At 67.1% G+C, this 192,214-nt stretch carries 166 protein-coding genes and 3 pseudogenes (1 of these 169 only partly in view); 110 read left to right on the forward strand and 59 right to left on the reverse strand.

The genetic code is table 11. The annotated features are described in order from the left end of the window. The 3 genes from dmpE to J8I82_RS16525 form a co-directional block, all read right to left on the reverse strand. Positions 1–531: the 5' portion of a 2-oxopent-4-enoate hydratase gene (gene dmpE, locus J8I82_RS16515; protein ID WP_209759304.1), read on the reverse strand. Its footprint begins 252 nt before the window's first position; the window shows 531 of its 783 coding nt (coding positions 1–531); its start codon is at positions 529–531; its stop codon lies off the left edge, out of view. Positions 532–592: 61 nt separating this feature from the next. Continuing rightward, entirely contained in the window at positions 593–2,161 is a 1,569-nt protein-coding gene (locus J8I82_RS16520; protein ID WP_209759306.1) for a DUF1302 domain-containing protein, read from the reverse strand. A 122-nt stretch (positions 2,162–2,283) separates the two neighbouring features. Next, entirely contained in the window at positions 2,284–3,075 is a 792-nt protein-coding gene (locus J8I82_RS16525) for an SDR family oxidoreductase (RefSeq protein WP_209759308.1), read from the reverse strand. A gap of 179 nt (positions 3,076–3,254) precedes the next feature. Here J8I82_RS16525 and J8I82_RS16530 point away from each other — a divergent pair, with 179 nt between their 5' ends. From J8I82_RS16530 to J8I82_RS16550, 5 genes are all read left to right on the forward strand, one after another. Further along, the gene (locus tag J8I82_RS16530; protein WP_209759310.1) at positions 3,255–4,127 is read left to right on the forward strand and encodes an alpha/beta fold hydrolase; all 873 of its coding nucleotides are present in this window, start codon (positions 3,255–3,257) and stop codon (positions 4,125–4,127) included. Positions 4,128–4,209: 82 nt separating this feature from the next. After that, positions 4,210–4,995 (forward strand): SDR family NAD(P)-dependent oxidoreductase, encoded by a 786-nt coding sequence (locus tag J8I82_RS16535; protein ID WP_209759312.1) that lies wholly within the window; start codon positions 4,210–4,212, stop codon positions 4,993–4,995. 17 nt (positions 4,996–5,012) lie between these two features. Continuing rightward, the gene (locus tag J8I82_RS16540; protein WP_209759641.1) at positions 5,013–5,390 is read left to right on the forward strand and encodes a nuclear transport factor 2 family protein; all 378 of its coding nucleotides are present in this window, start codon (positions 5,013–5,015) and stop codon (positions 5,388–5,390) included. A gap of 19 nt (positions 5,391–5,409) precedes the next feature. Further along, entirely contained in the window at positions 5,410–6,039 is a 630-nt protein-coding gene (locus J8I82_RS16545) for a TetR/AcrR family transcriptional regulator (RefSeq protein ID WP_209759314.1), read from the forward strand. Between the two features lie 81 nt (positions 6,040–6,120). After that, positions 6,121–6,342, forward strand: a complete 222-nt coding sequence (locus tag J8I82_RS16550; protein ID WP_209759316.1) for a hypothetical protein — start codon at positions 6,121–6,123, stop codon at positions 6,340–6,342. A 30-nt stretch (positions 6,343–6,372) separates the two neighbouring features. Here J8I82_RS16550 and J8I82_RS16555 read toward each other — a convergent pair whose 3' ends face one another. From J8I82_RS16555 to cysD, 6 genes are all read right to left on the reverse strand, one after another. Beyond that, positions 6,373–6,843 (reverse strand): SRPBCC domain-containing protein, encoded by a 471-nt coding sequence (locus J8I82_RS16555; protein ID WP_209759318.1) that lies wholly within the window; start codon positions 6,841–6,843, stop codon positions 6,373–6,375. A gap of 604 nt (positions 6,844–7,447) precedes the next feature. Beyond that, complete coding sequence (locus J8I82_RS16560) at positions 7,448–8,569, reverse strand: IS110 family RNA-guided transposase (RefSeq protein WP_209759320.1); 1,122 nt, start codon at positions 8,567–8,569, stop codon at positions 7,448–7,450. 282 nt (positions 8,570–8,851) lie between these two features. Next, positions 8,852–9,871 carry an IS110 family RNA-guided transposase gene (locus J8I82_RS16565; RefSeq protein WP_209759322.1) on the reverse strand — a complete coding sequence of 340 codons (1,020 nt, stop codon included), beginning with the start codon at positions 9,869–9,871 and terminating at the stop codon, positions 8,852–8,854. 996 nt (positions 9,872–10,867) lie between these two features. Next, positions 10,868–12,007 (reverse strand): helix-turn-helix transcriptional regulator, encoded by a 1,140-nt coding sequence (locus tag J8I82_RS16570; protein ID WP_209759352.1) that lies wholly within the window; start codon positions 12,005–12,007, stop codon positions 10,868–10,870. A 153-nt stretch (positions 12,008–12,160) separates the two neighbouring features. After that, on the reverse strand, positions 12,161–14,083 hold the full coding sequence (gene cysN / locus J8I82_RS16575) for a sulfate adenylyltransferase subunit CysN (RefSeq protein ID WP_209759354.1): 1,923 nt from the start codon (positions 14,081–14,083) through the stop codon (positions 12,161–12,163). After that, positions 14,083–15,024, reverse strand: a complete 942-nt coding sequence (gene cysD / locus J8I82_RS16580; protein ID WP_280907294.1) for a sulfate adenylyltransferase subunit CysD — start codon at positions 15,022–15,024, stop codon at positions 14,083–14,085. Before cysD ends, cysN begins: the two co-directional genes overlap by 1 nt. Positions 15,025–15,191: 167 nt before the next feature. Here cysD and J8I82_RS16585 point away from each other — a divergent pair, with 167 nt between their 5' ends. The 4 genes from J8I82_RS16585 (at position 15,192) to J8I82_RS16600 (ending at position 19,501) form a co-directional block, all read left to right on the forward strand. Continuing rightward, entirely contained in the window at positions 15,192–16,313 is a 1,122-nt protein-coding gene (locus J8I82_RS16585; RefSeq protein ID WP_209759358.1) for a DUF1214 domain-containing protein, read from the forward strand. Beyond that, complete coding sequence (locus J8I82_RS16590; RefSeq protein ID WP_209759360.1) at positions 16,310–17,500, forward strand: sulfotransferase family protein; 1,191 nt, start codon at positions 16,310–16,312, stop codon at positions 17,498–17,500. Before J8I82_RS16585 ends, J8I82_RS16590 begins: the two co-directional genes overlap by 4 nt. A gap of 196 nt (positions 17,501–17,696) precedes the next feature. Then, positions 17,697–18,488, forward strand: coding sequence for an SDR family oxidoreductase (locus J8I82_RS16595; RefSeq protein WP_209759361.1), 792 nt, complete (start codon positions 17,697–17,699; stop codon positions 18,486–18,488). 17 nt (positions 18,489–18,505) lie between these two features. Then, complete coding sequence (locus J8I82_RS16600; RefSeq protein WP_209759363.1) at positions 18,506–19,501, forward strand: acetyltransferase; 996 nt, start codon at positions 18,506–18,508, stop codon at positions 19,499–19,501. Here the strand turns inward: J8I82_RS16600 and J8I82_RS16605 are convergent. The 3 genes from J8I82_RS16605 to J8I82_RS16615 are packed head-to-tail and all read right to left on the reverse strand — an operon-like array spanning position 19,467 to position 22,380. Next, positions 19,467–20,588 carry a 3,4-dihydroxy-2-butanone-4-phosphate synthase gene (locus J8I82_RS16605; RefSeq protein ID WP_209759365.1) on the reverse strand — a complete coding sequence of 374 codons (1,122 nt, stop codon included), beginning with the start codon at positions 20,586–20,588 and terminating at the stop codon, positions 19,467–19,469. The genes J8I82_RS16600 and J8I82_RS16605 overlap by 35 nt on opposite strands. Then, entirely contained in the window at positions 20,585–21,538 is a 954-nt protein-coding gene (locus J8I82_RS16610; RefSeq protein WP_209759367.1) for an alpha/beta hydrolase, read from the reverse strand. The genes J8I82_RS16605 and J8I82_RS16610 overlap by 4 nt, the downstream gene beginning before the upstream one ends. 32 nt (positions 21,539–21,570) lie before the next feature. Then, a complete protein-coding gene (locus tag J8I82_RS16615) occupies positions 21,571–22,380 on the reverse strand; it encodes an SDR family NAD(P)-dependent oxidoreductase (protein ID WP_209759369.1) in 810 nt (269 codons plus the stop codon). Between the two features lie 458 nt (positions 22,381–22,838). On the opposite strand from J8I82_RS16615, the gene J8I82_RS16620 reads away from it, so the two are divergent. Beyond that, positions 22,839–24,026 carry a helix-turn-helix transcriptional regulator gene (locus J8I82_RS16620; RefSeq protein ID WP_209759371.1) on the forward strand — a complete coding sequence of 396 codons (1,188 nt, stop codon included), beginning with the start codon at positions 22,839–22,841 and terminating at the stop codon, positions 24,024–24,026. A gap of 9 nt (positions 24,027–24,035) precedes the next feature. Here the strand turns inward: J8I82_RS16620 and J8I82_RS16625 are convergent, their stop codons facing one another. Further along, positions 24,036–24,380 carry a VOC family protein gene (locus tag J8I82_RS16625; protein WP_209759373.1) on the reverse strand — a complete coding sequence of 115 codons (345 nt, stop codon included), beginning with the start codon at positions 24,378–24,380 and terminating at the stop codon, positions 24,036–24,038. Between the two features lie 216 nt (positions 24,381–24,596). Between J8I82_RS16625 and J8I82_RS16630 the strand changes: the two genes are divergently transcribed. The 9 genes from J8I82_RS16630 (at position 24,597) to J8I82_RS16670 (ending at position 35,460) form a co-directional block, all read left to right on the forward strand. Further along, positions 24,597–25,748, forward strand: coding sequence for an LLM class flavin-dependent oxidoreductase (locus tag J8I82_RS16630; protein WP_209759375.1), 1,152 nt, complete (start codon positions 24,597–24,599; stop codon positions 25,746–25,748). Positions 25,749–26,291: 543 nt separating this feature from the next. Further along, complete coding sequence (locus J8I82_RS16635; protein ID WP_209759377.1) at positions 26,292–27,485, forward strand: flavin-dependent monooxygenase; 1,194 nt, start codon at positions 26,292–26,294, stop codon at positions 27,483–27,485. Between the two features lie 27 nt (positions 27,486–27,512). Then, a complete protein-coding gene (locus J8I82_RS16640; RefSeq protein WP_209759379.1) occupies positions 27,513–29,267 on the forward strand; it encodes an FAD-dependent oxidoreductase in 1,755 nt (584 codons plus the stop codon). Beyond that, on the forward strand, positions 29,264–29,788 hold the full coding sequence (locus tag J8I82_RS16645) for a flavin reductase family protein (RefSeq protein WP_209759381.1): 525 nt from the start codon (positions 29,264–29,266) through the stop codon (positions 29,786–29,788). Before J8I82_RS16640 ends, J8I82_RS16645 begins: the two co-directional genes overlap by 4 nt. Positions 29,789–29,805: 17 nt before the next feature. Further along, entirely contained in the window at positions 29,806–31,518 is a 1,713-nt protein-coding gene (locus J8I82_RS16650; protein WP_209759383.1) for an FAD-binding protein, read from the forward strand. Then, positions 31,502–32,266, forward strand: coding sequence for an SDR family oxidoreductase (locus tag J8I82_RS16655; protein ID WP_209759385.1), 765 nt, complete (start codon positions 31,502–31,504; stop codon positions 32,264–32,266). The genes J8I82_RS16650 and J8I82_RS16655 overlap by 17 nt, the downstream gene beginning before the upstream one ends. A 27-nt stretch (positions 32,267–32,293) precedes the next feature. Then, positions 32,294–33,346 (forward strand): ferredoxin--NADP reductase, encoded by a 1,053-nt coding sequence (locus J8I82_RS16660; protein WP_209759388.1) that lies wholly within the window; start codon positions 32,294–32,296, stop codon positions 33,344–33,346. A gap of 1 nt (position 33,347) precedes the next feature. Then, on the forward strand, positions 33,348–34,997 hold the full coding sequence (locus J8I82_RS16665) for a FadD3 family acyl-CoA ligase (RefSeq protein ID WP_209759390.1): 1,650 nt from the start codon (positions 33,348–33,350) through the stop codon (positions 34,995–34,997). A 16-nt stretch (positions 34,998–35,013) separates the two neighbouring features. Beyond that, positions 35,014–35,460, forward strand: coding sequence for a nuclear transport factor 2 family protein (locus tag J8I82_RS16670; protein ID WP_209759392.1), 447 nt, complete (start codon positions 35,014–35,016; stop codon positions 35,458–35,460). A 276-nt stretch (positions 35,461–35,736) separates the two neighbouring features. Here the strand turns inward: J8I82_RS16670 and J8I82_RS16675 are convergent, their stop codons facing one another. Next, positions 35,737–36,444, reverse strand: coding sequence for a TetR/AcrR family transcriptional regulator (locus J8I82_RS16675; protein ID WP_209759394.1), 708 nt, complete (start codon positions 36,442–36,444; stop codon positions 35,737–35,739). 214 nt (positions 36,445–36,658) lie between these two features. On the opposite strand from J8I82_RS16675, the gene J8I82_RS16680 reads away from it, so the two are divergent. From J8I82_RS16680 to J8I82_RS16715, 9 genes are all read left to right on the forward strand, one after another. Continuing rightward, positions 36,659–37,939 (forward strand): alpha/beta fold hydrolase, encoded by a 1,281-nt coding sequence (locus J8I82_RS16680; protein WP_209759396.1) that lies wholly within the window; start codon positions 36,659–36,661, stop codon positions 37,937–37,939. A gap of 34 nt (positions 37,940–37,973) precedes the next feature. Further along, positions 37,974–38,627, forward strand: a complete 654-nt coding sequence (locus J8I82_RS16685) for a VOC family protein (protein ID WP_336620902.1) — start codon at positions 37,974–37,976, stop codon at positions 38,625–38,627. Beyond that, positions 38,624–38,896, forward strand: a complete 273-nt coding sequence (locus tag J8I82_RS39360) for a hypothetical protein (RefSeq protein ID WP_336620903.1) — start codon at positions 38,624–38,626, stop codon at positions 38,894–38,896. The genes J8I82_RS16685 and J8I82_RS39360 overlap by 4 nt, the downstream gene beginning before the upstream one ends. Positions 38,897–38,924: 28 nt before the next feature. Beyond that, positions 38,925–40,637, forward strand: coding sequence for an AMP-binding protein (locus tag J8I82_RS16690; RefSeq protein ID WP_209759398.1), 1,713 nt, complete (start codon positions 38,925–38,927; stop codon positions 40,635–40,637). 142 nt (positions 40,638–40,779) lie between these two features. Beyond that, positions 40,780–41,538, forward strand: a complete 759-nt coding sequence (locus J8I82_RS16695) for a maleate cis-trans isomerase family protein (protein ID WP_209759400.1) — start codon at positions 40,780–40,782, stop codon at positions 41,536–41,538. Between the two features lie 10 nt (positions 41,539–41,548). Further along, the gene (locus J8I82_RS16700) at positions 41,549–42,706 is read left to right on the forward strand and encodes an FAD-dependent monooxygenase (protein WP_209759402.1); all 1,158 of its coding nucleotides are present in this window, start codon (positions 41,549–41,551) and stop codon (positions 42,704–42,706) included. Positions 42,707–42,790: 84 nt separating this feature from the next. Then, the gene (locus J8I82_RS16705; protein WP_209759404.1) at positions 42,791–44,212 is read left to right on the forward strand and encodes an MFS transporter; all 1,422 of its coding nucleotides are present in this window, start codon (positions 42,791–42,793) and stop codon (positions 44,210–44,212) included. Between the two features lie 4 nt (positions 44,213–44,216). Next, positions 44,217–45,404, forward strand: a complete 1,188-nt coding sequence (locus tag J8I82_RS16710) for an MBL fold metallo-hydrolase (protein ID WP_245179830.1) — start codon at positions 44,217–44,219, stop codon at positions 45,402–45,404. A gap of 190 nt (positions 45,405–45,594) precedes the next feature. Further along, the gene (locus tag J8I82_RS16715; protein ID WP_209759406.1) at positions 45,595–46,653 is read left to right on the forward strand and encodes a porin; all 1,059 of its coding nucleotides are present in this window, start codon (positions 45,595–45,597) and stop codon (positions 46,651–46,653) included. 65 nt (positions 46,654–46,718) lie between these two features. Here the strand turns inward: J8I82_RS16715 and J8I82_RS16720 are convergent. Beyond that, positions 46,719–46,892 (reverse strand): annotated as a pseudogene (locus J8I82_RS16720) (type I glutamate--ammonia ligase); the annotation flags it as partial. A gap of 9 nt (positions 46,893–46,901) precedes the next feature. Between J8I82_RS16720 and J8I82_RS16725 the strand changes: the two are divergent. Further along, positions 46,902–47,300: a hypothetical protein gene (locus J8I82_RS16725; protein WP_209759408.1), complete on the forward strand. Its 399-nt coding sequence runs from the start codon at positions 46,902–46,904 to the stop codon at positions 47,298–47,300. On the opposite strand, the gene J8I82_RS16730 is transcribed toward J8I82_RS16725, so the two are convergent. Then, the gene (locus tag J8I82_RS16730) at positions 47,244–48,110 is read right to left on the reverse strand and encodes an SDR family NAD(P)-dependent oxidoreductase (RefSeq protein WP_209759410.1); all 867 of its coding nucleotides are present in this window, start codon (positions 48,108–48,110) and stop codon (positions 47,244–47,246) included. The genes J8I82_RS16725 and J8I82_RS16730 overlap by 57 nt on opposite strands. 250 nt (positions 48,111–48,360) lie before the next feature. On the opposite strand from J8I82_RS16730, the gene J8I82_RS16735 reads away from it, so the two are divergent. The 20 genes from J8I82_RS16735 (at position 48,361) to J8I82_RS16830 (ending at position 70,236) form a co-directional block, all read left to right on the forward strand. Next, positions 48,361–49,257: a VOC family protein gene (locus J8I82_RS16735; protein ID WP_209759412.1), complete on the forward strand. Its 897-nt coding sequence runs from the start codon at positions 48,361–48,363 to the stop codon at positions 49,255–49,257. 5 nt (positions 49,258–49,262) lie between these two features. Continuing rightward, positions 49,263–50,153 carry a CoA transferase subunit A gene (locus tag J8I82_RS16740; protein WP_209759414.1) on the forward strand — a complete coding sequence of 297 codons (891 nt, stop codon included), beginning with the start codon at positions 49,263–49,265 and terminating at the stop codon, positions 50,151–50,153. Between the two features lie 46 nt (positions 50,154–50,199). Beyond that, complete coding sequence (locus J8I82_RS16745; protein WP_209759416.1) at positions 50,200–51,000, forward strand: CoA-transferase subunit beta; 801 nt, start codon at positions 50,200–50,202, stop codon at positions 50,998–51,000. Positions 51,001–51,007: 7 nt separating this feature from the next. Then, positions 51,008–51,898, forward strand: coding sequence for an enoyl-CoA hydratase (locus J8I82_RS16750; RefSeq protein ID WP_209759418.1), 891 nt, complete (start codon positions 51,008–51,010; stop codon positions 51,896–51,898). Continuing rightward, positions 51,895–52,974 carry an NAD(P)H-dependent flavin oxidoreductase gene (locus J8I82_RS16755; RefSeq protein ID WP_209759419.1) on the forward strand — a complete coding sequence of 360 codons (1,080 nt, stop codon included), beginning with the start codon at positions 51,895–51,897 and terminating at the stop codon, positions 52,972–52,974. The genes J8I82_RS16750 and J8I82_RS16755 overlap by 4 nt, the downstream gene beginning before the upstream one ends. 208 nt (positions 52,975–53,182) lie before the next feature. Then, on the forward strand, positions 53,183–53,998 hold the full coding sequence (locus J8I82_RS16760) for an enoyl-CoA hydratase family protein (protein ID WP_209759421.1): 816 nt from the start codon (positions 53,183–53,185) through the stop codon (positions 53,996–53,998). Further along, positions 53,988–55,154: an acyl-CoA dehydrogenase family protein gene (locus J8I82_RS16765; protein ID WP_209759423.1), complete on the forward strand. Its 1,167-nt coding sequence runs from the start codon at positions 53,988–53,990 to the stop codon at positions 55,152–55,154. The genes J8I82_RS16760 and J8I82_RS16765 overlap by 11 nt, the downstream gene beginning before the upstream one ends. A 20-nt stretch (positions 55,155–55,174) precedes the next feature. Then, positions 55,175–56,254: an acyl-CoA dehydrogenase family protein gene (locus tag J8I82_RS16770; protein ID WP_209759425.1), complete on the forward strand. Its 1,080-nt coding sequence runs from the start codon at positions 55,175–55,177 to the stop codon at positions 56,252–56,254. A gap of 29 nt (positions 56,255–56,283) precedes the next feature. Beyond that, positions 56,284–57,435: an acetyl-CoA C-acetyltransferase gene (locus tag J8I82_RS16775; RefSeq protein WP_209759427.1), complete on the forward strand. Its 1,152-nt coding sequence runs from the start codon at positions 56,284–56,286 to the stop codon at positions 57,433–57,435. A 10-nt stretch (positions 57,436–57,445) separates the two neighbouring features. Beyond that, entirely contained in the window at positions 57,446–58,321 is an 876-nt protein-coding gene (locus J8I82_RS16780) for an SDR family oxidoreductase (RefSeq protein ID WP_209759429.1), read from the forward strand. Positions 58,322–58,332: 11 nt separating this feature from the next. Next, the gene (locus J8I82_RS16785; RefSeq protein ID WP_209759431.1) at positions 58,333–59,520 is read left to right on the forward strand and encodes an acyl-CoA dehydrogenase family protein; all 1,188 of its coding nucleotides are present in this window, start codon (positions 58,333–58,335) and stop codon (positions 59,518–59,520) included. After that, the gene (locus J8I82_RS16790; RefSeq protein ID WP_209759433.1) at positions 59,517–60,746 is read left to right on the forward strand and encodes an acyl-CoA dehydrogenase family protein; all 1,230 of its coding nucleotides are present in this window, start codon (positions 59,517–59,519) and stop codon (positions 60,744–60,746) included. The genes J8I82_RS16785 and J8I82_RS16790 overlap by 4 nt, the downstream gene beginning before the upstream one ends. Then, complete coding sequence (locus tag J8I82_RS16795) at positions 60,743–61,555, forward strand: SDR family oxidoreductase (RefSeq protein WP_209759435.1); 813 nt, start codon at positions 60,743–60,745, stop codon at positions 61,553–61,555. The genes J8I82_RS16790 and J8I82_RS16795 overlap by 4 nt, the downstream gene beginning before the upstream one ends. A gap of 187 nt (positions 61,556–61,742) precedes the next feature. After that, a complete protein-coding gene (locus tag J8I82_RS16800) occupies positions 61,743–62,198 on the forward strand; it encodes a MaoC family dehydratase (RefSeq protein WP_209759437.1) in 456 nt (151 codons plus the stop codon). A gap of 16 nt (positions 62,199–62,214) precedes the next feature. Beyond that, positions 62,215–63,420 (forward strand): acetyl-CoA C-acyltransferase, encoded by a 1,206-nt coding sequence (locus J8I82_RS16805; protein WP_209759440.1) that lies wholly within the window; start codon positions 62,215–62,217, stop codon positions 63,418–63,420. Between the two features lie 134 nt (positions 63,421–63,554). Continuing rightward, entirely contained in the window at positions 63,555–64,517 is a 963-nt protein-coding gene (locus J8I82_RS16810; RefSeq protein ID WP_209759442.1) for a WD40/YVTN/BNR-like repeat-containing protein, read from the forward strand. A 41-nt stretch (positions 64,518–64,558) separates the two neighbouring features. Next, positions 64,559–67,015 (forward strand): efflux RND transporter permease subunit, encoded by a 2,457-nt coding sequence (locus J8I82_RS16815; RefSeq protein ID WP_209759443.1) that lies wholly within the window; start codon positions 64,559–64,561, stop codon positions 67,013–67,015. Between the two features lie 28 nt (positions 67,016–67,043). Further along, positions 67,044–68,285, forward strand: coding sequence for an NADH:flavin oxidoreductase (locus J8I82_RS16820; RefSeq protein WP_209759445.1), 1,242 nt, complete (start codon positions 67,044–67,046; stop codon positions 68,283–68,285). 71 nt (positions 68,286–68,356) lie between these two features. Continuing rightward, entirely contained in the window at positions 68,357–69,442 is a 1,086-nt protein-coding gene (locus tag J8I82_RS16825; RefSeq protein WP_209759447.1) for a 3-ketosteroid-9-alpha-monooxygenase, oxygenase component, read from the forward strand. 2 nt (positions 69,443–69,444) lie between these two features. Continuing rightward, positions 69,445–70,236, forward strand: coding sequence for an SDR family oxidoreductase (locus J8I82_RS16830; protein WP_209759449.1), 792 nt, complete (start codon positions 69,445–69,447; stop codon positions 70,234–70,236). Between the two features lie 391 nt (positions 70,237–70,627). On the opposite strand, the gene J8I82_RS16835 is transcribed toward J8I82_RS16830, so the two are convergent. From J8I82_RS16835 to J8I82_RS16845, 3 genes are all read right to left on the reverse strand, one after another. Further along, the gene (locus J8I82_RS16835; protein ID WP_209759451.1) at positions 70,628–72,007 is read right to left on the reverse strand and encodes a DUF1329 domain-containing protein; all 1,380 of its coding nucleotides are present in this window, start codon (positions 72,005–72,007) and stop codon (positions 70,628–70,630) included. A 313-nt stretch (positions 72,008–72,320) separates the two neighbouring features. Continuing rightward, positions 72,321–73,448 carry an acyl-CoA dehydrogenase family protein gene (locus J8I82_RS16840; protein ID WP_209759453.1) on the reverse strand — a complete coding sequence of 376 codons (1,128 nt, stop codon included), beginning with the start codon at positions 73,446–73,448 and terminating at the stop codon, positions 72,321–72,323. A 14-nt stretch (positions 73,449–73,462) separates the two neighbouring features. Beyond that, positions 73,463–74,656: an acyl-CoA dehydrogenase family protein gene (locus J8I82_RS16845; RefSeq protein ID WP_209759455.1), complete on the reverse strand. Its 1,194-nt coding sequence runs from the start codon at positions 74,654–74,656 to the stop codon at positions 73,463–73,465. A 315-nt stretch (positions 74,657–74,971) separates the two neighbouring features. Between J8I82_RS16845 and J8I82_RS16850 the strand changes: the two genes are divergently transcribed. The 9 genes from J8I82_RS16850 to J8I82_RS16885 all read left to right on the forward strand — a co-directional run bounded on the left by J8I82_RS16850 (position 74,972) and on the right by J8I82_RS16885 (position 90,345). Continuing rightward, positions 74,972–76,492 carry a class I adenylate-forming enzyme family protein gene (locus J8I82_RS16850; RefSeq protein WP_209759457.1) on the forward strand — a complete coding sequence of 507 codons (1,521 nt, stop codon included), beginning with the start codon at positions 74,972–74,974 and terminating at the stop codon, positions 76,490–76,492. Positions 76,493–76,564: 72 nt separating this feature from the next. Further along, a complete protein-coding gene (locus J8I82_RS16855) occupies positions 76,565–77,536 on the forward strand; it encodes a Bug family tripartite tricarboxylate transporter substrate binding protein (RefSeq protein WP_209759459.1) in 972 nt (323 codons plus the stop codon). Between the two features lie 87 nt (positions 77,537–77,623). Then, entirely contained in the window at positions 77,624–77,947 is a 324-nt protein-coding gene (locus J8I82_RS16860; RefSeq protein WP_209759461.1) for a hypothetical protein, read from the forward strand. Between the two features lie 102 nt (positions 77,948–78,049). After that, the gene (locus J8I82_RS16865; RefSeq protein WP_209759463.1) at positions 78,050–78,220 is read left to right on the forward strand and encodes a hypothetical protein; all 171 of its coding nucleotides are present in this window, start codon (positions 78,050–78,052) and stop codon (positions 78,218–78,220) included. A gap of 313 nt (positions 78,221–78,533) precedes the next feature. Continuing rightward, positions 78,534–79,127: a hypothetical protein gene (locus J8I82_RS16870; RefSeq protein WP_209759465.1), complete on the forward strand. Its 594-nt coding sequence runs from the start codon at positions 78,534–78,536 to the stop codon at positions 79,125–79,127. Positions 79,128–79,230: 103 nt separating this feature from the next. Then, a complete protein-coding gene (locus J8I82_RS38355; protein ID WP_245179832.1) occupies positions 79,231–79,626 on the forward strand; it encodes a two-partner secretion domain-containing protein in 396 nt (131 codons plus the stop codon). A 44-nt stretch (positions 79,627–79,670) separates the two neighbouring features. Beyond that, the gene (locus J8I82_RS16875) at positions 79,671–87,878 is read left to right on the forward strand and encodes a hemagglutinin repeat-containing protein (protein WP_245179833.1); all 8,208 of its coding nucleotides are present in this window, start codon (positions 79,671–79,673) and stop codon (positions 87,876–87,878) included. Positions 87,879–88,179: 301 nt separating this feature from the next. After that, positions 88,180–89,955, forward strand: coding sequence for a ShlB/FhaC/HecB family hemolysin secretion/activation protein (locus J8I82_RS16880; RefSeq protein WP_209759467.1), 1,776 nt, complete (start codon positions 88,180–88,182; stop codon positions 89,953–89,955). A gap of 48 nt (positions 89,956–90,003) precedes the next feature. Beyond that, positions 90,004–90,345 carry a hypothetical protein gene (locus J8I82_RS16885; protein ID WP_209759469.1) on the forward strand — a complete coding sequence of 114 codons (342 nt, stop codon included), beginning with the start codon at positions 90,004–90,006 and terminating at the stop codon, positions 90,343–90,345. 153 nt (positions 90,346–90,498) lie between these two features. Here the strand turns inward: J8I82_RS16885 and J8I82_RS39620 are convergent. From J8I82_RS39620 to J8I82_RS16910, 6 genes and pseudogenes are all read right to left on the reverse strand, one after another. Next, a pseudogene (locus J8I82_RS39620) lies at positions 90,499–90,708 on the reverse strand (integrase arm-type DNA-binding domain-containing protein); the annotation flags it as partial. 121 nt (positions 90,709–90,829) lie between these two features. After that, on the reverse strand, positions 90,830–91,696 hold the full coding sequence (locus J8I82_RS16890) for an HTD2 family dehydratase (RefSeq protein ID WP_209759471.1): 867 nt from the start codon (positions 91,694–91,696) through the stop codon (positions 90,830–90,832). Positions 91,697–91,733: 37 nt separating this feature from the next. Next, positions 91,734–92,558 carry an HpcH/HpaI aldolase/citrate lyase family protein gene (locus J8I82_RS16895; RefSeq protein ID WP_209759473.1) on the reverse strand — a complete coding sequence of 275 codons (825 nt, stop codon included), beginning with the start codon at positions 92,556–92,558 and terminating at the stop codon, positions 91,734–91,736. 10 nt (positions 92,559–92,568) lie between these two features. After that, positions 92,569–93,951: an MmgE/PrpD family protein gene (locus J8I82_RS16900; protein ID WP_209759475.1), complete on the reverse strand. Its 1,383-nt coding sequence runs from the start codon at positions 93,949–93,951 to the stop codon at positions 92,569–92,571. 79 nt (positions 93,952–94,030) lie between these two features. Beyond that, entirely contained in the window at positions 94,031–95,230 is a 1,200-nt protein-coding gene (locus J8I82_RS16905; RefSeq protein WP_209759477.1) for a CaiB/BaiF CoA transferase family protein, read from the reverse strand. 10 nt (positions 95,231–95,240) lie between these two features. Further along, positions 95,241–96,410 carry an acyl-CoA dehydrogenase family protein gene (locus J8I82_RS16910; protein WP_209759479.1) on the reverse strand — a complete coding sequence of 390 codons (1,170 nt, stop codon included), beginning with the start codon at positions 96,408–96,410 and terminating at the stop codon, positions 95,241–95,243. 509 nt (positions 96,411–96,919) lie between these two features. Between J8I82_RS16910 and J8I82_RS16915 the strand changes: the two genes are divergently transcribed. Then, entirely contained in the window at positions 96,920–97,387 is a 468-nt protein-coding gene (locus tag J8I82_RS16915; RefSeq protein ID WP_209759480.1) for an MgtC/SapB family protein, read from the forward strand. A 151-nt stretch (positions 97,388–97,538) separates the two neighbouring features. Then, the gene (locus tag J8I82_RS16920) at positions 97,539–98,048 is read left to right on the forward strand and encodes a DUF2628 domain-containing protein (protein ID WP_209759483.1); all 510 of its coding nucleotides are present in this window, start codon (positions 97,539–97,541) and stop codon (positions 98,046–98,048) included. A 66-nt stretch (positions 98,049–98,114) separates the two neighbouring features. Here the strand turns inward: J8I82_RS16920 and J8I82_RS16925 are convergent, their stop codons facing one another. Further along, positions 98,115–99,017 carry a LysR family transcriptional regulator gene (locus J8I82_RS16925; protein ID WP_209759485.1) on the reverse strand — a complete coding sequence of 301 codons (903 nt, stop codon included), beginning with the start codon at positions 99,015–99,017 and terminating at the stop codon, positions 98,115–98,117. Positions 99,018–99,320: 303 nt separating this feature from the next. Here J8I82_RS16925 and J8I82_RS16930 point away from each other — a divergent pair, with 303 nt between their 5' ends. The 3 genes from J8I82_RS16930 (at position 99,321) to J8I82_RS16940 (ending at position 101,784) form a co-directional block, all read left to right on the forward strand. Next, positions 99,321–100,235 (forward strand): SDR family NAD(P)-dependent oxidoreductase, encoded by a 915-nt coding sequence (locus J8I82_RS16930; protein ID WP_133094880.1) that lies wholly within the window; start codon positions 99,321–99,323, stop codon positions 100,233–100,235. A gap of 1 nt (position 100,236) precedes the next feature. After that, on the forward strand, positions 100,237–101,487 hold the full coding sequence (locus J8I82_RS16935; RefSeq protein WP_209759486.1) for a CaiB/BaiF CoA transferase family protein: 1,251 nt from the start codon (positions 100,237–100,239) through the stop codon (positions 101,485–101,487). Positions 101,488–101,577: 90 nt separating this feature from the next. After that, a complete protein-coding gene (locus J8I82_RS16940) occupies positions 101,578–101,784 on the forward strand; it encodes a DUF6494 family protein (RefSeq protein WP_209759489.1) in 207 nt (68 codons plus the stop codon). A 6-nt stretch (positions 101,785–101,790) separates the two neighbouring features. Here J8I82_RS16940 and J8I82_RS16945 read toward each other — a convergent pair whose 3' ends face one another. Continuing rightward, positions 101,791–102,990: an AraC family transcriptional regulator gene (locus J8I82_RS16945; protein WP_209759490.1), complete on the reverse strand. Its 1,200-nt coding sequence runs from the start codon at positions 102,988–102,990 to the stop codon at positions 101,791–101,793. A 278-nt stretch (positions 102,991–103,268) separates the two neighbouring features. Between J8I82_RS16945 and J8I82_RS16950 the strand changes: the two genes are divergently transcribed. The 8 genes from J8I82_RS16950 (at position 103,269) to J8I82_RS16985 (ending at position 114,543) form a co-directional block, all read left to right on the forward strand. Then, a complete protein-coding gene (locus tag J8I82_RS16950) occupies positions 103,269–104,282 on the forward strand; it encodes a Bug family tripartite tricarboxylate transporter substrate binding protein (RefSeq protein WP_209759493.1) in 1,014 nt (337 codons plus the stop codon). 38 nt (positions 104,283–104,320) lie between these two features. Continuing rightward, positions 104,321–106,045 carry a long-chain fatty acid--CoA ligase gene (locus J8I82_RS16955; protein WP_209759495.1) on the forward strand — a complete coding sequence of 575 codons (1,725 nt, stop codon included), beginning with the start codon at positions 104,321–104,323 and terminating at the stop codon, positions 106,043–106,045. A gap of 34 nt (positions 106,046–106,079) precedes the next feature. After that, a complete protein-coding gene (locus J8I82_RS16960; protein ID WP_209759496.1) occupies positions 106,080–107,063 on the forward strand; it encodes a Bug family tripartite tricarboxylate transporter substrate binding protein in 984 nt (327 codons plus the stop codon). 40 nt (positions 107,064–107,103) lie between these two features. Next, positions 107,104–107,883, forward strand: a complete 780-nt coding sequence (locus tag J8I82_RS16965) for an enoyl-CoA hydratase/isomerase family protein (protein WP_209759498.1) — start codon at positions 107,104–107,106, stop codon at positions 107,881–107,883. A gap of 117 nt (positions 107,884–108,000) precedes the next feature. Further along, complete coding sequence (locus J8I82_RS16970; protein ID WP_209759500.1) at positions 108,001–109,188, forward strand: acyl-CoA dehydrogenase family protein; 1,188 nt, start codon at positions 108,001–108,003, stop codon at positions 109,186–109,188. Positions 109,189–109,645: 457 nt separating this feature from the next. Further along, positions 109,646–111,568: a PrkA family serine protein kinase gene (locus J8I82_RS16975; RefSeq protein ID WP_209759501.1), complete on the forward strand. Its 1,923-nt coding sequence runs from the start codon at positions 109,646–109,648 to the stop codon at positions 111,566–111,568. 37 nt (positions 111,569–111,605) lie between these two features. After that, entirely contained in the window at positions 111,606–112,868 is a 1,263-nt protein-coding gene (locus tag J8I82_RS16980) for a YeaH/YhbH family protein (protein ID WP_209759502.1), read from the forward strand. A 130-nt stretch (positions 112,869–112,998) separates the two neighbouring features. Further along, the gene (locus J8I82_RS16985) at positions 112,999–114,543 is read left to right on the forward strand and encodes a SpoVR family protein (RefSeq protein ID WP_209759503.1); all 1,545 of its coding nucleotides are present in this window, start codon (positions 112,999–113,001) and stop codon (positions 114,541–114,543) included. A gap of 61 nt (positions 114,544–114,604) precedes the next feature. On the opposite strand, the gene J8I82_RS16990 is transcribed toward J8I82_RS16985, so the two are convergent. The 4 genes from J8I82_RS16990 to J8I82_RS17005 form a co-directional block, all read right to left on the reverse strand. Beyond that, complete coding sequence (locus J8I82_RS16990; RefSeq protein WP_209759504.1) at positions 114,605–115,594, reverse strand: acyl-CoA dehydrogenase family protein; 990 nt, start codon at positions 115,592–115,594, stop codon at positions 114,605–114,607. A gap of 47 nt (positions 115,595–115,641) precedes the next feature. Beyond that, entirely contained in the window at positions 115,642–116,802 is a 1,161-nt protein-coding gene (locus J8I82_RS16995) for an acyl-CoA dehydrogenase family protein (RefSeq protein ID WP_209759505.1), read from the reverse strand. A gap of 194 nt (positions 116,803–116,996) precedes the next feature. Further along, on the reverse strand, positions 116,997–118,190 hold the full coding sequence (locus J8I82_RS17000; protein WP_209759506.1) for a helix-turn-helix transcriptional regulator: 1,194 nt from the start codon (positions 118,188–118,190) through the stop codon (positions 116,997–116,999). Positions 118,191–118,638: 448 nt separating this feature from the next. Further along, on the reverse strand, positions 118,639–120,978 hold the full coding sequence (locus tag J8I82_RS17005) for a mechanosensitive ion channel family protein (protein ID WP_209759507.1): 2,340 nt from the start codon (positions 120,976–120,978) through the stop codon (positions 118,639–118,641). A gap of 332 nt (positions 120,979–121,310) precedes the next feature. On the opposite strand from J8I82_RS17005, the gene J8I82_RS17010 reads away from it, so the two are divergent. Next, the gene (locus J8I82_RS17010; RefSeq protein ID WP_209759508.1) at positions 121,311–122,093 is read left to right on the forward strand and encodes an SDR family NAD(P)-dependent oxidoreductase; all 783 of its coding nucleotides are present in this window, start codon (positions 121,311–121,313) and stop codon (positions 122,091–122,093) included. 37 nt (positions 122,094–122,130) lie between these two features. After that, positions 122,131–123,714 (forward strand): fatty acid--CoA ligase, encoded by a 1,584-nt coding sequence (locus J8I82_RS17015; protein ID WP_209759509.1) that lies wholly within the window; start codon positions 122,131–122,133, stop codon positions 123,712–123,714. Positions 123,715–123,765: 51 nt separating this feature from the next. On the opposite strand, the gene J8I82_RS17020 is transcribed toward J8I82_RS17015, so the two are convergent. From J8I82_RS17020 to J8I82_RS17030, 3 genes are all read right to left on the reverse strand, one after another. Beyond that, entirely contained in the window at positions 123,766–124,257 is a 492-nt protein-coding gene (locus J8I82_RS17020) for a DUF421 domain-containing protein (RefSeq protein WP_209759510.1), read from the reverse strand. A gap of 154 nt (positions 124,258–124,411) precedes the next feature. Next, the gene (locus J8I82_RS17025; protein ID WP_209759511.1) at positions 124,412–125,398 is read right to left on the reverse strand and encodes a Bug family tripartite tricarboxylate transporter substrate binding protein; all 987 of its coding nucleotides are present in this window, start codon (positions 125,396–125,398) and stop codon (positions 124,412–124,414) included. Positions 125,399–125,518: 120 nt separating this feature from the next. Then, positions 125,519–126,613 carry a porin gene (locus J8I82_RS17030; protein WP_209759513.1) on the reverse strand — a complete coding sequence of 365 codons (1,095 nt, stop codon included), beginning with the start codon at positions 126,611–126,613 and terminating at the stop codon, positions 125,519–125,521. Between the two features lie 580 nt (positions 126,614–127,193). On the opposite strand from J8I82_RS17030, the gene J8I82_RS17035 reads away from it, so the two are divergent. From J8I82_RS17035 to J8I82_RS17095, 13 genes are all read left to right on the forward strand, one after another. Further along, a complete protein-coding gene (locus J8I82_RS17035; protein ID WP_209759515.1) occupies positions 127,194–128,087 on the forward strand; it encodes an alpha/beta fold hydrolase in 894 nt (297 codons plus the stop codon). A 238-nt stretch (positions 128,088–128,325) separates the two neighbouring features. Next, a complete protein-coding gene (locus J8I82_RS17040) occupies positions 128,326–128,631 on the forward strand; it encodes a recombinase-like helix-turn-helix domain-containing protein (protein ID WP_431831554.1) in 306 nt (101 codons plus the stop codon). A 56-nt stretch (positions 128,632–128,687) separates the two neighbouring features. Continuing rightward, a complete protein-coding gene (locus tag J8I82_RS17045) occupies positions 128,688–129,758 on the forward strand; it encodes an aromatic ring-hydroxylating dioxygenase subunit alpha (protein WP_209759518.1) in 1,071 nt (356 codons plus the stop codon). After that, positions 129,751–130,524, forward strand: a complete 774-nt coding sequence (locus J8I82_RS17050; RefSeq protein ID WP_209759520.1) for an SDR family oxidoreductase — start codon at positions 129,751–129,753, stop codon at positions 130,522–130,524. Before J8I82_RS17045 ends, J8I82_RS17050 begins: the two co-directional genes overlap by 8 nt. A gap of 46 nt (positions 130,525–130,570) precedes the next feature. After that, positions 130,571–131,107: a cupin domain-containing protein gene (locus tag J8I82_RS17055; protein WP_209759522.1), complete on the forward strand. Its 537-nt coding sequence runs from the start codon at positions 130,571–130,573 to the stop codon at positions 131,105–131,107. Positions 131,108–131,138: 31 nt separating this feature from the next. Next, complete coding sequence (locus J8I82_RS17060; protein WP_209759524.1) at positions 131,139–131,990, forward strand: IclR family transcriptional regulator; 852 nt, start codon at positions 131,139–131,141, stop codon at positions 131,988–131,990. 5 nt (positions 131,991–131,995) lie between these two features. Beyond that, entirely contained in the window at positions 131,996–132,799 is an 804-nt protein-coding gene (locus J8I82_RS17065) for an SDR family oxidoreductase (protein ID WP_209759525.1), read from the forward strand. Next, entirely contained in the window at positions 132,792–134,501 is a 1,710-nt protein-coding gene (locus J8I82_RS17070) for a thiamine pyrophosphate-binding protein (RefSeq protein WP_209759527.1), read from the forward strand. Before J8I82_RS17065 ends, J8I82_RS17070 begins: the two co-directional genes overlap by 8 nt. A 12-nt stretch (positions 134,502–134,513) precedes the next feature. Continuing rightward, positions 134,514–135,314 (forward strand): aspartate dehydrogenase, encoded by an 801-nt coding sequence (locus J8I82_RS17075; RefSeq protein WP_209759529.1) that lies wholly within the window; start codon positions 134,514–134,516, stop codon positions 135,312–135,314. Between the two features lie 47 nt (positions 135,315–135,361). After that, the gene (locus J8I82_RS17080) at positions 135,362–136,840 is read left to right on the forward strand and encodes an aldehyde dehydrogenase (protein WP_209759531.1); all 1,479 of its coding nucleotides are present in this window, start codon (positions 135,362–135,364) and stop codon (positions 136,838–136,840) included. Positions 136,841–136,863: 23 nt separating this feature from the next. Continuing rightward, positions 136,864–137,838 (forward strand): VOC family protein, encoded by a 975-nt coding sequence (locus J8I82_RS17085; protein ID WP_209759533.1) that lies wholly within the window; start codon positions 136,864–136,866, stop codon positions 137,836–137,838. Positions 137,839–137,867: 29 nt separating this feature from the next. Next, positions 137,868–138,824 (forward strand): PDR/VanB family oxidoreductase, encoded by a 957-nt coding sequence (locus J8I82_RS17090; protein ID WP_209759535.1) that lies wholly within the window; start codon positions 137,868–137,870, stop codon positions 138,822–138,824. A gap of 130 nt (positions 138,825–138,954) precedes the next feature. Then, the gene (locus tag J8I82_RS17095) at positions 138,955–140,376 is read left to right on the forward strand and encodes an MFS transporter (RefSeq protein ID WP_431831555.1); all 1,422 of its coding nucleotides are present in this window, start codon (positions 138,955–138,957) and stop codon (positions 140,374–140,376) included. 71 nt (positions 140,377–140,447) lie between these two features. Here J8I82_RS17095 and J8I82_RS17100 read toward each other — a convergent pair whose 3' ends face one another. Then, positions 140,448–141,401 (reverse strand): tripartite tricarboxylate transporter substrate binding protein, encoded by a 954-nt coding sequence (locus J8I82_RS17100; RefSeq protein WP_209759537.1) that lies wholly within the window; start codon positions 141,399–141,401, stop codon positions 140,448–140,450. Positions 141,402–141,474: 73 nt separating this feature from the next. After that, entirely contained in the window at positions 141,475–142,647 is a 1,173-nt protein-coding gene (locus J8I82_RS17105; protein ID WP_209759539.1) for a TauD/TfdA family dioxygenase, read from the reverse strand. Positions 142,648–142,778: 131 nt separating this feature from the next. On the opposite strand from J8I82_RS17105, the gene J8I82_RS17110 reads away from it, so the two are divergent. Next, positions 142,779–143,678 (forward strand): LysR family transcriptional regulator, encoded by a 900-nt coding sequence (locus J8I82_RS17110; RefSeq protein ID WP_209759541.1) that lies wholly within the window; start codon positions 142,779–142,781, stop codon positions 143,676–143,678. 23 nt (positions 143,679–143,701) lie between these two features. Here J8I82_RS17110 and J8I82_RS17115 read toward each other — a convergent pair whose 3' ends face one another. Beyond that, a complete protein-coding gene (locus J8I82_RS17115) occupies positions 143,702–144,217 on the reverse strand; it encodes a MarR family winged helix-turn-helix transcriptional regulator (RefSeq protein WP_209759543.1) in 516 nt (171 codons plus the stop codon). A gap of 370 nt (positions 144,218–144,587) precedes the next feature. On the opposite strand from J8I82_RS17115, the gene J8I82_RS17120 reads away from it, so the two are divergent. The 7 genes from J8I82_RS17120 (at position 144,588) to J8I82_RS17150 (ending at position 152,415) form a co-directional block, all read left to right on the forward strand. Then, the gene (locus J8I82_RS17120; protein WP_245179836.1) at positions 144,588–145,532 is read left to right on the forward strand and encodes a Bug family tripartite tricarboxylate transporter substrate binding protein; all 945 of its coding nucleotides are present in this window, start codon (positions 144,588–144,590) and stop codon (positions 145,530–145,532) included. A 58-nt stretch (positions 145,533–145,590) separates the two neighbouring features. After that, positions 145,591–147,888, forward strand: coding sequence for a xanthine dehydrogenase family protein molybdopterin-binding subunit (locus J8I82_RS17125; RefSeq protein WP_209759547.1), 2,298 nt, complete (start codon positions 145,591–145,593; stop codon positions 147,886–147,888). Beyond that, complete coding sequence (locus J8I82_RS17130; protein WP_209759549.1) at positions 147,881–148,747, forward strand: FAD binding domain-containing protein; 867 nt, start codon at positions 147,881–147,883, stop codon at positions 148,745–148,747. Before J8I82_RS17125 ends, J8I82_RS17130 begins: the two co-directional genes overlap by 8 nt. 9 nt (positions 148,748–148,756) lie before the next feature. Continuing rightward, entirely contained in the window at positions 148,757–149,233 is a 477-nt protein-coding gene (locus tag J8I82_RS17135) for a (2Fe-2S)-binding protein (protein ID WP_029047248.1), read from the forward strand. Next, positions 149,223–149,963, forward strand: coding sequence for an SRPBCC family protein (locus J8I82_RS17140; protein ID WP_209759551.1), 741 nt, complete (start codon positions 149,223–149,225; stop codon positions 149,961–149,963). The genes J8I82_RS17135 and J8I82_RS17140 overlap by 11 nt, the downstream gene beginning before the upstream one ends. 607 nt (positions 149,964–150,570) lie before the next feature. Next, positions 150,571–151,398 carry an IclR family transcriptional regulator gene (locus J8I82_RS17145; RefSeq protein ID WP_209759553.1) on the forward strand — a complete coding sequence of 276 codons (828 nt, stop codon included), beginning with the start codon at positions 150,571–150,573 and terminating at the stop codon, positions 151,396–151,398. Positions 151,399–151,407: 9 nt separating this feature from the next. Beyond that, positions 151,408–152,415: a tripartite tricarboxylate transporter substrate binding protein gene (locus J8I82_RS17150; protein ID WP_209759555.1), complete on the forward strand. Its 1,008-nt coding sequence runs from the start codon at positions 151,408–151,410 to the stop codon at positions 152,413–152,415. A 69-nt stretch (positions 152,416–152,484) separates the two neighbouring features. On the opposite strand, the gene J8I82_RS17155 is transcribed toward J8I82_RS17150, so the two are convergent. From J8I82_RS17155 to J8I82_RS17195, 9 genes and pseudogenes are all read right to left on the reverse strand, one after another. Beyond that, positions 152,485–153,327, reverse strand: coding sequence for an IclR family transcriptional regulator (locus tag J8I82_RS17155; RefSeq protein ID WP_209759557.1), 843 nt, complete (start codon positions 153,325–153,327; stop codon positions 152,485–152,487). Between the two features lie 170 nt (positions 153,328–153,497). Continuing rightward, positions 153,498–154,634, reverse strand: a complete 1,137-nt coding sequence (locus J8I82_RS17160; RefSeq protein ID WP_209759559.1) for an FAD-dependent monooxygenase — start codon at positions 154,632–154,634, stop codon at positions 153,498–153,500. Positions 154,635–154,793: 159 nt separating this feature from the next. Further along, positions 154,794–154,937 (reverse strand): annotated as a pseudogene (locus tag J8I82_RS17165) (ABC transporter ATP-binding protein); the annotation flags it as partial. 61 nt (positions 154,938–154,998) lie between these two features. Beyond that, positions 154,999–155,688, reverse strand: a complete 690-nt coding sequence (locus tag J8I82_RS17170) for a DUF2848 domain-containing protein (RefSeq protein ID WP_209759561.1) — start codon at positions 155,686–155,688, stop codon at positions 154,999–155,001. A 66-nt stretch (positions 155,689–155,754) separates the two neighbouring features. Next, positions 155,755–156,981: an ABC transporter substrate-binding protein gene (locus tag J8I82_RS17175; RefSeq protein ID WP_209759563.1), complete on the reverse strand. Its 1,227-nt coding sequence runs from the start codon at positions 156,979–156,981 to the stop codon at positions 155,755–155,757. 52 nt (positions 156,982–157,033) lie between these two features. Further along, a complete protein-coding gene (locus J8I82_RS17180) occupies positions 157,034–158,377 on the reverse strand; it encodes an amidase (RefSeq protein WP_209759566.1) in 1,344 nt (447 codons plus the stop codon). Positions 158,378–158,379: 2 nt separating this feature from the next. Continuing rightward, the gene (locus J8I82_RS17185) at positions 158,380–158,760 is read right to left on the reverse strand and encodes a cupin domain-containing protein (RefSeq protein ID WP_209759568.1); all 381 of its coding nucleotides are present in this window, start codon (positions 158,758–158,760) and stop codon (positions 158,380–158,382) included. A 64-nt stretch (positions 158,761–158,824) separates the two neighbouring features. After that, on the reverse strand, positions 158,825–160,309 hold the full coding sequence (locus tag J8I82_RS17190; protein WP_209759570.1) for a 4-hydroxyphenylacetate 3-hydroxylase family protein: 1,485 nt from the start codon (positions 160,307–160,309) through the stop codon (positions 158,825–158,827). A gap of 36 nt (positions 160,310–160,345) precedes the next feature. Continuing rightward, entirely contained in the window at positions 160,346–160,885 is a 540-nt protein-coding gene (locus J8I82_RS17195; protein ID WP_209759572.1) for a flavin reductase family protein, read from the reverse strand. A gap of 387 nt (positions 160,886–161,272) precedes the next feature. Between J8I82_RS17195 and J8I82_RS17200 the strand changes: the two genes are divergently transcribed. Next, positions 161,273–162,496: an IscS subfamily cysteine desulfurase gene (locus J8I82_RS17200; protein WP_209759574.1), complete on the forward strand. Its 1,224-nt coding sequence runs from the start codon at positions 161,273–161,275 to the stop codon at positions 162,494–162,496. 13 nt (positions 162,497–162,509) lie between these two features. Here J8I82_RS17200 and J8I82_RS17205 read toward each other — a convergent pair whose 3' ends face one another. Then, entirely contained in the window at positions 162,510–163,052 is a 543-nt protein-coding gene (locus tag J8I82_RS17205; protein WP_209759576.1) for a MarR family winged helix-turn-helix transcriptional regulator, read from the reverse strand. Positions 163,053–163,168: 116 nt separating this feature from the next. On the opposite strand from J8I82_RS17205, the gene J8I82_RS17210 reads away from it, so the two are divergent. Together J8I82_RS17210 and J8I82_RS17215 are read left to right on the forward strand one after the other, a co-directional pair. Next, complete coding sequence (locus tag J8I82_RS17210) at positions 163,169–163,732, forward strand: nuclear transport factor 2 family protein (RefSeq protein WP_209759578.1); 564 nt, start codon at positions 163,169–163,171, stop codon at positions 163,730–163,732. Positions 163,733–163,847: 115 nt separating this feature from the next. Continuing rightward, positions 163,848–164,447: a 2-hydroxychromene-2-carboxylate isomerase gene (locus J8I82_RS17215; RefSeq protein ID WP_209759580.1), complete on the forward strand. Its 600-nt coding sequence runs from the start codon at positions 163,848–163,850 to the stop codon at positions 164,445–164,447. 357 nt (positions 164,448–164,804) lie between these two features. On the opposite strand, the gene J8I82_RS17220 is transcribed toward J8I82_RS17215, so the two are convergent. Next, a complete protein-coding gene (locus J8I82_RS17220) occupies positions 164,805–166,040 on the reverse strand; it encodes a CaiB/BaiF CoA transferase family protein (protein WP_209759582.1) in 1,236 nt (411 codons plus the stop codon). Between the two features lie 100 nt (positions 166,041–166,140). Next, positions 166,141–167,091: a LysR substrate-binding domain-containing protein gene (locus J8I82_RS17225; protein ID WP_209759584.1), complete on the reverse strand. Its 951-nt coding sequence runs from the start codon at positions 167,089–167,091 to the stop codon at positions 166,141–166,143. Positions 167,092–167,225: 134 nt separating this feature from the next. On the opposite strand from J8I82_RS17225, the gene J8I82_RS17230 reads away from it, so the two are divergent. From J8I82_RS17230 to J8I82_RS17255, 6 genes are all read left to right on the forward strand, one after another. Beyond that, positions 167,226–167,927, forward strand: coding sequence for a glutathione S-transferase N-terminal domain-containing protein (locus J8I82_RS17230; protein ID WP_209759586.1), 702 nt, complete (start codon positions 167,226–167,228; stop codon positions 167,925–167,927). Positions 167,928–167,958: 31 nt separating this feature from the next. After that, complete coding sequence (locus J8I82_RS17235) at positions 167,959–169,224, forward strand: CaiB/BaiF CoA transferase family protein (RefSeq protein WP_209759588.1); 1,266 nt, start codon at positions 167,959–167,961, stop codon at positions 169,222–169,224. Between the two features lie 17 nt (positions 169,225–169,241). Beyond that, positions 169,242–170,582, forward strand: coding sequence for a glutathione-disulfide reductase (gorA, locus tag J8I82_RS17240; RefSeq protein ID WP_209759590.1), 1,341 nt, complete (start codon positions 169,242–169,244; stop codon positions 170,580–170,582). Between the two features lie 64 nt (positions 170,583–170,646). Next, positions 170,647–171,612 (forward strand): tripartite tricarboxylate transporter substrate-binding protein, encoded by a 966-nt coding sequence (locus J8I82_RS17245; protein WP_209759592.1) that lies wholly within the window; start codon positions 170,647–170,649, stop codon positions 171,610–171,612. Between the two features lie 35 nt (positions 171,613–171,647). Further along, positions 171,648–171,941, forward strand: a complete 294-nt coding sequence (locus tag J8I82_RS17250) for a hypothetical protein (RefSeq protein ID WP_209759593.1) — start codon at positions 171,648–171,650, stop codon at positions 171,939–171,941. A gap of 108 nt (positions 171,942–172,049) precedes the next feature. Then, on the forward strand, positions 172,050–172,343 hold the full coding sequence (locus J8I82_RS17255; protein ID WP_245179840.1) for an SRS domain-containing protein: 294 nt from the start codon (positions 172,050–172,052) through the stop codon (positions 172,341–172,343). A 12-nt stretch (positions 172,344–172,355) separates the two neighbouring features. Here the strand turns inward: J8I82_RS17255 and J8I82_RS17260 are convergent, their stop codons facing one another. Together J8I82_RS17260 and J8I82_RS17265 are read right to left on the reverse strand one after the other, a co-directional pair. Further along, the gene (locus tag J8I82_RS17260; protein ID WP_209759598.1) at positions 172,356–173,591 is read right to left on the reverse strand and encodes an acyl-CoA dehydrogenase family protein; all 1,236 of its coding nucleotides are present in this window, start codon (positions 173,589–173,591) and stop codon (positions 172,356–172,358) included. Positions 173,592–173,630: 39 nt separating this feature from the next. Then, entirely contained in the window at positions 173,631–174,776 is a 1,146-nt protein-coding gene (locus tag J8I82_RS17265) for an acyl-CoA dehydrogenase family protein (RefSeq protein WP_209759600.1), read from the reverse strand. A 269-nt stretch (positions 174,777–175,045) separates the two neighbouring features. Between J8I82_RS17265 and J8I82_RS17270 the strand changes: the two genes are divergently transcribed. Both J8I82_RS17270 and J8I82_RS17275 read left to right on the forward strand, forming a co-directional pair. Further along, entirely contained in the window at positions 175,046–176,593 is a 1,548-nt protein-coding gene (locus J8I82_RS17270; RefSeq protein WP_209759602.1) for an AMP-binding protein, read from the forward strand. Between the two features lie 253 nt (positions 176,594–176,846). Continuing rightward, on the forward strand, positions 176,847–179,627 hold the full coding sequence (locus J8I82_RS17275) for a winged helix-turn-helix domain-containing protein (protein WP_209759604.1): 2,781 nt from the start codon (positions 176,847–176,849) through the stop codon (positions 179,625–179,627). Between the two features lie 37 nt (positions 179,628–179,664). Here J8I82_RS17275 and J8I82_RS17280 read toward each other — a convergent pair whose 3' ends face one another. Together J8I82_RS17280 and J8I82_RS17285 are read right to left on the reverse strand one after the other, a co-directional pair. After that, positions 179,665–180,336, reverse strand: coding sequence for a nitroreductase (locus J8I82_RS17280; protein ID WP_209759605.1), 672 nt, complete (start codon positions 180,334–180,336; stop codon positions 179,665–179,667). Positions 180,337–180,387: 51 nt separating this feature from the next. Next, the gene (locus J8I82_RS17285; protein WP_209759608.1) at positions 180,388–181,263 is read right to left on the reverse strand and encodes a crotonase/enoyl-CoA hydratase family protein; all 876 of its coding nucleotides are present in this window, start codon (positions 181,261–181,263) and stop codon (positions 180,388–180,390) included. Positions 181,264–181,462: 199 nt separating this feature from the next. Here J8I82_RS17285 and J8I82_RS17290 point away from each other — a divergent pair, with 199 nt between their 5' ends. The 3 genes from J8I82_RS17290 (at position 181,463) to J8I82_RS17300 (ending at position 184,232) form a co-directional block, all read left to right on the forward strand. Next, positions 181,463–182,434 (forward strand): NAD(P)H-dependent flavin oxidoreductase, encoded by a 972-nt coding sequence (locus J8I82_RS17290; RefSeq protein WP_209759609.1) that lies wholly within the window; start codon positions 181,463–181,465, stop codon positions 182,432–182,434. A gap of 4 nt (positions 182,435–182,438) precedes the next feature. Then, positions 182,439–182,900: a PaaI family thioesterase gene (locus J8I82_RS17295; protein ID WP_209759611.1), complete on the forward strand. Its 462-nt coding sequence runs from the start codon at positions 182,439–182,441 to the stop codon at positions 182,898–182,900. A gap of 156 nt (positions 182,901–183,056) precedes the next feature. Continuing rightward, positions 183,057–184,232, forward strand: coding sequence for an acetyl-CoA C-acetyltransferase (locus tag J8I82_RS17300; RefSeq protein WP_209759613.1), 1,176 nt, complete (start codon positions 183,057–183,059; stop codon positions 184,230–184,232). A 154-nt stretch (positions 184,233–184,386) separates the two neighbouring features. Here the strand turns inward: J8I82_RS17300 and J8I82_RS17305 are convergent, their stop codons facing one another. From J8I82_RS17305 to J8I82_RS17320, 4 genes are all read right to left on the reverse strand, one after another. After that, a complete protein-coding gene (locus tag J8I82_RS17305; protein WP_209759615.1) occupies positions 184,387–185,061 on the reverse strand; it encodes a histidine phosphatase family protein in 675 nt (224 codons plus the stop codon). A gap of 123 nt (positions 185,062–185,184) precedes the next feature. Continuing rightward, positions 185,185–185,871: a TetR/AcrR family transcriptional regulator gene (locus J8I82_RS17310; protein ID WP_209759617.1), complete on the reverse strand. Its 687-nt coding sequence runs from the start codon at positions 185,869–185,871 to the stop codon at positions 185,185–185,187. 172 nt (positions 185,872–186,043) lie between these two features. Further along, entirely contained in the window at positions 186,044–186,778 is a 735-nt protein-coding gene (locus J8I82_RS17315; protein WP_209759619.1) for a VIT1/CCC1 transporter family protein, read from the reverse strand. A gap of 45 nt (positions 186,779–186,823) precedes the next feature. Further along, complete coding sequence (locus tag J8I82_RS17320; protein WP_209759621.1) at positions 186,824–187,726, reverse strand: LysR family transcriptional regulator; 903 nt, start codon at positions 187,724–187,726, stop codon at positions 186,824–186,826. Between the two features lie 98 nt (positions 187,727–187,824). Between J8I82_RS17320 and J8I82_RS17325 the strand changes: the two genes are divergently transcribed. Next, a complete protein-coding gene (locus J8I82_RS17325) occupies positions 187,825–188,484 on the forward strand; it encodes a glutathione S-transferase family protein (protein WP_209759623.1) in 660 nt (219 codons plus the stop codon). 58 nt (positions 188,485–188,542) lie between these two features. Further along, a complete protein-coding gene (locus J8I82_RS17330; protein WP_209759625.1) occupies positions 188,543–189,514 on the forward strand; it encodes a pyridoxamine 5'-phosphate oxidase family protein in 972 nt (323 codons plus the stop codon). Positions 189,515–189,609: 95 nt separating this feature from the next. Here J8I82_RS17330 and J8I82_RS17335 read toward each other — a convergent pair whose 3' ends face one another. Together J8I82_RS17335 and J8I82_RS17340 are read right to left on the reverse strand one after the other, a co-directional pair. Then, positions 189,610–190,050, reverse strand: a complete 441-nt coding sequence (locus tag J8I82_RS17335; RefSeq protein ID WP_209759627.1) for a hypothetical protein — start codon at positions 190,048–190,050, stop codon at positions 189,610–189,612. A gap of 122 nt (positions 190,051–190,172) precedes the next feature. Next, a complete protein-coding gene (locus tag J8I82_RS17340; RefSeq protein ID WP_209759629.1) occupies positions 190,173–191,768 on the reverse strand; it encodes a 3'-5' exonuclease family protein in 1,596 nt (531 codons plus the stop codon). Positions 191,769–192,214: the final 446 nt, after the last annotated feature.

The following is a 192,214-nucleotide window of genomic DNA, read 5'->3' on the forward strand; positions in this document are numbered from 1 at the left end:
GTCGAGGCCGTGCGGACTGACACGCTCGTCGCCGAGCACGTAGGCGCCGCAGGATGCGTTGTCGGCGATGGTGTCCTCGATGCGGATGCGCCAGTCACGGATGCGCGAGTCGACGATCTCGAAGCACGCCGCCACCGATTCGGTCGCGTCGAGCACGTCTTCGCGCGTCACGCCCGGGCCGCGCAGGTCGCGCCGCAGGAAGAAGGCAATCTCGCCCTCGGCGCGGGGCTGGATCAGCGTGTCGGTCGGAATGGGCTGGCCCGCGGCGTAGTGCATGCTCTGCAGCAGGATGCCGAAGTCCGGCTGGTGTACGTCCAGCATCTGCTGCACGGCTTTGCTGGTCACGCCGATCTTCTTGCCGGCGACGCGGTCGCCCGCGGCGAGGCGGTGGGCGATGAAGCCTTGCTGGATGCGATAGGCGTCGTTCACATCCAGCGCCATACCGCGGCCGCTCAGTGGCGGCACCGGAGAGCGCGAGACGAGCGCGTGGTGGAGTTCTTGACTGAGCGTGGCGATCTGGTCAGCGTGCATGGCAGGAAACGGGTTGTGCTGCCGCGGCCTGGTGCCGCGGCAGCCTGGGACAATGCGGGCGTCAGAACGAATACTTGGCGTTGAACGCCACGTAGTCGCGGTCAGCCAGCGGGCGGTTGGTGACGCTCGGTCCGCCGATGAACGCCGCGTAGGTCAGGTTGAGCTCCAGGTTGTTCAGGTATTTGAAGGTCACCCCCACGCTGGCGCGCCGGTCGCCATAGCCCATCAGCGTCCCAAAGGCGCCGGCCACGGCCGAGCGGCCGCTGAACTGGTGCGCATAGGTAAGCGGCACGGTCAGGTCCCAGCCGTCGAACACGTTGTTGTAGGTCAGCGACCAGCCCAGCTGGAACGCCGCCGAGTTGCGCGTGTTGGTCAGCTGGCTGAAGCCCATCACCGGATCGACGCTCAGCACATGCAGGTAGGCGACTTCACCGAGCAGCGCCTGCGAGTTGGCGAGGAAGGTCGGCCCGACCGAGTAGATCGCCGACAGTTGTCCCTGCAGCGCCTTGCCGCGCGAGGCGGTGGGCGAGCCGGCCACGTCCACCAGCATCGGAATGCCGTCCTTGTAGCTGACTTCGCCGGCGATGTTGGCGCCGAGCACCTGCGTGGAGAAGCTCGCGCCGGTCAGGTTGATGCCGCCGAAGAACTTCTCCTGGTATTGCAGCGTGGGGAACATCGAGGTCACGACGCTCGGATTCTTGTCGTGGTAGCGCAGCTGGTAGAGCCCGATCTCGGTGCCTTCGAACACGCGCCAGCGCGCGCCCACGCCCCACTGTCCCCAGTCGGACGGACGGATGTCCGGCCCGCGCGGAATGCGAAAGCCGGGCCCGATGATGAACTCCGCACCCGGGCCGACCAGGTCGCTGGTGCTGAAGTAGCTGCCCGGCGCCGACAGCTGGTTCGGCTTGAAGGTGAACTGGTAATAGCCCATCAGGCTGAACGACTGCGTGACCTGCAGCTGCAGCGATGCCTGCGGCACCGGCAGCAGGATGTCCTTGACCTCGGCGCCCGGCACGAAGGCCTTGGTGGCGTCCGCTGGCCCCTGCGCGCCGGCGATGTTGGCGAAGAACAGGCTCTCGCCCCATGCCACCACCTGGTTGCCCAGCTTGAAGCTGAGCTGGGTGCCGCCGACCGGCGTGGTGCCGTAGACATAGGCATCGAGCAGCTGCGCGCGATGCTCGTGGTAGTCCTGCGCCGATTCGGTGAACTGGTTGAACGGGCCGCTGTGGTTGACGGTGAACGGCGCGTTGTTCGAGTTGGTGCCGCGGTAGGCCCAGTCGTAGAACACGCTGCCGCGCACCAGCGCGCCGAAGGCGCCGTGGCGCAGGTGGGCTTCGCCCAGCAGGGACACGCGGTTGGCGATCATGTCGCCGGGCTTGAAGTTGCGGTCGCCGTCGTCGCCGTTGATATTGGCTGGGCTCAGCAGCGTGTCGCTGCGGTGGCCGGTGCGCACTGCGGCGCCGTAGGACGCGGTGACGCTGTAGTCGAGCGTGGTGTCGCGGCCGAATTCGATGGTGTCGCCGGCATGTGCGGCAGGCGCGAGCAGCGTGGCCAGTGCCGTCATCGCGGCCATGGCGATCGGCCGCAGCCGGCTGCGGCGCTTCACTGGGCCGCGTGGTGGTTGTTGCATGGTGGTCTCCCCTTGGTTTCGGTGGTGGTTCATGGCCTGGCACTTCGAATGGCGCGCATCTGGCCGCAAGCGTAGAGAGGGGGAGACCTGCACAAATCGGCAGAACGGACTAGGCTGTTTCCCTACGCGGCGCGGTTCAGCGACGCCGCATCGAGAAAGGCCGGGCGCTCTCCGCCGCCATCGATCACGAGATTGGCGCCGGACACGTACGACGCCTGCGGCGAAGCCAGGAACAGGCAGGCGCTGGCGATATCGTCGGGCTGCGCGAGCCGGTTCAGCGGCACCGTCGCCGCCATCGCGCGCAACGCCTCGGGATCGCCGTAGTGCTGGTCGCGCGAGGTGTCGGTCAGCACCATGCCCGGGCTGACCGCGGCAACGCGCACGCGCGGCGCCCATTCCACCGCGAGGGTGCGCACCGCGTTGAGGATGCCGGCCTTGGCGGCGCCATAGGCCGCGGTGCCGGGCGAGGGCCGCAGCGCGCTGACGCTGCCGACAAACAGCTGCGTGCCCCCGCCGGGCTGCCGCTGCATGCGGGCGTTGACGCGCTGCGCCAGCTGCAGCGGTGCCACCAGGTTCAGCCGGATCACCGATTCCAGCAGGCGTGGCGAGGCATCGGCGACCAGTGCGTACGGCGAGCCGCCGGCGTTGTGGATCACGACATCGAGCGTGGGGCTGGCCTGGGCGATCGCGGCAAGCATGGCATCGGCCTGTTCGAGGTCGCGGATGTCCGCGGCGATGAAGCGGGCACTGCGCCCGTTTGCGCACGGCAGCTCGCCGTCGTCTGCGGGCGCGGTGCGCCCGCAGACGAAGACCTGCGCGCCGGCGCGCAGGAAGGCTGCGCTGATGGCGCGGCCGATGCCGCGCATGCCGCCGGTCACCAGCACGGCCTGGCCGGTGTAGTCGAATCCTGTCATGGGGTCCCCCTGATGCATGGAGGGCCCATCGTAGGAGAAGTGGCCGGATCGCTCGTAGTCCGAATGAACGATGCCCGGCATGCCGGGGCTGCGCAATATCGCTGGCAAATACCGCTCGCAGATATCGCTCGCAGATATCGCTCGCAGAAATCGGTCGCAATCACACGGGAGATGCCCTCATGTCCGCTACGCCACAGCAAACGCCTTCATCCCTGCATCCGAACCTGCCGGTCGGGCGCTTCGTCACCACTTCCGGGGGCCTGCGGCTGCACTGCCTGGACGCGGGCAGTGGCGAACCCGTGGTCTTTATCCATGGCAGCGGCCCGGGCGCGAGCGGGCACAGCAACTTCCGCTTCAACGTGCCGGCCTTCGCCGCGGTGGGCTTCCGTACCGTGGTGGTGGACCTGCCCGGGTACGGCTTGTCGTCCAAGCCGGATGACGTCGAATACACGCTGGACTTTTTCGTCGCCGCGCTGCGCGAGCAGTTGCTGGCACTGGAGCTGCCGCGCTGCGTGCTGGTCGGCAATTCGCTCGGCGGCGCGATCGCGCTGCAGTACGCGCTGGACTATCCCGACCATGTGAGCCGGCTGGTGATGATGGCCCCGGGTGGCGTGGAAGAGCGCGAGACCTACTTCCAGATGGAAGGCATCCAGCGCATGGTGTCGCTGTTCACCGGCGGGCACATGAACCCGGAAACGATGCGCCAGTTGCTGCAGTTGCTGGTCCATGACGCCAGCCTGGTCACCGACGCGCTGGTGGACGAGCGCATGGCGGTGTGCCGCGAGCAGCCGCGCGAGGTGCTGGCCACCATGAAGGTGCCCAACCTGACCGCGCGGCTGGGCGAGATCCGCTGCCCGGTGCTTGGCTTCTGGGGCACGGAAGACCAGTTCAATCCCGCCTCGGGCGCGATGAAATTCCTCGGCGGCTGCGCCGATGCACGTTTTGTCATGATCAACCGCTGCGGGCACTGGGTGATGGTCGAGCACGCCGCGTATTTCAATCGCGAATGCCTCGCTTTCCTCGCCGATACCGCGCAGGCCGTCGCGGCATAATTGGCGCCTATACCCATACCCATACCCATACCCATACCCATACCCATACCCATACCCATACAACGACACCCGAAGAGACATCATGGAATACCCGTACAGCCTGTTCGACCTGCGCGGCAAGGTAGCCGCCATTACCGGCGCCGCGCGCGGCATCGGCGCTGAAACCGCCCGCGTGCTGGCGGCGGCAGGCGCGAAGGTGGCCGTGCTCGATGTGCTGGAAGCGGACGGCAAGGCCACCGCCGAGGCCATCTGCGGCGCAGGCGGCGAGGCCGCGTTCTGGCCGCTCGACGTCACCAGCGAAAGCGACGTGACGCGCGTGCTGGACGCGGTGGCGGCGCGCTTCGGCGGGCTGGACATCCTCGTCAACAACGCCGGCATCGAAGGCCCGAACGAACCGACCCACCAGGTGGCGCTGGAGCAATGGCAGAAGGTGATGGCGGTGAACGTGACCGGCACCTTCCTGTGCACCAAGCATGCCATCGCGCACATGGAGCGCGCCGGCGGTGGGGCCATCGTCAACGTGTCGTCGATGTACGGCATTGCCGCGGGCCCGGACGTGCCGCCTTATCACGCGTCGAAGGCCGCGGTGCGGATGATGGCCAAGACCGACGCCATGCTCTATGCCGCCAAGGGGATCCGCGCCAACTCTATCCATCCGGGCTACATCCGCACGCCGATGCTCGAACACGTGGCGCAGGTCTCGGGGCAGGGCGAGGCGCTGTTCGGCTACCTTGGCAGCCAGACGCCGATGGGCAAGGTCGGGCAGCCGCGCGACATCGCGGCGGGCATCCTCTACCTGGTGTCCGATGCCGGACGCTACGTGACCGGCGCCGAGCTTGTGATCGACGGCGGCTACACCGCGCGCTGACGGACAAGGAGAGCATGATGACCGAAGGCGCCGCGATGAAAGCCACCTTGCTTGCCTATGTCGAACGCTTCAATGCCGGCGATGCCGAGGGCGTCGCCGCGCTCTACGCGGACGATGCCACGGTGGAAGATCCGGTCGGCGCGCAGCCGCTAGCCGGCAAGCCGGCCATCCTTGCCTTCTACCAGCACGCCACCTCGCTCGGCGCGCGCCTGGACGTGGTGGCGCCGCCGCGCGGATCGCACGGCAACGCCGCGGCGCTGACCTTTACGGTGCATGCGCGCCTGGAAGGACGGCCGGCACGCATCGACGTGACCGACATCATGACGTTCGGCACGGACGGACGCATCCAGAGCATGCGCGCGCACTGGGGGCCGGACGACGTCCATTTCGTTTAAGACCGCATCCACCGCACCGATGGTCCGGCGTAGCCGCGACGATGCCGATGCCACGCGCGGGCGCATTCTTGCCAGTGCGCAGCAGCTGATGCGCCAGCGGGGCGTGCACTGCGTCACGCTGGACGACGTGGCCCGCGCCATCGGCATGACTCGCGGGGCGGTGTATGCGCATTTCCGCTCGCGCGCCGCATTGCTGGGCGCGCTGCTGTCTTGTGCCGAGGCGGATCTTGCGGAACGGCTCGCACCGCTGTCCCGGCACCACGCCGGCGCGGGCATGGATGTGCTGGAACCGACGCTCGCCGCCTTGCTCGATGGCGATGGCATGGCACGCCATGTCAGCCTGCTGGCCTTCCTGCTGCAGCACAAGTGCGGCGCTGACTGTGAGCTGTGTCCGCTGCGGGCGCGCGTGCTGCGGGGCGTCGCAATGATTCGCGACACGCTGGCGGCCACGATGCCGACTCCCGCGCTGGCTGGCCTGCTGGTTGCGCACCTGTGGGGCCTGCTCAGCGCCCACGCGCTGCAGCTGGCACCCTCGGGCTTGTCCGGATGCGCGGCAGCGCTCGCCAGGCTGTATGCGACGCCGGGTATGCAACGCGGTGCATGGCCGGATGCCGCTTGCGGCGCGGCATTTCCTCGGGATACCCCCTAGTCTGCTCGGACGAAGAGGCGGCGGCGGGCGCCGCCTACGATGCTGTCAAAGGACCCGGAAAAGGGTGCGGAGGAGACAGCGATGAAGCGGCTCGGATTTCGTTGGGCGGCCGGGCTGGCCGCGGTTGGGGCTGGCTTTGGCGTGGCGTGGGTGCTTGCCGGCGGCAATGGGGTTGCCGTGGCGTATGGCGGTCACGATGAAGCCCGTGCTGCCGGCACCGGTCCGGATGGGTGCGATGCAGCCTGCGTGCGTAGCCGGGGCGTTGCGGCCATGGTGGTACTCAGCCAGCGCCCGCCGCAATAACTGCGGCGGGATGGTCTTCCGCGCTGCCGGTCAGCGCTGGCGCTGCAGATGCAGTGCTTCAGCGCGCGCCTTGACATCTCTTGCCACCTGGTCGAAGCCCTGTTTTACCCAGGCGCCGTGTTCGCGCATGATGGTTTCGGCGTTCAGGCCCAGGAACAGGTCAGTGGTGAAGTAGCGGGTGCGGCCGGGGGCGATCGCTTCGATGTACTGGTCGCGGCGGGCGGCATCCTTGTTTGCGTCCGTGGGGCGTTGCTCCCACGACAGCAGGCGCTCCGGTTCCCACGCCACCAGGGTCTCGTTGACCGGGATGATCTGGTCCGTGCCTGGGATGCGGACTTGCATGTGGACCATGTCGCCCAGCTTCGCCGTTGTTTCCAGGCCGGGGCAGAAGGTGTTCCATTCCGCGTAGCGGGGGAAGTCGGTCAGGACTTCCCATACCAGGGAAGCGGGGGCTTCGATTTCCACGGTGATCGAGGTGACGAGGTTTTCGGGCTTGGCCATTTTGTTGTCTCCTTTCATTTTTGGATCGGGAGTACAACACTAGGGCTGGGATGTGGGGTGCGCATACCCTGAATGGACGAGTCCGGGTGGACGAAGATGGGCTGGCGTTCCTGTGGGATATTGGCGTCATGCTCCGCGAGTCTCCAAATGCTGTGAGCTTGGTGCCGGCCTGGGGGTGATGGTCGGCATTTTTTTTGGTTAGGACTGCGGCTGGGCATCTGGTGGATATTTGATATGCCCGGTTCCGCCCTGAAGGGCGGGTAACTCTTTGTCCGAGCGACAAAGAGTCACCAGAAAGCGCGTTGATATGACTCCCCGTGTCAACAGGGTGGGTTCAGGTTTTTGGGGTTCCATAGGCGCACACGAATTTCCTGAGGGGCGGCGTAGCAGTAAAAGTCGACGGTGGATCATGCTGATATTCGCGGGTTGACTACCGCATTACAGAGGTCCGTCACATGAGCCTGCCGCTGCCTTACGGCGCAAGTCGGATGGATGTCCGTTGCCAAACGCGCTCGCGGGTTGCTCGAATACCGGGCTACGCTCGCCCCTCAGGAAACTCTTTTCGATTCAAATGTCTGTCCGCTATGTCTTCGGTCGGGCGCTGCTAGGCGTGGCGCGGTAGGGCCAGGCTCATGCCCAATCGCCCGATGTCCCAGATGAAGCCGGCCAACTCTCGAGCGACGGCAATGGCCGCGACGTGTTCGGTCTTGCCTCGTGCCACAAGTCTGCGGTAGCGTCGACATAGCCGCTGTTGTGCGTCCCAGGCGCGATCTATGATCATCTTGGGAATGCCTTCCTGTCGGCGTTGAATGTCGGTGCTCACGCGGGCCGGGTGCCGGTAAGTCCAGGCTGATTCGACTAGCAGTTTTCTGGCGTAACTGTTGCCAGTCTTGGTGATGCTGCCCTGACGTCGCTTTGTACCAGAGGAGTGTTCCGATGGGGTAACACCGATCCATGCCATCAATTGCCGTGGATGGTTAAAGCGCGAGAGGTCGCCAAGCTCGGACACCAGCCCTATTGCCGACGTGAACTGGATGCCGCGCATGGCCTGCAAGGTGAGTACCACCGGATAGAAGCGCCAGTCGACAACCGCCTCACGTAAGGCTGTCTCCAGCCGCGCGCACTGCGCCAGCCGATCCTCGATGGTACGTCGGTGTTCGTTAAATGCCAGTTGCTGCCAGGGACTATCGAATGAAAACGTGCTGATCCAGCGACGGTGGGCTGGCCCCCAGTTCGCACGACCGACGTAACGAACGCCGTGCAAAAGCAGGAACGACTTCAGGCGCTGTCGTGCCTGCTTGAGATCTTGCCTGGCGGCGGCCCAGGCACGGGCGAGGTCGCGAAAGGCTTCGTCTTCGACAGTCGGTACGTGGACGGCGGAGAGATCGCCCGCTCGCAGCGAGCGCACCAATTTGATCGCGTCACGCCGGTCAGTCTTGACCTGCTCCCCAGGCTTGCGCGGGATCAGTGATGGCGCGCAAACCATGCAATCGAACCCCTTTGCTGCAAGCTGTCGGTGCAGGCCGTATCCGCACGGGCCTGCCTCATAGACAAGGCAGACATGCTTGGCTTTTGACTGCAGCCGTTTGCACAAGCGCTCTACTTCGCATTGTGTTGTGCCGATCTTGCCGAGGACCTCAACTTCGGCCAGGCCTATCGCATAGGCAACCGTGATTGAGTCCTTGTGGACGTCCAGACCGACGTACAGCGTGCTATCGTCTTTCATGCTGGCTATATGAACGCCGCCCGTTTGCAAAGGGTTTCGTGTGTTCTGACGGACAGGATGGGCTGCAGCTCTATATCCGGCCTTAATGCAGCCTGATAGCTGCGGGCCACTATGAAATTCGCTGACTCGCACCTCATTCCTCCGACGAGCTTGACGCTCTTGCCAGCATTCAGGTTTAGCGAGTCCCGGTCCTACCTGCTTTGTCATCACACCCGATTGCCTGCGCAACCTTTCAACGATTCATCCTGTGCCAGACTTCACTTTCCACATATCACCAATCGTTTATGCCGGCTTCGCACTTACGTAATCCTTTTGATACGGCCTGTCGTGCGCTAATATCGCCCAGATCGTGCGTGCTATCTTGTTGGCCAGTGCTACAGTTACCACATTGGGTGGTCGTCGCTTGCTGATCTGACCGATCCACTCGCCGGGCTCCTTCGCGTGATGTAGGACGCTCCGCGCGCCGTGAATCAGCAGTGTGCGCAGGTACGTGTCACCTCTTTTGCTGATACCCAGCAACGTGACCTTGCCACCGGAGCCCGTTTGCTTGGGCACGAGGCCAATCCAGGCCGCGAATTCACGTCCCGACCTGAATGACTTCGCATCACCCATCGTCGCGACCGCCGCTGTCGCTGTCAGCACGCCAACGCCCGGGATCTCGGCAATCGCCTTGACGCTCTTGTCCTCTCTCATCCACTGACGCAGTCGTCGCTCGATCTCCGCGATCTGCCCGTCCAGCTTCGCGAGGCCATTCCATTGTTCCCGTAGCGTGTCGATCAGCACCGCTGGCAGGCGCTCGGCGACTCGCGCCAGCAAAGCCGGTATCGCCTTGTCTAACGCAGCCCGGCTTTTGGCGATCACTTCGCCGTACTCGGTGAGAAGGCCGCGCAGACTGTTCATCTGCATCGTGCGGAACTTCACCAGTTGCTGACGCATCCGGTGCAGCGCGAGCACGGCCTGTTGTGCTTCAGTCTTTATCGCTACCGCCTTGCTAGGCTGCTGCACGCCCAGCCAGATCGCCCGGGCGTCGGCCGCATCGTTCTTGTTGCGGATATTGAACGCCTTGACGAATTCTGCGGGCATTAGCTTTACCTGGTGGCCCATCCTGGTCAGCTCTCGTGCCCAGTGCTGTGCACCGCCACACGCTTCCATGCCTATCAGGCAAGGAGCCCGGTTCACAAAGAACTTGAGCAGGCCACTGCGCTTGATTCCCTTGTTCACAATCTCGCCCGTTTCCCCATCCACGTAATGGATCTGAAATATGTTCTTGGCAATGTCGATTCCAACTGGAGTAAGCTTCATCTCGGACCCTCCGGTTTGCCTGTGAAGACCTTAATGATCTTCCTTTTTGGCACTCTGATGCCGTTGGCCCGCGAGGGTCCGTCCTTACCTTCCTCGCTTGCCCCGCTCAGGGGTGGGCGGCGTTCATTTCAATTCCTCCGTGTGGGAAGTAAGCCGTTGAGTGGTGGATTCGTCTCCCCTCAATGCGGCTCTGGCAGCAATGCTAACCCGCGTCTGGTTCCCCACGGCGGCCAGCCTCGCTGCTCGGGAGTCATACTGACTTACTGCCCTGCGGGCGGCCACTCTTATCGTAGTGTTCCGCGGCTTTCGTACGGGGCTTCGCTTCGTTGCAGGGCAGGACTGCCTGACGCCCTGGTGCGCCACGGTGGCGCTGCGTTGAAGCGATGTTTGAACGAGCCCAGAGCTGTGGGTGGCTCCTGCTGCCGGCGACAACGTAGGAACGCCTACGGCTGCGCTGCGCGCCGGCCCTAAAGGCAAGTTGCCGTCCACGTCCTCGCCCGGGCTGCGGGCCTGGCCTCTTTCACGACGCCGCCCTGCGAGCGCAGCGACGCACTCCGTGCCCGAGCCCTAAATCCCAGATACTGCCGGCGCGCAGCGCAGCCGAAGGCGATCCAGCGGGGACGCCAGCGGCAGGCGGCCTACGCCCTGCACGGGGATCGTCCAACAGTGGGTTGACGTAGCACTATCCCAAACTCACCTGGCGTAGCAGCTTCGAACCACTAGCCACATCGAACGGAAATCACCACCGCCCGAACCACCCACACCGCCAACTTGATAGCCAGCCGCTAAGGCGACGCGCTTTTTGGTTACTTTTTGGCGCTCGGCCAAAAAGTGACCCGCCCAGGAGGGCGGAACCAGGCGGTTCAAAGGCCGACAGCATGTCACCAACAGCGACAACAGCAGAGCACCAGAAAACAAAAAGCCCCACATACCCGCGCCGGGTGAGAGGGCCAGCGCTTCCACGAAGTCCCGCACCGACGAATGCAGAAAATGGATTCACCCCATCCCCATCACACTCGACAACAACATCTTCACCAGCACCGCCTGCCGCGTGGCCCCGGTCTTGGCAAAGATCCCTCGCAGGTGCGCACGTACAGTGTTCTTCTTCACGCCCAGCCGCACGGCCGCCTCATCCAGCGTCAGGCCATCGACCATCAGCAAGGCCAGCTCGATCTCCGTCGGCGTCAGGTGAAACAGCTTGCGCAGGCTGGCGTGCGTATTCCGCGGCGACCCAGCCGGATCGCGGATGAATACCGCGACCGCGGGGCGGCGGGCCTTGTCTTCGGTGCGATAGCTGAGGGGGATCGGCCGCACCAGCACGCTCAGCGGCGTGGCAGCCGCGGGGCGGCTTAGCAGCGTGACTTCGCTGCGCGATGTGGCCAGTGCATGGGCCTGCGCGGTGTCCTCGAGGATCTTGCGGAAGCGGCGGCTTTCCACCGGGCAGTGTGCGTGCAGCGTGCCGTCCGACAGGTAGAGGCCGTCGCGCGCCTGCAGCAGGCGCCTGGCGACATCGTTGCTGCGGATGGCCTTGCCGTGCTCGTCGAGAATGATGGCGCCGACCAGCAGCCGGTCCACGGCTTCCGCGTACAGGGCGCGTTCGGATTGCAGCAGGTCGAGCGCGGCATGCAGGTCGACCGCGCGTTTCAGGTGCGGCAGCAGGTCTTGCAACAGTGCCTTGTCGGATTCGCCGAAGTCCGGTTCCGCGGGGCTGCGGCTGATGAACAGCGCGCATTCCACCCCGTCGGGCGTGACAAGGTTGGCGGCGAGGATATAGCGCAGCTTGAGCGGCGCCAGGTACTGCACATAGAACGGATGTGCCAGCCATCCCGTTTCGCCGAACAGTTCGTCCGCGCTGAACAGGCGGTCCGGATGCAGGTCGAGAAAAGGACACAGCGCGTAGTACTGCTCGCTGTACGAGGGCTCGCCCGGGAGGTGCGGGCCGTAGGCGGAGGCGTTGACGATCAGGCCGGGGCGATCGGTGGCGGGGTGGCGCAGCACCAGCGTGACGAAGACGGCGTCGAGGCGCTGGCGCACGGTTTCGAGGAAGCCGGCCCAGGGCACGGCTTCGGTGGGGCCCTGGTAGAGCTGGGCGAGCAGGGCGCTGACTTCGGCGGCCTGCAAGGGGCCTGAGGGCATGGCGGCAGTCCGATGGTTTGCGCCCCTCTCCACTACGCGGGAGCGGGGCGCGTATGCGGCGGATGGCGGCAAGCGTCAATGCTCTCGCATATCGGCCGTTCGCTCCTGCTTGCATCGTACCCACCCCTACCACCGCCTCATCGTCCGTTCAGCCTAAGGCTTATCCCGCAGCCACGCCACGATCCGCTCCGCCGCCTGCTCCGCCGTGTCGGCGGTGGTGTCGATGCGAAGTTCGGGCCGCTCGGGCGCTTCATACGGCGAATCGATGCCGGTGAAGTTCTTCAGCTCGCCGCGCCGCGCCTTGCGGTACAGGCCCTTGGGATCGCGCTCCTCTGCCACGGCCAGCGGCGTATCGATGAAGACCTCGACAAATTCGCCGTCGCCCGCCAGCGTGCGCGCCATCTCGCGCTCGGAGCGGAAGGGCGAGATAAACGACACCAGCACGATCAGCCCCGCATCGAGCATCAGCCTTGCCACTTCCGCCACGCGCCGGATGTTCTCGACGCGGTCGGCCTCGGAGAAGCCCAGGTCCTTGTTCAGCCCATGGCGCACGTTGTCGCCGTCGAGCAGGTAGGTGTGGTGGCCCAGCGCATGCAGGCGCTTCTCCACCAGGTTGGCGATGGTGGACTTGCCTGCCCCGGACAGCCCGGTGAACCAGACGATGCGCGGCGACTGGTGCTTGAGCGCGGCGTGGGCGCGGCGGTCTACGTCGATGGCCTGCCAGTGGACGTTCTGCGACCGGCGCAGCGCGAAGTGCAGCATGCCGGCGCCGACCGTGTTGTTGGTCAGGCGGTCGATGACGATGAAGCCGCCCAGCTCGCGGCTGCGCGCATAGGGGTCGAACGCCACCGGCCGGTCCAGGTGCAGGTTGCACACGCCGATTTCGTTGAGTTCGAGCGTGCGAGCCGCGAGGTGTTCGAGCGTGTTGACGTTGACCTTGTACTTGGGCTGCGCGACAGTCACGCCCACGGTGCGCGTGCCGAGCTTGAGCAGGTAGGGGCGGCCGGGCAGCATCGCATCCTCGCTCATCCACACCAGCGTGGCTTCGAACTGGTCGGCCACCGCGGGCGGGTCTTCCGCGCACGCCAGCACGTCGCCGCGGCTCACGTCGATCTCGTCGGCCAGCGTCAGCGTCACCGCCTGGCCGCGCACCGCATGCTCGCATTCGCCATTGGCGCCGACGATGGCGCTCACGCGGCTCTCGCGGCCCGAAGGCAGCGCGCGCACCCGGTCGCCGCGGCGGATCTCGCCGGCGCTGACGGTGCCGGCGAAGCCGCGGAAATCCAGGTTGGGCCGGTTGACCCACTGCACCGGCAGTCGGAACGATTCGTCCTGCACGGGCGTGCTGTCGATCGGCACGGTCTCCAGGTGCTGCATCAGCGTCGGGCCCTGGTACCACGGCGTGTTGGCGCTGGGCGCGGTGATGTTGTCGCCGCGCAGCGCGGACATCGGGATGCAGGTGATATCGGTCAGCCCGATCTGGCTGGCGAACTCGCGATACTCGGTTTCGATGTGTGTATAAACCTCGCGCGAATAGTCCACCATGTCGAGCTTGTTGACCGCCAGTACCACGCGGCGGATGCCGAGCGTGGACACCAGGTAGCTGTGCCGGCGCGTCTGCGTCTGTACGCCGCGGCGCGCGTCCACCAGCAGGATGGCGAGGTCGGCGGTAGACGCGCCGGTGACCATGTTGCGGGTGTATTGCTCGTGCCCTGGCGTGTCGGCAACGATGAACTTGCGCTTGTCGGTGGCAAAGAAGCGGTAGGCCACGTCGATGGTAATGCCCTGTTCGCGCTCGGCGGCCAGGCCGTCCACCAGCAGCGCGAAGTCGAGGTCCTCGCCCTGCGTGCCCATCTTCTTCGAGTCGGCTTCGAGCTGCGCCAGCTGGTCCTCGAATAGCATCTTCGACTCATACAGCAGGCGGCCGATCAGCGTGCTCTTGCCGTCGTCGACGCTGCCGCAGGTGATGAAGCGCAGCAGGCTCTTGCTTTGCTGGGCGTGCAGGTAGTGGGCGATATCGCCCTGCGTGCCCTCGGGTTGCGCCATCGGCGGCGCGTTGTCGATCAGGGTTTCCATCAGAAGTATCCCTCCTGCTTCTTCTTCTCCATCGAACCGGCCGAATCGCTATCGATCAGCCGTCCCTGGCGCTCCGACGTGGTCGCCAGCAGCATTTCCTGGATGATCCCGCCGAGCGTGTCGGCCTCGCTCTCGATCGCGCCGGTGAGCGGGTAGCAGCCCAGCGTGCGGAAGCGGACCTTGCGCATCTGCGGCGTTTCGCCGGGGCGCAGCGGCAGGCGCTCGTCGTCAACCATGATCAGCGTGCCGTCGCGCTCGACCACGGGGCGCTCCCTGGCAAAGTAGAGCGGCACGATGGGGATGTCGTTGAGGTAGATGTATTGCCAGATGTCGAGCTCGGTCCAGTTCGACAGCGGGAACACGCGCAGGCTTTCGCCCTTGCGCTTGCGGGTGTTGTACTGGCGCCAGAGTTCGGGCCGCTGCATCTTCGGGTCCCAGCGGTGCTGGGCGGTGCGCACCGAGAACACGCGTTCCTTGGCGCGCGACTTTTCCTCGTCGCGGCGCGCGCCGCCAAAGGCGGCATCAAAGCCGTAGTGGTCAAGCGCCTGCTTCAGGCCCTGCGTTTTCCATACGTCGGTGTGGACGGCCGAGCCGTGCTCGTGCGGGCTGATATTGCGTTCCAGCCCTTCGGGGTTGATATGCACGCGCAGGTCCAGGCCGAGCCGGTCCGCGGTCTGGTCGCGGAACGCGATCATCTCGCGGAACTTCCACGTGGTATCGACATGCAGCAGCGGGAACGGCGGCCGCGCGGGATGGAAGGCTTTCATCGCAAGGTGCAGCATCACGGCGCTGTCCTTGCCGATGGAATAGAGCATGACGGGGTTTTCGCATTCCGCCACCACCTCCCGCATGATGTGGATGCTCTCCGCCTCCAGTTGCTCCAGGTGGGTCAACATCGCTTTCTCCTCTTGGTCCTCTTGGTTGCGCCGGCCCCCGGGCAGGGAACTGGCATGGCCACAAGGTAGCGAGCCGGGGCCCCGCGCCACTTCGTCCGGGCGGACTAAGAAATCGCGGTCCGCGGCATGCAATTCCTAGTCCGCCCGGACGAGGAAGCGCTTGCCCCGCACTGGGTATCGTTGCTTCGCCGACGAACCACGGGAGCAGGCAGATGGCGACCTCCGCCGAAGACCAATTGCTGAGCGGCCATACCTGGGCCGAGTTTTGCGAAGTGCTCAAGCGCAGCGGGCAGCAGATCCTGCGCCCGGAAGCGCCGACGGACGCGCTCACGCGCGCCGAGGGCTTCCGCTACCTGAGCCGCTTGCTGCGCATTGCGCTGGAAATGCACGTGGAATTCGCCGATCCGGCGTTTCCCGGCTTCTTCTCGCCGTCGCACGAGACCGCCAAGATCGGCGCGGACAATCCTGACAACCTGTACCGCTACGCGCGCCTGGACGGCAATGCGGCGTACCGCATCCGCGGCCGGCGCGGCACGGTGGCGTACCTCAGCTTCGGCACGCAGAAGGGTGGCTACGAAACGGACGGACGCATGGTCCAGACCGGCTTTATCGACAGCAGCAAGCTGGCGGTGGCGGCGGACGGCAGTTTCGAGATCGTCCTCAGCGCACGGCCGCAGCGGGGCAACTGGGTGCGGATGGAACCGGCCACCAATGCGCTGGTGGTGCGCCAGACCTTCCTCGACCGCAAGGCGGAGACCCCGGCAGAACTGCATATCGAGCGCATTGACGGCGATGGCAAGCCGCCCGCCCTGAGCGCCGAGCGACTGCACGGCGGCCTGCTGCGCGCCGCCGGCTTTGTCGAAAGCACCGCGCGCATCTTCGCTGACTGGGCCAGGGGTTACGGCGGCCATGTCAACGCGCTGCCGCCCGCGGACCAGGCCGTTTGCCAGGCGGCGGGCGGCGATCCCAACATCTTCTACTACCACTCCTGCTGGCAGCTCGCGGAGGACGAGGCGCTGGTGGTCGAGGTCGACCGGGTGCCGGACTGCGAGTTCTGGAACTTCCAGATCAACAACTACTGGATGGAGTCACTCGACTACCGCTACCACGACATCTGCATCAACAAGCACGGCGCCCGGCTCGATGCCCGTGGCGGCGTCACCGTCATCCTCAGTGCGCACGATCCGGGCCTGCCCAACTGGCTGGAAACCGCCGGCCATCGCAACGGCACCATGTGCTGGCGCTGGGTGGGCGCGGCCCAGCCGGCGCATCCGCGCACACGCGTGGTCAGGCTTGCATCGCTCAGTGAAGAGTTCAGGGAGAACAACGCATGAATGCCATCAACGAGGACCTGCTTGCGCGGGCGAGCGAGCAGGCCGGCGGCCTGGCCGACTTCGGTCCGGGCAACTACCGCGAGGCGCTGGAGGTGCTGTCCGATTCGCTCGCACGCGAGGCCGGCCTGTCGCCGCAAGGCGCGCAACGGCTGGAAGGCAAGCTCCTGGCGCAACTGGTGAACCGCCTGGTGATCCAGGACTACTGCCGGCGCCATCCGGAGATCCTGCAGGAGCGCGTGGAAGACCCGCTGGTCATCGTCGGCCTGCCCCGCACCGGCACCACGCTGCTGCAGCGCATGCTGGCCACCGACGCGCGCTTCTGCTCGGCGGCGTGGTGGGAAACCCGCTATCCCGCGCCGCTGCCCGGGGAGGACGCGCGCGACGCCAGCCGGCGCATTGCACTGGCGCGCGACGAAGTCGCGCAGATGATCCGCTTCATCCCGGACATCCTCGCCATCCATCCGCTCGACGCCATGGCCGCCGACGAGGAATTCATGCTGATGGAGCATTCATTCCTGTGCGCAATGGATTCCTATGCCAACGTGCCCGGCTACACCGGCTGGCTGGCGCGCCAGGACCACACGGAGGTCTACGCGTACCTGAAGACCATGCTGCAGTTCCTGCAGTGGCAGAAGCGCCAGCGCGCAGAGACCCCGGCGGCGCCGGCGCAGCGCTGGGTGCTGAAGACCCCGCAGCACCTGCATACGCTGGAGGTCCTGTTCCGGGTGTTCCCCGGCGCGCAGGTGGTGCTGACCCACCGCGACCCGGTCCAGACCATCCCGTCGATGGCCAGCATGGCGCATACGCTGTGGAAGATGTACGCCGATACGCCGGATCCGATCGCGGTGGGCCGCCAATGGAGCGAACAGATGCGGCGCGGCACCGATCACGCCATGGCCGTGCGCGACGCCATGCCCGCCGACCGCTTCCTCGACGTGCGCTTCGAGGACACGGTGCGCGATCCCTTCGGCGTGGCGCAGGCGGTCTATCGCTTCGCCGGCATGCCGCTGACCGAGGCCGTGCGCGCCGGCATGTGGGCATGGATGGAAAGCAATCCGCGCAACCAGCGCGCGGCGCATGCCTATACGCCGGAGCAGTTCGGGCTGAGCGAGGCCCAGCTGGAACGCGATTTCGCCGGCTATCGCGCGCTGCATATCCTGAACCGCAACCAGACGCCAACCAAATGAGCGGCAGCTTACGCCCCTCTCCCGCTTGCGGGAGAGGGGCTGGGGGTGAGGGCCAGCGCTTGCAGCGGCGAGATCCTTCACTTCGTGGCGGCGCCCGCCCTCACCCCCGACCCCTCTCTCACCGGCGTGGGAGAGGGGAGCAACCAGCCGGCCATTCTGTCAGGCCTTTTAAGACCCCGAAAGAGGAGACAACCACATGCTGCTGAAAGACAAGATCGTCATCGTATCCGGCATCGGCCCGGGGCTGGGCATCAAGCTGGCCGTCGAGGCCGCGCGCGAAGGTGCCCGCGCCGTGGCCATTGCCGCCCGTACCGCCGCGAAACTGGATGAAGCCCAGGCGCGCATCGACGAACTGGGCGCCGATTGCGAAGTCCTCAAGGTCGTGACCGACATCACCGACCGCGCCCAGTCCCGCCATCTGGCCAGCGAGACCGTGCGCCGCTTCGGCCGCATCGACGCGCTGGTCAACAGCGCCTTCCAGCACGGCAATTTCCCCGAGCCGGTGGAAGCCGCCGACCTGGACGTGTGGCGCCAGGTGTTCGACACCAATGTCTTCGGCACCATGACGCTGACGCAGGAGGTGGCCGCGCTGATGAAGCCGCAGGGCAGTGGCGCCATTGTGATGATCAACACCCAGGCCACGCGCAAGCCGATGCCCGGCGAATCGGGCTACGCGGCATCCAAGGGCGCGCTGGCGGTGGCGGTCAAGTACCTGGCGCGCGAGCTGGGGCCGCATGGCATCCGCGCCAACAGCATCTTCATGGGCTGGATGTGGGGCGCGCCGGTGCAGGGCTATGTGCGCCACGCCGCGGCCGAGCAGGGGGTCGGCGAGGACGCTATCATCGCACCGGTGGCCGCGCAGATCGCGCTGGGCCGGATGCCGACGGACGACGACTGCGCGCGCGCGGCGCTGTTCCTGGTATCGGACTACGCCCGTGCGATCACCGGGGCTTCGCTGGATGCCAACGGTGGCGACTTCATGCCCTGATCACCGAACCAACTGCCATGACCCGCTACTTTGCCTTCAACGGCGACGCCGACGGCCTGTGCGCCTTGCAGCAGCTGCGCCTTGCGCATCCGGGCGATGCGACGCTGGTGACCGGTGTCAAGCGCGATATCCGGCTGCTCGAGCGGATCGACGCCTGCGCCGGCGATACCGTGACGGTGCTGGACATCTCGCTGGACCAGAATCGCGACGGCCTGCTGCGACTGCTCGGCGCCGGTGCACAAGTGGACTATTTCGACCACCACCACGCCGGCGACCTGCCGTCGCATGCCGGGCTGCGCGCGCATATCGACGAGGCGGCGCAGGTCTGCACCAGCATCCTGGTCGACCGCCACCTCGGCGGCCGCCACCAGCGCTGGGCGGTCACCGCCGCCTTTGGCGACAACCTCGGCGACGTGGCGCGCACGATGGCCGCGCAGCTGGGCCTGGATGCATGCCTGACGGCGGTGCTGGAACGGCTCGGCACCTGCCTGAACTACAACGCTTACGGCGAGTGCGTGGCGGACCTGCATTGCGATCCCGCCGAACTGGCGCAGCACATGCTGCCGTTCGCCGATCCGCTGGATTTCGCGGCGCAGTGCGCCACTTACACGCTGCTATGCGATGGCTACGAGGACGACATGGCACAGGCCCGCCGCCTGTCGCCCGTGCACGAAGGCCCCGGCGCCGCGCTGCTGGTGCTGCCCGACGCACCGTGGGCACGGCGCGCGATCGGTGTGCTGGCCAACGAGCTGGTGCGCGGGCGTCCCGGCGATGCGATCGGCCTGCTGTCGCCCAGGTCTGGCGGCGGCTTTGCGGTCAGCGTGCGGGTGCCGCCGCACAGCATCACCGGCGCGGCCGACTTCTGCCGCGCCTTCGAGACCGGCGGCGGCCGGCGCCTTGCCGGCGGCATCAACCACCTGCCCGACGCCGAGGTGGAGCGCTTCACGCGCAGCTTTGCCGACTGCTTCGGCGCGCCCCTCACCCAGGCTGGCCCGGCGGGACAAACTCCGTAACCTCCAGGTCGAAGCCGGTGACCGCGCGGTAAGGCACCGGATGGCTGAGCAGGCGCAGCTTGTGCGCGCCCACATCGCGCAGGATCTGCGCCCCGACCCCCAGCGCGCGCTGCGCGAAGGCCGGCGCCGGTGCGGCGGCAGGCGGCGCGGCCAGCCGGGCCAGCCGCTGCTGCGGCGATTCGCGCTCGTCCAGCAGCACCAGCACGCCGCAGCCTTCGGCACCGATGCGGGCGAGCGAGCGCTCCAGGTTCCAGGCGGGTTGGGAGGTGGACTGGGCCGGCGTGCCGAAGGCCAGCACGTCGCGCTGCATCTCCACCGCCTGCACCCGCGTCAGCACCGGCTTGCACGGATCGGGCTCGCCCAGCACCAGTGCCAGGTGGAGCGCGTCGGCAGGGGCGTCATGGTAGGCGTGCACGGTGAAGCGCCCGAACGGCGTGTCAAGCCCGGTCGAGCGGGTACGGCGCAGCGCGCCTTCGGTCAGCAGCCGGTGGTGGATCAGCCCGCTGATCGAAACCGCCGGTATTCCGTGGCGTTGCGCAAAGGTGAGCAGGCCGGGGCCGCGCAGCAGGTCACCGTCGTCATCAAGGAGCATCGCGTAGGCGCCGGCGGCGACCCGTCCGGCCAGCCGCGGCAGGTCGGAGCAAGCCTCGGCAAAGCCGGCGCGGCGCAGCACGCCGTCGGCCTGCGCGACCACCGGAAAGATGTGCCCGGGCTGGACCAGGTCGGCAGGCTGCGCGCGCGCGGCTGCCGCCACGCGCAGCGTCAGCGCCCGGTCCGCGGCGGAAATGCCGGTGCTGACCCCGGTGGCGGCTTCGATCGACACCGTATAGCGCTCGCGCTGGCGCTGGCTGGCGGCCATCGGCGGCAACTGCAGCCGGTCACGGCGCGCCTCGGTGATGGCCAGGCAGACCAGGCCGCGCGCCTCGGCGGCCATGAAGTTGACATCGGCCTCGGTGGTGCGTTCGGCGGCCACCAGCACGCAGCCGGTGGCCTCGGCGGTATCGTCTTCGATCACCACCACGCGCTCGCCAGCGGCCAGTGCGGGGAGCACGTCGGCCATCGGCGGCAGGACTTGCGTCGCGTTCATGCGGCCTCCTGGCGGCTACCGCCGAACGCCTGGACCAGCGCCGCCGCGGCCGCATCCAGCGCATGGCTGGCCGCATCGATCATGCCCTGCATGCTGGCGAAGCCGTGGAGCTGCCCCGGCCAGCGGCGCACGGTGGCGCTGTTGCCCGCGCGCTGCAGCGCTTCGCCGTAGGCTTCGCCCTGGTCGCGCAGCGGGTCGAACTCGGCGGTGATGATGGTGGCGGATGGCAGGCCATGCAGATCGCGCTGGCGCAGCGGGCTGGCACGCACGTCGGCGGCATCGGCGGGATTGGCAAGGTACTGGGCGCGATACCAGTCCAGTTCCGCCGCGCTCAGGAAGTAGCCGGTTGCGCATTCGCGGTAGCTGGCGCTGCCGGTCGCGGCATCGGTGCAGTCCAGGTAGGGGTAGAGCAGCAGCTGGTGCCGCAGGGCGATGCCGCTGCCGCGCAACTGCTGGCAAGCCACGGCGGCGAGGTTGCCGCCGGCGCTGTCGCCTGCCACGGCGATCCGCGTCGGATCCGCACCCAGTTGCGCCGCATGCGCGGCGGCCCATCGCACCGCCGCGACGGCATCGACCGCGGCGGCCGGGAAGCGCGCTTCCGGCGCGAGCCGGTAGTCGACCGACAGCACCAGCGCGCCGCTGCGGTGCGCCAGGCTGCGGCAGATGTTGTCGTGCGAATCGAGGCCGCACAGCACAAAGCCGCCGCCGTGGAAATAGATCACGAGCGGCAACGCGGCGCTGTCGTCCGGCCGGTACAGGCGCGCGCGCAGCGGGCCGGCCGCACCGTCCATGGTCAGGTCGTGCTGCGCGGAAATGGCATCGCCGGGCGCGAATCCCGGCATGGCCGCCAGCGCGGCGCGGTAATCGGCGGCGCGCAGCGTGGAGAAGTCGGGGCTGGGCATGGCGGCCATGGCATCAAGCATGGCGCGGGCCTGGGGGTCGAGCGGCATGGTGTCTCCCGGTTGCCGTTGAGGATTGAAGTTCATAGCGCGAACGCCGGCTGGCTGCCGGCGGCAATGCCTTGCGCGCGCGCCAGCGCCGCATGCGCCGCCTGCTCGTGCGGCAGGATCCAGAAGCGGCCGGCCGACACGTCGTCGAGGATCACGCGCGCGACCTCGTCCGGCGTCATGCCGGCGGCAATGCCGCTGCGCAGCGCGCCGTTCATCTGGTTCACCTCCTGCGGCCCGGCGCCGTCCAGGTCCGCGGCGATGCCGGTGGCGACCGGCCCGGGGCAGGCCACCGACACCCGGATCGGCAGGCCGGCCGCCTGCAGTTCCAGCGCCAGGCCTTCGCTGAGCGCTACGACGCCCTGCTTGGACAGCGTGTAGGGCGCCAGCCAGGGCCCGACCGCGAGGCCCGCCATCGATGCCACGTTGACGATATGGCCCGAACCCTGCGCCGCCATGCGCGGCACGAAGCAGCGCAGCGCGTGCAGCACGCTCCACAGGTTGATGCGCAGCACACGCTCGAATACCTCCGGAGCCAGTTCCCAGCAGCGGCCGGTGGCCAGCACGCCGGCGTTGTTGACCAGCAGGTCGACACGGCCCAGGCGCAGGAAGGCTTCCGCGCACAGGTGTTCCATCTGCCGCAGGTCGGAGACGTCGGTCGGGACCGCAATCGCGATCGCGCCCTGGCCGGCAAGCGCCGCGCGCGTCGCTTCCAGCGCGTCGGCGTCGATATCCGCCAGTGCCAGCGCATAGCCCTGCGCCGCCAATGCTTGGGCCAGCGCGCGGCCGATGCCGCTGCCCGCGCCGGTGATCACTGCGGCCTGCCGCCGCGGGTTTGCCGCCATGGTCGTGGTTCTCCTTGGAAAAAATGGGGAATGACGGGCCGCGGGGATCGCCGCCCATGGCTGACTTGTAGCGGCGCCGCGGCGGCGCGGCATCGTCTGTTTGGGTAGGGCGGCGACACGTGGCGCATACGGCGTCACATGGGGTGATATGGCGTGATATGGCGTGATATGGCGTCTAGGGGTTTGCCCGCGGACCGACGGCCATGGGTTGGTCCTTAGTCTGTTTGGAGTATGTGTTTGCGCCGCCGGCGCGTGAGGATTGGCCTGTCCCTCGGGACTAGTCCGGCGTGCGTGCCATGCCGGTCTGGACTAGGGCAAACCATGAAGGCAGGGGGCAAGCCGCGACCCCTTCGCCGTCCCTATAATCGGGGCACAAATGACGGGCCACAGAGCCCGCAGGAAGGCCAGCCGCCCGGCACGTCCGGCGCGCTGCGCACGCCACAATGGAGACAGAGGAAATGCTGATGGAGGTGAGCCACAACCAGGCAGCCGCACACCTGTTCGCGCAGACGACGGTGTCGCTGTCTGACTTCAGCGCGCTGCTGGGCAATATCTACCAGGGACCGATGGAACAGGTGCCGTGGGGCAAGGCGCTGGAGCAGATCCGCAGGCAGCTCGATGCCAACTACGTCACGCTGATCCTGCGCTCGCCGGCCACGGACCGGCGCGGGCTCATGATCAATGCCTCGGAGCATGGCGGTTCGACCCTGCCGGGAGAAACCTCCTACAACAACTACTACTACGCGCTCGATCCCTTCATCGGCCTGCCGTCGGACCGCGTGGTGACCATCGACGAGCATCTCGGGCGTGGCGTCTGGTGCCAGAGCGAGATCTACCTGCAGTTCCTCAAGGACGTCGGCATCCGCTACATCCTGGGCGCCGACCTGCGCACCGACGACGGCGTGGAATGCCGCTTCCGTGTCTGCCGCAAGCATGAAAGCCGCGATTTCTCGGCCGCGGACAAGGCGCTGTGCACCGCGCTGCTGCCGCACCTGAAGCGCGCGGTGGACCTGCACTCGCGCCTTGACGTGGTGGAGTCGGAACGCACCGTCTATGCCAGCGCGATCGACCGCATGCTGGTCGGCATGGTGATCCTGGACGAGACCGGCGCCATCATCAAGACCAACGCCGCGGCCGACGAGATTTTGGGCGCCAAGGACGGCATCCGCATCGCCAAGGGCGGACTGGACGTCGAGTACGGCCAGGAGAACCGCAAGTTCCAGCGCCTGCTGCGCCAGGCGATGATGGGGCACCTGGGCACCGCCCCGGCGGTGATGGAGGCGATGTCGATCACACGTCCGTCCGGCAGCGCCAGGCTGGGCGTGCTGATCCGCACCATCCCGCTCAGCGAGTGGTCGGAGGACAACCGCAAGCGCCCGGCCTGCGTGGTCTTCATCCGCGATCCGGAGCGGCGCTCGCAGGCCTCGCATGATGTGGTGCGGCAGCTGTTCGACTTCACGCCGGCGGAAACGCAGCTGGCGCTGCAGCTCGCCAATGGCCTCACGCTCGACGAAGCCGCCGAGGAGCTCGGCATCAGCAAGAACACGGCGCGCGCACACCTGCGCGCCATCTTCTCCAAGACCGGCGTGACCCGTCAGGCCACGCTGGTGCGCATGCTGCTGAGCAGCGTGATTTCTCTGGGCTGAGGCAAGGCGTCAGGGCCTTGCGCTGAGCACCAGCGCAAAGCCCTGCGGGGTCTGCAGTACCGCGCGGGTCTCATGCGGCCCCTGCGCCGCGGGCAGCGTCACGCTGGCCCCCACCTCCACCAGCCGCGCAATCGCCGCGGCGATCTCTTCCCCCTCATCCACCATGAACGCGAGCGCGGGCTGGCCAACCAGCCGTTCCTCGCCGGCCACCAGCGCCAGCGTCAGCGCGCCCGCGTCCAGCGCGCAATAGCGTTCGCCGTCGCGAAACTTCACGGCGAGCCCGAGTCCTTCCGTGAAAAACGGCAGCGCGGTGTCGATGTCCGCGACGGGATAAAGCAGCAGTCTGGATTGCATAGATCCTGGTCCTTTCGAAGGTCAACAGCGGGCATCGTTGCCCGCGACCCATGATAGGGATGGGCCATGCACTGCTCATAATCCAATCAGACGATGTTGCAACGCCTTGCGCCGCCCACACTGCGTTTCACACAGGCCGCTTCCGGCCCGAGGCGCGGCAACCGGCGGCGTCCCGGCAGCGGTCCTGAACCATCAATGCCAGGGAAGGGGACTGCAATGCGTTTTTCGCTGATCTATGAAGCACAGACCGTCGATGCCTCGCGCGCCGGCGACCACAAGGTGTTCGATGAAATCATGGAACAGGTGGTGCTGGCCGAGGACATGGGCTTCGACGTGGTCTGGGCGGTCGAGCACACCGCGCTGACCAACTACGCGCACATGAGCGCGCCGGAGACGTTCCTCGCCTTTGTCGCGGGGCGCACGCAGCGCATCGGCATCGGCCACGGCGTGGTGTGCCTGCCGCCGGCGATGAACCATCCGGTCAAGGTGGCCGAGCGCATCGCCACGCTCGACATCCTGTCCGGCGGCCGCGTGCACTTCGGCGTGGGCAAGGGCGGCACGCAGCAGGAAGCGGGTACGTTTGGCTACGACCTGAACAGCCTGCACCCGATGATCGACGAGTCGATGTACCTGATCCCGAAGATCATGACGCAGGACGAGATCGAGCACGACGGCGAGTTCATCAAGATCCCGCGCCGCCCGATCCACCCCAAGCCGCGCCAGGACCCGCATCCGCTGATGTACCTGGCCTGCACCAATGCCGATACGCTGCAGCGCGCCGGCGCGCGCGGCATGGGTGCGCTGGTGCTCGGCTTCGGCGGCCCCGAGGATGTGGCCAGGAAGAACGAGATCTATCGCACCGCGTGGGAAAGCCGCAAGGCCGAGGACCAGGTGGGCTTCCGCCCGCACCAGCACCTGGCGGCGCTGTGCCCGACCATCGTGCTGGACGATGGCCTGGCCGCGCGCAAGATCGGCATCAAGGGCCAGCGGTATTTCATGGAGTCGCTGTCCTACTGGTATGCCGGCGGCGAGCGCCCCGATCCGGCTGCGTGGGACGACGAGCATGTCACCGCGACGGACGCGCAGGGCAAGGCCGTCATCAATACGAAGTTCGCTTCCGAGAAGGTCTCGGTGGACTTCAGCGATCCGTCGATGATGATGCTGAACCCGAACCACGCCTACGGCACGGTGGAGGATTGCATCGGCTACGTGCAGCGCCTGATCGATGCCGGCGCCGATGAAATCCTGTTCATCTGCCAGATGGGCACGGTGCCGCAATGGGCGCAGCTCGAGACCATCCGCAATATCGGCGAGCACGTGATCCCGCATTTCCGCAAGCAGGGCAGGAAGCTGCGCGCGCTGGCGTGATTGCGAGAGCGTTTGATGCCTGCCGGTTTGCTCCCCTCTCCCGCTTGCGGGAGAGGGGCTGGGGGTGAGGACAGGCGGTGGCATACCGCAGGCCTGACTTTGTCAGACACGCTGGCCCTCACCCCGGCCCTCTCCCGCAAGCGGGAGAGGGAGCACACAAGAAGAAGTTGCGAGACCTGCATCAGATCAAGCCGCGGCCGGTTTGCTCCCCTCTCCCGCTTGCGGGAGAGGGGCTGGGGGTGAGGGCGGGCGGTGGCATACCGCAGGCCTGACTTCGTCAGACACGCTGCCCCTCACCCCGGCCCTCTCCCGCAAGCGGGAGAGGGAGCACACAAGCGGCAATCGAAAGGCCTGCAGCAGGTCACGCAGCTGCCTTGCTCCCCTCTCCCGCCCGCGGGAGAGGGGCCGGGGGAGAGGGCCGGCGCATCCACGAAGTGCCGCACGCCAAAGCGCGAAACAGCTAGTCCCATCAGACGATGGCACCCCGCCCGCCCAATGCAAACATCAACGCCAGCCACAAGACAAAGCGACAAGGAGACCGCGGTGCCTCACGACAACAACCCCAAGGAACTGGCCGCACGCCTGGTTGCGCGCGCCGAGCAGATGATCCCTGTGCTGGCGGAACGCGCCGCGCAGGCAGAGTCCGAAGCGCGCATCCCCGCCGCAACCATTGCCGAGATGCAGGCCGCCGGCTTCTTCAAGGTGCTGCAGCCGCGCCGCTACGGCGGCTATGAACTCGACCCCCAGACCTTCTTCCGCATCCAGATGGCGCTGGCCAAAGGCTGCATGTCCACGGCATGGGTCTACGGCGTGGTCGGCGTGCACAACTGGCAGCTTGCCCTGTTCGACGAACGCGCACAAAAGGAAGTCTGGGGCAATGACCCCGGCACGCTGATCGCCTCGACCTACATGCCGGTCGGCAAGGTCACTCCGGTCGAAGGCGGCTACCGCTTCTCCGGCCACTGGAAGTTCTCCAGCGGCAGCGAACTGTGCGACTGGATCTTCCTGGGGGGGCTGGTGCCTCCGTCCGAACCTGGCGGCGCCTACGACTACCGCACCTTCCTGCTGCCGCGCTCCGACTACAAAATCGTGCGCAACTGGGACGTGCTGGGCCTGCGCGCCACCGGCAGCCACGATATCGTCGTCGATGACGTGTTCGTCCCCGACTACCGCACCCATCGCGCCGTCGATGGCGCCATGGGCACCAGCCCGGGCCTTGCCGTCAACGACGTGCCGCTGTACCGCCTGCCGTTCGCGCAGATCTTCGTGCGTGCCGTGTGCACCGCGTGCATCGGCGCGCTGGAAGGCACCCTCGACGACTTCGTCGCCTACGCCGACGGCCGCGTCAGCAGCAATGGCGGCAGCAAGACTGCCGAGGACGGTGGCGCGCAGATGGCCTGCGCCAATGCGCAGGTGGCGATCGACGAGATGCGCACTGTCCTGGAACGCAACTTCGACGAACTGCTGGCGGTTGCGCGCGAAGGCGGCCAGGTACAGACGCCGCGCCGCCTGCATTTCCGCTACCAGTCGTCGCAGGTGGCCGAGCGCTGCGCGCAGCTGGCCAACAGCCTGCTGCGCTATGCCGGTGGCAACGGCATCTACCGCACCAACCCGATGGTGCGCCGCTTCCTCGACCTGCACGCGGCACGGGCCCATTACGCCAACAACCTGGACCGCTTCGGCCAGAACCTGGGTGGCGTGATGATGGGGCGCGCCAACACCGACTTCTTCATCTGAAGCCGCGCACCGGCAAGGGAATCCATCATGACCCAGAGCACAGCGCGCATGCAGGCCAGGGAATTCGACGTGGTGGTGGTCGGCTCGGGCGCCGGGGGCATGCTGGCCGCCTGCCGCGCCGCCGACCGGGGCCTGTCGGTGGTGGTGCTGGAGAAGAGCAGCCAGTACGGCGGCACCTCGGCGGTATCCGGCGGCGGCATCTGGATTCCGCTCAACCACCATATCGCGCCGGCGGGCGGGCAGGACAACCATGCCAAAGCGCTGGAATACGTGCTCGCCTGCACCGGCGAACACAGCGACCCGCAGCGCATCCTTGCCTACCTGGAGCAGGCGCCGCGCATGCTGCAATACCTGGAGCAGCAGGCCGGCGTGCATTACTACACGCTGCCGCGCTACGCCGACTACTTCCAGAAGCTGCCCGGCGCGATGCCCGGCTACCGTGCGCTCGACCCGATGCCGTTCGACGGCGCGCGCCTGCGCGAGGAATTCGACCGGCTCCGTCCGCCGTCACCCGGCACGCTGGTGAGCGGCCGAGTCGCCGTGACCTCCGCCGAGGCACACACGCTGCTGTGCCGCTCGCCCGGCTGGTTCGGACTGGCGGTGCGCCAGTTCGCCCGCTACTGGCTCGACATCGGCTGGCGCCGCAAGACCCGGCGCGACCGCCGCCTCACGCTCGGCAACAGCCTGGCCGGTGGCCTGCGCCGGGCGATGATGGACCGCGCGATCCCGCTGTGGCTGGAGACCTCGCTGCAGGACCTGATTGTCGAAGACGGCGCAGTGCGCGGCGTGCATGCCGTGCAGGCGGGGCAGGCTGTGGAGATTCGCGCCCTGCAAGGCGTGATCCTGGCCGCGGGCGGCTTCGAGCGCAGCCAGGCCATGCGCGAGCAATACCTGCCGCAGCCGACGCAGGCCGGCTGGAGCGCGACGCCGCCCAACAACACTGGCGACGCGATCCGCGCCGGGCAGGCCGCCGGCGCCGGCGTCGCCCTGATGTCGCATGTATGGGGCGCGCCCACGGTGCAGGTGCAGGGCGAGGAAAAGCAGCGCGCGCTGTTCATCGAGCGCGCCATGCCAGGCTGCCTGGTGGTGAACGGGCAGGGCCGGCGCTTCGTCAACGAGGCCGCGCCGTATTCCGAGTTCGTGCCGGCGATGTACCGCGACCACGACAAGACCGGCTGCAGCGTGCCGGCGTGGATGGTGTTCGACGCTACCTTCCGTCACAAGTACCCGTGCGGGCCGATCCTGCCTGGCTCGGTGATGCCGGACCGCAGCATTCCGGCCGGCCTGTCCGGCATCCTGGTGCGCGCCGACACGCTCGCGCAGCTGGCGCAGCGGATCGGCGTGGACGCCGACGGGCTGGCCGACAGCGTCGCCCGCATGAACCACTACGCCGCCACGGGCGTGGACGAGGAATTCGGCAAGGGCGACAACCTGTTCGATACCTACTACAGCGACCCTGCGGTGCGCCCCAACCCGTGCCTGGCGCCGATCGGCAAGGCGCCGTACTACGCCGTGCGGCTCGATGCCGGCGATATCGGCACCAAGGGCGGGCTGGTGACCGACGCCAGCGCGCGCGTGCTGCGCGAGGACGGCAGCGCCATCGCCGGGCTGTTCGCCATTGGCAATACCAGTGCCTCGATGATGGGCACCAGCTATCCCGGCGCGGGCTCGACGCTCGGGCCCGCGATGACCTTCGGCTATATCGCTGCGGACGTGATCGCGCAGCACGCGCGGCAGCCTGCCGCAGCGCCCCACGCTCAAACCGTACAGGAGGCCCTATGAGCGCCAATCCCGAAACCAGCACTGCGCTGCGCGACGACATGCTGAAGGCGATGCGCCGCATGGCGCGCTCGGTGGCGGTCATCAGCTGCCGCGATGGCGAGCGCCGCTATTCGATGTCGGTGACGGCAGTCGACTCGCTGTCGGCGGATCCGCCATCGCTGCTGATCTGCATCAACCGCAACTCGTCGATCTACCCGCCGCTCGATGCCGGCACGGACTTCTGCATCAACCTGCTGGCCGCCGACCATCGCGACATCGCGGTGGATTGCAGCGGCCGCCTCAAGGGCGAGGAACGCTTCACCAGCGGCGAGTGGGAGGACGACCTGCTCGGCGTGCCGTGCCTGCGCAACGCCCAGGCCAACCTGGTCTGCCGGCAGGACGGCCGCTTTGATTACGGAACCCACGCTGTCTTCATCGGCCGGCTGCGCGAGGTGCGGCTGGCGGGCGAGGTGTCGCCGCTGGTCTATGTCGACGGCGCCTATACGACGTCCGCGCCGCTGCGCGCGCTGTGTTCGGCCTGAGCCCAGGAGGCGCCAGCATGCATCCCGATTCCGTCACGCCGGTCTACGCACCGCTGCGGCTCGATGACCCCGACGCGCATCCGTGGCAGGCCGCGTGCGATGCCGTGGTGGTCGGCCTCGGCGCCGCGGGTGCCTGCGCGGCGCTGGAAGCGGCGCAAGGCGGCGCGCGCGTGATCGTCGCCGAGCGCTTCGAAGGCGGCGGCGCCAGCGCGAAGAGCGGCGGGGTGGTGTATGCCGGCGGCGGCACGTCCTACCAGGCCGCCGCGGGCTATGCCGATACGCCGCAGGCGATGGCGGATTACCTGCGCCAGGAGACAGGCGGCGTCGTCAGCGAGGCCACGCTGCAGTCCTTCTGCGAGCGCAGCCGCGACATGCTCGCCTGGCTGGAAGGCGTGGGCGTGCGCTTTGCCGCCACCGTGCCGCCACGCAAGACGTCGTATCCGGCGCAGCCGTATTACCTCTACTACTCCGGCAACGAAGCCGTGCCCGCGTACGCGCAGCACGCCGCGCCAGCGCCGCGCGGGCATCGCGTGAAAGGTCCCGGCATGTCCGGCAGCACGCTGTACGGCGTGCTGCGCGGCGCCGTGGAGGCCCGCGCGGAAGTCACGGTCATGCGCCAGAGCGCGGCGCGCCGGCTGATTGTCGACAAGGACGGCGCTGTCATCGGCGTCGAACTGTGGCAGGTGCCCCCGGGACGCCAGCAGAAGCGCCACACCCGCCTGGCACGGCTGGCCGAGCGCCTGCACAACGCCATGCCTGGCGTTGCCGACCGGTTGCGCCAGCGCGTGCTGCAACTGGAACTGCGCCATGCGCGACCCGTGGCAGTGCGTACCCGCGCCGTCGTGCTGGCAACCGGTGGTTTTATCTTCAACCGCGCCATGGTGGCGCGCCACGCCGGCAAGTACCTGCAGAACTGGCGCCTTGGCACAGCCGGGTGCGATGGCAGCGGCATCCGGCTCGGCGAATCGGCGGGTGCGGCCGCGCGGCACCTGGAGCGCGTGTCGGCCTGGCGCTTTATCAATCCGCCATTCGACTGGGGGCGCGGCTGCGTGGTCGACGGACGGGGCGCGCGCATCGGCAACGAGGAAACCTATGGCGCGACGCTGGGCCACGCCATCTGCGAACGGCATGGCGGGCGCGCCTGGCTGATCCTGAACCGCGCGCTGGCGCGCGCCGCACTGCGTGAATGCCTGGGCGGCCGCCTGTGGGCTTTCCAGGCTTTGCCCGCGGCAATGCTGTTGCTCGCGGGCGCCACGCGCGCGTCCAGCATCGAGGCCCTGGCCGGCAAGCTGGGCATGCCGCGCGACGCACTGCGCGCCACCATCGACGCCTACAGCGCCGCTGCCCGCGGAGAGATTCCCGACCCGGCCGGCAAGTCCGCGCCGATGTGCGCCTCGCTGGAGACCGGGCCATGGCTCGCGCTCGATATCTCGGCGAACTCCCGCGTCTTTCCCTGTCCGGCGATCACGCTCGGCGGGCTGTCGGTGGAAGAGTCCAGCGGCCGCGTTCTGGCTGCCGCCGATGGCGCGCCCGAAGGTGTCCCCATCCCGGGCCTCTACGCCGTGGGCCGGACCGCGGTGGGCATCGCCTCCAACCATTACGTAAGCGGCCTGTCGCTTGCCGACTGCATCTGGTCGGGGCGCAATGCGGGCCGCCACCTGACACAACAGCCTGCCGGCGAGCGGCAGGCACACACCAACGAGGAGATTTCCCATGAGCCGACGTACTGAAGGCAAGATCGCGATCGTCACCGGGGCCGCCAGCGGCGTCGGCAAGGAAGACGCACTGCTGCTGGCCCGCGAAGGTGCACGCGTGGTGTTGACCGACCTGAACGAGGAAGCGGGCCACGCGCTGGCGCGAGAGATCGGCGAGACCGCGCTGTTCGTGCCGCACGACATTGCCAGCGAAGCCAGCTGGCAGCAGGTGATGGCACGCACCGAACAGCGCTTCGGCACGCCCAATGTGCTGGTCAACAACGCCGCCGTCCTGATGCTGGGATCGGTCGAGGATGCCACGCTGGAGCAATGGCAGCGCGTGATGCGCATCAACGCCGACGGCTACTTCCTCGGCTGCAAGTACGGCGTGGCCGCGATGAAGGCGGGCGGCGGCAGCATCGTCAATATGTCGTCGGTGGCGGCATTGGGCGGCATGGGCGCGTTCTGCGCCTACAGCGCCAGCAAGGGCGCGGCGACGGCGCTGACGCGCGCCGTCGCGGGCCATTGCAAGCAGAGCGGCTACCGCATCCGCTGCAACTCGATCCATCCCGACGGCATCCTCACGCCGATGACCGCGGCTTTCCTGCCGGGCGGCGCAGCGGCCCTGCCGGAGGAGGTAGGCGGTGCCGAGCCGATGCAGCGCATGTGCCATCCGCGCGACGTGGCCAACCTGGTGCTGTTCCTGGCGTCGGACGAATCGCGCTTCATCAACGGCACGGAACTGCGCATCGATAACGCGCAGACCATCATGGGCGTGGCCTGACGCCAGCCCAGGCGAGAGAAGGAAATCATGGCGCCAGTGCAATTCCATCGGCTGCAGATCGCCGAAGTCATCACGGAAACGGAGCAGGCGCATTCGCTGGTCTTCGCGCTGCCTGACGGCTTGCGCGATGCCTTTGCCTACCGTCCCGGCCAGTTCCTGACGCTGCGCGTGCCCATCGACGGCGTGCCGCTGCAGCGCTGCTATTCGCTGTCGAGCACGCCCGAGGTCGACAACGCCTTGCGCGTGACGATCAAGCGGGTGCAAAGCGGGCGCGTCTCCAACTGGATCTGCGACCACCTTGGCGCGGGCGATACGGTCGAGGTGATGCCGCCGGCCGGCGTGTTCACCCCGCCCACGCTGCACGGCGATTTCCTGCTGCTGGCCGGCGGCAGCGGCATCACACCGGTGCTGTCGATCGCCAAGGCAGCGTTGCGCCACGGGCGCGGCGCGGTGACGCTGGTCTATGCTAACCGCGACGAGCGCTCCGTCATCTTCCGCGAGGCGCTCGGCGAACTGGCGAACAGGCACCCGGGCCGGCTGCGCGTGATCCATTGGCTGGACAGCGTGCAGGGGCCGCCGGCGCAGCGCCAGATCGAGGAACTGGTGCGGCCGTGGAGCCTGGCCGAGTGCTTTGTCTGCGGGCCAGGCCCGTTCATGGACGCCGCGCAGGCGGCGCTGCAGCAGCTGGGCGTGCCGCGCGGCAAGCTGCATGTGGAGCGCTTCGTGTCGCTGCGGGATGTACCGGCGGCCCAGCCGCCTGCAGCGCCTGCAGCGCCGGTCCCGGTCGAACCCGCAGCCATGCGCGGCGCGGCGCTGACCGTGCAGCTCGACGGCGCAAGCCACCAGCTCAACGTCGCGCCCGACGAGACGGTGCTGGATGCGCTGCAGCGCGCCGGCGTGGCCGCCCCAAGCTCCTGCCGTGCGGGTCTGTGCGGCGCCTGCATGTGCCAGGTGACGCAGGGCGACGTGACGCTCGGCGAAAACCATGTGCTCGACCGCGCCGACCTGGATGCGGGCTGGACGCTGGCCTGCCAGGCCCGCCCCGCGAGCGACGAACTCCACCTGAAGTTCCCGGATTGACATGACCCCATCTGACACCATCGACGACATTGCGGTGCTGGCCGGCCAGGATGCCCAGGACGCCCAGGAGACCGCCAACCAAGAGGATATCGCCGCGACCATTCCCGAGCTGGTGCGGGGCGCGGCGCTGCGCCACGGCGAGCGCATCGCCATCCAGGAAGACGGGCTGCGCCTGAGCTATGCCGGGCTGGATGCCTGCCGGGTCCAGGCGGGCCGCGCGCTGATGGCGCTCGGCGTGCAGCCGGGCGACCGCGTTGCGGTATGGGCGCCGAACTTCTCCGAGTGGATCATCGCGGCGCTGGCCACGCACAGCGTGGGCGCCGCGCTGGTGCCGCTCAATACGCGCATGAAGGGCGCCGAAGCCGGCGCCGTGCTGGCCGACAGCGGCGCGCGGCTGCTGTTCTGCGTCGACGACTTCCTCGGCGAGAGCTATCCGCAGATGCTGGCGCCGCATCGACCCGCCACGCTGGAGCGGCTGGTGATCCTGCGGCCGGGGCAGGGCAGGGCGCTGGCCGACGGCGAGCTGGCGTGGGATGGCTTCCTTGAACTGGCGCGGCAGGCGGACATGGCGGCGTTCGGGCAGCGCGAGGCCGAGGTGCGCGGCGACACGCCGATGGACATCATGTTCACCTCGGGCACCACCGGGCGCCCCAAGGGCGTGATGACCGCGCACGCGCAGAACCTGCGTGCCATCGACGGCTGGGCCGCAATCACGGGCGTGCGCGCCGGTGACCGCTACCTGATCGTCAACCCCTTCTTCCATACCTTCGGCTACAAGGCGGGATGGCTTGCCGCGCTGTCGCGCGGAGCCACGGTGTTGCCGCACCTGGTGTTCGACGCCGAGGCCGTGATGACGCGCGTGGAGAACGAACGCATCACGGTGCTGCCGGGGCCGCCGACGCTCTACCAGACGCTGCTCAACGCGCCACGGCTGCGCGAGTTCGACCTGTCATCGCTGCGGGTTGCGGTGACCGGCGCCTCGGCCATCGCGCCTGCGCTGATCGAACGCATGCGCGATGAGCTGGGCTTCGACACCGTGATTACCGGCTATGGCCTGACCGAATCGTGCGGCTTTGCCACGCTGACCCGAGCCGGGGACGATGCCGACACGGTGGCGGGCACCTCCGGCCGCGCCATGCCGGGGGTCGAGCTGCGCTGCGTCGATGCGCAGGGGAGGCCGGTCGCGACCGGCGAGCCGGGCGAGGTGCTGGTGCGCGGCTACAACGTGATGCAAGGCTACTTTGGGTTGCCGGAGGCGACGGCGGAAGCCATCGACGCAGACGGCTGGCTGCATACCGGCGATGTCGGCACACTCGATGCGCGCGGCTACCTGCGCATTACGGACCGCATCAAGGACATGTTCATCGTCGGCGGATTCAATTGCTATCCGGCGGAGGTCGAGAAGCTGCTGACCGCCCACCCGGCCGTGGCCCAGGTGGCGGTGGTGGGCATGCCACACGAGCGGCTGGGCGAGGTCGGGCGCGCCTATGTGGTACTGCGCCATGGCGCGCGGCTGGATGCGGAAACCCTGATCGCCTGGGCGCGCCGGCAGATGGCCAACTACAAGGTGCCGCGCGACGTGCAGTTCGTGACGTCGCTGCCGGTGAGCGCGGCGGGCAAGGTGCTGAAGTACCAGCTGCGTGAAGCCTGACCAACGGGGATCGAACATGACCGACATTGCCGGCATTGCTGACCGCCTGGCGCGCCTGGAAGCAGCCGATGCGATCCGTGCGCTCAAGCTGCGCTACCTGCGGGCGTGCGATGACAAGGATCCCGAAGCCATGCGGGCCTGCTTCGTGCCGGACCACGCGCATATCCACTATGACCGCATCGGCAGCTTTCCTGGGCGTGATGCGCTGGTGCAGTGCTTTGCGGAGCTGGCTTGTCGGCCTACGCTGCGCGAGATGCATTTTGCGGGGCAGGCGGATATCCGGGTGCTGGATGGGGAGTCGGCGCAGGGCAGCTGGGATCTGGCGTACCTGGCGCTGGATGATGCCAATGGCTCGCGTACGTTCCTGACGGGGCGCTATGCGGATGAGTATGTGCGGGTCAATGGCGCGTGGCTGATCCGGTCGACGGTGTTCAGGACCGGGTTGTTGTCGGAGGGCACGTAGGACTGCGCACGCCGCCGGGTTGCTTGCCTCTTGCGATTGTCCGTAGAAGGCCCCTGACTTTGCAGCGCTTGCCGGGGCGATTGCGATCGTCCCCTACTGGCCGGGCCATTGGACAATCGGGCTTCCCTCGAAAATCGGCGAATAGTCTTCTGTTCTCCCACGGCCATGCCGTGGGAACAGCTCGACGAAGCCTTCACCTCAGCACCGCGCGCACGCAAATGAACGCGGGTGCCGGAAAGCGGCTGCAGATCTTCATCCGGCCCGTCGCCCCTCCTCCTATGGGACTGTCTTGTCCGCTGCCGGCGAGTGCAGGCTGCGCTCCAGCAGTGTCAGGTCGTCGCGCAAGAGTTGGAGTATGGCAGCCGGCCCAGCTCGTTCGAGCTTGCGGCTCGATGGGAGTTCCACGGAACCCAATGCCATGTCGGCAATCTGGCGGGCCACTTCGTCCATGGAAACCGGCCCGGTCGGATTGAACCACCACGCGGTCCAGTTGCACATGCCGATGATCGAGAATGCGGCGACCTTGGCATCCATGACGCGGAACTTCCCCTGGTCAATACCGGATTCGATGGCCTGCCGGAACTGAGCGAGCACGGCGCGCCGCGACTGCTCGGCCAGTTTGCGCTGCTCCGGCGGCAGGTTGTTCTCATTGCGCTCCACTACCCTGAACTGCAACGGGTGGGACAGGATCAGCATCGCGTGACGCATCACCAGGTGGCGCAGGATGCCGGAAGGCGTGCGCATCTCTTCGGGGATTGCCTCGGTAGCCAGTTCGGCGGCGGTGCGCGTCACCGCGGTGGTCAGTTCCTCAAGAATCGCTTCCTTGCTCTTGAAGTAGTAGTACAGGGCCGGGCGGCTCAATCCCACGGCGTCGGCGATGTCGTTCAGTCCGGTGCCGTCGAAACCGCGCTCGATGAACAGGCGGGTCGCCACTTCCAGGATCGAATCCCGCAGCGCATCGCTCTTCGTCTGTGTCTTTGCCATGGGCTGTCATTCGGATTTTCGACGCAGGCGTCGAGAGGCTCATCACCATAAACAAAAAGTCGACAGAACGCCAGCTTTGCCAGGCGCCCTGGTAACTCCGCTGTTGCTGATATGTGATCAATACGTAACGTCACGCAGCCTGCGACACATCCGCAAAAAAATTTACGCATACGTCAAAAAATAAACTATTCTGTAAAAAACGGAGTGAGTGACGATGACAATCAAGACGCCCCCCAGCGCTTCGCCCGCGCCTTCAGGTCCTGTTGCGGGCTTTCTCAACACGGACTGGAATCCGCGTGACGTGCCTCCCGGCACCGTGACGCGTAACGTAGTGCTGCGCACGGAGGATGGTGCGGTCACGAGTGGATCGCTTTATGCCGCCGGCCAGCCGGATACCGTGGTTTGCATCATGCATCCACGCGAGTTCATGGCTTGCCACTACCTGATTCCCGACATCATCGAAGCAGGTTATGCGGCGTGGTCGCAGTCCCCGCGTTCCGTCGGCAACGATCAGCGCCTGGAGCATGAATTTGCCCTGTACGACGTGGCGGCCGGTGTGCGCTATCTGCGCGAGGCGGGCTTTCGCCGCATCGTGCTGCTGGGCAATTCCGGAGGCAGCGGCTTGTATGCCCTGTACGTCCAGCAATCGAATGCCGCGTCCGAAGCGCGCATCGGCCGGACGCCCGGCGGCCGTGCCACCAATCTTGCGTCGGCGCTGCTGCCGGCGGTGGACGGCGTCGTGTTTGTCGCGCCGCATCCCGGCCAAGGCGTGCTGTTGCAGGGCTGCATCGATCCTGCGGTGGCCGACGAGCGCGACCCGCTGTCGGTCGACGCGACGCTCGATGCATTCTCCGCAGCCAATGGCTTCGCGCCGGCCCCCGAACCATCCAGTTATCGCGCTGACTTCGTCGTGCGCTATCGCGCCGCGCAGATGGCACGGGTGCAGCGCCTTGACGAACTGGCCAGGACGATGATTGCCGAGCGCATGGACGCCCGTGCCGAAGTGAAGCGCAATCCCGGTACTGTCAGCGATGCCATCCGCCGGCGCGCTGCCCATACCCAGCTCTTCACCGTCTGGCGCACCGATGCCGACTTGCGCTGCTTCGATCTGTCGCTCGATCCGTCCGACCGCAAGTACGGATCGCTCTGGGGGGCTGATCCATTCGCCTCCAACTACGGCTCGGTTGGCTTTGCGCGCACCTGTTCGCCCGAGAGTTGGCTGTCGACATGGTCAGGGCTGTCGTCGAATGCCGCGCTGTCCCGGACGGCCCCGGCCATCAGCCAGCCCACCTTGCTGATTGAGTACACGGGTGACCAGGCCTGCTTCCCAACGGTCATCGCCGACGTCTTCCACGGCATTGGCAGTGTCGAAAAGCAATACCACCGTGTTCGTGGTGACCACCATGGTCGCGCGCTGGCCAAGGGCGAAGAGCCCGGCCGCTACGAGGCCGGACGCCTGCTTCAGGCGTGGCTGCGTGAAACCTTCCCGCAATAACGCATCCGACAAGGACTTTTCCGGAGACGCAACGATGTATGCAAGTTCCACCCCGCCTGACGCCGCCCCCCTGCGCTTGCATGGTGTCGACCATACGGCCCGGCCGACCTGGCGGTTGAAGGACACCGTCACGTTCTATCGCGACATCCTTGGCCTGCCGCTCATCCACACCATCTCGGCGCGCGGCTGGGGCACCGCGACGCACCCCGATTTCCTGCACTTCTTCTTCGACAGCGGCAACGGCAGCACCATCGCTTTTTTCTACTACCTTGGCAGTGTCGAGCCGGAGGTTCTCGCCGGCCGCGACAGCCGCCCACCGCTCCCGGACGACCACGTCTTCGATGCCACCCACACGGCGTGGCTGGTCGATACGCAGGAAGAACTGCAGGCATGGAAGGCTCGCCTGGAAGCGCGCGGCGTGGTGGTGTCCACGGAAACCGCGCACGAGGTGATCGAATCGATCTACTTCCGGGACCCGAATGGCTACTTCATCGAGATCACGCGCAAGCTGCGGCCGCTCGAAGCGCTGGACGCACGGGACGCCGATGCGACGCTGTCCGCAGCGATCGAACTGGAGGACGAGGCGTGGGCCAGACAGGCACGCGTGACCTCGATCGACGATATCTGGCTGCGCAAGGCCGAGATCCTGGGCCGCCGCCTGAACCTGGACCGGGAGTGTCACGCATGAGCAAGTCCTCCCTGCGCATCTTCGTGCTGAACGTGCCCGAATTCGCCTCGCTGACGGAAGCCGCGCGCCGCATGCCGGACTGCCACGTCAGCGACCTCGGAGACTATACCGTGATTGCCACGCGCGGGCCTGTCGAGTTCGGGCGTCGCGCACTGGGACTGAAGCCAGCTGTCTGGTACGGCCTCTTCACTGGCGGCCTGGACGGCAGGATCGAGTCGTTCGGTCGCGACACGGTGCGCATCGTGCCGCGTGGTCAAGAGACAGCCTGATAGGCAGGATACAAAGCAGGAGACAACCATGAGCGGAATTCAGTTTCCGATCGAAGGCGTGGTGTATTGCCCGCCTGCGGACGCGGCCAGGTACATCGAGACCGGCGCGTGGGTGGGCGACACGCTCGGCGGCGCGCTGCGCAAGACCGCGCGGCGTCACCCGGACCGCTTCGCCTTGATCAGCGACGAGCGCTCGATCACTTTCGCCGAACTCGACGAACGCAGCGAACGCCTTGGCGCGGCACTGCACCGGCTTGGCCTGATGCCAGGGGACCGCGCGATCTTCCAGATGGGGACTACGATCGATACGGCCGTTGCGCTGATGGGCTGCTACAAGGCCGGCGTGATTCCCGTGTGCGCGGTGCCCCAGTACCGCGAGGTCGAGATTGACCAGTTGTCCGCGCAGTCAGAGCCGCGCGCCTACTTCGTGCAGGCCGATTTCAGCGCCTTCGACCTCGCTGGGTTTGCGCGCGGCATGGCGCAGCGCCACCCCTCGCTGCGGCACCTGATCGTGGCGCGCGGCGACCCCATGCGGGGACGCGGCTCGGCAGACGAGCACAGCCTGGATGCGCTGATCGAATGCATCCCCTACGAAACAGCGGTGGACGTGCTGGCCGGGGTGCGGATCGGAAGCCAGGACGTCCTCAGCTTCCAGTTGTCCGGCGGCACCACCGGTGTGCCGAAAATCATTCCACGCTTCCATGCCGAGTACATCGGCCATGCGCTGGCCTGTATGCGCCAGCTCGGCCAGACCGAGCACAGCCGCCTGATCTGGTCGTTGCCGCTGCTGCATAACGCCGGCCAGCTATACGTGCTGGCGCCTGTCGTGGCCGGTGGCATGACGTCGGTGCTGATGCCGCGTGTGGACATTGCTCGCATGCTGGAACTGATCGAGCTGCATCGCGTCACGCACGGCATGTCCATCGGGCCGGTCGCGCCGCAGATGATTGCCTACCAGGAGATGGCGCGGCACGATCTTTCATCGCTCGAGCTGTTCGGCACGATGACGCGTGCCGACGCACTCGAAGCGCATCTCGGAGTGCCTTGCTTCAACCTGTTCGGCACGACCGAAGGCCTGCTGCTGGGCGCCGGCGCACGCTTCCCGGCGGCGGTCCGCCACGGCACGCAAGGCTTCTCCGGCTGCCCGGATGACGAGATCCGCCTGCTTGTGCCGGGAACGGATGAGCCAGCGCCCCAGGGAACGCCCGGCGAACTGTGCTTCCGCGGGCCGTCAAGCCTGCGCGGCTACTACAAGGCGCCGGAGGCGACAGCGCAAACGCTGACGCGTGACGGCTTCGTGCGCTCTGGCGACCTCATGACCGAGCATGTCATCGACGGCTACCGCTGCTTTGCCTTCGAAGGTCGCCTGCGCGACAACGTGAACCGCGGCGGCGAAAAGATCGGGTCGGAAGAGGTGGAAGCGTATGTCAGCCGGCATCCGGCGGTGGCGGACGCCAAGCTCGTGGCGATGCCGGATCCGCTCTACGGCGAGAAGGGGTGCATCTACCTGATCCTGCGCGCCGGACACGCGTCGCCGGATGTGGCCGGGCTTGCGGCGTTCCTGGTCGAGCAGGGACTCGCCAAATTCAAATGTCCCGAGCGTATCGAGGTCGTCGAGGAGTTTCCGGTGACTCGCGTCGGGAAAGTCGACAAGGGCGCGCTGCGGGCAATGGTGGCACGCCGGCTCGGGGACGAGGCGAGTGCCCGGGGCACGGACGAGCGAGGGAGGGTCTCGGCATGATCTGCCTCACGCCGATCTGCGTGCGCCGCGGGACGCGCGAAGCGATCAACGTGCCCGCCGCGCTGTGCAACGCATTGGAACAGTATCGGCGCGCTTGCGAGGCGCACCGACTCGCCAACCCATCCTACCAAGGCCAACCAGCATGAACAGTTGTACCTACCGTATCGGGCAGATCGTGCCCAGTTCCAACACGACGATGGAAACCGAGATCCCGGCGATGCTGCGTGCGCGGGAGCGGATCCTGCCGGAGCGATTCACCTTCCACTCAAGCCGCATGCGCATGCATCGCGTGGTGCGAGAGGAACTGGAAGCCATGAACCATGAGGGCCTGCGTTGTGCCGCCGAACTGGCGGACGCGCGCGTCGACGTGATGAGCACGGCCTGCCTGGTCGCCATCATGGCGATGGGCCCGGGCTACCACCGGCAGGTGGAGCAAGACCTCTTGCGCGTGGCGCGCGAGAACCATTGCGACGCGCCGGTGATGACATCGGCGGGCGCGCTGGTCGCGGGCCTAAAGTCGATGGGCGCGCGCCGGATCGCGCTGATGGCACCGTACATGAAGCCGCTGACCGATGCGGTGGTCAAGTACATCGAGCATGAAGGGATTGAAGTGTTGGACGCGCTGTCGTTCGAAATCCCTGACAACCTGGAGGTCGGGCGTCGCGATCCCCTGCAGTTGCTGCAGGACGTCAAGCGCCTGAATACCGCCAACGCCGACGTCGTGGTGCTGTCGGCCTGCGTGCAGATGCCGTCGCTGCCGGCGATCCAGGCAGCGCAGGACGCCATCGGCCTGCCGGTTGCATCGACCGCCGTCTGCACGGTCCGCCAGATGCTGGAACACCTTGGCCTGGGACCCGTCGTCCCCAACGCCGGCGCGTTCCTTGCGTCGGCCAGCAAGTAAGAGGATCACCATGAATGTCGTCGTAATCGGAGGCGGGCCGGCCGGCCTGTACTTTTCGCTGCTGCTCAAGCAGCGGCATCCTGAGGATCATGTCGTCGTGCACGAGCGCAATGAGGCGGGTGCCACGTACGGCTGGGGCGTGGTGTTTTCGGACATCGCGCTGTCCTTCCTGGAGGAAGCGGACCAAGCCTTCTTCCGGAAGTTCACCGCGCACCACCAGCGTTGCGACTATATGGAGGTCACCCACAAGGGGGTGCGCGTGCCGCTGCATAACAACCACTTCTCGCGCACCTCGCGCATCGACCTCCTGCGCGTGCTGCAGGAGGCCTGCGCCGAGGCCGGCGTCGAAATTCGATACGGCAGCCGCGTGAGCGACCCCGCCGAATTGCCGGACGCCGACATCATCGTGGCGGCCGACGGCGTCAACAGCGAGGTACGGACGCGGCTGGCGGCGCATTTCGGGCCGAGCTTCGACGTGCGGCGCAACAAGTTCGCCTGGTACGGTACCCATCAACTGTTCCACCCGGTCTCGCTGATCTTCCGGGAGACGGAGTATGGGGTGTTCATCGCGCACGCGTACCAGTACAGCGATGCGCTGTCGACCTTCCTGGTGGAGGTGGATCCGGACACCTGGCATCGCGCGGGTCTCGACACCGCTACCGAAGAGGAGAGTCGCGCGTTCTGCGAGCAGGTGTTCGCGGCAGACCTGGGTGGCCACTCCCTGCTGGGGAATCGGTCGAACTGGTTCCAGGCGAGCGTGGTGCGCAACGAGCACTGGTCGCACGGCAAGGTGGTTCTGCTGGGTGATGCGCTGCGCAGCGTGCATTTCTCGCTGGGCTCCGGCACCCGTATGGCGATGCAGGATGCGATTGCGCTCTGCGATGCCGTCTGTGCTCATCGCGACGACGTACCGGCGGCATTCCAGGCGTTCGAGAGCAGCCGGCGCGATGCATCGGTCAAGTTCCAGGACGCTGCCCGCCGCAGCCTCGACTGGTATGAATCGGTAGACAGCAAGATCCATCTCGATCCGGTCGCGTTCGCCTACGACTACATGCTGCGCACTGGCAGGGTCACACATGAAGACCTGCGCCAGCGAGACCCGGAATTTATCGCCCGCGTGGAAGCGGGTGGCTATCACCAGCCCAACGCTGCTCCCGCCGCGGCATAGCCGTCGGCAAATAGCGCAACCCTCAGATCATTACCGCCCAAGCCGCAGCATAGCGGCTGTGCGGTGACCATTCCAGGAGACAACATGACTTCCCCATCAGCCCCCCGCGGTGCGGTGGCCGGCAACCCTGCGCGCGCCGCCGTCAACGTACGCGAGTTTATCGACGCGGCACGCCTGTCCGGCCTTCAATTACGCATCATCGCACTGTGCTTTGTGATCGTCGCACTGGACGGCTTCGATATTGCCATCATTGGCTTCCTTGCCCCGCATATCCGCAGCGAATGGTCGCTGTCGATGGTGGCGCTGGGGCCACTGTTCTCCGCCGGGCTGCTAGGGCTGATGACCGGCGCCTTTCTTTGCGGTCCTCTTGCCGATCGCATCGGCCGGCGTCGTGTGCTGGTCCTGTCGGTGGCGTGGTTCGGCGCCGCATGCGCGGCTTCTGCCGCGGCACCTGGCATCGGCTGGCTGATCGCGTTGCGGTTTCTGACCGGGCTTGGGTTGGGCGGCGCCATGCCCAATGCCATCACGCTAACCGCCGAGTTCAGCCCGTCGCGTCGCCGTGGCATGCTGCTGACGGTGATGTTCTGCGGATTCTCCCTCGGCTCCGCGCTTGGGGGCGTGGTGACGGCATACCTGATCGAACATGTCGGCTGGCGCGGCGTGCTGGCACTGGGCGGTGCACTACCGTTGGTGCTGGTGCCGGTACTGGCGGTGGCGCTGCCCGAATCGGTGCGCTATCTCGCCACGCGCGAAGGCATGCAGGCGCGGATCGCCGCCATCCTGTCGCGCATCGATGCCGGCAGGGTTCCCGCCGACGCAAGGTACGTCACCGACGAGCCGGACGGCCCCAGCTCCCCGGTCAGCCAGCTCTTTGCGTCGCGTTACCGGAAGGGGACCCTGTGGCTCTGGCTGGCGTTCTTCTGCAGCCTGCTGTTGCTATATCTCCTGATCAACTGGCTGCCGATCCTGGTCCAGCGCACTGGGCTTTCGCTGAAGGAGGCTTCGATGCTCGCCGGGCTGCTGCAAGGGGGCGGCGTGGCGGGTGCCGTCGTGCTGGGCGTACTGCTGGACAGGTTCAACGCCTACTCCGTGGTTGCCGGCGCCTACACGCTGGGAGCGATCGCCGTGGCCTGCCTGGCCTCCGTGAGCGCGCCGATGGCGATGGCGGCAGCCATCTTCGTCACCGGCTTTTGCGTCAGCGGATCACAGGTCTGCGCCAATGTGCTGGCCTCGGCGTTCTATCCGACTTCAAGCCGCGCCACGGGCGTGGCATGGGCACTAGGCATCGGACGGGTGGGCGCCATCGCTGGATCGCTCGGCGGCGCATGGCTGTTGTCGGCGGGTTGGAGCAATGCGGCGCTTTATCTCCTCCTGGCAATTCCGGCTGTGGTGGCGGCATTCGGTATCTACCGGACCGGACGCGTCCAGTTTGCGCAAAATGCCCCGCGCCCTGAAATCCGTACGGACCTCATCCAGGTCGAAGCCGCAACCCAACTCCGCAAATAAGGCGATGGACAAGAACATGAACATGACGTTTCCTGAGTTCTGCCCAGGCTGGCTGGTCCGGCTCGTACACTACTTGCTCCTGGCGTTCGCGCCTGCCATGGCGAGTGCCGCTGCTACCCTGGACGTGGCGGCAGCCTCGCCCGCGTCCGGCTTCCGCACCAACCTGGTCTTGCTCGGCACCGCTGGAGGCCGCACCTCCTACGGAGGAACAAGCCTGGCGGGCATTTCCTCGGCGCTTGTCGTGGACGGGGACGTGTATCTGGTTGACTTCGGCGAAGGCTGGCTGCGGCGCTACCTTCAGGCGGGGCTTGGGAAGATGCCTGCCAAGCCTGGGCTGGCCTCGCTGCGCGCGGCATTTATCACGCACCTGCACGCGGATCATGTCGTCGACTATCCGGCGCTGTTCCTTTTCGGCACCACGGATGGACTGGCGGCGCGCAAGACGCCGGTGCGGGTGTTCGGACCCGGGTCGCGGGGCTCGCTGGTGCCAGTGGCGGGCGCCGACCGGAGGAATGTCCCGGTGATCCACCCGGCGGAGCCCACGCCCGGAACGGTGGCCATGACCGAGTCCATCTACAAGGCTTTCGCCAACGATATCAACGACAACATTCGCGATAGCCAGAAGCCGGATCCCCATACCCTCGTCGCCGTGGAAGACATCAAGGTACCCAATGGCGTGGTAGTGGATGCCAACCGCGATGGCGCACCGGACATGCAGCCTTTTCCTGTCTACCAGGACGACAAGGTGAAAGTCACTGCGATTCTGGTCAGCCACGCGCCGGTGTATCCGTCGTTCGCGTTCCGCTTCGATACGGCAGACGGTTCGGTGGTGTTCTCGGGCGATACCAGTCCGAGCCGGAACCTCATACACCTGGCCAAGGGGGCAGATGTGCTGGTGCATGAGGTGATCGATACGCACTGGATCGACGAATTCTTGCCCAAGCCACGCAATACGGCGCAGGAAGCCAAGGCGCGCCACCTGCTCGAAGCCCACACCGCTGTTGAGGCGGTGGGTGCAGTCGCGCAGGCCAGCGGGGTCAAGACCCTCGTCTTGTCACACCTGGCGCCGGCCGATACCAGCGAAAGCCGGTGGCGCCGCGCGCAGGAAGGGTATTCGGGCCGGGTCGTGGTCGGCAAGGATCTCATGTGGCTGGGCATAGGCTCGCCCGTCTCTGCAGGCAAGGAGCGCTAGAGGATTGCCGCGCAAGCCGCCTCCCAGCGAATCAGATCGCCAATGGGCTCGGGCGTCGACGAATCAGCCTTGACGGGTACGGAGCAGGCCTGCTGTCGTCGGCGCGCGACGCTTCGCGAAAACAGCGCAGCGTAAGACTGCGCGACAGCGGCCCTTGTCAGCCGCAATCCAGGAAGAATGAGGAGAGAACATGAAACGGAGCCTAGCCATCGCCGGCGCGCTGCTGGCGACCGGCGCGCCAGCGCACGCCCAGCCGTCTGTCACGCTTTACGGCGTAGCCGATGCGGGAATCGAGTACCTGAACCACGTGCCGGATGCGGCGAAGCAGGGCGCAAGTCTGGTTCGCATGACATCGGGCAATATTGCCGGCAGCCGCTGGGGCCTGCGCGGCGTGGAAGATCTTGGAGGCGGGTTGAAGGGCGTATTTCTGCTCGAAGGTGGCATGGTGCTCGATTCTGGCGTGGCGGCCCGGGGTGGGCGGCTCTTTGGCAGGCGTGCCTATGTCGGGCTCGATACGCCGTATGGGCAGGTCACGATGGGGCGACACCACAACCTGACGTTCGACCTGATCATCCCTTTCGATCCGATGCTGTTTGCCCCGAAGTACTCGTCGTATTCGCACGATTCCTGGCTCGCAGGGCGAGTGGACAACGCAGTGAAGTACACGGGTAACTTTGGTGCGCTGACGGCTTCTGCCTTGTACAGCTTTGGTATTGACGCGACCGTTGCGAACGGATCAGAGGTGCCCGGTAACAGTCGCGTCGGCCGCGACGTGAGTGCCGGCTTCTCCTACGGGTCCGGCGCGCTCCGCTTCGGTGCGGTCTATGATCAGTTGAACGGCAATTCGGTGGCAACGGCCGGCAAGACCGAGCGTCGCTATGTCGCGGCGGTGGCCGGGAATATCGGAGCTGTGACAATCGACTTGGGCTACCGTCGGCTTGTCAGCCAAATCCTTGCCTCCATGACCCGCACCGATCTGTTCTGGCTTGGCGCGAACTGGAACGTGGGCGGAGGAGCGACGCTGACGGGGGCGGTGTACAAGACAAACGACCGCACTTCGGCGAAGGATCCCATGTCCATCGTGCTGTCTGCGGACTACCGCTTTTCGAAGCGAACCGATGTCTATCTGACGGCATCGTACACCCTGAACAAGGGCGGCTCCGCGCTGAGTGCGAATGGGTATGACGGCTCCGTGGTCGCGGGCGCAAATCAGGTGGGCGCCGTAATTGGTTTGCGGCATGCCTTCTGACTGTATTGGGCGTCGGCTAGCGCAATGCGGAGGTATCGGGCAAAGATTCTTCGTGCCCAGGTAAGTCAAATGTCGAAGTAGAGATGGAACTCCCACGGGTGCGGCCGCAACTTCAAGGTATCAATCTCGCGCGTGCGCTTGTAGTCGATCCAGGTCCTGATCAGGTCGTCGGTGAAAACATCTCCCTTTCGCAGGAACGCTGAGTCGGATTCCAGTGCGGAAAGCGACTCTTCAAGGGAACGTCAGTGATGTACGACGATCTTTTGGGGGATCTCAGCGATTGCCTGGATCGAATTGTTGGCGGGGACATCAACCGTGAGCGAGAGGTGGCTGACCTGATCGAGCGCTGTATGCGAGCCATCGAGGCGGAAGTGGGAATGGTCGGCCCGCGGGAGCAACAGGAGCTCGCCAGGGCCCGCGTAGCCTGTGATGACGGCTATCTCCGACTCGCGCTTTCATCCGCCAGGAAGGCGTTGGCGGCAAGCGAGCGGCAGAAGGAAGTGCACGGATTGGGTGACGGCATCTGGGATTTTCCCGCGCAAACGATGCGTTTGCGCAGCGTATGCGTGGGGGGATGGCTGCCTCAAGCGCTATTCCACGATTGCCGGATGCACCGCCGGCGGACCACCAAGCACCTCCCGGTATGACGGCGGCTGCACGCCTTCCGCATCGACAATCCCGTAATCCAGCGCCGCTTCCGCCGCAATCAGCACCTGGCCCGATTTCTCCATCCGCCCGGGATCGCGATACAGCGCATGAATGACCTTCCCGGTAAACTCCGGCGTCTCCGCCAGGGGCGCAAACGATGCGTACTTGTCGGGATGCTGTTCCCACACGCGCTGCGTGCGCGCGGTACGCAACGGCCCCATCCACACCGAGACCGCCGCCACGCCATGCGGCCTCAGGTCCACCGCCATGTCGTGCGCGAACTTGTCGATGCCGGCCTTCTGCGCGCCATAAGCCGGCCCGTGCATATAGCAATTGGCGCCGAAGGAAGACGTAAACACAATCAGCCCCTGCCCGCGCGCCGCCATCATCGGCGCCGCATGCCAGCTGGCCACGTAGCCGGAGCGCAGGCCAACGTCAAGAATCCGGGCCATCTCCAGCGGCTTCTGCCAGAAGGGCCCCGGCATGATGAGCTCATCGTGCAGGAAGGTGGCGTTGTTGACCAGGATGTCGATCCGCCCCGATTCCTCGCGCACCTGCGCGAACAGCCGCGCCACGTGCGCGTCGTCGCGATGGTCGCACGCGACCGCGATGCCGCGCCCGCCCAGTGCATCGATCGCGCGCGCCGTGGCGTGGATGGTGCCGGGAAGCGGCGCGCTGCCTTCCTGCTCGGTGCGCCCCGTCACGTACACCGTGGCGCCGGCGGCGCCAAGCGCCAGCGCGATGCCCTTGCCGGCGCCGCGAGAGCCGCCCGTAACGACCGCGACGATGGCCTGTTCCGACTGCTTCATGTCTGTCTCCTGTATCAGTGAAATGCGGGCGCCGTTCGCGCGGCCCGCGCTCGTCGCAGCTTGGGGCGGGCGTCGCCCCGGTACATCCTTCGTTCGGACTAAGCGGCACGCCACGCGGCCCCTCCTACGGCCGTCGGCAGCCTGAAACCGGCCCCGGATCGGCTAGTCCCACTGGACGATGTGCCGGGTGGCAGCGCACGGAAGAATAGGTCTCATCAGCCAGCAGTGGCAACGAACAGAGGAGACCGGCATGTTGGATATCCGTGCGCTTGGCTACATCGTGGTCGAGTCCACCGACCTGGAGCAATGGCGGCACTATGCCGGGCAGGTGCTGGGCATGGCCTGTTCCGGCGCCCCGGGCGGCGCGCTCTACGTGAAGATGGATGAGCGCGACTACCGCTACCTGGTGGTGCCGGGCGCGCGCGACCGCTACCTCGCATCGGGATGGGAGCTGGCCGACGAACTGGCCTATCGTCACGCGCTCGACACGCTGCGGCAGGCCAATGTCGAAGTCGCGCACGCCAGCGCCGCGGAACTGGCGCAACGCCGCGTGCAGGCCATGGCGTGGTTCACCGATCCGTCGGGCAACCGCCACGAGATTTCATGGGGCATGCGCTCGGACTTCCTGCGCTTTGTCTCGCCGGTCGGCGTGCCGCGCTTCATCACCGACCCGATGGGCGCCGGCCATACCGTGCTGCCCGCACCGGCCTTCGACCAGACCTACGCCTTCCTGCGCGACGTGATGGGCTTCGGCCTGTCCGACATCTTCCGCGTGCGCTTCACCAGGGATCCCGACGAGCCGGAGAAGCGCATCCACTTCCTGCACTGCGCCAACGGCCGCCACCACAGCCTGGCGATCTTCGAGATGCCGTCCGAAGCCGGCTGCATTCACGTGATGGCCGAAGTGCCAGACATGGCCGAGGTGGGGCGCGCGCTCGACCGCGTGCAGCAGCATGGCGTGAAGCTGTCGGCCACGCTGGGCCAGCACTGCAACGACCGCATGACTTCCTTCTACATGAAGACCCCCGGCGGCTTCGACCTCGAGTACGGGCACGGCGGCCTGGTGGTGGACTGGGGCCACCACGCCGCCTACGAAGCCACGCGCGTCAGCTTGTGGGGACACGACTTCAGCATCGGATACCGCTAATCACCATGACCAAGACAATCGACAAGACCATGAGCGCGGCCGACGTGGTCGGCCAGCTCGCCGATGGCATGACCCTCGGCATCGGCGGCTGGGGCCCGCGCCGCAAGCCGATGGCGCTGGTGCGCGAGATCCTGCGCTCGCCGCTGAAGGACCTGACCGTAGTCGCCTATGGCGGCCCCGAGGTCGGCATGCTGTGCGCCGCCGGCAAGGTGCGCCAGCTGGTGTTCGGCTTTGTTTCGCTTGATGTGATCCCGCTCGAACCGTATTTCCGCCAGGCACGCGAGCGTGGCCTGCTGGAGGTAACCGAACTGGACGAGGGCATGCTTCAGCTCGGCTTGCGCGCGGCGGCGGCGCGGCTGCCGTTCCTGCCGACGCGCGCGTCGCTGGGCACCGACGTGCTGGCGAAGAACCCGCAGCTGAAGACCGTGCGCTCGCCCTATGCCGATGGCGAAGTACTGGTGGCGATGCCGGCGATCGAGCTCGACGCGGCGCTGCTGCATGTGAACGAGAGCGATGTGCTCGGCAACACCCGCATCGACGGCCCTGATCCCTTCTTCGATGAATGGTTCGCCCGCGCCGCGCGGCACTGCTATGTGAGCTGCGAAACGCTGCATCCTCGCCTCGAGGAAGAAGACCTGCCGCACGCCCGCAACAACCCCTTCGAACGCTCGCTGGTGACGGGCGTGGTGCACGCGCCCGCCGGTGCCCATCCCACTTCCTGCGCACCCGCCTATGGCTGGGACCTGCCGGCGCTGAAGGCGTACTGCGCCAGCGCCGAGGCCGAGAACGGATTCGGCGAGTACCGCGACGAGGTGGTGGGCGCCAGCGAGGCGGCGTACGTGGAGCGCATCGGCGGCCTCGGCCACGTGCACGACCTGCCGCTGGCGGTACTTTGATTTCGCCAACCTACCCGCCACTCCACCCGTCAACCAAGGAGCGACCGTGAGCGCCACTTATGAATTCACCCGCGCCGAGCTGATGATCGCCGCCGCCGCCCGCGCCTGGAGCGACGACGGCGAAGTGCTGGCAACCGGCATCGGCACCGGACCGCGTATCGCCGCCGGCCTGGCGCGGCTTGCGCACAACCCCGGGCTGCTGATGACCGACGGCGAGGCCTACCTGGTGGAAACGCCGGTGCCGCTGGGCCCGCGCGAGGCCGGCTACAAGGTTCGCGCCAGCGGCTGGATGGGCTATTCGCGCGTGTTCGACTGCCTGTGGGGCGGGCGCCGCCACGCGCTGGTGATGCCGACGCAGATTGACCGCTTCGGCCAGGCCAATATCTCCTGCCTGGGCGGCACGCATGCGCAGCCCAAGACGCAGCTGCTCGGCGCGCGCGGTTTCCCGGGCAACAGCATCCACCATGCCAATTCCTTCTTCGTGCCGGGGCACAGCACGCGCGCGTTTGTCGGCGGCGAAGTCGATATGGTCTGCAGCGCCGGCTACAACCCGGCGCGCCAGATCGAAGGCATGCGCAGTTTCGTCGATCTGCGTGTGATCGTCACGGACCTGTGCGTGATGGATTTCGGCGGACCCGACCATGCCATCCGCGTGCGCTCGCTGCACCCCGGGGTGAGCTTCGGGCAGGTGCAGGCGGCGACCGGCTTTGCGCTGGCGAACGCTTCCGGCGAAGCCTTGCCGGAAACGGCGGCACCCACGCCGGAAGACCTGCGGCTGATTGCCCGGCTCGATCCGCACAACCTGCGCGCCACGATCGTGCGCGGCAACCCTTCCGGACGCGCGTGAGACTGACATGACATCGCCTGCCATCGAACCCATCAGCCTGGGCCCGAACGCCGAAGTGCTATACCAGGTCACGGACGGCGTCGCCACCGTGACCATGAACCGGCCGCAGTTCCACAACGCGCAGAACTCCAAGATGACGTATGCGCTGGACGAAGCGTACCGGCGCGCCGCCGCGGACGACGCGGTCAAGGTAATCGTGCTGCGCGGTGCCGGCAAGCATTTCTCGGCCGGACACGACATCGGCACGCCGGGCCGCGATATCAACGAGTCGTTCGAACGCGCCTCGCTCTGGTACGACCACGTCAACAAGCCCGGTGGCGAGCTCCTCTATGCACGCGAGCAGGAGGTCTATCTGGGCATGTGCCGGCGCTGGCGCGAGCTGCCCAAGCCGACCATTGCCATGGTGCATGGCGCCTGCATCGCCGGCGGGCTGATGCTGGCGTGGGTGTGCGACCTGATCGTGGCGTCGGACGATGCCTTCTTTGCCGATCCGGTGGTGCGCATGGGCATTCCGGGGGTGGAGTACTTCGCGCATGCCTACGAGCTGCACCCGCGCATCGCCAAGGAATTCCTGTTCCTGGGCGAGCGCATGGGCGCCGAGCGTGCCGAGCGCATGGGCATGGTCAACCGCGTGGTGCCGCGCGACGCGCTGGTGGACACCGTCTACGGCATGGCCGCCAGGGTCGCGCAAATGCCGCGGCTGGGCCTGACGCTGACCAAGCAGGCGGTCAACCATGTGGAGGACCTGCAGGGCAAGCGCACCGCGATGGATGCGGTCTTTGCCTGGCACCACTTCGCGCATGCGCACAACGAACTGGTCAGCGGCGACAAGCTCGGCGGCTATGACGCCCGCGCGATGGCGGCGTCGCAACGCACCGGAAGCGAGGACAAGGCATGAGCAACGCGAGCCTGCACACCGTGTTGTGCGACTTGCTCGGCTGTCGCTATCCCATCGTCCAGACGGCGATGGGCTGGGTGGCGGACGCGAAGCTGGTCGCAGCCAGCGGCAACGCCGGGGCCTTTGGCTTCCTGGCCGGCGCAACCATTCCGCCCGGAGAGGTCGAGCAGGAAATCTTGCGCGTCAAGGCGCTCAGCGACCGGCCCTTCGGCATCAACTTCCACATGTTCCAGCCCAATGCGGACGAAGTCATCGAGATGGCAATCCGCCACCGGCTGCGCGCCGTCAGCTACGGGCGCGGCCCGGACGCGAAGATGGTCGGCCGGCTCAAGGCGGCTGGCGTGGTCTGCATGCCGACGGTGGGGGCGGCCAAGCACGCGGCCAAGGCCGTGGAGATGGGTGCGGACGTGGTCACCGTGCAGGGCGGCGAGGGCGGCGGCCATACCGGCGGCACGCCCACCACGCTGCTGCTGCCGCAGGTGCTGGACAGCGTCAGCGTGCCGGTGGTGGCGGCGGGCGGCTTCTTCGACGGCCGCGGGATGGCCGCGGCCCTGGCCTACGGCGCGGCTGGCATAGCGATGGGCACGCGCTTCCTGATGTCGGCCGAATCGCCGGTGCCGGCACAGACGCTGGAGCGCTACGTCAAGGTGCGTGACCCGGCCCACATCCGCGTGTCGCTGGCGATCGACGGGTTGCCGCAGCGGATGATCGACAACACGCTGCTGCTGGAGCTGGAGAAGGCCGGTCCGTGGCGGCGCACCTGGCTGGCGCTGTCGGCCGCGCGCAAATGGCAGGCGCGCACCGGCATGCGCAGCACGCAGATGCTGGCGACCGCCTGGCGCGCGATGCGCGCGCAGGACTACAGCGCCGCCCAGACTTTGATGGCCGCCAACGCGCCGGTGCTGATCCAGCGCGCGATGGTGGAGGGGTGTCCCGATGAAGGCGTGCTGCCCAGCGGGCAGGCTGCCGCGGCGATCGGCGCCATTGAATCCTGCGAGCAGATCGTGGAAGGCATGGTCGCCCGGGCGCAAGCGCAGCTGCTGGCGCTGGCATCACGGCAAGCCGCACTTCGTTGATGCGCCTGGCCCTCACCCCGGCCCTCTCCCGCAAGCGGGAGAGGGAGAACGCAAGGGGCACTCGAAATGAATGTGGCAATTGCCAGTCGCGCCGTTGCTCCCCTCTCCCGCCTGCGGGAGAGGGGCAGGGGGTGAGGGCCGGCGCTTCCAGCGCAGCGAGTCGTCAAAGCCCAACCAACCACAAACAAACATGACAGGCCAATCAACCATGCAACCGACCGACCAACCGACCGATCAACCCTTCCGCATCGACACCGCCGACGGCATTGCCGAGCTGGTGATCGACCATCCGCCCGTCAACGCGCTCGACAACGCCGGCTGGCAGGCGCTGGCCGCCGCCATCGACCGCCTCGGCACCGATCCCGCCGTGCGCGTGATCGTGCTGCGCGGCGAAGGCCGCGGGTTTTGCGCGGGCGTCGATATCAAGGAGCTGTCCGCGCACCCCGAGCGCATCGTCGAGGTCAATGCCGGCAACTACGCGACCTTCCGCGCCGTGCACCGCAACCCCAAGCCGGTCATCGTGGCAGTGCACGGCTTCGTGCTGGGCGGCGGCATCGGCATCTGCGGGGCAGCCGACATCATCGTCGCGTCCGAGTGCGCGCGCTTTGGCGTGCCGGAGATCGACCGCGGCGCCATGGGCGGCGGTGCGCACCTGCAGCGCATGTTCGGTGTGCAGAAGGTCAGGGCGATGTACTTCACCGGCGACATGATCGATGCCACTGAGGCCTACCGGCTCGGCGCGGTCGAGCGCGTGGTGCCGCATGCTGAACTGCGCCATGCCGCCATGACGCTGGCGCGCCAGATCGCCGCCAAGAGCCCGGCCATGCTGCAGCTCGCCAAGGAAGCGCTCAACGGCGTGGAAGACGGCAACCTGGAGGACAAGTACCGCTGGGAACAGGGCTTCACGCTGCAGGCCTACATGAGCGCCGATTCCGGCGAGGCGCGCGCGGCCTTCGTCGAAGGGCGCGAGGCCAGCTTCGCCGGGTCCGGCACAGGGAACGAGGGGGCGCGCGATGCAGCTTGAATACACCGACGCCCAGCGCGCCTTCCGCGCCGAGGTGCGCGACTGGATGGCCGCGCACGTGCCGCGCACGCCGCTGGCGAGCTTCGACACCGAGGCAGGCTTCGCCCAGCACCGTGCCTGGGAAGCCATGCTCAACCAGGGCCGCTGGAGCATGGTCACGTGGCCGGCCGAACTGGGCGGGCGCGGCTGCGACCTGATCGAGTGGCTGATCTTCGAGGAAGAGTACTGGCGCGCCGGCGCGCCGATGCGCGTCAACCAGAACGGCATCTTCCTGCTCGGGCCTACCTTGATGGAGTTCGGCACCGCGGCGCAGAAGGCGCGCTTCCTGCCGCGCATGGCCTCGGGCGAGCATATCTGGGCGCAGGGCTGGTCCGAGCCGAACGCCGGCTCCGACATGGCCGCGATCCGCTGCAGCGCGATCCGCGACGGCGATGACTATGTGATCAACGGCCAGAAGATCTGGTCGACGCGCGCGGTATGGGCGGACTGGCTGTTCGGGCTGTTCCGCACCGACCCGGCCTCGACGCGCCACCACGGGCTGACTTTCGTGCTGGTGCCGCTCGATACGCCGGGCATCACCGTGCGACCGATCCGGCAGCTCAACGGCCAGACCGGCTTTGCCGAGATCTTCTTCGACGACGTGCGCGTGCCGCTGGAAAACCGCCTGGCCGCTGAAGGCGCCGGCTGGCAGGTGGCCATGGCCACCGCCGGCTTCGAGCGCGGCCTGATGCTGCGTTCGCCGGCCCGCTTCCAGGAAACCGCCCGCGCGCTGGTGAGGCTGTACCAGGCCAACCGCGAGGCGGCGGACCGCGATCCCTCGCTGCGCGATGCGGTGCTGCGCGCGTGGATGGACGCGGAGGCCTACACGCTGTCCACCTACGCCACCGCGAGCCGGCTGGTGCGCGGCGGCCATATCGGCGCGGAATCGAGCACGAACAAGGTGTTCTGGTCCGAGCTGGACATCCATATGCACGATACCGCGCTGGCCATCCTGGGGCAGGCCGCAGAAGTCGCGCCCGCGGGCCAGCCGCCGGGTTCGCTCGGCCCCTGGCTGGATGGCTTCCTGTTCTCGCAGGCCGGGCCGATCTATGCCGGCACCAACGAGATCCAGCGCAACATCGTCGCCGAGCGCCTGCTCGGCATGCCGCGCGCATGACGGCACCCGGGGGAAACACGATGGATTTCGCATTGACCGAAGAGCAGGAACAGTTTGCCGAGGCGATCCGGCGCTTCCTGATGACCGAGATGACGCCCGAGCTGACGCGCGAGCTGTGGAGCACCGAGACCGGCCGCTCCGACGCGCTGTGGCGCCAGCTTGCCGGCCAGGGTTTGACGGCACTGCTGGTGCCGCAGCAGCAGGGCGGGCTGGGGCTGGGCGAGGTGGAATGGGCACCGCTGGCGCAGGCGTGCGGCTATTTCGCGCTGCCGGAGCCGCTGCTCGACACCGCGCTGGTGGCGGCTGGCCTGCTGCGCGATGCGCTTGCGGCGGCGCCGGATGCCGCGGCGCGCGAGCGCTGCGTCACGCTGCTGGAGCGCATCGCCGCCGGCGATGCCCGCGTGGCGGTGGCGCATCCGCAGGAGCGGCTGGTGGCCGACGCCCATGTCGCCGACGCCATCCTGTGCGCGCACGAAGGTGCCGTCCACCTGCTGCGGCCGGACCAGGCCACGCTGACGGCGCGCACCGGCTTGGATCCTTCGCGCCGGCTGTTCGAGCTGGCATGGACGCCGGCCCCGGGAACCGAACTGATCCCCTCCGGCAGCGGCCTGTGGGAGATGGCGCTGAACCGGGGCGCGCTCGGCGTCGCCGCGCAGCAGCTGGGCCTGACGCAACGCATGCTGGACCTGGCGATCGACTACAGCGCGCAGCGCAAGCAGTTCGGCAAGGCCATCGGCGCCTACCAGGCGGCCAAGCACCTGCTGGCCGACGTGGCCATCCAGCTGGAGTTCGCCAAGCCGGTGCTGCTGCGCGCCGCCGCCGCGCTGGCGCATGGCCTGCCTGACCGGAACCTGCAGGTGGGGCTCCATGTCTCGCATGCCCGCGTCGCGGCCGCGCGCTGCGCGTGGACCGCGGCGCGGCAGGCGATCCAGGTGCATGGCGCGATGGGCTACACCTGGGAGCTTGACCTTCAGATCTTTACCAAGCGGGCCTGGGCCCTGGCGGGAAGCTGGGGCGACCGGGCCTTCCACAAGGCGCGCCTGGGCGCGCACATCCTGGACGGCGAGCATGACATCGGCGCCGGCGCCACCTTCGCCTGAATTGCCCGATCCCAAGGAGAACCATGATCATGAAAGACGCCTATATCGTTGATGCCCTGCGCACGCCCACCGGGCGCCGCAAGGGCGGACTGTCGCACTTGCACGGCGCCGACCTCGGCGGCTTCGTGCTGGCCGAGCTGGTGCGCCGCAACGGCATTCCCGCCGAGGACTACGACGACGTGGTATTCGGCTGCGTCGACACCATCGGGCCGCTTGCCGGCAATATCGCCCGCAGCGCGTGGCTGGCCGCTGGCCTGCCGCTGACTGTGCCGGGCGTGACGGTGGACCGCCAGTGCGGCTCGTCGCAGCAGGCCGTGCACTTCGCCGCGCAGGCGGTGATGAGCGGCACGCAGGACGTGGTGATCGCCGGCGGCGTGCAGACCATGACGCAGATCCCGATCTCGTCGGCCATGCTGGCCGGGCAGGCGCTGGGCTTTGCCGATCCGTTCTCGGGCAGCCAGGGCTGGCAGGCGCGCTTCGGCGACGCGCCGGTGTCGCAGTTCCACGCGGCGCAGCGCATTGCCGAGCACTGGAAGCTGTCGCGCGAGGCCATGGAAGCCTATGCGCTGCAAAGCCACCAGCGCGCGGCGGCGGCGATCGAAGGTGGCCGCTTCGCCCGCGAGATCGTGCCGTGCGAAGGCGTGAAGCAGGACGAAACGCCGCGCCCCGATACCACGCTGGCCAAAATGGCCGCGCTGGAACCGCTGATGCCGGGGAGCTCGCTGACCGCGGCGGTGTCCAGCCAGACCGCCGACGCCGCCGCTGCGCTGCTGATCGTCTCCGAAGAGGCGCTCAAGCGCTACCAGCTCAAGCCGCGCGCGCGCATCGCGCATATGAGCGTGCTGGGCGACGACCCGCTGTGGATGCTGACCGCGCCGATTCCGGCAACGAAGCGCGCGCTGGAGCGCAGCGGCCTGCGCCTGGCCGATATCGACGTGGTCGAGATCAACGAAGCCTTCGCCTCGGTGGCGATGGCCTGGCTGGCCGAGACCGGCTACGCGCCCGAGCGCACCAATCCCAACGGTGGCGCGATCGCGCTGGGCCACCCGCTCGGCGCCACCGGCGCGCGCCTGATGACCACGCTGCTGCACGAACTGGAACGCAGCGGCGGGCGCTATGGCCTGCAGACCATGTGCGAAGGCGGCGGGCTGGCCAATGTCACCATCATTGAACGGCTGTAAGGAGAGCGCCATGGGCATTTGCGACGCACGCACCGTCATCATCACCGGCGCCGGCGGCGGGCTGGGCCGCGCTTATGCGCTGGCCTTCGGCGCCGAGGGCGCCAACGTAGTCGTCAACGACATCCGGCGCGAGGCGGCCGAGGCGGTCTGCACGGAAATCCGCGCCGCTGGCGGCAGCGCCCTGGCCAGCGATGACGACATCACGCAGCTGGCCACCGCGCAGCGCATCGTCGATGCCGCGGTCGCGGCCTTTGGCGAGGTGCACGTGCTGGTCAACAACGCCGGCATCTGCCGCGACCGCATGTTCGTCAGCCTGACCGAGGCGGACTGGGACGACGTCATGCGCGTACACCTGCGCGGCCACTTCTGCCTGGCCAACCTGCTGGCCAGGCGGTGGCGCGATGCCGCCAAGGCCGGCCGTGCTGTCGACGCGCGCATCATCAACACCAGCTCCGGTGCGGGGCTGCAGGGCTCGGTCGGGCAGTCCAACTACGCCGCCGCCAAGGCTGGCATTGCCGCACTGACGCTGGTGCAGGCCGCCGAGCTGGGCCGCTACGGCATCACCGCCAACGCGCTGGCTCCCGCTGCACGCACCGGCATGACCGAGCAGGTGTTCGCGGACATGATGAAGGCGCCGGAAGGCGGCTTCGACTACTACGACCCGGCCAACGTCGCGCCGCTGGTGGTGTGGCTCGGCAGCGCGGATTCCGTACAGGTCAACGGGCGCATGTTCGAGGCGGCCGGCGGGATGGTGTCGCTGGCCGATGGCTGGCGCACCGGGCCGAAAGCCGACAAGGGCGGGCGCTGGCAGCCGGCCGAAGTGGGCGCAGCGGTGGCGGGGCTTCTGGCGCAGTCTCAGCCGCCCCAGCCGGTCTACGGCAGTTGAGCGGCGCGGCCATGGACTTTACCAATTCAGCCGGATTCGGCGTCGAACACCTGATGGTCCGCGACAGCGCGCGCGACTACCTCGCTGCGCACAGCGATTCGGCGGCGGTGCGGCGCGCGACCGAGGCGGGGCCGGCGCACGACGACGCGCTGTGGCAAGCGATCGCGGGCGAGCTTGGGTGGTGCGGCATCGCGCTGCCCGAAGCGGTGGGCGGCGCAGGCCTGGGCGCACCGGGGCTGGCGCTGCTGCAGGAACAACTGGGCCAGCGCCTGGCCTGCGTGCCGTTCTGGTCGACGGCCTGCGTGGCGGCGCCTTGGCTGCAGGGCTGCGCCGGCCATGGTGCGCAGTGGCTGGAACGTCTGGCTGCTGGCGAGCGTCGCGCCGCGGTGGTGTTGCCGGACGATGGCGGCTGGCACTACGACGGCGTCGCGATCACTGCGCAGGCAAGCGCGGACGGCTTCGTGCTGCGCGGCAGCATCGCCCAGGTGGCCGATGCTGCTGGCACCGACTGGTTGCTGGTGCCGGCGCGGCTCGCGGGTGATGTGAGCGGCTCGCCCGCGCTGTTCCTGCTGGAGCCCGCTGCGCTGGCGCAGGATGCGCGGTTCGTGCTGGCGCCGCTGGACACGCTCGACCGCACGCGGCCGCTGGCGTCGCTGCGCCTGGACGGCCTGTCTGTTACTGCGAACGCCTGCCTGGCACGCGGGGACGACGCGGTGCAGGGCATGGCCCGTGCCTGGTGGCACGGCAAGCTGATGCTGGCGGCAGAGCAGCTCGGCGCGGCCCAGCAATGCCTGGACCTGACCGTTGCCTATGCGTCGGAACGCATCCAGTTCGGCCGCGCCATTGCTTCGTTCCAGGCGGTCAAGCACCGCTGCGCGCAGATGATGGTGCTGGTCGAGGCCGCGCGCTCGGCGGTGTATGGCGCGGCGCAGGCTTGGGAGGCGTGGAAGGCCTGGGATTCGGCGCATGCCGAACAGGCTCGCCTTGAAATCGCCGCCGCTGCCGTCGCCGCGGACGATGCCCTGCGCTTCGGCGCGCAGGAGGCCATCCAGCTGCATGGCGGGGTCGGCTTCACCTGGGAGTATGACCCCCAGCTCTATTTCAAGCGCGCGCAGGCCGCAAGCCACTGGCTGGGCGGCGCCGGTGCGGCGCTTGCCTATCTCGCGGACCATGGCCCGCAAGCCTGGAGGACAGCATGAGCGCGCATGAAGAGTCGGCATTCCGCGCCGAGGTCGGCCAATGGATGGCCGCCAACCTGACCGGCGAGTTTGCCTTCCTGAAGCACCGCGGCGGCCCCGGCGACGAAGAGGCCTTCCCCGAACTGCGCAAGGCGTGGGAGCGGCGCCTCGCCGAGGGGGGCTGGACCGGGCTGGGCTGGCCGCGCGCGCACGGCGGGCGCGAGCTGCCGGTGATGCAGCAGGTGATTTTCCACGAGGAATACGCGCGCGCCGGCGGTCCGGGCCGCATGGGCCATATCGGCGAAGGCCTGATCGGCCCGACCCTGATCGCGTTCGGCACCGAAGACCAGAAGGCGCGCCTGCTGCCCGGCATCCGCAACGGCACCACGTTCTGGTGCCAGGGGTATTCGGAACCCGGCGCGGGCTCGGACCTGGCCAATGTGCGCACGCGCGCGGTACGCGACGCCGCCAGCGGCGACTGGCTGGTCAGCGGCCAGAAGGTATGGACCTCGCTCGCGCACGATTCCGACTGGATCTTCGTGCTGGCGCGCTGCGAGCCCGGCTCGCGCGGCAGCAAGGGCCTGATTTTCCTGATGCTGCCGCTGGACCAGCCCGGCATCGAGATCCGCCCGATCCGCCAGATGGGCGGCGGCGCGGAATTCAACGAGGTCTTTTTCGACGGCGCGCGCGCCGCGGCCGCCGACGTGCTGGGCGAGCCCGGCGACGGCTGGCGCATCGCCATGGCGCTGCTCGGGTTCGAGCGCGGCATCTCCACGCTCGGCCAGCAGATGCAGTTCACGCATGAGCTGGAATGGGTGGCGCAGGCCGCGCGCGACAACGGCAGCAGCCGCGACGCGCTGGTGCGCCAGCGCATCGCGCGCGCGTGGGCCGGGCTGCGGGTGATGCGCGCCAATGCGCTGCGCATGCTGGCCGGTGCGGCACAGGCGGGCCAGGATGGCCGGGATGCCGATCTCGCGCTGCAGCGCGAGGCGCTGATCTACAAGTACTACTGGTCCAACTGGCACCGCGACCTGGGCCAGCTGGCGCTGGACGTGCTCGGCCCGCTGGCCAATGTGCTCGATGCCGGCGAGGGGGGCGAGGGGGGCGACGTGCGCCGCACGCGGTTGCAGCAGATGGCGCTGTTTTCGCGCGCCGACACCATCTATGCCGGCACCAACGAAATCCAGCTCAACATCATCGCCGAGCGCGGACTGGGCATGCCGCGCGAAGCCCGAGGACAGTCATGACCCTGAATACCGACATTGCCGAATTTCCTGCCGCGCCGGCCTATGTGCCGGGGCACCAGCTGCTCGCGGGCAAGAGCGTCCTGATCACCGCCGCGGCGGGCGCCGGCATCGGCTTCGCCGCCGCGCGCCGCTGCGCGGAGGAGGGCTGCCGCGCGTTGATGATCTCCGATATCCATCCGAAGCGCCTGGAAGAAGCGGTCGAACGCCTGCGCGCGGAAACCGGCCTGCGGGCCATCCACGGCCAGCTGTGCGATGTGTCCGACGAAGCGCAGGTACGCGCACTCGTGGCCGCCGCCGAAGAAGCACTCGGCGCTACCGACGTGCTGATCAACAACGCCGGCCTGGGCGGCTCGCGCCGCCTAGTTGATATGGACGATGCCGAGTGGTCGCGCGTGATCGATATTTCCCTCACCGGCACCTTCCGCATGACGCGTGCGATGCTCCCGCACATGCAGGCGCGCCGGCGCGGCGCCATCGTCAACAACGCGTCAGTGCTCGGCTGGCGGGCGCAGAAGGAGCAGTCGCACTACGCCGCGGCCAAGGCCGGGGTGATGGCGCTGACGCGCTGCAGCGCGATGGAGGCCGCGGAGTTTGGCGTGCGCATCAATGCGGTGGCGCCCAGCATCGCGCTGCACGACTTCCTGAAGAAGTCGGCACCGGCGGATCTGCTGCGCCAGCTCAGCGAGCGCGAGGCATTCGGGCGTGCGGCGGAGGTGTGGGAAGTGGCCAACGTGATGGTGTTTTTGGCCAGCGACTATGCGTCGTATATGACGGGGGAGGTGTTGCCGGTGAGCAGCCAGCGGGCGTGAGCGTCTGGCCCGGCTGGTTGCGGTTCGTCCGCTAAGGGTTTGCACCCCTCTCCCGCTTGCGGGAGAGGGGTGCCTTCACGCAGGGCGCTGGCTGCGTGCGACGCCGTGGTGTGCGTTCGCCACGAGAACCTGGAACCTGTTCTGACTGGGAAGCACGTTGGTATTTGAAACAAAGCTGGAACCACACATGCCAAGAATCTTTCGCTCCGCCCAAGACATCCACGCCGCCGTCGGCCAACCCCTCGGCGCCAGCCCTTGGACCCGCATCACCCAGGACCAGGTCAACCAGTTCGCCAATGCCACCGGCGATCACCAGTGGCTGCACGTCGACCCCGAACGCGCCGCCCAGGGCCCCTACGGCGCCTGCATCGCCCATGGGTACCTGACGCTCGCGCTGGTCAACCAGTTCCTGCCGGAACTGGTTGCCGTCGAAGGCATGAAGTTCGGCGTCAACTACGGCTGCGACAAGGTCCGCTTTCCGGCGCCGGTGCGCGTGGGTGCGCGCGTGCGCGGCGTGGGCGAACTGGTGCGGACCGAAACACTGCCAGGCGGCGTGCAGTCGGTGGTGCGCATGACGGTGGAGATCGAAGGCGAGGCCAAGCCCGCCTGCGTGGCCGAGACGATCAGCCGCTACTACTTCTGAAAACAGGGAACCGAGCATGAATGAAGCAGTCATTGTCGCCGTCGCGCGCACCCCAATCGGCAAGGCCTTCCGCGGCGCCTTCAACGATACCGAAGCCCCGGTGCTGGGCGGCCACGTGGTGCGCGCGGTGGTCGAGCGCACGGGCGTGGACCCGGCCGAAGTGGACGACGTGCTGATCGGCGCGGCCGCGCAGCAGGGCACCCAGGGCTACAACCTGGGCCGCCTGTGCGCGGTCGCAGCCGGGCTGCCCGACAGCGTACCGGGCATGACCATGGACCGCATGTGCGGCTCGGGCCTGATGACGATCGCCGCGGGTGCCCGCGCGATCCAGTGCGGCGAGGCCGACATCATCGTCGCCGGCGGGGTTGAATCGATCTCGCTGACGCAAAACAAGCACAAGAACGGCTACCGCGCCCAGTCCGAAGCGGTGCTGGCGCGGCAGCCGGCGGCGTACATGGCGATGATCGAGACCGCCGAAGTGGTGGCGCGCCGCTACGGCATCAGCCGCGCCGAGCAGGATGCCTATGCCTGGCGCAGCCAGCAGCGCACCGCCGAGGCGCAGCGGCGCGGCGCCTTCCACGACGAGATCGTGCCGCTGGAAACGCGCCGCGCGCTGTTCGACAAGGCCGGCGCACTGGCCGGGCACGAGACCGTGACGCTGGCGCAGGACGAATGCAACCGGCCCGATACCACGGCCGCGAGCCTGGCAGCGCTCAAGCCGGTCTGGAGCGGCGGGCAGGCGGTGGCCGAGGGCGAGCACATCACTGCCGGCAATGCCTCGCAACTGTCGGACGGCGCCGCCGCGGTGCTGCTGATGAGCGCGGACGAGGCGCGCCGCCGTGGCTTGCGCCCGTTGGGGCGCTATCGCGGCATGGCGGTCGCCGGCTGTGCGCCGGACGAGATGGGCATCGGTCCGGTGTTCGCGGTGCCGAAGCTGCTGGCGCGCTACGGGATGACGGTGGCGGACGTTGGCCTGTGGGAGCTGAACGAGGCATTCGCCTCGCAGGTGCTGTACTGCCAGCAGAAGCTGGGTATCCCCGATGCACGGCTGAATGTGAATGGCGGCGCGATCTCGGTCGGGCACCCGTTCGGCATGTCGGGCGCGCGCATAACTGCGCACGCGTTGATCGAAGGCCGGCGCCGTGGCGTGCAGCAGGCGGTGGTGACGATGTGCATTGGTGGCGGCATGGGGGCGGCGGCGCTGTTTGACGTCCTGCCGTAGGAAGCATTGCCGCTAGCTTTCTCCCCTCTCCCGCAAGCGGGAGAGGGGAGAAAGCACTTCGCTACCGAGAGCAATCCCGGCAAGTACGGCCCGCCACGAGGCCGCCTGCCACCACTCCACACGGAGGAGACATCATGAAACGACTGATCGGCCTCGCCATGTCGCTGGCGGTGCTGGCCACCGCGGTCTGGGCCTTTGCACCGCGCCCGCTGCCGCCGTTCCCGGCCACCGCACTGCGCCCGGACGGCCTGCAGATCAACGGCATCGCCCGCGCCGGCGAACGCCTGGTGGCCGTGGGCGAGCGCGGCAGGATCCTGTTCAGCGACGACCAGGGCCGCGACTGGCGCGTGGCCGCGGTGGACAAGCCGCAGGGCGCCACCCTGACGCAGTTGTCCTTCGCCGACAGCCGCCATGGCATCGCGGTGGGCCATAGCGGCCTGGTCCTGCGCACGGAAGATGGCGGCACGCACTGGCAGCAGGTCGCTTTCGACGCGCAATCGTCCGACCCGTTGCTGGGTGCACTGGCGCAGCGCAACGGGCCGTGGTTCGCCGTGGGCAGCTTCGGCCGTTTCCTGGTCTCGCGCGACCAGGGCAGGCATTGGGAAGAGGCTGCCGACAAGACCATGCAGGACCGCCATCTCAACGCCATCGCCGGCGACGGGCAGGGACGCCTGATGCTGGTCGGCGAAGCGGGGCTGGTGCTGCGCTCGGCCGACGGCGGCACCCGCTGGGAACCGGTCAGAACCCCGTATGAAGGCTCGCTGTACGGCGTGCTGCCGCTGCGCGACGGCGCCTGGCTGGCCTTCGGCATGCGCGGCAATGCGCTGCGCAGCGACGACTTCGGTACCACCTGGCAGGCCGCCGAGACCGGCTTGCGGACCTCGTTCTTCGGCGGCGCCGAGTTGCCCGATGGCCGCATCGTGCTGGCCGGGCAGGGCGGCACGCTGGTGATGTCCGCGGATGGCGGACGCCGCTTCGCGCCGTTGCCCGCCGGCAGCCCGCAGACGCTTGCCGCACTGGTGCCTGCCGGCAAGGACATGCTGTCGCTCGGCGGCAGCAGCGGCCTTGCCGGCGCGACGCTAGCCGCAAATCGCTGAACCCCGGCTGAACCCCCGCCTGACCGAACGCGAGAACGATCATGACCCGCCCCCAATCCTCCGGCCGCCTGGGCCGCTTCGTCGATGCCTGCGCCGGCGTGCTGATGCACCGGCGCCGCCTGCTGCTGTTGCTGTGCCTGGCCGCGACCGTGGCGCTGGGCTTCTCGGCCACGCGCCTGCGGCTCGATCCCGGCTTCAACAAGATGATCCCGCTGCAGCACCCATACATGCAGGTGTTCACCAAGTACGCGAGCACCTTCTCCGGTGCCAATACGGTGCTGGTGAGCCTGCGCTGGAAGGGCGACGGCGACATCTACAACGCCGCCTTCATGGACAAGCTGCGCCACGCCACCGATGAAGTGTTCTTCATCCCGGGCGTGGACCGCTCGCGCGTGTTCTCGTTGTTTACGCCCAATGTGCGCTACACAGAGGTGACCGAGGCAGGCTTCCGCGGCGACGTGGTGGTGCCGGGCCGGTTTTCCGGCACGCCGGCGGAACTCGACAAGGTGCGGCGCAACGTGGCGCGCTCCGGGCAGATCGGGCGGCTGGTCAGCAATGACCTCAGGTCCGCGCTGATCCGCGCGGAGCTGCGCGAGACCGACCCGGCTACCGGCAAGACCATCGACTACGGCTCCGTCGCGCGCCAGCTGGATAAGATCCGCGCGCAATTCAGCGGCCAGGACGTCGAAGTCAATATCGTCGGCTTTGCCAAGCTGGTGGGCGATGTCGAGGAGGGCATCGCCGGCGTGATGGGCTTCTTCGCGCTGGCGTTTGCCGTCACGGCGCTGCTGCTGTGGCTGTACACGCGCTCGCTGCGCATCACCGTGCTGGCACTGGTGGTGGCGCTGCTGCCGGTAGGCTGGCTGCTGGGGCTGCTGCCGCTGCTGGGCTATGGCATCGACCCGATGTCGATCCTGGTCCCGTTCCTGATCTTTTCGATCGGGGTTTCGCATGCGGTGCAGATGACCAATGCCTGGAAGCAGGAGGTGGTTCAGGGGCACAGCCCGCTCGACAGCGCCAGCGCGGCCTTCCGCAAGCTGTTCATCCCCGGCACGGTGGCGCTGCTGACCAATGCGCTCGGCTTCATGGTCATCATGCGCATCGAGATCGATATCGTGAGCGAGCTTGGCATCACCGCCTGCCTGGGCGTGCTGCTGATGATCGTGACCAACAAGGTGTTCCTGCCGATCCTGCTGTCGTACACGCGGCTGGAGCCGTCTGCGCTGGCGCGGTCGCAGACGCGGCGCGCGCAGGGTGGCGGGGGGCTGTGGCACAAGTTCGGCGCGCTGGCGCGTCCGGCGCCGGCACTCGGCGTCTTCGTCGCCGCGCTGGCCCTGCTGGCGGCGGGCGCGATCGAGTCGCGCGGGCTGAAAATCGGCGATGTCGGCAGCGGCGCGCCGGAACTGCGCGCGGATTCGCGCTACAACCGCGACAGCGCCAGCATCGTAAGCCAGTACAACATCGGCTCGGATGCGCTGACCGTGGTGGTGGAGCCGACCGGCTTCGACGACGGCTGCCTGCACTACCCGGTAATGAGCGCGGTGGAGCGCTTCGAGATGTATATGCGCGGCGTGTCGGGCGTGCAGTCGGTGGTGAGCGTGTCGTCGCTGGCCAAGGTGGTGATCGGCGCCTACAACGAGGGCAATCCGCGCTGGGAGGCGCTGCCGCGCAGCAGCGAAGGCCTGGGCCAGGGCGCCAAGGCCTACGATCCGGACAACGGCATGAACACGTCCAACTGCCAGGCGATCCAGGTGCTGATCTACACCGCCAACCACGAAGGCGCGACCATCGCCCATATCATCCGCGAGATCCGCCGCTTTACCGCCGCGGACAAGACGCCCAATGTCGCGTTCCGGCTGGCGGGCGGCAATATCGGCGTGATGGCCGCCACCAACGAGGCCGTGGAAGAGGCGGAGGTGGCGATGCTGCTGGCGATCTTCGGCGCGATCACGCTGCTGTGCCTGCTGACTTTCCGCTCGTGGCGCGCGGTGCTGTGCATCATCGTGCCGCTGACGCTGGTGTCGGTGCTGTGCAATGCGCTGATGGCGCGCCTGGGCATCGGGCTGAAGGTGTCGACGCTGCCGGTCATCACGCTGGGCGTTGGCGTTGGCGTGGACTATGGCATCTACCTGTACGAGCGCATCCAGCACCAGATCCGCGAGGAAGGGCAGGCGTTGCCGCAGGCCTTCGCCGAGGCGATGCGCCAGCGCGGCTCGGCGGCACTGTTCACGGCGCTGACGATGTGCATCGGCGTTGGCACCTGGGCCTTTGCCGCGCTAAAGTTCCAGGCCGACATGGGGATCCTGCTGGCCTTCATGTTCCTGGTGAACCTGTTCGGCGCGGTGTCGCTGCTGCCGGCGTTGGCCGCGTGGCTGGGTGTCGAGGAAGAGGAGCGCGCCCGCGTTGCGGCAGGCGTTGCGGCAGGTGCTGCGGCAGGTGCTGCGGCAGGCGGAGACACCACGCCGCCCGCGCATGCCCTCAAATCCGATGCGGCCTGAGCGTCGCGGACAGGACCGGAGAGACAGCATGCAAGATAGCCAGGCATCCGCAGCGCCGGCATTCACGCCGCTGCGCCTCGGCCCGCTCACGCTGCGCAACCGCTTCATCAAGGCGGGCGCCAATGAAGGCATGACGCCGCACGGGCTGCCGACGCAGGCGCTGGTCAGGCACCACCGTGATCTCGCTGCCGGCGGCGTGGGCATGACCACGGTGGCCTACGCGGCAGTATCCGACGACGGACTGACCTTCGCGCACCAGCTCAGCATGCGGCGCGAGCAAGTGCCGCACCTGCGCGTGCTGACCGACGCCGTGCATCGCGAAGGCGCGGCGGCGTGCCTGCAGATCACGCATGCGGGATCGTTTACGACCATGCGCCACGGCGGCAGCCGGGCGCCGGGCAGTGCATCATCGGGCATCAATGCCTTCGGCATGATGCACGGCGTGTATTTCCAGCGCGCCATGCGCGAGACGGACATGGCGCGCGTGGCCGGCCAGTTTGCCGCGGCGGCGAGGCTGGCGCGCGAGGCCGGCTTCGACGCGGTCGAGATCCACATGGGCCACGGCTACCTGCTCAACCAGTTCCTGTCGCCGCTGAGCAACCGGCGGCGCGACGCGTTCGGCGGCAGCGTGGAGAACCGCACCCGCTTCCCGGCCGCGGTGCTGCGGCAGGTCAGGGATGCCGTTGGCAACGGACTGGCCGTCTGCTGCAAGCTCAGCGTCAGCGACGGCGTGCCGGGCGGCAACCAGCCCGCGGATTCCGCCGCAACAGCGCGCATGCTGGAGGCGGAAGGCGCCGACCTGCTGACGCTCAGCGGTGGCCGCAATGTGGAAAGCCCATGGGTGCTGTTCGGCAGCCCGATGCCAACGGCGCAGATGAAGGCCGCCGCGCCGACTGCGCTCGCGCGCTTCGGCATCACCATGCTCGAGCGCAGCACGCCGCGCGACCTGGCCTTCCGCGAGCTGTATTTCCTCGAGGCGTCGCGCGTGGTGCGGCAGGCGGTGCGCATGCCGCTGGCCTACGTCGGCGGCGTCAAGTCGCTCGACAACGTGGCGCAGCTGGTGGCGGAAGGATTCGACTGCATCGCGCTGGCACGCGCGCTGATCCACGACCCCGCGCTGGTCGCCAACTGGCGCAGCGGCGCGGTGCGGCGCTCGGCCTGCGACAGTTGCAATGGCTGCGTGGCCAGGATCTACGATCCCGCCGGCGTCAGCTGCGTGCATGGACCGGGCAACGATCCGGCGCTGACGCGCGTTGTCGCGCTGCAGTAGTCCGATGGGACGATGAGGCCCCGGCCGGACGCTCTTATCTTGAAGTTCCCACGGGATTTCAAGGAGACACCATGAGCCAAACCGGCATCAGCGGCTACAAGATCGAATCACGCCCGCCCGAGGCCCGCTACGCGCGCGGCTGGCACTGCCTCGGCCTGGCCGACGCCTACCGCGACGGCAAGCCGCACACACTGGATATCTTCGGCCGGCGCCTGGCCGCGTTCGCCGACTCGAGCGGCGCCATCCGCGTGATCGATGGCTTCTGCCCGCACATGGGCGCGGACCTCAGCACCGGCACCGTGCAGGGCGACAACCTGGTATGCCCGTTCCACGGCTGGCAGTGGGGCGGCGACGGCGGCTGCAAGTCGATCCCCTACTGCAAGCGCGTGCCGCCCAAGGCGCGTGTCGGGGCCTGGCAGACCTGCGAGCAGAACCGGCTGCTGTTTATCTGGCACGACCCCGAGGGCCGCGCGGCGCCGCCTGAGGTGGCGATACCGCGCATCGATGCGTGCTTCTCGCCGGAGTGGTCGGAATGGGCCATGGACGAGATGGTGATCCGCACCAACTGCCGGGAGCTGGTCGACAACATCTCCGACATGGCGCATTTCGGCACGGTCCACGGCGCGCCAGTCGACTACTTCGCCAACCTGTTCGAGGACCACAAGGCCACGCAGCTGATGATCGGGCGCAGCGCCAGGCTGTCTGGCGATGCGCGGCTGACGGCGTTGTCCACTTACTTCGGTCCGGCCTACCACATCACCGACATGAGCGGCCGCATGGGCGACCAGGAAATCCACTCCGTGCTGCTCAACTGCCATGTGCCGATCGACCTGAACAGCTTCGTGCTGCGCTACGGCGTACTGGTGAAGAAGATCCCGGGGCTCAGCGACGAGCAGAACCGCGCGATGGCGCAAGCCTACGTCGACCAGGCGCGCCAGGCCTTCTATGAGGACGTGGCCATCTGGGACAGCAAGATCCGCATCGACAATCCGCTGCTGTGCGAAGGCGACGGCCCGGTCTACCAGATGCGCGACTGGTACCAGCAGTTCTATACCGACGTGGAACAGGTGCGAACGACCAGCGTGGCGCGGCGCGTGTTCGAGCTGAACCCGGGCAATATCGAGCCGCCGGCGCTGCGGCACGTGTTCGAGGGCTGACCGTGAGAACCGCGGTCATTACCGGCGCCGCGTCCGGCATGGGCGCGGCGGCGCGCGCGCGCATGCTGGCCGACGGTTGCCGGGTCATCGGCGTCGACCTGCGCGATGCGGACATCCTTGCCGATCTGTCTACCGATCAAGGCCGCGCTGCGGCGATCGATGCCGTGCTGTCGCATTCGGGCGGCCGCATCGACCAGCTGATCTGCTGCGCCGGCCTGGGCCCGCATGTCGATCCTGCGACGCTGGTGGCGTCGGTCAACTATTTCGGCGTGGTGGCGCTGCTGGATGGCTTGTTCGACGCGCTGCGCCACGGCCAGGACCCGTGCGCGGTGGTGGTGTCTTCCAGTTCGGCCACGCTGCAGTCCTGGGAGGGCAGCCCCTTGCGCGATGCCTATCTCGGCGGCGATGAGGCCGGCGTGCGGGCCATGCTGGAAGCCGCTGCGGCGGCGGAAGCGACGCGGGACCAGGCTGGCTATATCGCCTATGCCAGTTCCAAGCATGCGGTGACGGCAGCCGCGCGGCAACGTGCCGCGGCCTGGGGACAGGCCGGTGTGCGGCTCAACGTGGTGGCGCCAGGAGCGGTGGAAACACCACTGCTGCAGTCGGGGTTGAAGGATCCGCGTTACGGCGATGCCATACGCGACTTCCTGCCGCCGCTGGGCCGCCGTGCGCAGCCAGAGGAGGTGGCTGGAGTGATTGCCTTCCTGTGCGGACCGCAGGCGGCCTATATGCACGGGAATGTGGTGTTCATCGATGGCGGGCTGGATGCCGCGCAGCGGCCGATGACGTTCTGAAGCGGCGGCGGCTGCCAATGCCGCCGGCTTGCTCTCCCTCTCCCGCTTGCGGGGGAGGGAAGCGTATGCGGTAGGTGTCGGCTACTGCATACGCTCTCTCAATATCCCACGCCTTCCCGCAGATCCATCGCAGTATTCCCGATTTCTCCGGCAGAGCCGTGGCCTCGCGGATATTCGCCCGCGAGCGATTGGCAGTCCGTGGCTGCAGCGAAGGCCCGCCGATACGCGCTGCGGGTGAGGGAAGTATTCGTGTTCCAGGCGCATGTCTACGCTTGCGCCCGCCGTCACGACAAGGCATGCGTGCGTGACGAGGGAAGGGGAAGGGGGAGGGGGAGGGAAGGAGAGACGGCACGGCCGGGCGAAGACTCGCCCGGCCGGATCATACGATGGGTCAGGTACCAGACCCGCGCGCGGCGTCCGGGGAGAAGAACGCTTCGGTGAACTCGGGACTGTTGTTCAGCTGGAACATCGGGCCTTCGTTGGTCAGTCGGTCCGCAAAATATGCGCCGGAAATCAGGTCATGGTAGAACACCGCGGTCGGATGATAGCGGCGCGCATCGTAGGCGTAGACCGAGGCCTGCAGGTTGGTGCGCCACAGCTGGCCGCGGCCATCGTAGTTGTCTGCGGCGAGGGCTTGCCAGGTGTCTTCGTCGAGATATAGCACGCGCTTCGCATACTGGTGACGGAAGCCGGACTTGAGCGTTGCTTCCAGGATCCATACGCGATGCAGCTCATAGCGCATCACGTCGGGGCTGGCGTGGCCGTTGGTCAGCAGGTCCTTGTACTTGATCGACGTGCTCAGCAGCTTGTAATTGTGGTACGGGACAAAGATCTCCTTCTTGCCGACGATCTTCCAGTTGTAGCGTTCGCCGGAGCCGTTGAAGAGGCGATCGTCATCGACGGTGCGGAAGCCGCCGGGGCCTTGCGGCTGGTCGAAGCCGAATTCCGGCGCCTGGCGCACGCGCCGCGTGCCCGGGTTGTAGATCCAGGTGCGGTTGGTGTCCGAGCCTTCCTGGTCCCACACGGCATAGCCCACGATCACCTGGCCACGGTCACGCAGCGGCAGGTCGGTCGCCGTGCGGAAGAACGAGCGCTCGTTGAGCGCGTTGTGCGGGTCGAACTTGCCGTTATTGCGCGGCGACAGGATGCTGTATGAGACCCGTCCCCACGCGATCGAGCCATTCGGGTAGATCACGGCCTGGTCGTACTGCGCCTTTTCGGTGCCTACGGCTGACGAGAAGCGCTGGTTCCACAGCAGTTCCATGGCCGTCTTCGGCATCGGGTAGGGTACCTGCGGCCCGGCGTCCTTCAGGCCGTTGGCATCGCTCGTCATCTTGACGGTGGTGGCGAAGGTGCGGATATCCTTGTAAACCGCATCTTCGTAGCGGAAGTCGCGATGGCTCGCGTACACCGGCATCTTGAAGGTATCGGGGTACTTCTTGAACAGCGCCTTCTGGCCGTCGGTCAGGCGTTCGGCGTACTGTGCCACGTTCTGCGCGGTGATGACGAACAGCGGTTTTTCGTCGGCGTACGGATCGGGATAGCGTTCGCCGCGCTGGTATTTGACGTTTGGCGGCGTGCCCAGCCACTTGCCCGACCATGCGGGCACATCGCGATCCTTGCTGGCGGCCCGCTCCGCGCCCATCGGCGTCAGGTTGCTGTCAAGCTGCTTGAGGTCTTCGGGGGTGACCTTCGCCCACGATGCCGCGGCCAGTGCCATGCTGGTCACCAGCAGGCTGCCGCGCAGCAGTCGATGTGTAGTGGATGTCATTGCAGTCTCGCTCCTAGGGGAATGGCCGGCGTCGTCCGTGCCTGTGGTAACAGGGTAGTGACGGCGCCGCGGCCGGGAATCGTTGGAACGGACTAGTGGATTTCCCTAGCCTGGAGCGAGGGGCAGTGCAGTGCCGGCAAGCAACGAGGGAGATGGAGAAAGCTGGGCGGAATAAAGAAAAACGGCCGGGCAAGTGCCCGGCCTTCAGCCTTCTGACAGATTATCCATGTCGCCGGTTTGCCCCCCTCTCCCGCATACGGGAGAGGAGAGACAACAATCGCAGGCCTGGCTTTGTAAGCGGCCTTTGTCAGGATCAGGCTTCCATCACTTCGCCGAAGCGCTGCAGGTGGTAGTCGCTGTCGCCCAGCAGCTGGTCCAGCATGGTCAGGCGCTTGAAGTAGTCGCCCACCGACAGCTCGTCGGTCATGCCCATGCCGCCGTGCAGCTGCACCGCCTGCTGGCCGACAAAGCGCCCGGCGCGCGCAACCGTCACCTTGGCGGCCGACAGCATGCGGCGGCGCGCGGCAGGATCGGTTTCATCCAGCGCCTGCGCCGCCACGTAGGCCATCGACAGCGCCAGTTCCTTCTGCACCAGCATGTCGGCCATGCGGTGCTGCAGTGCCTGGAAGCTGGCCAGCGGCTTGCCGAACTGCTGGCGCGTGCCCAGGTATTCGCCGGTGATCTGGATCAGCTTTTCCATGGCGCCCGCACCCTCGGCGCACAGCGCGGCGATGCCGTGCTCGAGGCCGACGCCCAGCGCCGCCAGGCCGTCGGCGGCCTGGCCCACCAGCGCGCTGGCCGGCACCGCGATGTTCTGCAGCGACAGGTCGGCGGCGCGCAGGCCGTCGATGGTGGGATAGGCGGTCACGGCGAGGCCCTTGCTGTCGCGCGGCACCAGGAACAGCGCGATCTCGTTGCTGCCGGATACCCGCGCGGTCAGCAGGTAGGCGTCGGCGGCGGCGCCGTGCCAGACCACGCTCTTGGTGCCGCTGATCACATAGCCGTCGCCGCTGCGCTCGGCGCTGGCGCGGGCCGATTCCGGGCGGTAGCGTGTGGTCGGCTCCAGGTAGGCCAGCGTGACGATGCGTTCGCCCGAGGCGATCGCGGGCAGCCATTCCTGCTTCTGCGCGTCGCTGCCGTAGGCGTTGAGGGTGGCGGCGGCCATCACGCCGCTGGGCGTGACCGGCTCCAGCACCAGGCCGCGGCCCAGCTCGCGCTGTACCACCAGCTGGCTGGCCGGGCCTTCGCCGAAGCCGCCGAAATCCGCCGGCACGGTCAGGCCCAGCACGCCCATTTCGGCCAGCTTGCTCCACACGCCCCGGTCCAGGCTTTCGCCCTGGCGCGCGCTCTTGCGGCGGGCCTCGAAGGTGTATTCGGTATCGATGAAGCGACGCAGGCTGTCCGCCAGCATCTGTTGCTCTTCGCTGTAGGTGAAGTCCATGTTCAGCTATCCCTTCAGAAACCCAGGATCATCTTGGAGATGATGTTCTTCTGCACTTCGGTCGCGCCGCCGTAAATCGAGGTCTTGCGCATGTCGTAGTACGTGGAGGCGGCGGGGGCGGCCCACTCGGGGCCCGACACCGGCTGCGTCGCGCCCGGCTCCAGCCAGTCCGGGGAATACGGCCAGGCGTTGGGGCCGGCCACTTCCATCATCAGCATGCCCAGGTCCTGCTGCACTTCCGAGCCGCGGATCTTGACGATCGACGCTTCCGGCCCCGGCGTGCCGGCGGCCTGCGTGGCCACGCGCAGCAGCAGCATTTCCAGCGCCATGATGTCCATCTCGACGCGGGCGATCTTGTCGCGCATGCGCACGTCTTCGATCAGCGGCCGGCCGGCGCCGTCGGTGGCCTGGCTGGCGTAGTGCTTGAGCTGGCGCAGCTCGCGGTGGCAGTGGCCGATGCCGGCGATGCCGGTGCGCTCATGGCCGAGCAGGTACTTGGCATAGGTCCAGGCACGGTTCTCTTCGCCGACCAGGTTCCCGACCGGGACTTCCACGTCTTCGAACCACGTCTCGTTGACGTCGTGGCCGCCGTCAAGCGTCTTGATCGGGCGCACCGTCACGCCGGGCGACTTCATGTCGATCAGCAGCATCGAAATGCCTTCCTGCGCCTTGGCGTCGGGATCGGTGCGCACCAGGCAGAAGATCCAGTCGGCGAAGTGGGCCATGGTGGTCCAGGTCTTCTGGCCATTGACGATGTACTTGTCGCCGCGGCGCACGGCGCGGGTCTTCAGCGAGGCCAGGTCGGAGCCCGAGCCCGGCTCGGAGTAGCCCTGGCACCAGAAGTCTTCCACGCCCGGGATGCGCGGCAGGAAGCGCTGCTGCATCTCGGGGCTGGCGTATTTCATCAGCACCGGGCCGATCATGGTCAGGCCAAACGGCAGCGGGCGCGGCGCGCCGGCGCGGAACGTCTCGATTTCAAAGATCAGGCGCTGCAGCGCGGTCCAGCCGGTGCCGCCCCATTGCGTGGGCCAGGTGGGGGCGCCCCAGCCTTGGGCCTGCAGGATGCGGTGCCAGCGGACGTAGTCGTCCTTCTCCACGCGCTGGTGATTGAGCACCTTGTTGCGGATGTCTTCCGGCAGTTTGGCCTGCACGAAAGCGCGGACCTCCTCGCGGAAGGCCTGTTCCTCGGCGGTGAAACGCAAATCCATCTGAATGTCCCCTCGTTACGCGGGCGGCCCGTTGCGGCAAGCAACCGGTTGCGGCCCTAGGTGTGCCGGCCGATTGTAGGACGCGGACGCTGCCCATTGCTTCATCAATAGTAAAGCCGCCCTTCGTGCCGGCGGAACCACCTGAGCCGGGTGGTGGCGGCGTGGACGAACACGGCCTTAGCCAATTCCAAATACCGCGACAGGCGGCCTTGGCGCAAACTGGCGTGGCCTGCTCAAGTGCGTCGGGGTGCATTCCGGCGCATTTGGCGTCGGCAAGCGTCGCCAACCCAGCCGTATCCCGAACGAGCCAGCCGCATGTCTTCCTTCCGCCCCCAATATATCCACGATATCCCCCGCCACTGGGCCGCGCAGACGCCCGCCGCGCCTTGCCTGTACGAGACCGGCGCCGTGATCAGCTATGGCGAACTGTGGCAGCGCATCGAAGCGGCGCGCGACTGGCTGGCTGCCCAGGGCGTGGGCGAGGGCGACCGGGTCATGGTGGTCGGCGAGAACTGCAACGAGATGGTGGTGACGCTGTTCGCCAGCAGCCTGCTGCATGCCTGGCCGATCCAGGTCAATGCGCGCCTGTCCGCGCGCGAGATCGACAATATCCGCGACCACGCGCAGCCGGCGCTGGTGCTGTTCACCGGCCATGTGTCCGAGGTGGCCGCGGCGCACGGTGCGCGGCTCGGCGCGCAAGCCAGCGGTTGCCCGGTCTTTGCCGACGGCATGCTGGCGGTGCGCGCTGCCAGCGCGCCGGAGCGCGTGGCCAGCGAAAAGGCGCGCCAGGTCGCCACGCTGATCTATACCTCCGGCACCACCGGCGCGCCCAAGGGCGTGATGGTGCCGCACGTCGGCCTGACGCACTTTGCCCGCATCTCCGCCACCTCGCGCGACATGGGGCAGGCAGACGTAGCCTACGGCGCACTGCCGATGTCGCACATCTTCGGCATTGCCACCGTGCTGATGGCCACGCTGTACGCCGGCGCCAGCCTGTTCATGCGCCCGCGCTTTGACGGCAACGACGTGTTCGAGGCGCTGGCGTCGCCCGGCGTCACCATCCTGCAGGGCGTTCCGACGATGTTCACGCGCATCCTGGCGGTCGCGGCGGCGCATGGTGCCGGCCCCGGCAAGTATCCGCGCCTGCGCTACCTCTACACCGGCGGCGCGCCGCTCGATCCCACGCTCAAGCGCGACGTCGAGACGCTGTTCGGCCAGCCGCTGCACCACGGCTACGGCATCACCGAATACGCCGGCTCGCTCTTCATCACGCGCATGGACGCGCCGCGCGCCGACTGCTCGGCCGGGCATATCGTCGAAGGCGTCGAGATCGAGATCACCGACGATGCCGGCACGCCGCTGCCCGCAGGCGAGCGCGGCCAGATCCGTGTGCGCGGCCCCGGCGTGATGCTCGGCTACTACCGCAACCCGGAGCAGACCGCCGAAGCGCTGCTGCCCGGCGGCTGGCTCAACACCGGCGACCTGGGCTACCTGGACGCCGACGGCGCGCTGTTTATCTCCGGCCGCTCCAAGGACCTGATCATCCGCTCGGGCTTCAACGTCTACCCGATCGAAGTCGAGTCGGTGATCAACGCCTTCCCCGGCGTGCGCCAGTCGGCGGTGGTGGGACGCCCCGCCGCCGACGGCAACGAGGAAGTGGTCGCCTTTATTGAGACGCAGGAAGGCGCCAGCGTCGATCCCAAGGCGCTCGACGCCTACCTGCGCGAAAGCCTGGCCCCGTACAAGCGCCCGGCGGAAATCCGCACCGTCGACGTCATTCCCACGACGGCCAGCGGCAAGCTGCTCAAGCAGCCTCTGCGTGCATTGCTGGACTGAGCCCGAATCCCTTTACCGGGCTGGCCCGATATGCCAGCCCGGGCATTTCAGCCCTACCTGGAGGAGACAACAATGAAAACCTGGACCACACTGGCGGCACTGACCACGACCCTGCTGCTGCAGGGCGCGGCCTGGGCGACGGAGGCCTACCCGTCGCGGCCGGTCAAGCTGCTGGTGGGCTATGCCCCGGGCGGCCCGGTCGATACCGCCGCGCGCATCTACGCCGAGCAGCTGGGCCGCGTGCTCAAGCAGCCGGTGGTGGTGGACAACCGCGCCGGCGCCAGCGGCGCTATCGCCGCCGACATGACAGCCAAGGCAGCGCCGGACGGCTATACGCTGTACTTCGTCGCCAGCCCGACCATGACCATGACCCCGCTGATCCAGCGTTCGGTCAATTTCAACCCGGTCAAGGACTTTACCTACATCGGCCTGATCACCGACTACACCAACGTGCTGCTGGTGAACAAGGATTTCCCGGCCAAGACCGTCGGCGAACTGGTCGAATACGCGCGCAAGCATCCGCAGGACGTCTCGTTCGGCTCGGCCGGCGTGGGCGCGTCGAACCACCTGTCGGCGGAACTGCTGGCGCAGATGAACGGCGTGAAGATGCTGCACGTGCCGTACAAGGGCAATTCGCCGGCGATGGCGGATGTGATGAGCGGCAAGGTGACCTTCATGTTCGATATCACTGGCACCGCCATTGGCCATATCAACGGCGGCAAGGTGCGGGCGCTGGCGGTCACGTCGAAGACGCGCAACCCGGCGCTGCCGAACGTGCCGACCATGATCGAGTCGGGCCAGAAGGACTATGACCTGACCGGCTGGTATGCGCTGGTCGGGCCGCAGAAGCTGCCGGCCGATGTGGTCGACAAGCTGGTCAAGGCGCAGAAGGCGATCGGCGACGATCCGGCTTATCGGCAGCGTATGGCGGCGGGTGGGTATGACGTCAATGTCAGCACGCCGAAGCAGCTGGGGGATCGCATCCAGCGGGAGCTGACGCTGTGGGGCGGGGTGGTGAAGAAGGCGGGGATTCAGGCGGATTGAGGGGATTTGTGAATTTGTGCGATGGGGCCGGCGAGATGCCGGCCTTGTCGTTTTTGGGGTTGCTCGAGGGCGGGAGGTGTTGGTGAGATGTTGTCGCTGGTTGAACCGCCTGGTTCCGCCCTGCTGGGCGGGTCCCTTTTTGGCCGAGCGATAAAAAGTAACTGCGATCCGCGCTGGATTGTGGAGGGGCAACTGCGCGAGGACGCGGTGCTGGCCGGCTACGGCTTCGAGGCATTGCCCGCTGAGGTGCTAGCCGAGGTGTCCTTGCCAGATGAAGATGGTAGCGATCCTTCGGACGCGGACATCCCGTACCTGATCAACCCGGTGCTGCTGCCGCTGCTGGCGTATCCGCACTACGCCCAACAGAGGCGTCAGAACGACCCACCGCGCGCCAAACCGGCGCGGACCTGATCACCGTATGTGCCAGGCCTGATAGCCTGCCATTCGGTGCAATTCAGCCTTCGCCTGCCTGCTCAAGGCGCGCATTCCACATCCCGGATACCGCTAGCGCTGATGCATGAACGCTTCGCCACGGCGCTGATGAGCCGTAGCGAGACGTTCCGCGTAGGCTTCATGCGCGCGGTCTTCGTCTACATCCAGATCACACTGGAAGGCTGCGAGGTCGACCCAAACAGTTGGGACGTGCTCGACTACCTGCATCAGCACGCCACCAGCAGCCACTGACGATCGGACCAGGCTTAGGCCCGGCGGTATCGTTTCCTTCCTCCCGGCAGCACACCAATGCTGCCGCGGCCACGCTCGCACTCGGCTCCTATTGCAACGAAATGAAAACCCGGAGCCGTTTTCCGATTCATCCCATTGTTTCCGCAATTGTGTGCTCCTAGCCTCCCCTCTGACATTACTGCTCGCGGTGTCACCCCCGTGCGCGGGCCGGCATCCGACCCGCCTTTGCTCTCCCGAATCGCCTGGACAAGCGATTCGGGCCTTTTTCCGTCACGCGGGGACAACGATTATCAATGAACCGGAGGCAAGAAGAATGAATAAGCTCGCAGTCCTGGCAAGTGTCGTTTCCATAGCAGTGCTGCTCACCGCTTGCGGCGGTGGCGGCGACGATAACAACGGCGGCTCCAGCACGCCACAAAGCAACGCCGGTGCGAACGGGGGGGCCTCCGCACCAACTCCCGCGCCAGCGCCGGCTGCCTTCTCGTGCCCTGACGGCTATCGCAAGCTGACGCTCTCGAACAGCTCGGTGCCCAATGCGTCGATGTCGATCGTCACGGACGACAACATCGCCAAGCTGACCGTCAAGACGCCGGCAAGCGGTCTCACGAACGTGACCCTTTGCCTGGGCAAGCCGAATCCGGTACCCGCCGGGGTCAGCGCCGATTATGTCTACGAACTGAAGACCGATGGCGCGTACGCGAGCCTCATCAATCCGCAGCTCATGCTGACCTTTACCACGGCAAGCACCCTAAGCGTGGCACCGACGATCGAAACCGCGCAGAGCACGGCCAGCGGCGGCACCTATGCCGCCGCGCCTGGCAGCAGCGGTGCCGTCAACGGCACCAACGTGACAGTGACCGCCTCGGCGCTGGCTGCCGGCATCTACGTCGTGCGGCTGCCGCACTGACCCCTGCCCTCGTCAATGACCCCATGCGTCGCTTGGCGCATGGCGTGTTTGCGTTTCCGGCTGCGTAGCTGCGGCTGTCGTCTGATTGTCCAGTTGTCCATCCATGAACAACAACCTTTATCGTCTCGTCTTCAACGCCGCCCGAGGCATGCTGCTCGCCGTGCAGGAGTCCGCTATTGGCCGCGGTAAGGGCTGGCATGGCGTTAGTGGCTTGCCCGCAGCGAGGGCGATGGTGACCCGCGTCGCGGTGCCCGCGCTGACGCTGGGCGTATGGATGGCGCTGGGTGTGCCGATGGTGAGCACCGCGCAGGTGGTGGCCGACCCCAATGCGGGCGCAAACCGGCCCACCGTGGTGCAGACGGGGAACGGCATCCAGCAGGTGAACATCACGAGGCCGTCCGCCGCTGGCGTGTCAACCAACGGTTACACGCAGTTCGACGTGCCGAAGGCCGGTGTGATTTTGAACAACTCCCCGGTCGTCACGAACACCTGGACCTGATCGCACGCGCGGTGCAGGCCAATGCGGCGCTTTATGCCAATCAGTTGAACGTGGTCGCGGGCGCCAACCAGGTGGACCACAACACGCTGGCGGCCACGCCTATCGCGGGTTCGGGGGCGGCATCGGCGCTCGGCATCGACGTGAGCCAGCTGGGCGGCATGTACGCCAACAAGATCGTGCTCGCTTCCACCGAACATGGTGTCGGGGTTTCGCTGCGTGGCGTGCAGGCGGCCCAGGCCGGCGACCTGACGCTGACGGCGCAGGGCAAGCTGATCCTGGCGGGCCAGACCAACGCCAGCGGCAACATCGTCGCCTATGCGCGCGATGGCATCGACAACAGCGGCACCACCTACGCCAAGGGCGCGGCCTCGATCAACACCGACGGCACGCTGTCCAACAGTGGCACGCTGGCCGCCAAGAAGTGGCTCAACGCCTACGGCGGCGCCGTCGGTTCCACCGGCACGCTGGCGGCAGGCTTGAACGAGGACGGCTCGGCCGCCAGCCCCGCCGACCTCGCGGTGGTCGCCACCCGCGGTGCCGTGTCGGCTACTGGCAGGAATACGGCCAGCGGCAACGCCATCATCCAGGGCACGGGACTCAATCTCGCCGGCAGCACGACCTCGGCAGGCGGCAACCTGAACCTCGCGGCCAGCGCGGGCAATGCCGACCTGACCGCCGCTACCACCACCGCCGGCGCGGGGCTGGTGGCCAGCGCCTCGGGCGCCATTATCAATGACCGGGGCAACCTGTCCAGCGGCGCTGCCACCACGCTGGCCGGGGGGAGCCTGTCGAACCAAGCCGGGCAGATCGTCTCGCAGGATGCCGCGACGGTGAATACGACAGGCGCCATCAACAACGTCCAAGGCGTGATGCAGGCCGGCGGCGCACTGAACGCCAGCGGTGTGTCGCTCGACAACACCGCTGGCCGCATGACCTCGCTGAACGGCGACGGCCTGACGATCCAGACCAGCGGTGCACTGGTCAATGCCGCCGGGACCACCGCCAGCGGCGCCGAGGGCGGCGTGATTGGCGGCAACGGCAACGTGCAGCTTGCCGCCGGGGCCATGACCAACAGCGGCCAGGTCAGCGCGGCGGGCAATGCAGGCATCCATGCCGCGTCGCTCAACAATGACACCGGCAGCCTGACGGCGGGCGGCGCGTTTGCCACGACCGTCGCTGGCGCCATGAGCAACCGCCAGGGCGCGGTATCGGCGGCGAGCACCAGCCTGGCGGCGCAATCGCTGGACAACACCGCCGGCAGCGTCGAAGGCGACCAGCTTGCGCTTCGCGCTACCGGCGAGCTGACCAACCGGGGCGGCGCCATCCGCCAGTTTGGCGAATCGGACACGACAATTGCCGCCGGTGGCACGCTGGACAACACCAGTGGCGAGATACTCGCCAACGGCCAGAACCTGACCGTGCAGGCCGATACGCTGGTCAACGACAGCGGCAGCCTCTCCCACGCCGGCTTCGGCACGCTGGTCGTCACCAGCCAGGGCGCGGCCAGCAATGCCGGCGGCACGATCCAGACCAACGGCGACCTCCAAGCGCAGGCCACCACGCCGAACAATGCACAGGGCGTGATGTCGGCGCAGCGCTTGGCAACGATCCAGGCCACCGGCGACCTCGTTAACCGGCAAGGCGCACTGTACGGCAAGACGGGCCTCACGGTCACCAGCGGCGGCAACCTGAACAACACGGCGGGCTCGGCGCAGACCGGGGGCGACCTGTCGGTCACGGCAAACGGGGCACTGGCCAATGTCGACGGCACGATTGCCGCCAACGGCGAGCACGGCCAGGCCACCGTCTCGGCGGCGAGCGTGGACAACACGCGCGGCTACATTGCCAATGCCGGCGATGGCGCCACGACCGTGACGGCGACAACCGCGTTGAACAATGCGGCGGGCACGCTAGGCGGCAATGGCGACCTGACTGTCAGCACGCAGACGCTGACGAACACCAGCGACGGCACCAGCGGCGGTTTCGTAGCGGCGGGCGGCGCGCTGAACCTGAACGTCACCTCCCGCGTCGACAACCGCCAGGGCACGCTCTACGGCGGCAACGGCCTGACGCTGGACCAGGAGAGCACCACGTTCGTCAACGATGGCGGCCAGGTGCTGGGCAAGACCCATGTGAACCTTCATGTCGCGTCGCTGAGCAATGCCGGTGGCGCGATCAAGGCAAACCAGGACATCGCCGTGCAAGGCGCGGTCTCCGGCAGTGGCGACATGATCGCCGGGCGCAATCTGGCGCTGGACGTGGCGGGCGACTACACCAACGACGTCAATAACCACCTGCACACCGATGGCGACATGCGGGTATCGGCCACCGGGGCCCTCACCAATACCGCGACACTGGCGGCTGCCGGGGCGCTGACCGCCTCTGGCGCCAAAGTGGTCAACGCCGCCGGCGCGACGATCAATTCGGCCAGCACCACGGTAACGGCCTCCGAGTCGATCGACAACGCCGGGCGCATCGAGGGCGACACGGTCCGGACCGACAGCCCGACTCTGACCAACACCGGCACGGTCATCGGCAACAACGTGACGGTACAGGCCACCGACATCACCAACAACGGCGCGGCTGCGCTGATGGCGGCGGTGCAGAACCTGAACGTCTACGCCACCAACTCGGTGCACAACCTGGACGGCGCCACGCTCTACAGCGCCGGCAACCTGCAGATCGCGCGCGACGGCACACGCGACCCGGCTACCGGCCTGTTGGCCAACCAGGTCACCACGCTCGTCAACCGCTCGGCCACCATCGAGGCCGAGGGCGACATCGACATCGCCGCGAACCAGGTCAGCAATACCCGCACCAGCATCGAAGTGGCGCCTGGCACGCCGGTGACGAGCGCCAGCCAGACGCTGACCATGTGGAATGCCGGCATGAGCGGCGTCGACCTGAATTACCACGAAAGCGTGACCTTTCCCACCTGGCGCTGGAGTGGCAACAACGCCTCGGTCAGTGCCAGCCGCACCCTGGCCCTGATGCAGCCCATCACGGTCACGGTGGACAAAGCGACGGTGACGAACTTCGACGCCGCCGCCAAGACCTTGTCCTTTACCGAGGCGCCGGTCGAGCAATACTACACGCTCCTCAGCGCCCCGAACTGTGACGCGACGGGTCTCTGCACCCGGCCGCTGACGACGAACGCGACCCAGTACTACCAGTCCATCACCGATAACGGCAGCACCTACAGCATCACCTTCTGGCCGGACTTTGACCCGGCCAGGCATATCCGCCCGGACGAGGTGCGGATGCGCTACGACCTCGGCCCGGACAGCCACGACTACAGCGAAATCTCCCGCACCACCGCGACCACCACCGCGACCGGCCAGCTGGTGAGTGCCACCGCCCCAGCCAAGCTGCAGGCAGGCGGCTCGATCCGCATCAACAGCGCCGGTGGCGCGATCCTGAACCAGTCCTCGATCATGGCCGCCGGCGGCGACCTGATCCGGGTGGCGCCGGGCGGTGGCGTGCAGGACATCGGCACAGCGCTGCAGCAGTCCGTCAGCACCACCGACACCTCGACCTTCTACTGGCACGCGAAAACCGGCAGCAACAGCGATACGCAGCAGGTGGTGAATCCAACCACACCGCAGGCGCCGACCACGGTCATGGCGCTGCCGGCGGTTGCCTCGGCCAACCAGTCGGTGCAGACCACGGCGCAGACGATCACCGTGGCGACCGTGAATCGCGAGGGCCAGACCGTGACCGGCAGCGGCGGCAACCTGTCTGGCGGCGGCGCCAGCGGCACGCAGGTGGCCGGCGCGGCAGGTGGCGCCGGCAAGGCACCGCAGACGCTGGGTACCGCCAGCGGCGGCATCCCGAACCTGACGCTGCCGACCAACGGGCTGTATTCGTATCGCACCGCCCCCGGCTCGACCTACCTGATCGCCACCGACCCGGGCTTCACGCAATACGACAAGTTCATCTCCAGCGACTACATGCTGGGCCAGCTTGGCCTGGACCCTGGCATGACGCAGAAGCGCCTGGGGGATGGTTGGTATGAGCAAAAGCTCGTCCGCGACCAGGTGACGCAGTTGACCGGGCGCACCTATCTGGCGGGCTACAGCGACCAGTTGACCGAATACCAGGCGCTGATGGACAGCGGCCTGATGTACGCCGGGCTGTTCCACCTGGCGCCGGGCATCGGCCTGTCTGAGGACCAGATGGCCCAGCTCACCACCGACATGGTGTGGCTGGTCAGCCAGGACGTGACATTACCCGATGGCAGCCACCAGACCGTGCTGGTGCCCAAGCTGTACCTGGCGCAGTCCAATTCAGTCGACCTGCAAAGCACCGGGGCACTGGTGACAGGCAGCCAGGTGAACCTGAACGCCACCGGCGACCTTGCCAACAGCGGCAGGATCGTCGGCGACGTGGCGACGCAGGTCGTGGGCAACAACATCGTCAACCGGGGCCAGATTGGCAACACCGGCACGACTGTGGTCAAGGCTCAGCAGGATGTGCGCAACCTCGGCGGGCGCATCGCTGGGACTGATACGCTGGTGTCGGCGGGCCGCGACGTGATCAACGAGACGCAGACGATCTCGAGCGAGGTCACGAACGGCATTAACCGTGCCGGGGCGACAGGCATTGGCGCCGTGGCCTCGATCTCGGCGACCAGCAATGTCGGCGTTCTTGCCGGGCGTGATATCAACATGGCGGGCGGCGTGGTCGACGCTGGCAACAATGCCCTGCTGGGCGCGGGCCGCGACGTGAACCTTGGCACTGTGGCGACCGGCACCACGCAGGATTCCAGCTCGCGCGGGGGCCAGAGCTACTACCACGACCAGACCACGGTCAACGTCGGCAGTTCGGTGCAGGCCCGCAAGAATGTAGTGGCAGTCGCGGGACGGGACGCCACGCTGACCGGATCGGCCATCGACGCCAGCGGCAACGCCTCGCTGGTCGCAGGCCGCAACACCACCGTCACCGCCGCGACCGACACGCATACGCACAGCGAGGGCTCGCTCGGCGGTAAGGGCGCGCAGTACACGAAATCGTCGTATGACGAGACCGTCAGCGGAGCCAAGTTAAGTGCCGGCAACAACGCCAACCTGGCGGCTGGACAGGCTGCCACCGTGAACTCGGTGCTGCAGGCCAATGGCATCGCCGCCTCGACCGAGGGTAATGGCACTGGCAACCTGGCGGTGCTCGGCTCGGCGGTGACCACTGACAAGGGCGTCGCCAACCTGATCGCTACGGGCGACTTGACGGTCGGCACCGTCAACGAGAAGCACACTGCGCAGGAATGGTCGCAGACCAAGCATTCCGGCTTCATGTCCAAGGAGCAGACGACCAAGGAAAGCAGTCAGCAGCAGACCATCGCGGTGGGATCGCTGGTGTCGGCTGATAGTGTGACCGCCAGCGCCGGGCGCGACCTGACGGTCTCCGGCTCCACCATGGTGGCGACCAAGGATGTGAACCTGGACGCGGGACGCGACCTGACGATCGGCAGCACGCAGAACACCAGTTCTGCGCATAGCTATGAGCACACGACCAAGTCGGGTTTTGGCGCGACCGGCTCGGGCATTTCCTACGGCAAGCGGGACCAGAAGGACACCACCAACGACAATGCGGTGAGGCAGACTGGCAGCCTTGTGGGCTCCACCGACGGCAGCGTGCATCTAAAAGCCGGCAGCACGCTCAAGGTGAGCGGCAGTGACCTGATCGCGGCCAAGGACGTGACCGGCGTAGCGGCGGACGTGACCATTGAGGCGGCACAAGCTAGCCGACACCATGATGAGACGCACGAAGTAAAGCAAAGCGGCTTCACACTCGGCGTGTCGGGCGGAGCCATCGGCGCTGCGCTCAACGCGGGCAATAAGCTCAATTCTGCCGGCAACAGCCAGGACGGCCGCGCATCGGCGCTGTGGGGGATTGCCGCAGGGCGCGATGCTTTCGATGCCGGCAGCGCGCTGGCCGGCGGGGCCAGCCCGACCGCTGGTGCTGCACTGACACTCTCCTGGGGCTCCAGTCAGAGCAAGCAGACCCTGACTGAGGACAGTACCAGCCACGACGGCTCGCGCATCAAGGCAGGCGGTACGGCGGCGTTCGTTGCCACCGGAGTGGGTGCGAATGGCAACAAGACAGCGGGCAACCTGAACATCGTTGGCTCGGATATCGATGCCAACAAGGTAGCGCTGGGCGCGAAGCACGACATCAACATTGTGTCGGCTACCGATACCGATGAGAGTCACAGCACCAACAAGTCCAGCAGCGCGAGTGTGGGCGTGTCTTATGGCGCGCAGGGCTTTGGCGTGTCGGCTTCGGCCTCGCAGGCCAAGGGCAACGCGGACAGCGTTGGCACCACCCAGGCCAACAGCGACGTGAATGGCAAGGAGTCCGTTACCATCGTGTCTGGCAACGACACCAACATCCTCGGCGGCACCGTCAGCGGTGGCAAGGTGATTGCGGATGTCGGCGGCGACCTGAACCTCGCCAGCCGGCAGGACACCGAGGAATCGCACGCCAGGCAGCAAAGCATGGGCGGCGGTTTCAGCATCAGCCAGGGCGGTGGCTCGGCCAGCTTCTCGGCCTCCACGGGCAAGGCCGATGGCAGCTACGCGAACGTCTCCGAGCAGTCCGGCATCTACGCCGGGCAAGGTGGCTTCGACATCGATGTGAAGGGCAACACGGGCCTGAAGGGTGCGGTGATCGCCAGCGAGGCGAGCAAGGACAAGAACAGCCTGACCACCGGCACGCTGACCTGGAGCGACATCCAGAACCACTCCGACTACAGCGCCACTTCGATGGGTGTCTCCGCCGGCGGTGCAATGGGGACGCCATCCGGACAAAGCAATAGCGGTCCGGCCTCGGGCAAGAATACCGGTGGCATCAGCCCGATGGTCCCGCAGCACAAGAGCGGCAGCGAAGATGGCGTCGCTCAGGCGGCCGTCGCCGAGGGCACGATCAAGATCACCGACGGCGCTAGCCAGAAGCAGGATCTGGCGACGCTGCAGCGTGACACGACCAACACCAATACGCAGGTCGGCAGCAATCCGGATCTTGACAACCTGCTGAGCAAGCAGGCCGACATGATGGCGGCGGCACAGGCGGCAGGCGAGGCAGTGGCGAAGACCGTGGGCGATATCGCCTCGGCCAAGTACGATGAGGCCATGAAGAACGCAAAGGCCGCTGGGGAGGCCGGCGACACCAAGTTGCAAGAGCAATACCTGGCCGAGGCCGAGAGCTGGGGCGAAAGTGGCAGCTACCGGGCAGCGCTGCATTCGGCTGGCGGCGCGCTCATCGCAGGACTTGGTGGTGGCAACGCCCTGGCAGGCGCTGCGGGAGCTGGGCTGGCATCGCTTGCGGGCGGCAAGCTGAACGAGCTGAGCAGCGCGGTCGCCAAGGGAGTAGACACCGGGAACGCCGACCTCAACGAAACACTTGGCAACGTGGCGGCCAATATTGCTGCGGGCGGCATTGGTGCAATCGTGGGAGGCGGCTCGGGCGCGGCGACGGCGTCAAATGTGGATCGCTTCAATCGTCAGCTGCATCCCGGCGAGCGCAAGTGGGCGAAAGACAATGCGAAGAAATTTGCCGAGTTCTATAAGGGCAGGACGGGCGATGACATTTCCGCAGCAGACGCCGAAAATCTGTTACTTTCCGGCGGATATAGATTGGTTGATGCAGCAGCGAGTAAGGCCCCTGGAGCAGATCCGGTAGCAACTGAGTACATCTCCGCCAAAAGCGGCAGCTTGTTCAGCGCAACAGATGCCGAGCGAAGGAACCCTGCTTCTTTTGGCAATACCAATGGCAGCCCGGCACCGGAGCAGACTGCACTCAACACGAGCCATACACCGAGTACGCAGCCGTTGTCGTGGGCTGTGGGGGGAGGTCTTTACTATGGCATCGGAGGGGAATTGGAACTGGGGTTTACTGGGCTAGTGCCGACAGACGGCAAACTGGCGCTCGGCGTTGGCGCAGGTGGCCATGGCTGGGTTAAGGGTTCTTCAACTGCACTGAAATCGGATGTTTGGGCATCCGGCAAGGATGCGATGCCAGGCGAATATAGAGTCGGCTCGTCTTTAGGCGCTTCGGCTCAGTTTGGATCTGGGGTTGTTGAAGGCTCGGTTTCTGGGGGCGGCTGGTCAAACGTCTCCGGCGCCAGACCGGCAGTCGGAACCTACTATCAATCGAAGGCAGGAGTTGGCGTTACGCCATCGTTCGGGTTTGGTCTGGAAGGAAAGATCAATATCTTTGAGTTCTCTTACAAGAGGAGTAGAAATGGAGGGTATTAAACAGGAGATACTCCGGTTTCAGCGGGCGAGATGGACACTAATCGTCGTTACGATCCTCTTCTTTGCTGCGTATATTTTCGGATTTAGGGTATTTGAGACTCCATTGGGTCACACGGTCCTCTTGGGGGCTTATTTGCCATGGATGCTCTACTGGATCGCAAAAAAATATCGTTGCCCGCGATGTGGCACGATTCCCCGATTGCAAACGTTCAAAGCTATAGATCTTTGTCCCAAGGTTTGTAGCCAATGTGGCCTCGATCTTCGTACTGGGGAGAGTACGAAGTAATCTTCGCGACCTCATATGTCAAATCTCCAAATAAGCGCGCGCCGCCGGGCGCGCGGTGTCTCCACTTTTTCCCTTTTCGCCTTAGCGCTACCTTCCGCTACGGTTGCACAAGCACTACCTGATAGAACTGCAGCGACAACCGCTGCCGAGCAGGAGCAACGCACCCGCCAGCAGCAGGAGGCCCGCGAGCGCGCCCAGGCCGTCCAGGCGCCCGGTGTCCGCGCCCAGGACGTGGCGCCGGTCGAGTACCCGGCCCTGCCCACCGAGACGCCGTGCTTCCGCATCGACCGCTTCGTATTGGAGGTGCCGCCCGATCTGTCAGCCGATTCGAAGGCACAAGGTGCCTCGGCCCTGCCGCAAGATCCATTTGCCTTTGTCCGCGCCTGGCTGGAGCACTACCAGGGCGCCTGCATCGGCAAGCAGGGGCTGGAGGTACTGACCAAGGGCGCGTCGCAAGCCATCCTGAGCCGGGGCTATGTCACCACGCGTGTATTGTTGCCGCAGCAGGACCTGAGTGCTGGCACGCTGCTCCTGTCGCTCATCCCCGGTGTGATCGGAGAACTGCGCTTCGCCGCCCCGGATACGCGCGGCACATGGACATCGGCGTTTCCGGCCCGCGCGGGCGACCTGTTGAACCTGCGCGACCTGGAACAGGGGCTGGAACAAATGAAGCGCGTCGCCAGCCAGGATGCGGACATGCGAGTAGTGCCCACCCAAATGCCGGGCGTCAGCGATGTGATCATCACCGTCAAGCGCGCCAAGCCTTGGACCGTGGTGGCCTCGGTCGACAACTCGGGCACGCGCGCCACCGGCAAGTGGGTCGGCAACATGAGCGTCGGCATCGATAACCCGCTGGGCCTGAATGACCTGTTCAACATCGGCTACATGCAGGACGTGGAGTTCAGAAACAAGCAGCACGGCACGCGAGGGTGGAACGGCTTCTATTCGGTGCCCTGGGACTACTGGACCGCCACGCTGTCGGCCTATTCGAACAACTACTACCAACAGATCGCGGGCGTAAACCAGACCTTCATCTCCAGCGGCAATTCACAGACCGCCGACCTCAAGCTGCACCGCGTGATCCGCCGTAGTCAGGACGATGTGCTGGGCGTTCAGTTCCGACTGTCACGCCGTTTCGGCAAGAGCTTCATAGAGGATACCGAGATCGAACAGCAGCACCGTAACAACACGGTGCTGGAGGCCGGGTTCACCGACCGCCATTACTTCGGCGCCGCGCAGTTCGACGGCAGCCTGGCGTACCGTCAGGGCATCGGCGGCTTCGGCTCGCAGCCGGACGCGCTGGCCGTTGACGGCGGCCCTACGTGGCTTTACCGCATGCTGGTGGCGGACGCCAACCTGTCCGTGCCATTCCAGTTGGGCGGTCAGCCGCTGCGCTTCGTGACGACCTTCCGGGGCCAGTACACCGGGGACCGCCTCTATGCACTGGACATGATGACCATCGGCAGCCGGTACACCGTGCGCGGCTTCGACGGCGAGAACCTGCTGGCCGGCGACAGCGGCTTCTACTGGCGCAACGAGTTGCAGGCGCCGATTGCGGCCACCGGCCAGGCTGTCTATGCCGGCGTGGACTATGGGCGTGTCTTCGGCCCATCAACCGCGCTGCTGGTCGGCAGGCCATTGGCTGGGGCCGTGATCGGATTGCGCGGCGGCTTTGGCTCCCGCTTTGGCCGGCTGTCTTATGACGTGTTTGCCGGGATGCCGATCTACAAGCCGGCGGCCTTTCATACCGCTAGTGTCGCGGGCGGATTGCAGGTGACTTACCAGTATTGAGTGGATGACCAAGAGTACCAGCCAAGTGCGCGCATTAAGCAGCGACTCATGACCAACGACGAACGGTACGAAGCGGCGCTGGCGAAGCTGCATGCGCGGGCTAAGGAGCAAGGACTCATCTGCCACATCACGGAGTGGAACGGAATCCACGCAAGCTACCGAAAGTCGCGGGCGATCTTGAGCACCAACGCTCGCGGTACCCCGTGGTGGCAGGGTGACGTGGATGAAGGGCATCATGTCCCGCAGGGGCGTGTGCCTGGACTCGATGCGAGACAGCACGTCGGTCTTCATGTAGCGCACGGTGCGCGCTTCGTCGGAGCCGGGCTCCAGCAGATCCACGTCGCCCGGATGGATGCCGGCCATTCGCGCAGCGCGCATCGTCGATGCTGAAGTCAGGCTGGCGCCTGGCAACGCCTCGTCAATCATGTGCCCCTCCCGCGTAACCTCGCCAAAGGTGTGGCCGGCCTTGCGCACCGGCGCCGGCTCTAGCGCGCGGGCCTGGACCAGTTCAACTTGCTGCCGGGCACGCTGGACACGGCGTTCGGCCAGCACGTCCACGCCGTGCAGACGCACATCGGCACGCGCCGCTGCAGCGGCGGCAATGGCAGCCTCCAGCGGCACGTTCTCCATGCTGCCCAGGCTCATGGTGCGGGCCTTGCCCGCAAGGGTGTAGCGGACCAGCCAGAGGCGGGAGACGCCACGGATAGTATTTTGGTTACTTTTTGGCGCTTGGCCAAAAAGTGACCCACCCAGGAGGGCGGAACCCCAGGCGGCTCAACCAGCGACAACATCTCACCAGTACTGCAAATCCTTCTACCCTGTCGGCCTCAATCCAAGGGAGGTCCGGCAGAGCATCAGCCTGCGGCCCTCGCCATTACCCTTCTATCTCCGCCCACCCCTGCATCGCCTGCCCACCAGCATCATCACCCGTCCACAACACCAGCCGTCCAGGTTGCGCGGCATCCGGCGCAGCGCCAACAATGATGGTGTCCTGGTCAAACAGCGGCGCCAGGCCGCGGAAGCCGAAGCGCTTGACGCGCGCCTGCGGAGCCTCGCGTGCCACCAGGTCCAGCATCAGCATGGCCTGCATCGGGCCATGCACCACCAGGCCGGGATAGCCCTCGACATCGCGCGTGTAGGCGCGGTCGTAGTGGATGCGGTGGCCGTTGAAGGTCAGCGCCGAATAGCGGAACAGCATGACCGCGTCGGCCTGCAGCGTGCGCTGCCACCGGGCGGTGTGTTCCAGGCGCGGGCGCGGCGGCTGCGGTTTGGACGGGTCCGGCATGGCGCGGTAGACGATGTCATGGCGCTCGTTGATCGCGGTCTTGCCGTTCACCGTCAGTTCATGGTCGACCGCGACGAACCACAGTTCGCCGCTGCGGCCAGTCTTGTACTGCACGTCCGCGATGGTGGAAGTGCGCGTGACGGTATCGCCGATATGCAGCGGATGGCTGAAGGTCAGCTCGCTGCCGGCCCACATGCGCCGCGGCAGCGGCACCGGCGGCATGAAGCCGCCGAGGTGCGGGTGGCCGTCGCGGCCGATGTCGCGCTGCTGGGCGCGCGGCAGGAAATACAGCCAGTGCCACAGCGGCGGCAGCGGGCCCGCGGCGATGGCCTCGGGGTCGAGGTCGAAGGTGGCGGCCAGGCCGGTCACCGGTTCGGGCGACAGCGTTTCGGTGCGCGATTCGCTGCGGCCGATCCAGCCGCGCAGGCGTTCGAGTTCGGAAGTGGCGTCAGTCATGGGCTTGCAGGTTCGGGTTAGACAGGAAGGCGGGGTGCTATTGCGCCAGCGCCAGCAGGCGTTTGGCCTGCTCGATCACGGGCCGGTCGACCATCTTGCCATCGACCTGCACGGCATGGCTGCCGCTGGCGGTGGCGTCGAGCACGCGGCGGGCCCAGTCCAGCTGTTCTGCGCTGGGCAGGAAGCCGGCGCGCACCGCGCCCAGCTGCGCCGGGTGGATGCACAGCTTGCCGGCAAAGCCGAGTTCGCGCGCGTAGGCGACGTCGCTGGCCAGCACGGCTTCATCCTTCAGCGCGGTGGTGACGCCGTCCACCGGCGGCGGCAGCCCGGCGACGCGCGAAGCCAGCACGATGCGGGCGCGCGCAAACGCCAGCGCGTCGCGGGTGTGGCTGCAGCCCAGGTCGACGGCATAGTCGAGCGAGCCGAACGCGAGCCGTGCCACGCCGCTGGCCGTGGCCACCGTGTCGACCTGGTGCAGGCCGAGCGCGGTCTCGATGATGGCGACCAGCTCGCCCTGCGGGTTGATCGCGTGCAGCGCCTGCGCGATCTGCGCCAGCGCGGCGGCGTCTTCGGCCTTGGGCACCATCAGGCCGGCCAGCGCTGTGCCGGCCGGCAGCGAGCGCAGCCAGGCCAGGTCGGCGGGAAACGCCGGCGAGGCGCTGTCGTTGATGCGGACCATGGCGCGCGCGGCGGGCTGGCCGGCCAGCCAGGCGCCAATGGCTTCGCGCGCGGCGGGCTTGGCGTCGGGGTGCACGGCGTCCTCAAGGTCGAGGATCATCACGTCGGGGCTCGCGGCGGCGGCCTTGTCAAAGCGCTCCGGCCGGTCGCCGGGGACGAACAGGTAGGTGACGGCAGTAGTCATGCGGCGTTCCTCAGCGAGCAGCGGGCAGCCAGTCGTTGACATTGGGCGCCTGCTCCAGTGCCCACACGCGCGCGATGATGGCGCGCATCTCGGCCTCGTTGGCACCGTTGCGGAACGCGCCCAGCTGCAGCGCCTTGGCTTCCAGCTCCGGGCGCGACAGGGTGTTGTCCGGGTCGCCCTTGGGCACGTCCACGCGTGCGGCCAGCGTGCGGCCGTCGGTGGTCTTCACCGTGACGCGGCCGATCCACTGGCGCGGGTAGGCGGCGTTGATTTCCTGGTCGAGTTCCATCGTGACCTTGCCGCGGAAGTCGACGACTTTCGCGTCGGGCAGCGCGTGCTGCTCGAATTCCGCCAGGCCGGCGTGGCCATGCACGGCAACCAGGCCCAGCACCGTGCCCATCGAGAACTTGGCCTGGTGGATGGTGGCCGGATTGACCACCGGTCCGAGCACGTCGATCGCGCCCTGGTGCACGTGGGTGGTGACGCTGGCAATCTGGTCCGCGCCGATGCCTTCGTGCTGCATCAGCACCTTGAGCGCGTCGGCGGCCGGGTGCGTGTGGCGGCACGAGGCAAAGAACTTGAACGAGGTCTCGGCGGTGGCCCAGCGGGTGCCCAGGCCATCGGTCAGCGCGGCGGGATTGGCGTCGCTCGACATGCCGGCGGCCATGCCCTGCTTGCCTTCGAGGATCTGCTTCGCGCCGGTGAAGCCCGCACGCGCCAGCCACGCCGATTGCAGGCCGTCGGCCGCGGCCTTGGCGGTGTGCAGCTGCTTGGAATCGGCGGCGTCGCGCAGGAACTCCCACAGGCCGGCGGCCTGCGTGCCGGCCGAACCCAGCGCCTGGTTGATGCCTTCGGCATCCAGGTTGTAGAGCTTGGCCACGGCGGCCGCGGCGGCGAGCGTGCCGACCGTGCCGGTGGTGTGGAACACGGTGTAGTGCGAGCGCCCCATGAACTCGCCGATGCGGATGCCGGCCTCATAGCCGGCGATCGACGCCAGCAGCACCTCGGCGCCGGTCTTGCCTTCGGCCTGCGCCGCGGCGACCACGGCCGGGAACACCACCGCGGCCGGGTGCAGCACCGAGCCGTTGTGCACGTCGTCCTGCTCGACCACGTGCGACGACGCGCCGTTGATCAGCGCGGCGAAGTAGGGCGAGGTGCGGCGGCGGTCGACCAGCACTTCGGCGTCGCCCTGCGCGGGGCCCATGGCCGCTGCGAATTCCTGCAGGCGGCGCACGGCCGGGGCGTCCTTGCCGGCGATGGCCGAGGCGATCCAGTCAAGGAACAGGTCCTTGGTGCGCTCGATCACGGGCGCGGGCACGTCCGCGAGCTTGAAGTCGGCCAGGAACTGGCACAGCTGGCGGGTCGGGTAGGTGGTGTCTGCGGCTTGGCTCATGCCGGCTCCGGTGTGGAATTGGTTGCGTGGAAAGGAATGAAGCCCGGCGGCCTGTGCGGGACGGCCGGGCGTCGTGCGTTCAGATGGTCTGCTTGTCGGCAAGCGCGGCGATGTCGCCGTCGGTGTAGCCGAGCTCGGCCAGGATCTGCCGGCTGTGCGCGCCCAGTGCCGGTACGTCGCCCATGACAGGCTCCACGCCCGACAGGTTGGCGGGCGGCAGCAGCGCGCCGATCGGTCCGCCCGGGGTGGCCACTTCGCGCCAGCGCTGGCGTGCCTGCAACTGCGGATGGTTCCATACGCCCTCGATGTCGTTCATCGGGGCATTGGCGATCTGCGCCTCGTCGAGCAGTGCCTCGGCCTGCGCCACCGTCATCGACGCGAAGCGCGCTTCGATGATGGCGGTGAGTTCGGGGCGATTGCGCACGCGGGCCGTATTGCTGGAGAAGCGTTCGTCCTGCGCCAGTTCCCGGTTGCCGAGCACGATCTCGCAGAAATTGGCGAACTCGCGTTCGTTCTGCACGCTGAAGATCACGCTGCCATTGCCGGTGCGATGCACGCCATACGGTGCGATGGTCGGATGCGAAGCACCGAAGCGCGCCGGCGGCTTGCCGCCGTAGTGGCCGAAGTAGAGCACCTGGTTCATCCACTCGGCCATCGCCTCGAGCATGGTCACCTGCACGCGCAGGCCCTTGCCGGTGCGGCCACGCTGCAGCAGCGCCGAAAGGATGCCGCTGTAGGCGTACATGCCGGCCGAGATGTCGGCGATCGAAACGCCGGCGCGCGACGGCTCGTTCGGGCCGCCGGTAAGGCCCACCAGGCCGGCGGCGGCCTGGATCAGCAGGTCGTAGGCCTTCTTGTCGCGATAGGGACCGGAGTCGCCATAGCCCGAGATGTCGCAGACGATGAGCTTGTCGTACTTGCCGTGCAGGCTGTCGAAGTCCAGGCCCATGCGCGCGGCCGCGCCGGGGGCGAGGTTCTGCACCAGCACATCGGCATCGGCCAGCAGCCGGTGCAGGATGGTCTGCGCCTCTTGATCCTTCAGATCCAGGGTCAGGCTTTCCTTGCCCCGGTTGAGCCACACAAAGTACGAGGCCTGCCCGTGCACGGACTGGTCATAGCCGCGCGCGAAGTCGCCCACGCCGGGACGCTCGATCTTGATGACGCGGGCACCAAGGTCGGCAAGCTGGCGAGTGGCGAAGGGGGCCGCAACCGCGTGCTCCAGCGAAACCACGCGGATGCCGTCAAGCGGGCGGATGCCTTTGGAGTTGTCAGGGGACATGCAAAAAGCCTCAGAACGAACGCGGCAGTTCGAGCACGTGCTCGGCCACGTAGGACAGGATCAGGTTGGTGGAAATCGGCGCGACCTGGTACAGGCGCGTTTCGCGGAACTTGCGCTCGATGTCGTATTCGGCGGCAAAGCCGAAGCCGCCGTGAGTCTGCAGGCAGACGTTGGCCGCTTCCCATGAAGCATCGGCGGCCAGCAGCTTGGCGATATTGGCTTCCTTGCCGCAGGGCCTGCCGGCGTCGAACAGGCGCGCGGCCTTGTAGCGCATCATGCTGGCGGCTTCGACGTTGATATACGAGCGCGCGATCGGGAACTGCACGGCCTGGTTCTGGCCGATCGGGCGGTCGAACACGATGCGGTCGCGCGCATAGTTGCTGGCGCGCTCGACGAACCAGTAGCCGTCGCCCACGCACTCGGCGGCGATCAGGATGCGCTCGGCGTTGAGCCCGTCGAGGATGTATTTCAGGCCCTTGCCTTCCTCGCCGATCAGGTTCGCGGCCGGCACTTCGAGGTTGTCGAAGAACAGCTCGTTGGTCTCGTGGTTGACCATATTGCGGATCGGCTTGACCGTCAGGCCCTTGCCGATGGCATCGCGCAGGTCGACCACGAACACCGACAGTCCCTCGGACTTGCGCTTGACCTGGTCCAGCGGCGTGGTGCGCGCCAGCAGCAGCATCAGGTCGGAGTGCTGCACGCGCGAAATCCATACCTTCTGGCCATTGACGATGTACTTGTCGCCCTGGCGTACCGCGGTGGTCTTGAGCTTGGTGGTGTCGGTGCCGGTGGTGGGCTCGGTGACGGCCATCGACTGCATGCGCAGCTCGCCCGAGGCGATGCCGGGCAGCCAGCGCTGCTTCTGTTCCTCGGAGCCGTGGCGCAGCAGGCAGCCCATCACGTACATCTGGCCGTGGCAGGCGCCGGAATTGCCGCCGCTGCGGTTGATTTCTTCCATGATGACCGAGGCCGCGGTCAGGGACAGGCCAGAGCCGCCATAGGTCTCGGGGATCAGGGCTGACAGCCAGCCGGCCTGGGTCAGCGCCTGCACGAAGCGCTCGGGAAAGGCTTCCTGCTCTTCCACGCGCTGCCAGTATGCCGAGTCGAAGCCGGCGCACAGGTCGCGCACGGCCTCGCGGATTTCGGGATACAGCAGTTCCGGATCCTGTTCTGCAAGCATGGGGAAGCCCCGTCTATTTCGAATGGGGCCATTATTCCCGACCCCCCCGCCAGCCGAAATTCGGATTTGCGAAAGAGCGGCTTAGGGCCGCCGGAAGCGCTTGCGGCGCGCTATGCACCTGGTTGCGCAGCGGGTTGCGCAATGCAAGACGCCCGGCTGTGCCGGGCGTTTTCGCGGTATTTCACGGGTCTTTGAATGGCAGGGCGCGCGGCCCCGCGGGTTGGTTGGTGTCAGTGTACGAACAGCCAGATCAGGATGAGGACAAAGGCCGGGACACCAAGTAGCCAGGCGAGGATGTAGGGCATGGTGTAGCTCCTGTTTTGCACTAGTCGTGGTGATTCCAATATAGGGTCGGGCCCGCGGCGGGACTGTCGGGGAGGTTCCGCTTGCCGTGTAGGACGCCGCCGCACGGACCGGTAAGGCGCCGCCGCATCGAGCGCGCCGCCAGCGCCAGGACCCTGCGGCGCGTGCTACGCTCAGGTCTGTACCACAGCACCTGGAGGCGAGCGATGGACGGTGTCTGGTCGGAAATCTACAGCGCCATCCGCGCCGAGTTCAGCGATGTGTCCGACGCCGGCGACGCCACCCGCATCTTGCTGCGGCTGACCATGGCGGTGGTGCTGGGCGGGCTGATCGGCTATGAGCGGGAGGCCTCGGGCAAGGCCGCCGGGCTGCGCACCCATATGCTGGTGGCGCTGGGCTCGGCGCTGTTTGTGCTGGTGCCGCTGGAGGCGGGCGTGCCGCTGTCGGACATCAGCCGCGTGCTGCAGGGGCTGACCGCCGGGATCGGCTTCCTGGGCGCAGGTGCGATCCTGAAACACAACAGCGAAGCCGACATCAAGGGCCTGACCACGGCAGCCAGCATCTGGATGGTGGCGGCAATCGGCGTGGCGGCCGGTCTCGGGCGCGACACCACGGCGGTGATCGCCACGGTCTTTACGCTGGTCATCCTGCAGATCCTGCTGCGCCTGAAATAGCGCTACGGGTCACAATACGCGAGGCTTCCGCCGGGCTCGCGCCAATCCCCCTTCAATGCGCGCCAGCGCACGCAGTGCCGGCGCGCGCCGGCCTATGCTGTGCGGACACTGCTCCGAGATGACGGCGCAGGTTGCAGGCAGGGAGGGTGGCATGAAATCATCGATCCGTGACGAAGCGGCGCTGGCTGCTTTCGTGGGGCCGCGCTACGCGTATTACAGCAGCCGCTGGGCTCTGGCCAAGGTACGCGGCGGCATGTCGTGGAACTGGGCGGCGTGCCTGTTGGGCCCGTTCTGGATGGCCTACCGGCGCATGTACTGGCAAGTGGGCGTCTATGCCCTGATCGTCTGCACGGAGCCGGTGCTGCACGCGCTGTTCCGCGTCGACATGCCGCTGGCGCTGTCCCGGCCGCTGCTTTATGCGCTGGCGCTGCTGCTGGGCATGTATGGCAACCAGCTGTACCGCTGGCATGCCGAGTCCACCATCCGGCGCCTGCGCGAGTACCACTGGTCTCCGGAACTGGTTCACGATTCGCTGGCGCGCTGCGGCCGCACCAGCTGGCCGGGCGTATTCGCCATGGGGCTGCTGCTGGCGGTGATGGTGGTCTCGCTGCGTCCGCTGGCCGGGCTGGTGGCCCACTCCACGGGCCTGCTTGCCGGCTAGAGCGCCGCGCTCAGACCGGCTTGTACCGGCTTGTATCGGCCCTTACACCGGCCCTTACACCGGCCCTTACACCGGCTCGCGCGACGCGTCGACCAGGTACTGGATCAGGGTCTCGGCGAACTGGGGCAGTTCGCGCCCGGGGCGCCGGACCAGGCGCAGCTCGCGCTTGGCCCATTCGTCTTCCAGCTGGATAAAGCGCAGCACCTTGCGGCTGGCGTAGCGCCGCGCGCAGCTGTTGGGCACGATGGCGATGCCGGCGCCGGCTTCTACCATGCGGCAGACGGCGTCGAAGCTGCCGACCTGGATGCGCAGGCTGATGCGCTTGCCCATGCCGCTGGCGATGCGGTCCAGGAACGACTGGATCGCGCTGAACTGGTTCAGCCCGACGAAGCGGCAGGTATCGAGCAGGTCGGCGAAATGCAGCCGCTTGAACGCCGGCAGCGGATGGTTCACCGGCGCGATCACGATCAGTTCGTCGCTGCACAGGTGCATCACGTCCAGGTCCTGGGTCGCGACCTCGCCCGCCACGATGCCGAGGTCGGCCGCCCCCGCGCTGATGGCCGAGACGATTTCCTGCGACAGGTGCTCCTCCAGCTCGATGTCCACGTCCGGGTTCTCGGTCAGGAAACGCGACACGCCCGTGGCCAGGAAGGAGTTGGTGGCGGTGGTATTGGCCAGCAGCCGCACGCGGCCCTTGATGCCCTTGGCATAGGGGCGCAGGTCGGAATGCAGGCATTCCAGCTCGCGGAAGACCTCGCGCGCATGGCGCAGCAGCGCATCGCCCGCCGGAGTGAGGCGCACGCCCTTGACCTGGCGGATCAGCAATTGTGTCTGGAACGCCTCTTCCAGCTGCTTGATCCGGGTGCTGGCCGCCGGCAGCGACAGGAAGCTGCGCTCTGCGGCGCGGGTCAGGTTCTCCGTCTCGCCGACGTTCAGGAAAAGGCGCAGATCGGTCAGGTCGTAATGCATGGGCTTCCGTCAGGCCAAAGGCCACTTTTGTGATTCGTGAATTCCAAAGACGCGGATGCCAATTTATCGTATCCCACGCGGCAATGACATCCGGAATGACAGCACCCGGGCGTCGCCCGCCAGGCGGCGTGCCGATAATCGCACCGGAATTCGGACCGGACCGGCATGTGAACGGCGAATCCGGACGATCATCGCACCACATACCCCGGTTTCGCCGGTTTCGCCGTACGCACCGTGATCGCCCTGCCGACGGCAGCGGTGACCGGACGACAGGATTTCAGAGGATTCGAGAGGAGCAAGGCAATGAGCGGTTTGATGGCAGGCAAGGTTGCGCTGGTGACGGGCGCGGGTGGCGGGATCGGGCGCGGCATCGCGCTGGCAATGGCCGCCGCCGGGGCCAAGGTGGTGGTCAATGACCTCGGCGTGTCGATGACCGGCGAGGGCGGCGACACCGGCCCCGCGCAGCGCGTGGTGGAAGAAATCCGCGCCGCCGGTGGCGAGGCCGTGGCCAACACGGACAGCGTCTCGACCTGGAACGGCGCCAATGCCATCGTGCAGTGCGCGCTGGACAATTTCGGCCGCATCGACGCGGTGGTCAACAACGCGGGCAACCTGCGCGACCGCATGTTCTTCAAGATGAACGAGGAAGAGTGGCGCTCGGTGATCGACGTGCACCTGCATGGCACGTTCTTCGTCAGCCGCGCGGCGGCCAGTTACTTCAAGGACCAGGAGAGCGGTGCCTACGTGCACATGACCTCGACCTCCGGCCTGATCGGCAACCTGGGCCAGGCCAACTACTCGGCGGCCAAGCTGGGCATCGCCGCGTTGTCGAAGTCGATCGCGCTGGACATGCAGCGTTTCAACGTGCGCTCGAACTGTATCGCGCCGTTCGCGTGGAGCCGCATGACCAGCTCGATCCCCGCTGAAACACCGGAAGAAAAGGCCCGCGTCGCCAAGCTGCAGAAGATGGAAGCCGGCAAGATCGCCCCGGTAGCGGTGTACCTGGCCAGCGACGCTGCGTCCGAAGTCAACGCCCAGATCTTCGCGGTGCGCGCCAACGAGATCATGCTGATGAGCCAGCCGCGCCCGGTGCGCTCGGTGCACATGAGCGAAGGCTGGACCCCGGAAAGCGTGGCCGAGATCGCCATGCCGGCGATGCGCAACAGCTTCTTCAAGCTGGAGCGTTCGCCCGACGTGATCGGCTGGGACCCGATCTGAGATGGCGGGGGCGCAATCCCTGCCCGGCACCCGTGGCGCCCTCGAGGGCGTACGGGTGCTCGATCTGTCCCGCATCCTGGCCGGACCGTGGTGCGCGCAGAACCTGGCCGACCTGGGGGCCGAGGTCATCAAGGTGGAGCGCCCCGGCGCCGGCGACGACACCCGATCGTGGGGGCCGCCCTGGCTGCCCGATGCGAACGGCCAGCCGTCGCGCGACGCCACCTACTTTGCCGGCGCCAACCGCGGCAAGCAGTCGGTGACGCTGGATATCGCCAGCCCGGAAGGGCAGGCGATCGTGCGCGAACTGGCGGCGAAGTCGCAGATCGTGCTGGAGAACTACAAGGTCGGCGACCTGAAGCGCTACGGGCTGGACTATGAAAGCCTGAAGGCGGTCAACCCGGCCATCGTCTATTGCTCGATCACGGGCTACGGCCAGACCGGGCCGAGCGCGCACAAGCCCGGCTACGACTTCATCTTCCAGGGCCTCGGCGGCCTGATGAGCGTCACCGGCGAGCGCGACGACCTGCCCGGCGGCGGGCCGCAGAAGGTCGGCGTCGCGGTGGTCGACATGCTGACCGGCATGTATGCCACGGTGGCCGTGCTGGGCGCGCTGCGCCATGCCGAACGCACCGGCGAGGGCCAGCATATCGACATGGCGCTGCTTGACGCGGTGGTGGCGGTCGGTGCCACGCCGATCATCGCCCAGCGCGTGACCGGCAAGGCCATGCCGCGCTTTGGCAACGCGCACGCCAACATGGTGCCTTACCATGTGTTCGCCACCGCCGATGGCTACATGATCGTGGCGGCGGGCAACGACGGGCAGTGGCAGGCCTATTGCCGCGGCATCGAACGCGCCGACCTGGCCGCGGACGAGCGCTTTGCCACCGGTCCCGGCCGCATCGTCCACCGCGAGACGCTGGTGCCGATGCTGGAGGCGCACATGCGCACGCGCGCGACCGCCCACTGGGTCCAGGCGCTGGAAGCGCAGGGCATCCCGTGCGGGCCGATCAACAACTACGGCCAGGTGCTGGAAGACCCGCAGGTGCGGCACCGCGAGCTGCAGGTCGATCTGGTGCGCGACGACGGCAGCCTTTGCCCGACCGTCAAGAGCCCGTTGCGGCTGTCGGCGACGCCGGTGCAGTACGATGCGCCGCCGCCGCGACTGGGACAGCATACCGAGCGCGTGCTGGAAGGCGTGCTGGGTTTGTCCGCCGCACGCATTGCCGTGCTGCGGGAGCAGGGCGTCATCTGAAGCACAGGCCCCGGGGGGCCTGCACAAAGCCCCCGCATCGCCTAGGCTGTTTCCAGGGCGCACCGCGCGCCCAGCTTCCGGAGACAGCACATGGATGAGGAAACCTTCAACCTCAGCATCCGCAAGTTCCTCAAGGTCGTCGGCGTCAGTTCCCAGCGCGAGATCGAGCAGGCGATCGCCCAGGCCATTGCCGACGGCACCATCGCCGCCACCGGGCGCTTTCCGGTGACGATGACCCTGGAACTGCCGGCGGCGAAGCTCAAGGCGAAATTCGACGGCGAGATCCAGCTTGAATAGCGCGCCTCAGGCCGCCTCCAGTTCGCCGCGCAGCCCCCGCAACCGGTACTCGCCGGGCGCCACGCCGGTCCACTTCTTGAACGCGCGGTGGAATGTGCTCGGCTCCGAGAAGCCGAGGCGCAGCGCCACTTCCTGCAGTGTCATGCCGGGGTGCTCCAGCATGCCGATGGCGACATCGCGGCGCAGGCTGTCCTTGATGCTCTGGTAGCCGCGGCCCTCGTCGCGCAGCCGGCGGCGCAGCGTCTGCGGCGTCAGGCGCAGCATCTGCGCCATCTGCTCGAGCGAGGGCAGTTCGTCGTTCAGGTGCGAGCGCAGGTGCTGGCGGATGCGTTCGGCCAGGCAGCAGCTGTCGCGGTAGCGGATCAGCAGATTGCGCGGCGCTTCCTGCAGGAAGGCGCGCAGGCTGCCGCCGTCCTGCATCACCGGCAGGCGCAGGCAGGCGGCATCGAAATGCAGCGCCGTGACCGGCTGGCCGTAGTGCACGGCGGTCTTGAACACGCGTTCGGTGTCGCTGCAGCCCTGCGGGCGTTCGTTGGCCAGGTCGACGCGCAGCAGCGGGATATGCTGCGCCACCAGCCAGCTCACCAGCGCATAGCCCTGGAACACAAAGGTCGATTCCGCGAAGCTGCGGCATGCGGAGGTCGGTGCGCGCCGGTGCAGCCGGATCGAGGCGATTTTGCCGTCGGCGCTGACCTGCAGTCGCGGTGTAAAGGCATCGAGATGCAGCCGGTACAGGCGCATGGCGGCGTGGATCGCGTCTTCCAGCGTGGCGCAATGGATCATGGCGCGTGCCGTCTGGGCAAACGTGCCCGGCGGAACCGGCCGCTCCAGCAGCCCCCACAGCTCGTCGCGCATGACGCGGCGCAGGGTGCGGATCAGCGCCGCGTACTGACCCTGGGTCACGCGCGCGCTGGGGGAGGCCAGCAGTGCCGGCGAAACGCCAGCGCGGCGCAGCAATGCGTCGACGTCGTGGCCGAGGCGGCGCGCACCCTGAAGGATGCGGTGCACGTGCTGGATCGCGACCGTGTGGCGTGCCGGGGCCTGGGCAGCCACGGCTGCCATGGCTTCCCCGGCTTGTGCCGCGCCGGGCATGCGCGCGGCACTGCCGGGCACCGGACCCTGCCTTGTGCGGGAGATGGGGGCGCCGGCGATGTGCAGCTTGCCCGGTACTGGCAGGCGCAGCGATGGCAGGACAGCGGTGTGCATGGGTCTCCTCGTCACGTGGCGCGCCGGCGCGGACATTCCCGGTCTTGGCGCCACCTTAGCAAGCGCCGGCTGCACCGCACAATCGGGATTTGCCAAAGCCTGCCTTTTGCCTGAACGATTCGGCCAATCATTTTGGCCCGTCTGGTCATTGTCCACGCACCGCAGCATCCCGCACTCTCCGGCTGATACAAGAACCGGCCCGCCAAGGCGGCCAGCACCGGGTGAGCCGGGGTCAGAGGCCCCACCCGCCCCGGCAAAAAAACCAAAGGAGACAACAGATGCAGGCAAATCGTCGTAGTGCGGATCGTCGTCATGCATTCAGGCGCTTCGGACTAGGGTTGCTGGCGGCGGCGGGAGTGGGGCTGCTGACCACGGGCACGGCCTGGGCCGAGGCAGCCTTCCCGAACAAGACCGTGCGCCTGGTGGTGCCATATCCGGCCGGCGGCGCCACCGACGTGCTGGGGCGCGCGGTCGCGGATGGCCTCGGCAAGGCCTGGAAGCGCCCGGTGGTGGTGGAGAACCGCCCCGGCGCCAGCAGCATGATCGGCTCCGAAGCGGTGGCCCGCGCCGAGGCCGACGGCCATACCGCGCTGCTGACGATTACCACGCTGGTGCAGGCGCCCAGCCTCTACGCCAAGCCGCCGTTCGACCCGGTCAAGGATTTCGTGCCGGTGTCGGAGCTTGGCACCACCAACCTGGTCTTTGCGGTGCACAGCGCCGTGCCCGCCAACAACATCAAGGAGTTCATCGAGCTGGTCCGCGCCAAGCCTAAGCAGTTCTCCTACGGCTCCTATGGCACCGGTTCGAGCGGCCACCTGTACGGCGAGATCTTCAAAGAGTCGGCCAAGCTCGACATGGTGCACGTCTCGTACAAGGGCGAGGCGCCGGAGCTGAACGACCTGCTCGGCGGCCAGGTGCCCGCCGCCATCATTTCCGTGATGGGGGCCAAGCCGCACAACGCCTCGGGCCGCCTGCGCGCGCTTGCCGTGACCGGCGCGGCGCGCTCGCCGCAGCTGCCGGACGTGCCGACCTTCCGCGAAGCCGGCGTGGCCGGCATGGACGGCCAGGGCTGGTTCGGCCTGTTCCTGCCGGCGGCGACGCCGCGCGCGGTCGTCGACAAGTACGCCGCCGAGGTCAACCGCGTACTGGCCCAGCCCGAGCTGCGCAAGCGCATGGGCGAAATGGGGATCGTGCTGACCGGCAGCACGCCCGACGCCTTCGCGCAGACCGTGCAGACCGACTACGCCCGCTGGGGCAAGGTGATCCGCGTCAACAACATCCGGCTGGACTGATTTCCCATATTCCGAATTGAACCGCTGACCTGCTGCAAATGAAGCCTGCTACGAGTACCAACCTGCCTTTCAATTCCACGGCCCGTTCCCCGGCCTGGCCGCCGGGCTTGCCCGCCACGCTGCACACGCCGCGCACCAGCCTGTACTACAACGTCGAGGCCGCCGCGCGCCGCTATCCGGACAAGACCGCGATCCAGTACTTCGGCACCGCGATCTCGTACGCGCAGCTGCAGGACGAGATCGAGCGCATGGCTGGCTACCTGCAGCAAGCCTGCGGCATCCAGCCCGGCGACCGCGTGCTGCTGTTCAGCCAGAACTGCCCGCAGTTCATCATTGCCTACTACGCGATCCTGCGCGCCGAAGGCGTGGTGGTGCCGGCCAATCCGATGTGGCTGGAGGCCGAGCTGGCGCACGTGGTCTCGGACAGCGGCGCGGTCGCCGCCTTCGCCGGCAGCGAGCTGTACCGGTGCCTGTCGCCGCTGCATGGCCCGGCCCTGCGCCACGTGATCGTGCACGACTATGCCGGCATGCTGCGCGACGACGGCGGCCTGCCGGTGCCGGCATGGCTGCGCGAGCCCGCGCCGGCGCTGCGGGCGACGCCATCCGGCGCGATGCCGGTGCCATGGGATGCCGCCAGCGCGGCCGGGCATCGCGCGCTACCGCACCAGGCCGGCTTCGACACGCTGTGCATGCTGGCCTACACCTCGGGCACCACCGGCAACCCCAAGGGCTGCATGCATACGCACGGCACGATGATGACCGCCGCGGTCGGCTCGCAGATCTGGCGCAGCAGCACGCCCGAATCGGTGGTGCTGGCGGTGGCGCCGATGTTCCACCTGCTGGGCATGCAGAACTGCATGAATTCGCCGATTTACCTCGGCGCCACCGTGGTGCTGATGCCGCGCTGGGACCGCGCGCTCGCCGCCGACCTGATCGAGCGCTACCGCGCCTCGGTGTGGGGCGCGCCGCCGGCGATGATGGTCGACTTCTTCTCGCAGCCCGGCATTGCGCAGCGCGACCTGTCGAGCCTGGCCTTCCTCGGCGGCGGCGGCGCCGCCATGCCCGACGCGGTCGCCAACATGCTGCAGGAGCGCTTCGGCCTGCCCTATGTCGAAGCCTACGGCATGACCGAGACCGCATCGTTCCTGCTGTCCAATCCGCGCCACAAGCCCAAGCGCGAATGCCTGGGCATCGCCACCTTCGGCGTCGATGCGCGCGTGATCGATCCGCAGACGCTGGCAGAGCTGCCGCAAGGCCAGACCGGCGAGATCGTCGCGCATGGCGGCCAGGTGATGCAGGGCTATTGGCGCAATCCCGAAGCCAACGAGGCCTCGTTCGTCGAGCTCGATGGCAAGCGCTTCCTGCGCACCGGGGACCTGGGCTTCATGGACGAAGAGGGCTACTTCTTCATGCGCGACCGCCTCAAGCGCATGATCAACGCCTCCGGCTTCAAGGTCTGGCCGGCGGAGGTGGAGAACCTGCTGTATGGCCACCCCGCCATCCACGAGGCCTGCGTGATCGCCGCCCGCGACGAGCGCCGCGGCGAGACCGTCAAGGCGGTGATCGCGCTGCGCCCCGAGGCGCGCGGCACCGCCGAGGCCGATCCCGAACGCATCATGGCCTGGTGCCGTGAGCGGCTGGCCGCCTACAAGGTGCCGCGCATCGTCGAGTTCGTCGAGGCGCTGCCCAAGTCGGGCACCGGCAAGATCCAGTGGCGCGCCCTGCAGGAACGCGAGATGCAGGCCGAAGCCCCGCGCGCCTGAGCGCGCCGAAACACAGAACAAAGAGAGACACAGCATGCAGCAAAGCAGACGCAACTGGCTGGCGCAGGCCGGCACCCTGGCCGGCGCGGCCCTCCTTGGCACCACCGGCCGGGCCTTCGCCCAGCAACCGTATCCGAGCAAGCCGATCCGCCTGATCGTGCCGTACCCCGCCGGCGGCGGCACCGATACCGTCGGCCGCCTGGTCGGCCAGCGCCTGGCCGAGGTCCTGGGCCAGCCGGTGGTGGTGGAGAACAAGCCCGGTGCCAGCGGCATGCTCGGCAACGACACCGTCGCCAAGGCGCCGGCCGACGGCTACACGCTGCTGCTGGCGATCACGGCGATGATCCAGTCGCCCAGCCTGTACAAGCGCATGCCTTACGACGTGGCCAGGGACTTCACGCCGGTGTCGCTGATCGCCAAGTCCTCGGACCTGTTCGTCGTGCCCAACCGCGTGCCGGCCAGCAACATGCGCGAGTTCCTGGCGCTGGCCAAGTCCGGCAAGCTCAGCTACGGCTCCTACGGCAACGGCACCTCGTCGCACCTGCATGGCGAGCTGCTGCGCCAGCAGGCCGGCATCGACCTGGCCCATATCCCGTACAAGGGCGCCGCGCCGCTGATGAGCGACGTGCTGGGCGGGCAGGTGGATTCGGCCTTCGTCGACGTGACTTCGGCCAATCCCTATCTGGGCAGCAACAAATTCAAGATCCTCGGCATCACCGGCAGCCAGCGCTACAAGGCGCTGCCCAATGTGCCGACCTTCGGCGAGCTGGGCTTGAAGGGCTTCGAGCCCAACGGCTGGTTCGGGCTGTTCCTGCCGGGCGGCGCGCCCAAGGAGGTGACCGCCAGGCTGGCGGCCGAGACCGCGCGCATCGTGAAGCTGCCCGAGATTTCGCAAAAGCTGGCCGGCATGGGCCTGCAGCCGGTCGGCTCGACCCCGCAGGAACTGGCCGAGGTGATCAGCGGCGACATGCCCAAGTGGGCCAGGATCGTGCGCGATGCCAACATCCAGCTCGACTGAACGACACTGCCAGCCACGCCACCGATACCGGAGTTCATCCATGGAAACCATCCGCTTTGCCATCGAAGACGGCATCGCCACCCTGACCCTGAACTATCCCGAGCGCAAGAACGCGCTGTCGATCCCGATGCGCGGCGAAATCGGCGAAGCCATCCGTCAGGTGCGTGCCGACGAGAGCGTGCGCGCGATGATCCTGACCGGGGCCGGCACCGATTTCTGCTCGGGCGGCGACATCAGCTCGATGCAAATCGAGATCGACGCGCCGCAGGGACGCCGCCGGCTGCAGCAGGCGCACGGCTGGCTGGAAGACCTGATCCAGCTGGACGTGCCGGTCATTGCCGCCGTCAACGGGGCCGCTTACGGGGCCGGCTTCAGCCTGGCGCTGACCGCCGACATCATCCTGGCCACGCCGCGGGCGCGTTTCGGGCTGCCGTTCCTGCGCATGGGCCTGATTCCCGACTGTGGCGTTTTCTACACCCTGCCGCGGATGATCGGCCTGCAACGTGCCAAGGCGCTGATGTTCTCGATGCGCGAACTCGATGCCGAGGCCGCGCAAGACCTCGGCATCGTCATGGAAATCGTGCCGGAGGAAAGCCTGGCCGGGCGCGCGCAGGCGCTGGCGCGCGCCTTCACCGAGGCCTCGCCGGTGGCGGTGGGCCTGACCAAGCAGGCGCTGAACGCGTCGCTCAACCAGGACCTGCACACCATGCTGGCGATGGAAGCGGACGGACAGGGCATTGCCTTTTCCACCGGCTATCGCCGCGAGGCCGCGGACCGCTTCATGGCCAAGCAGCCGCTGCGCTACCGCTGGCCTGACTGAGCGCCGCTGCCATGCTGCCCCGCAGCATGGCGACTCATTGTTTACGTATACAGGCAGGCCACGCCAGGCGTCGCTTGCCACTGTCGATCACCCGTCTACCCTCGTATCCGCACACCTATGGCATCCCAACACCAACATGCGGCGCCCGCCGCACGCCAGACTCCCTGGATGACCGAAGACCTGGAAATGTTCCAGGACACCGTACGCCGCTTTATCGAGCGCGAGCTGGCACCGAACGAAGCGCGCTGGGCCGAGCAGGGCTACATCGACCGCGACGTGTGGCGCCGCGCCGGCCAGGCCGGCCTCCTGTGCGCCAGCATCCCGGAAGAGTACGGCGGCGGCGGCGGCAACTTCGCGCATGAAGCCGTGATCACGCGCGAGATGGCGCGCGCCATCTTCACCAGCCTGGGCAACAACGTGCACAGCGGCATCGTGGCACATTACCTGCTCAACTACGGCACCGAAGCGCAGAAGAAAAAATGGCTGCCGCAGATGGCCAGCGGCGAGATGGTCGCGGCCATTGCCATGTCGGAACCCGGCGCCGGTTCGGACCTCAAATCGGTACGCACCCGCGCGGTGCGCGAAAAGAGCGCAAACGGAGACTGCTATCGCATAAACGGTGCAAAGACCTTTATTACGAACGGTTACCACGCCGACCTGGTGTGCCTGGTCGCCAAGACCGATCCGGAAGCCGGCTCGCGCGGCGTCTCGCTGATCATGATCGAGACGCGCGACCTTGAGGGCTTCCGCCGCGGCCGCATCCTCGAGAAGATCGGACAGAAGGGCCAGGACACCGCCGAGCTGTTCTTCGACGACGTGCTGGTGCCGTGCGAGAACCTGCTCGGCGAGCAGGAAGGGCAGGGTTTTTACCAGCTGATGCAGCAGCTGCCGCAGGAGCGGATGATCATCGCGCTGGGCGCGACCGCATCGATGCATCGCGCGATCGAGCTCACCACCGAATATGTGCGCGAGCGCAAGGTCTTCGGCCAGGCGCTGGCCGACCTGCAGAACACCCGCTTCCGCCTGGCCGAGTGCAAGACCGAGGCGACCATCGCGTCCACCTTCGTCGACGACTGCATGATGCGCCTGATGGCGGGTACGCTGGATGCCGCGACCGCCGCGATGGCCAAGTGGTGGTGCACGCAAAAGAATTGCGAGATCATCGACGAGTGCCTGCAGTTCCACGGCGGCTACGGCTACATGCTGGAATATCCGATCGCGCGCATGTACGCCAACGCACGCGTCGGCAAGATCTACGGCGGCTCCAACGAAATCATGAAAGAACTGGTGGCACGCACGCTCTGATGGCCGCGCGCAGCGCCTACTGCTATCAGCACTCTCGGTATGCTGATGCGCGTCCGAGCTGATTCTGAAACCAACGCAAAAGCCGGCACAGATGCCGGCTTTTGTGTTTCCGGTTACAAAACCGGCTGTGCACGGTTTGGCGGAAAGGTGTAAGGTGTGTCACAAGCATGGTCAATGGCCCGTCGCGCGCGGGGTGCGGCACCGAGTGGAACTATCAGCCAAAAGCTGACAGCGCCACCAGCGGAATCAGGCGATAAATGCAGCGTGGAAACAAGCGTTGCGTCGATGCAAGATTCGTCAACTCGGACTCCACCATCGCCGTTATTTGACTATGATGAAGTAAAGTCTTCGCAACATTCACCGGTCGTCAAGCCGGGGTGGCGAACCGCGGAACTTGCGAAGTCTTGAAGGGTAGAACTACCTTCGCCTCGGATGTGAACTCTGACGGGAGTGAGGTATGGACATTTTCGGCCATTACGCTACGCGCTTCGAAGCCCGCAAGGAAGAGGAATACAGCATCCAGGAATACCTGGAGATCTGCAAGAAGGATCCGACTGCCTACGCGACTGCTGCCGAACGCATGCTCGCCGCGATCGGCCAGCCTGAACTGGTGGATACCCACCACGATCCGAGGCTGTCCCGGCTGTTCTTCAACAAGGTCATCCGTATCTATCCGGCCTTCCGCGATTTCTACGGCATGGAGGACACGATCGAGCAGATCGTCTCGTTCTTCAAGCACGCCGCGCAGGGCCTGGAAGAACGCAAGCAGATCCTGTATCTGCTCGGGCCTCCCGGCGGCGGCAAGTCCTCGCTCGCGGAGAAGCTCAAGGCGTTGATGGAACAGATTCCCATCTACGCGCTGAAAGGTTCGCCGATCCATGAGTCGCCCCTGGGGCTGTTCTCGCCGGAAGAAGACGGCAAGATCCTGGAAGAGGACTACGGCATCCCGATCCGCTACCTGAACACGATTGCCTCGCCATGGGCAGTCAAGCGCCTGCACGAGTTCAACGGCGACATCACCAAGTTCAAGGTGGTGAAGCTGCGCCCGTCGGTGCTGTCGCAGATCGCGATCTCGAAGACCGAGCCGGGCGACGAGAACAACCAGGACATCTCGTCGCTGGTGGGCAAGGTGGACATCCGCAAGCTCGAGGACTTCCCGCAGGACGATCCGGATGCGTACTCGTATTCCGGCGGCCTGTGCCTGGCCAACCGCGGCCTGCTCGAGTTCGTCGAAATGTTCAAGGCGCCGATCAAGGTGCTGCACCCGCTGCTGACCGCGACCCAGGAAGGCAACTACAAGGGCACGGAAGGCTTCGGCGCGATCCCGTTCGACGGCATCATCCTGGCGCACTCGAACGAGGCCGAGTGGACGACCTTCAAGTCGGACAAGAACAACGAGGCATTCCTGGACCGTATCTATATCGTCAAGGTGCCGTACGTGCTGCGCGTGTCCGACGAGGTCAAGATCTACGACAAGCTGCTGCGCTGCAGTTCGCTGTCGGCGGCGCCGTGCGCGCCGAACACGCTGAAGATGATGGCGCAGTTCGCGGTGCTCACGCGGATCAAGGAGCCCGAGAACTCCAACGTCTTCTCGAAAATGCGCGTCTATGACGGTGAAAGCCTGAAGGACGTGGACCCGAAGGCGAAGTCGTACCAGGAGTACCGCGACTACGCCGGCATCGACGAGGGCATGAACGGGCTGTCGACGCGCTTTGCGTTCAAGGTCCTGTCCAAGGTCTTCAACTTCGACAACACCGAAGTGGCGGCCAACCCGGTGCACCTGCTCTATGTGCTCGAGCAGCAGATCGAGCGAGAGCAGTTCCCGCCGGAACAGGAAGCCAAGCTGCTGTCGCATATCAAGGAGTACCTGACCACCCCCTTCGTGGAGTTCATCGGCAAGGAGATCCAGACCGCTTACCTGGAGTCGTACTCCGAATATGGCCAGAACATCTTCGACCGCTATGTGGTGTTTGCCGACCTGTGGATCCAGGACCAGGAGTACCGCGATCCCAACACCGGCGAAATCCTCGACCGCAACGCGCTGAACGACGAACTGGAGAAAGTGGAAAAGCCGGCGGGTATCTCGAACCCGAAGGACTTCCGCAACGAGATCGTCAACTTCGTGCTGCGGGCGCGGGCCAACAACAGCGGCAAGAACCCGGTCTGGACCAGCTATGAAAAGCTGCGGATGGTGATCGAGAAGCGCATGTTCTCCACCACGGAGGACCTGCTGCCGGTGATCTCGTTCAACGCCAAGTCTTCTCGCGAAGACCAGGACAAGCACGAGAACTTCGTCAACCGCATGGTCGAGAAGGGGTACACGCCCAAGCAAGTGAGACTTCTGGTGGAGTGGTATCTGCGCGTAAGAAAATCATCGTAACGGCGCCGCGGAAGCAGTCTCTCAACGAGGGCAACATATGGCTACGGTCATCGATCGGCGCGAGAACGGCGGCAACAAGAGTGCCGTCAACCAGCAACGCTTCATCAAGCGCTACCGCGAACAGATTCGGCAGGCGGTGGCAAAGGCGGTGTCCGGCCGGAAGATCATGGACATCGAGCAGAGCGGCCAGGTGTCCATTCCGGTCAAGGACATCACCGAGCCGATCTTCCACCACGGCCCGGGCGGCCGGCGCGAGTGGATTCACCCTGGCAACAAGAAGTTCGTCAAGGGGGATTCCTTCGACCGCCAGCAGCAGGGCGGCGGCGGGAGCGGTTCGCGCGCCAGCGACAGCGGCGAAGGCGAGGACGATTTCGTCTTCACGCTGTCGCGCGAGGATTTCCTGAATTTCTTCTTCGAGGACATGGCGCTGCCGGACCTGGCCAAGCGCCACCTTGCCAAGATCGCCGAAGTGCGCAAGGTGCGCGCCGGCTATTCCATCGACGGCACACCGTCCAACCTGTCGATCCTGCGCACCATGCGCAGTTCGATCGGGCGGCGCATCGCCTTGTCCAGCCCTTACCAGAAGCGCCTGCGCGACCTGGAGCTGGAGTATGCCGAGGCGCTGGACAAGGACGGCCCCTACGCCGAAGGCACGCTCGAACTGATGGAGAAGATGCGGCACCTGCGCGCCTGCATCGACCGCGTGCCCTTTATCGAGAAGCTCGACCTGCGCTACAACAACCGCGTGCTCAAGAAGCGCCCGCAGGCCCAGGCGGTGATGTTCTGCCTGATGGACGTGTCCGGCTCGATGGACGAGAGCCGCAAGGACCTGGCCAAGCGCTTCTTCATGCTGCTGTACCTGTTCCTGAAGCGCAACTACGAGCGTATCGACGTGGTGTTCATCCGGCATCACACGGTGGCCAAGGAAGTCGAAGAGGAAGACTTCTTCCACTCGCGCGAGTCCGGTGGTACCGTGGTGTCGAGTGCGCTGAAGCTGATGGTGGAAGTGGTCCATGACCGTTATCCGCCAAGCCAGTGGAACATCTACTGCGCGCAGGCCTCCGACGGCGACAACTGGGCTGGGGATTCCGAGCTGTGCGGACGCCTGCTGCGCGAGTCGATCCTGCCGCTGGTGCAGTACTACGCATACGTGGAAGTGGCGTCCGAGGAGCCGCAGAACCTCTGGGAAGAGTATCTGACGGTCAAAAACCAGTTCGAGCACTTTGCGATGCAGCGCATCATCGGCGCGGACGAGATCTACCCGGTGCTGCACGACCTGTTCCAGAAGCGGGCGGCTTAGTTGGGGCCTGCTGCCGCGGCAACCGGCAGCGAAGGCCGCAGTGAAGTCTGGTGGCAAGGCAACGCGGACCACGCGGCGCGCCAGTGCGCGCCTGCGCGGTCGGCGGCCTTGCCCGCAACAAGGGGCAAAGATGGCTTATCTGTCCACGGGTTCGGAATGGACCTTCGAGCTGGTCAACCGGTATGACCGCGAGATCGCCCGCATCGCCGGCGAATTCGGGCTGGATACCTATCCCAACCAGATCGAGATCATCACGGCCGAGCAGATGCTGGACGCCTATGCGTCGGCGGGCCTGCCGGTGGGCTACAACCACTGGTCCTACGGCAAGCACTTCCTGGCGTCGGAGCGCAGTTACCAGCGCGGCCACATGGGCCTGGCCTACGAGATCGTCATCAACTCCAATCCCTGCATCGCCTACCTGATGGAGGAAAACACCATGCCGATGCAGGCGCTGACTATCGCGCATGCCTGCTACGGACACAACTCCTTCTTCAAGGGCAACTACCTGTTCCGCACCTGGACCAACGCGGACGCCATCGTCGATTACCTGCTGTTTGCCAAGAACTACGTGGCCGAGTGCGAGCAGCGCTACGGCGAACAGGAAGTGGAACTGCTGCTCGACTCCTGCCATGCCTTGCAGAACTATGGCGTGGACCGCTACAAGCGGCCCAAGAAGCTCTCCATCACCGAGGAGAAGGCGCGCCAGGCCGATCGCGAGAACTACCTGCAGATGCAGGTCAACGACCTGTGGCGCACGCTGCCCAAGCATCGCCCCCATGCGCTGACGGCTGACGAAGAGACGCCGGAAATGACGTTCCCGCCCGAGCCGCAGGAGAACCTGCTGTACTTTATCGAGAAGAACGCGCCCAAGCTGGCGCCGTGGCAGCGCGAGATCGTGCGCATCGTGCGCAAGATCGCGCAGTACTTCTATCCGCAGCGCCAGACCAAGGTGATGAACGAAGGCTGGGCAACGTTCTGGCACTACACCATCATCCACCAGCTCTACGAAGAAAAGCTGGTCAACGACGCGTTCATGATGGAGCTGCTGCAGGCGCATACCAACGTGATTTACCAGCCGCCGTACCACAGCCCGTATTACAGCGGGATGAACCCGTACACGGTCGGCTTCCTGATCTTCCAGGACCTGCGCCGCATGTGCGAGAACCCGACCGACGAGGACTACCGCTGGGCGCCGGAGATTGCCGGCAGCGACTGGCGCACGACGCTCGATTTTGCGATGCGCAACTTCAAGGACGAGAGCTTCCTGCTGCAGTTCCTGTCGCCTCGCGTGATCCGCGAACTGAAGCTGTTCTCGGTGCTCGACGACGACCGCGAAGGCAAGCTGCGCGTCACCGCCATCCACGACGACGAGGGCTATCGCGCGATCCGCCAGCTGATGGCGGCGCAGTACGACCTGTCGACCATGGAGCCCAATATCCAGGTCACCAATGTCGATATCGGCGGCGACCGCTCACTGACGCTGCGCCACCTGCAGAATGACCGACGGCCGCTTGCGCACAACTTCGACGAAGTGGTGCGGCACGTGACGCGGTTGTGGGGCTTTACCGTGCGGCTGGAAGTGGCCTATGAAGACGGGCGCACCGAACTCAAGTACGAGTGCAAGCCGGAGCGCCGGCATCGCAAGCCGCACGGCGGCCTGAGCCTGGCCGCCTGATCGCCTGATCCGCCGAGCAAGCGCGCGCGTTGCCTGACTCAGGCAGCGCGCGCTTGCATTTCTACTCGCACTCGCACCATCCTCGCACCAGTTCGACCGCGCGCCTGTCCGTGCCGGCGAAGACCGCCTCGCCCAGCACGCGGCTCCACCAGCGCTCCGACCCATCCGCCACGCGCCAGGCATGCAGCCGGCGCGTGTAGAGCTGCAGGTCGTATTCCTCCGTAATGCCGATCGCGCCGTGCACCGCATGGGCGATCGCCGCCACCGGCGTGACGGCTTCGCTGGCGCGCAGCTTGCCGATCGCGGCGCGCAGGCGGTCGGGCTGCCCGGTGGTGCTGTCGCAGGCCAGCTGCGCCGCCACGCGCGCTGCCGCCACGTGCTCGGCCATCTCGCTGACCTGGTGCTGGATCGCCTGGAACTTGCCGATGGCGCGGCCGAACTGCTGGCGGTCGTTGGCATACTGCAGCGTCAGGTCGAGCACCCGCGACAGCGCCCCGGCCAGCTGGACCGCGTGCAGGCAGGCGCCAAGGGAGCGCAGCGTGCCCGGCGCCAGCCGGAACGCAGCCGGCGTGGCCGCGTCCGGGCGCGGCAGCCGCACGGTCAGGTCGGCGTGCGCGCCGGTGGGCTCGGCGCGCGCGCCGGCCACCGGCAGCAGCAGGCAACGCTCGCCGTCCTGCACCAGGAACCACCGGGCATGGCGCGCATCGGCGACGAGCGCCGCGGGCGCGCCGTCGTCGAATCCCGCCAGCGCGATGGGTCCGTCGGGCAGGGCGATGCCATGCGCGTGGAGCAAGGCGCGGGCGAAGACGGTTTGCGCCAGCGGCAGCGGCAGGACATGGCGGCCGGTGATGAACAGCACCGGCGCCAGTTCAGGCAGCTGCAGCGCGGCGCCGCCGGCGGCCTCGGGCAGCAGGCAGTCGGCAAAGCCGCTGTCGCGCAGCGCTTGCCACAAGGGACCGGGATCGGCCTGCCGTTCCAGCGCGCGGACCGTGGCGGGCGTGCAGCAATCGCGCAGCAGCGCGTCGAGGGCGTCGGAGTAAGCGTTATGCATGATGGGTCTCGTCGGGGTGCAGGGCGTCGGGACGGTGCGGCAGCGCTTCAGCGCAGGCCGAGACCGCGCGCGATCATGCCGCGCAGGATCTCGCGCGTGCCGCCGCGCAGCGAATAGGACGGGGCGATCTGCGTGACGTAGGCCAGCGTGCGGTACAGCGCGCCGTCGGAGGCCAGTGCCGGTTCGTCGCCCAGCGCCGCTTCCACCAGCGCCGGCACCGATTGCTCGAAGGTCGTGCCCAGGTCCTTGACCAGCGCGGCTTCGACCACCGGGCTTTCACCTGCCGCCAGGCGCGCGGTTACCGCCAGCGACATCGCGCGCAGCACCGCCAGGTGCCCGGCGAGGCGGCCCGCGGTCACCGTGTCGCGCCGTGCCGGCGGCAGTCGGCGCATGGCGTCGAGCCAGGTGTCGAGCAGCACCACGCTGGAGTACAGCCGCTCGGGGCCGCTGCGCTCGAACGCGAGTTCTGCGTTGACCTGCTCCCAGCCGCTGCCTTCCTGCCCGACCAGCGCCTCCGGAGCCAGCGCGACGTCGTCGAAGGTGACCTCGGAGAAGTGCGCGTCGCCCGCCAGGTCGTGGATCGGCCGCACGGACACGCCGGGCGCGTGCAGGTCGACGATGAACTGCGACAGGCCCGCCTGACGGTCCTGCGGCGTGCCCGAGGTGCGCACCAGCGCGATCATGAAGTGGCAGCGGTCGGCGTTGGTGGTCCAGATCTTGCGGCCGGTCAGGCGCCACGAGCCATCGGGCTGGCGCACGGCGCGGGTCGTCACGCTGGCGAGGTCGGAGCCTGAGTTCGGCTCGCTCATGCCGATGCAGAAGAACGCTTCGCCGCGGCAGATCGCGGGCAGGTAGCGCGCTTTCTGCGCGTCGCTGCCGTAGCGCAGGATCAGCGGTCCGCTCTGGCGGTCGGCGATCCAGTGCGCCGACACCGGCGCGCCGCAGGCCAGCAACTCCTCCACCAGCACGAAGCGCGAGTAAGGATCGAGGCCGGCGCCGCCGTATTGCGCCGGCAGCGTGATGCCGACCCAGCCGCGCGCCGCCAGTGCGCGGCTGAACGCCGCATCGAATCCCATCCACGAGCGCGCGCGGGTTTCCGGCGGCAGGGCGGGCAGGTACTCGTCAAGAAAGGCGCGTACCTCGGCGCGGAACGCGAGCGCGTGCGGCGGCAGGCGCGTCAGGTCGAAGGTGGAAAGCAAGGCGGTCACGGTGAAGTCCGGTAGCTGTGGCACGCGAGCCCTGGGGAACGCGGCTGCTGCTGCCTTGCATTCCGGATGGCTCAGGGTGGGCCACAGCGTAGTTCACGCGTCGAGCGCCAGTCCAATATTGATTTGTTGGGAAGCGATACCGATTCGATATGGAGGTGCCGCCGCCCGGCGTCCCCGGGATCGCTGCCAGGGCTTCAGGCCGTTCCCGATCGCGGCGCACGCGGCCGGGCCGCCGAGGTCACGCCGGCACGGTCGAGATTGACGCCCGGCAGCAGGTGCAGCAGGCGCACCAGCTCGGACTGGCGGTGCGTGCCCGTCTTGCGCAGCGTATCGCGGATATGCACGCGCACCGTATGCGGAGACAGGAACTCGCGCTCGGCGATTTCATTCAGCGTCTCGCCGGCGGCGAGCCGGATGGCAATGATGCTTTCCTTGCGCGACAGCCCGAACAGCGAGGTCAGCACGCCCGCATCGAGCACCGAGCGCGATTCCGAATTGCCGAACAGCATCATCGCGGCCGGCAATTGCCAGGGACCTTCCACCGGCTGGCGCGAGACCAGCGGCGTCACGATGATCGGCACCGGCTGCCCGCCGGAAGTGATGTGCATCCAGGAGCCCGACGCGGCTTCGGCGCCGCGGCCGCGCACCGCGCCGTCGAGCAGCTTGCGCAGGACTGCCTGCAGCGTGTCACTGTGGGCGCGCAGCACGCCATCCTGCAGCGACAGGTTGCTGTCGGCCTGCACCAGCGCCTCGGCCCAGCTGTTGGCGTAGCGCACGCGCAGGTCGGCCTGCAGCACCATCACGCCAAAATCCAGGGTATCGAGCCCTGCCAGGCCAAGGCTGGCCAGGCCGCTCAGCTCGAAATTGCGCTGCTGCATGCGCGCGGCGCGCACCCAATGCGGCATGACGTGGGCCAGGCGTCGCTCGCGCTGGCCGGCGCTGATGCTGCCCGCGCTGGTGCCGCTCATCAGTACGCAGACTTCGGCGTTCTCGACCAGGCGGATGCCATGCTCGAGTCCGCTGCACGCCAGCGCGGCGACTGAACTCTCGGCCACGGTGCCATCGTGCGACGCCGCATGCAGCGGCGCGCAGGCGGGGATAGCGGGCGTGTCGGCTGGCACGCAGCAGGGGCCGGCGTAAGGCAGGTCGAGCGGACTGGGCAGCCATTCGGCGACACTGGCGCCGTTGGTGAAGCAGCCGTGGGGCGTGACGCCCAGGCGCGCATGGCCTGCTAGCTTGTCCCAGATCAGGTAGCGCGGGCTGCCGGTGGAGGTGTACCGGGAAAACAGGTCGAGTGCCGCCGGCATTGCCGCAACATCCAGCGCGGACTCGTAGATCGAGTCGACCAGACGATGGAAATCCTCGTCCGTAGTCGGGTGTTCGCCCATGTTCACATTCCCCCGGCGGCAAACGCCTCCTGCTGTGCCACGGCAAGTGGCCACTTCTTCTTGTGTTATCGGTGCCGCCCTGGCGTTCTGTACATGCGCCGATACGGCTATCGCAACTGCCCACCATGCTTGTCCGGCGCGCTGCGACCGGACAATCATGCCAAACAATGTTGTTTGTTTTATCCCCCGTGCCGGGAGGGAAAACACGGATTGCCGACGTAGCGCTTAGCTGCCCCTCGCCTCAATTGCTGCTTTGCAGCGCATGAGTGGTGGGCGCACTAGCCGGCTTGCCGGGCGGGATAGTCATGCGCGTGACGAGAACGTCAAATTTTTCAGCCCGTAAACAGGGTCGGGCGTTTCACGCACGCCACACGTGTCCAAAATGTTCAGGACACAAAGACCCTTGCGGCAGCACGGAAAATTGGTTGCCGTACCCGTTTCTGCGAAGCTATGGCGCCGCCGGTTTCGCTTGCTCGTCGCCCCCCGCCTGCAGCCCTTTGCCATCGACCTGTATCGTCAGGCTGGGCGATGCCATGCGGATGCCGTGGGCGTCGAAGTTGCGCTTCAGGCGTGCATTGAACGCGCGCGTGATTTCCGCCTGCGTCAGCGGCCGGGTCTTGAACTGTGCCATTACGACCGGCCCGCTCGGGTCGAAGCGGTCCAGGCCGAGGATGTCCAGCCCTGACATCAGGTTGCGGGAGTAGCGGAACTCACGCGCGATCTCCGAGCCGGTGGCGCGGATCAGCTCGAGTGCGCGGTCGAGGTTGCTGTCGTAGCTGATGCCGATGCTGAAGACGGCATAGCCATAGCCGCGCGACAGGTTCTTGACTGCCTTGATCTGGCTGTACGGCAGCGTATGCAGCGCGCCGCGTCCGTCGCGCAGCTTGACCGTGCGGATGGTCATGCCTTCGACCACGCCGGCATGGTCAGGCAGCTCGATCGAGTCGCCGATGGCAATCGAATCCTCGACCACGATGAACAGCCCCGTGATCAGGTCCTGCACCAGGCTCTGCGCCCCGAAACCGATCGCCAGCCCGACCACCCCCGCACCGGCCAGCAACGGTGTCACGTTGACGCCCAGGTTGGCCAGCACGGCAATCACCGCGATCAGCAGCAGCCCGATGAACGAGGCATTGCGCACCAGCGGCAGGATGGTCTTGGCGCGCAGGCTGGGCTGAGCGCCGCGCCCATGCGCGGGCGACAGCGTCTGCGTGATGGCGGTGTCGATCAGCAGCCAGACCAGCCAGGCCAGCAGCACGGTGCTGGTCACGCTGAACACGGTCTCGGTGATATGGCGGCCCGCTGCGGAAGATTCCGCCAGCCGCATCAGCGACGTGCCCCAGACGCGCATCACCATGGCAAGGAATGCCACCCAGATCAGCACCCGCAGCAGCGCCATGGCGAAGCGGCCGAAGCGCTGCAAGTAGGCCGAGCGCCGGCGGTCGCGGAAGCGTGGCGGCCGCGCCGTTGCCTGGGGCGAGCGCCGGGCGACCATCGTCAGCAACAGTGCCGCGACGAACAGCGCGACCGACGCCACGGTGCGGCGCAGGAACACATCGGCATGGCCGGCGGCGAGCAGCGTGCCGATCACCGAAGCGACCACCACCGCCAGCACCGGCAGGTGCCAGGCCTGCCCGATCAGCCGCAGCAGGTCCGTCAGGCCCGGGTGCGACTGGCGGAAGGCCAGCGGCCGCTGGCTGATCAGCTGGCCGATCTGGCGCCGGAAGCAAAGGGCGAACATGCCGATGCCCAGTGCCGCGGCGATATTGGCCGTGGTCGACACCAGCGCGGCGAGGTTGGTGCCGATCACCGCGACGACGCGGCTGTCGGTAGCGCTGTCGCCCAGGGCCGCAAGCGCGCCAGTGCAGAACAGCAGCCACGGCGAGCGCGCCAGCAGCTGTCGGACTGCAAGCTGCCGGTGGGCGGTGCGGAACAGGACGAAGATGACCTGGCACACCGCGGCGGCGACGGCACCCGCCACGATGGCGTAGGCGACCAGCACCGCGGCCACGGCGGCTGGCGCATGCGTGAAGGTGCGCGTCGCCATCAGCAGCGTGATGCCGAGGGCGATCACCCAGGGCCCGATATGGCGCAGCATGAAGACGCCGACATCCACCCAGGACGGCACCTCGGGCAGCCTGGCGCGCTCGGTGCGCGGCCGCGGCGGCGCGCGCCGGCGCCGGATGCGGTGGCCGATCTCCCACAGGCCCCAGCCGCTCGCGGCCCACACCGCCAGCACCAGCGCGAATTCGCGCAGCGAGTCCAGCCCCGAGCGGGTGCCGTGATGGGTCAGCGCAGCGCGCCATTCTTCGCCGGCGAAGCGCGAGCGCCAGCCCCAGTATTGCCACGGCCCGCGGTCCTTGCGCAGGTGCGTGTCGACTTCGTCGAGCACCTCGGCCACGGCGCCGATCAACCCGGGCGCCGAAGCGCCGGCCGCAGCGGCGGACGCCGGCGCCGGCGCCGCGCCGGAAGCGTCCAGGCGGCGCCGCAAGGTCTGCAACTGCCCGACCAGCGCGCGCCGTTCGCGGTCATCCTGCAGCGTGGCGATGACCTGGTCGAGCGACTGCGCCAGCGGCACGCTTGCCGAGGCCGCCGGCGCGCTCGCGGGCGCGGGCTTGGCTGGTGCCAGCAGCGTGGCAAGCGGTCCTGCTGCCATGGCCGGCGCCGGCAGCGCACACCACAGCAGTGCGAGCGCCAGCAGCGCGGCATGCATGGCCAGACCGGCACCTGGCGCGAGCCGGCATGGCCACATCGATCGGGAGCGGGCGTTGCGATCGGGTTTGCGCATGGCTGGATGTCCGCGCCCGGCCCGGCGTGACGCTGCCGGCGGGGGCGCGGGAATGACCGTCGATCGCGCCACTGTAGCGCATCGGCGGTGTCGGGTTGCCGTACAGCGGCATCCGGCACGCCGGGCCCACCCCCGGACCCACGCCTGGACCCACTGCCCGGGCCATTCGTCGCTTCGGACGATGCGTGGCTTGCGCCGATCCACGAATCTCGAACCCACTCCGGCGCGTGCATTTCGTCACCCGCCGGCCATTCACAGATCTCGGGCGCGCACACCGGAGCCGGTGGCCCGTTCCGCCAGACACAAGACACAAGGCACAAAGGAAAGACGGCATGGAACTCAATGCATCGGTATCGGCAGTGGTCACGGGCGGAGCCTCTGGCCTGGGCGCGGCAACTGCGCGCGCGCTGGCGGCGCACGGCGTGCGCGTGGCGCTGTTCGACCTCAACGCCGAGAAGGGCGAAGCGCTGGCGCGCGAACTGGGCGGCGTGTTCTGCCAGGTCAACGTGACTTCCGAGGCCGAGGTCGAGGCCGGCTTCGCCAAGGCGCGCGCCGCCATCGGCCAGGAGCGCATCCTGGTCAACTGCGCCGGCACCGGCAATGCCATCAAGACCGCATCGCGCTCGAAGGAAGCGCCGGACCAGATCAAGCATTTTCCGTCCGACGCCTTCGAGCGCATCATCCAGATCAACCTGATCGGCACCTTCCGCTGCATCGCGCGCTCGGCGGCCGGCATGCTGACGCTGGACACCGCGGGCGGCGAGCGCGGCGTGATCATCAACACCGCATCGGTGGCGGCGCAGGACGGCCAGATGGGCCAGGCCGCGTACACGGCGTCCAAGGCCGGCGTGGTCGGCATGACGCTGCCGATCGCGCGCGACCTGGCGGGCGAGGGTATCCGCGTCAATACCATCCTGCCGGGCATCTTCAATACGCCGTTGCTGCAGGGCGCGGCCGAGAACGTCAAGGCCGCACTGGCCGCTTCGGTGCCGTTCCCCAAGCGCCTGGGCCAGCCGGAAGAGTTCGCTTCGCTGGCCGTCGAGATGTGCCGCAACGGCTATTTCAACGGCGAATCCGTGCGGCTGGACGGCGCCATCCGGATGGCGCCGCGCTGAGCGAAGCCAACTGGATCGAATCAACACGGAGACGCGGATGGATTTCAGCTACCTGAGCACGCTGCCCGATGCCGTGCGCCATTTCGCCGGGCTGCGGCCCGACGCGGTGGCCTATGCGTTCGAAGGCCGCCAGACCACCTACGCCGACTTCGAGCGCAATACCGACCGGGTCGCGCAGGCGCTGCTGGCCGAGGGCGTCCGCGCAGGCGACCGCATTGCCTATGTCGGCAAGAACAGCGACCACTACTTCGAGCTGCTGCTCGGCGCGGCCAAGGCCGGCGTCGTCATCACGCCGGCCAGCTGGCGCCTGGCGCCGCCGGAGATCGAGTTCATCGTCGGCCATTGCGACGCGGTGGTGCTGTTCGTCGGGCCGGAATCGGCGGCGATGGCAAAGTCGCTGCTGCCGGCACTGCCGATGGTGCGCAAGGTGGTGCCGATGGAACCGTGTGCCGAGGGAAGCGATGCGCCGTGCTACACCGGCTGGCGCGACGCGCAGCCGGCCACGCCGCCGGCACACCGGCCGGCGCCGCATGACGTGGTGCTGCAGCTGTACACCTCGGGCACCACCGGGCGGCCCAAGGGCGCGATGCTGACGCACCGCAACCTGACCATCGGCACCGAGGTCAGCGAGCGCGAAGGCATTCCCTGGTCGCACTGGACGGCCGACGATATCTCGCTGGTGGCGATGCCGGTGGCGCATATCGGCGGCTCGGGCTGGGGTCTGCGCAATCTGCTCTCGGGCGCCAAGGGCGTGGTCGCACGCGAATTCGACCCGCGCGCGGTGCTGGATTTCATCGAGCATGAGCGCGTCAGCAAGCTGTTCATGGTGCCGGCGGCCATGCAGATCGTGCTGCGCGACCCGCGCGCGCGCCAGGTTGACTACTCGCGTCTGAAGTACCTGCTGTACGGCGCCGCGCCGATTCCGGCGGCGCTGCTGCGCGAGGGCATCGAGGTGTTCGGCTGCGGCTTCGTGCAGCAGTACGGCATGACCGAGACCACCGGCACCATCGTCGCCCTGCCGCCCGAGGACCACACTACCGAAGAGGTGCCGCGCATGCGCGCCGCCGGCAAGCCACTGCCGGGCGTGGAAATCAAGGTGGTCGATTATGAAGGGCGCGCGCTGGGACCGGATGAGGTCGGCGAGATCGTGGTGCGCTCGCAGCACAACATGGCCGGCTACTGGAAGCAGCCCGAGGAGACCGCGCGAACCATCGACGCAGATGGCTGGCTGCGTACCGGCGACGCGGGCTACCTGGATGCGCAGGGCTACCTGTACATCCACGATCGCGTCAAGGACATGATCATCAGCGGCGGCGAGAACGTCTATCCTGCCGAGGTCGAAAGCGCGATCTACGGCCACCCGCAAGTGGCCGACGTGGCGGTGATCGGCGTGCCGGACGAGAAGTGGGGCGAGGCGGTGAAGGCCATCGTCGTGCTGAAGCCGGGACAGTCCCCCGATCGCGACGGCATCATTGCGTGGACGCGTCAGCGGCTGGCCGGCTTCAAGGTGCCGAAGAGCATCGAGTTCGTCGACGCGCTGCCGCGCAATCCGTCCGGCAAGCTGCTGCGGCGCAAGCTGCGCGAGCCGTTCTGGGAGGGCATGAACCGGCAGGTGAACTGAGTCTGGCTCCCTGTCTCCCTGTTCCGCGAGCGGGGCAGGGAGCAGCAGCATCTACTTCTTCTTGATCACGCTGACCTTGCCATCCGCCTCCAGGTACAGCGACTTGATCTCCTCGAGCTTCTCGACTCCCTGTTCACGGTATTTGGCTTCCAGTTCTTCGTCGGTGATTGATTCGCGCCGCATGTTTTCGCGCAGCCTGGTGCCGTTGCGCACGAGCAGGATTTTCTTCGCCTCGGCAAAGCGCTGGAAGGTGGGGAAATGGTAGGCCAGCAGGTCGATCAGCCGGTTCCAGGCGATCAGCGTGGCGACGAGCAGCATAGCGTCGGCGACGCCGTCGCCCTTGCCGGCCATGCCGTTCTGCGCCGCGTCGGCAACGATCACGACTACGAGCAGGTCGGCAATGCCCAGCGAGCCGATATCGCGCCGCACCACGAAGCGGAACAGCAGGAACAGCGCCCAGTACATCACCGTGCCGCGCACGATGATCTCGAGCGGCGAGATGGTGAAGAAGAGCGCTTCGCGCCAGTCGAACGAGAGATCCATGCCCGGAACGCAGCAACTTCCGGGCCACTTTGCAGCGATGGCGCTTGTGCACGCCACGCCGCCGCGCCGACAGTAATTCTTGCAGCGGCTGCGTACGGATTGCCGTAGCGCAGCCGGCGCGCTGCCGCTTGTGCAGGAGGGAGCCGGTGCGAGGTCAGTCGGCCTGTATGCCGAATTCCTTCACGATCTTCGTATAGCGCGTGGTATCCGCGGCGATCAGCTTCGACAGCGAGGCTGGCTCGCCACCTGCCGGCGTGACCGCGATGGTGGCCATGCGCGACACCACGTCGGGCATCTTCAGGATTTCATTGATGTGCGAGTTGAGCGTGCGCACCACGTCGGCGGGCATGTTCTTCGGACCCAGCAGCGCCTGCCAGGCACCGATCTCGACATCCTTGTAGCCCAGCTCCGCCAGCGTCGGCACGTTGGGCGCGAACGGCGAGCGCTTCAGGTCCGCCACCGCCAGCGGAACCAGGCTGCCGTTGCCCACGTACTGCGCCACCGCGCCGTAGGTGACGTAGGTCACCGGCACCTGCCCGCCGATCACGTCGACAATGGCGGGCGCCAGGCCGCGATACGGCACCTGGCTGATCTTGATGCCGGCGGACTTGTTGAACAGTTCGCCCATGATGTGCATCGGCGAGCCGTTGCCCGGCGTGGCATAGGTTTCGACCTTGCCCGACCTGGCACGTGCCACCAGGTCGCTGACCTTGGTGATGCCGGTGCCCTTGTTGACCACCACGAACAGAGACTGCGTGCCGATCTGCGAGATCGGCGTGAAGTCATGCTGCACGTCGTAGGTGGCGCCGGTGCCGGCCTTCAGCACCAGCGGAGCGATGGCGACCGTGTTGGGCGCCAGCAGCAGCGTGTAGCCGTCCGGGGTGGCGCGCGCGACATAGGCGCTGCCGATGGTGCCGGCGGCGCCGGTGCGGTTTTCCACCACCACCGACTGCTTCAGCCGCGGCGCCAGCTTTTCCGCGAACATGCGGGCCAGGACGTCGACATCGCCGCCGGCCGGATAGGCGACGACGATGGTGATGGGTTTGCTCGGGTACGCGCCCTGTGCCAGGACGGTGCCGGTGCAGAGCACGGAGGCGGCGGCGGCCAGCGTGGCCAGGACTTTGCGGCGTGCAGACTTCATGATGTTCAGACCTCGGTAAAACCTGGCGCCCGGCGGGGGCCGGGGCCGACATGGCGGGTGAAGCGGCGGGTGAAGCGGCTGGTGAAGCCCGGCGCGCGGCGCCGGGGCGTCGCGACCGACTCAGAAAATGTGCTTGATGCCCAGCATCGAGCCCCACTGGTTCGCGCCAGGGCGGGGGTTGGAGCCGGGCGAACCACCGCTCACCGACATGGCGAGCTGGCCGTCGTTATTGATATAGCCCGCGGTGGCATAGACCGAAGTCCGCTTGCTGAAACTGTACGTGGCGCGCGCCGCGTAAAGCATCGCCTGGTTGTCGCTGCCGTGGTAGTTCAGGAAGTAGACCTGGCCGGCCAGGTTGATCGCCGGAGTGATGTCATAGGAGACGCCGGCGTAGTACAGGTCGCTGACCGGGGTGGGGCTGCCTTCGTTGTCGCGGCGGATCCAGCCGGCGCCAAGCTTGGTGTTCTTCAGCAGCATGTAGCCGCCCAGCGACAGGCGGTCGTCGGTCAGGTTGCTGTTGGTCAGGCCGCCGAAGGCGCCGGGGCCGCCGCGCTGCGAATCGTAGGCCGCGATCAGGCCCCACGTCTTGCTGTCATAGCCGATCATGGCAGACCACTCGCGGCAGGCCTTCTTGTCGGCCGGGTTCTCGCCGGCGCAATTGGTGCCGGCCGGGCTGGGGCCGGCGTTGACCGCGTCGCGGCCGAAGCTGTAGGTCGCGCCAACCACGAAGCCATTGAAGTTGGCCTTGTACGCGACCGCGTTGTCGGCACGCGTGTTGGGCAGGTAGCTGTCGAGCGATCCCGAACCGTACACGTTCGGCCCCAGGATATCGCTGTCCAGGATGGCCCAGAACAGCATCGTGTACTGGCGGCCGAACGACAGCTGGCCATACTGATTGCTCAGCCCGACCAGCGCCTGGCGCCCGAACAGGCGGCCGCCCTGGTTGGCGTTGCCCGTGTCCGGCGAAAAGCCCGATTCCAGCACGAACAGGCCCTTCAGCCCGCCGCCCAGGTCTTCCGTGCCGCGGATGCCCCAGCGCGACGGCACCGTGGCGGTGTTGTTGGGCATGCGCACCAGGCTGTCGCCGTTGGCGCCGACATTGCTCACGTACTCGACACCGGTATCGATGACGCCGTACAGCGTCACCGACGATTGGGCCGAGGCCAGCAGGGGGGAAGCCGCAAGCAGCGCCGCGGCGGTTCGTGCAAGTTTCATCTACCAGTTTCCTTCCGTTTTTTCCGTCTTGTAATCATCTTTGTGGTCCGGGCCGCTGCGATGGCGGCCCGGTTTCAGGGCAGGTCTTGTTGTTGGCAGGGGTTCTCCTCGTGTGGGACCGCGCGGCTGTCCAAGCAGGGATATCCAACAAGAATGCCGCAGCAGCCTCTTTTATGTTTTATATATGGAACATCAAACAACATAAGAAACATAGAGCAAAATATAGCCGCGAGTTTCCAAAAGTTGTGAGGAGGGTTATCCCTAGTGCGGCAGGGCCACGACGCGTTGGACAGGCGCCGGCTGCACCCGCCCAGGGACTGGCGTGCGCGCGGGCGGTGCATCAGCAAGGCGCGGTACGCGTTGCCCGAGGGCCCGCGGTCCGCGCGCCTTGCCGCGCGGGCAAAGGCGCTGCGCCCGATGGCTATGGGCCAGGACCTGGCTCGCCGTGCCAGCCGTAGCGCGCACCAGCCCGGCGCGTTGGCGTATCAAGGTCAGATATGCCTATCGTTTACCCTCATCCCGTTTCCCGATACGCACGCCTATGCTTCAAAAGTTTTATTCGCAAACCTGAGTTTTATATATGGAACAAAATCAACCCCTCATTCCTCCGCAGCCGGATCGGCAGCTACTGGAGGCCCTGCGTAGCGGGTTTGCGGAACGCGTGGTGACGGTCGACCGCGGTGCGCAGGTGGCCTACCGCAGCGGTGGGACCAGCGGGCCGGCCATCGTGCTGCTGCATGGCATCAGTTCCGGCGCGGCCTCGTGGCTGCCATGCGCCAGCCTGCTGGCCGCGCAGGCGCGCGTGATCGCCTGGGATGCACCGGGCTACGGCAACTCCACGCCGCTGTTGCAGGAACGCCCGCTGGCATCGGATTACGCGCTGCGGCTCGACGGCTTGCTGCAGGCGCTGGGAATCCAGCCGGCGCTGATCGTTGGCCATTCGCTGGGCGCGCTGATGGCCGCGGCCTATGTCGCCGCCGCGCGCAACCTCCCGGCCCGGCTGCTGCTGCTGAGCGTGGCCCAGGGCTACGGCGGGGCGGGCAAAGAGGCACAGGCCCGGCAGGTGGCGCAGCAGCGGCTGGCGGCACTGGACACGCTCGGCGTGGAAGGGCTGGCGCGACGCGGGCCGGCCCGGCTGCTGAGCGAACTCGCCGATGCCGGCGCGCAGTCGTGGGTGCGCTGGAACATGCAGCGGCTCAATCCCGACGGCTATCGCCAGGCCGTGGCGATGCTGTGCGGCGACGATATCGACCGTTACCTGTCGCAACGGCCGGCTTCACTGCCCACGCGCATCGCTTGCGGCAGCCACGACGTGGTGACCACGCCGCTGGCCTGCGGCACGCTGGCCGAACGCTTCGACCTGCCGCTGGCGCTGATCCCCGACGCCGGCCATGCCTGCTATATCGAGCAGGCCGCCGCGACCGCGCGGCTGATCCGCTCGGCGCTGCCCCAACTGTCCCAGGGCGACGCCTGACCCTTCCGGCGCCGCCAGCCAAGGCGGCGCCGTCCCGCTGGCGCGCCGCTTGCGCCGCCTGATTCCGTTTCGCGGGTTTACCCCAGTCAATTTTTACGGTTGTGTTGTCTATAGTCGTACCTGTGTTCAATATCTAAACCAGTGTTTCATTAGTAAAACACGACGGACGAAGAAGCAGGTGCATCCGGACGGCGTCGGAACACGGTCCCCCAAGCTGCAAGACATGGAGCAAAGCGCAATGGAAAGCCTCTCGTACAACCCGAACCTGGTGCCCTGGGAGCGTCCGGCGCCGAACAACGTCGCAGGCAAGGGCCACATCGAGCAACCCGGCAAGGTCGCCAACATCGTCTGGCAGACCCGTGCCAGCGCACCGAGCGCCTACGAGAACGCGCTGGGCGATGCCATCGAAGCCGCGTTCGAGGCCGGCGCGCAGAACCCGCAGGACGTCGTGCGCGCTTTCAACGCCGCCGGTTTCCTGACCCTCGACAGCCAGCCCTGGACCGAAGAGCGCTTCCTCTCCGAAATGCGCCGCCTGGGCGCCTGAATCGCGCCAGAACCGCGTCTGAACCGCGCCCGAATCGCACGCACAGCGAGAACAATATGGAATCGAACAAGCAAGCCCGCGCCGAAGCCCGCCTTAACACCGGCCTGCGCAACTACTGGTATCCGGTCGCCGCCTCGTGGGCGGTTTCCCACGCCCCGATCGGCATCACCCGCCTGAGCCAGAACATCGTGCTGTGGCGCGACGGCGCCGGCCAGGTCCACGCGCTGGAAGACCGCTGCCCGCACCGCGGCGCACGCCTGTCGATGGGCTGGAACCTGGGCGACCGCGTCGCCTGCTGGTACCACGGCGTGGAAGTCGGTGGAGATGGCCAGGTCAAGAGCGTGCCGGCGGTCGAAAGCTGCCCGCTGGAAGGCCGCACCTGCGTGCGCAGCTACCCGGTGCAGGAGAAAGCCGGCGCGATCTTCCTGTGGTTCGGCGATCAGGCCCCGCAAGGCGAAGGCAGCCCCGACGAACTGCGCTTGCCGGAAGAGCTGGTCAGCGAGGAACACAGCAACTTCCTGTGCGTGGCGCACTGGGACTGCAACTACCGCTACGCCATCGACAACGTGATGGACCCGATGCACGGCGCCTACCTGCACGCGGTGTCGCACTCGATGGCCTGCGGCGAGAAGTCCGCCGTGATGCAGATCCGCGAGACCGAGCATGGCCTGGTGTTCGAGAAGACCGGCCAGCGCGGCGTCAACTTCGACTGGGTCGAGTTTGGCGAGACCGGCACGCTGTGGCTGCGCCTGGCGATCCCGTACCGCGCCAGCGTCGGCCCCGGCGGTCCGTTCGGCATCGTCGGCATGGCCACGCCGGTGGATGAAGACCACTGCATGGTGTTCTTCTGGCGTACCCGCCACGTGCAGGGCTGGGAGCGCGACGTGTGGCGCTTCCTGTATCGCAACCGGCTGGAGCAGCTGCACTGGGACGTGCTGGAGCAGGACCGCGTGGTGCTGGAAATGATGGCCCCGAATGCGCGCGACCGCGAGATGCTGTACCAGCACGATGCCGGCATCACGCGCGTGCGCCGTCTGCTGAAGCGCCGCGCCGAGCAGGAAGTCGCCGACGAGCCGGTGGCCATGCTGAAGCCGGCGCAAACCTCCGGAGCCCCCAGCCATGCCTGAGGCCATCCAGAACAACACGCTGCTGGCTGGCCGCAGGGTGCTGGTCACCGGCGCCGCGCGTGGCCTGGGCCTGGCCTTCGTCAAGTCGCTGGCCGAAGCCGGCGCCAGCGTGGCGATGGCCGACATCCTGGCCGAGCGCCTGCAGCAGGAAGCTGACGCGCTGCGGGCTGCCGGACTGAAAGTGGTGCCGGTCACGCTGGACCTGTCGGACCCCGCCTCGGTGCAGGCTTGCGCCGACGCAGCGGTGAAGGCCCTGGGCGGACTCGACGGGCTGGTCAACAACGCCGCCGTGACCGACTCGGGCGGCCGCGACGCCAGCGCCATCGACATCGCCACCTGGGACCGCGTGATGAACGTCAACGTGCGCGGCACCTGGCTGATGACCGCCGCCTGCCTGCCGGCGCTGCGCGCCAGCGGCCGTGGCGCGGTGGTCAACCTGGCCTCGGACACGCCGCTGTGGGGCGCGCCCAACCTGCTCGCCTACGTGGCCAGCAAGAGCGCCATCATCGGCATGACCCGTTCGCTGGCCCGCGAGCTGGGCCGCGACCAGATCACCGTCAACGCGGTGGCCCCGGGCCTGACGCTGGTGGAAGCCACCGAATACGTGCCGCAGCACCGGCACGACCTGTACCGAGAGCAGCGCGCGATCTCGCGCGAGCAACTGCCCGACGACGTCTGCGGCGCGGTGCTGTTCGCACTGTCCGACCTCGCCCGTTTCGTGACCGGCCAGACGCTGGCGGTCAACGGCGGCTTTGTCATGCACTGATCCAACCGATCCACCGAAAGCCACATCAAGAGCAGAAGGAATCCAAATGAGCGATCTTTCCCAACCAGCCAACATCAAGCGTTCGTGGGACCAGCCGGACGGCGCCTCGTTCGACCAGTGGATGGAAAGCCGCGTGGCGCGCTTCTCCACCCGCAAGTACGACTGGGACGCGCTGAAGTTTCAGGCCGACTACGACCCCAAGTACCGCCGCGCGCAGATGCGCTACCTGGGCACCGGGGGCACCGGCGTGGCCACCGACACCAACACCGTGCCGTCGGAGCACTTCACCTTTTCGACGATGATCATCCCGGCCGGCCATGAAGGCCCGTCGCATATCCACACCGACGTGGAAGAGGTGTTCTTCGTCATGCGCGGCAAGATCAAGCTGATCCTGGAAAAGGATGGCGAGCGCTTCGAGACCATCCTGACCGACCGTGACCTGGTCTCGGTGCCGCCGGGCGTGTATCGCGAGGAAATCAATATCGGCGAGGAAGACGCGCTGATGTGCGTGATGCTCGGCGCCAAGAAGCCGATCACGCCGACCTACCCGCCCGAGCACCCGCTGACGAAGATCAAGCGCTGATGCGCCATCGGCCCGTCCGCACGCACTGACCATGAACACCAACGCCATCCCGACCACGCCGGCCGCCAACGAGACCCCGGACAAGTACATCGTCCCGGGCCTGGAACGCGGGCTGCGCCTGCTCGGCGAGTTCAGCAGCAAGGAACGCACCATGTCGGCCGCCGAACTGGCGCGCCGACTCAAGGTGCCGCGCTCCACGGTGTTCCGCCTGCTGGCCACGCTGGAAATGCTGGGCTTTGTCGAGCGCGCCGATGGCGGCCGCGATTTCCGGCTGGGCATGGCGGTGCTGCGGCTCGGGTTCGAGTACCTGGCGTCGCTGGAGCTGACCGAGCTGGGCCGCCCTCTGCTGGAGCGGCTACGCGACGATATCGGCTACCCGACCAACCTGGTGGTGCGCGACGGCCGTTCGATCGTGTATGTGGCCAAGGCGGTGTCGCCGCGGCCCTTCGCCAGTTCGGTCAACGTCGGCACGCGTTTGCCGGCGCATGCCACGGTGCTGGGCCGGGTGCTGCTGGAAGACCTGTCGCTGGCGGAACTGCGCGCGCTCTATCCGGAGGCGCAGCTGGAAGTGTTCTCCGACAGCACGCCGCGCACGGTCGATGCGCTCTTTGCCATCGTGCAGCGCGACCGCGAGCGCGGCTACGTGCTGCAGGAAGGCTTCTTCGAATCGAGCATCTCGACCATCGCCGCGCCGGTGCGCGACCGCACCGGCAAGGTGGTGGCGGCGCTGGGCGCCACGATCCCCGCGGCGCATATCGATCCGGAACAGCTGGACGCGATGGTGGAGAGAGTGCGCAACACCGCGGGCGAGCTGTCGCGCCTGCTCGATTACCGGCCGTCGCTGCACAGCGCCGGCAAGGTCGTGAATCTGTATCGGGAGTGAGGACAATGTCCATGATTGAACTCGGCGGCAAGGTTGCCGTCGTTACCGGCGGGTCCTCCGGCATCGGGCTGGCGACCGTCGAACTGCTGCTCGAAGCGGGCGCCGCCGTCGCCATGTGCGGCCGCGACGAAGCCCGCCTGCGCAGCGCAGAAGCGCAGCTGCGCGAGAAATTCCCCGGCTGCCGGCTCCATGCCGCCACCTGCGACGTGCTCAAGCCGGAACAGGTCGCCGCCTTTGCCGCCGACGTGCTGGCCGCGCTGGGCAATGTCGACATGCTGGTCAACAACGCCGGCCAGGGCCGCGTGTCCACCTTCGCCAATACCGAAGACGCGGCCTGGATGGACGAGCTGCAGCTCAAGTTCTTCTCGGTGATCCACCCGACGCGCGCCTTCCTGCCGCAGCTGGAGAAGTCGGGCCAGGGCGCGATCGTCTGCGTCAACTCGCTGCTGGCGCAGCAGCCCGAGCCGCACATGGTGGCCACTTCCGCCGCGCGCGCCGGCGTGCTGAACCTGGTGCGCTCGATGGCCACCGAGTTCGCCCCCAAGGGTGTGCGTGTCAACGGCATCCTGATCGGGCTGGTCGAGTCGGGCCAGTGGCGCCGCCGCTTCGAGGCGCGCCCAGAAGAAGACCGCCACCTGGACTGGGCCGCGTGGACCGCGCGCCTGGCCCAGCAGAAACATATTCCCCTTGGCCGCCTGGGCCTGCCTGTCGAGGCAGCCCGCGCCATCCTGTTCCTTGCCTCGCCGTTGTCTTCGTACACCACGGGCAGCCATATCGATATCTCCGGAGGACACTCCCGTCATGCCTAATCAACACCAGTACGAACCACAGCAGGTCACCGTTGGCTGCGCCATCACGGCGTTTCTCGAGCAGTGCGGAGTCAAGGCCGCGTTCGGCGTGATCTCGATCCACAACATGCCGATCCTCGACGCCATGGGCGAGCGCGGCAAGATCCGCTTCGTGCCGGCACGCGGCGAAGCGGGCGGCACCAACATGGCCGACGCCTGCGCCCGCACCACCGGCGGCCTGGGCGTGTGCCTGACCAGCACCGGCACCGCCGCCGGCAACGCCGCCGGCGCCATGGTTGAAGCGCTGACCGCCGGCACGCCGATGCTGCATATCACCGGCCAGATCGAAACGCCGTACCTGGACCAGAGCCTGGCCTACATCCACGAAGCGCCGGACCAGCTCACCATGCTGAAGGCCGTGTCCAAGGCCGCCTTCCGCATCCGCAGCGCCGATACCGCGATCAGCACCATCAAGCTGGCGGTGCAGACCGCGCTGACGGCGCCGACCGGGCCGGTCAGCGTGGAGATTCCCATCGACATCCAGGCCGCGTTGATCGACATGCCGGTGGACCTGCAGCCGCTGCCGGTGCCGCAGCACGTGCCGTCGGCGCACGCGCTCGATGCGCTGGCCGAGCGCCTGGTCAAGGCCAGGCGCCCGCTGCTGTGGCTGGGCGGCGGTGCCCGCCACGCCAGCAAGCAGGTGCAGCGCCTGCTGGACCTGGGCTTCGGCGTGGTCACCAGCACGCAAGGCCGCGGCATCGTGGCGGAAGACGATCCGCGCTCGCTGGGCGCCTACAACCTGCACAAGCCGGTCGAGGCCTTCTACCAGACCTGCGACGCGATGCTGGTGGTGGGTTCGCGCCTGCGCGGCAACGAAACGCTGAAGTACGAACTGAAGCTGCCGCGCCCGCTGCTGCGCATCGACGCCGACCCGGCCGCCGAGGGCCGCTGCTACCTGAGCGACTACTTTGTCAGCGGCGACGCCGCGCTGGCGCTGGACGCCCTCGCAGATCGACTCGAAAAGCGTATGAAGGTCGACCCGGCCTTCGCCGCCGACCTGCGCCGCGCGCACGACACCGCCGTCAACAGCCTGGTCGATGGCCTCGGCCCGTACTCGGCACTGGTGCAGGCACTGCAAGGCGCGGTTGGCCGCAACTTCAACTGGGTGCGCGACGTGACCGTGTCGAACAGCACCTGGGGCAACCGCGAACTGCGCATCTTCGACTCGCGTGCGGGCGTGCATGCGCTGGGCGGCGGCATCGGCCAGGGTCTGGCGATGGGCATCGGCGCCGCGATCGGCGCCGCGGCCACCGCATCGGGCAAGAAGACCTTTACGCTGGCCGGCGACGGCGGTTTCATCCTGAACCTGGGTGAACTGGCCACCGCCGTGCAGGAACGCGCCGACATGGTCATCGTGCTGATGAACGACAAGGGCTACGGCGTGATCAAGAACATCCAGGACGCGCAGTATGGCGGCCGCCGCCACTACGTGGACCTGCACACGCCCGACTACGCCGCGCTGGCCAGGTCGCTGTCGCTGCGCCACGCCCGCGTCAGCAGCCTGGCCGAGGTCGGCACGGCGCTGGAGCAGGCCACGGTCGAGCCCGGCCCGTTCCTGCTGGAAATCGACATGCTGTCGATCGGCACCTTCAAGACCGTGTTTGCCGGCCCGCCGGTGAACAAGGAAACCCCGGCTTCGGAACAGGCCACAGTCAGCGCCTGAGGGAGACCAGAAATGCTGCATGTGTCCATGATTGGGTGCGGTGCGATCGGCCGGGGCGTGCTGGAACTGCTCAAGAGCGATCCCGACGTCGCCTTCGACGTGGTGATCGTGCCCGAGAACGCGATGGACGAGGCCCGCGGCGCGCTCTCCGCGCTGGCGCCCAGCGCCCGCGTGGCCACCCACCTCGACGACCAGCGCCCCGACCTGCTGGTCGAGTGCGCCGGCCACCATGCGCTGGAAGAGCACATCGTGCCAGCGCTGGAACGCGGCATCCCGTGCATGGTGGTGTCGGTGGGCGCGCTGTCCGAGCCCGGCATGGCCGAGCGCCTGGAAGCGGCTGCGCGCCGCGGCGGCACGCAGGTGCAGCTGCTGTCCGGCGCGATCGGCGCGATCGACGCGCTGGCCGCGGCCCGCGTCGGCGGGCTGGACGAAGTCATCTACACCGGCCGCAAGCCGGCGCGTGCGTGGGCTGGCACCCCGGCCGAGAAGCTGTTCGACCTGGATGCGCTGACCGAGACGACGGTGATCTTCGAAGGCACCGCGCGCGACGCCGCGCGCTTGTACCCGAAGAACGCCAACGTCGCCGCCACGGTGTCGCTGGCCGGCCTCGGGCTGGACCGCACAGCGGTGAAGCTGCTGGCCGATCCGCATGCGGTGGAGAACGTGCATCACGTGGAAGCGCGTGGGGCGTTCGGTGGCTTCGAACTGACGATGCGCGGCAAGCCGCTCGCCGCCAATCCAAAGACTTCCGCGCTGACGGTGTTCAGCGTGGTGCGCGCCCTGGGCAATCGGGCGCACGCAGTATCGATCTGACGCGGTAGCCCAGGCGGCCACGCTCCACAGACATAGCAGGCAACGACATGAACCCACAAGAAGTCCTCCCCATCTGCATCGCCGGAGAATGGCGCCTCGGCACCGGCGACCGCTACGGCACGCGCTACCCGGCGACCGGCGAAGTCGTCGCCGAACTGAACGCCGCCAGCCTGGCAGACGTGGAAGAGGCAGTGCAGGGCGCACACCACGCCTTCCTTTCCAGCGGCTGGGCCCAGCGCAAGCCCCACGAGCGTGCCGCCGTGCTGTACCGCGTGGCCGAGCTGATCCGCGCGCAAGCCGAGCCGCTGGCCCAGCGCCAGCGCCTCGACAACGGCAAGCCCATCAGCGAAACGCGCGCCCTGGTCGCCAGCGCCGCCGGCACTTTCCAGTTCTTTGCCGCCGCCTGCGAAACGCTGGAGGAAACCATCACGCCGCAGCGCGGCGACTGCCTGACCATGAGCGTGTACGAGCCGATGGGCGTGGTCGCGGCGATCACGCCGTGGAACTCGCCGATCGCCAGCGAGGCGCAGAAGATGGCCCCCGCGCTGGCCGCCGGCAACGCCGTGGTGGTCAAGCCCGCCGAAGTCACGCCGCTGATGGCGCTGGAGCTGGCGCGCATCTGCGAAGAAGCCGGCGTGCCCAAGGGCCTGGTCAGCGTGCTGCCCGGCAAGGGCTCGGTGATCGGTGACGCCATCACCAAGCATCCGCTGGTGCGCCGCGTATCGTTCACCGGCGGCACCACCACCGGCAAGCACATCGCGCATATTGCCGCCGACAAGATGATGCCGGTGTCGCTGGAGCTCGGCGGCAAGTCGCCGACCATGGTGTTCGACGACGCCGACCTCGACCACGCGGTCAACGGCGTGCTGTACGGCATCTTCAGCTCGTCGGGCGAATCGTGCATCGCGGGCTCGCGCCTGTTCGTGGCGCGTTCGCAATACGAGGCCTTCATGGACCGCCTGGCGCACGGCGCCGCGCAGTTGCGCGTGGGCGACCCGGCCGACGAGCGCACACAGATGGGGCCGCTTATCACTGACCGCCATCGCGATTCGATCGAGTCATATGTCGCAACCGGCGTGCACGAAGGCGGGCAACTTCGCACCGGCGGCCTGCGCCCCGACGTGGCCGGCCTGCCCAATGGCTACTTCTACACGCCGACCATCATCGAAGGCCTGGATAACAACGCCCGCATCTGCCAGGAAGAGATCTTCGGCCCGGTGCTGGTGGCGATCCCCTTCGACGACGAGGAAGACCTGATCGAACAGGCCAACGACAGCGTCTATGCGCTGGCCGCGGGCATCTGGACGCGCGATTACAAGCGCGCGTGGCGCGTGGCCCGCGCGGTGCAGGCGGGCAACGTGTGGATCAACACCTACAAGCAGTTCTCGATCGCGACGCCGTTCGGCGGCTGGCGCGACAGCGGCCTGGGCCGCGAGAAGGGACGGCTGGGCATCCTGCAGTACATGGAGCAGAAAAGCGTGTACTGGGGCCTGAACGAACAACCGCTGCCGTGGGCCAACCACTGAACCCGGCAGGCTGGAGAGAAGCAATGATCAAGGTATTGGGAATCGACGAGATTGTCTACGGCGCGGATGACTTTGACGCCTGCCGTGGCTTTTTCTCGGACTGGGGCCTGGCCATCAAGCGCGATGACGCGCAGGGCCTGGACTTCGAAACGCTGAACGGCTGCCGCGTGCTGGTGCGCCGCATCGACGATCCGTCGCTGCCGCCCGCGATCGAGGCCGGCCCGACGCTGCGCGAAGTGGTGTGGGGTGTCGAATCGCTGGCATCGCTCGATCATCTGGCCGGCGCGATCGCCGATGCGCCGGGCTTCATCAGGCAAGGCGAAGGCGACACGCTGCGCATCGGCTGCACGGACCCGAACGGCCTGGCCGTGCGCTTCCAGGTCACGCGCAAGCATGACGTGCAGGTCGAATGCGCGCTGATGAACACGTGGAACGACAAGCCGCGCATGAACCAGCGCAGCCCGATCTACGACCACGCCACGCCGATCGAAGTCGGCCACGTGGTGTTCTTTGTGAAGGACGTCAAGGCCACCGAGCAGTTCTATGTAGAGAAGTTCGGTTTCGTGCCCTCCGACCGCTATCCGGACCGTGGCGCGTTCCTGCGCTGCTCGGCGGACGGCGGCCACCATGACCTGTTCCTGCTGCAGCTGCCTGAACCGAAGAGCGGCCTGAACCACGTCGCCTTCACCGTGCGCGATATCCATGAAGTGTTCGGCGGCGGCATGCATGTCTCGCGCAAGGGCTGGGACACGCAGCTAGGCCCGGGCCGGCATCCGATTTCTTCGGCTTACTTCTGGTACTTCAAGAATCCCGCCGGCGGTTTGATCGAGTACTACGCCGATGAAGACCAGCTCGACGAACACTGGGAGCCGCGCGCCTTCGAACCGGGCCCGACCATGTTCGCCGAATGGGCGATCGAGGGCGGCATCGACGGCAACACCCGCCGCCAGAAGAACGCGGGCGGCCCGGCAGGCAAGTTCCTGACCGAGAAGCGGTAAGCAGAGAAGCGCAACAGAAGGAAGCAGCAATGAGTGCCCACCAGTCCCTGACCCTGCGCGTCCAGGCCATGCGCTTTGAAGCGCGCGGCGTGGTCAGCATCGAACTGCAAGATCCCGAAGGGAAGACCCTGCCCGAGTACAGCCCGGGCGCCCATATCGACCTGCACCTGGGCAACGGCCTGGTGCGCAGCTACTCGCTGTGCGGCGCGCCGGAAGCGCGCAACCGCTACACCGTGGGCGTGCTGCTGGACCGCGGCAGCCGCGGCGGTTCGCGCTACGTGCACGAGCAGCTGCGCGTGGGTGCCACGCTGACGGTGGGTGCGCCGCGCAATAACTTCGAGCTGGACGAGAGCGCCGCGCACACCGTGCTCGTGGCCGGCGGCATCGGCGTCACGCCGATCGTGTGCATGGCGCGCCGGCTGGCGGAACTGGGCAAGTCGTTCACGCTGGTCTACTGCGCGCGTTCGCGCGCCGAGGCGGCGTTCGTCGAAACGCTGTCGGCCTACGGCGACGCGGTGCGCTTCCACTTCGACGACGAAGCGGGCGCGCCGCCGGACCTGAAGGCCATGCTGGGCGATCAGGACGCGCAGACGCACTTCTACTGCTGCGGCCCCGGCCCGATGCTGAATGCGTTCGAGGCGGCATGCGAGGCGCATGCCTACCCCAACGTCCATATCGAGCGCTTTGCCGCCGACCCCTCGACCGAGGCGGTGCAGGAAGGTGAATACGTGGTGCAGCTGTCGCGCACCGGCTCGCTGGTCAAGGTGCCGTCGGGCAAGTCGCTGCTCGATGCGCTGCTCGATTCCGGCGTGGAAGTCGAGTACAGCTGCCGCGAAGGTGTGTGCGGCTCGTGCGAGACCGCCGTGCTGGAAGGCTGCCCGGACCACCGCGACAGCGTGCTGAGCAACAGCGAGCGCGCCAGCAACAAGACCATGATGGTATGCGTGTCGGGGTGCAAGGGCAGCAAGCTGGTGCTGGACTTGTAATTCGGCCTTGTAATTCCGCGATTGTGTTCTCCCCTCTCCCGCGCGCGGGAGAGGGGAGCAACCCCCGACGAATCAACCGAGAAGTACCGTGTTCACCCAGAGACAAGACGCAGCGTCCCCCGGCGCACCGGTGGCCGCCACCGCAGGTATCGTGACCACGGCCGACAGTGCCGGCCAAAGCGCCGCGGCCGCCGCCCGCGGCAGCGCGGTCACGCGCGGCAACATCGTCGCCCGCATCGAACGCATGCCGGGCAACGCCATGCATATCCGCGCCCGGCTGCTGATCGGCCTGGCCACCTTCTTCGACGGCTTCGACGTCATCGCCATTGCCGCCACGCTGCCGCTGCTGATCGCGCAGTGGTCGCTGACGCCAGTGCAGGTCGGCGTCCTGATCGCCGCGCCGTCGGTCGGCCAGCTGGTCGGGGCGCTGCTGTTCCCGGGGCTGGCCGAGCGCTTCGGGCGGCTGCGCTCGATCGGCTGGAGCGCGGGCATCATCGGCCTGATGAGCATTGCCTGCGGCCTGGCGCCGTCGTTCGAGATCTTCCTGCTGCTGCGCATCGTGCAGGGCCTGGGCCTCGGCGGCGAACTGCCGGTCGCCGCTACCTATATCAACGAAGTCACGCGCGCGCATGGCCGCGGTCGCTTCGTGCTGCTGTACGAGGTGGTGTTCCCGATCGGCCTGATGGTGTCCAACGGCGTCGGTGCCTGGCTGGTGCCGCATTACGGCTGGGAGGTGATGTACTTCATCGGCGGCGTGCCGCTGGTGCTGTTCTTCATCTTGAAGCGCGTGATCCCCGAATCGCCGCGCTGGCTGGCCGAGAAGGGCCGCCTGGAAGAGGCCGACGCCGCGCTGCGCGCGTTCGAGGCGCGCGCCAGGGGCCCGCTGCCGCCGCCGCAGAACGCCAGCGCCTACGACCGCATGACCCAGCACCCGCGCCGCCGCGTGCGCGACCTCGTCAGCAAGGCCTATCTGGGCCGCACGATCGCGGTGTGGATGCTGTGGGCGACCTGCGGCTTTATCCAGTACGGCCTGTCGACGTGGCTGCCCACGGTTTACAAGACCGTCTACCACGCGCCGCTGCAACTGGCGCTGAACCTGGCCGCGGGCGCTTCGGTGCTGGGCGTGGTGGGCTCGCTGGTGTGCGCGATGATCGTCGACAAGGTCGGCCGCAAGCCGGTGATCAACGTGTCGTTCCTGCTGTGCGCGCTGTCGCTGGTGCTGGCCGGCGTGTTCCACGCCTCGTCGGTGTACGTGGTGGCGACCTTCTGCGCGCTGGCGATGGGCTTCCTGGCCAGCGGCTTCATCACCGCCTACGTCTATACGCCCGAGCTATACCCGACCAGCGTGCGAGCGATGGGGTGCGGCCTGGGCGGCGCCTGGCTGAAGCTGGCCGCAATCTTCGCGCCGACGCTGATCGCCGGCACCATCGGCAACGGCACGCTCAATGTGGCGTTCTTCGCGCTGGCCGTGGTGCCCGCGCTGGCAGCCGTCACCGTTCACTGCTTCGGTATCGAGACCAAGGGGCAGGTGCTGGAGGAACTGGAGGTCTGAACGGGCGCGTGCTCGTCCCGTTCATCCTTGAAGGCCGCGCCGGGATTCCGGGGCGGCCTTTTTTCTTCGCATCAGCTCATGCGCGTGCCGGTGACGGCAACGACCTTGGCCCACCGCGCGATCTCGCCCTGCAGGAACTGCCTGAACTGCGCGGCGTCATTGCCCACCGGCACCAGGCCCTCGCCGCTCAGCCGCTTGCGCATCGCCGGCGAAGCCACCGCGGCCCGCACCGCTTTCTCCAGGTGCGCCACCACGTCGGCCGGCATGCCGGCCGGGCCGAGCAGGCCGTACCACGAGCTGTAGTCGAACCCGGGCAGCACGTCGGCAATCGACGCGACCTCGGGAAACGCGGCCAGGCGCTTCGGGCTGCTCACGCCCAGCCCCTTGACCTTGCCGGCCTGCAACAGCGGCTGCACCGTGGCGACGTTGCCCAGCAGCAGGTCCGCCTGGCCGGCAACCACGTCGGCCACGGCCGGTGCCGCGCCCTTGTAAGGCACGCTGACAAGATCGATGCCGGCCTCATGCTTGAGCATTTCGCCGGCCAGGTGGTTGGCGCTGCCGATGCCGGCCACCGCGAGGCTGAGCTTGCCTGGCCGGGACTTGGCCAGCGCGACCAGTTCGCGCACGTTGTTCGCACCCAGGTCCGGCCGCGACACCAGCAGCAGCGGAGAGCTGGCGATCAGCGACACTGGCGTGAAGTCCTTGAGCGGATCGAACGGCTTCTTCTCGAACAGCGCGGGATTGATCGCGTGGCTGGTGTAGCTGAGCAGCAGCGTGCTGCCGTCCGGCTCGGCCTTGGCCACGGCCGTTGCGGCAATATTGCCCGCCGCGCCGCCGCGGTTCTCGACGATGAAGGATTGCCTGAGGCGCTGCTCCAGTTCGGCGGCCAGTGCGCGGGCCACCAGGTCGGTGCCTCCGCCGGGCGTGGCGCCGACCAGCACCCTGGTTACCGCAGGCGCGGCACGCAGGCCGGCCGGCAGCAATGTGCCGGCGGCCAGCAGCGCGAGGAATTCGCGTCGTTGCATGGTTTGTCTCCGTTTCTCTCGTTATGGTTCTGGCGATGGGGGGATCGCTGTCGGCTGGTTGCCGCCGCGGCGTTCAGGCGGCAGTCACTTCGGCTGCGCTGGTTGCCTGGGCGGCCAGGATGCGCGCCATGTCTTCCTGTCGCACCAGCGGGCGCCAGGTTTCGAACAGCATGCCGAGCGCTGCCGCCTGGCGCTTCTCATAGCCGAGGAAGGCCTGCGTGATGGCGCTGCCGCGCACGCCGCCGCGTACCGATCCCGCCCGCACGTCGCCGTAGTACTCCTTCCAGTCGTCCGGCAGCGGCTGCGAGCCGGGCACGGCCAGCCACAGGCGGAACAAATGGCGCTTGCGGTCCGGTTCTTCATGGTCTTCGAAGGGCGTGCGCGAATGCAGCGTGACGTAGTTGTTCAGCAGCTGCATGTCGCCCTGTTCCAGTTCCATGGTGAAGCAGAGTTCGTCGCTGGGCATCAGTGCGTCGAGCAGGTCCAGTGCCTCGACCTGTGCCGGCGTCAGGCGCGGCAGTTCCGGGAAATCGCGCTGGGCGGCGTCGGTGTTCTTGCGGTTGGTGCGCGCCGAGAAGAATTCCGGATGGCTGCCGAAGATCGGGCAGCGGTAGTAGGGCGGCTGCGACGGGTCCTGCGTGCCCTGGTAGCTGTGGAAGAACGTGCCTTCGAGCACCGGGATCAGGTCCGGGCGCCGCTGCTGCACTGCCTCGTAGAGCGCGATCGAGCTGATCACCTTGCTGGTGCCGCCGGACCTGGCGGTGCGGCGGCATAGCAGGCCCACCACATCGCAGGAGTCCTGGTGGAAGTCGAGCCCGGCATTGGTGTTATAGCCGCGCCCGCCCTTGACCTTGTACTCGCCGCCCTCGTTGCGCACGTCGTTCATGAATTCGCTGGCGCGGTTCTGCGTGCGTCCCACGCCCATGTAGAGGCTCATGCCCCAGTAGGCGAGGCGCGATTCTTCCTCGGTCCATTCGTCGACGGGAAAGCCCTTGACCAGGCACATGCCCCAGCCGCCTTGCGTGATGTCGATGGCCCGCTTGAGCACGCCGCGCGCGGCCTCGTTCAGCGGGAAGTCGGCCTGTTCCATGTCCAGCAGCGGCTTGCCCAGTGTTCTCGCGTGGCTGAGGGCGTCGCGCATGCCCTGGATCTCGGCTTCGGTCATGCGCAAGACCCAGCTACGGTCTTCGCGGGCATGGCGGGCGGTCCAGGGCAGGGGGCGTTTGGAAGTGGCGATGGCTGGCATGTCTGTGGTCTCCTCTGTATAGGGCTATAGGGCTATAGGGCTATAGGGCGCGCAACGTTGGAACCGAGTCTATCGGGCTTGCCTATCATTAGAAAAGCGAACATATTTGAGCTTCTTCGTAAGAGTTTTTGATGAAGATTGAGACCTTCCATACGCTTGAAGCGGTGCTGCAGACCGGTACATTCGCGGGTGCGGCGCGCCAGGCCAACGTCACGCCGAGCGCCGTCAGCATGCAGATGAAGCATCTGGAGCGGTATCTGGGCAGGCCGCTGTTCGACCGCTCCGGGCTGCAGGCGCGGCCGAACCAGCTGGCTCACGAGGTGGCCGACACCATGCGCCAGGCGCTGCAAAGCCTGGAGGCATTGCGCGTCGGCGGCGGGTTGGTGGTGGAGGGGGTGGTGCGGCTCGGGGTGATCGAATCGCTGCAGCCGGTCGTCCTGCCCGGCATCGTGCGCCATGTCCGGGAACGTCATCCCCGGCTCGAACTGCGGCTGGTGCGCGGGCGCAGCAGCACGCTGACGGCGTCGGTCAAGGCCGGGGATATCGACGCCGCCCTGGTGGCACAACCGGTATCGGGCGGTTCGGCACGGCTGCGCTGGACGCCGATGATGCGGCGCGAACTTGTGATGATTGCGCCCCCTGGCGCGACCGAGACCAACGTGGCGTCGCTGTTCCGCCTTTACGACTGGATCCGCTATGACCGGAATACCGTGTCAGGCGCCATGGCAGCGCAGTTCGTGCATGCACACGTCTCCGAGATCCGCGGCACGCTGGAATTCGACAGCGCGCCCGCAATCGTGGCGATGGTCAGTGGGGGGCTCGGGGTGTCGATCCTGCAGGGCCCCGATCCGACGCTGGTGCAGAACTACCCCGTGCGCCTGGTACGGCTGGGCCGCGCGGCGCCGGTGCTGACGCTGTCGATGGTGACGCGCAAGGGCGATGACGATAACCGCTCGGTGGCGGCGGTGCGCGATGCGATGCGGCTGACGCTGGCCGCATACCAGCGCCAGCAGGTGGCCGGGCGGCACTGAGGCGCGCCGGGCTCCCTTTCTGCTCAGGCCTGCGCCCGCAGCAGCTTGCGCAGCCCCTGATAAACCGCCTCCCTTTCCTCCGGCGACAGCATCCGGATCACTTCCGCCTGGCCCTTGCGAGCCAGCGGCATCACCTGGTCGTGCAGCGTCGCCCCGGCTTCGGTGATGGCGCAGATCAGCTTCTTGCGCGGGGTGTTGCCGGCCGACGTCAGCCGGACCAGCCCGCGGTCTTCCAGCAGCCGCAGCGTGCGGCTGACCAGTGCCTTGTCCGAGGTCGATTGCGTGACCAGCTCGGAGAAGGGCAGTTCTTTCGCATGCGCCAGCAGCGCCAGAATGCGCCACTCCGGCACGGTCAGGCCGAACTGCTCGGCGTAGGGCTTGGTAACGGTGCTGCGCAGCACCGTCACCAGCTGGCTCAGCATCGTAGTGAGGAAATTATCGACGGTCAGGCCGTTGCCGGCCTCGTCGAGGTCGGTCCACGGGCTGGCAATCAGGTCTGGCGCGGGCTGGCCCTGGGCGGGCGCGGCGTCACGGGGCATGCGGTCCTCTTGTCTGGTGTCTGCCGGCCGGGCTTGTCCGGGCCGGTGGGCGGCCAGATTGTCTCACAGGCGACAGCGAGTCCGGCACCAATGTCTCGTCATTTTCAGTGGGGAAAAATCCATCGTCACACATCAAAAGTCAATTGGTGATTTCAGTAAGTTGAGTTGTCAATATTGGGGACCTACAGTAAGTACGTTCCTGATGTGAACATGCGTTTTGCTAATAAAACATCCGTAGAGATGTGATCCCCGAGCCAACCCCGTTTTCGCGGTGCGCACAACAGCCCACTCCAACGCCGCGAATGCGCCCCCACAGGAATTGTTGATGAGACATGATCGCCCCCGCCGTCTTTTCCTTGCCGCCACTGCCATGGCAGCGATCACACTTGCCGCGGGCAGCGCGGTGGCCGCGCCCTATCCGGCAAAGACCGTGACCATGGTCGTGGCCTATCCGCCGGGCGGCGATACCGACGCCATGGCGCGGCTGTACGCCGACAAGCTGTCCGCGCGCCTGAAGCAGCCGGTGATCGTCGAGAACCGACCGGGCGCAGGCGGCGTGGTCGGTGCCAGCTTTGTCAGCCGGGCGCCTGCCGACGGCTACACGCTGCTCTACACGCCGAACCCGTTCACGCTGGCACCGATGGTCCTCAAACTGGCGCCCGCGGCCAGCTACGACCCGCTGCACGGCTTCACGCCGGTGATCCACACCGCGGTGCAGGCGGTGCTGCTGGTGGCCAACCCGGCCGCGGGCGTCAAGACCGTGCCGGAGATGATCGCGGCGGCCAGGGCGGGCAAGGCCTTTACCTATGGCAGCCCGGGTGCCGGGTCGCCGATGCACGTCGCCGGCGAAATGCTGAACCGCGCCGCCGGCGTGAAGATCCAGCACGTGCCGTACAAGGGCGTGGCGCCGGCAGTCAATGACGTGGTGGCAGGGCATGTGAACTTCGCCTACGTCACGCTAGGGCCGGTCGCGCAGTACATCAACACCGGCCGCCTGATCCCGCTGGCGATCACGGACGCGAAGCGCTCGTCGCTCCTGCCCAACGTGCCGACGCTGGCGGAGCTTGGCTACAAGGATGTGGTGGTCGGCGCCTGGCATGGCGTGATGGCGCCCAGGGGCACGCCGCCGGAAGTGGTCAAGGTGCTGAACCAGCAGCTCAACGAAGTCATCCGCCTGCCCGATGTGGCCGAGAAGATGGCCACCTTCGGCGCCATCCCGGTGGGCGGCGCGCCGGCCGCGCTCGACAAGGTCAACGCGGGCGACTACGAGCGCCTGGGCAAGGTGATCCGCGATCTCGGGATCACCGCGGAGTGAGGGCAGCCAGCGCATTCATGCAACACGTAATTTGCCACACGACACGCAGGAGGCCGGCATGAGCAAGGCCATCGTGGGAACGTCCACGCCGCAGGTGACCGCGCGGGAAAAGGTCATGGGGCGCGCGCAGTATGCCGGCGACATCAAGCTGCCCGGCATGCTGCACGCCAAGGTATTGCGCAGCCCGCACCCGCATGCGCGCATCGTCGGCATCGACACCTCGGCAGCGCGCGCGCTGCCCGGCGTGAAGCTGGTGGTGACCGGGCACGACGTGCCCGCCCGCAACTGGGGCCCGCACCGCAAGGAGCAGCGCATCCTGGCCTGCGGCGTGGTGCGCCACGTGGGCGAGGAAGTGGCGGCGGTGGTGGCCGTCAGCGACGAGGTGGCGCGCGATGCGCTGGACCTGATTCGCGTCAAATACAAACCGCTGCCGGCATTACTGACGCCGGCGGCGGCGCTGGCCGAGGGCGCGCCGGAACTGCACGCCGGCACGCGCAATATCGGCCACGAAATGCGCATCGAGCGTGGCGACGTGGAAGCGGGCTTTGCCGTGGCCGCCGCCGTGTATGAGGCCACCTACGAAATGCATTCGCAGTACCCGGGCTACCTGGAGCCGATGGCCTCGGTCGCCGTGCAGGACGGCAATGGCCGGCTGACGCTGTGGGCCTCCACCCAATCCGTGTTCCTGGCGCGCATGCGGCTGGCCGAGGCGCTGGAGCGGCCGGTGTCGACCATCCGCGTGGTGCAGGCCACCACCGGCGGTGGCTTTGGCGCCAAGATCGTCGAGGAGAACAACAGCCTGATCTGTGCCTTCCTGGCCAGCAAGCTGGACCGACCAGTGCGGTTCGTCAACAACCGGCTGGAGGACTTCCAGGGCGCGCGCGCCAGCGTGCCGATGACGGTATGGTTGCGCATGGGCCTGTCCGCGGACGGCATGATCGTGGCCAAGGATGTGCGCATCACCGCCGAGTGCGGCGCGTATGCCGGCCTCGCCGGCGACGTCATGCACGTCACCGCCATGCGCAGCGACAACATGCATCAGGTGCAGAACGTGCGCTCGCACGCGGTGATGGCCTATACCAGCAATCCACCGCGCGGCGCGTTCCGCGGCTTCGGCGGGCAGCAGATGCAGTTCCCGCTGAACTGCCACCTGACCGTGCTGGCCGGGATGCTCGGCATTGACCCGATCGAAGTGCACAAGCGCAATGCGATTCCCGCCGGCGCGACCAGCGTGCATGGCTGGAAGATCAGCAGCACCGGCATGCTCGAGTGCCTGGAAATGACGCGCAAGGCGATCGGCTGGGACCAGAAGCGCATGGCGCCGCGCGGGACCGGCACGCGCCGGCGCGGCGTTGGCATCGCGGCGGCGATGCACGTCAGCGGCAACCGCACGCTGGGCAACTGGGACGGCTCGACCATCCTGCTCAAGCTCAACGAAGACGGCCGCGTGATGCTGCAGACCAGCGAATGCGACATGGGGCAGGGCGCCAATACCATGCTCAGCCAGATCTGCGCGCAGGAACTGGGCATCCCGCTGGCGCACGTGACGGTGATGGCGCCAGATACCGATACCGCCCCGTTCTGCCTGGGCTCTCTGGCATCGCGCGTGACCATCATTGCCGGCAACGCGGCGCTGCGCGCCGCGCGCGAGGCGCGGCACAAGCTGCTGACGCTGGCCGCGGAGAAGCTGGGCGTCGCGGCCGAGCATCTGACGATTGCCGATGGCCGCATCGTTGCAACCGAGCAACCTGACAAGTCCGCCACGCTGGCCGAGATCGCGCGGCTGCATATCTTCCGTCACGGCGGCGAAGGCATCCATGTGCGCGCCACCTATGACGCGCCTACCGTGATGCATGACGCAAGCTACTACGGCAACGTCGCGCCGTCGCACTCGTTCGCGGCGCAGGCGGTCGAGGTGGAAGTCGACACCTGCACCGGCCAGGTCACCGTGATCGACAGCTTTGTCGCCGACGACTGCGGCAAGGCCATCAACCCGCTCGCGGTGCATGGCCAGACCCATGGCGCCACCGTGCAGGCGATCGGCTGGGCACTGTATGAAACCCTGCACTACGAGGAAGGCCGCCTGATGAACGGCAACTTTGCCGACTACACCATGCCCACTGCCGACGCGGTGCCGATGCTGCGCACCGACGTGGTCGAATCGAACGATCCCAACGGGCCGTATGGCGCCAAGGGCGCCAGCGAGACTGCGATCCTGCCGGGCGCGGCTGCGATCGCCAATGCGGTGTTCGATGCGGTAGGCGTGCGCATCCAGTCGCTGCCGATCACGCCGGAGAAGGTGCTGGCGGGTTTGCGCGCGCTGCAGCTGCAGGACGCGGAGGCCGCCCATGCGTGATTTCGAATTCCTGGAGCCGGCGTCGTTGGCCGAAGCCAGCCGCATGCTGGCCGACCTTGGCGACAGCTGCCGCGTCTTTGCCGGCGGCACCGCGCTGATGCTCGGCATGCGGCAGCGCATGCTGACGCCCAGCCACCTGGTGTCCCTGGGCCGGCTCGAGGCGCTGCGCGGCATCGGCTTCGATGCCCGCGACGGACTGCGCATCGGCGCGCTGACGCTGCATGCCGAGGTGGCGCGTTCACCGCTGGTGCAGGTGCATTACCCCATGCTGGCCAGCATGGCCGCGCGCGTCGCCAACCCGCAGGTGCGCAACCAGGGCACCATCGGCGGCAACCTCTGCTACGCCGATCCGGCGACCGATCCGCCGGGCTGCCTGATGGCGCTGGAGGCGCAGGTCGTGGTCAGCGGCAGCGGCGGCGAGCGCGTGATCCCCATCGAAGACTTCCTGGTCGACTACTACGTCACCGCGCTGGCGCCCGACGAGGTGGTCATGCAGATCCGCCTGCCCGCGCCGGGCGCGGGCGCCGACGGCCGTTACGCGCGCTTCCTGCGCACCGCCGCCGAGCACCGGCCGCTGGCCAGCGTGGCGCTGGCGGTGCGCCGCGAAGGCGCGTTCTGCGTGGAGGCCCGTCTGGCAGTGGGCGCGTCGACGCCGGTCCCGGCACGCCTGCGCCGCGCCGAAGCGTTGCTCGCGGGCAAGACCGTGACGGCTGAACTGGCCGCCGAGGCGGCCGCCATCGTCGCCGTGGATATCAATGCGGTCTCGGACATGCGCGGCTCGGATACGTACCGCCGCGAGATGGTGCGCGTGGTCGCGCGCCGCACCATTGCCGGGCTGTTCGGCGTGGCCTCGGAGTAAGGAATCGCCATGAACAAAGTCAGTATCGAACTCACCGTCAACGGTGAAGAACACCAGGTCGAGGTGCCGGCCCGGCGCCTGCTTTCGGACCTGCTGCGCGACGACCTCAACCTGACCGGCACCAAGCGCGGCTGCGAGACCGGCATCTGCGGCGCCTGCTCCGTGCTGGTGGACGGCGAGGTGGTCAAGTCCTGCCTGATGCTTGCCGTGCAGGTGCGCGGGCGCCACGTGATGACAGTGGAGGGGCTGGCTGCCGACGGCCAGCTGCATCCGCTGCAGCAGTGCTTCATGGACAACGGCGGGCTGCAGTGCGGCTATTGCACGCCCGGCTTCCTGATGGCGTCGTGCGCGCTGCTTGCCAATAATCCCAACCCGACGGAAGACGAAGTCCGCCACGGCCTGAACGGCAATCTTTGCCGCTGCACCGGCTATGTGGGCATCGTCGAATCCGTGCTGTCCGCCGCGGAGAAAATGCGTGGAAATTGAAAAGACCCTTGTGACCGCGGCGCCGCCGGCGCGCGTGTGGGAGCTGCTGCTCGACCCCAACGTGATGGGCGCCTGCGTGCCCGGCATGGAATCGATCGAGGTGCTGAGCGATGTCGAGTACATCGCGCATATGGCGGTGAAGATCGCCTTCATCAACGCGCGCTTCCGGCTGCATACGAAGATCGTGGAGACCCGTGCGCCGCATTACCTGCGTACCGAGGGTACCGGCGAGGACGCATCGGTGGCGAGTTCGCTGCGCCAGTCCAGCGAGATCTTCCTGACCGGACAGGAGGATGGCTCGACGCAGTTGCGCATCAGGGTGCAGGTGGATGTGCTGGGGCGGCTTGGCACGTTCGGGCTGAGCGTGATGAAGACCAAGGCGGATCGGATGTGGGATGAGTTTGGGGCCAACCTGCTGGCGCGGCTGTCGCCGCAGGGGCAAGGGCAATCACAAGCGCAATCACAACCGCAAGCGGTAGCCAAGCCGCAGCCGTCCGCGCCGGTCCGCACGCAACCTGCCGCCGCGCCTGCCGCCAATGGCCATGCGGTGCTGCCGCCGCCGGCTGAGCCCGGCCTGTTTGCGCGGCTGCTCGGGCGTGGCGGTGCCGCACGCGGGCCGCTGAGCGATATTTGTGTGGAGTTGCGGCGTCGCGACGAGACGATCGTGGTGCGATGGCCTGCGGCGCAGGGGGAGCAGTGTGGGGCTTGGTTGCGGGAGTATTTGAGGTGAGGGGGTGTTTTTTCTGGCGTTGCGGCTGGGATCTGGTGGCTATTTGATCTGCCCTGGTTTCGCCCCTGAAGGGGCGAGTCACTTTTGCCCGAGCGGCAAAAGTAACCAAAAGCGCGTTACCGTCCTGGGCGGACGGCCACTCTTATCGTAGTGGGCAAAGGCTCTCGTACGGGGCGTTGCTTCGTTGCAGAGCAGGACTGCCTGCCGCCGTGGTGCGCCACCCTGGCCGGGATTGACGCGGTGATTGAACGAGCCCAGAGCTGTGCGTGGCCCCTGCTGCTTGGGTCAGTGTAGGAACGCCTACGGCTGCGCTGCGCGCCGGCAGTATCTCAGGTCAGGGGCTCTGGCATGAAACGCGTCGCTCCGCTCGCTTTGCGCTATCGCGGGTGAGGCTGCAAGCCTTTCCCTGCCCGCTTGCTTGCTCCCCTCTCCCGCTTGCGGGAGAGGGGCCGGGGGTGAGGGCCGGCGCCTCAACGAAGTATTGAACGTCAAGTGCCCAAGCCCGTCCCCAAAAGAAGGGGTCTCGTCCGCAGAACAGTTACCCTATCGCCTTCAGGCGTGATATATGAGTGCGTTACGCCAAGACCGAAACCTGCAGAGACAGACCATGACCACCGATACGCCGCAAGAGGACGACAAGGACAGCGGCCAGGACAAGTACATCGTGCCCGGCCTGGAGCGCGGCCTGCGGCTGCTGGGCGAGTTCAGCAGCCGCGAGCGCACCCTGTCCGCCGCCGACCTGGCGCGCCGCCTCAAGGTGCCGCGCTCGACCGTGTTCCGGCTGCTGGCCACGCTGGAAATGATGGGCTTTGTCGAGCGCACCGATGGCGGGCGCGAATTCCGCCTGGGCATGGCGGTGCTGCGGCTGGGCTTTGACTACCTCGCCTCGCTGGAACTGACCGAGCTGGGCCGGCCGCTGCTCGACCGGCTGCGCGACGAGATCCACTACCCGTGCAACCTGGTGGTGCGCGACGGGCGCTCGATCGTCTACGTGGCCAAGTCGGTGGCGGCGCGGCCGTTCGCCAGCACGGTCAACGTCGGCACGCGGCTGCCGGCGCATGCAACCGTGCTGGGCCGGGTGCTGCTGGAAGACCTGACGCTGGAAGAACTGCGGGCGCTGTACCCGGAAGACCGGCTCGAAGTGTATTCCGAGAGCACCCCGCGCACGGTCCAGGAGTTGTACGAAATGGTCCAGCGCGACCGCGAGCGTGGCTACGTGCTGCATGAAGGCTTCTTCGAGGCCAGCATCTCCACCATCGCGGCGCCGGTGCGCGACCGCACCGGCAAGGTGGTGGCGGCGCTCGGTGCCACCATCCCCGCCGCGCGCATCGAACCCGACCAGCTGGATGGCATGGTCGAGAAAGTCAGGCAGGCGGCGGCGGAGCTGTCGCGTCTGCTCGACTACCGTCCGGTCATGCCGAAACCGTTTGTATAAGGCAGCAACATGCAGCAACTCAGGCTATCGAAGCGTTCGCCGCGCCGGCGCCAATGGCTGGGCGCGGCCGTTGTCCTGGCCGCGGCCATGTCCGGGCAGACAGCGCAGGCGGCTACCTGCGCCAACGTGCGCATCGTGGTGCCGTTTCCCGCCGGTGGCCCGGCCGACCAGTTGGCGCGCACGCTCGCGCACGGCCTGCAGCAGAAGCGCGGCACGCCCTTCGTGGTCGACAACAAGCCTGGCGCCAACGGCAATATCGGCATCGACACCGTGCGGCGCGCGCCTGGCGACGGCTGCACGCTGCTGGTGGCGCCGGCCGGCAACCTCACCATCAATCCCACGCTGATGCCGGCGCTGACGTACAACGTCGAACGCGATTTCCGCGCGGTATCGCTGCTGGCGGGCTCGCCCAACGTGCTGGCGGTGCACCCGTCGGTCAAGGCGAACAGCGTGCAGGAACTGGTGAAACTGGCGCAGCAGGCCGACAAGAGCGGCAAGCCGCTGGGCTACGCCAGCCCCGGCGTCGGCAGCGGGCTGCACCTGGCGGGCGAGCTGTTCCGCCACAAGGCCGGCATTGCGCTGCTGCACGTGCCGTACAAGGGCACCACGCAAGCGCTCAACGACGTGGTCGGTGGGCAGGTGCCGATGCTGTTCGGCACCTGGCCGACACTGGCGCCGTTCATCCAGTCGGGCCAGCTGCGCGCGCTGGCCGTGACGCAGGCCAGGCGCTCGCCGGCGGCGCCGGGCGTGCCGTCGCTGGCGGAGCAGGGCGTGGGCGGCATCGATGTCAGTTCCTGGTATGCGCTGCTCGCGCCCAGGGCCACGCCGCAGCAGGCGGCGGATGCGCTGAGCGCCGACGTGCGCGCCTTGCTGGCTACGCCGGCAGTGCGCGCGGAGTTGCAGCGCCAGGGCATGGAACCGGCCGGCAGCACGCCGCAGGCGCTCGAGGCGCGCATCCGCCAGGAAACCGCGTCGTGGGCAAAGCTGATCCGCGAGTACGGGATTACCGCGGAATAGAGGCAGACGGCGGGGGCAGACGGTGGCAAACGGTGGCAAACGGTGGCGCTCGGCGCGAGCCGTTGGCACTCAGCGCTGGCGCTCAGGACGGTAACCCAGCAGCGCCGACAGGTCGCGCGCCGCCGACCTGACTTCCTTCTCCACGCGTTCGCGCAGCGTGCCGTCCTGCTCGAAACGCTGCTGCGGTCCCGCCACGCTCAGGGCGGCGACGACTTCGCCATCGGCGCCGCGCACCGGTGTCGCGCACGAATCGATCCCGGGTTCGTAGGCCGAAAAACTCCAGGCGCAGTCGCGCTCACGGTCGGCGGCAAGGATATCTGCCAGGCGTGCATGGGTAGCCGGGCTTTGGCCGGTCACGGTCGGCAGCGGGTCCGGGCCCAGCAACTCCCTCAGTGTTTCCGGCGGCAGACCGGCAATCAGCATGCGGCCGGGCGTGGTCAGATGCGCCGGTATGCGGCTGCCGACCTGGATGTTGCTGACCAGCGTGGCCGCCGGCATATGGCGCAGCAGGTAGAGCGCATGGCCGCCGTCGCGCACCACCAGGTATGCGGACAGCTGCAGCGAGCCGCTCAGCCTTGCCAGCACGCGCGCGGCCAGGCTGGTCAGGTCGTTCGATGCCAGCACGCGCGACGCGAGCTTGAGGAAATTGAAGCCGACCTGGTGGCCGCCATGCGGCAGGCGTTCGACCATGCCTTCGTGCTCGAGCGTGTCGAGCAGCCGCATCACGGTGACGCGGTTCACGTCGATGCGGCGGCCGACCTCGCTCAGGTTGGCGGTGGAGCCGCCTTCGGCGATATAGCGCAGCAGGCGCAGGCCGCGGATCACCGGCGAGACCAGCTGGGCTTCGCGGGCGTCTTCGGCTTCGGCGCTGTCGTCGGGGTGGGTTTCGGTCGGCGGGCGGGACTTGGGCATTAAGGTTTTACTGTAAACGGAAGACGGCCGCGTGCGGGGCCGTCAGGCTGGTGGCAATAATCCAATCGCGAAGGCCGTCGGTCTCCGAAGACGTTGCCATTTGCCATCACCCTTGGCAAACGCTCCCCTCTCCCGCGTGCGGGAGAGGGGAGCAAACCGCCAGCGTACGTTCACCCCAGCGCCACGTTCCAGGCGTCGTAATCGTACACCCAGTCGGCATTGCCGCCTTCCTTGAGCCACGCATTGCTGCGCGAGCCGATCTGGATGCGGCTGGTGCGCTCGTGGCGCGCGGACTGGTAGCGGGCCAGCGCCGCGGGCACGGCGGCAGCGCCATCCTTCGCCGCATCAGCCAGGCAGCGCGCCAGCACCACGCCATCCTCGATCGCCATGCCGGCGCCCTGCGCCATGAATGGCATCATCGGATGGCAGGCATCGCCCAGCAGCGTGACCGGGCCGCGCGACCACTGCGGCAGCGGGTCGCGCACGTACAGCGCGGAAATCAGCACGTCGTCGCAGACATCGAGCAGCGCGCGCGCCTCCGGATGGAAGCCGGCATAAGCGCAGCGCAAGTCCTCCACGCGGCCCGGCGTGGTCCATGACTCGTGCCGCCATGTTTCCTGCGCCACGGTGGCAAAGATAAAGATGTCGCGGCCGCGGTTGAGCGGGAAGGTGACGATCTGCGTGGCGGCATCCGGACCCCACCACTTGGTGAAGGCGCCAAGGTTTGGCACGCCGGCCAGCTTTTCGGCGGGCACCACGGCGCGGTACGCCACCACGCCGGTAAAGATCGGGCTTTCCTGGCCGAGCAGCGCGGTGCGCACCATGGAATGGATGCCGTCGGCGCCGACCAGCACGTCGACGCGCTCCTCCGTGCCATTGGCAAAGCGCAGCGTGGCGCCGCCAGCGTCCGGCGCGATGGCCACCGCCTTGTGACCCAGGCGCACGTTTGCGGCGGGCACTGCGGCCTCGAGCGCGGTCATCAGGTCGGCGCGATGCATGGTGAGCTGCGGGGCGCCGTAGCGGTGTTCGGCGTCGTCCTGCATCGGCAGGCGCGAGGTTTCCGCGCCGGTATCCCATGTGCGGCTGATCCGGTGCGAAGGCCGCGCCGCGGTCTCGCGCAGCGCGCCGCCGACGCCCAGGCCGTCCAGCGCGCGCACCGCGTTGGGCGTCAGGTTGATGTCCGCGCCGACGCGGGCAAAGCGCGGCGCCTGCTCATAAACCACCGCGTCGAGGCCGAGCTTGCGCAGCGCGATGGCCGCCGCCAGTCCGCCGATGCCGGCGCCGTTGATGCCGATCTTCAAAGTCATGTTGCCGTTCCGGTAACGCCAGCGAGGCGTTCCGGAACCGGGTGGGGCGCGCGCTGACCTGTTATGTTCATAAATGAACGATATGTTCATAAAAAGTCTATGCGTACGAGGGATCAAGCGTCAACCAAGGGTTAACGCGTAATGGGGAGCTATTCCGGTCGTCCGACGCCCTGCGCCGTTGGGGCCGATCAATGCATGGATCGAGCTGCGCCGGACTTGCAGGTTGACGCCGTTGATCGCGGTAAAGCCGCGGAACGACTTGCCGAGGTTGCGGGTCGCCAGGATCAGGCCTTCATGCGGCATGGACGTGCCTCCTTGTCGTTGGCCGCCACCTTGCCGCGGCGCAATCAATGGCGCGCCATGCTCAACCCTCCACCGGCAGCGTCGCGATCGCATACGCGTGGCGCAGGATGCGGCCCAGCACCGGGTCTTCCAGCTCGATTTCGAAACGCTGCGCCGGGCGGATGCCGCCGATGGCCGGCAGCGTGCCGCACAGCATCGCCGAGCCCTCGCGGAAGCTGCCGCCGTGCCCGGCAAAGCGGCCGAGCAGGTCGCCCGGCGAGCGCATCGCCGTCACCGCGCCTTGCTGGTACAGCACGCGCTCGCCGTCAATGGTGGCGTACGAGCGCAGCACGAGCTGGTCCCAGTGGCCTTCCACCTCAGCCAGCTTCCACAGCGTCTGCGCGCAGGGCTTTTCGCACATCTGCTTGGACACGGTGATGTCGTAGGTCTCCGCCTCGCGGTCGGTGTGGTCCGAGGCGATGCCTACCAGGATCTCGCCGCCATCGTTGACGAGCAGGAATTCCGCTTCGCCGCTGCTGGCTTCGCCGCTGACCTGGATCTCCGGCGCGGCGCCCAGCCGTCCGGCGGCAACGCGGTAGAACACCGGCGTGTAGGGCGGCCGCTTCACGCCAAGCTCTTCCAGTTCGCGGATATGGGCTTCCAAGGCCTCGACGTCGCGGCCGGTCCATCCCGCCACAACCAGCTGGCGGATGGCGACGGCGCGTTGCGACTTGCCCTGGCGGCTGTCGATATCAAAGGTAAGGGTCTTCATGTTGAGGGGCTCTCTGTGCGGGGGAGGGGCGGCCGGCGTCAGCGCCGGCCGCATGGTGGGGCAGGCTTACTTCCTGACCAGCGGACAGGCGCTGGCGCTGAGCGGGCGGAACGCTTCGCTGGCCGGGATCACGCTCTTGATCTTGTAGTAGTCCCACGGACGCTTCGATTCCTGCGGCCGCTTGACTTCGACCAGGTACATGTCGTGCACCATCAGGCCGTCGGCGCGTATGGTGCCGTTGGTGGCGAAGAAGTCGTTGACCGGGGTGGCGCGCATCCTGGCGAGCACGGCATCGCTTTCGTCGGTGCGCGCGGCCTGGATCGCCTTCAGGTAATGGATGGTCGACGAATACACGCCGGCATGGACCAGCGTCGGCATCTTGCCGGTCTTGGCGAAGAAGCGCTGCGACCACGCGCGCGTGGCGTCGTCGCGGTCCCAGTAGAACGAAGTCGTCAGCGTCATGCCCTGCGCGGCCTGCAGTCCGAGGCTGTGGACGTCGCTGATAAACATGTGGAGGCCCGCCAGCCGCTGCTTGCCGTTGGTGTTGATGCCGAAGTCCGCCGCGGTCTTGATCGCGTTGACGGTATCGGCGCCGGCATTGGCCAGCGCGATCATGCGGGCGCCGGACGCCTGCCCCTGCAGCAGGTACGACGACAGGTCGGGGGAGTTGATCGGATGCTTCGCCTTGCCCTTGAGCGTGCCGCCGACGCTCGAAAGCGCCTCGGTGCCGTCTTTCTCCAGCGACGCGCCCAGGGCATAGTCGACGGTGAGGAAGTACCAGCTGTTGTCGCCACGGCGGCTCAGCGCCTTGACCGTGTTGGCGGCGAAGGCGTAGGTGTCGTACGAATACTGGATGGTGTAGGGCGAGCAGTCCTCGTTGCTGAGCCGCGTGGTGCCGGCGCCGCTGGCGATGACGATCTTGTGCTTGAGCTTGCCCAGGTTGGACACGGCCAGCGCCACCGATGACGGCAGCGCATCCTGGATGGCATCGACCTTCTGGTTGTCGAACCACCCGCGCGCCAGCGTGGCGGCCACGTCGGTCTTGTTCTGGTGGTCGGCGCTGACCACCTGCACGGGCGCGCCGAGCACCTTGCCGCCGAAGTCGTCGACGGCCATCTGCGCGGCAACTACCGAACCCTTGCCGCCGATGTCGGAGAAGATGGACGACATGTCGGTGAGCACCCCGATCTTGACGACGCCATCGCTGACGGGGGCGGGGTCGGCCGCCACGGCGGTTCCCGAGATGAGGCTGGCGCAGGCGAGCGCGGCCGCGCCGATGCGGATATCAGGCATGTTGTCTCCTTGGGTCTTTGTAGGAATAGTGGGTACTGCTCTGGGAGAGCGCTTACCTGAACGCCTGCCGCAGCGCCGCTTCCACGGCCAAGCCGATCGCCAGCAGCCTGCGGTCGGCGCCGTGCCGGCCGAACAGCATCAGTCCCACCGGCGCTTCGCCGGGGCGGTGGCAAGGAACCGACAGCGCGCACAGGTCGAGCATGTTGGCGATGGCCGGATTGCGCAGCAGCAGCCGGTTGGTGGCGAAGAAGGCGTCGTTGTCGCCAAGGTCGGCGATGCGCGGCGCCATGATCGGCACGGTCGGCAGCACCACGGCGTCGAAGCCCGCCAGTTCGGCGTCCGCCTGCCGGCACAGCGCGGCACGGCGATCGCGCATGCGCAGGTAGTCTGCGGCGAGCTGCCCGTCGGCCAGCCGGATGCGTGACAGCACGCGCGGGTCGTAGCGGTCGGCGTGCGCCGTCATCAGCTTGCCGTGCCAGGCGCTGGCCTCGGCGGCCACCAGCCCGCCGCCGTGGCCGAGTTCGCCGAGCTGGCCCCAGGTGTCGAAGTCCACGTCCTGCAGCAGCGCGCCCGCGGCGGACAGCCGGCGCAAGGCCTCGCTGAACGTCTGCGCGACCGTGTAGTCGATCCCGTCCAGCACCATCCCGCCGGGCACGGCCAGGCGCAGTCCGGCGAGGCTGGCCGGCGCCGCGGGTGGCGCTTCGCCGGCCATTACCGCGTCGACCGCGGCGCAGCAGGCCACGGTATTGGCCAGGCAGCCGACCGAGTCATAGCTGGGCGACAGCGGCACGGTGCCCTGCAGTGGCACCCGGCTCGCGGTGGGCTTGAAGCCGACGATGCCGCACAGCGCCGCCGGAATGCGGCAGGAGCCGCCGGTGTCCGAGCCGATCGCGGCGAGCGCCATGCCGTCGCTCACCGAGACCGCGGCACCGGACGACGAGCCGCCCGGAATGCGCCCGGCCTGCCGGTCGAACGGATTGCGCGGCGTACCGTAGTGCGGATTGATGCCGACGCCGGAATAGGCGAACTCGGTCATGTTGGTCCGGCCGACGAAGACCGCGCCCGCGGCGCGCAGCCGCGCAATGGCTGGGGCATCGGTGCCGGCGGCGCGCTCGGGCAGCACCTTCGCGCCGGCGCGGGTGACATCGCCCTGCACATCGAACAGGTCCTTCACAGACACCGGCACCCCGGAAAGGGCGCCGGCCACGCCCTGTTCGCGCAGCATGTCGCTGGCTTGCGCCTGCTTGCGCGCAGCCATGCTGACGCCGTGCGGGAAGACGCGCGCGCCTTCGCCGCCGGGATTGCAGATGCGTTCGACACACGAGGCCAGCAGGGACAACGCATTGGCGCTGCCGTCGGCGAGCTGGCGCTTGGCGGCGGCTACGGTGGCTTCCATGATCAGGCCGGGTCGTAGTAGTGGATTTCCAGCAGCATGCAGCCGCCGTCGGAGCGGAACGGACCGTGGAAGGCGCCGGGCGGGCGGCAGGCGTACGTGTTGGGCTCGAAGGCTTCGCCGCCGTTGCCGTTTACATCGTTGCCGACGGTCAGGTCGCCGCTGAGCAGGTACACCTCCTCCCAGTACTCGTGGACGAACGGCGCCTTGGTGAAGATGCCCGCATCGAAGCGCAGCAGGCGGGTCCGGCTGCCGCGGCGGCCGCTTTCGTCCAGCGCGCCGGACAGGATCTTCTGCTGGATGCCGGCGGGGTAGCCTTCCGGCACTTCCCAGCCGGAGGAGAGGTCCAGGGTATGGAACTCGTCGTGAAGCTTGTTGATTGCCATGCTGATCTCCGTTATCGAGGCAAGGATGGGGAGCGTGTCGGGGAGCGGGTTGGTCTCGCTGCGCTCAGGCGGCCTGCGGCAGACGGGCCAGTTCGTCTTGCAGGGAATAGCTGCCGAGCATGTTGTCGACCAGGCCCGACGCGCGTTTCCAGTCATAGGTGCGGTAGGCATGGCCCTTGGTGACGAAGGTCGCGCCGGCGTAGAACATCTCGTACTGGTTGTGGCGCGAGGCAAACTCGGAGCCGACCGCGTCCCAGGCGAGCTTGAAGAACTTGACGCGCTCCTCCGCGCTGCAGACCGGCGACTTCTGCGTCTTGGCGATGATGTCGGCCAGCGTGGGGTTGGCGAAATCCTCGATGCTGGAGGGCAGCATGATCATGCCGCCGCCGGCCAGCTCGCGCAGCGTGTTCAGCACCTTGGCGTAGAGCTGCTGCGTCACCACCTGCGAGCCGTACAGCATGCCGCGGTCGGGGATGAAATAGCCGTTCTGGTTGACCTGGCCCTTGGCTTCCATGCCGTAAACCCAGGCCTCGACCATGCCCGCCTCGGCGGCGAGCTGGCCCAGCAGTTCCTTGACCTGCGGAAAGCCCGCGGTGCCATTGATCTCGGTGATGCGATGCGCCAGGCCGACCAGGAAGCGCAGCTTGACCATCAGCCGCACCTGGCACTGGTAGTTCTGGTAGACGTGCGCCGGGGTGGCGTGGAACTGCTTCGCGCACATGGCGACGTCGCCCGCGACGAAGATCCGTTCCCACGGCACCTTGACGTCGTCGAAGTAAAGCACCGCATCGTTCTCGTCGAAGCGGCTAGCCAGCGGGTTGTCGAAGACCGAGGTGGCGCTGGCTTCGTATGACTTGCGCGACATCACCTTCAGGCCCTTGCTGTTCATCGGCACGGCAAAGGACAGCGCATACATCTCGTCGCCCTCGCGCAGCGGCTGGATGCAGCTGCAGAAGACCTCGTTGGCCATGATGCCGCTGGTGGCGAGCATCTTCGCGCCGCGCACGGTGATGCCTTCCGCGTCCTGGTCCACGATGCCCACCGCCAGGTACTTGTCTTCCTGCTCGTGCGCCGCCTTGGCCTGGTTGGCCTGCGGGTTGACGATCACATAGGTGAGGAACAGGTCGTTGTCGCGGGCGTAGCGGTAGTAGTCGCGCAACGCGCCGGCGCGCGCCGGATCGGCCTGCTCAAGCACGTCGATGCCCATGTACATGCCGGAGATGCACGACGCGACATGGTCGGGCGAGCGGCCCATGAAGCCGTAGTGCAGCGCGGTCCAGGCCTCCAGCATCTCGCGGCGCTCGACCAGCTCGTTGTAGCTGGCAGGGAGCTGCCAGATGCGGCTGACGCGCCGGTCGCTGCCTTCGGGCCGGAAAGTCATCCTGTCGGCGTTCTCGGGACGCGCCTGGAAGTCGTACAGACTGGCATAGCTGCGGATCGAGTTGCGGAAGGCGGGGTGCACCGTGACGTCGGTGACGCGCTTGCCATCCAGGTACACTTCGCGCCCATCGCGCAGCATGGCGATGTGCTGGTTACCGGTCTTGATCATGTCGTTCTCCTGTGCTGACTGCTTGTGTTGTTGGATTCAGGCGGCGGCAGGGCTGTCTTCCAGCGCCCGGTATCTGCCGCCAAAGAAGATCAGCGGCCGGCCGTCGTGGCGGGCCTGGTGACGGACCACGCGGCCGATGAAGATCACGTGGTCGCCGCCGTCATGCATCGCGTAGGGCTCGCATTCGAAGGTCGCCAGCGTGTCTGGCAACAGCACGTGGCTGCCTCCGCGTTCTGCAGCGGCGCCAAAGTCGATGCCGTCCCACTTGCCCGAGTTGGCGCGGGCGAAGCGGTTCGAGATATCCTGCTGTGCCTCGGCCAGCACGTTGACCGCATAGCGCGGCGCGCTGCGCAGGTCGGCCAGGCTCAGGCAGCGGCGATCAACCGAGAACAGCACCAGAGGCGGATCCAGCGATACCGAGTTGAACGACGCCACCGTGATGCCGACCGGGACCTCGCCGGCACGCGGCGCGGTGATCACGGCGACACCGGTTGCGAACATGGCCAGCGCGTTGCGGAAACGGCGCTGCGCGTCGGCGTCCAATACGACGCCCCGATCGACAGATGACTCAGCCATCACGACTCCTACGCATGTTTGGGCACCCGATCCGGCTGCCGCAGTTCGTTTGTTTAGTTAGCTTTGTAAATTAGGTTTTATTGAATGCTAACAAATTGCGGTGTTCAAGCTGGTGGAAACCCTAGGCCGCAGGCTTTTCCGGTTCGCAGCGTCGTTGCGTGAATGCCGGAAAGCCTTGTGGCCCAACGGTTCTCGGGAGATTTCGAAAAAGGGGCGGGCGTTGCGCAGGCCCGTTCGACAGCACGAAGCAACCCTATTGCCAGCATGGCGCCTGCGCGTCGGGGCGCTGCCCGGTGCTAGACTCGGCCCCACTTTCCCTGACCAGCGGGTTCGCGCGGGTTCGCTTTCCCCCCGGTCGTACTCCCTCCGCAGCCAGGAATGCGCCCCATGCAAAACGAGCAAGACAACCTCCCCATCTACATGGACTACAGCGCGACGACGCCGGTGGACCTCCGCGTCGTCGACAAGATGGTGCCGTTCCTGCACCAGCAGTTCGGCAACCCGGCATCGCGCAGCCACAGCTACGGCTGGCAGGCGGAAGCGGCCGTGGAAACGGCGCGTGCGCACGTCGCGGCGCTGCTCAATGCCGACCCGCGCGAGATCGTCTGGACCTCCGGCGCCACCGAGGGGAACAATCTCGCCATCAAGGGCGCGGCGCACTTCTATCGCGGCAAGGGCAATCACATCATCACGGTCAAGACCGAGCACAAAGCCGTGCTCGATACCTGCCGCGAACTGGAGCGCCAGGGCTTCGAGGTGACATATCTCGATGTGGGGCCCGACGGCCTGATCGACCTGGAGGGGCTGCGCGCTGCGCTGCGCCCGGACACCATCCTGGTGTCGGTGATGATGGTCAACAACGAGATCGGCGTGATCCAGCCCGTCGCGCAGATCGGCGAAATCTGCCGTGCGGCGGGCATCGTGTTCCACTGCGATGCGGTGCAGGCCGCGGGCAAGATCCCGATCGACCTGGCGGCGCTGAAGATCGACCTGCTGACCGTGACCGCGCACAAGGTCTACGGGCCCAAGGGCATCGGCGCCCTGTACGTGCGCCGCAAGCCGCGCATCCGGCTGGAGGCGCAGATCCATGGCGGCGGCCATGAGCGCGGCATGCGTTCCGGCACGCTGCCGACGCACCAGATCGTGGGCATGGGTGAAGCCTTCCGGCTGGCGCGGCTGGAACTGGAAGAGGAGGGGCGCCGTGTCGGGGCGCTGCGCGACCGGTTGCTTGCGGGCCTGTCGCGGCTGGACGAGGTCTACGTCAACGGCAGCCTCGAGCACCGCATCCCGCACAACCTGAACATCAGCTTCAACTATGTGGAGGGCGAGTCGCTGATCATGGGCATCAAGGACGTGGCGGTGTCTTCGGGATCGGCCTGCACCTCGGCATCGCTGGAGCCGTCGTTCGTGCTGCGCGCGCTGGGCCGCAGCGACGAACTCGCGCACAGCTCGATCCGCTTTACGCTGGGCCGCTACACCACCGAGACGGAAGTGGACGTAGTCATCCGGCAGGTCATTGCGACGGTGTCAAAACTGCGCGAACTCAGCCCGTTGTGGGAGATGCATCAGGAGGGCATCGATGTCGGCACGGTGCAATGGGCCGCGCATTGACGGCGGCGTGCCGCTAGCCTTTCAGCCGGCGCGCCTGCAGGTGCCCGAGGTCGAGCGCGGCACGGTCGCCGTTGGCGACGAGGCGGTCGACCACCGAGCACAGCACCTTGAATTCGGTGCGGGTGACGCCGTCGAACAGCACGTCGTTGATCTGCTGCTGCACCGGCAGCAGTTCATTGAGCAGCTTGCTGCCCGCCGTGGTGATGGTCAGGCGCATCTTGCGCTTGTCGTCGGGATGCGCCTTCTTGTCGATCAGGCCGAGCTTCTTCAGCTTTCCGGTCTCGATGGTGATGAACGGCCCGCTCAGGTGCAGGTGGTCGGCCAGCTGGTTCACCGTCACCTCGCCCTGCTGCGACAGGTGGGCGATCGAGCGGATCAGCGAATATTGCACGCCGGTCAGCCCGACCAGGTTGCCAAAGCCGTCCCGCACCGACAGCAGCCGCGCCGCAAACGGCAGCAGGCCATTGACGAGGTGCCGGAATTCGCGGTCCGAGCCATCGATCAGGCAAGCCGGATGCGTGATGGTAAGGGTCTTGTTTGCAGGAGTCGTAGCCATCGGCGGATTGTTCGATTAGCTTGTAATGCAAGCTTTGTGCCAAATTCTACCAAACTCGCCGCGCTGCACTGCCGTGCTCTGTCCGGCCTCTCCTTTTACGCCAACGCGCTGACTCTATGAATCCGATCTCCCTACCCGAAGCCCAGGCGCTGCTGGCCCGTTATGTCGAGGCCAAGGACAACAACCGTCCCGCGCTGATCCACGAGGCATTCGCAACGGATGCCACGCTGACCTTCTCCATCGATACGGACACCATCAGCTTTCCGGCACAGACGGAAGGCGCCGCGGCGATCGCGGCGACGCTGGTGACTGACTTCGCCAAGACCTTCGACCGCTGCCGGACCTACTACGTTGGCGACCTGTCGCCGGCGGCGGATGGAACCACACTGACGGTCCCGTGGCTGGTACTGATGCGCGAGACGGCGGCGCACACCTTGCGCGCGGGGAAGGGCGTCTACCGCTGGGGTTTTGCCCGGCAGCCGGATGGGACGTTCCGCATCGGCAGCCTGCACATCCATATCGCGCGAATGGACGTGGTGCCGGATGCCGGCGCGGCCATGCTGGGCACCTTGCAGGCTGCGCTGCCGTATCCATGGCTGCCGTCGCAGACGCTGCAGGTGGCGGTTAAAGCGCAGGCATCGGCTGATGCCAGGCTGGCGTTCATGGAGGAATTCGTCTAAAGCGAGGCTTGGCCAAGGTCGATCGTTTTCCGATATACCCGAATCGCCATTCCATATTAGCCAGACCATTCTCGCCTCCATAGACTCAACATAGTTTCATTCAACTGGAGCCGAAATGGAAAAGAAGCGCGTGGACCTGTACTGGGATGTCGGCAGCACTAACACCTACTTCGCCATCAAGCTGATCAAGCCGATCCTTGAGCGCCACAATGCAGAACTCGTTCTGCATCCCTACAATCTGGGCTATGTCTTCCGGAACAACGAATACGAACTGATGAAGGAACCGAAGTCCAAGCTCCGGTACCGCAAGCGGGATCTGATGCGCTGGGCCGAGAAATACAATGTTCCTTTCCAGATTCCCCGGCAGTTCCCGATCAAGTCCAGCCGGGTTCTGCGCGGCTCGCTTGCGATGCGACGCAAAGGCCTGGAGCTGGAATTCGTCGAGCGGGTGATGGAAGCATACTGGGAGCGCGGCGATGCCAGCATCGTCGACTATGCGGGCTTGCGACCGATCGTCGAGGCGCTTGGCGTCGACTTTGCCTGGTTCGAAGAGGTCGCCGCGAGCGATGAAATCGGTGCCGAGCTCGCGCAAAGCACGGACGCGGCGGTAGAGCGGGGGGTCTTTGGGGTACCCATGATGTATGTGGGCGACGAGATGTTCTGGGGGAAGGATCGTCTCGACTTCATGGAAGAGGAACTTGCGCGCGCCGCGTAGACGGCTGCACGACGGCCTGCGCATCGGTTTGGCTGCCACCGCTGTGCAGGCCGTTCTCGCGAGCATCCTTGTCTTGCCACTGAGCCCTTGCCCCTGAGCCGCCGCTTAAGGCTCCGGTGGGGCTGAATGTCACCTCCGCGCACCGGTTGCGACGCATCGCAAAGGTACCGTGCGCCGGCAAACCATCGTTTCAATCTCCGGCCACGCTTCGGCCATGCATTTCCCAATGCTTCGTTGCCGAGTCTTCATGCCGAGTCTTCATGCCGAGTTGCCACTGACATGCGATCGGCGCGCGCCGCGCCTCATAGCAGGCGTGGGGGATAAGGGCAGCAAGCCGTAGCGCCGCCCTGGTGGAACTCATATGATTCTGCGTTCCCGCAGCCGCCGGAACTCGGCGGCATCTACGCCGGCCAATTCCCGCAGGATCTCTTCGGTGTGTGCCCCCGGTATGGGCGCTGGCGTGTCATAGCCGGCGTCTGCGTCTCCAAATCGCAAGGGGAAGGACGCAGCCTTGACGTTCATCGTCGCGTTCGCGAGCGGGTTCCACAGCGATACGGCCATGTTCCGCGCAACAATCTGATCCCAGGCTAGTACGTCATCAATCGTTCGTACCGGACTGCACGGAATCCTGGCGGAGCGCATTTGCTGCTCGATTTCCGAAGTGGGCAGCGCCGACGTCCATTTCGAAACGATCTCGTCAACCGTCGCGTTGTTCGACAAGCGCCATGCGACGGACATGATGTCGGGGTCATGCTTGAGATCGGATCGTCCCATGACGTCCAGCAGCGTGCACCAGTCATCGTTGCTGGCGGTGCCGATCGTCACCCAGCCATCCGCGCTCTTGTACGCGTTGAAGGGAGAAAAGCGCATGATCCGGTTGCCCTGCTGGAAGGAGAGGCCCAGTTCGCGATAGCAATCCAGCGGCTCGTCGAGGATCAAGGACAGCAGGCAGTCGGTCATGGAAACATCCACCGACTGTCCATGACCGGTACGCTGGCGATAGCTCAATGCCGCGACGATCCCGAACGCGGCGAACAGGCCGGCAATCGCATCCGAAAGGGGCGAGCCCGCCTTGGTGGGTGCGGCGCCTGGTTGACCCGTGATGCTCATCAGGCCGGCGGCCGCCTGGACCATCAGATCATAGGCCTTGAGGTTCCGTGCGGGGCCCGTGGAACCGTATCCGGTCAGGGAGCAGTAGATAATGGATGGATTAGCTTCGCGCAGCACGTCATAGCCAATGCCAAGTCGATCGGCGACGCCCGCGCTGAAATTCTCCACCACGACATCGGCGTGCCTGACCATTCGCAGGAAGAGTTCCTTGCCGTCCGCGCTCTTCAGGTTCAGGGTGGTGGACTTCTTCGCGCGCGCCCGCTTCAGGTACGCGATGCCCATGTCCTGCTGAGAGCGCCTTTCGAATGAGACGCCCTGCGGGCCGGCAAATGGCGGTGAGAATGCGGTCGGATCGCCTCCGTCCGGATCGTCGATCTTGATGACTTCTGCACCCAGCCCGGCGAGGAACAGCGTGCATTGAGGGCCGGAGAAGAACCGGGTGAGGTCAAGTATCTTGACGCCGTCGAGAATCCGTTTTGTCATGGGTTGCCGTTTGCCTGTTTAGACGTATGCGAAGTCTAGACACGCGACAGTACAACCGGCCAATAGGACTTTGAGGTGACGGTATTGCGATTCCGTATGGCTAACCGATCTTCGAGGCGCCGGGCCATGCGCCTTCGGCGACCAGCGCCAGAGCGGTTTCGCGGATCAGTTCCATGATCCGGCGCGCGGCGGAGCTCAGCGGCATGATGTCGAAGGTGCAAAGCGAAAGGCGCCGCTGCAGCGCAGCCCCCGCGATTCGCTGGACGGCGAAACCCTCGGTGCCTCCCGGGATCGAAGGCGAAAGAATCGTCGAGCCGACGCCGCTTGCGACGACAGCGCGAATCGTCGCGAGGGAATCGAGCTCTGCCAGTACGACCGGCCTTTGCCCGGCGGCTTCGAACGCCTCGTCGATAATTTGTCGCGTGATGTTGGATCGCCCGGGAAGGATCAGTGGCCGCTTTGCCGCTTCCGCAATGGAGATCTCTTCAGGTGCCGCTCCATCCGCTTGTCGGGACGAAAGAAGAAACAGGCGCTCGGTCAACAGGGGACTGACCTCAAGATGAGCCCCGAGCCTGCTCTCGCGTACCGCACCGGCTCCATCCACACGCTCAAACAACAGGCTCATCTCGATCCGTCCGTTCACCACCAGTTCCTGGAGGTGCCCACTGAGGCTCTCCGTGATCTGGAGCTGGATATCCGGGTATTGCCTGGCTGCTGCAGCGAGAAGTCTGGGCGCAAGTATCGTCGCGGCGCTGGTCGGAAGCCCAACCGAAACAGTTCCCTGAGGATGTTCGCCAGCATGCTGGACATCGCTCTTCATCAATTCCGCCTGGCGCAGCATGGCTCGCGCGTGGCGATAGAACACTTCTCCCGCCTCTGTCGCTACCACGCCTCGTGCGCTTCTGGCCAGCAACTTCACCTTGAGCTCGTCTTCGAGCTTGGCGATTTGCTGGCTGAGCGCCGGCTGAGCGGTGTACAGATCGGCGGCCGCGCGCGACACGCTTCCCAGCTCAACGATTCGTACGAAGTACTTGAGTTGTCGGAATTCCATGGCTCATTGTATGGCGCGTCGGCCGGCCTGCGGTAGCCATAAGTTTTTGACATGCCCCAAGCGGGACACAGTATTGGCGCAACGATCGTGGCATTTCTAAGATGGCTCCATCATTAACGAGCCAGTTCACCGAGATGATCGATCTCTACTTCTGGAGCACGCCGAACGGCTACAAGGTCTCCATTCTCCTTGAAGAGCTGGGGGTGCCCTACAACGTCATACCGGTGCACATCGGCAAGGGGCAGCAGTTCGCGCCGGAGTTCCTGGCGATCAGCCCAAACAACAAGATACCCGCCATTGTCGATCATGAGGGCCAGGACGGACAGCCCATTGCGATGTTCGAGTCGGGGGCCATCATGATGTACCTGGCGGAGAAAAGCGGCTACCAGTTCATGCCGCAGGACACCCGCAGGCGGTACGAGGTCCTGCAGTGGCTGATGTTCCAGATGGGGGGCGTGGGACCGATGCTGGGGCAGGCCCATCATTTCCGCAAGTATGCACCGGAGAAGATCGACTACGCGATTGATCGCTATACGGGCGAAGCACGTCGTCTGTACACGGTGATCGACCGTCGCCTCGCTGATTCCGAATATCTGGCGGGCGATTACTCGATTGCCGACATGGCCACCTATCCGTGGCTGCGTGCCCACAAATGGCAAGGACAGGACCTTGCGGACTTCCCCCACCTTCAGCGCTGGTACTCAGCGGTACGCGAGCGTCCAGCCGTGCAACGCGGTATCGCCGTGCTCGCCGAAAAGGTCGACAAGACAGGTGTCAGGCCGAGCGGCGACCGGTGGGAAAACCTCTTTGGCAAGAATCAGTTCGCCGCGCGATAGGAGAAGCACAGTGTCGCAAACCAGGACCCCCATGCTCACCGGCTTCCGCGTGCTGGACATCACCCAGATCGTTGCCGGGCCGACCTGCACCCGCATTCTTGCGGAAATGGGTGCGGAGGTCGTCAAGCTCGAGCTCGCCCCATTCGGCGACCGCACCCGCGTTGGCGGCTTGCGCAGCCAGAAGCCGGAGCATAAGCGCTGCTCCCAAAGCACCTACTTTGTTCAGCACAACCATTCAAAGAAGAGCCTCGCGCTGAATCTTAAGGACAACAAGGCGCGCGAGCTTGTTCTCAAAATGATCACGCAGTTTGACGTGCTCGTCGAGAACTTCTCGCCTGGCGTGATGGATCGCTTCGGTCTTGGCTACGACGTGCTGAGGAAGATCAATCCGCGGCTGGTCATGTGCTCCATTTCGCTCGCGGGGCAGAAAGGCGTTCTGGCAAACAAGCCGGGATACGACTACGTCGCGCAAGCGTACGCCGGCGTGACGGACCTGATCGGCGAGGCTGATGGCAGTCCAGCCCTGATCACCATGGCAATCGGGGACGCATCAACCGGGGTCGCTGCCGCCATGGCGGTTGGCTTCGCGCTGCTGCATCGGGAGCGAACAGGGGAAGGGCAGTACATCGAGACTTCGCTGCTGGATACCTACTTCAACATGCATGAGGTAGCCATTCCGCGCGTCAGCCTTCGCAAGGGCTATGAACCAGCGCGCACCGGCTCGCAGCATCCCGATGGTGGACCGACTGGCATCTTCCGTTGCGCGGACGGTACCTACCTCACGCTGGCGACACTTCCGCACCAATGGGAGCAGGTTGTGGCGGCCCTGGGACGCGACGACCTGTTGACCGACCCGCGCTTTGCCACCGCAGCGCTGCGCCGTGACAACAACGCGCAACTCAAGGAGATCCTGGAGTCGTGGCTTTGTACATTCCCGTCCAGAGACGCCGCCATCGATGCACTTGAGCGGCAGCGGATCCCGTGCGCGCCGGTTCTCACCCTGCGGGAGGCCATGAACCATCCCCATCTGCAGGAACGCGGCGTCGTACGCACGGTGCGCGACCCCTACGTTGGCGAATTCCAGATCCCGGGGCCGCCAGCGAGATTCTCCGCCTGGAAGTATCCGTCCTCTTTGAGCGCTGACCTGCTGGGCGAACACAACGAGCAAGTCCTGAAGGCGTTCGCCGGGCTTGAAGATGAGGAGATCGACGCGTTGTATGCCGAAGGCGTGCTGGTGCGAGACAGACTGCTCGAGCCGGAGGCGGCGCCGACGGAAGAAGCCGAGGTCGCGCGATGACCGCCGTGGACAACAGCATGGAAGCCTTCGATCTGTTTGTCATTGGCGCAGGCTCTGGCGGCGTGAGGGCGGCACGCACCGCTGCGGCACTCGGCGCGCGGGTTGCGATCGCGGAACAGTCGCGCGTAGGCGGCACCTGCGTGATTCGCGGTTGCGTGCCGAAGAAGCTCCTGGTCACCGCGAGTCGCTACCGCGCAGAGGCATCCGATGCGGTCGGCTTTGGATGGAACCTTGAGGCCAAAGGCCATGACTGGAGTGCGCTTCGTGACGGTATCGCAGAGGAAGTTGGCCGGCTCGAACATCTGTATCGGACGGGACTGGATAACGCGCAGGTCACGATTTTTGACGAGAGCGCCTCGGTGGAGGGCAATGGTCGGGTGCGGCTCGCACCTGGCAGAACGGTGTGGGCTGCCAACATCGTTGTGGCCACCGGCGCGATGCCTTCGCCTCTTGGCATTCCCGGTGCGGAGCATTGCATCACCTCCGACGATGTCTTCGGGCTGCCGCATCTGCCGGCTCGCGTCGTGATCGTTGGCGGTGGCTATATCGCGCTCGAATTTGCCGGCATTTTCAAAGGGCTGGGGACCGATGTCACGCTACTGCACCGGGGCCCGACGGTTCTGCGCGGATTCGATGCGGATCTACAGCACGCCGTCGCCGCCGCATACCTCGAGCAGGGCATTCAGCTTCGATTGAACACCTCGGTTCGTTCCATCGAAGCCTTGGCCAGGGGCTATCGCGTGACGGACCAAGCCGGGAACGGCTTCGATTGTGAGCTTGTCCTGAATGCGACAGGCCGCTTGCCGAACTCGATGGCAGCAGGTGGGGCGCTTGCGCTGGACCAGACTGGCGCCATCGTTGTGAATGATCGATATGCAACGTCGATGGAGGGTGTCTATGCCATTGGGGACGCGATCGGGCAACTGAACCTGACCCCGGTGGCGATACGGCAAGGACAGTGGCTCGCCGAGTCGCTCTTCGGGGCGTCTCAGTCTTGTCCGCCCGACTTCGGGGTGACGCCGACGGCAGTGTTCTCCACGCCGGAGATTGCCAGTGTCGGGATGACCGAGCACCACGCACGCGCGACGCTTCCCGACATCACGGTCTACCGCGCGAACTTCCGGCCGATGCGGGCTTCGCTGGCAAGGAGTCGTGAGCGCGTCTTGATGAAGCTCGTCGTTGACAAGCGGAGTGACCGTGTCGTGGGGCTGCACATGCTGGGGCGTGATGCCGCGGAAATCATTCAGATGGGCGCGATCTCGCTACAGCGGGGCATCACGAAGCGTGAGTTCGACCGGACCGTCGCACTTCATCCCAGCGTCGCGGAGGAGTTCGTCACCATGAGAAACCATGACTGAAGATCATGGGGCGGAGAAGAAAGAGTAGTCATCACACAAAGAGCATGACGCAAGGAGACAGGCTATGAGATTCGTTGCAGCATTTGCCATCGGATGGCTGGTATGCAGTTCTTCGTTCGGGGAACCATTCCCTTCCCGGCCACTGACATTGGTGGTGCCGTTCTCACCGGGTGGTCCGACAGACGTTGTGGCTCGTCACCTGAGTGCCGCGATGGGGCGATCGCTGGGGCAATCCGTTGTCGTGGAGAACCGGGCGAGCACGGGCGGGATTGTGGGTTCGGAGGCCGTTTTGAGGGCCGAACCCAATGGGTATACGCTCTTGATTCATAACATCGGCATGGCCACCCTGCCGGCGTTGGCAAAAACTCTTCGGTTTGACCCGACGAAGGATTTCGAATACATCGGGCTCGTTGCCGATGTCCCGATGACCCTGGTTGCGCGTCCGACTCTCGCACCTTCCGGGTTCCGAGAATTGCGGGCGTACATCTCGGCCAATCAGAAGAAGATCAATCTCGCCAACGCGGGAATCGGCACAGCGTCGCACCTCTGCGGGCTGATGCTCATGAGCCAACTCCATTCGGCAATGACGAGCGTTCCGTATAAGGGCGCTGCGCCGGCCATGGTCGATGTTCAGGGAGGACAGGTCGACCTGTTGTGTGATCAAGTGACGACCACGCTCCAGCCGATCAACACCGGCCGTGTCAAAGCCTACGGAAGCACAACCTCGTCGAGGCTGGCTGCACTGCCAAAGCTGCCGACCTTGCGCGAACAAGGGTTGGGGGAGTTTGAAGTGACAGTATGGCATGGCGTCTACGCGCCCAGGGGCACGCCCAAGCCGGTAGCCGCGAAGCTGGTGAAGGCGTTGCAGGATGCCGTCAGTGATCCGGCCTTCCGGGAAGGGATGCTGAAGCTTGGTGCTATCCCTGTAACACCTGAACGCGCTACGCCTGAAGCACTGTCCCTGCAGTTGCGAAGCGAGATAGGAAGGTGGACGCCGGTCATCAGGCAGGCCAACGCGTTTATCGACTAGACGCCATCAGCAGTCATGGTGACTTGAGAACGATCATGGGCAACGATACCTGGCATATGGAACCGGCCATGCACAGTGAAGTTATCCGGCGCATCGCCATGGAGGCGGCGGCGCTTATGATGTTCAAGGGCGCGACGGCGGCGAAGGCGATCTCAACCGCCGTCGCGCAGCATGTTTCAGATGGTCGGGGAGGGCGCGAGTGCCGGGGAACTTTTGCTGAAGTCGAGTCCACGTGGATCCCCCCAGGCAGAGAGCAGCAGGTGCGCGAGGTGTCCACCGGGATTCTGGCGGACGTCGAACAGCGCCTTCGTGAAGCATCGCGGGATTGACCTGGGCAGCGCGCTTGCCAGGGGGATGGCAGGACTGTCGCAGACCTCAAGTCGGGACGTACTGTCATGATATGCACGTCGGCCGAACTGCTTCACCGAATTCGGGCCATGCTGAAGCAACTTGGTGTTGATGAAGGCAACGCTTCGAAGACAGAGGAATCCGGCATCGAGCGTCGCCTCGCGGCGCGGCTGAGGCAGGCCATTGCAGTGGGTTCAGCCCTGGAAATCACCGTGACTTTAGGTTGCGCTGCCGAACTCTCAATGTTTCCCGACGATGCCGTGCTCGAGCGGTGCACGGCAACCGTACGGACGGCAGGGCAATGCACACTGGTGGGTGCGATCTGGGCGGTGCGGCATCGCTGCGCGCGAGGGGGAGAGGCTGTCAGGCGATTCTCCCTCTAGCAACCATCGACCTCAAAGCCCCAGCACCAGCTTGGCGATGATATTGCGCTGGATCTCGTTCGACCCGCCGTAGATCGACGCCTTGCGGTAGTTGAAATAGCGCGGCGCCAGCACGGCAGCATAGTCCGGTCCCACGCGCGACGCGGCTTCGCGGCCCTGGATCGCGGCCCAGGTGTCCTGCACGAACGGCAGTGCCGCGGGACCGGCGGCCTCGACCGCCAGCTCGCTGACCGCCTGCAACGTTTCCGTGCCGGTGAGCTTCAGCATGCTGGACGCCGCCCCGATCGAGGTGCCCGATTCCACGCCCGAGAACACGCGCAGCTCTACCGCCTCCAGCGCGGCGGCGCGCACGTGCAGCGCGGCCAGCTTGCGCCGGAAGGCGGGGTCGTCGAGCAGCCGCCGGCCATCGTCGGCGGCCTGCTCCGCAGCGATCTGCGCAACCTTGGCCAGTTGCTTGTGCAGCATCGGGCTGTAGGTGCCGCCACGCTCGAACTCCAGCAGGTACTTGGCGTAGGTCCAGCCCTTGCCTTCGTCGCCGATGCGGTTCTCCGCCGGCACGCGCACGTTCTCGAAGAAGACCTGGTTCACTTCCTGCTGCCCGGCCGGGGGGCCGTCCAGCGTCGGCAGCGGCGACACCGTGATGCCGGGCGTATGCATGTCGAGCAGCAGGAACGAGATGCCTTCCTGCCGCTTCGACTCGCGGCTGGTGCGCACCAGGCAGAACATCCAGTCGGCCCACTGCGCATGCGTGGTCCAGATCTTGGAACCGTTCAGGATGTAGTGCTCGCCATCGCTGTCGGTACCGGGATCGGCGCGTAGCTGCAATGACGCGAGGTCGGAGCCGGAATTGGGCTCGGAGTAGCCCTGGCACCACCACACGTCCGAGGCCAGGATCGGCGGCAGGAAGCGTGCCTTCTGCGCGGGCGTGCCGTACTTCATGATCACCGGCGCCACCATCTTCAGCCCCATCGGCGACACCGGCGGGCAGCCCGCCGCGGCCAGCTCCGACTGGAAGATAAAGCGCTGCGTCGGCGTCCAGCCCGGGCCGCCATATTCCTGCGGCCAGTTGGGCGCGGCCCAGCCGCGCGCATGCAGCGCCTTCTGCCAGCGCACCTGGCCGGCTTTGTCGAGATAGCCGTTTTTGGACTGCGCCATCATCGCACGCAATTCGTCGTCATAGGCCTGGACGATCCAGGCGCGCACGTCTTCACGGAACTGCCGGTCTTGCGGGGAGAAATCGAGATGCATCGACGGGCCTCGCTGGGGTAGTCGTCAGGAGTTGGCGGTTCAGGCCGCAACGGGGTAGAGCAGGTCGGCGTAGCGGCGCAGGTGGTGCTCGGCTGAGCCGAACTGCAGGTCGATCGCCGTGACGCGCTTGAAGTAGTGGCCCACCGCCAGTTCCTCCGTGACGCCCATGCCGCCGTGGATCTGCACTGCGCCCTGGCCGACGAACGCACCGCCCTGGCCAGCCTGGACCTTGGCCGCGCACGCCGCCTGCGCAAAAGCTGCCGGTGCGCCGCCGGCCTGCATCGCCGAGACCTGCGTCAGGGCCACGGATTGCTCCAGCTGCATATACATGTCGGCCATGCGGTGCTGCAGCACCTGGAACGTGCCGATCGGCACGCCGAACTGCTTGCGCTGGCGCGCGTAGTCGATGGTGTCGGCCAGCATGCGCGCCATCGCGCCGTTGGCTTCGGCGGCCAGCGCGACCATGGCGTGGTCGCACAGCCGCTCGATCAGCGCGAAGGCCTCGCCTTCGGCGCCGATGCGCTGGCTGGCCGGCACCTGCACGTTGTCGAGCAGCACCTCGGCCGCGCGCATGCCGTCGAAGGTGGGATATTCGCGCAGTGTCACGCCGGGCGTGTCGCGTGCGATCCAGAACAGGCTGATGCCCTCGCGGTCGCGGCGCGCTCCTGCGGTGCGGGCGCTGACCACCAGGTGCGAGGCGAAAGGCGCGCCCACCACGACGTGCTTGTGCCCGCTCAGCTTGTAGCCGTTGCCAGCGCGCGTGGCGCTGGCCTGCACGTCGTGCCGGCAATAGCGGCTGGCGGGTTCGGCATGCGCCCAGGCAGCGGTGGCCTCGCCGCCGATGATGGCGGGCAGCCACTGCGCCGCCAGTTCCGGGCTGCCTTGCGCCAGCGCACCGCCGGCCAGCACCACGGTGCCAAGATATGGCTCGAGCACCAGGTGGCGGCCGAACTGTTCCATCACGATCATGTGCTCGGCAGCGCCGCCGCCCAGCCCGCCGAGTGCCTCGCTGAAGCCCGCGCCCAGGATGCCGAGGTCGCGCGCGAACGCACGCCAGCAATCGGGCCGCCAGCCCGCCGCGGACTGGACCGCGGCGCGGCGTGCTTCAAAATCGTAGTGGTTGGCCAGGTAACGCGCGAGCGTGTCGCGCAGCATCGATTGTTCTTCGCTGAACTTGAAATCCACCTCGGCTCCTTCGGGAATGGGGGATGGCGTGGCTGCGATAACCTGCGACAGCATGATCCGGGCACGCCGCCGGGCGGCGCATCGTCGCATCGGACGAAGGTGCGCGAAGGCCGCACGGGTCTGGCACTTGTCCGTTTCATGTGGCACCGCATCAAAATACCGACGCGGCGCTTCGTCGCTTCCGACGATGGTTGAACCGGCGGGTCGTTCACAGAATGCGGGATCACCCATCCGAATCCAGCGAACCCCTGTCGAAGGAGCTCAACGCCATGCATCCGTCCATCCACGCGCAGCGCACGCCAGAGAAGCCGGCCGTCATCATGGGCAGCAGCGGCGCAGTCGTCACGTACCGCGAGCTGGACGAGCGCTCGAACCAGGTGGCACACCTGTTCCGCGCGATGGGGCTGCGCCCGGGCGACCGCGTGGCCTTCATGCTGGAAAACCATCCGCGCATGTTCGAGCTGTGCTGGGGCGCGCAACGCAGCGGCATCGTCTATATCTGCCTGAGCACCAGGCTGAACGCGGCCGACGCCGCCTATATCGTCAACGACAGCGCCGCGCAGGTGCTGGTGACCACGCACGCCCAGGCGGAGATCGCGGCCGCGCTGGTGGCGCAGACGCCGGCGCTCAGGCGCCGGCTGATGCTCGACGGCACGGTGCCCGGCTACGAGGCTTATGAACCGGCGTTGGCAAGCTGCCCCACGACGCGCATCGCAGAGGAAGTGACCGGCGGCGACATGCTTTACTCCTCCGGCACCACGGGCCGGCCCAAGGGCGTGTACGCGCCGCCGGGCAGCCCGCGCATCGAGGATTCCACCACGCTGACCAGCCTGTGCCAGCGGCTCTATGGCTTTGATGCCGACACCCGCTACCTGTCGCCGGCGCCGCTGTACCATGCCGCGCCGCTGCGCTACAACATGTCGGTGCAGGCGCTGGGCGGCACCGCGGTGGTGATGGAGCATTTCGACGCCGAGCAGTACCTGCGGCTGGTGCAGCAGCACCGCATCACGCATACGCAGCTGGTGCCGACGATGTTCTCGCGCATGCTCAAGCTGCCCGAGGCGCAGCGACAGGCCTATGACGTGTCTTCGCTGCGCGTGGCGATCCATGCCGCGGCGCCGTGCCCGGTGCAGGTCAAGGAGGCGATGATCGCGTGGTGGGGGCCGGTGATCTGGGAGTACTACGCCGGCACCGAAGGCAACGGCGTGACCGTCGTCAGCACGCAGGAATGGCTGCAGCGCAAGGGCACCGTGGGCCGGGCCATGGTCGGCAAGCTGCGCATCTGCGGCCCTGACGGCGAACTGCAGCCGCCGGGCGAGTCCGGCACGATCTATTTCGCCGAAGGCCGCGCCTTCGAATACCACAACGACCCGGCCAAGACGGCGGAATCGCGGCATCCCCAGCATCCGGACTGGAGCACCATCGGCGATGTTGGCTATGCCGATGCCGACGGCTATCTGTTCCTGACCGACCGCAAGGCCAACATGATCATCTCCGGCGGGGTCAACATCTATCCGCAGGAGGCCGAGAACCTGCTGATGACGCACCCCAAGGTGCTTGACGTGGCGGTGATCGGGGTACCCAACGAGGATTTCGGCGAAGAGGTCAAGGCCGTGGTGCAGCCGGCCGACATGGCGCAGGCCGGGCCGGAACTGGCGGCCGAGCTGATCGCGTTCTGCCGCGCCAACCTGTCCACCATCAAATGCCCGCGTTCGGTCGATTTCGAGTCCCAACTGCCGCGCCTGCCGACCGGCAAGCTGCTCAAGCGGCTGCTGCGCGACCGCTATTGGACCGGACACGGCAACAAGCTGGTGTGAAGGCGGCGCCGGCATCCGGCTGGCGTCCGGCGAGGGCAGCGGCGGGGCGGTCCGGGGCCCCTTAATCCAGCCGGAAGGCCGCCTGCAGCGACCCGGAACCCTCGGCGGCGCGCGGCCGCGCGCGTTTACGCCATAATTCCGAGTTCCATCACAGTCACGCCCGTCCGCGCTGCTGCGCGGACGGGCGCATCGCTTCGCATTGCCCTTCGCATTGCTGCAAGGGCGGTGCGGCGCGGAAGACGACAAATCGCCAATGGCAAGTATCGAGGAGACCGGACGGCGCATGCCGTCTGCCACCGGCGCCGGCACCGCTGCGCTCGCCGCCAAGCTGCGACCGCCGCTGCTGACGCCGTTCCAGATCGAGCGCGCGTCGATCTGCGACGCCGTGTGCGCCGCGGACTTCGTCAAGCTCGTGCTGGTGCGCGCGCCCGCGGGCTTTGGCAAGACCACCGCCATGCTCCAGTGCCGCGCGCGCCTGGAGGCCGCCGGCGGGCGCACCGCCTGGCTCACCCTTGATCGCTCCGACAACGATGCCACCCGCTTCCTGGGCTCGGTCGAGGCCGCCATCGCGCAGGCGCTAGGCGCGGCGGCCCAGCCGCCCCGCTCGGGGCTGGTGCAGGATCCCGGCGAGCAGGCGCTCGCGCTGATTGACCGGCTGGCCAGCCACAGCGGCGCCTTCACGCTGTTCCTCGACGATTTCGAATCGATCCAGAACGCTGCCGTCAGCGGCCTGGTGTGGCAGATGGTTGAAAGCCTGCCGCCGGGCTGCCGTGTCGTGATCGGCACGCGCTGGGTGCCGGAGAGCGGCCTGGGCCGGCTGCGCGCGCGCGGCGAGCTGCTCGAGATCGAGCCCGCGCAACTGCGCTTCAGCGCCAGCGAGACCGAATCCTTCCTGCGCCACGCCCGTGGGCTCAAATTGCAGCCAGCCGCGATCAGTGCGCTGCACCGGCGCACCGAAGGCTGGGCCACGGCACTGTGGCTGGCTTCGGTGGCAATGGAGCGGCGCAGCCAGCCCGAGGGCTTCATCGCCGGCTTTTCCGGCTCCAACGCGGCGATTGCCGACTACCTGGTCGAAGACGTCTTCCTGCACCTGCCCGACGCGGTACGGGACTTCCTGTTGCGGACTTCGATCCTGGACCAGCTCTGCGGCCCGCTGTGCGACGCGGTCTGCCAGGCCACCCCGGCATTCGCCGGCGGCGCCGGCAGCAGCGACGAGATCCTGGCCTGGCTGGAGCGCGCCAACCTGTTCCTGTTGCCGCTGGAAAGCGAGCGCTACGGCGAGCGCGGCACTGGCGCGGCAGCGGAGCAGTGGTACCGCTATCACAGCCTGTTTTCCGGCTTCCTGCGCGGCCAGCTGGCGCAGTCGATGCCCGAAGCCGTGCCGCCATTGCACCTGGCTGCCTCGCGCTGGTATGAATCGCAGGGACGCCCGGTGCCGGCCATCGAGCACGCCCTCGCGGCCGGCGCGCTGGGCCATGCGCTGGAATTGCTGGACAGCGCTGTCGATGACCTGCTGGGGCAGGGCCGCATGCGGCTGCTGACGCGCTGGCTGGAGGCGGTGCCCGCGGAGGAACTTGCCCGCTGGCCCAAGCTGCAGATCGCGCATGCGTGGGCGGTGTCGTTCACGCGCGGCCCGGCCGAGGCGATCGCGCTGCTGCAGGCGATCCCGACCGAGGGCGCGGCCGGCGACCTGCTCGCGCATATCCGCGCGCTGCGTCACGTGCTGCTCAACATGATGGACCGCTTCGACGACGCGCGCGCCTTTGCCCGCAACGAGGTGCCGCCGCTGCCGATGGGCTACGCCTTCCCGGATGCGATCCTGGGCACGTCGATGGCGCGGCTGGCCGCGGTCATCGGCGACTATCCCGAGGCGCGCCGGCTGCTGCAGATCGCGCGCCAGGCCGTGCGCGGCTCGGACAGCAACTTCAACAAGATCTTCTCCGAATCGGTCGAAGGCCTGATCGACCTGCGCCAGGGACGGCTGCAGCAGGCGCTGGCGCGCTTCCGCATCGCCGCGCGCACGATGCTGCCGAACCGCTTCGGCCCGACCAACGGCAATGCCATGGCCGGCATCCTGCTGGCCGAAGGCCTGTATGAGAGCGGCGATACCGAACGCGCCAGCCGGCTGCTCAACGTGTACCTGCCGCTGTCGCGCGACCTCGGCCTGCCGGACCAGATCATCACCGGCCATACGGTGCTGGCCCGCATTGCCTTCGAACGTGGCGAGACCGACCAGGCCCATGAATGGCTGGCGCAGCTGGAGGCGCTCGGCCACCACCGCGGCCTGACCCGGCTGGTGATGGCGGCGATGCTCGAGCGCGCGCGGCTGGCGCTGCGCCAGGGCAATGTGCACGCCGCGCAAGAGGCCATTGAGCGCGCCGCCGACCCCGCGCTGTGGCGCACGCGTCCGGGCGTCAGTTCGTTTGCCAGCGACGTCGAGGACATTTTTGTGGGCAGGCTGCGGCTTGACGTGCATGCCCGCCCCGGTGCGCAGGTGCGCGACGCGATCGAGCGCGAACTGGCGGCCGCCACCAGCAACCAGCTGATGCGCCGCGCGCTCAAGCTGCGCATCCTGCTGGCACAGGCGTGCCAGCGCAGCGGCGACGGTGCGCATGCGCTGGTGGTGATGGGCGAGGCGTTGCGCTTCGGCGCGGCCGAGGGTTTCGTGCGGATCTTTGCCGACGAAGGCGACGACGTGCGCCGGCTGGTGGCCGACGCCTGCGCCCGCCAGGGCGCCAGCCTGCCATCCGCCTACGTGGAAAAGTTGCTGCAGGCATGCGCCCAGCAAGCCGGCGCAGCGCCTGGCGGCGCGGCCGGCCGTCCCGCGCCGCCGGCGCTGGTGGAGCCGCTGACGCCCAAGGAGCAGAAGGTACTGCAGTTGCTGGCCGAAGGTTTCTCCAACGTCGCCATGGCCGAGCGCCTGTTCGTGTCCGAGACCACGGTGCGCACGCACCTGCGCAATATCAGCGCCAAGCTGCACGCCAGCAACCGTACGCAGGCGGTGGCGATCGCGCGGCAGCTGGGCTTGCTCTGAGCCGGGCCGCGCGCGAAAGTGCGCGCGGCGTTGCGGCTCAGATGCCGATGAACTCGGCGAACTCCGTCAGCGGCGCGCGCGCCGCGCGCAACTGGTTGGCCGGCGCCCCGGGATCCTCATAGCCGATCGCCATGCCGGTGAACAGCATGCGCTCGGCCGGCAGCTGCAGGAAGCTGCCGATGGTCTCCGGATACATCGCCCAGCATTCCTGCGCGCAGCTGTCGAGCCCTTCCTCGCGCAGCAGCAGCATCACGGTCTGCAGGTACATGCCGAGGTCCGACCACTGCGGCGGGCCCATGCGCCGGTCCACGGTGCAGAACAGCGCCATGGGCGCACCGAAGAAGGTGAAGTTGCTGGCGAACTGCGCCAGCCGCCGCGCCTTGTCTTCACGCGGGATGCCGAGGGAGTGGTAGAGCGCCTCGCCCACCGCGAAGCGGCGGTCGCGGTAGGGCGCAACCAGCTCGGGCGGATAGACGTGGTACTCGCGGTCTTCGCCCTTGGGCGCGTGCGCGATGCGCTCGCGCATGATGCCGCGCAGGCGCTCCAGCGCCTCGCCGCCGATCACGTGGATGTGCCAGGGCTGCAGGTTGCCACCAGACGGCGCGCGCGCCGCGGCATCGAGCACGCGGCGGATGGTGTCGGCTGGCACAGGCTTGTCCAGGAAGCCGCGGACGGACTTGCGGCTGGCGACGGCTTGGCTGACTTTCATGCTGACTCCGGTAGGAACGTTGGGGCGCTGGCCTCAAGCACTTCAGGCTGTTCAGGCGAACGGCGGCTCGCCGCGCCAGTCGAAGAAATCCGGCAGGTCGTGCGAGACGGTGTCGGGGAACGCGGCCGGGCGCTTTTCCAGGAAGGCGCTGACGCCTTCCTTGACGTCGGCCGAGCGCCCCCGCGACTGGATCGCCCGGCTGTCGAGCTTGTGCGCCTCCATGGGGTGGCTGGCGCCGGCCATGCGCCAGATCAGCTGGCGCGAGATCGCGACCGAGACCGGTGCGGCGTTGTCGGCGATTTCGCGCGCGATCGCCCGCGCCGCCGGCAGCAGGTCTTCTGGCGCGTGCAGCGAGCGCACCAGCCCGCGCTCATGCGCCTCCTGCGCGGAGAACACCCGGCCGGTATAGCACCATTCCAGCGCCGTGGAGACGCCGACCACGCGCGACAGGAACCACGATGAGGCGGCCTCCGGCGTGATGCCGCGGCGCGCGAACACGAAGCCGAACCTGGCGTCGGTCGACGCCAGCCGGATATCCATCGGCAACTGCATGGTCACGCCCACGCCCACGGCGGCGCCGTTGACCGCAGCAATCACCGGCTTGAGGCTGCGGAAGATGCGTAGCGACACGCGGCCGCCGCCATCGCGGTGCGCGGTGTCGGGGCTGGCCCCGTAGCGCTTCTCGAAATCGAAGGTCGAGCCGCCGCCGGACAGGTCGGCGCCGGCGCAGAAGGCGCGGCCCGCGCCGGTGACGATCACCGCGCGGACGTTGTCGTCGGCATCGGTGGCGTCGAAGGCGGCAATCAGGTCCTGCATCATCTGCGCGGTGAAGGCGTTGAGCTGGTCCGGGCGATGCAGCGTGATGGTGGCGACACCGTCTTCGACGGCGTAGCGCAGGGTTTCGAACGAAGGCGTGGCTTGCGTCATGGCGACTCCTGCTGCGGAAAGAGGGGCGGGGTGCTGCGGGCCGGGGGCGGCGAAAGCCCGGAACAGCGCGGGGACAGCCAACACTAGTGCAGAATCCGCCGCCCGCAATCGTCGCTTCCGACGAAGCATGGCGCGGGCCCGCGCCGTAGACTGGCCCGACCGCCGCAAAGGCCGCTAGCTGACAGCACCAAGGACAATCATGAAGACTCGAATCACCGAACTGCTTGGCATCCGCTACCCCATCATCCAGGGCGGCATGCAATGGGTCGGCTATGCGGAAATGGCTGCGGCCGTCTCCAATGCAGGCGGGCTGGGCATCCTCACGGCACTGACGCAGCCGACCCCCGAGGCGCTGGGAGAGGAAATCCGCCGCTGCCGCGATATGACCGACAAGCCATTCGGCGTGAACCTGACGCTGCTGCCTTCGATCAACCCGCCGCCGTACGCGCGCTACCTTGATGTCATCATCGAGAACGGCATCAAGGTGCTGGAGACCGCCGGTAACAACCCCAAGGAACACATCGCGCGCGCCAAGGCCGCCGGCATGAAGGTGATCCACAAGTGCGTGGCGATCCGCCATGCGCTGTCGGCCGAGCGCCTGGGCGTCGACGCGGTATCGATCGATGGCTTCGAGTGCGCCGGCCACCCGGGCGAGGACGATGTGCCGGGCATGGTGCTGATCCCGCTCGCGGCACGCAAGCTGTCGGTGCCCGTGATCGCCTCGGGCGGCATCGCCGACGGCCGCGGCATGGCCGCCGCGCTGGTGCTGGGTGCCGAGGGCGTAAACATGGGTACGCGCTTTTGCGCCACCCAGGAAGCGCCGATCCACGACAACGTCAAGCAGGCGCTGGTGCAGGCCAGCGAGCGCGACACCAACCTGATCTTCCGCACGCTGCACAACACCGCACGGGTGCTGAAGAACGCCGTGTCGGATGAAGTCGTGAGCATCGAACGCCGCCCCGGTGGCGCGCAGTTCGAAGACGTCAAGCACCTGGTTGCCGGCGTGCGCGGCAAGGCCGCGCTGAAGGCGGGCGAGACCGATGGCGGCATCATCAGCGCCGGCCAGTGCGTGGGCCTGATCGATGACGTGCCGAGTTGCGAGGAACTGCTCGCTCGCATGGTCCGCGAATGCCGCGAGCACCTTGGCTCGGCCTCGCGCTACTTCGCCTGACGCCATGGCCGAAGCCGGAATCGAAACGGCGACGCTGCAGGCGGCCGACAGCACCGATGGCACAGCCGTGCCGGAAGGCTTCGTGCCGTTGCCGCAGCCGGGCGGCTACATGGCCAATTTCGGCCAGCTCTACCTGAACCGCGAGCGCCGCACGCTGGCGGTACGCATTGGCGAGAGCCATCTCAACAACCTTGGCATCCCGCACGGCGGCATGCTGGCGACGCTGGCCGATACTGCCATCGGCATGATGATGTCGCTGGAGACCGGGCGCGAAAAGAGCGCTGTCACCGTCAACCTGAGCCTGGACTACCTCGACTCCGCGCGCCTGGGCGACTGGGTCGAGGCACGCGTGGAGTTCGACAAGCTCGGCTCGCGGCTGCGCTACGGCAGCTGCCGGCTGGTCAGCGGCGAGCGCTGCCTGCTGCGCGCCACCGCGATCTTCGCGGTGCTGGGCCCGCGCAGCTGACACCGCACTGAGGCGACGGGCTAACTTCGTCGCTTCCGACGACGCCGGCCGGCCGGGCCGGGACAACAATACGGGCCATCCCTGCCGGCAGTCGCCGGCACCCCGCATCAAGCAGCGGCCGGCCGCGGGGCGGCCGGCACCGAACAAGGAGATCACATGGCAGAGGCATACATCGTCGCCGCGGCACGGACCGCCGGCGGGCGCAAGGGCGGCAAGCTGTCGGGCTGGCACCCAGCCGACCTTGCCGCGCAGGTGCTCGATGCGCTGGTCGAGCGCACCGGCGCCGATCCTGCGCTGGTCGAAGACGTCATCATGGGCTGCGTCAGCCAGGTGGGCGAGCAGGCCGGCAATGTGGCACGCAACGCCATCCTCGCTTCGCGGTTGCCTGAAAGCGTGCCGGGCACGTCGGTTGACCGCCAGTGCGGTTCGTCGCAGCAGGCGCTGCACTTCGCTGCGCAGGCGGTGATGTCGGGCGCGATGGATATCGTGATCGCGGCCGGCGTGGAAAGCATGACGCGCGTGCCGATGGGCCTGTCGTCGCAGTTGCCGGCCAAAAATGGCTTCGGCGTGCCCAAGAGCCCGGGTGTCGAGGCACGCTACCCCGGCGTGCAGTTCAGCCAGTTCACCGGCGCCGAGATGATCGCGCGCAAGTACAACCTGTCGCGCGAACAGCTCGATGCCTACGCGCTGCTCAGCCACCAGCGCGCTGCGGCAGCGACCAAGGCGGGCCGCTTCAATGCCGAGATCGTGCCGGTCGAAGTGCGCACCGCGGAGGGTGCGAATGGCGAAATGCATACCGCCGACGAAGGCATCCGCTATGACGCCACGCTGGAGAGCATCGGCGCGGTCAAGCTGATCGCCGAAGGCGGGCGCGTGACCGCGGCCTCGTCGAGCCAGATCTGCGACGGCGCCGCCGGCCTGCTGGTGGTCAACGAGGCGGGCCTGAAGAAGCTCGGCGTCAAGCCGCTGGCGCGCGTGCACCATATGACCGTGATCGGCCACGACCCGGTGGTGATGCTCGAAGCGCCGCTGCCGGCCACCATGCACGCGCTGAAGAAGGCCGGCCTGAGCATCAACGACATCGACCTGTTCGAAGTCAATGAAGCGTTCGCACCGGTGCCGCTGGCCTGGCTGCAGGCAACCGGCGCCGATCCGGAGCGCCTCAACGTGCATGGTGGTGCGATCGCGCTGGGCCATCCGCTGGGCGGCTCGGGCGCCAAGCTGATGACAACGCTGGTGCATGCGCTGCATACGCACGGCAAGCGCTACGGCCTGCAGACCATGTGCGAAGGCGGCGGGCTCGCCAACGTCACCATCGTCGAACGTCTGTAGTAAAGGGTAGTAAAGGGAGAAGGACCGGCGGCGCGGGCATGTCAAAGTGCCCGCGCCAGTTGCCGGCGCGATTGCCGCTGCGTTCCGCGCCAATGAAAAAACCCGCCGTCAGGCGGGTTTGTCGTAGTCGGGCGTGGCGCCTGGGGGTCGGCCGTCAGGCGAAGGTCAGGGCGTCGCGGCGTTCCGGCCGATCCAGGTGCGGAATATTGTTGAAGCTCAGCAAACGCTGCACGCCACGGCCGACGATGATCTCGCAGAATGCGGTATTGCGGAACTGCAGGTTCATTTCGATGGCAGTGGCTGCGGGGGCGCCGAGCAGATCTGCCGTGGCGCGCCCAATGGCGCCGCCGGAACTGACCACGAGGATGGCGTCTTCGCGCGTGGTGCCTTCGCAGGCTTGCGTCAGCGCGCCGGCAACGCGCGCGCCGAAATCAAACCAGCTTTCCGTCATGTCGGCCAGGCCATCCTGGGTCCAGGCATGGTACGCGGCGCGGAAAGTGCGCCAGTAGTCGTTGTAATCGCCGTTCTGGTGGGCGCGATGGTCGGCGCCGCCGGTGTGGCAACGGTACAGCGCCTCGCCGTCATATTCATTCAGGCCAGGATGCGTGGCGATTTCCGCTTGAGACTGGCCCATCGCGGCCAGGATCTCGCGCGCGGTGTCCTGCTGCCGCACCAGGTTGCCCGCTGCCACGCGTGCGAAGCGCAAGCCGCGCTCGCTGAAGTATTCGCCCAGCCAGCGCGCCTGCTGGCGGCCTGTCTCCGACAGGCAATCGTAGTTGGCGGCGCCAAACGAGGCTTGTCCGTGACGGACGAGGAAAAGCGTGGCCATGTGCGGTATCAGTGGGCGTCGATGCAGTCAGCGTGGACGCATTCTAGAGAGGACGTGCGCTGCCGCCAAGCAAGCCCCGCCGAATTCATAACGGCCATGGGCGCGCTGCATTACCGTATGAATTCAGGCCTGGGTGTTGTCGGTGACGCCGAGGTACGCCGCCATCATGCGGCTCAGTTCGGAAATCATCCGTTCATCGTCGAGATGCAGCGGCCCGGAATCGTTCAGCACTGCATTGACCAGCACGCTGAAGACCGCCTGCATGGCAAAGCGCACACGCAGCTCGGCGATGTCCGTGGGCAGAGACAGCCGTGGCACCAGCAACTGAACCATCCGCTCGACGATCGCTTCGCCGCTCTGGCGGTGTGGCGCCCACTCTTCCGGCTTCGTCGAGGCATGCCGCAGCGATGCGCGCATCACGCCGCGATTGGCCAGCGTGCCCAGCACCATGAAGCGCGCGGCCTTGTCGAGCAGCACGGAGGTCGGTACATCTTCCCAGCGCTCCTGCGCAAGGTAGCGTTCGATCGATGCCGAGGTTTCTTCCGTCACCAGCGCGCGCAACGCCTCGAAATAGGCCATCTTGTCGCGGAAGCGGCCGTAGAAAGCGCCCACCGACACCTGGCACGCAGCGGCGATCTGAGCCACCGAAACCGCGGCGAAATCGCGCTTCGCCAGCAGTTCACGGCCTGCGCCGAGCAGGGCCTGCTCGGTATCGCGCGCGCGCCGCTGCCGCGGCGGCTGCAGGATCGAAGGCGTATCGATACGGGGGAAGGAGGAAGTGGCCGAAAGGCCGGACGACGTCGCTGGCATAGGGATGTTCCGTATTCGAATTCAGATTCGCTTTTGCAAAATACCGGTGCGCGCCGCGCGGCGTCAAGGCTTTTGTCGGGTGGCCGGTCGCTGCGAACGGGTGGGTGGCCACTCGTGCGCGCAAGGTACGCATGCTCGTTGCTCCGCGTGGTGGATGCCGTTGCAGGCAGTATCAGAGCGAGCCAAATACCATGCCGAGACCGTATGTGAACGAAGCGGCCATGCCGCCAATCAGGATCTGCCGCAGCGCCGAGAACCAGCCTGGCCTGCCGTTGAACGACGACGTGCCCCAGCCGACCAGGCCAAGCCCGCAGAGGCAGGCAATGATGCTGCCGAGCTGCGCCGACGGCCCGGCGGTCACCAGGAAGGGCAGCAGCGGCACCAGCGCGCCGCTGCTGTACAGCACGAACGAGATCACCGCGGCCTGCAGCGGATTGCCGCCGCGTTCCTGCGGGTTGATGCCAAGCACGTCGCGCGCAAACGTATCGAGCGTGGCGCGCGGATCGCGCATGATCTCGTCGGCGGCACGTTCCGCATCCGCGGAAGGCATACCTTTGCCGGACAGCACCGCGACCAGCCGCCGCCGCGCGCTGGCGGTATCGTGCGCGATCTCGTGCGCCATGTCGCGCAGCCGCTTGTTGTTCATCTCGCGGCTGTTGGTAACCGACAGCCATTCGCCCAGTGCCATCGAGCAGGCACCCGCGGTCAGGCCCGCGAGCCCCGCCAGGATTACGGCTTCACGCGTGGCGGCCGCGCCTTCCAGCCCCATCACGAGGCAGAAGCTGGAGACCAGTCCGTCGTTGACCCCCAGCACCGCTGCGCGCAGCGCATTGCCGCTGGGACGGCGGATGAGGTGCCGCAAGCGCGCACCGAAGCCGGTCGGTTTGGGGACGCTGGTCAGGGGCATGGGTCGACGTCTTGGCGTTTTGGTCCCGGTTTCGTGAACACTGTCTCAGCGGAAGCGCGGACCGAGGTCGTCGCGCATCCAGTCGATAAAGGCGCGCGTGCGCGCCGGCAGCAGGCGTGCATGCGGATAGATCAGCGACAGCGGCCAGGCAGGCTGCTCGAAGGTCTCCAGCACAATGCGCAGCTTGCGCGCCTGCACCAGTTGCGCCACCTGGTAAGAGAGGAAATTACCGAAGCCGGCGCCTTCCGCGCAAGCGGCAACGGCTGGCGCGGTCTGGTTGAACTCGAGGTTGCCCGACACCTGCACCTGGAACGGCTTGCCGTTTTCCTGGAACGTCCACCAGTGCGCGGCGTTGCCGGTGAAACGCACGCAATTGGCGCGCGCGAGGTCGTCGGGGTGGCGTGGCGTGCCATGCTTGCGCAGGTAGGCCGGGGTGGCCACCACCACGCGCCGGATATGGCCGACCGGCTGCGCCACCAGCGTCGAATCCGCCAGCGGGCCGATGCGGACGCCCACGTCGAGTTCTTCTTCCAGCAGGTTTACCACGCGGTCGGTGAATTCCATGCGGCAGCGCACGCGCGGATAGCGCTGCACGAAGCGCGTGACCGCCGGCGCGATATACATCTGCCCGAACAGCACTGGCGCAGTCAGCGTGAGCTGGCCGCTGGGCTCGACATGGCTGGCGGTCAGGCCGGCCTCGACTTCATCGATGGTGGCCAGGATGCGCCGGCAACTGTCGAGATAGCTGCGCCCCTCGCCGGTCAGCGACAAGCGTCGCGTGGTGCGGTTGAGCAACCGCACCTGCAGCTCGGATTCGAGCGCGGCCAGCGTGCGCACCACCGCGGGCAGGGAGGTGTGCAGCGTTGCCGCGGCGGCCGTCAGGCTGCCCGCGTCGACGATCCGTACGAAGGTCTGCATGGCTCGGAGCTTGTCCATGGCGCCACACATTACTCCGATTTCCGGAGTAGTCAAATATCAAGCGCCCCATTTATTGCATCGTCTTCGGCGTCCAGAATTCTGCTATCCCAACCACCGAGGAGTGTGTCATGCAAGCCGCCAGCCATCCCGCCGAGCCCGGCCTTCCGCTCGTCCCGCTCGTTCTTTACCGCTCGCCGCTGTCTGGCCATGCCCATCGCGCCGAACTGTTCCTGTCGCTGCTGGGACTGCCGTACCGGGTGGTAGACGTCGACCTGCGCGGCGGCGAGCAGCACCGCGAGCCCTTCCTGCGGCTCAATCCCTTCGGACAGGTGCCGGTGCTGGACGACAACGGGGTGGTGATTGCCGATTCCAACGCGATCCTGGTCTACCTGGCCACGCGCTATGACGATGGCCGCTGGCTGCCGCGCGACGCGCTCGGAGCCGCGAGCGTACAGCGCTGGCTGTCGGTGGCCGCTGGGGAAATCGCCTTCGGTCCCGCCGCGGCGCGCCTGGGCGTGCTGTTTGGGCGGCCGGTGCCGCTGGACGACGCCATCGCCCGCGCGCAGCGCCTGTTCGTGCTGATGGAGTCCCTGCTGGCCGAACAGCCGTTCCTGGCAGCCAGCCATGCCACGATCGCCGACGTTGCCGCCTACAGCTATATTGCCCGCGCCGAGGAAGGCAATGTGCCCTTGGCGCCGTATCCTGCACTGAACGCGTGGCTGCGCCGCATCGAGGCGCTGCCCGGCTTCGTGCCGATGATCGTATCCCGGCCCGCGCGGGCTGCCTGAGACGTGATTACCCGGCGCCGCCGCGCGGGCGCCGGCCGCATCAGCCAAGGAGTCGATCATGGAGCTGCCCGTCTGGCCGCATGCCGGCCTGCCTTTCCACGCCGGGGAACTGGCCGCGCAGGAGCGCGCCGGCAAGCGCGAGCGCATGGCTGCGGCCGGCGCGCGCGTCATCCGCGGCGAAATGCCGGAACAGCATCGCCACTTCTTCGCCCAGTTGCCATTCCTGCTGGTTGGCGCGGCCGACGCCGACGGTTTGCCGTGGACGTCGATGCTTGCCAGCGCGCCCGGGTTTGCATACAGTCCCGATGCCACGCACTTGCGCATCGACGCCTTGCCGCTGCCTGGCGATCCGCTTGAACAGGCGCTGGAGCACGGTGCGCGCATCGGCTTGCTTGGCATCGAACTGGCCACGCGCCGGCGTAACCGGATGAACGGCATCATCGTCGCGCGCGATCAGCGCGGGTTCACGGTAGAAGTCGAGCAAAGCTTCGGCAACTGCCCGCGCTATATCCAGCTGCGCGAAGGCACCGCGGCGCAACCGGTTGCTTCCATGCCGGCATGGCATGGCACGGCGCTGGACGACGATGCGGCAGCACGGCTGCGTGTGGCCGACACGCTGTTCATTGCCACCAGCCATGTTGCCTCGCCGGAGGAGGGCGAGCACACCGGCGGCGTCGATGTGTCGCACCGCGGCGGCAAGCCTGGCTTTATCCGTGTGGACGGCGATGGCACGCTCACCTTCCCGGATTTCAACGGCAACAACTTCTTCAATACCGTCGGCAACCTGCTGCAAAATCCGCGCGCCGGACTGGCGGTGCCCGATTTCGCCGAAGGGGCGCTGCTCCATGTCGGTGGTCACGCCGAAGTGATCTGGGACGGCGCCGAGCTGGAGGCGTTTGCCGGGGCGGAACGGCTGGTGCGGCTGCATGTCGAGCGAGTGGTGCGGCGCCCGTCGGTGCTGCCGATGCGCTGGCGGTTGCGCGAATATTCGCCGGTGCTGGCTGCCACCGGCGCCTGGCCGGCGGCCTGAGCGGTGGGCCCTGCGCTGCGACGGGCGGGGAGGTGCATGTGATGGCGGACTCGGTCCCGCTCGTCATGCGGTATCTCGAGGCGCCGTACCGCCGGTCAGCCGTGTCCCCGGTATTTCAGTGCGGCACAGTGGCCGACCAGCGTGCTGATGCAGCAGGCGTCGCCGCTCCATTCGCCGCCGATGACGATGCCGTCCGGGCCGGCGATCAGCTTGCGCTGGCAATGGCCCGGCATCGGCGTGCGTTCCATGCCGGCATCGCGGGGGCCGCTGCCCGGCGCGCGGGCTGCCGGGATGGTCTCGTTCCACACATAGGCGGTGCCGGAGGGCATCGCCTGAACCGCCTGTGGCGGTCCCCACTGGCGCTTGGCCTCGTCGACAGGGACGTTCTTCCACGAGTCGAAGATGTCCTGCATGGCGCCGCCGCCCAGGCTGGCACACGCGCCGGTGAAGGCCCCGGCGCAGAGGATGGCCAGGCACGCGCGCACCCGCGCGGCGCCGCGGGCCGTTTCGGCAGGACGGAACAGTTTGGCAGGCATGGAGACTCCGCATCGGCGCGCCCGGCGGCAAGGGCGGTCCGTCGAGACTAACGGAAGGGCGCGCTTGCCCGCAAGACGGTCTGCGCGCCACCACACACAGCCCGGCAACCGGCGGGGCGGTTTCAGTCGGCGAACAGATCCAGGGCTTGCTGACCGGCCACGCGTGCTGGCCTGCGTGGGGCGGTTCCCGATGCCGCGCGCACCGGCCGCATTACATCCTGAGTCATCGCCGGCGGGGTCAGTTCGAACAGGCTCGCTACCGGCAGCGGGACCGCTTCCGGCATCCACTGCGCCATGCGCGGGGCCAGGATATGGTAGGTGTCAAGGTCGAAGTGCGCCGGGGCAACGGCCAGCGCGCGGGCCTCGTCCAGCGTGGGCGAGCAGCCCAGATAGCACCAGTCGTTGGCGACATGCCACCACGTGCGTCCGGCATGCTCCTCGTGCCATGCCACCGGACCGTCAAAAGGCCACGGCACCAGTGCCAGCGGCGCGAGTGCGGTGGCCAGGCGGGCGCGGTGCGCGGCGGACGGCTCGGCGCCGACGCAGGCACCGGCGCAGCGGTGGACCTGCCGCGCGAAGCATGGATTGCCCCGCCGCGTGGTTTTTTCCAGCGACAGCGTGGCCATGCACAGCCCGTGTTCCTCGGCCAGCCCGCGCAAGCGCGCCTCGGCCGCACCGCGGCTGCCAAAGGCGCCGAACAGATCGCGATGCCGGCAGAAATCAGTGTCGCGGCTGGTGCGCAGGCGCGGCACCGGCAACTGCGGCGGCAGCTCCCATGCGTAGAGCCAGGCATTGCTGCGCAGCAGCTGGTTGTGGACAGGCTGCATCGCCTTGACCAGCCTGGCCTCGAGCAGCAGCGCGCCGGTCTCGCCGCCGGTCTCGCGCCACTCGACCCGGCGCACCAGCCGCGCCAGCCGCATATCCTTGCCATAGCGGTAGTCGCCCGAGAAATGGGCGCCGATGCGCTGGCGCAGGTGCACGCTCTTGCCTACGTACAGCGGGACGTCGTCGTCGCCATAGAAGATATAGACACCGGGAGCGGCAGGCACGTCTTCCAGCGCGGTCTCGTCCAGGCCGGCCGGCAGGCTGGCGCGGCGCACCAGGGAGCGCACCGCGGCCTCGACCAGCTCGACGGAATACGTGTCGTGGATCTTCTGCCAGAACTGCCAAAGCAGTTCGGCATCGGCCAGGGCGCGGTGCCGGCCCTTGGGCGTCAGGCCAAAGCGCGCGATCAGCGCATCGAGGCCATGGCGTTCCACGGAAGGGTAAAGCGAGCGCGACAGGCGTACCGTGCACAGCACATCCGCACGGAACGTGACTCCGGCGCGCCGGAACGCGTTCTTCAGGAAGCCATAGTCGAAGCGTGCGTTATGGGCCACGAAAAGACGGCCTTGCAGGCGCTCGGCAAGAGGCTCGGCGAGTGACTCGAACGTCGGCTGGCCGCGCACCATCTCGTCAGAGATGCCAGTCATGCGCTGGATAAAAGGCGGGATCCCCATGCCGGGGTCCAGCAGCGTGTCCCATTCGGTAATCCCGTCCGGGCCGACCTCGACCACGCCGATCTCGGTGATCCGGTCACGCTGGGCATCGGCCCCGGTGGTTTCGAGGTCGACAAAGACGATCGGGCGCGACAGCGCCGCGGCGAGCGCAAGGGCGTCTGCAAAGTGCTTGCCGTCCGCAGGCATGCGTGACGGCAGATAGGTGGGCATATCCGGCATCAGCGGATTTTAAGTGCCTGGCGATGGCGGCACGAAGAAGTTTTCGGAAACCCCTTGCCAAGCCCCTCGGCGTCGCTTAATATTCGCCCCCTCGCAACACAACGCGGCGCTGCAAAGGCAGGCGCAGCAAGGGTTGCGGGGTCGACCGGGAGGTTGGCGCGGCGAGGTTTGCAGCGCTGACCGCAGCAAAAAAAGATTGCTGAAACGGTTGACGAAGCGAAGAAAGCTCTGCATAATCTCGTTTCTCTGCTGCAAACAACGCAGCGCGCTGAACGGCAAAGCCGGTGAGCGAAGTTCTTTAACAACCAAACAACCGATAAGTGTGGGCGCTGGGTAGCGGACGCCGCTGTCTTCGGACAGTGTTGCTTCACAAGTTATACAGTGCTCGCACAGCAAAACGTGACTGGGTCTTCGGATCTGGTCAGTCAGTTTTCTGAGAGTGAGCG

Source organism: Cupriavidus consociatus, assembly GCF_017814975.1.
In the GTDB taxonomy this organism is placed as follows: domain Bacteria; phylum Pseudomonadota; class Gammaproteobacteria; order Burkholderiales; family Burkholderiaceae; genus Cupriavidus; species Cupriavidus consociatus.

What these genes read in the sequence shown, in the direction of transcription:
- J8I82_RS16520 (WP_209759306.1), bottom strand. Translation starts at nt 2,161, where the DNA reads ATGCAACAACCACCACGCGGCCCAGTGAAGCGCCGCAGCCGGCTGCGG.
- J8I82_RS16525 (WP_209759308.1), bottom strand. Translation starts at nt 3,075, where the DNA reads ATGACAGGATTCGACTACACCGGCCAGGCCGTGCTGGTGACCGGCGGC.
- J8I82_RS16530 (WP_209759310.1), top strand. Translation starts at nt 3,255, where the DNA reads ATGTCCGCTACGCCACAGCAAACGCCTTCATCCCTGCATCCGAACCTG.
- J8I82_RS16535 (WP_209759312.1), top strand. Translation starts at nt 4,210, where the DNA reads ATGGAATACCCGTACAGCCTGTTCGACCTGCGCGGCAAGGTAGCCGCC.
- J8I82_RS16540 (WP_209759641.1), top strand. Translation starts at nt 5,013, where the DNA reads ATGACCGAAGGCGCCGCGATGAAAGCCACCTTGCTTGCCTATGTCGAA.
- J8I82_RS16545 (WP_209759314.1), top strand. Translation starts at nt 5,410, where the DNA reads ATGGTCCGGCGTAGCCGCGACGATGCCGATGCCACGCGCGGGCGCATT.
- J8I82_RS16550 (WP_209759316.1), top strand. Translation starts at nt 6,121, where the DNA reads ATGAAGCGGCTCGGATTTCGTTGGGCGGCCGGGCTGGCCGCGGTTGGG.
- J8I82_RS16555 (WP_209759318.1), bottom strand. Translation starts at nt 6,843, where the DNA reads ATGGCCAAGCCCGAAAACCTCGTCACCTCGATCACCGTGGAAATCGAA.
- J8I82_RS16560 (WP_209759320.1), bottom strand. Translation starts at nt 8,569, where the DNA reads ATGAAAGACGATAGCACGCTGTACGTCGGTCTGGACGTCCACAAGGAC.
- J8I82_RS16565 (WP_209759322.1), bottom strand. Translation starts at nt 9,871, where the DNA reads ATGAAGCTTACTCCAGTTGGAATCGACATTGCCAAGAACATATTTCAG.
- J8I82_RS16570 (WP_209759352.1), bottom strand. Translation starts at nt 12,007, where the DNA reads ATGCCCTCAGGCCCCTTGCAGGCCGCCGAAGTCAGCGCCCTGCTCGCC.
- cysN (WP_209759354.1), bottom strand. Translation starts at nt 14,083, where the DNA reads ATGGAAACCCTGATCGACAACGCGCCGCCGATGGCGCAACCCGAGGGC.
- J8I82_RS16585 (WP_209759358.1), top strand. Translation starts at nt 15,192, where the DNA reads ATGGCGACCTCCGCCGAAGACCAATTGCTGAGCGGCCATACCTGGGCC.
- J8I82_RS16590 (WP_209759360.1), top strand. Translation starts at nt 16,310, where the DNA reads ATGAATGCCATCAACGAGGACCTGCTTGCGCGGGCGAGCGAGCAGGCC.
- J8I82_RS16595 (WP_209759361.1), top strand. Translation starts at nt 17,697, where the DNA reads ATGCTGCTGAAAGACAAGATCGTCATCGTATCCGGCATCGGCCCGGGG.
- J8I82_RS16600 (WP_209759363.1), top strand. Translation starts at nt 18,506, where the DNA reads ATGACCCGCTACTTTGCCTTCAACGGCGACGCCGACGGCCTGTGCGCC.
- J8I82_RS16605 (WP_209759365.1), bottom strand. Translation starts at nt 20,588, where the DNA reads ATGAACGCGACGCAAGTCCTGCCGCCGATGGCCGACGTGCTCCCCGCA.
- J8I82_RS16610 (WP_209759367.1), bottom strand. Translation starts at nt 21,538, where the DNA reads ATGCCGCTCGACCCCCAGGCCCGCGCCATGCTTGATGCCATGGCCGCC.
- J8I82_RS16615 (WP_209759369.1), bottom strand. Translation starts at nt 22,380, where the DNA reads ATGGCGGCAAACCCGCGGCGGCAGGCCGCAGTGATCACCGGCGCGGGC.
- J8I82_RS16620 (WP_209759371.1), top strand. Translation starts at nt 22,839, where the DNA reads ATGCTGATGGAGGTGAGCCACAACCAGGCAGCCGCACACCTGTTCGCG.
- J8I82_RS16625 (WP_209759373.1), bottom strand. Translation starts at nt 24,380, where the DNA reads ATGCAATCCAGACTGCTGCTTTATCCCGTCGCGGACATCGACACCGCG.
- J8I82_RS16630 (WP_209759375.1), top strand. Translation starts at nt 24,597, where the DNA reads ATGCGTTTTTCGCTGATCTATGAAGCACAGACCGTCGATGCCTCGCGC.
- J8I82_RS16640 (WP_209759379.1), top strand. Translation starts at nt 27,513, where the DNA reads ATGACCCAGAGCACAGCGCGCATGCAGGCCAGGGAATTCGACGTGGTG.
- J8I82_RS16645 (WP_209759381.1), top strand. Translation starts at nt 29,264, where the DNA reads ATGAGCGCCAATCCCGAAACCAGCACTGCGCTGCGCGACGACATGCTG.
- J8I82_RS16650 (WP_209759383.1), top strand. Translation starts at nt 29,806, where the DNA reads ATGCATCCCGATTCCGTCACGCCGGTCTACGCACCGCTGCGGCTCGAT.
- J8I82_RS16655 (WP_209759385.1), top strand. Translation starts at nt 31,502, where the DNA reads ATGAGCCGACGTACTGAAGGCAAGATCGCGATCGTCACCGGGGCCGCC.
- J8I82_RS16660 (WP_209759388.1), top strand. Translation starts at nt 32,294, where the DNA reads ATGGCGCCAGTGCAATTCCATCGGCTGCAGATCGCCGAAGTCATCACG.
- J8I82_RS16665 (WP_209759390.1), top strand. Translation starts at nt 33,348, where the DNA reads ATGACCCCATCTGACACCATCGACGACATTGCGGTGCTGGCCGGCCAG.
- J8I82_RS16670 (WP_209759392.1), top strand. Translation starts at nt 35,014, where the DNA reads ATGACCGACATTGCCGGCATTGCTGACCGCCTGGCGCGCCTGGAAGCA.
- J8I82_RS16675 (WP_209759394.1), bottom strand. Translation starts at nt 36,444, where the DNA reads ATGGCAAAGACACAGACGAAGAGCGATGCGCTGCGGGATTCGATCCTG.
- J8I82_RS16680 (WP_209759396.1), top strand. Translation starts at nt 36,659, where the DNA reads ATGACAATCAAGACGCCCCCCAGCGCTTCGCCCGCGCCTTCAGGTCCT.
- J8I82_RS16685 (WP_336620902.1), top strand. Translation starts at nt 37,974, where the DNA reads ATGTATGCAAGTTCCACCCCGCCTGACGCCGCCCCCCTGCGCTTGCAT.
- J8I82_RS39360 (WP_336620903.1), top strand. Translation starts at nt 38,624, where the DNA reads ATGAGCAAGTCCTCCCTGCGCATCTTCGTGCTGAACGTGCCCGAATTC.
- J8I82_RS16690 (WP_209759398.1), top strand. Translation starts at nt 38,925, where the DNA reads ATGAGCGGAATTCAGTTTCCGATCGAAGGCGTGGTGTATTGCCCGCCT.
- J8I82_RS16695 (WP_209759400.1), top strand. Translation starts at nt 40,780, where the DNA reads ATGAACAGTTGTACCTACCGTATCGGGCAGATCGTGCCCAGTTCCAAC.
- J8I82_RS16700 (WP_209759402.1), top strand. Translation starts at nt 41,549, where the DNA reads ATGAATGTCGTCGTAATCGGAGGCGGGCCGGCCGGCCTGTACTTTTCG.
- J8I82_RS16705 (WP_209759404.1), top strand. Translation starts at nt 42,791, where the DNA reads ATGACTTCCCCATCAGCCCCCCGCGGTGCGGTGGCCGGCAACCCTGCG.
- J8I82_RS16710 (WP_245179830.1), top strand. Translation starts at nt 44,217, where the DNA reads ATGGACAAGAACATGAACATGACGTTTCCTGAGTTCTGCCCAGGCTGG.
- J8I82_RS16715 (WP_209759406.1), top strand. Translation starts at nt 45,595, where the DNA reads ATGAAACGGAGCCTAGCCATCGCCGGCGCGCTGCTGGCGACCGGCGCG.
- J8I82_RS16725 (WP_209759408.1), top strand. Translation starts at nt 46,902, where the DNA reads ATGTACGACGATCTTTTGGGGGATCTCAGCGATTGCCTGGATCGAATT.
- J8I82_RS16730 (WP_209759410.1), bottom strand. Translation starts at nt 48,110, where the DNA reads ATGAAGCAGTCGGAACAGGCCATCGTCGCGGTCGTTACGGGCGGCTCT.
- J8I82_RS16735 (WP_209759412.1), top strand. Translation starts at nt 48,361, where the DNA reads ATGTTGGATATCCGTGCGCTTGGCTACATCGTGGTCGAGTCCACCGAC.
- J8I82_RS16740 (WP_209759414.1), top strand. Translation starts at nt 49,263, where the DNA reads ATGACCAAGACAATCGACAAGACCATGAGCGCGGCCGACGTGGTCGGC.
- J8I82_RS16750 (WP_209759418.1), top strand. Translation starts at nt 51,008, where the DNA reads ATGACATCGCCTGCCATCGAACCCATCAGCCTGGGCCCGAACGCCGAA.
- J8I82_RS16755 (WP_209759419.1), top strand. Translation starts at nt 51,895, where the DNA reads ATGAGCAACGCGAGCCTGCACACCGTGTTGTGCGACTTGCTCGGCTGT.
- J8I82_RS16760 (WP_209759421.1), top strand. Translation starts at nt 53,183, where the DNA reads ATGCAACCGACCGACCAACCGACCGATCAACCCTTCCGCATCGACACC.
- J8I82_RS16765 (WP_209759423.1), top strand. Translation starts at nt 53,988, where the DNA reads ATGCAGCTTGAATACACCGACGCCCAGCGCGCCTTCCGCGCCGAGGTG.
- J8I82_RS16770 (WP_209759425.1), top strand. Translation starts at nt 55,175, where the DNA reads ATGGATTTCGCATTGACCGAAGAGCAGGAACAGTTTGCCGAGGCGATC.
- J8I82_RS16775 (WP_209759427.1), top strand. Translation starts at nt 56,284, where the DNA reads ATGAAAGACGCCTATATCGTTGATGCCCTGCGCACGCCCACCGGGCGC.
- J8I82_RS16780 (WP_209759429.1), top strand. Translation starts at nt 57,446, where the DNA reads ATGGGCATTTGCGACGCACGCACCGTCATCATCACCGGCGCCGGCGGC.
- J8I82_RS16785 (WP_209759431.1), top strand. Translation starts at nt 58,333, where the DNA reads ATGGACTTTACCAATTCAGCCGGATTCGGCGTCGAACACCTGATGGTC.
- J8I82_RS16790 (WP_209759433.1), top strand. Translation starts at nt 59,517, where the DNA reads ATGAGCGCGCATGAAGAGTCGGCATTCCGCGCCGAGGTCGGCCAATGG.
- J8I82_RS16795 (WP_209759435.1), top strand. Translation starts at nt 60,743, where the DNA reads ATGACCCTGAATACCGACATTGCCGAATTTCCTGCCGCGCCGGCCTAT.
- J8I82_RS16800 (WP_209759437.1), top strand. Translation starts at nt 61,743, where the DNA reads ATGCCAAGAATCTTTCGCTCCGCCCAAGACATCCACGCCGCCGTCGGC.
- J8I82_RS16805 (WP_209759440.1), top strand. Translation starts at nt 62,215, where the DNA reads ATGAATGAAGCAGTCATTGTCGCCGTCGCGCGCACCCCAATCGGCAAG.
- J8I82_RS16810 (WP_209759442.1), top strand. Translation starts at nt 63,555, where the DNA reads ATGAAACGACTGATCGGCCTCGCCATGTCGCTGGCGGTGCTGGCCACC.
- J8I82_RS16815 (WP_209759443.1), top strand. Translation starts at nt 64,559, where the DNA reads ATGACCCGCCCCCAATCCTCCGGCCGCCTGGGCCGCTTCGTCGATGCC.
- J8I82_RS16820 (WP_209759445.1), top strand. Translation starts at nt 67,044, where the DNA reads ATGCAAGATAGCCAGGCATCCGCAGCGCCGGCATTCACGCCGCTGCGC.
- J8I82_RS16825 (WP_209759447.1), top strand. Translation starts at nt 68,357, where the DNA reads ATGAGCCAAACCGGCATCAGCGGCTACAAGATCGAATCACGCCCGCCC.
- J8I82_RS16835 (WP_209759451.1), bottom strand. Translation starts at nt 72,007, where the DNA reads ATGACATCCACTACACATCGACTGCTGCGCGGCAGCCTGCTGGTGACC.
- J8I82_RS16840 (WP_209759453.1), bottom strand. Translation starts at nt 73,448, where the DNA reads ATGGACTTCACCTACAGCGAAGAGCAACAGATGCTGGCGGACAGCCTG.
- J8I82_RS16845 (WP_209759455.1), bottom strand. Translation starts at nt 74,656, where the DNA reads ATGGATTTGCGTTTCACCGCCGAGGAACAGGCCTTCCGCGAGGAGGTC.
- J8I82_RS16850 (WP_209759457.1), top strand. Translation starts at nt 74,972, where the DNA reads ATGTCTTCCTTCCGCCCCCAATATATCCACGATATCCCCCGCCACTGG.
- J8I82_RS16855 (WP_209759459.1), top strand. Translation starts at nt 76,565, where the DNA reads ATGAAAACCTGGACCACACTGGCGGCACTGACCACGACCCTGCTGCTG.
- J8I82_RS16860 (WP_209759461.1), top strand. Translation starts at nt 77,624, where the DNA reads ATGTTGTCGCTGGTTGAACCGCCTGGTTCCGCCCTGCTGGGCGGGTCC.
- J8I82_RS16865 (WP_209759463.1), top strand. Translation starts at nt 78,050, where the DNA reads ATGCATGAACGCTTCGCCACGGCGCTGATGAGCCGTAGCGAGACGTTC.
- J8I82_RS16870 (WP_209759465.1), top strand. Translation starts at nt 78,534, where the DNA reads ATGAATAAGCTCGCAGTCCTGGCAAGTGTCGTTTCCATAGCAGTGCTG.
- J8I82_RS38355 (WP_245179832.1), top strand. Translation starts at nt 79,231, where the DNA reads ATGAACAACAACCTTTATCGTCTCGTCTTCAACGCCGCCCGAGGCATG.
- J8I82_RS16880 (WP_209759467.1), top strand. Translation starts at nt 88,180, where the DNA reads ATGTCAAATCTCCAAATAAGCGCGCGCCGCCGGGCGCGCGGTGTCTCC.
- J8I82_RS16885 (WP_209759469.1), top strand. Translation starts at nt 90,004, where the DNA reads ATGACCAACGACGAACGGTACGAAGCGGCGCTGGCGAAGCTGCATGCG.
- J8I82_RS16890 (WP_209759471.1), bottom strand. Translation starts at nt 91,696, where the DNA reads ATGACTGACGCCACTTCCGAACTCGAACGCCTGCGCGGCTGGATCGGC.
- J8I82_RS16895 (WP_209759473.1), bottom strand. Translation starts at nt 92,558, where the DNA reads ATGACTACTGCCGTCACCTACCTGTTCGTCCCCGGCGACCGGCCGGAG.
- J8I82_RS16900 (WP_209759475.1), bottom strand. Translation starts at nt 93,951, where the DNA reads ATGAGCCAAGCCGCAGACACCACCTACCCGACCCGCCAGCTGTGCCAG.
- J8I82_RS16905 (WP_209759477.1), bottom strand. Translation starts at nt 95,230, where the DNA reads ATGTCCCCTGACAACTCCAAAGGCATCCGCCCGCTTGACGGCATCCGC.
- J8I82_RS16910 (WP_209759479.1), bottom strand. Translation starts at nt 96,410, where the DNA reads ATGCTTGCAGAACAGGATCCGGAACTGCTGTATCCCGAAATCCGCGAG.
- J8I82_RS16915 (WP_209759480.1), top strand. Translation starts at nt 96,920, where the DNA reads ATGGACGGTGTCTGGTCGGAAATCTACAGCGCCATCCGCGCCGAGTTC.
- J8I82_RS16920 (WP_209759483.1), top strand. Translation starts at nt 97,539, where the DNA reads ATGAAATCATCGATCCGTGACGAAGCGGCGCTGGCTGCTTTCGTGGGG.
- J8I82_RS16925 (WP_209759485.1), bottom strand. Translation starts at nt 99,017, where the DNA reads ATGCATTACGACCTGACCGATCTGCGCCTTTTCCTGAACGTCGGCGAG.
- J8I82_RS16930 (WP_133094880.1), top strand. Translation starts at nt 99,321, where the DNA reads ATGAGCGGTTTGATGGCAGGCAAGGTTGCGCTGGTGACGGGCGCGGGT.
- J8I82_RS16935 (WP_209759486.1), top strand. Translation starts at nt 100,237, where the DNA reads ATGGCGGGGGCGCAATCCCTGCCCGGCACCCGTGGCGCCCTCGAGGGC.
- J8I82_RS16940 (WP_209759489.1), top strand. Translation starts at nt 101,578, where the DNA reads ATGGATGAGGAAACCTTCAACCTCAGCATCCGCAAGTTCCTCAAGGTC.
- J8I82_RS16945 (WP_209759490.1), bottom strand. Translation starts at nt 102,990, where the DNA reads ATGCACACCGCTGTCCTGCCATCGCTGCGCCTGCCAGTACCGGGCAAG.
- J8I82_RS16950 (WP_209759493.1), top strand. Translation starts at nt 103,269, where the DNA reads ATGCAGGCAAATCGTCGTAGTGCGGATCGTCGTCATGCATTCAGGCGC.
- J8I82_RS16955 (WP_209759495.1), top strand. Translation starts at nt 104,321, where the DNA reads ATGAAGCCTGCTACGAGTACCAACCTGCCTTTCAATTCCACGGCCCGT.
- J8I82_RS16960 (WP_209759496.1), top strand. Translation starts at nt 106,080, where the DNA reads ATGCAGCAAAGCAGACGCAACTGGCTGGCGCAGGCCGGCACCCTGGCC.
- J8I82_RS16965 (WP_209759498.1), top strand. Translation starts at nt 107,104, where the DNA reads ATGGAAACCATCCGCTTTGCCATCGAAGACGGCATCGCCACCCTGACC.
- J8I82_RS16970 (WP_209759500.1), top strand. Translation starts at nt 108,001, where the DNA reads ATGGCATCCCAACACCAACATGCGGCGCCCGCCGCACGCCAGACTCCC.
- J8I82_RS16975 (WP_209759501.1), top strand. Translation starts at nt 109,646, where the DNA reads ATGGACATTTTCGGCCATTACGCTACGCGCTTCGAAGCCCGCAAGGAA.
- J8I82_RS16980 (WP_209759502.1), top strand. Translation starts at nt 111,606, where the DNA reads ATGGCTACGGTCATCGATCGGCGCGAGAACGGCGGCAACAAGAGTGCC.
- J8I82_RS16985 (WP_209759503.1), top strand. Translation starts at nt 112,999, where the DNA reads ATGGCTTATCTGTCCACGGGTTCGGAATGGACCTTCGAGCTGGTCAAC.
- J8I82_RS16990 (WP_209759504.1), bottom strand. Translation starts at nt 115,594, where the DNA reads ATGCATAACGCTTACTCCGACGCCCTCGACGCGCTGCTGCGCGATTGC.
- J8I82_RS17000 (WP_209759506.1), bottom strand. Translation starts at nt 118,190, where the DNA reads ATGGGCGAACACCCGACTACGGACGAGGATTTCCATCGTCTGGTCGAC.
- J8I82_RS17005 (WP_209759507.1), bottom strand. Translation starts at nt 120,978, where the DNA reads ATGCGCAAACCCGATCGCAACGCCCGCTCCCGATCGATGTGGCCATGC.
- J8I82_RS17010 (WP_209759508.1), top strand. Translation starts at nt 121,311, where the DNA reads ATGGAACTCAATGCATCGGTATCGGCAGTGGTCACGGGCGGAGCCTCT.
- J8I82_RS17015 (WP_209759509.1), top strand. Translation starts at nt 122,131, where the DNA reads ATGGATTTCAGCTACCTGAGCACGCTGCCCGATGCCGTGCGCCATTTC.
- J8I82_RS17020 (WP_209759510.1), bottom strand. Translation starts at nt 124,257, where the DNA reads ATGGATCTCTCGTTCGACTGGCGCGAAGCGCTCTTCTTCACCATCTCG.
- J8I82_RS17025 (WP_209759511.1), bottom strand. Translation starts at nt 125,398, where the DNA reads ATGAAGTCTGCACGCCGCAAAGTCCTGGCCACGCTGGCCGCCGCCGCC.
- J8I82_RS17030 (WP_209759513.1), bottom strand. Translation starts at nt 126,613, where the DNA reads ATGAAACTTGCACGAACCGCCGCGGCGCTGCTTGCGGCTTCCCCCCTG.
- J8I82_RS17035 (WP_209759515.1), top strand. Translation starts at nt 127,194, where the DNA reads ATGGAACAAAATCAACCCCTCATTCCTCCGCAGCCGGATCGGCAGCTA.
- J8I82_RS17040 (WP_431831554.1), top strand. Translation starts at nt 128,326, where the DNA reads ATGGAAAGCCTCTCGTACAACCCGAACCTGGTGCCCTGGGAGCGTCCG.
- J8I82_RS17045 (WP_209759518.1), top strand. Translation starts at nt 128,688, where the DNA reads ATGGAATCGAACAAGCAAGCCCGCGCCGAAGCCCGCCTTAACACCGGC.
- J8I82_RS17050 (WP_209759520.1), top strand. Translation starts at nt 129,751, where the DNA reads ATGCCTGAGGCCATCCAGAACAACACGCTGCTGGCTGGCCGCAGGGTG.
- J8I82_RS17055 (WP_209759522.1), top strand. Translation starts at nt 130,571, where the DNA reads ATGAGCGATCTTTCCCAACCAGCCAACATCAAGCGTTCGTGGGACCAG.
- J8I82_RS17060 (WP_209759524.1), top strand. Translation starts at nt 131,139, where the DNA reads ATGAACACCAACGCCATCCCGACCACGCCGGCCGCCAACGAGACCCCG.
- J8I82_RS17065 (WP_209759525.1), top strand. Translation starts at nt 131,996, where the DNA reads ATGTCCATGATTGAACTCGGCGGCAAGGTTGCCGTCGTTACCGGCGGG.
- J8I82_RS17070 (WP_209759527.1), top strand. Translation starts at nt 132,792, where the DNA reads ATGCCTAATCAACACCAGTACGAACCACAGCAGGTCACCGTTGGCTGC.
- J8I82_RS17075 (WP_209759529.1), top strand. Translation starts at nt 134,514, where the DNA reads ATGCTGCATGTGTCCATGATTGGGTGCGGTGCGATCGGCCGGGGCGTG.
- J8I82_RS17080 (WP_209759531.1), top strand. Translation starts at nt 135,362, where the DNA reads ATGAACCCACAAGAAGTCCTCCCCATCTGCATCGCCGGAGAATGGCGC.
- J8I82_RS17085 (WP_209759533.1), top strand. Translation starts at nt 136,864, where the DNA reads ATGATCAAGGTATTGGGAATCGACGAGATTGTCTACGGCGCGGATGAC.
- J8I82_RS17090 (WP_209759535.1), top strand. Translation starts at nt 137,868, where the DNA reads ATGAGTGCCCACCAGTCCCTGACCCTGCGCGTCCAGGCCATGCGCTTT.
- J8I82_RS17100 (WP_209759537.1), bottom strand. Translation starts at nt 141,401, where the DNA reads ATGCAACGACGCGAATTCCTCGCGCTGCTGGCCGCCGGCACATTGCTG.
- J8I82_RS17105 (WP_209759539.1), bottom strand. Translation starts at nt 142,647, where the DNA reads ATGCCAGCCATCGCCACTTCCAAACGCCCCCTGCCCTGGACCGCCCGC.
- J8I82_RS17110 (WP_209759541.1), top strand. Translation starts at nt 142,779, where the DNA reads ATGAAGATTGAGACCTTCCATACGCTTGAAGCGGTGCTGCAGACCGGT.
- J8I82_RS17115 (WP_209759543.1), bottom strand. Translation starts at nt 144,217, where the DNA reads ATGCCCCGTGACGCCGCGCCCGCCCAGGGCCAGCCCGCGCCAGACCTG.
- J8I82_RS17120 (WP_245179836.1), top strand. Translation starts at nt 144,588, where the DNA reads ATGGCAGCGATCACACTTGCCGCGGGCAGCGCGGTGGCCGCGCCCTAT.
- J8I82_RS17125 (WP_209759547.1), top strand. Translation starts at nt 145,591, where the DNA reads ATGAGCAAGGCCATCGTGGGAACGTCCACGCCGCAGGTGACCGCGCGG.
- J8I82_RS17130 (WP_209759549.1), top strand. Translation starts at nt 147,881, where the DNA reads ATGCGTGATTTCGAATTCCTGGAGCCGGCGTCGTTGGCCGAAGCCAGC.
- J8I82_RS17135 (WP_029047248.1), top strand. Translation starts at nt 148,757, where the DNA reads ATGAACAAAGTCAGTATCGAACTCACCGTCAACGGTGAAGAACACCAG.
- J8I82_RS17145 (WP_209759553.1), top strand. Translation starts at nt 150,571, where the DNA reads ATGACCACCGATACGCCGCAAGAGGACGACAAGGACAGCGGCCAGGAC.
- J8I82_RS17150 (WP_209759555.1), top strand. Translation starts at nt 151,408, where the DNA reads ATGCAGCAACTCAGGCTATCGAAGCGTTCGCCGCGCCGGCGCCAATGG.
- J8I82_RS17155 (WP_209759557.1), bottom strand. Translation starts at nt 153,327, where the DNA reads ATGCCCAAGTCCCGCCCGCCGACCGAAACCCACCCCGACGACAGCGCC.
- J8I82_RS17160 (WP_209759559.1), bottom strand. Translation starts at nt 154,634, where the DNA reads ATGACTTTGAAGATCGGCATCAACGGCGCCGGCATCGGCGGACTGGCG.
- J8I82_RS17170 (WP_209759561.1), bottom strand. Translation starts at nt 155,688, where the DNA reads ATGAAGACCCTTACCTTTGATATCGACAGCCGCCAGGGCAAGTCGCAA.
- J8I82_RS17175 (WP_209759563.1), bottom strand. Translation starts at nt 156,981, where the DNA reads ATGCCTGATATCCGCATCGGCGCGGCCGCGCTCGCCTGCGCCAGCCTC.
- J8I82_RS17180 (WP_209759566.1), bottom strand. Translation starts at nt 158,377, where the DNA reads ATGGAAGCCACCGTAGCCGCCGCCAAGCGCCAGCTCGCCGACGGCAGC.
- J8I82_RS17185 (WP_209759568.1), bottom strand. Translation starts at nt 158,760, where the DNA reads ATGGCAATCAACAAGCTTCACGACGAGTTCCATACCCTGGACCTCTCC.
- J8I82_RS17190 (WP_209759570.1), bottom strand. Translation starts at nt 160,309, where the DNA reads ATGATCAAGACCGGTAACCAGCACATCGCCATGCTGCGCGATGGGCGC.
- J8I82_RS17195 (WP_209759572.1), bottom strand. Translation starts at nt 160,885, where the DNA reads ATGGCTGAGTCATCTGTCGATCGGGGCGTCGTATTGGACGCCGACGCG.
- J8I82_RS17200 (WP_209759574.1), top strand. Translation starts at nt 161,273, where the DNA reads ATGCAAAACGAGCAAGACAACCTCCCCATCTACATGGACTACAGCGCG.
- J8I82_RS17205 (WP_209759576.1), bottom strand. Translation starts at nt 163,052, where the DNA reads ATGGCTACGACTCCTGCAAACAAGACCCTTACCATCACGCATCCGGCT.
- J8I82_RS17210 (WP_209759578.1), top strand. Translation starts at nt 163,169, where the DNA reads ATGAATCCGATCTCCCTACCCGAAGCCCAGGCGCTGCTGGCCCGTTAT.
- J8I82_RS17215 (WP_209759580.1), top strand. Translation starts at nt 163,848, where the DNA reads ATGGAAAAGAAGCGCGTGGACCTGTACTGGGATGTCGGCAGCACTAAC.
- J8I82_RS17220 (WP_209759582.1), bottom strand. Translation starts at nt 166,040, where the DNA reads ATGACAAAACGGATTCTCGACGGCGTCAAGATACTTGACCTCACCCGG.
- J8I82_RS17225 (WP_209759584.1), bottom strand. Translation starts at nt 167,091, where the DNA reads ATGGAATTCCGACAACTCAAGTACTTCGTACGAATCGTTGAGCTGGGA.
- J8I82_RS17230 (WP_209759586.1), top strand. Translation starts at nt 167,226, where the DNA reads ATGATCGATCTCTACTTCTGGAGCACGCCGAACGGCTACAAGGTCTCC.
- J8I82_RS17235 (WP_209759588.1), top strand. Translation starts at nt 167,959, where the DNA reads ATGCTCACCGGCTTCCGCGTGCTGGACATCACCCAGATCGTTGCCGGG.
- gorA (WP_209759590.1), top strand. Translation starts at nt 169,242, where the DNA reads ATGGAAGCCTTCGATCTGTTTGTCATTGGCGCAGGCTCTGGCGGCGTG.
- J8I82_RS17245 (WP_209759592.1), top strand. Translation starts at nt 170,647, where the DNA reads ATGAGATTCGTTGCAGCATTTGCCATCGGATGGCTGGTATGCAGTTCT.
- J8I82_RS17250 (WP_209759593.1), top strand. Translation starts at nt 171,648, where the DNA reads ATGGGCAACGATACCTGGCATATGGAACCGGCCATGCACAGTGAAGTT.
- J8I82_RS17255 (WP_245179840.1), top strand. Translation starts at nt 172,050, where the DNA reads ATGCTGAAGCAACTTGGTGTTGATGAAGGCAACGCTTCGAAGACAGAG.
- J8I82_RS17260 (WP_209759598.1), bottom strand. Translation starts at nt 173,591, where the DNA reads ATGCATCTCGATTTCTCCCCGCAAGACCGGCAGTTCCGTGAAGACGTG.
- J8I82_RS17270 (WP_209759602.1), top strand. Translation starts at nt 175,046, where the DNA reads ATGCATCCGTCCATCCACGCGCAGCGCACGCCAGAGAAGCCGGCCGTC.
- J8I82_RS17275 (WP_209759604.1), top strand. Translation starts at nt 176,847, where the DNA reads ATGGCAAGTATCGAGGAGACCGGACGGCGCATGCCGTCTGCCACCGGC.
- J8I82_RS17280 (WP_209759605.1), bottom strand. Translation starts at nt 180,336, where the DNA reads ATGAAAGTCAGCCAAGCCGTCGCCAGCCGCAAGTCCGTCCGCGGCTTC.
- J8I82_RS17285 (WP_209759608.1), bottom strand. Translation starts at nt 181,263, where the DNA reads ATGACGCAAGCCACGCCTTCGTTCGAAACCCTGCGCTACGCCGTCGAA.
- J8I82_RS17290 (WP_209759609.1), top strand. Translation starts at nt 181,463, where the DNA reads ATGAAGACTCGAATCACCGAACTGCTTGGCATCCGCTACCCCATCATC.
- J8I82_RS17295 (WP_209759611.1), top strand. Translation starts at nt 182,439, where the DNA reads ATGGCCGAAGCCGGAATCGAAACGGCGACGCTGCAGGCGGCCGACAGC.
- J8I82_RS17300 (WP_209759613.1), top strand. Translation starts at nt 183,057, where the DNA reads ATGGCAGAGGCATACATCGTCGCCGCGGCACGGACCGCCGGCGGGCGC.
- J8I82_RS17305 (WP_209759615.1), bottom strand. Translation starts at nt 185,061, where the DNA reads ATGGCCACGCTTTTCCTCGTCCGTCACGGACAAGCCTCGTTTGGCGCC.
- J8I82_RS17310 (WP_209759617.1), bottom strand. Translation starts at nt 185,871, where the DNA reads ATGCCAGCGACGTCGTCCGGCCTTTCGGCCACTTCCTCCTTCCCCCGT.
- J8I82_RS17315 (WP_209759619.1), bottom strand. Translation starts at nt 186,778, where the DNA reads ATGCCCCTGACCAGCGTCCCCAAACCGACCGGCTTCGGTGCGCGCTTG.
- J8I82_RS17320 (WP_209759621.1), bottom strand. Translation starts at nt 187,726, where the DNA reads ATGTGTGGCGCCATGGACAAGCTCCGAGCCATGCAGACCTTCGTACGG.
- J8I82_RS17325 (WP_209759623.1), top strand. Translation starts at nt 187,825, where the DNA reads ATGCAAGCCGCCAGCCATCCCGCCGAGCCCGGCCTTCCGCTCGTCCCG.
- J8I82_RS17330 (WP_209759625.1), top strand. Translation starts at nt 188,543, where the DNA reads ATGGAGCTGCCCGTCTGGCCGCATGCCGGCCTGCCTTTCCACGCCGGG.
- J8I82_RS17335 (WP_209759627.1), bottom strand. Translation starts at nt 190,050, where the DNA reads ATGCCTGCCAAACTGTTCCGTCCTGCCGAAACGGCCCGCGGCGCCGCG.
- J8I82_RS17340 (WP_209759629.1), bottom strand. Translation starts at nt 191,768, where the DNA reads ATGCCGGATATGCCCACCTATCTGCCGTCACGCATGCCTGCGGACGGC.